Below are 230,686 nucleotides of genomic sequence, written 5' to 3'. Positions count from 1 at the left end.
ACGTGGAGATATTTATCCGCAAGGTGCCAAAAACGAAGTGTTACAGATCATCTGTGCTACTCTACTTACCTCCGAAGAGGTGACGGTTCATAATATTCCCGATATTCTAGACGTGAATAATCTCATTCAGCTGATGCGTGATATGGGAGTTACAGTAGCGAAGAAAGGTGTTAGTACCTATAGCTTTAAAGCTGATTCTGTGGACTTGAGTTATCTGGAGAGTGATGAGTTCTTGAAGAAATGTTCCAGTCTGCGTGGATCGGTGATGTTAATCGGACCAATGGTGGGACGATTCGGCAAAGCTATGATCTCAAAACCCGGAGGAGACAAGATTGGACGTCGTCGTTTGGATACTCACTTTGTGGGCATACAGAAATTAGGCGCTGATTTTTCTTACAATGAAGAACGGGGTGTATACGAAATATCGGCTTCACAGTTGAAAGGTGCGTATATGTTGCTCGATGAAGCGTCTGTTACCGGAACAGCTAACATCGTAATGGCTGCCGTTTTAGCTCAAGGCGTTACTACTATTTATAACGCTGCTTGCGAACCTTATCTTCAACAATTGTGTAAAATGCTCAATAGAATGGGCGCAAAAATAAGCGGAATAGCTTCTAATCTGCTTACTATTGAGGGAATAGATTGCTTGGGTGGTACAGAACATACGGTATTGCCCGACATGATCGAAGTGGGCAGTTTTATTGGTATGGCTGCGATGACGAAGAGCGAACTTTGTATAAAGAATGTATCTTATGAAAACTTAGGTATTATACCCGAGAGTTTCCGTCGTTTGGGTATCGAACTGGAACAGAGGGGTGATGATATCTTTGTGCCTTCTCAAAATTCTTATCAGATAGAGTCGTTTATTGATGGCTCTATTATGACTATAGCTGATGCGCCTTGGCCGGGATTGACTCCTGACTTGCTAAGTGTATTGTTGGTGGTGGCCACACAAGCAAAAGGCAGTGTGCTGATTCATCAAAAGATGTTTGAAAGTCGCTTATTCTTTGTTGATAAGCTCATCGATATGGGAGCACAGATCATTCTTTGTGATCCACACAGGGCAGTTGTTATTGGTCATAATCATGAATTTAAATTGCGTGGGGGTAATATGACTTCTCCTGATATTCGTGCCGGCATTGCTTTGCTTATTGCTGCTATGAGTGCTGAAGGAATCAGCCGCATTCACAATATTGAACAGATAGATCGTGGCTATCAAAACATTGAAGGGCGATTAAATGCTCTTGGAGCTAGAATTACAAGAATTTAGGATGTACGTTCGTTTATGATAAAACAAGAAGAAGTATACAAGATAGGAATTTTTAATAAACCACATGGTATTCATGGTGAATTGTCGTTCACTTTCACTGATGACGTGTTTGATCGTGTTGATTGCGGATACCTTGTTTGCTTGCTTGATGGCATCTTGGTTCCTTTTTTTATTGAGGAATATCGCTTCCGTTCGGATTCTAGCGCGCTTGTAAAACTGGAAGGGGTAGATTCTTCCGAACATGCTCGCATGTTTACGAATGTGGATGTCTATTTCCCGGTGAAACATGTTGATGAAGCTGTTGCTCCGGGTGAACTCTCGTGGGACTTTTTTGTAGGGTTTCAGTTAGAAGATGTTCATCATGGTAATCTGGGTGAGATAGTTGAGGTGGATACATCTACTATTAACACTTTATTTATTGTGGATACTGAAGAAGAGGAGTTACTTATTCCTGCTCGTGAAGAATTTATTTTAGGCATAGACCAAGAACAGAGAGTCATTACAGTCGATTTACCTGAAGGCTTATTGGATCTTGATCAAGTGGAGGGAGATGAAGACGAATAACGGAAAATAGTTGTCTGATAAAATGGCAAAGAAGAAACGTAGTAAAGCTTTTTGGAGTAACATAAAGTTCAAATATAAACTCACTATCATCAATGAAAATACTCTTGAGGAGGTAGTGGGGCTACGTGTGTCTAAATTGAACAGTGTATCTTTACTTCTTATGTCGATCACGGTTGTTTTTGTTATTGCTGCTACTATTATTACTTTCACTCCTCTACGCAACTATCTACCTGGATATATGAATAGTGAAGTTCGTAAACAGATCGTGGTTAATGCCTTGCGACTGGACTCTCTTCAGCAATTGGTGGATAGGCAAAACTTGTATATAATGAATATCCAAGATATTTTTAGTGGTAAGGTGCAGGTGGATACGGTGCATTCAATGGATTCTTTGACAAACATTCGAGAGGATTCACTAATGAAGCGAACTGAAAAAGAAGAGGCTTTTCGTCGTAAATATGAAGATGCGGAGAAGTATAATCTAACGACGATCAATGCGCATGCTGAGGTGGGGGGATTGCTTTTCTTTCGTCCTATCAGAGGAATGATTTCATCGCACTTTGGTGCATCAACCAACCCTTTGGGGATAAACATAGCTGCTAATCCAAATGAGAGTGTGCTGGCTGTTCTCGACGGAACGGTTATTTTGAGTACATATACTGCTGAAACAGGGTATCTGATCGAAGTTCAGCATACTCAAGACTTCGTGTCAATATATAAACATTGTGGCTCTTTACTTAAAAAAGAAGGTGATCAGGTAAAAGGCGGAGAAGCAATTGCTTTGATAGGTAATACAGGTACGCTTAGTACATCTCCTCAACTGCACTTTGAATTGTGGAAGAAGGGCCGCCCAATAAATCCGGAAACATACATTGTTTTTTAGGAAATAAATGAGGAAAACGATGGTTCAACAAGAAAAAAAGAAAAAACAAATAGCAATTTTAGGATCCACAGGATCTATCGGTTCGCAGGCTTTACAAGTAATAGCGGAACATCCGAATCTTTACGAAGTGTACGCACTTACAGCTAATAATAAGGTAGAACAACTCATAGCCCAAGCGCGCAAGTTTTGTCCTGAAGCTGTAGTGATTGCAAATGAATCAAAATATGCAATATTAAAAGAAGCGCTTGCTGATCTCCCGATAAAGGTGTATGCCGGTGCTGAGGCTCTTTGCCAGATAGTGGAATCCGGACCCATTGATATTGTGTTAAGTGCCATGGTAGGCTCTGCCGGTTTAAAGCCGACAATGAAAGCTATTTGTGCCGGAAAAGCAATTGCTTTGGCTAATAAGGAAACTCTTGTGGTGGCGGGTGAGTTGATAAATGAACTGGCGCAGCAATATCGTACGCCTATTCTGCCGGTCGACTCCGAACATTCTGCCATCTTTCAGTGTTTGGCTGGAGAGATGGGTAATCCGATAGAGAAGATTATATTGACTGCTTCGGGTGGTCCGTTTCGTTGCTCTACGCTCGACCACTTAAGTACGGTGAAGAAAGAACAGGCATTGAAGCATCCTAATTGGGAAATGGGGGCAAAGATTACGATTGACTCTGCTTCTATGATGAATAAAGGGTTTGAAGTAATTGAAGCCAAGTGGTTGTTCGGGGTAAAGCCTGAACAAATAGAAGTAGTAGTGCACCCTCAATCAGTGATACATTCTATGGTGCAGTTTGAGGATGGAGCAGTGAAAGCACAACTAGGTATGCCGGATATGCGTTTACCTATTCAGTATGCTTTTTCGTATCCCGATCGCATTCACTCATCTTTTGAACGGTTAGATTTTACCAAATGTGTTAATCTTACTTTTGAACAACCTGATACAACTCGTTTCCGTAACCTGGCACTTGCTTACGAAGCGATGGGCCGGGGAGGAAATATGCCTTGCATTTTGAATGCAGCCAATGAAATAGTTGTGGCTGCATTTTTGCGTGATGAAATAAGTTTTCTAGGCATGAGTGATGTCATAGAGAAGGCAATGAGCAGAGTCTCTTTTGTTAAAACGCCGATGCTTGACGATTATATGGCTACTGATAGCGAGACTAGATGTATGGTCCGTGAAATGATTTGAAATAGAAATAATTAGTAATATAAATATGCTGGTTTAAGTTGCTTTTGTGGGAGTACAACAAGTAATGAAAGCTAAGTTTTTAAAACAATAAATTTAGAAAATGGAAACATTCTTAATTCGTGCCCTCCAACTGATAATGAGTTTATCTCTGCTCGTCATTGTTCATGAGGGCGGACACTTTCTTTTCGCTCGTCTTTTTAAAGTAAGAGTCGAAAAGTTTAGCTTATTTTTCGACCCATGGTTTTCTTTGTTCAAATACAAACCGAAGAATAGTGATACGGAATATAGCATCGGCTGGTTGCCTTTGGGCGGATATGTGAAAATAGCGGGTATGATAGATGAATCTATGGATACCGAACAGATGAAGCAACCGGAACAACCTTGGGAATTTCGTTCCAAACCGGCTTATCAACGTTTGTTGATTATGGTTGGAGGTGTTGTTTTTAATTTCATCTTGGCCTTATTTATCTACTCCATGATTTTACTTACTTGGGGAGATTCATACATACCTGTACAGAAAGTACCTCTGGGAATGCAGTTTAACGAAACGGCTAAAACGATCGGTTTTCGCGATGGGGATGTTCTTCTGTCTGCCGATGATAAAGAGCTAGTTCGTTATGATGGTGACATGCTTCGTCATATAGCTGATGCTCGTGAAGTAACAGTGCTTCGTGCTGGCGAAAAAGTTTCGGTTTACATTCCTGAAAACATGATGCAACTGTTGATGGCCGATTCTGTGCGTTTTGCTTATTACCGTTTTCCGTTTGTTGCCGATTCTGTGAAAGTTGGTTCTCCAGCTCAATTGGCCGGTATTCAGCCGGGCGATAGCATTGTAGCATTGAACGGTCGTTCGGTTGCTTATTACGATTTTATCAATGAGATGGATTCGTTGAAGAAGAACCAAGCATCTTTGCGTGCTGATAGCGTTAATCCACATCTTGTAACCATTGCTTACGCACGTGCGGGGGCCATTGACACAATTTCGTTAGTTACTGACTCTGTCTTTAAGATGGGAGTTGTACCAGTGCGCGACCTAAACAAGTTACTGCCTTCGATTGAAGTAAAATATAGTTTCTTGGAATCTTTCCCGGCAGGTATTTCACTTGGTGTAAAGACACTGAAAGGCTATGTTGGAGATATGAAATATCTATTCTCTAAAGAAGGAGCTAAACAATTGGGAGGCTTTGGTACAATAGGAAGCATCTTCCCTGCTACTTGGGATTGGCATCAATTCTGGTACATGACGGCTTTCTTATCTATTATTCTGGCATTCATGAATATTTTGCCGATTCCTGCATTAGATGGTGGACATGTACTCTTCTTGCTGTATGAAATTGTGGCACGTCGCAAACCGAGTGATAAGTTTATGGAATATGCTCAAATGGTGGGGATGTTTCTACTGTTCGGCCTCTTGATCTGGGCGAATTTTAATGATATATTACGCTTCTTCTTCTAAATAGAAGCGTTCAAAAAAGTAAGAGTGTGTCAATAGTCCAACTCTGAAGCGCAGCAGTTATAGACTATTATCTGACTAACTTTTTATAATAATGAGAATGTGTCAAAGCTAAAATCACCATTCTAAAAAGTTACAGTTTGTAACTAATTACATAAAAGAGCCCTATCAAACTCTATTTCTGAGTTATGATAGGGCTCTTCTCTTTGCTGATAAGGATCGTCAAGTTTCAGATTAAAGGTTTTCTTTTTCTAAAATAGAGTTTTGACTTCCTTATTATTGAGAATTTTAAACTATACTTCTTCAAATTGGTGCGCAACTTTCGATGCGCTACCTTTTAAAAGTTGCAGATTGAAATTCGGTGGGCTATTGGCTAATCTTAATGATTCGTTGATTGCTGCTTCCGCAAAAAGCAAGGTAAGGTGAGTAGAGAGATTGTTCGAAGCGTCCGTCAACCAATACATCGATATAAGGTAGTATTGCCGAGAATTTTTGGTCAGCTTTTATTTCTTCATGCCTATATCCGGTGTAACACCAAATGTTTAGTTGCGTTTCATTCTTAATACGACGAATAAAAGGCAAAAGCTCTTCTGGGTTATAGAACGGATCTCCCCCAGAGAAAGTAACACCATCCAGTAGTGGATTGGCGTTTATCTCTTTAATAATACCTGAGATACGTTCTTCAGTGAGAGGTTCTCCGGATAGTGGATTCCAACTTTCGGGATTATGGCAACCCTGACAACGGTGGCGACATCCAGCCAAATAAATGGAATACCGAATGCCTTCACCGTCAACTATGGTTTCAGGATAAGTGTATAATAAATAAAGCATGTTTTGCGATTAGTGATGTTTCACTCTATCTTTTTCTTCCGCACGTTTGGCTGAGTTCCATGAGCTAAGATCTCCGGTGAGGTAGCCTGTGATGCGACGCATACGCAGAATGTTCTCACTTTGGCAGACAGGACATTTATCGTATATGACGCCTTTGTATCCGCACGCATGACAGGTATCTACCGGATGATTGACTGAGCCATAACCGATGCCTTCGTCGTGCATCACTTTTACTATTTTAGCGATGGCTTTTACATTTTTCTGTGCTTCACCGTCCAACTCCACATACGTGATGTGTCCGCCTCGGGTGATTGCATGGAAAGGAGCTTCGCATTTTATCTTTTCTACAATACTGATAGGTTCCTGCACATCCACATGGAAGGAATTGACATAGTAGTCTTTATCAGTGACGCCTGGAATTGAACCATATTTTCGTTTGTCCATTCGCGTGAAGCGTCCTGATAGTCCTTCGGCAGGAGTGGCCAATACAGAGTAATTTAGATTGTACTTGGTTTTATATTCATCAACAACCTTATTCATTTCTTGCACAGCTTCGTAAAGAGTATCCCATGCTTTGGTGTTATGGCCATGTCCTGCTCCGTAGAGTGCTACCATGGCATTGTGTCCTCCAATGAAGCCAATACCCAATGTGCCACTACGTAATACGTCACCTACCTCTTGGTTTGGTTCGAGTGCTGCACCGCCTTTCCATACATCGTTGCCCATCATGAAAGGGAACTGACGAGCAAGAGCTGTTCGCTGGTACTGATACCGAGTATAGAGCTGGTCGGCTACGAGGCAGCTCATTTGATGCACCGATTCAAGGAACAGTTCCTTAGCCTTGACTTCTATGGCATCTTTATTATTACTTTCAATGAGATTTTCGGCCTTGATGCGAGCTTCAATAGCCAGTCGGGGCATGTTGAGGGTTGTGAATGATAGGTTACCTCTTCCCAATGATGTTTTTTCTCCGGCTACATTCTCATATACACGCGTACGGCATCCCATTGTTGCCAACTCATACTTGTATCGTTTAGGGTCATCCGCCCGCCACTTCTCGTTTACGTTGAAAGGAGTATCCAGGAACATGAAGTTAGGGAAAAGAGCCTTAGCAGTAGTGCGGCAAGCTTTCAAAAAAAGATCGAAGTTAGGTGTTGCAAACTGTATCTTTCCCTCCAGAGCAGCCTCAAAATCACTTGCTGCCATACGGTAATCTTCTTCGCAATACGAAACTCCATCTTTTACCTTAAATATCTGTATAGGGAATACCGGGACCTCGCCTCTTTCGCCTAATCCTTCCGCTGTTGCCTTGAGCAACTCTTCTATTACCATGCGCCCCTCGGCCGAAGTATCAGTTCCGTAATTGATGGAGCTGAATACCACCTGATTACCTCCTCGGGAATGCATGGTGTTTAGGTTATGAATGAAGCCCTCCATTGCTTGATGAGTATCTTTTTGTGTCTGCTGAAAAGCTTTCTCTACGATTTTAACAAGTGTCTCTTTATTGATCGTTACTTGCAAAGAGCTGAGTGCCTGACATAATGATTCTTGATCATCTTCTTTCACTTTTATAGATGAGATATGCTTTGTAACCAGCCCTTTCAGATTCTCTTCATTAGGTGCATTGCTTACCATTGTTATATAAAAGCTGAGATCAGAAGTCAGGTGCTTAATGAAGGACTTGTACACACCTTGTGCCATGAAGAAATCAAAAGCCGGAATGGATTGTCCCCCATGCTGTTCGTTCTGATTTGTTTGGAAGATAATGGTAGCCAGCGTTGCATAACTCTGTATTCCTTGCGGGGTACGGATGCTTCCGTTCTTGGTGCGAAAACCACGTTCGAAGAGATCATCCATGTCATACTGAATACATGTAGTAGTCTTGGTTGGATAATAATCCAAGTCATGAATATGTATGTCGCCTAGTTGATGTGCCTCGGCAAAACGTTTTGGCAGCAAGTATCTGTAGGTATAGTCTTTCGTCACTTCGGAAGCAAAAGTCATCATCTGCCCGGCGGGAGTGTGGCTCGACATATTTGCATTACTCAGATTCACATCATTCTTGTCGATAGCTACGATACCATCCATGATATGCTTCATCTGTGTTTTCTTGTCTCGCTCCGTGTTGCGCCATTCACGGTAGATAATATATTTCTTAGCTACCTCAGGACGCACTTTCATTAGCTCTTTTTCTACCAAGTCTTGAATCTCCTCCACCGAAATAGTGGGTGAAGCGAAGTGAGCAATCACCTGCATGGTGACGTCTGCAATGAGTTTGTCTTCGTCAGTAATACCATTGGCATTGAAAGCCTTGGCTACTGCGTTTTTAATTTTGCTGATGGAGAAATCTTCCCTTTTCCCATCTCTCTTAATGATAGAAATCTCGGCGTAATTCATAACTATATCCTTTTAGTAAATGTTATCCTCAGTTTGTTTGCCGGTACCAATAATTGATTACGCAGGAAGAGTGGAGAGTAGATGACGCTAACACGCGGCACTCAGAAAATAACTTCTTATGAAATACCAGATTCATAAAAAGTTCAACTGTGCCAACTTGTTAATGACGAACTTCACTTGCTTTAACTCCCGAAAGCGCAACAATTCTATTAATGCCGTTTCTGGTCGGTCTTCTGACTCATCTCTCCTCCGATACGCCTTCCCATGCAGTGCACAGTGACATCTAAATATCAGATTCATAGAGAATTACAGCAGCGGGTACTGTTGCCGATTCACACGGCATTCCCTTTTACTAAACCTCTTTTTAGTACCAGAACTGAAGCAAAGATAATGTTTCTAGCAGAATCTTGTACTGTTTTTAATGTTAAAAGTGAAGAGATTTTGGAAAACTTTTCTTTTCGCCTGATTATCAAAGTTTTCCAAAATAGAAGACTTTTCTCTCATTATAATTTATAAAATGATCCAGATGGAGATGATGTGGCAGATGCTTCCACCCAAACAGAAGAGATGAAAAACGAAGTGCATGTACTTCACTTTGCGGAAAGAATAGAACAATGCACCTATCACATAGGATACACCTCCACCAATGAGCCACCAGAGTGCCGGCATCATTTGGGTGCTTTGGAGGCAATCAGCCAATGGCTTCATGGCTACAAAAATGGCTGATCCCATTCCCACGAAGCAAGCTGTTTCGAGATTGCTGTGCTCTTTTAACTTTTTGAAACTTAAGAGGGTGCCTGCTATGGTTGCCATCCAGACGAAAGTGAAAACTCCCCATCCCCAATATGCGGCATCTCGTAGCACGAGCAGAGTGAAGGGAGTGTAAGTGCCGGCAATGTGCCAGTAGATAGCAGCATGATCGGCTTTGCGAAGAACCTCTTTTCTCTTTCCAGAGGGGCTACTATGATACCACGTAGAGGTAACGTACGAAGCTAACATGCCAAATAAGTAAGTCAGCACGCAGCCCACAGCCCAAGGGTCGGAATTGCTTTGCGCTTTTTGCAGTAAGAAATATCCGGCCAAAAGACCTAATAGGATGCCTACGCCATGCGAAAGGCTGTTGGCCAGTTCTTCACCGGCAGTATATCTTTTGGTTGTCATTAATTAGTCTATTGAGAGTCTACTCTTTCTTTAAAACGATCTTTCCGCTGTATGTCCGAGATACTGTTTTGGCAAAGTTAGTGAACTCTTCGTATGAACTGATGGGATATTTTCCTTTTTTAAGAAATAAACGTTGTATTACATGTATTTCTTTCCCTGTTTGTGCAACTGTGGCTGTAAAAGTCCCAAATTGATTGGTTATGAATATCGGTTTGGGCATTGCCTCGATGCTGTACCCTTCGGGAAGTTCAATGTTTATATTATCAGTATCCACATATCCATAGTTGATGAAGATATCGTAGCTTCGTTTTGGCTGATTGGGAATGGTTAGATGATTCTGAAAAACATTGGCGGGTATGAATAATCGATTGCCCGTTTTGTTACCAAATTGGTTGCATTCAGTTTGAAATTCAATATCGATCAATGGATTGGCTGTTTTCTTCTCTATAATGTTAACGTTGCTAACACTAGCTTGTGTAAGGCCTATTTGTGAGCGAAGAACGTCTTTTTGCTTATCAGGTTCCAATTTTGAGATGCCAAAAAGGCCTTCGTATTGAAAGAGTCCGCACTCCTGATTGGTTTTGATGGTTGCTTTCCCGGTTGGTGCTATAGATACTTGTGCTGATCGAACTTGTGTATTTAGAGAATCGGGATATGCCGGAAGGCGACAAAGTTCCCCACCATTTTCTTTTATCAACAATGCATCGTGTCCGGCAATCTCACTATGGACGAATCCGAAAGGCAATTGGGCATTGGTGCATTCAAGCCAAAGAGTATCATTTTTTAGAGGCACTTGCAAAATGACATGATTCATCTGGCCCACACTCGAGAAATCTTTTAGTAAACGCGCATTGTCTGTACTGATAACGGTATAATACGAAGTGATACCTACTTCTTTGAGCATTGCCCGCATATAGTTGGATAATCCCTTGCAGTCTCCAAATCCGGTTTTGTGCACATCCATAGCCGGTGCAGGCTGTAATCCCCCAATACCCAACTGGATACTTACATAGCGTGTGTTTGCCGCCAGATAATCATAGATGGCTTTCACCTTATCTCTATCACTACTGCAATTTGCTGTCAAGCTGAGTAACTTGTCTTTAAATGCAGGAGGCAGTGCATCTCTATCTGCTAATAATCCGTATTGCCAAATCCCATATGATTTCCAATTGCTCATATCTCCTTGGCTGCCATCAAACACAAATGTGGTGGGAGCCAGATAAACACGAGGCAAAAGATTATTCAACGGAGGGCCATAAAGTTCTTGTTCCAGGGCCTTCAAACCTTTAAATGAGATCTCTTCGCAAGGACCTTCGGGAGTCGTTTTCGTTTGCATCTTTGCATCGGTGTTCAATGCTTTACATCTGTAAGTGCTTCCTGCGGGGTGATGTAAGCGATAGGTAGCTTCTACTACCGACTGATTAAAACGGTCTTGCGGTATAAAAGAAGGGTAGCTGATGAATCCTCCTTTATACTTTATTTCCCATTCATATTTTACGGTATAAGGATAAGAAATCGCACTGCATTCATAATAATAGGTGTAGTCATCCGTGGTTAGCCCTGAAGAGTACTCACTCATCTGTAGCTCGGATTTCTTTATTTTTCGAATAAGTTTTCCTGTTTGGTCATGAACTTCTCCTGAGAACTTGGACAGTGAACTGAACTTGTCGCACATGATGATGAAATTACCGGCATCTTTACCTTTTTCGTTCAGTATAGTAACAGAGAACGTCTCTTTCTTTACAGCGTCTGTCATCGACTCACAAGTGAAATCTATTTGATTATTCAATACGACGGAATAGGCGTTTTCTTTAAGTGTTTCAGGTATTTCGGGCGGTGTTTGGGCTATTGCATTAGTGCTCAGTAAGAGCACTAATAACAAGGAGAAGTTGAACGTTTTTTTCATAATAGTCTATAGTTGTGTTTTCTTTTTAAGTACAATCATTTCATTGTTCTTATCTGCTACTGTTCCCCAGAAAGTTTTTAGATTAGGGTATTCATTCGGTGCAAAAAGCGTTCTATCCATGCTGAACAGATAAGTCATTAATATTGTATTCTCAATGACGCTGACCATGTATCGACAGGTTCCTCCTCCGTCTTCGAGACTTACAAGGACTTGCTTTGGTAGCTCTTCCACTTCATACCCTTCTGGTATTTTGAGTGAATTTGAAACTCTTAGCGTGTATGGATAAGACATCTCTACCGGCAGTTTACGGCTCTCTTGTATATATGGATTCTTGCTGATGTGTTGAAAAACCATTGGGTTAACATAGATATGATCATCGCTGACTGAAGCTTGTTTGGTGAATGTGATTTTTTCTTTGATTTGTGGACCAAATTCTTCTTTGCCTTGTTGTTGATAATCTAACACTTTGAATGCATCTTCACTCTCCATGTTGCTAATAAAATTAGCGCTGTCTTTGGCTGCCTTGAACTTAGCTCTGAATGTAGCTGCGTATTGCCCGCCATAAACAGTTGTTCTTTCTCCTTTTATCGTACCGTCTTCAGCGATGGAAGCGCTGACGAGAGATCTTACTAGCCCTTCTCCCGCATGGTTAAGGCTACACCATTTTTCTCCACTTTTCTCGGAAGTTACGATTCTGGCTCTGTCGACCATTAGAATAGGAGGCAGTACATTAATGTATCCGTTGCTAACAGATCCGTCAAGAAAGACTTTTGTGCTGTCGGTATTCTGAATGCCAACAACAAAAGTATTGAGTTTTTGTATGGATGGATGAGTGTAAGGAAGGATACCTCTGTTACGGCAGCTCAGAACTACCGGTACTGAACTTATATCTGCGTCACGTAGCATACTCATTAAGATGAAGTTGATATCGGCATTACTACCTGAACCTGATTTTACAACTTTGCTAATGCTCTTTCCATAAAGATAATAGTTTTCATTCCATGCTATCTTTTGTTTTAGAAAGTGGAAGATCGCAGCAATCTTTTGGTCTGTTGTCATTTCGCTGAGTGGCAAAGCCTTCATCTCTTCTCTAAAAGGATTTTTAAGTTTTAATAAATCACCAAAGTCTTCGTCTTTCAGGAGCAGTTCGTCTATTTTCTCCCAAGAAGAAGTAAAAGAGTGATAAATCGATCCGGGAAAGTCGATGCCAAGAAGTTCAAAGTTAATCATGGATTTGTAATCGTCGGCACACCAAATGTATGAATCGGCTTTCAGTGCAGGTAGATTTTTCCCTGTAAATGTCAGATTACGTGCAGTAGCGTGTACCATCTCCATTTGCTGTGAATTGTTGCCTCTTACAGTGAATGTTACAGGCGAACTTTCATCTTTGGTTTCAATCTTTTCGCCCCCTCTCGTCTCCAGATTGAATTTGAAATATTCAGGAATGGTGATGTCGTAGTCATTATAGACTACAGGTATCTCTTCCTGCATAGCCCAGTCTTTCAACTCATAATAAAAATCGGAGGTCATTTTGTATTTGTATTCGATAACTGTTCCCGCTTTAACAGCAGGTATCGAGAACTTAACCTGCATATATTTATCGTTGATTCTTTCTTTGAATATATAGTCTTTTTTCATTTTTGTTTTTACGACCTTACCATTCTCCATATTGTAAGAGTATGCATCTATATCTGTTATGCTTTCTTTCGATGTATTGCGGCTATTTTCATAGTAAGGAATAGTAATATTAGCAAATGAAGTCCCGTCACTCTTGAGTATTTTTATTTTTTCTTCTATGGTATAGTAGATCTTGAAATCATTGTTTAAGTAATCATAGTAAGTTCTACCCTTCTTATATAGGACAACTGCGTTTGCAGTGCTATCCTGATCGTACGTGCTCATGGATACCTCATCGTTGGTTACTTTTCCGAATTTGGTACTCAAGTCTTGTGCATAGGAGGCAGTATGAAAGTAAAATGATAGAAAGGCTATAGCCATGACCTGTAAAAAAGTAGTTTTTTTCATGTGAATTAATTTAGCTAAATATACTAGAGCGATTTGTGCCAGTAAATGTAAACTATATTATTTATATATTTAGCTTTTGTAACAATAAAAATTATCAGAAAAGAGAAAATGATGAATGAGAACAAAAAAATCCCCTTTTCAGTAATTTTCTGAAAAGGGGATGAAATAACTATTTATTCTTTGTACACTGATACGACCTGATGAGTCGAACTTATAACTTTATACCAGATGAGCAATCAGATTTTCTCTGTCTCCGTACAAAAGATCGATTACAGGAAGTTCAATCATGGTATAGCATCCGGGTTGTTGCTTCATTGATGCACGTGCTACGCATACCAATATCTGGGCAGTAAGAGCCGGATTGTTGATTTTCATGTTAAACTCAAACAGTTGATTCTGTGTTTTGCCTGATACACCTTTGCGCGTGAGGTTCACTCCATGGCCCATATCCAGCAAGTCGTCTACACAAGGAACCTGTGTGATGTGAGTGTCGTCGTTTACAAAGTAGGCGTCTGCTTTGATGGCTGCGGCCACTTCTTCAAAGTTATACCCTTCCTTAAGTTCAATATAAACCATTCTGCGATGAATGCCTGTACCTGTGGGGATGGTCATTGAAAGAGCAGCTTTTACTCCTTCAACAGCCTTTACGGCAACAGTATGCCCCATGCTCATACCCGGTCCAAAGTTAGTATAGGTAATTCCTTTTGGGGCGATTGCTTCGAACATTGTTCGTACAATAGAATCACTTCCGGGATCCCATCCCGCAGAGATCACAGAAACGGCTTTGTTTGCTTTTGCGCAAGCCATTAATTCCCTACGGAGGTCAACAATACCTGTGTGAATATCAAAGCTATCTACAGTATTAATGCCCATACTCAAAATTTCTTTGGCATACTTTTCTACACTGCGGGTAGGGGTACAGAGAATGGCTACGTCAACTTCGGCTAGTTCATTGATGTCCTTTACCACGGAGTATTCGTTTAATTCCGCAGGTTTACCTTCTGCACCGTTGCGACGCACTATCCCGGCAATCTCGAAATCAGGCGCTGCCTGAAGAGATTCCAATACATATTTTCCAATGTTGCCATATCCAATGATGGCTGCTCTAATCTTTTTCATTACTTTTGTTGGTTGTGAGTTGTATTTTATTTTTCTTTACTGCAAAAATAAGCGTTTTTTCAGTGAAAGCAATATTTAAAATGCAAAAGTAGTCATCTTTGCACATGTGCGGAATAAACTTAAAATTATATGATAGATTATATTAAAGGTGGCATTGCCGAACTAACTCCGGCAATGGTGGTGGTAGATTGTAACGGATTAGGCTATGGCGTGAATATCTCATTGAACACGTACTCTGCCATTCAAGGGAAAAGTAGTTGTAAGCTATATATCTATGAAGCTATTCGCGAAGATGCATACATCTTGTATGGTTTTGCTGATAAGCAGGAGAGAGAGCTGTTTCTACTGCTTATTTCCGTGTCGGGCATTGGCGGCAATACTGCTCGCATGATACTCTCCGCACTTTCACCGGCAGAACTTTGCAATGTGATTAGTTCCGAGAACGCTGGTCTGCTGAAAACGGTAAAAGGAATTGGTTTGAAGACGGCTCAACGGGTTATTATTGATTTGAAAGATAAGATAAAAACGACATCGGGTGCGTCAGCGATTAGCGGAGGTATGCTTGCCATGAATGCTGAGGTGAACGATGAGGCTGTAGCTGCGCTTACTATGCTGGGCTTTGCGCCTGCACCTTCGCAAAAAGTAGTTGCTCTCATCTTGCAAGAGGAGCCGAATGCTCCTGTAGAGAAAGTAATAAAACTTGCGTTGAAGCGGCTCTAATGTGTCGCAATTGTATGTATCTTGGAATCCCCTCTACAGGCCTTGTGAGAGGGGTTTGCTGAACTAACTAGTTCACCGTGGTGAATTAACTAGTTCAGCGCGCTTAATTAACTACTTCACCACGCTGAACTAGTTAACTGTATAAAATGAGTATGTTTTGTCTATAATAACGAATTTATATAGCGTCGATAAAAGATCATTTTTCCTTCTCTTTTGCTTTCTCTTTCTCTGCTGAATCCTGCATCTTTCTGGTGATGAACTCTATTTTCAGATTAGCTTCCTTGATGTCTTTCTTTACTTGCTCAATGGAAGAGAGTAGTTGAGAGAGTTCATAGACGCCAACCAATGCTTGTCGATCGGTTGCACTCATGGTGATGGTATACTTGCGTTCACCAAGATATTCTACACGAACGTTTTTGTCTTTATTCATGTAGATAAATCCCATCACATGGCCATCCTGACCTAACTTATAATCGGCTTTTTCTATTTTTTCTCCTAGATCGCTTGTCTCATAACTATCTTTAGAAGCTGGCGTCTCGGCAAAACTTCCATCAGGAGCAGTCACCTTCACTGCCGAATGATGAATATTGCTTCCTCCACAATAGATGGAGGTCATCACCATGGCACCACGTTCGTTGACTTGAAAACGGAGATAGGAGCGATGGAGGTTCTTCTCTACCACTTGCGTGGGCCAGAAGTAATTTCCTATCTGCTGGTATTCGGCATTTTTTTCAAAGACAAACTTCCCTTTCAGGGCTTCAAATTCTGTCTGTTTGACTTGAAGCATGCTGTCCAGGTAGACAAGACTGTGCTCTTGTTCTTTCAGTTCAGCTTGCTGTATTACTTTTAACCCTTCTCGGCGAGCTTCGAACGCTTTTGGATAAAGGATCTTTATACTATCTACTTGTATTTTGGCTTCACTGTAGTCACCTCTTTGCAGTGCTTCACGAGCTGCTTGTAATTTTTCTCCTGCTTTCTTCTCTGCATTATTGCCACAAGCGGCTAATAATGTAGCTGTGCATACCCAAATTAAAAGTTTCTTCATGTAATAAGTTTCTTTATGAACAACAAAAATACAAATAATATCAGTTTTTTGTATTTTTGTAGCCTAAAACTTAATAAAGAAGCATGGTAGAGTTGACAAAGGAGGAGTTGAAGTTGCATTTCAGTGATAAAATTTTTAATCAGATATCAGAAACAGCCGACGCGCTGGGACTGGAATGTTATGTAGTTGGAGGATACGTACGCGATATCTTCTTGCAACGTCCCTCTAAAGATATAGATGTAGTAGTAGTAGGCAGTGGCATTGAGATGGCGGAAGCGCTGGGGCAACGATTGGGCAAAGGTGCTCATGTTGCCGTATTTAAAAACTTTGGCACTGCGCAGGTTAAATATTATGGTACGGAGGTAGAATTTGTTGGTGCTCGTAAGGAATCTTATCAACGTGATTCTCGCAAACCTATTGTGGAGGATGGAACGCTGGAGGATGATCAGAATCGTCGGGATTTCACCATCAATGCAATGGCTGTTTGCCTGAATAAGGCTCGTTTCGGAGAACTCATTGATCCGTTTGGAGGCATGGATGATTTGAAAGAGAAGACCATTCGTACGCCTCTCGATCCCGACATCACTTTTAGTGATGATCCGCTTCGCATGATGCGCTGCATTCGTTTTGCTGCGCAGCTCAATTTTTATATTGATGATGATACTTTTGAGTCGCTTTGCCGTAATAAGGACAGGATAGAGATTATTTCAAAAGAGCGCATTGCCGATGAATTAAATAAGATTATACTGGCTTCTGTGCCTTCAAGAGGATTTATCGATCTCGATCGTTCGGGTCTTTTGCCGCTCATCTTTCCCGAACTAGCAGCTATGCAGGGCATAGAGACTCGCAATGGCAAAGCTCACAAAGATAATTTTTACCATACGCTCGAAGTGCTCGATAATATAAGTAAATATACGGATAATCTTTGGTTGCGTTGGGCTGCTTTACTTCATGATATTGCGAAACCTGTGACGAAGCGTTGGGAGCCACGGGTTGGGTGGACTTTTCATAACCATAACTTTATTGGTGAACGAATGATCCCTACGATCTTTCGCTCCATGAAGCTTCCTATGAATGAGAAGATGAAATATGTGCAGAAGCTCGTCAGCTTGCATATGCGCCCCATTGTGATAGCCAATGACGTAGTGACAGATTCGGCCGTGCGTCGTTTGCTTTTTGAAGCGAGCGATGATATAGAGGATCTGATGACGCTTTGCGAAGCTGATATCACCTCGAAAAATTCGGATAGGAAGCAACGTTTCCTGAATAACTTTCAGCTGGTGAGACAGAAACTGAAAGATCTTGAAGAGAGGGACCGTGTGCGTAATTTTCAGCCTCCTGTAGCTGGAGAGGAGATCATGGAAGTCTTTGGACTGGCACCTTGTCAAGAAGTAGGGGCTTTGAAAAGCGCTATTAAAGATGCCATTCTGGATGGAGTGATTCCAAATGAATATGAGGCTGCTTATGCTTTTATGCTTCAACGAGCCGAAAAGATGGGATTAAAACCGGTGAAGTAGGGGGTAACCATCATCTCACATTTTTATTTGCTTATAGGGTTGTTAAGGAATAATTGTGTATGTTTGCAATAACGTAGTATCAAATGTGAAGGAATCATGAGAAAAAACCTGCTTTTTATCGCTATAATGTCTTTTTTCCTTGCTCTAGCAGGGGATATTCAGGCATGCACTTCCGCTGTTATTTCCGGTAAGGTTACTCCTGATGGTCGCCCGCTATTGTGGAAGAATAGAGATACAGACTATGCTCAAAATAGTGTGAAGTACTTCTCAGGCAAGCGTTATTCGTTCGTTGCTGTGGTAAATAGCAGAGACAACAATCCGCGTGAGATATGGATTGGAACAAATTCGGCCGGATTTTCCATCATGAATACGCAATCTTACAATCTTGAGAAAATAAAAAAGAATGAAGAGCGTGGTTCAGCAAATGGTAGCGTGATGACACTTGCTCTTGAGGTATGTGCAACGGTAGACGACTTTAAACACTTCCTTGATTCAATAAAGAAACCTAGTATGATAGAAGCCAACTTTGGTGTAATTGATGCCAAAGGTGGGGCTGCTATGTTTGAAGTGGGGTATTACAAGTATACGTTCTATGATGCAAATAATCCCAAGGATGCTCCTTGTGGATATATTGCCCGGACTAACTTCTCGTTTGCCGGTGAAGTGAACAATGGTGCAGGATATGTTCGATACATGCAAGAAGACAAGCTCTTGATGCCGGCTTCTGCCACTAAAGAGATTACTCCTGCATGGATCTTTCGTGAATTATCTCGCTCATTTGCTAATTCATTGTTAGGCATTGATTTGAAAAGTGGCAACTTCAATCGCCCTAAAACTACTGGATGGTTTGTAGACCAAGACTTTATTGCTCGTAAAAGCACTTCTTGTTCGGTGGTTGTTCAGGGAGTGAAAAAGGATGAAAATGCAGAGTTGACTACTATGTGGACGGTTTTGGGATATCCTCCTGTAAGTGTGGTACTGCCTGTCTGGGTGAAGGGAGGGGAATACCTTCCGACTTTATTGACTCGTGATAATGCGACGAAGGTCTCTCCATTGTGTGATAAAGCAGTTACTTTGCGTGATCGAGTGTTTTCATATACTCAAGGCATGGGTAGCGATCGATATTTCAACTGGGAACTTCTGTATAATGAGGATAAAACGGGTTATATGCAACGATTGGCTCCGGTGGAAGAGGAAATCTTTAATCGTACCATTCCAAAACTTACTGAATGGCGTATGCAAGGGAGGTTGAACTTAGATCAAATGACTTCGCTCTATTCTGAGCTTGATCATTATGTTGCGGAGAAATACAAGGAATTGTTTGCTCTTTAAGCATTTCTTAATTGTGTTGTAAACACTAATCTCTCTTTTGCATTGTGTCTCTAAAGTTTTCTTACTTGTGAAGAGGTTTTATAATATAGCATTTGAGAGGTACGTTATGCATCATCATTAACGGTGAAGATCACGAATAGGTTTTACTACATAATATTTGAGAGGTACGCTACTATTTCCTCCTCTTGCTGCGGGTGAAACCAACGTATCTCCTCATCACGTTTGAACCAGGTCATCTGCTTACGCGAATAGATGCGAGAATTCTGCTTTATTTTTTCAATAGCAAATGGGAGCGTCCATTCTCCATCTAGGTAGTTGAACAGTTCTTTATAACCCACTGTGTTGAGTGAATTTAATTGTCGATGAGGATATACTCTTTTGGCTTCTTCCAGTAGTCCTTCTTCCATCATGATATCTACTCGTTGGTTTATGCGGTTATAAAGCTCCTCACGATCGCGTATGAGCCCTATCTTTAAGATGCGGAAGGGGCGTTGTTTCTTCTCACGAACGCGAAAAGAGGTATATGTTTTGCCGGTCATATAGCAGATTTCGAGTGCATGGATCACTCGTTTGGGGTTCTTGATATCTACTATTTTATAATAATCAGGATCTAGTAGTTTAAGCTCGGCACTGAGATTGTCCAAGCCTTCATCTTCGTATCTGCGAAGCATCAACTCGCGCGTCTCGCTATCTACAGTGGGGATATCATCAATACCTTTACAAATGGCATCTACATACATCATCGAACCACCGGTGAGTATCACTACATCTTTCTCTATAAAAAGGGATTCTATTAGTTTTAAAGCCTCAATTTCGTATTGAGCAGCACTGTAATAGTCGGTAAGTTTGAGTGTTCCTATGAAGTGGTGTGGAATACGTTTCAGTTGTTCAGGGGTGGGGGCAGCTGTTCCTATCTTTAAATCGGCGTACAGCTGTCGGGAATCAGAAGAGACAATGTTTGTGTTAAACTTTTCGGCAAGCCGAAGGCTTAACTCTGTTTTACCGACACCTGTAGGCCCTATAAGGACAACTAATGTTTTTGCCATTAAATGCGCTCTTCTTCGACAGGAGCTGCAGCTGCTGAATCACCGTCAAGTCCTTCAAAACCTTCCGGGTCAAATTCATCAATATCAAAGTCCTGATCTCCGTAGAAACTCTCGTCTAAATCAAGTGAGCTGGTGCTAGTAGTCATCTCCTCAAAATCGATCGTTTGTTTTGGCGCTTCTCCTTCTTTTTTAGTACATTTAGGAGTCTTAATTTCTTTTCCTGTGATGATTTCAGATAATTCTATGAAGAAACAGCGTTCTGTGATGTAATCAAACACATAAAGAAGTTTTTGTTTTTCATCTTCAATAAGTTCATTGAGTAGAGTCTCTTTCATAACCCAACTGTCCACTTCCGGATTATTATCCATCTCTTCTAGGGTAATCTCTTTTTCTTTTTCCCAATCATCGTCGCAGATGAAGAAAGAAGTCATCTGATCAGCTTTGTAGCCTGCAGATTTGAGTATAGCTTCATGAAGATCGAAAAATGTAGCTTCCGGATCAATTTGTATTTCTCTGATGAAATCATCTACTTCGTCAGATATAATTGTGAATCTGTATATCATAGTTTTTACCTGTTTATTGATGGCGTAAAAGTAGTAAAAAAGTAAATAAGTACAAATACTAACTAGTCTTTATCATAAAAAAAGGAGGTCTCTTTGTATAGAGATCTCCTAGTATATAATGTTTTGTTAGTTTATTTGATAATACCTCTTTCTGAACTGCGGATAAACTTTACAATGTATTCAATTTCGGGAGTCATACTAATTTCTGCTTCCACCTTTGCTAGCGCATCGGTAATGTTTAAACCGCTTTGGTAAATGATGCGATATGTATTGTGAATGTCTTCAATTGTTTCATTAGAGAACCCACGACGGCGCAAACCAATGATATTGATTCCGCTGTAGGTAATGGGATCGCGTCCGGCAATGATATATGGAGGGATATCCTTACTGAAGCGACATCCTCCTTGCACCATTACATGGCCTCCTATGTGACAGAATTGATGCATCAACACTGCGGCACTGATTATGGCATTATCGTCAATGGTGATTTCTCCAGCCATTTTTGTCGAGTTCCCAATGATGCAGTTGCTTCCGATGGAAGCATCATGTGCCACATGTACTCCTTCCATTAAAAGGTTGTTATTACCTACTAATGTTTTGCCTTTGGCGGCTGTTCCACGGTTAATTGTTACATTCTCACGAATAAGGTTGTTGTCTCCTATTTCTGCTGTACTTTCTTCACCTTTGAACTTAAGGTCTTGTGGCGTAGCTCCGATAACTGCACCTGGAAAGATTGTATTTCCGTTTCCGATGCGTGAGCCGTACAAGATATTGGCATTGGCCATAATCTTGTTGTTATTACCAATTATAACATTCTTGTCAATATATACAAAGGGGGCAATCTCTGAGTTTTCCCCAATTTGTGCTTCGGGGTGAATATACGCTAAGGGACTTATCATTCTTCTATTTATTTGTTTTTTACTATTTGCGCCATAAACTCGGCTTCGCAAGTCACCGTTTCACCAACAAAAGCATATCCTTTCATTGAAGAGATACCTCTACGAATAGGGCTCAGCATTTCAACACGGAAAATTAAAGTATCTCCCGGAACCACTTTTTGGCGAAATTTAATTCCGTCTATCTTCATGAAGTAAGTAGAATATCGTTCGGGCTCATCTACTGAATTCAACACAAGTAAACCTCCGACTTGTGCCATAGCTTCAACTTGTAGTACACCCGGCATCACTGGCTCTTGTGGGAAGTGTCCTTGGAAGAAAGGTTCATTTATGGTAACGTTTTTCACTCCTACAATATAGTTGGCACCTATTTCAATTATTTTATCGACTAACTGGAATGGATAACGGTGTGGAAGAAGTTCGCGGATGCGATTTACATCCATTACTGGTGCTTCGCTGCAGCTATAGCTTGGCGCTTGTATTTCGTGCAAACGAATTTCTTTACGCATTTGGCGAGCAAACTTATTGTTGATGGAGTGTCCGGGACGAGTGGCTATGATTCTTCCTTTAATCGGTTTCCCAATCAGAGCAAGGTCGCCAATCACATCCAATAATTTATGTCGTGCACATTCATTAGGCCATACTAAGGGCTTATGGTTAATGTAACCCAACTGATTGGCATCCATATGAGGAACTCTCATTACATCGGCCAGCTTGTCATAGCTTTCTTGGGACATTAGACGTTCATAAATGACAATCGCATTATCTAAGTCGCCACCTTTTATCAATCCTGCAGAAAGTAATGGTTCAATCTCTCTGACAAAAACAAATGTGCGACTTGCGGCAATTTCTGTGGGGAAATTAGTCATGTTCTCCAGAGTCGCAAACTGATTTGGAATAATGGCTGAATCGTATGAAACAAGAACATTAATGCTGAAGTTTTCATCTGGTAGAACAATGATGGATGATCCCGTTTCTTCATCACGGAACTCTATTTTAGATTTTATGATGTAGAAATCCTTCATTGCATTTTGCTCTTCAGTTCCTACTTTTTCTATTGCTTGCACATAATATTGTGCACTTCCATCCAAAATAGGAAATTCTGGGCCATTTACTTGTATTAGGCAATTGTCTATACCTAGCGCATAAAGTGCTGCCATGCCATGTTCTACGGTACTAACCTTTGCATTACCATTTGCTAACACCGTGCCACGTGTGGTTTCAATAACATTGTTGGCTATAGCATCAATAATAGGCTGTCCCTCCATATCGATACGTTGTATCTTATATCCATGATTATCCGGAGCCGGATTGAACGTTACCGTGAGGTCAAGCCCAGTGTGAAGACCTTTTCCACTCAGCGAAAAGCTATCTTTCAGTGTTTTTTGTTTCAACATTGGTTACTTATTTAATTGTTTTTTTAATTCGTTTATCTCCTTGCGAAGGGCGTTAACTTCAGTATAGATCTCTGGTAATCTTTTGAAGGCTACGGATGCTTTGAAGAATTTCTTAGCATCAAATGAGGGCGAACCCATGATTTGAGAGCCAGATGCTACATTACCTGGGACGCCAGATTGGCCAGCAATGCCTACTTTGTCTCCAATTTTTGCGTGTCCCGCTAAGCCGGCTTGGCCACCAATCATACACCATTCGCCTACCTTCGTAGAACCGGCAATTCCTGATTGTGCAGCCATAACTGTATGAGCTCCAACTTCATCATTGTGAGCCACTTGGATAAGATTGTCTAGCTTCACTCCTTCATGAACAACAGTAGCTCCCATTGTTGCTCTGTCTATGCAGGTATTTGCTCCTACTTCTACCTTGTCTTTTATGATAACGATGCCTATTTGAGGTATCTTTTCGTATCCTTCGGCCGTTGGAGCGAAACCAAAGCCGTCGGCACCAATGACTACTCCCGAATGCAAAATACATTCATTGCCTATGCGACAATCATGGTAGATGTTTACGTTAGAATAAATAGTGCATCCTTTTCCTATACTTGCCCCATCACCGACGTATGTATGCGGGTAAATCAGTGAATTATCACCGATAACTGCATTCTCGCCAATATATGCGAATGGGCCGACATATGCATTCTCTCCGATTTTTGCCGTTGGTGCAACATATGCTAGTGAGTCGATTCCTTGTTTTTTTGGCTTACTCATTTCATATAGGTTGAGTAGCTTAGCCAGACTTTCGTATGCGTTCTCAACTTTGATTAAAGTTGCATTGACTTCACGGTCTGCTACAAAATCTCTATTAACTAACACAATGCTCGATTGAGTATTGTATATATAAGAGGTGTATTTGGGGTTTCCCAGAAAAGATATTGCTCCTGGTATTCCTTCTTCAATTTTAGCAAATGTATGGACAGTAACATCTTCATTTCCGATGATTTCTCCCTGTATAAATGCTGCTATTTGCTTAGCTGAAAATTCCATTTCTTGATCTATTGTTGTGTGGTTTTTAGCCGTTATATTTTGTCTTAGACTGAGGTTACAATAATCTATTGTTCTCCAATTAGGGCGCAAATAACGGTTTTTTTTTTTATATTACCTTATTCTTTAATGAATATTTTATACGAGTCAATGCAAACGATGGTAGCAAATATAGTACTTCTTTACTTTCTTAGAAAGTAATGCGAAGTTCAACATGTCAGATGCTTCAGCAATATTTTTTATTGTACCGTCATGGTAGATAATATCAATGCTGTCGTCTGCAGGATCATACATATTCTTTTCAATACTGGGGGTAGAAACAAAATATCTCGCTTCGTGAAGGCTGATATTCAATTGTTGGCTAATGTGATAAGTTAATTCTTTTTCTCTTTCTACACTAATAGGTTCAGTGGATATCTCAACTTTAAATATGTTGCGATTAATCATACCAAGACTTAGTGCTGAAAGAACTTTGTCGGTATGGGTACTCCATACTTTTAAAGATGTCCATATATCGTTGTCATCGAGTTGGATGAAATTCTCCAAGCAATCCGGATTGTTGTGGAACTCATCATGGCCGATGCTATTATATAAGAAGAAGTGTAGGGCCGGTGAGGCAAATAATTCCACTCCTTGTTCGGCTAACTCTTTTGCTCGTAGTAGAGCACTGATGAGCATTCGCTCGTAGGCTACGGATGTTTTGTGCAAATAGACTTGCCAATACATCAGGCGGCGTGCGGTGAGGAAGTTTTCTATCGAGTAAATGCCTTTGGCTTCAATGACCAGTTGATCGTCTTGTACGTTGAGCATTTCGATGATTCTAGCCGACCCAATGCTACCTTCTGTCACTCCTGTGTAGAAGCTATCGCGGCGCAAATAGTCCAGTCGGTCCATATCCAACTGTCCGCTGACCAATTGGTGCAGAAATCTTTTGGAATATTCATCTTTAAAGATTTGAATAGCAAGAGTTAGTTGCCCATTCATCTCTTTGTTCATTCGCTCCATGAGCATCAAGGATATTTCCTCGTGAGATACTCCTTTTACAATTGTGTCTTCGAGTACATGCGAGAAAGGCCCATGTCCGATGTCATGTAGAAGAATGGCTATTTGTACGGCTTCGGCTTCGCTGTCAAAGATAAAGTTCCCTTTGGTGGTTAGTTGTGTTATGGCTTCTTTCATTAGATAAAATGCACCTAACGAATGTTGAAAACGTGTGTGCTGAGCTCCGGGATAAACCACGGATGATAGCCCCATCTGTTTGATGCGATTCAGCCGTTGAAGCAATGGATGCCTCACAATGTCATACAACAGTCCTTTGGGAATATTGATGAACCCGAAAACCGGATCATTGATGATTTTACGTTTATTCGTCATTCTTTATTTTACAACTCCACTTAATAAATAGGGCTACTTAGAGAATCTTCTTCAGTTGCTCTGACATCTCTGCTTGTACCTCTTTAGCTGCGTTATGAGCAGCCTCTGCAAAACGTTCTGTTTTGTCGGCATAGATAATTGCACGAGAGGAATTTACAATCAGTCCGCATGTGCTATTCATACCATACTTACATACTTCTTCGAGTGATCCTCCCTGAGCACCAACACCTGGTACTAAAAGGAAGTGATTGGGCACATGTTTACGGATATCCATGAACATCTCTCCTTGTGTAGCACCTACTACATACATCATTTGTTCGTCAGAAGCCCATTTTTGAGATTTTTTCAATACTTTCTCAAAAAGGCGTTCCCCGTTACTATCTTCTGTTAGTTGGAAGTCCTGTGAACCTTTATTTGAAGTCAGCGCCAATAGAATTACCCACTTTTCAGGATATAGTAGGAAAGGTTTCACACTGTCTTCACCCATATAGGGCGCTACTGTTACAGAATCAATGTTGAGCTCATCAAAGAATGAGCGGGCATACATCTCGCTGGTATTTCCAATATCGCCTCGTTTAGCATCGGCAATGATAAATTGGTCCGGATAATTGCTCTTGATGTAATTTACTGTTTTCTCAAAAGCAATCCATCCTTTCACTCCCAAACTCTCATAAAAGGCCAAGTTGGGCTTATAAGCGATACATAGATCGGCCGTAGCATCAATGATGGCTTTGTTGAACGCAAAGATAGGATCTTCCTCTTTCAGTAAGTGCGCCGGTATTTTCTTAATATCGGTATCCAATCCTACACATAAAAATGTCTTTTTGCGTTTTATATTTTCAAATAACTGCTGTTTATTCATCTGTCTTTTAGCTTATAATTCACTTTCCTTCATTCTCTCTGCATTTTCGGCTACAATCAGCTTGTCGATGCAATCTTGTATATTCCCTTCCATAAAAGAGGCAAGGTTATAGATGGTATAGTTGATACGATGATCTGTGATACGTCCTTGTGGATAGTTGTAAGTACGAATCTTCGCGGAGCGGTCACCTGTAGAAACTAACGTCTTTCTATGTGAAGCGATAGCTTCTTGATGTTTGCTAAGCTCTATATCATATATTTTTGTACGAAGCATTTGCATGGCCAACTCACGATTGGCCAACTGCGAGCGCGCTTGCTGACAAACCACGACCAGACCTGTCGGCTTATGTGTCAATTGCACTTTGGTTTCCACTTTATTCACATTCTGCCCTCCGGCTCCTCCTGAACGTGATGTTTGCATCTCTATATCGGCCGGGTTGATCTCTACGTCAAATTCCTCAGCTTCCGGCAGTACAGCCACTGTTGAGGCTGAAGTATGCACACGTCCTTGAGTTTCCGTAGCCGGTACACGTTGCACGCGGTGCACACCGCTCTCATATTTCAGCGTACCATATACATTGTCACCCGATACAGTGAAGATTACTTCTTTAAATCCTCCGGCTGTTCCTTCGTTGCTAGTGGTTATTTCCGTCTTCCATCCTTTCGATTCACAGAACTTCATATACATTCTGAAAAGATCCCCGGCAAAAATGGCGGCTTCGTCGCCTCCTGTTCCACCACGAATCTCCACGATTGCATTCTTATCATCTTGAGGGTCGGCCGGAACAAGAAGTATTTTAATCTCTTCTTCCAGTTCAGGTAGGCGTGCCTGACTTTTTTCTATCTCTTCGCGGGCCATTTCTCTCATCTCATGGTCTTGTTCGGTAGAGAGCATTTCTTTAGCTTCGGCAATGTTGGCTAGCATCTGCAAGTACTCTTTGCGGGCCTTCATCAGGTCGTCCAGCTCTTTATAATCCTTCGTCAGGCGTACAAAACGTTTTCGGTCTGCTATAACTCCCGGGTCTGTGATGAGCGTTGACACCTCTTCAAATCGGCTCACTAAGCCTTCAAGTCTCTCTAGTATATTGATATTTTCTGCCATGTATTTTAATATATGAATTCTCCGAATTCACTCTTGATTATCAATTCTTTTTTCTCACTTTCTTCAATGCGGCCTACGATTTGTGCATCGATTCCAAATGATTTTGATATAGCAATCACTTCTTCAGCATGTTCGGGAGAAAGATACACTTCCAAGCGATGTCCCATATTGAACACCTTATACATCTCAGCCCATTCTGTTCCGCTTTGTTCCTGAATGGTTTTGAATAGTGGTGGAACGGGGAAGAGGTTGTCTTTGATGACCCGCATGTTGTTAATAAAGTGAAGCACCTTGGTCTGTGCGCCACCCGAGCAGTGCACCATACCGTGAATTTCGGGGCGTAGAGCATCTAGTAGCTTTTTCACAACCGGTGCATACGTACGAGTAGGAGAGAGCACTAGTTTACCAGCGTCTATTGGAGAACCCTCTACACTATCTGTTAGTTTTAATCCTCCTGAATAGACCAATTCTTCGGGTACACCGGCATCGTAACTCTCTGGATATTTTTCAGCAAGATATTTAGAGAAGACATCATGGCGAGCAGATGTAAGTCCATTGCTGCCCATCCCTCCATTATATTCTTTCTCGTAAGTCGCTTGTCCATAAGAAGCCAGACCCACAATTACATCACCCGGACGGATATTAGCATTGTCGACCACGTCACTGCGTTTCATTCGGCAGGTAACAGTACTATCTACAATAATCGTGCGTACCAAGTCGCCCACATCAGCCGTTTCTCCACCTGTGGCATATACGCCTACACCCATCTCACGAAGTTCGGCTAATAGCTCATCCGTTCCATTAATAATGGCCGATATCACTTCGCCAGGGATTAATAGCTTGTTGCGTCCGATGGTAGAAGATACCAAAATATTATCGATGGCTCCTACGCAAAGCAAGTCATCAATATTCATTATCAGCGCATCCTGTGCAACACCTTTCCATACGGAAAGATCACCTGTTTCTTTCCAATACAAATAGCCCAGACTCGATTTTGTGCCTGCACCGTCGGCATGCATTATGTTACAATACTCAGGGTCACCACCCAAAATATCAGGAATAATTTTACAGAAAGCTTGTGGGAAAATACCTTTATCGATGTTTTTTATGGCATTATGTACATCTTCCTTAGATGCTGATACGCCACGTTGCATGTACCGCTGGTTACTCATGAATGGAATATTTTTAGTATACTTCCGCAAAATTACTTCATTTTTCGCTCACAGGCAACTATTTTTCCTATATACTACTTCTTTATCGATTATTCCTATTGTTCTGAGTCCATAATTTGGCTGGATATAATAATCCCCTTTATTAATATAAATGAGGTATATATCAATAAAGGGGATTGTTTTTTCTTTGTTAGAATTCTACTTTAGGAGCCTTTTCAGCGCCTGCTTCCGCTTCGAAATACGGACGTTTTTCAAATCCAAACATTCCTGCAAAGATGTTCTTTGGGAACTTACGGATAGCTGTATTGTATTCCTTGGCAGAGTCGTTAAAGTTCTTACGTGCCACATTGATTCGGTTTTCTGTTCCTTCCAATTGCGCTTGTAGTTCCAGAAAGTTTTGATTAGCCTTCAAATCCGGATAATTCTCTGTAATGGCAAGGAGTTTGCCTAAGGCAGATCCAATTTCTCCTTGAGCTTTCTGATACTTAGCCAATGATTCGGGCGTAAGATTTGAAGCATCAACCTTAATCTGTGTGGCTTGTGAACGAGCAGAAATCACACCTTCCAGTGTCTCTTTTTCGTGCGTAGCATATCCTTTTACCGTGTTTACTAAGTTAGGAATAAGATCCGAACGGCGTTGATACTGTGTTTCTACATTGGCCCATTGGTTACTAACATTTTCTTCCATTGACACCAAGCCGTTATAAGCTGATGTAGCCCATATAGCTATGACAGCCACTACGGCAATGATAATGATAATTGATCTTTTCATATTCTTTTCTTTCTTTATATTTATCCACATTAATTAAAATCTTGAGCCAGCACCACCGCCTCCTCCCATACCTCCGCCGAAGCTTCCACCACTGAACCCTCCGCCGCCGGAGCCAAAGCTACCTCCACCTATACCACCGATGAATGGACCGCCTCCGCCACCTCCACGATAGTTATCATCGTAAGATTGCTGGCGGCGTACCACCTTATGGCCACAGTTCAAGCATGTATATACTACGTCTTCTGTTTTTACACCGTTTCGTTTTGATACCAAGTTAGTGCTGCTACGTTGCAATTTATGTTTGCCACACTTTGGGCAACGAGCACTTGTCCATACGGCCCAAAAACTGGCTAATCCACCTATTACAACGAACCCTATGATGGCAAGAAACAAGAATAAGCCTCCGCTTTTGCCTCCGGAATCTTCTCCATCGTTAACCATCGATCCGTCTAATCGGCCGCAGACAGCGCTTATACCAGCTACCATACCACTGCTCCAGTCGCCATTCTTTAAGTAGGGAATCATCTCTTTTGTTTGGATGCGTTTGCATATAGCATCCGGCAAATCTCCTTCGAGTCCGTATCCTGTGTAGAATTGTATGCAGCGTTGATCAGTAACCAGCAGAACGACTAATCCATTATCTTTCCCTTTTTGGCCTACTCCCCATTTGTTTAGCAGCTCGTGAGAGAAGTCGAAACAGTCAGCTTCACCGATAGAAGGAACTACAGCGATAACACTTTGGATGCCTGTTTTCTTTTCAAGGGCATAGAGCATTCTGTCAATAGAATCTGTTGCAGCTTCCGAAAGGATGCCTTCCGGGTTGCATACATACCTCATCTTGTTTTGCAAATGCACTTTGGGTATGTTATCTACTGTATATATTTTTTCTTGTGCTTGTACAGAAAAGAATAAGCACAGAAAGAGAATTAGCGTCGTGGTATGTTTCATCACAATTCAATTTGTTTTTGCAAACCTACATAAAAAGATGGAATAATAAAGCGTGCTGACTGAAAAAATGCGATTATCGCTCAAGTATCCGACTTAATGTCGTCAGGTAATTATTGGATGTACTTACTTGTGAAACGTTGAACTTTATCGGTATAAGCTTTTTGATTCTCCTGATAAGAAACGGCATGCTTGGCTCCGGGTACTATCCATAACTCTTTGGGCTCGGGTTTGCTTTCAAAGAGTGTATAAACCATCTTTGTGGGTACGTATGTATCTACACTTCCATGAATAAATAGCATTGGAAGGTGACATTTTTTGACTTGGTTCAATGCTGATGCTTCTTTGAATCCCCATCCATATTTTAGTTTGCACAATGCGCTCGAAAAATAGAGTAATGGGAAAGGAGATAAGTCAAATTGTTCTTTAATCTCTTTTGAAAACTCATCCCATACGCTGGTATATCCGCAATCTTCAACGAAACACTTTACATAGGGTGGTTGCTGTTCTCCCGATACCATCATTGTTGTTGCTGCGCCCATTGATATTCCGTGAATGACCATTCTTGTGCTGTCTCCATAGATGTGTTGTGCCACGTCCATCCACTTCATTACATCCAAGCGATCTTTCCATCCCATTTGTATGGCATTGCCTTCACTTCGGCCATGATATTGCAAATCGGGTAACAGGATATTATATTGCAAGTCGTGGTTGTATAGATAGCCTATGTGCATCATGCGAATGGCATTGTCGGTGTAGCCGTGAACGATGACAGCAGTCTTTGCCGTTGGGTGAGGAGCAGCAATGTAGTATGCATGTAGGCACAAGCCTGCTTTATTATTTATAAATGTATCTTTCAGCGCACTTGTCTGATTTAAACTATCCACCCATGCTTTCATAAACGGATATTTTGCATACATAACTTTGTAGGATTCGGCTTCGTTCTTGCCCCTGTTTTGAGGAGTCAAAGAATAGTTGAGCATATAGAAACCGCCAGCCGCTACTCCGGCAATAAATAGTAATACTATGCCAATAACACTATAAACAATCCATTTACGCTTCATACCGACATCTATTTTATCTTGATTATTTCTGCCATATTTCCCAAGCAGCAAAGGCCTGGAGCAATAACATTTCTAAACCGTTCTTAGTCGTAGCTCCTTGTGCTTCTCCTTTTTTCATGAAAAGAGTTACATTGGGATTATATAACAAGTCGTATAAAAGGTGTTCTGAAGTCAGGTGCTCATAAGGAATGTTCGGGCAAATATCCGCTTTGGGATACATCCCTACCGGAGTGCAGTTTACTATAACGGTGTATTCTTTAATGATCTCAGGAGTCAGCTCCTCGTAAGAGTACATGCCGAATCTAGTTCTACGTGATACGAATGTACCTTCAATGCCCAACTTCTTCAGTCCGTGAAAAACGGCCTTTGAAGCGCCACCTGTACCCAATATTAAAGCTTTATGATGATGGGGCTGTAGCAGTGGTTGGATGGATTGTGTAAACCCGATAATATCAGAGTTATAGCCAACTAGTTTTACTTTCCCTTTTTCCCTGATGATTTTTATCACATTCACAGCACCAATAGCCTTTGTGTCTTTATCTATTTCATTAAGGAAGGGCATAACTAGTTCTTTATAAGGAATAGTAACATTGAGCCCGCATAAGTTGGGATTCTCTTCAATGACCTTCACAAATTCGTTGATGTTCGGAATCTCAAAATTAACATATTCAGCATCGATGCTTTCCGAACTAAACTTTTCATTAAAATATCCGATGGAAAACGAATGTTTAAGCGGATATCCTATTAAACCATACTTTTGCATAGGGGGTTGTATTAAGTTTTCATTATTTGGTCGCTGTATATAGAGTGCAAATACCGAATGTCAGTCTTTTGAAGTTAACCTTACTGAATCCGGCTTGTGTGATCACATTCTTCATCACTTCTCCTTGCGGAAAAGCCTGAATGGTGCGAGGCAGGTAAGTATATGCGCTATTGTCTTTAGAGAGTAACTTGCCAAGAATGGGAATTACAATCTTAGAATAAATGGCAAACAGCTGTTTCATTGGGAAGTGATCAGGCGTGGTGAGTTCCAGAATGACGAGATGTCCATTTTCCCGGAGTACTCGATGCATTTCTGCCAATCCCTTATCTAAGTCTTCAAAATTACGAATTCCGAATGCCACTGTGATAGCATCGAAGCTGTTTGCATCAAACGAGAGAGAGGTACAGTCTTCTCTGGCAAAACTTATTTTGCCAGAGAGACCTTCCTTTTTTACTTTTTCTCTTCCCACATTCATCATACCTTCTGATATGTCCGTTCCTATAAGCTCCTGAGGTTGTAGCTTTCGGTAGGCCAGAATGGCAAAATCACCTGTTCCCGTAGCCACATCCATGATGCGTTGCGGTGCAAAAGGTTTGAGCCAATTGATAGCCTTTCGTCTCCACATCTTGTCAATACCCATTGACAGGGCATGGTTCAGTAGGTCATATTTGTGAGCGATGTTGTCGAACATTTGTTCTACTTGTCGGCCTTTGCGGCCATCATCGCCATAAGGTTTGATGTCTTCTTGGGGATAATTCATTTCTTCAAAAACTCAGTAATATTTTTCTCAATACGAGCAGCTACATCTTCTGTTGTTACTTTGTTGAATTTCTCTCCAACAATGTGCTCATATAGTTCAATATAGCGTTCAGAAACCGAAGTAACATATTCATCTGTCATCTCAGGAACCTGTTGGCCGGCTTTACCCATGAAGTTGTTCTCTATGAGCCATTGGCGCACAAATTCTTTAGACAGTTGTCTCTGAGCCTCACCTTTGGCAAATCTCTCTTCATAACCATCCGCATAGAAGTAACGTGAAGAATCAGGTGTATGTATCTCGTCGATGAGATAAACTTTGCCCTCTTTCTTTCCAAACTCATATTTAGTGTCTACCAATATCAATCCTTTTTCGTCAGCCATTTCCGTTCCGCGTTGAAAGAGTGCATACGTATATTTTTCCATCAATTCGTAATCTTCTTTGCTTACGATGCCTTGTTCAAGGATTTCCTCTTTTGAGATGTTCTCATCATGTCCCTCATCCGCTTTCGTTGTTGGAGTGATAATAGGAGTAGGGAATTTCTGATTTTCCTTCATCCCATCAGGCAAAGCAACACCGCAAAGATTACGGCACCCTGTTTCATATTCTCTCCACGCGCTACCTGTTAGATATCCGCGGATAATCATTTCCACACGGAAACCTTCGCACTTGATCCCTACGGTGACCATTGGGTCCGGAGAAGCAATCTTCCAGTTTGGCACGATGTCTGCCGTAGCATCTAGAAATTTGGCAGCTATCTGATTCAATACTTGCCCTTTGAAAGGAATACCCTTTGGTAAAACAACATCGAATGCTGAAATACGATCACTGGCTACCATGACGAGAAGCTCGTCATTTATGTTGTATACGTCACGCACTTTTCCGTGGTACACACTCTTTTGTCCCGGAAAGTTGAAATCTGTTTTTACTAATGCTTTCATATTAATTACAAATTACGAATTACTCCATTCAAGTGATTTTTCTTTTCTTCTTCTATTTTCTTGTAACGATCCTCTTTTACTTCCTTGTCGAACTTCTCATAAGCATCTACAATACGCTCCACTAGTTTGTGACGCACAATGTCTTTCTTATTTAATTCCACAAAGCTGATACCCTTCACTCCCTTAAGAATTTTCATGGCTTGTACTAAACCCGAAGTCTGAGAAGACGGTAAATCAATCTGCGTTATATCTCCCGTTACGATCATCTTGGTGTTCATGCCCATACGAGTGAGGAACATTTTAATCTGTTGAGCACTAGTGTTTTGAGCTTCATCCAGAATAACTACCGCATCATTTAGAGTTCTTCCTCGCATAAAAGCTAGCGGAGCTATTTGAATCACGTTTAGCTCCATATATTCCTTTAGCTTTGCAGCCGGAATCATATCCTGTAGTGCATCGTAGAGTGGTTGCAGATATGGATCTATTTTTTCTTTCATATCACCGGGTAAAAAACCTAATTTTTCCCCTGCCTCCACAGCCGGACGACTCAGAATAATTTTCTTTATTTCTTTTTCCTTCAAGGCTCTTACAGCAAGAGCAATGGCCGTGTACGTTTTTCCCGATCCGGCAGGCCCGATAGCAAAGAGCATATCGTTCTTAGCGAATCCTTCCACTAGCTTTAATTGATTTTCACTTCGTGGAATGATGGGTTTGCCGGTAACGCTGAACACGATGACATTTCCCGCTTTCTCTGCCTGCGGTGCGTTTCCTTTGATTATGTCAATGATAACCTCCTCTTTCAGAGAGTTATATTGTGCACAATATTTTTGAAGCGCGATGATGTTTTCTTCGAAAGCACACATCTCTTCTTCATCTCCCAACACCTTGATCACATTTCCTCGAGCCACAATTCTTAGCTTCGGATACAAGGACTTAATTAATTGTACGTTGGCGTTGTTCACGCCATAAAAGATAACAGGATCAATATCCTCAAGAACAATCAGCTTTTCTATCATTAAATGTGTTTAAGGGTTGAATTGTTTGCTCGCCGAACAGTTTATTTCGCCGGGATAATAGGATTGTCAGCGTAAAGCGCCTGCAAATTTAATCAATCGTCTGAACATTTTTATAGTTATTTACGAATTAATTTCCAGACCATTTTTTGTTCATAGGTGATTTAGCTATATTTGCACTGTAAAAACAGATAAACAGAAACATGCGAAAGTTAAAACCCCGTTACCGTAATCTAGCATATCTTCTATTTCTTGTACTCTTTATTGCTGTGATAGTGCTGGTATTTCCGAGTAGCAAAAAGGATATGTCTTTGAGGTTAAACAATCCACGAAATATACATGGCGTGATTAGTTATAAACGATCTTTTGGAGATTTGAATGATGTACAACTTGTAGTAGCGAGAGCTAATGGTATTGTACCTTTGAATGATCGTGATGAACTAGAGGCATTGGGAGATAAATTGATACATTTGTCTGATAATAACTTTTATACTATTGATTCGCTAACGCACTCCATACCTTATTTAGTGCCTCGTGCGAGTAACTTATTAGATAGTATAGGCTCAATCTTTCTCGATTCTCTTGAATCTAAAGGCCTTAATCCTAACCGCATTGTGGTGACTTCCATCCTTCGCACCCGTGATGATGTTAATCGCTTGCGTCGTCGCAATGGGAATGCATCCGAGAACTCTGCTCACTTTTATGGTACCACATTTGATGTAAGTTGGAAGCGATTTACCAAAGTAGAAGATGAAGGTGGTCGCCCTTTTCAAGACGTTAGCTCTGATACCCTAAAGCTAGTGCTCTCCGAAGTGCTCAGTGATATGCGCTTAGCTGAAAAATGCTATGTGAAGTACGAACTTAAACAAGGATGTTTTCATATTACTGCGAGATAAATAGCCATTGAGTAGTAATCTTTACTCTCAATAGCTCATTCCAAATTGCCAGAGAGGGATGATATTGGCATAACCAAATTCAATGTCATCTTTCACGATGAATCCTTTGTCTACTTCCTGAATTTGTTTTTGCCCCTTAGCCTTCCCTCCAACCTCGAAAGTCATATCCTCAATTAAGAAATCAGAGACTGGTGATGCAATTACATCAGAATGAATTCTTGTTTGATTGAGAAAAAAGGTTTTCCTTATATTCCCTATGTTTGAAGTTTCCTGTGCCAGGTTGTAAATTAGATTCGTGTTATCTAAATAAATCTTATCCACTTTCCCCAATCCGCGTATGCCTCCTGTAGCATCTCGTAACTGAGCTATCAGCCCGGCTTCCTCTATATAAAGACAATAGTCTGCAATGTTGTTCCTACTGGCTCCAAGCATTGTAGCTATATTGCTGATATTTGGTTTGAAAGGCACGCTTTTAGCGATGATGGCCAAAAGTTGTTTTAATTTTCGGCCGGTGGATACATGCATGTCTGCATATTGTGGTATGTCCGATTCTAATGTTTGAGTGATAATTTGTTGCAGTCGGATCTCATAATCCTCTTCTATCGCAAAGGGATAATATCCTTTTTTCAAATAATCATCAAACAGCGGCAAGGGATGCTCTAGTTGAGGCACTTCCACTTTATGTTCCGTTATATCTTTCAGAGTGTGACTTTCAGTAGTGATTTGATGAAACAATTGTAGGTATTCTCTAAAAGATAACCCTTGCATCTTATACATAATAGCTCGTCTGCTCAAATCAGCTGCACCTTTATTTATGTCCAACACAGAAGAACCTGTGAAAAACACATTCAGTTCAGGATGATAATCGTAGATAAGCTTTAGCTCTTTAGACCAATCCTTATACTTATGTATTTCATCAATAAACAGATGGGTACCCCCTTTTTTGCTGAACCTGTCAGCAAGATCCAGCAACCTGTTATCAGCAAAATAGAAATCCTCGGCAGTAACGTACAACGTCTTGTTGATATCCAGATCCTTCTTGATGTGTTGCAGTACCAGAGTCGTTTTACCTACACCTCTGGGGCCGGTAAGCCCAATCATTCTACTATTCCAATTAATATCGGAATAGATGTATCTCAGGAAATCAGATTTCGATTCTCTCAGAAGCTTATGGTAATATTCGTATAGCTTTTCCATATCATAGCAATTATAGAAGCAAAGATAACTGATTTTGCCCTGTCATAGTGCAAAATAGAAATAAATATGCACTATGGCAGTGCAAATTTCTGTTCTTTCAAGGAAGTTCTATCTTTAATAGGCAAAGATCTCCGCAGTTATTCTGATCAGAGCTTTACCAGGTTCAGTAAAAGCACATCGTTTTCACGAATTGCAAACTCTCTCAAAAATACGCCCGAATGATCGACCTTAATCAGTTCTTTTGAAATTGGAGAGCCATCATTTTCCCTCTTAATATCCTCTACCTGTTGTTTGGTAAGTTGAGTTGGCTTATTCATTTCAAAATATGAAGTATAAGCATCATTCACCTTATAACCCACTTTATAAATCTCCAGTTGATAGTTACCTTTTGGTATTCCTGTTATTTCCACTTTTACTTTCCCTTTAGAGTTAGCAGGAAGATCACGTATGTAATACTGTTGATTGTTTATTGAATCTTCAGGAAGAGTATAGGTGAAATCCCAAAATAACACTTGAACATCCCCTTCCACATTTTTGCATGTCCACGACGAGCGGTCCGTATTTGCTAATTCCGTTTCTCCAAGTTTATTTAAAAGTGCATACGAGTAGAAAGCCGGTTTCTTGATACCCTGATAATTCAATAGCCCGAATCCGCCATGGAAAGGAGTAAACCTTGGTCCGGCTTCCTCAAAAATATCTGTAAATACCCAATATGACATTGAATTTGCTGCACTTCCCACTTGTTTTATCTTCTGAAGAATAAAAGCCGCCTCATGGTAGCTGTCATGAATAGGATCGGAAGGAGTATAAGATGAACTCCACTCTGTATAGTGAAGTTCCAGATTAGGCATTGCTGAGGCTTGTATTTGTTTCCGGGAATTTAAGACGTCGCCACTTACACTCCATTCGTTTTTATCTAAAACGGTGCCCGATGTGCCAAACTCATCTAAGAACCCTTGCTTAACACCATAAGCATGTGTGCTGATAAAATCGAGAGGAAGTGCATTCTTGCTGCAAAAATCAATCATCTCGGGCACCCATTCAGCACCAGCCGTAGCCGGTCCGCCAATGCGATACTCCTTATTAACACCTTTGATCGCTTTTGCACTATACCTGTACAATTTGAAATATTCCTCTTGTGTTCCCGCCCAGAATCCCGATAAGTTAGGCTCATTCCAAACCTCAAAATACCATGTCTTCACCTCATCCGCACCATATCGCTCGGTGAAATGCATTACCAGATTGTAGATTAAGTTCTCCCACTTCGTATAATCTTTGGGAGGAGTCACATTCCCTTTCCACCAAAAGATCGTATTATTTCCACTGGCAAGAGCTTTGGGCATAAATCCCAATTCAACAAAAGGCTTCATCCCTATGCTCAGAATATAGTCATATAAGACATCAATATATTGAAAGTTATATTCGGGATTCCCTTTCATATCTTCTTTATATACCCCCATGTCATCGGATAATAACCCATGCATCCGGATATATTTGAAATCGCATTCTTGTTTTACAATGGCTAGCTGTTGTTGCCAATCTGCTCTTAATCCCTCATTGGCCCTGCCCGCACCAATGCACTCTTTGAACATCGTGTTCAAATTTCCCTTCGTCTCTCTAAAGTCGATTTTAATACTTCTCTCTTGTTGAGTGGTGTTCATTGTTTGAGCAGAAACATTGCCAAACAATAGATTTCCCAGGATGGTAAAATAAAGCAGACTCTTTTTCATTTGTATTTTATTTAAGGATAAGCAAAAATAATCCTTTTTTGTTAGCTTTCTTGTTTTGGAGTATAAAAAAAACTTTTTTATGGGTTTATTTCTTCTATCATTGTTGGTTTCTTATTATTGACAAATTCGTTTTGAAAATGGAAGTTATAACTTCAGCGTGGTGAATTAACTAGATCAGCGTGGTGAATTAACTACTTCACCGCGCTGATCTAGTTAATTCACCAAACCCCACTCAGAAGGCCTGTGTCGATAGGTTTATTATGTTTACATTTTATACGAATGTATCGATATTATCAGTTGTACAATCACTACATTCGAGTAATGAAGTTCTGACAATAAAGCGGTGTTCCGACTTTATAAGGAATTGAGGTAAGCGGCGAATAAAAATAGAAAAGGTTGCCTCCATAGAAACTCTATGTTTGAGGCAACCTCTTTTGCTATATACCTATTTAAAAACTTTTCTGTAGAGGAGAAATTTATTCTGCTTTCGCTAGTAAATTTTCCAGAGTAGGAGCGTTTTCACTCTTTTGTAATTCCCATACCTTCGTACGTTTGTTCATCTTATAGTTGTATTGACTAATCATATTGTTCTCAACGCTGGTTACATATACCTGTTTATCAGAAGGAGAGAATACGTTTTTACTTGGTATCCACAGCGCATTTTCCACAATTGTTTCCGTTCCGGTGTAGCTGATGCTAAGTAGCGATTCTTTTTCCCATTTCATGGCTGATGAATTCCATTTATAGGTAGTCTTCTCTTTTAACTGTTTAGCTTCGTTATAAACATATTCGCACTTTTTAATAGGAGCTAGAGCTGATGTGCCCTTTTCGAGCAAATACATTTCACGAGATACGACTTTGCCATCTTTCAATACATCGTTATAGATAAAATTCTTTTCGCCATCATTATTATTGGCTGCTGAAGCCAATCCGGATACACTTAAAAACAAGGTTACTAATACAATCACTTTATTGATAAACATTGTTGCTTTCATAATTTTACTTATTAATTGGTTTTTATTATTTTCTTTGTCTCTTATGTCTATTAGACGTAGCTAATCTTTTTTTAGTTGCAGCGATTCATCTCTTTTTTTTAGATTCATTGCTCGTCAATAAGAAGACAAGAGGCGTGCCAAATAAGTAATCTATTGAATATCAGTATTCTATATGATAGTGACTATGTGCGAAAACGAACACTTTGTTCTCTTTTATATTCGCTAAAATAAATACGATGAGCAAATACTGTTTCTTTGCTCATCGTATTTATCTTCTTCATTCCATAATAGAGAGAACTTATGAACTTATCTACGTCTGCTGGATGAACCTAAAAACAAAACTAATCTGACATCGTAAATAGGGGTGTCCGGATATTTGAGTTTGTATGTATTTAGTAAGTCTAAGTCTGGCCTTATTACTACAGAGTCGTGGTCAATCGTTCCGAATCCATATTTACTAATAGCTTCATTAACTTTTATAGTTAGGTAATCTTTGCTCCACTCATAACTGCCGGTATATTTATTTCCTCCACTTTCGTTGACTATAACAGTTTTAGAATCCTTATCAAAAGAGTATAAGGTACCTGACCTACTCTTAGCTATTGCTTTTAGGTCATTTTCAATCTGTTCCTGAACGGATTTGTCATTAGCTTGCACTATGATCGTTGCTTTATCGCCATCTTCCATAAAGTTGCCGCTAAAATAATCAGAGATAACCTTTATCTCTGTTGTCCTATCTGAGTGATTTCTGTCTTTGATATATATGGATGTTGTCCCAACACTTTCTCCTTTTATTCGAATGGTCTTTCCATTATCTGCCCACCATCCGGATGCAATGTTCTGATTTTCTTCTGAAAGGCTTAGATCATCGGCTTTTGAAAGAACGTCAATGGTACATTCTTCTCCAGCCCAAAAATGAACTGAATAGCAACTCAGTTTTATCGAATTATTATCATCGGTCGTTGCATCGTCTTTTGAACAACCTATCAAGAGGAGGTTTACTAATAAAAGAATAGATATTTGTTTCATAGCTTTTTTTGTTTTACTTAATTTACATAGGCCGGGAGGCGATCTCCCAATTGTACCATACTCTGTTGACTTTTACTGACGTAATACCTGCATTTGGGTACAAAAGTTGATATTCTTTAGTTTTATCTGCTTTTATTATATAAGATGCCCTTCCAACCGCTATCTGGAAGCCGTACCTTTCAGCGATATTGTCATATTTAAGTATCAAAGAATCCATATTACAGCTATATGTGCCTTTGTACTTTACCCCTGATTGCGCAATATCCATAGTAAACTCCTTCGTTTCTCCATCGAAAGTATATAGCGTACGCTGTCTTTGCTTCACATATTCCCATAATTCATTTTCTATTAGTAGCTTTCTATCAGCATCTTTGGCTTCAACAATAACTTCCGATTTTACATTCGAGTCAGGAGGGCGCATAGTTATTTCTTCTATATTACTACTGCCAAAATAATGAGCCCAGACGTGGAAAATAGCTATGGTGCTGCCATCTACATCTATCACACTGATTGAGGCATCTCCGCTGCTTAAAGCTTTTATGCGGATTACTCCTTTATGTTTTGTATATTCCCACGAGATGACTTCCGGATTATCAATCTTTAAAGTGTAGTCATCGCCTTCCGCATCAAAGGACGCATAAAACTTTTCACCAACGAAGGGTTCGAAGTAAGTCTTACTTGGCTCGCTTGGTTGCGGATCCGTTTGGTTCTCGGAACAGCTGCATAGAAATAATAGTGAACAGATTATGAAAGTTGTTTTTTTCATGGTAATAATGCTCGTATGTTTGCTAAAGATTAATTATGTAGGTTGTTTTCTCACGGTGTTATATCTGATTTGAGAAAAGACTCATCATAAAGATGATGTTGTTATCATTGATAAGCTAAATAGAGAGATTAACGCCGTCACATTCTTCAAAAGGACTTGTGACGGCGTTATTAGTATCATAAAAGAGATTATTCATGACTTATGGGGCCAATGAATTTAGTCCGTTTTTTTAAGAGTTAAGGTACCTTTATATGCACCATCTCCGCCTGTTCCTTTTTCTAATACCATTTTATCTTTATTAGATTGGATAAGTAACCAATAACCATCTAAATCACCCTTTTTTTCATTCAGAACTAGTATCTTGCCATCAATAGAATAGTCAAAGTCATATTCAAATGGTGAGTCATCTCCTCTTTTCACACTACATCTTCCTTTATCTTCTGAATAAAAGATCATGCCTATATTGGCAGTATATTCTCCATTACCCCATGCATCCGTTTCCTTAAGTGTTCCACTCCATTGAGTCTGTTCCAAGGATGCTGCATTAAAATCGATATTGTCATCGTCGCCGCAACTGAATAGAATCAGGCTCAAAGAGAATATTAATATTGCTTGAATAATTTTCATAATGATGTAATTTATTTATAATCCGATAATTTTATATGAATTAGCTAAAGACGCTATTTGGATTGGAGTTCGTGTTTTCTGATTTCACACTCCAAAGTCTATCTTTTATTTTGTTCATGTGCTTGCATCCATAGTAATGAATGCAAGGAGTAATAATCCAACAATCTTCTTTTTCATGATTTTATCCATTTGAGTTTTGTCAAAGTTATGAATGTGTTGTGATTTTCCATTGTGTTTTTATGACTTATGCATAGACATGCCATGCTTGATAATCAGTGAGTTACATACTTATGCATAGACACGAGCTAAAAGCATGTATGTTTTTAACCTGTTTGGAGAGAATTATTGCGATGAAATAGCTCTAAATATGGGGAAGGAACAAGATAAGAAAATTGCTTTGATTTTCAGGTGATTTTTTTAGTCTATACTATTGATTAGATATTCGTATAGTGTTGTTTTGGATTCTAAAGTAATGTTCAGCCTTTGTCTTAATCTTAAGTGTTTTGTTCGTGCAGAACTGGGGCTGATGTTTAATAGTTTAGCTTCATCGGAGCTGTCATAGTTGAACATATAAAAGCAGCAATATTGCCATTCTTGGGAAGTTAAGTCCGGGCATAGGTCATACACCAACTTTTCCAGATTGGGATATGCAACTGTTATTGCATCCGTTATAAGTTGCCAGAGATTATCAGTTATCAATGGTTTATCATTGCCCGGCATATTTTGTTTAGCTAGTTGCGATAGCTTCTTGTAGATTGCTGAATTGGTCAAAATGTTGTTTTGCAGTTTTTTGTATTTTAAAGACAAGTCGGCTATCTCTTCTTGTAACTTATCTACGTTTTCATTTTTAGCCTTTGCCGTTTCAAGCTGATTTCTCTTTTTCTCTAATTCCAGAGAGAGGTCAAGTAGTTTGATTTTGGTTTGATTCAATTCCTCTTGCTGTTTTTGAATTTTCGAAATGGTTTGTTTTCTATATATGTGGTAGGAGAGTAAGATAAGCAACGTGAAAGCGATGGATACAGTCAGAATAATAATGTATTTTTGTTTGGCTATCTTCAAATCATCAATTTCCGACTGTGCCTTAAGAACATTGTATTTGGTTTCTATTTCCAGTACTTTAGATTGATTGTCGGCATAGACTATTGAGTCTATTAGTTCTGTATATTCTTCCAGATTCTCAAGTGCTTTTTTGTAATCACCTTTGGCTTTGTAGATTAGATGATAAAGCCCTTTGATAGAATAGGTGTATTCAGGGTTGTTTTGCGGAACTTTTTGCAGCAATTCGTATGCTTTGGGTATTGAATCGGCCTCAATATATAGCTTTACAAGTGCTATATAGCTGGGCATTTTATTATTTCCTTGTCGCAATGCTTTGATGAAGCATGTTTTAGCTTTTCCGTATTTATGTTGCATCTGGTAGATATTTCCCAGAGAATTACTAATTGAAGCCTTAACATTATCATCATTCAATCTGATCGCTATTGAATCTGCTTTTTGCATCACTTTTAAGGCGCGTGATAATGAATCCATGAGTGCGTACTCGCGACCGACATCTCTCAAAGCACAAGCATAACTCCTCACATTGTTTGCTGTTTTGAATTTATTGGCACCGGTTTTATATTTGTCTATGGCTTGTTTCTGCATGTCTTCTTGCTCGTATAAGTCTCCCATATAACAATTGATATATCCACATAAATTATGTAGTTTGTTTTTTTCTGCTATTTCTAAGGCGTCAATGTATATAGCCATGGCTTTGTCATAATTACCATCAGCTACATAAGAACGTCCTAGATAGAGCTTCATTTGTGCTTGCTCTTCTTGGGTTCCGTTATTTTCATACCACTTAAGAGCACGGTCTAAATGGAATGTCGGCAAAATAGGAGTATTGATTTTATCGGTTACTTTACCCGATAGCATGCACCAATGCGCAAACGTTTCATCATCTAATTTCTCAGGAGATGGTAGATGTTTTAATACACTCGATGCACTATCAGGATCAGTATTGATTAATCGTTCTGCGGTTCTTAAGGCCGGTAAAGTTTCAGAAGGTTGATGCTTACATCCTATAAATAGAAAGGTGAACAGTAGTATTAGTATATTCGACAATATTCGAGCTTTCTTCATCTCTTTTAGCCTGATTGTGTTTTTAATTCATCACAAAGTTATGTTTTTTTGTTTGACTAACGAAGTGATCTTCCAAATTTTGCTTGAATATGATGGAACAATGCATCTGAAAAGGCTAATACGTATACTCAACTACATTTCATGGTAGGATGCAGTAAAGAATGATGGCATATTGCGATATGAAGTGTTACCAGCATTACTGGACGCTGCCATACGTTGTATAGATATTGCACCAAGCTATTTTTTCCAGACTTGAATTGAGATCTGATGGAGAGAAAGGATATGTTTTAAAAAAGAGGTTATAATTAAAGACTTGATAGGAATTCTCTATTGAAAGCATTTGCACTCCTTCATCCGGACGGAGATAGGTATAAATCAAAGCCACATGATAAATCAGTTTACCATTCTTTTTATAACCAATTTTACTCCAGCTCTCATCACTTTCTCTTATATAAATAGAATCCTCTTTGGATTTATAGTGTTTTTTGCTCCCATTATCAAAATCCAAAATAGAGTCGCTGTACAAAGTAATTGATTGTGGAGGGATAGACAAGCGAGATCCCCAAATGTCATCAGGTGAATAATCGGTGGTTACTTCCTTTGCTCCGTTCGGAGAACCTGCGTATACGGTGAAATCTTGGATTTCGCTTCTGTCAAATTTGAAATATTTGGGATAATCAGAGGTTGGGGCAGGTGGGTTCAATTCTTCTTTGCTGCATGAGAAGAATAAAAGCAAAGCACTTATTGAAACATAGTGTAATACTTTCATAGGTTCAAATGTAACTAAGAATAGTCTGACAATCCTTTTCATGATTTTATTAATTTATGTAAAAAAAGAATTAATACATCGTGATTCCCCAGCCTAATAATAACCAGTGCCTATTGATATCGTGTAACTTCCGTTTATGCATGGATTATTAAATATTCCGTACTTGTTTTCGGGTGAATCAAAAATATTCTAACTATTTATTGGTTTGAAAACAGAATATGTAGAAGCACCAGTATTGCTATTTTTAGGGAATTAGCCTGGGGAGATAGACCAATTTCCTCGAAGAACTCTTTTTTCGAGGAAATTGATCTCAATTATTAATAGCGGTTGAACGATCCATGATATTCCTCAAATGGGAAAATAAGCTTTTCATCTCCATAATAGTCTTTACCCATTATAAGTATATTCTCATTTGGGGTTAATCTGATTTGGGCTCTACGATAAATCTCGATACCTTGGTGAGGAATAGATGTATCAAAACTATCACCTTCAGGGCATTCGTCGTCTGGATATAGCTTTAATGATGTTTGATATCCTGCATTATAAGCTGTTTTTTTTGTATCATAAACTAGTTCCGGACGTAAAATCCATATCCACCCACGTATCGGGTCATTGTACGAATCTTTAAATAAATTATATGACTGTCTACGTAAATCAAAAGCAATCTTTGGATCTGCTATAACTGGCACTTTACTTCTGCTCCTGTAGAAATTTAGATAAAGTCCATCTGTTTTCCTTGCAAATTCAACATACAATGGACTTTTTTTAATGTTAAATTTGAAGTTGACTTTTACTGGAGTATTGTCTTTAACATGGTTGAACGTGCAAAAGATGGGTGTTCCTGGCTCATTTTTGCTAAAAATGCCTTTTTTGATATGTTGAATGAAGCCATAGTAACCTGTAAAAGTTTCAACCCCAGTAGTTCCATTTCCACCAATTAAATAAGCTTTAAAGTCACATCCATTTAGAAAATTTTGTTCTTCGGTTGTTAGACTACTGGATCCACTAACAAGCAGCTTCTTAAATACTCGATTAATCGTTACTTTGGAGTATTCGGCAGCGGAATTTGTTTCTAAAGACATTATACCCAATCGGCCAAACGATATAGAGTTGACATACACAGCTGAGTCAAGCATATTTGCCGGAATGGATGCAATCTTTGCCTGTGGGTAGTCCATAACAGCTTTAAAACTGGTTTGGTAAAACTTTACATATAGGCCGGTTGCTTTACTGATGGAATGATGCTCTCCATCTTCAACGGAAGATGATCCCCAGAATAACATGCCGGTATTTTTATTGCTGCCAAAAGCAACCTTCAACTCATTATATGAAGTAAACTGTTCGGTGGTGCAACTAAATTCATTACTTTGAGAAAAGTTACCTATAGTAGTTTGTTGCTGTACGTATTGCATAAAACTGCTATATGACGGATTGGCAATCGTTGTTGGATTAGCACCTAGTAAGGTCAGAGTTAGAGTTATCGGTGATCTTGGGTATATCAGGGGTTTATAATTACAATCCGCTACGGAGTTCTTTGTTAATATATTGCCTATCCAGATATGTGGCTGTAATTCCGGCACAACAATTGATTCAGAACATTCAACTTCTCTTATTTCTGTAAATGGATCATTAGCGCGAGTTGTACTAATTCCTGACGGCAGATTTTCCCCATACATCCGTGAGGTTTTAATTTCAATATTAATATCATTATCCGAGGATGCAATATTTTCAGTGTTCATGTTGGTCAGTTGATCTGTAGAACAACCAACCAATATTATGCAAAATAAGTAATAAAATATTTTGTTTTTCATTATCTCGATTGAATAAGAAATATGGTTAAATATAGCGGAAATACATCTTTATTGTGAATGTTGATAACAGTAATAAGTGTTAATTAGTCGCAAATGTTGTATTAAACACGGAATTATCTCTTGCGTAATTAGCCGTAAAGAAAATTGGGACACCAGGAACTTCTGTTGTGAACTCGCCACCTGCGATGATGAAGTTTTTGAATTCATTATATCCTTCTACAATTTTTGCTACTTCTTGACCGGCTCCACCGGAAACGCATAATTTTATTTGTGACTCTTCAAGAATTTTCTTATGTTCGGCAGAAATATTTAGTTCCACACCTACTTTTCCTGCTGTTAAAGCGGCTTGAAAAGCAACTTTAAGTTCATTGTATTCGTATGAACTCTCAATCGCTATAACGGCCATTCTACCAAATATTATTGAATTAACGTATAATGGCTCTCTTGACAGTAAATTGGTCAAATCACTTTCATTTTGAAAAACGTTTCCACCAATAGGATAATCCATGATCATTGAAAAGTTTTTTTGTACAATTCTCGCAAATAATCCTGATTTGGATCTTATCTTGGTATTGTTCACTGAAGCGTCGAGTTTAAATAATCCAGCGATATTGACATTTGCACCAAATGCTAATTTCAATTCCTGATAATACGAAAACTGTCTGTAGTCATACTCAAACGACAGTGACTGTTTGCCCGTAAAGTTAGGAGATTGTATAGCCTTGCTTAATGATCTATACATTCCTGTTACGGATGGCCTTTGAATTTGGTCAAAATAGTATCTTGGAAAAGTAAATGCAACATCTATTGGTTTTACTGTATTAGAAATCCATGAATATGTTAGATCATTTATAGAGGTTGCGCTGTATACTGCACCAACAAATATATTATCACTCACAACCGCCATTTCGTGGCTGTGATTCTCGTTAGAGCGCATATTAGGTTGGTTTGGATGATATGATGCATCCCATCCCAGGCTTTTAGTGGGTAAGATGATAGGTTTAGGAACGTATTTGGAACTTTGCGGCTCAATAGAATTATTGATCTCTATGCCATTGGTACAGGAGAAAAAGGCTGTTGTGTATAAACAGGCCAGAAATAGATTCGTCAGTTTTAAAGTTTTTTTCGTTTTCATGGTTTAAAAAATTAGATGTTGGAAACTAATAGACTTATTGTAATACTATAGTATAATTAACGTTTGTTGATGAATGGTCCGAATAGCTTTGAGTAGAAAAGGTAAGCGGGATGATACTAGAACCATTTATACTATTCATATATTTCTTGACTACTTCTTTATTATTGCCTTTGCCTTTTTCGGCAATAATTTTAAGATTATTATCAAAGTGCAAATAATAGACATCCAGTGTGTTGAAAAGTGATATTTCATACTCAGTAAGAGGCTCATCTTTTCTTATTTTTATTATTATATTATTTACAGTAATTTCATTTTCATCAGTTTCAATTAATAAGTAAGCCGTTCTTCCATAATTTATACTTTTGATACATGACAAGTTTTTTAATATTTTCTCATCCGTAATCTTTTCAGTTATTATTTCTTCTTGATTATCCATAACTAGGTCAAATAAAACCATGTTATATGAATAAATAAAGCCATTTTTTTTGTTCATTTCTTTTTCAAGATATGAATGACCTGAAATTATTTCCTCTAAGTTTGTTCCAAGATTGCCCTTGCCTAATAGATTCAGTTGTCTATACGAAGTATATTTAATAGGTGAATTATTATAATTAAATTGCAAATTTTGGATTGGCAACGATTGTAGAACCTCTTTGGCTAGATCTCCAGTCTCTTGATATGATGGAATGAATGTCTTTATGAAGGCTTTTCCATTCACAAAACTTCCCACCGTAATCGTATTGTATGTATAATTCGGATAATCTACTAGGTCAACGAAGCCATTTAAGTTGTTATTAATTAGATTTCCATGATATATTTTTTTTTGTATATATCCATTGATGAATATTCTGTTTCCTATTATATTATATATTCTTTCAATGCCATTGCTTCCCAATGTATAATTTGCTGATGTTATTGAATTGACTGGAAATGTGTGCCAATCAAGCTGATGTGCTTTGTTATTACTGTCTTGGGCGATATTTAAGGTCTGTTTAATTATCCCATCTGTTATTTTTATTATTGTCTTTCGTGTGGAATCTGTCTTATTGGGCAAGACCGTTACTTCGATATTAGGCTTTTCAGTGCCTTTGTTAGTATTAATGATGCACCAATCGGAAGTGTTTGTAGCGGCCCAGTTGCAATTAGAAGTCACATAAATAATTTTAGTATCACCTGAAGAAGCTATAAATAATTCATTTTGACTTAAATCAATATATGATTTTGGTTCTAACTCTACATTTGATAATATCGCCCGTTTGGTACCGCTATATCACTCCCTTGGTACCGTGTGCGACACTTTCGTGGTACCGCTCGTAGCGTTGGCTGGTACCGGTACCAAATGTGTGATATGAACGTCGTAAAGAGATACTTCTCAAGGGTGGTTGCACACCGCCAAAAGGTATCTCTCTCTGATTCTATTTTATTTATTTTTTCTCTTTCGTAATGATGGTCCTTCAAGATTCAGGTGATGAGATGAGTTTATCAGCCTATCCATGATGGCATCAGCAAGTGTAGCTTCCGCTATGTAGTCATACCACTTGTCCAAAGGAAGTTGAGACATAATAATCATTGACTTCTTTTCATAGCGTTCTTCTAGTAATGTAAGCAATGCTATACGTGTATCACTGTCCATTTTCTGCAACCCAAAATCGTCAAGGACGATAAGATCGTTCTTGTCTAGTCGTGACAACATCTGTGAGAAGGTTCCGTCAAGGCGTGACTGTTTGAGTACATCGACAAATCGGTTCATGTTCAGATAAAGTGTTTTCAGGCCAAGCGTACAGGCTTGATGTCCAAGAGCACATGCCAGATATGATTTTCCGCATCCAGTAAGCCCCGTAATAAGCAGATTTTCTCCACGCCGCACAAAACCGCAGTCAGCAATAGAGGTTAGCTGCTCACGGGTAAAGTTGCGGGCAGTCGAACAAGTGATATCCTCGACAAGTACTTGGTATCTCAATTTGCTCTCCTTCAGCAGTCTGGTAGTTCGGCTGTCATCACGACAACGGATTTCCGTTTCCAGCATTTTTGACAGAGCCATTTCTAAGCTTGGCCGCATCTGCACAGGAAGCTTTATAATATCACTGACCGCTTCAGCCATACCGCTCAGTTTAAGAGCCTTTAGGCGTTCTACAATTGAAGCAAGTTCATTCATGGTCGGCCTCCTTTCTAAGTGATGGTATGGACGTGTACGCAGAAGATCCTCTCACATTGTCGTTAAAGGGAGTTCTTGAAATAGATTCTTTCTCACCGGAAGCCAAATCCCGATTATTCTTAAGCATATTACAGAGAGTCTTATAGCTTGCCACATCCGTTTCTTCTCTCATCATCATGCAAGCATGTTCCAATCTGCTTCTGCCATATTTCTTTGCCAAAGCAAGCAGTCCGTTGCATTTCCCATATGCTTGCTGAGGGAAAGTGGTGCGCTGGAGGATGTCTGTTATTGCCCATTCAACAGATTGCCCAATGCGCGCACCTCTTTCTATGAGTGTTGCGGCATTCTGCTCCTTGCGATGCTCGTATGCAGTATGATTCTCCGGCATGTGCGATTTCTCAGTGGAGTAGCCATATGGTATGAGGCTTCTACGATGCATACAAGCGCATATTGTACCCACATAGATCTCTACAGAGTGCACGTCCCACATGATTTTAACCTTTTGTCCGACATATTTAAACGGGACACTGTAGAAGTGGCGCTCACTGCCTACACATACATGGTATGTACTGCTAAGCTTAACCTCCTTGCGCATACGAAGACGATACATTTGATCCGGCAACGGATTCATTTCAGGCTTCTCATACTTCTGAAAGATCTCCCACCGGGTAGAACCCTTGAAGGGAAGACTACAATATTCTTCAAGGAGTTCAAGGATGCGATCGTTCAGTGCATCCAAAGCGTAGAACTCTTCACCTTCAAGGCGGGCATACACGTACTTGTAGAGTTGGCCCACAGCACCCTCAACAGGTCCTTTGTCACGGGGTTTGCGCACGCGACAAGCTGTAGGTTCTATGCCGTAATACATCGCCCATTCCACATTGGCATCCGAAAACGTAAGGCTGTAGCGGTCAGATTTCGTTACCCATTGTTTCATGTTGTCACTTTTGGCTGTATGGGGGACAGCACCTATAAATTCTAGTCCTTTGTTGAGTCCATGGAAAAACCATTCGGTAGTGGCATTGGGCATGGCCATCATGAATGGCAGATTGCTGTAGGGCATCACGCATACCAATACCACCAGTTTCTGTCTCACCTTGGTGAGCCTGTCGGTCAGAAACAAGGCATCTCCGGCAAAGTCTATTTGCCATTCCTTACCGGGCTCATAGACGTTGTGATAGGAGTAGTCATTTTTCTCTCTATAAGAGCTAACATGCTTCTTGAATTGAGTATAACCATAACCGCTGGGACATTCCTTATGGTAGTAATCCTCAAATACAAACTGGACATTGGCATGCTTGCGACCCAGGCGCTTGATAATTTCCGGCATCATGCGTTCAAGCTCCTGCTTACGTCCATCGTCATTAAGTGCATTCTTTGGGGGCATAAAGATGGTTTCCAGCTCACTGTCTGCCATTGCTAGCAGCTCTTCAAAACTTTGTCTCGTCGTCGATGCAATCTTCCGATAACCCGATACGGTACGTTTGCTGCAATGAACAATTCCACATATATCAGCTTGTGGAATACCATTGCCTAGCATCTGTAAAATCTGTCTTAGTCGTAACATTTGGTTTACTTTTAGACGTTAATAATATTGTTAATTCTGGGCATAACCCAACAACAATATAATGCCATTGCAAATTTTACGAATAGAAGTACCGCTAAAAGTGATATTGATGGTACCAATCAAGTGATATGAACGTGGTTGAAAGTTGGAAATGGAAACACAAACGCCAACGGTACCAGTCAAGTGATACAAGATCAATCAACACGATAAATTGGGGTACCAGAACACCGCTATGGACGGTACCACGGGGATGATATTATCAACATTATTACAACTGATAAAAATGAATATTATTAAGAGTGAGGAAATCATTTTTGTGCTTTTCATATTCTTCTTTTTTTTCATAATTTTATCCATTTGAGTTTTGTCAAAGTTATGAATCTATCGTGATTTTCCATTGTGTTTTAATGACTTATGCATAGACATGCCATGGCTGATAATCAGCTAGTTACGTACTTTTGCATAGACATGGGCTAAAAGTATGTATACTTTTAGCATGTTTGGAGGGAATTATTACGATGAAATAGCTCTAAACGTGAGGGAGGAATAAGATAAGAAAATTGCTTTGATTTTCAGGTGAGTTTTTTACTACATACTCTGGATTAGATATTCGTATAATGTTGTTTTGGGTTCTAAAGTAATGTTCAGCCTTTGTCTTAATCTTAAGTGTTTTGTTCGTGCAGAACTGGGGCTGATGTTTAATAGTTTAGCTTCATCGGAGCTGTCATAGTTGAACATGTAGAAGCAACAATATTGCCATTCCTGGGGAGATAGGTCCGGACACAGATCATACACTAACTTTTCCAGATTGGGATACGCAACTGTTATTGCATCCATTATAAGTTGCCAGAGATTATCAGTTATCAACGGTTTATCATTACCCGGCATGTTTTGTTTAGCTAGTTGCAATAGTTTTTTATAGATTGCTGAATTGGTCAAAATGTTATTTTGCAGTTTTTTGTGCTTTAAAGACAAGTCGGTTATCTCTTCTTGTAACTTATCTACGTTTTCATTCTTAGCCTTTGCCGTTTCCAGCTGATTTCTTTTTTTCTCTAATTCCAGAGAGAGGTCAAGTAGTTTGAATTTGGTCTGATTCAATTCCTCTTGCTGTTTTTGAATTTTCGAAGTTGCCTGTTTTCTATATATGTGGTAGGAGAGTAAGATAAGCAACGTGAAAGCGATGGATACAGTCAGAATAATAATGTATTTTTGTTTGGCTATCTTCAAATCATCAATTTCCGACTGCGCCTTAAGAACATTGTATTTGGTTTCTATTTCCAGTATCTTGGATTGATTATCGGCATAGACTATTGAGTCTGTTATTTCTGTGTATTCTTGTAAATTCTCCAGCGCTTTTTTATAATTACCTTTGGCTTCATATATTTGGCTATAGAAATATTTTATTGTAAAGGTGTATGTCGGATCATTCTGCGGTGCTTCTTCCAATAAGTCGTATGCTTGTGAGATGGAGTCTGTTTCGATATACAGTTTTACAAGTGCCATACGATCGGGCATTTTGTCTTTACCTTGCTCCAATGCTTTGATGAAGCATGCTTTAGCTTTGCTATATTCATGTTGCATCTGGTATATATTTCCCAAGGAGTTGGTTATTGAACTTTTCACATTGTCATCATCCAATCTGATCGCTATAGAATCGGCTTTTTGCATCACTTTTAAGGCGTGTGATAATGAATCCATGAGTGCGTACTCGCGGCCGACATCTCTCAAAGCACAAGCATAACTCCTCACATTGTTTGCTGTTTTGAATTTATTGGCTCCGGTTTTATATTTGTCTATTGCTTGTTTCTGCATATATTTTTGTTCGTACAGATCGCCCATGTAGCAATTGATATATCCGCCTAAATTATCTAGCTTGTTTTTTTCTGCTATTTCTAAGGCGTCAATGTATATAGCCATGGCTTTGTCATAATTACCATCAGCTACATAAGAACGTCCTAGATAGAGCTTCATTTGTGCTTGCTCTTCTTGGGTTCCGTTATTTTCATACCACTTAAGAGCGCGGTCTAAATGGAATGTCGGCAAGATAGGGGTGTTGATTTTATCGGTTACTTTGCCCGATAGCATACACCAATGTGCAAAGGTTTCATCATCTAATTTCTCAGGAGATGAGAGGCGTTTTAATATACTCGATGCACTATCAGGATCAGTATTGATTAATCGTTCTGCGGTTCTTAAGGTGGGCGAGATCTTAGAAGGTTGATGCTTACATCCTATACATAGAAAGGTGAACAGTAGTATTAGTATATTCGACAATATTCGAGTTCTCTTCATCTCTTTTAGTCCAATTGTGTTTTTAATTCATCACAAAGTTAGATTTTTTTATTTGATTAATGAAGTGATCTTTCAATTTTTGCTTGAATATAATTGAATAATGCATCTGAAAGAGCTATACGTATACTCAACTACATTTCATGGTAGGATACAACAAAGAATAATGGAATGTCGAGACATGAAGTGTTACTAGCATTATTTTCATGATTTATCAAGTTTGAGTTTGTGCCAAAATTACGATACAGACAATCGAAAGTTTAAAGCATAAATATTTTGGCACTATCCAATATATTGTGTAAACTCTAGCTCGGGTCTTTAGATTCGAGTTATTTTTTTTATCTTTAAAAATAAAAATATGGATAGTGTTATGTCAAAACGAGAAAAGCGCCAGGCAGTTCCTGCCGAGATGCTCAGTAAAGAGTTCTTGAGTCAATTCAAGACAGAGGAAGATGTTAGTCAGTTTCTCAAAGATCTTCATTCTCAAGTATTGGAACAAATGCTTCAGGGTGAGATGGATGCCCATTTAGGTTATGACAAGCATAGTACTGATGGTTATAACAGTGGTAACTCTCGCAATGGAAGCTTTAGCAAGAAGATTCAGAGCGAGCATGGTGAGCATCTAATCGAAGTTCCTCGTGATCGCAAAGGAGAGTTTGAACCTATTGTAGTTCCCAAACATCAAAGTCGTGGTTTATCTATAGAACGCCTGGTTATCTCTCTTTATGCAAAGGGAATGAGCGTATCTGATATTGAGGATGAGTTACGAGACATTTATCAAATAAACCTCTCTACCAGTGCAATATCAATCATTACCAATAAAGTCACTCAGACTGCAATTGAATGGCAGAATCGCCCGCTAGAACGATTATATATGGTTGTTTGGATGGATGGCATCGTATTCAAGGTTAGAGAATCTGGGAAAGTGATAAACAAGACTGTTTATCTATGTGTGGGGCTTAATAACCGTGGCTACAAAGAAGTTCTTGGTATGTGGATCGGGAAGACTGAAAGTTCTTCTTTTTGGATGTCTGTTCTAACGGATCTCAAAGCACGTGGTGTGGAGGATATACTTATAACGGTAACTGACAACCTAAATGGCTTTACCGAAACCATACGTGCTGTATTTCCCCAATCCACAACTCAAATATGTGTGGTACATCAAATACGTAATTCATGTAGATATGTTGTATGGAAGGATTTAAAAGAGTTTACGGCTGATATGAAAGAGATTTATACCTCCGTCAATCGAGACCAAGCAGCCATCGCATTGGAAGAATTTGAGCGAAAATGGGGTGCTAAATATCGTCATGCCGTACAAAGTTGGCATCGCAACTGGAACGATCTGACTGCTTTCTTTGATTTTCCCATAGAGATACGTACTATCATTTATACAACCAATTTAATCGAAAATCTGAATGGCAAGATACGGAAATATACCAAAACAAAATTATCATTTCCTACTGACGATGCCCTCAGAAAGTCCGTTTGGTTGGCTATTAGTGAGATTGAAAAGAAATGGACGATGCCTATAAGAAATTGGGGTGTGGTTATGAATCAATTTTTAGTTATCTTTGAAAACAGAATCGAACTTTAGCACTCGACTAAAGCTCGAACCCGAACATAGTTTACACAGAATTATGGATAGTGCCTGATAGAAAACCAATCTTTCGAAAATTTTATCTTCAGCATATTTCTTGATTGAAGGAGAATTTTCCATGATAAATTCGAAATCTTTTTTCTCCAGACAATAAACGATGGTTTTTTCTATAGTTTCGAGAGTAAATAGACTCGCCCTATTTGTTCGAAAGCTTTCAATAGAGGCTACTTGATCTTCTTCAAAGAAAAACTGAACAGTAATATCTTTACTATTATTGTTAAACCAACTTCTAATGCAGCCTTGTTCTATAAAATAAATAGTATTGGCCATTTTCCCCTCTTCAAGCAACGTTGTCTTGGAAGGAATTATCTCTTTTCTAAAAAGATGACTAAACTCATTGAGATCGCCAAAATTGTGAGTCATTAGATAATTGTTTTTTTCATATTTTCTGATTTATTTCAGTACATGTGTTGCCAAAACATTTTGAACATCATAAACATTTACTGACTTGTTGAATTGCTTCTTTATGCTTGGCATTTGTTCGCTCGAAATCCATATTTTTAATTCTGCATCTAAGTCAAAAGTTCCTGCAGTTTCGACGCTGAATCTTGATATACTTCTATAAGTGATAGATTTATATTCAATTTTATTCCCAGTAAGACCTTGTTTGTCAATGAGAATTAGTCTTTTTGTCGTGAAAATAAATAGGTCTCTAACCAATTTGAAACCAAGTTCAATTTCTTCTCCGTCAATTAGAAGTTTTCCATAATCTTTCTTTAATTCTTCTTGGCCAACAGCTCCTGCGTTACCAATTAATGCTGAAAATAGTCCCATGATTTTTGTTTTTAAGCTCCTACTCGTAAGGTTTTTCTGAATTCACCACGTTTGATCAATGGTTTCTGTACTCCATTTTTATTTTTTTTCTGTCGATAACTATAAATCTGCGAGGAATTGTCCGCAAAGCAAAAGTCCGAAAGTTAGCAAATTCTCATGTTTCAAAATCGTCAAGTTGAGCTACGAAAGCGGATATTTTCTTAAATATTTTATACCAAGTTTCCCCTGAGCTTTTGACTAATGGAAGTTCAGAACTTCCTATGTAATAAGCCACATAAAGTTCCGGATCATTACTATTTGTTTTTTCCCAATTGTTCAATAGCTGTATTTGCCCTACGGTATCTTTTTTAGAGAACAGCTCTTCAAATTGCTTCATGAAGTTTTGCCCGTATGATATGTTCGGTAAGATTATCAGAGCTAGCAGAGAGATCATTGTTTTTTTCATAAACTAGAGGGATATATAACTAACATCTTAATCAAATCTGCTTTAAGTCAGCATTTACTTCGTCTATATTAAAACTACCAGCATCCCAAACTTCATCTTCCTCTAAATTGAGCCACTCCCTGTATTCATCAGCCTCTTCGCTTTTCGGCATTGTTTGGAAAACTTCTTTCATTCCTTCATATCCATATACGCCGCCACAGTCTTCTGGAGGACACGCTCCTTTACCTGAAAGGCAAACAGCACTCTTCTGCTTGTCATCAGTGATAGTTACGAGTGTTATTTCATGCACCCAGCTATCACCAAAATCATATACATAGAGGAGTTTGGGACTGTTGCTGCTAAAGACTTTGGATAGCTTGACTTTTGATGCATCCTTTGTCTTGACTCCGAAATCAAAGTCATCTTCTGTTGGAATAGAAATGCGTATGCTGCTTTGATACTCTTTATCTTCAAATTCGAATAGATGATAATTTCCCCAACCAAAAGCCTCTTGTATCACCTCGTGAAATTGAAGGAACGTGAAGTCTGCCGGGACTGCTATTTTTCTCCATACAGGAGGTTTGGTTATCCCTTTAATCTGAATTTTGAACTGAAATACCATAATATCATTCTTTGTCCCAAAGATACAAGATTGATTTAAATAGACAATATATCGAAATTGTTTTTTTTGAATAGTAAAGCTTTATCCAATTACAACCTATGCACTCTGCTCAAACTCTACGTATTCATACCTGCGGAAATCGTCGTCTCCGCTTTTCCTTATCGCTCACTACCAATATCCTTAGATATTCGCAGCATAAGGTGGTTTGGCAACTACTCCTGAAAGTCGTCGCCGAGAGGTCTGCTCTCATCTGTAATAAAGCACCAACAGTCGGATAAAACAACTGTTGTTCAAGACACGCACGGCCGAGGCTATGGGCATTTGTCCGTCAACCGACGGAGGGAGCGTTCACTGTCGCCCAAGCGACAGGGTGAATGCGGGAGCAAAACCTGCAAAATGCACGTCAGCCAGCCAATGTGCATAGACGTGTGTTAGCGGTTGTTATTTGAAGTATTTCATCAAATCTTTTTCAAAATCAAGACTTCTATACCATTTACCAACATTGAATGTAGAACGTGGTAAATTTGTTTCTTTGTCAATATAGACCTTGTTGTACCTTTTAGATTGGCTACTTGTTTCTTCGACAAATTTATTCCATTCAGTTTTAAAATCTTCAAATTTTGAGTCAATTGCTTCTTTATATGATTCAATATTGTCTGGTTTGTAAATCTTTGTCATTAAATAAATTTGCCCGTAGATATTGCGATCCTTACGATTAATATTTGGATTCCCTTCTTGAATTTTTTGAAAGCATAAGAACGAAAAATAGAAATCATCAAGTTTCTTATTGTCGCTATGAATATCACCACTCAAATCATGTTCTTGAAATAATTTTCTCTCGGCAGCCTTATTAATCTTGCCTTCAGACGCAAACAAAATTCTAAAAAAGAGATTGCGTTCTAAAATTGTATTTGGACTCAAATAACCTTGGCTTATACCATCTGCAAATTCACCGCGCTTTCTTTCATAAAGAATACCATAATTATTAAAAATGATTTTCTGTAACTTTACATGATAAATTTCATTTGAATATCTATCTGCCGTAATTACAGCAGTCTGTTGGTTCGTTGCAGTAGATACATCATCAATGAGCTGTAATTTCTTTTGGGTTTTTGACTCTGTACTATCACCGTTCTCTAGCAATGTTATAACCTTTAGCAAGACTTCTTTACCACTAAATATTTGCTCGTAGTCTTTATTGATATTTTCTTCTAAAATTTTGCTCAAAGTAAAAGCAGTTTGTCCCCCATTAATTATTTGTGGATTTTTCACAACGAGTTGGGCTCTGTTTTTCTGACCAACCTTTTCATTAATATCAGTATCATCTGAAAGCATTGTTATACCATTGTTAAACAACGCAAATTCATTCGTAGTTTCATGCATGATTGTTTCTCGAATGGCATTGTTGACAATTTGACCCTCAAACTCTAAATAACTCCTTGGATTATATTTCAAAATAGAGTTTTTATACTTACTGAGTATTCTAGCTATTTCTAAAGTTGGAACAAACAACACTGTAATTTCACAATCTCCATTTTTGGTTTGAACTTTATAGCTTATTTTACTCCCAGCATTTTTATTGCTAAGATCAATGTTGATATTTAAATCTGTTGCATTAAAATAAGTTCCAGTTATTACTGGGAAAACAAGTTTGTCATAACACTTTTTATGGTCAATTATATCCATTGGATAACCTCCAGTTAAATACCTCATTTTACTTGGTGTTAAATCTATTGTCAAGTTAGCAAGAAGAACAACATGGTATTTATATCTTGCTATATCTTCAACTTGCGAAATCTCCCGTTGTAGTTGTTTTATTTTACCATTATACTCATTGCCTTGTTCGTCTTGATCTTCACCTTCCAAAATCCGATTTATATCCATTACCAAAATTTCTTCAAGTTCAATTTCTTTTGTTTCAAAGTTCTCTCTTGTAGTTCTGAATTTTGATTGAATGAAGAAAATGGTTTTGGATTCGGAATGAATATAATAACCATCAATGCCACCATCGTATGAACCATCGGTAATAAAATGTTCTCGTTCTTCAAAACTTGTCAGTCCAAAACTGACCTTGAAGTATAAATGAATAAATGCTCTCGCTCTTGCCTGATTTATCTTCTCGTTATCAGTTTCATTTTTTGCATATTTCTTACTGTAATTAGACCATCCTTCTTTTCGTATTTGGTCTAAAATTTTAATGAGAAAATTGTACTTAATCATGTCTTTATTTTTTTTATAATAACCGCTAACGACCAAGGTTATGGGCATTTGGCGGTTTGCGGGAGCATTCGCTGTCGTGGAACGACAAGGTGAATACGGGAGCAAAACCGCCGGAATGCACGTCAGCCAGCCAATGCACTTAGGCGCGTGTTATGGGCTGGGTTTTTACTTCATACTATCATTCTCAACTTTTATGTATCTAATAAACATTTTGCCACCGACAGACCATTCGTTATTTTTAGTGTCAAATTTTAGTTTATTTCCATAAACAGGAAGTAACATTAACGCAGAGTCAAGTTTGGTAGAAGATATGTCATAAGAAATAAAGTTATAACCATTTTTCCGCACATTAGAAGTTTTGATTTTAATATCATACTTTTCACAAGCATTTTTATATGCGTTTAGTGAATTTTTGAGATTGAAAATTTCAGTTCTGAGATTGTTAACTTCATCTTGGCATTTTTTGTATTCAACCTTTGAAACCGCATTGGGGTCAAAACTGTAGTTTCTTCCACCACTTGCATTTTTGATAACAATATATTTATGATTAAATTTCGACTGACTATAATCATAATAAATTTTATAGTATCGAAGAGAGTCATTAAGATTATTTATTCTATTTTGTTTGTTGATTATATCATTATATAACGAATCAATTGTATTACTCATTTCATTCGCATATTTGACTAAATCTCCGGAAGACACAATATTTGTACTATTTGCGGTAGAATTTGTACTTTCAATAATAGATTTGCTAATCGAATCATTCTTATTTAAATTTTCAATAATTAAATCTCTATTTTTAATTTCTTCTTTTAAACTGTCAATATTATTGTAAGTAAATAAAAATGCTATTGACATACAAATTAATACTGTCAGAACAAGTACGCCTATAATATTTGATATTTTTTCCTTATTCATCGCTCCTGATTTTTTTGTCTTTTTATAAATTTATCAATATTTTCCTTTAGCTCATCAAGTTCTTCTTTAGTTGCATAGTTTGGATTACTAAATTTATACAAGTTCAATTCTTCTTTCAACTTGTCACGTTCCTCCTTCATTTGTTCACGTTCTTTCTGAAACTCACCTAAACTTTTAATATTGCTCTCTGTGTTTTTCAAGTCTGAAATATATTGTCCAGTTAGATATCCACCTGAAAAAATTGCAACTGCCATAGAAACATAGCCACCGAATTTCTTTATAGTGTCCCACACTGAAGATTTGTTTTCCTCAGTGAAATTATTCTTTTTATTTGTTCCTATCGAGTTTTTAGCCATTTATATAATTGTCAAGTTCTTTTTTTTAACCTTGCCCATAATCGAGTCACGCCATGGACTTTCACCATTGCGTTCTCACGGAACCGTGCTTGAAAGTCTCTCTTCACACGGCTCTTCATGTTAATAAATCACGTAAAAATAACTGCTTTTATTGACATAACAAGCAATTAAACTATTTATTTTATGGATGTACCAATGCCCAGTGTGCAAATAGATTTGTGTTCTGTTTGTATTTCGTGTGCAGGTACTTGCCTGCTGCTTTATTTGCGAGTCCTTTTTCCCATTTTATCCATTTCAGTAGTTTTCCGTTAAGTTGCAACCATACCAAGGTCATGTCACTTTTCCTAAATTTGTGGTAGTAGTTGATAATACCGTTTAATATAGGATTGATTTCGCGAGCAATATGTTCCAATGTAGTACGCCATTTGTGCAGGTTCAATTACCTGAGCTTTTGAACAATGGAAGTTTTGGACTTCATACTGACATAAATGCCAGGAACGGCTATTATCTTGCCTGCATAATTATATGCTTCGGATCTTATGGTAAATCCCAAAAAAATCAAATCTGTACGGCAATGTACCACAATATCATCGGCATCCAAACCAAAGTCGGCTTTGTGGCATGCTGCGATATTCTATTTCGTCTTTGATTATTTCGCTCGGGTGAATGGGGAAATAAGGCGTGTATTTGTTTGCAGTTGTTTTCATAATGTTTTTATTTAATAGCTACCAACCGATACATTTGTTTAGGGTGGTTTGGCACATCCGGATACTTCAACTCTATAATTCCATCTTCTAATAAGGGCTTGATATAATTTTCGCGTACATATCTTATATCTTTTAGATCCAGGGAATTCATGATATCGATAGAACTACATTCTTTCTGTTTATTAAACAAATCTAAAAACTCGGAAACTTTATTCTTATCTCCTAATATTGCTAAAAGAACTGGTGGGTTACTGGTGGGGTACTGGTGGGTTACTGGTGGGTTACTGGTGGGTACTTGGGGGGTACTTGCAATTGCTTCGCTTCTTATTATAGTTACCATGATGCCACCCATCGTTGCTTCAAAGATCGGTGTTTTCAATCCTTCTTGTGTAAATCCTTCTATGATTTTGGAAATGCCACGGCCCCAAGCTTCAATAAATCCTGCTTTGAAGAATATATCGGCAATATTTTTGTTATAAGGTCTTGAGGGGTGCTTGCCTAGTAGGGTACCAATGGTGAAGCCTTCGGGTAAACGCCCTTCGTTCCATAATATTAGTTTGTCGTTATACACACTTAGCTGTATGGGGGCACCTGTATAATCTTTATGAATGATGCTATTGAATATTGCTTCACGTAAAGATTCTTCGGGGATTTCGAGAGATTCAATCCGCTGAAGTCCTTCGTAATGTATCGGGCTGATAAGGTACTTGGACTTTAGGATATCCATCACTTTATCGGCCATTTGCAGAATGTTTCCTTCAACGATATCTTGAAACATCAAATCGTCATCGCTTTTGCCAAATCGACCAATCTTAAATTGAACAAGAGGGAAGAAGCGAGAAGGACGTTTGGCGAAGAGCAATAACGTCGCATTCTTTAGCTTTCCTTCTTCGGTGACTAAGTCAAGATTCTGAAATACGGTTTGCAAATCATCATCGGCAATATTGTTGGCTACTCGTTTGGCTGAGGCTGCTTTCTTGAAAAAGTAGGCAACAGCGTCTTTGTCTATGTCATCAAAAGTAGCCCATTCACAAGGTAAATCATCCCAAGTTCGGCCCAGGCGTTTCAATAGAAAATGCTGTAAGGCACTTCCGTTTAATTCTTGTTTGGTACTGCCGCTACGATAATGATATATTCCACGATAGGATATAGGTACGCTAGATGGTGAAACATTGATTTCAATATAGTCGTTGTCCTCCTCATTGAGTAAGTTGACATCTGCTACGATACCTAGATAGTTAACTATTTTGTTTGGTATATCTTCCATTAGCTTTTTGGCATCCGGCACACCTACTACATGGCAGTCATCATCTATCCCAATATAGATTTTACCACCGGAAGCATTGGCAAAGCCACAAATCCATTTCAGATATTCATCCCTCCAACTTTGCTTATACTCTATATTCTGGCTTTCTTGCGTAATTTGATTCATCTTTCTTCTGTACTATTTTGTTCTTATTCTCCTTCTTCCACTTTCACCGCCTTCATAAACACTGTTTGGTTGCCTCTGCCACGTGTACAAAGTACGCCTTTTTCTACAAATATCTTGAGCTCTTGCAATGCTTTGTTCTTAAGTAATCCGGTAAGTTTGGTATATTCCGGGCGGGTGATAAATGCTTGTTCGTCGAGATATTTTTCCAAGAGTTCTTTGCGTTTCTCATCACTCATCTTGGATGATTTGCGGAAGCCATATTGCGTACGCTCTAGTGTTCCGTATAGATTCTGGCGGAACTTCTTTGAGGCACGGAAGTTCACATTGTCGAAATAGATGGAGGTGGAACGGATCTCTTTCTTATTGGATACTCCACGTCCTTTGATGCTTGGAGAGAAATAACCGATGTCGCCCAGCTCTACGGTGTAACCGTCTTTGAGATATTCTGCCATGACATCGCTTATTTCTGTGATAGCACTTTTCACGTCTCCGGGTGTCAGGGAGGAAGCTCCTGTTATCCGTTCAATAAGTTTCTCGGTACTGATGGTACCGCTTGATACGATACGTGGGTAAAGTAATTGTTTCTCGTCGTCTCCTTTTGGGTTAGGCTTCTCTATGAGATCGTACATTGCTGACATAGTCTGTGTGCTTTTTATTGTTGGTTCATACGTTATCTATCTGCTTTTAACGGAACGTCTAAGCGTTGATTCTAGAAGATCTTGGTGGTCACGCAGCTGTGTGACTATCGTCCCGCAATTGTGTGACCATGATCACACGGCTGCGTGACCATGGTACTGCAGTTGCGTGACCATCTACTTTTCACTATAAAGGTACTTATTTTGTTTGAATAAAGCAACTAATACTCCTATAAAGTCGGCATAGCTTATGTATGCGCTCTTTCTATTCTCTACCACAAACGTGTGATGAAAATACCATATTTAGTGGATTTTATACTTCGTTCACGTAACCTATCTTTGCAATGTTGAAAATTATAAAAATAAAAGGTATTTAGTTATGAAAAGAACGTTAGGGAAAAAGATTGCAGGATTATTTATTCTACTGCTTGTGGCCGGAACGGCTTTTGCACAGCAGAATAAGCTGTCTGGTACGGTGAGTGATGATAATGATGCCGCATTGCCGGGAGCAACCGTGCAAGTGGTTGGTACGAGCGTAGGCACGATTACTGATGCCGATGGGCATTATTCACTGCGGCTGAATAAAGGAAATTATACGCTGAAAGTAAGTTATATTGGGTATAAAGAGTTGCAAAAGAAGATTAATGTGGATGGATCGAGCGACGTGCTACAAAACTTTGTGCTCTATGCAGGTGAGGAGCTAGACGAGGTGGTGGTAGTGGGATCGAGGGCGCATCCTCGTTCTCGCCTTGAGTCATTGGCGCCGATTGATGTGATTGACCGAAAGATCTTTAAAGAGGCTGCTCAGGTTAATCTGAATCAGTTGCTGAACTATGTGGTGCCTTCATTTAACTCGAACACGCAGGTGATCAGTGACGGAACGGATCATATCGATCCGGCTTCCTTGCGAGGATTGGGCCCTGATCAGGTGTTGGTGCTGATTAATGGTAAGCGCCGACATACTACATCGCTGATCAATATTAACGGGACTTTTGGTAAAGGTGCTGTTGGCACGGATTTGAACGCCATTCCTGTGGCGTCCATCAAGCGTATTGAAATCATGCGTGATGGTGCTTCGGCACAGTATGGCTCGGATGCCATTGCGGGGGTGATTAACATTATTCTCGAAGATAATACGGCTGAGGGTAGGGTGGACTTTACTTCAGGAGGGTATCTTTCGAAAAACTCGGAAGGTACGCTAGATGGTGAAACGGTGCAAGCTAATGCTAATCTGGGCTTTAAGTTGGGCAAACAGGGTGGTTTCATCAACCTGAGTGGCTCGTATGATTTTCGGGATCCGACCAACCGCCAGAAGGAGTTTACAGGCACTATCTTTAAAGATTATAACTTCCCTGATCGCTATGCAAACCCTACGGGGGCGGATGTGACGGATGTGGAACTGGCTCGTTTGGGTAAAACCAGAGCGGACTATGTCTCTCGTATCGGTCAGTCGAAAAACAGGGGTGGGGCGCTCTTCTTTAACTCTAGCTTGCCGCTAACGGAGCATGCGGAACTCTATTCTTTCGGAGGATTGAACTTTCGAAAGGGTGAATCGGCTGCTTTCCGTCGCCAGCCTGCACAGCTGAATCAAAACAGCGAGTATCTTTATCCTGACGGTTTCCTACCGTTAATTAATACCGACAATATAGATCAATCTCTATCAGCGGGTATCCGTGGCAAAAAGGGAGAATGGGACATTGACTTTTCAAATACTTACGGAAGAAACAGCATTGATTTTGTTACTTCCAACACGCTGAATGCTTCTTTGCTGGACGCATCTCCCACACGTTTTGAAGATGGTGGATATCGTTTTACGCAAAACACCACCAATCTGGATATTCATCGTCGTTTCGATCTGCTTTCAGGTCTTGACCTTTCGTTTGGTGGCGAACATCGTTACGAGAATTACCAGATTATAGCGGGTGATGAGAACTCTTATCGTGACTATGGACGGGCAGTGAAGGTCGGTACGGATGCGAATGGAGATGATATTCTTGTTTCTGATATCAATGGAGATATCCAGACTTTGCAGTCGGCCGATGGTAAGAACTATGCAGGTGGTGCGCAGGCATTTCCCGGATTCCGTCCCGAAAACGCGATTAATGTATCTCGTTCTTCGGTAGCTGCTTATGTGGATGCGGAAGTGAATCTGACTCCTAAACTCTTGGCAGCCGGTGCGGTGCGCTTTGAGAACTATTCCGATTTTGGCTCTACGCTGAACTGGAAACTGGCGCTTCGCTATAAGTTGAATGATAAATGGGCATTGCGTGCAGCAGCTAGTACGGGCTTTCGTGCACCGTCACTTCATCAACGTTATTTCAGCGCTACTTCAAGCTTGTTTACTGACGGGGTGATCATTTCATCGGGAACTTTCCGCAACGATAGTCGCTTGGCTAATTTATTGGGCATTCCCGATCTGAAGGAAGAAAAGTCATATAACTACAGTGCGGGCTTTACCGGACGTTTTGGCGATTTCAACCTTACAGTGGATGGTTATTTTATTCGCATAGACAATCGGGTTATTTATACCGGACAGTTTAAGGGTAGTAATGCGGCCGATGCTTCGGATCAGGACAAAGAGATTTATAACATTTTGAATCAGGCCGGAGCTTCCACTGCTCGTTTCTTTGCCAATGCCATTAATACTGAAACGAAAGGGGTTGACGTGGTACTTTCTTATAATAAAAAGGTAGGTCCGGGGCTGTTTCGTGCTGACTTGTCGGGTAGCTTAGTCAAAACATCGATTGTGGGTGGCGTGCATTCATCTGAATTGCTCGCAGGCAAAGAATCTTCTTATCTGGATGATGCCAGTCGCATCTATATAGAGTCCGCAGTGCCTCGTGTAAAAGGGAGTTTGTCACTTAGTTACTCTCCTTACAAATGGAATTTCTTGTTGCGCAATGTCTATTTTGGTGAAGTAGATGCTGCTACCAATACGGTGGCCGATCAGGAGACGTACGGTGCGAAGGTGGTGACTGATGCGGTAGTGGGGTATAACTTTACCAGAAGTTTCAAGCTTTCGGTAGGTGCCAACAATCTTTTTGATATTTATCCCGATAAGGCTACCGGAAGCAATGTGGGCGCAGGATATTTCGTTTATTCTCGTACCGGACAACAATTTGGCTTTAACGGGCGCTATGTATTTGGAAGAATTTCACTAACATTGTAACCGAAAAGAATGTATTGTTACTCTCTCTCTAAATTTAAGTAAGGATGAAAAAAATAATTTTATTAGTGAGCTTGGTGTTCGTCAGTTTGGCGAATGTCCTTGCTCAGGATAATCGCTTGATTGGTATTGCAGATACGTATTATAATGGTGAAACGAGTGCGCCGCGCGCCTATATTGATGCCGTGTTACGGGCCGGAAACATTCCGGTATTAATTCCTTTTATGGAAGATGAAGCCCGTTTGAAGAAACTGATTGGGACACTGGATGCGGTTATCTTACCCGGAGGTGAAGATGTGGATCCGGCACGCTATCACGAAAAGCCTTCTCCAAAGCTTGGGGCAGTGAACCTCCCTCGTGACTCGTTTGACATGGCTATCATCAAGCTGACTGTGACGCAACATATTCCTCTTGTGGGTATTTGTCGCGGTATGCAGGCCATTAATGTTTACTTTGGTGGAACGCTCTATCAAGACTTACCGTCAGAATATGATGTGAAGAATGTTGCGCATCGGCAATCGCTGCCAAAGGCTATTGGCACACATACCATTTATGTAACTCCAAAATCGTACCTTGCCCGCATCAGTGGACAGGATTCTTTGCAGGTAAACAGCTTTCATCATCAGGCGGTGAAGGATGTAGCTCCCGGATTCAAAGTTACGGCTCGGGCTACTGATGGCGTGATAGAAGCTTTTGAATCGGAGAAATATGGGGTGATTGCCGTGCAATTTCATCCCGAAGGTTTGGTGATGGGCAACGATTCTGCCATGGTACAATTCTTTCGTTCTATTCCGGTAAAGCACTGAGCACTCTTTCAACTTTCCACTAGGTTTATTTGTTTCTTATATTGAAACGAATAAATGTTTCCCTAAAATTTGTATGGTATGGATTACGAAATAGTACATCTTCCAAAAAGGAATCGATTTGAGGTGGAGCAAGATGAATTGAAAGCTTATGTAGAATATAAATTTGTGGATGGAGCGTTGGATATTCTTCATACCATTGTGCCCAAACCACTTGAAGGTAAAGGTATTGCCGGAGCTTTGGTAAAAACAGCATACGACTATGCGCATTCTAAGGGACTTAAAGCCCAAGCGACATGTTCGTATGCTGTTGTATGGTTGCAGCGACATCCGGAATATGCCGCTGACTAAAAGACTTCTTACATCTTAATATGCAAATTATATCTCGCAAGAGGGTGCCTCGGTAATACTGCCATAACGGTGGTATTCGAACGAGATGCTTTGCTCTTTGAGGTAATGTAATAGTTCCACCCACCCTTCTTTTACTGGTTTACAGGTATCAATGTACTTATGAATTTCTGCAGCTCTCTCATGCATTTCCATCGGGATATTGGGCGAGCAGGTACGTATGCGCTCAAATAGATGCATACTGTCCAGAAACTCTTCGTAGGATTTTTCTTCAACGAAAAGGCCTGAGCTTTTTAGCTGATCAATTCGCTCATCCCCCGGTGTTACACTTATTGTCGGCATAGCTCCGGCTAATTCGCATGCTTGAAAAAACATTCTGGCATCCTCTACGTCGTCATCAGGAAATAGCCTCAGTACGACGTAATCAACAGGGATGTAATGAAACAGGTTCTGCTCTCCATAAAGTTTGCTCATCTCTTTGAATGGAAAAAACTCTTTTTTGTTCATTTCTTCGTAATTATGCAGGAGTTTTTCCTTTGCTCCCTTATCGACGATGTTGACGAAAGAGGTGCAATAGTTGGGGCCTCCGGCTTTTAACCCTCCACCAAAGGCAGACAACTTCATGCCACCGAAGGGCTGACGGTTGACGATAGCACCTGTGATACCTCGATTGATATAGAGGTTGCCTGCTTCTATCTTCTTTCTCCAAAGTGCTTGTTCGTCTTCATCCAAACTCTGTAGACCAGAGGTAAGTCCATAGTCGAGACTGTTCACCAACCGAATGCCTTCTTCTAGATTCTCGATACAGACAACGCTAAGCATGGGGCCGAATAGCTCTGTGCAGAAGGAATAACTTCCCGGCTTCACTCCCCATTTGATGGTAGGAGCAAGGAGATATTTCTTTTCGTCGAGAAAGCGGGGGGCAACCAACCACTCTTCGCCCGGTTCGAGGGTGAGAGCTTTCAATAGTTTCTCATTGTTGTTGGTAATCATGGGGCCTACCACATTGCCAGGATTCCATACGCTACCTATCTTCATACTGGTGGCGGCATCAATCAATTTCTCTTTGAAGGAAGGATCCTCGTACACCGATCGTTCAACCAGCAGCAGCGAGCAAGCGGAACATTTCTGTCCGGCATTGCCAAAGGCAGAAGTCACCACATTCATGATAGCGTGATCTCTGTCTCCCGATGCAGTGAGGATGATTGCATTCTTACCTCCTGTCTCGGCTGATAACGGTATTGATGGATTGGCTTTAGCGATGCTGAGCGCCGTCTCCGTGCCACCGGTGAGAATGATATGCTTGATCTGTGGCGCTGTGGTCAGAACTTTGAGCGCCTCTCTGTCCGTAATCACTACCTGAAGCGCTTCTTTAGGCACACCTGCTTCCCAGAAAGCCTGAGCAAACATCCATGCCACAGGTGCCGCTACGGTGGCAGGTTTCAGAATGACGGTGTTGCCACCGGCCAGTGCTGCTGAGACGCCGCCAATAGGAATGGCGCAAGGGAAGTTCCACGGAGAGATTACAAGAATTGTTCCCTTTGGAGTGATGCTAAGATCTAGCGCCTCGAATGTCTTCATCGAAGTGGGATAAAAGCGGGCGAAATCTATCCCTTCGGATACCTCTACATCGCCTTCCGTAACGGTTTTGCCCGTTACGGCACACATGCAGCCGATTAAATCGCCCCGCATCTCGGCTAAGTTATTGGCTGCCGCATACATTATCTCATGACGCTTAGCCAGAGTCGTTTGTCGCCAGCCTGAGGGATCAGCATCGGCAATGGCGATAATCTTCTTTATCTGTTCGGTGTTAGCCTGAGACATTTCGCCAATTTTCACTTCGTCGTTCTGGCAACGATCCAGATAGACATGTCTCTTCTCGGTAACTACTGTCTCAGCTCCCATCTGCAAGGGCAGGATGAACGGCTCTTCTTCTTTTCCTTTCTTCCACTTACGGATGATGCCTTCTACCCATTGTTGATTTTGAGGCAAGTCGAAATCGGTATCCGGTTCGTTGATAAACTTGTCGGCAGGAGCCACAGAGACATAAGGTTTGTTGCGATCTTGCGTTCGGGTAGGAGCGTGCGTAATGTTATCTTTCATCTGATAAGCCTCTTCGAATTGCTTTTCTAAGAAAGTCCAGCTCTTGCTGCCCGGTTTCAGGTTGAATGAGTAGGAGAGGAAGTTTTCAGGGCCCGTGTTTTCGTCGAGACGGCGAACCAGATAGGACACTGCATTGAGGAAATGCTCATCTTTCACTACCGGCGTGTAGAGGATGACCCGATTACCTAATTTGGACTGTGCCCGCCAAAGATGATTGGCCATACCTTCGAGCATCTCGAAAGTCATGTGTTGCGTTGAACCGTACTTCTGGCTCAGCAAGTAAGCATAAGCAATGGTGAAAAGATTGTGCGAAGCCACCCCTATACGTAGACAAGCAGCATTCTCAGCTAGCAAACCTCTCTCGAGCAGATGTAGATAATTAGCATCCACTTCTATCTTGGAAGTACGTATGGGGTTAGGCCATCCGCGAAGGGAGGAAGTGACACTCTCCATTTCGAGATTACACCCTTTCACTAAGCGCATCTTTACAGGAGCACCCCCTTGAGCCACCCTCTCCTTTGCAAATTCGAGGAGCTCGGTTTGGAAGCCGTAAGCATCCGGCAGATAGGCTTGTATCACGATTCCGGCTGAATAGTCCTTAAATTCAGGCTTGCTGAGCACCTCTTTAAACAGACGCATGGTGAAGTGAGTATCTTTGTACTCTTCCATGTCCAGATTGATGAACTTGGGTCTGGTAACTCCATCTTCGTCTACATAAGGGAAGTCGATGGCTTTCTGATAGAGGGCAGACATACGATTAACGAGTTCAGGAAAGCTCTCTTTATAGTTTAGCGCATGTGTCTGTGCGTAGATTCCTGATATTTTTACGGAGATATAGTTGATATCAGAAGATTCGAGTGCCTCGAGGTAATGAAAATAGCGATGGTCGGCCTCTCTGTTTCCCAGTACCACTTCACCGAGCAGATTTACGTTCTGCCCGATCTTCTGATGAAAACGTTTGACCAAATGTTTGGTCAACTTGGGGCGTGCCTCGTTGATGATTACTTTGGAGGTATCCATTCGGAGGCGCCTCTTGATGATAGGGATCGCTATCGTGCTAAAATAGTATCCGAAGGAATGATACATTTTGAATAAGAAGGTATCTCTCTTATTGAGAAATTCGGGTATGCCGTATCTTTCTATGAGGATATTAATACGTTTGGCAAGTTTTTTATTATCACGAATTTGTGACGATTCATCGAGCATTTTAGATAAGAACGCTTTGTCGCCCGGGCGTTGAACCATGGTTGCATACTTATGTTGCTCTTTGCGCTCTTCATCGGTCATCACCTCTTCGCATTGGGCATGAAGTTTCAACACCCAATCTTGTACTTCTTGTATAGTGGGATTATTCATTTTAATTTATGTTTTTAATAAGTGAAACGAAAAAAGATTTCTATCTCATCGATTAAAACATAAATGTGGTGGGGCTGAATTGTACGGCTCTATAGCGATGCAAGGTTTGCAATGCTTGCTGTGAGAACCTGTTAAAGAGTAAATACTGTTTTTCCATAACTCAAAAAGATGCGTTATTAAGTATGCTTCTTGGCAAATATATGAATAGATACTGAATAACAAATCAATTTGAGCTTAATTTTGATGGATAGCGGACAAAAAGAAGAATTAGATGAGGATGGTCGGCCTTTGACACATCCTCATTCCTTTCTTAAATAGTATTAATGTTACTACTATTTGCGTGCTTTATTCTTTTAGTGTAGTATTAATATTACTACCTTTGTAGTATCTGATAATAGCATAAAAATGAAAAAGTATAAGGTTAAGGAGGTCCTTAAATTGCTTGAGGAAAACGGTTGGATTTTAAGTTATACCAAAGGAGATCACAGACAATTTAAGCATCCTACACAAAGCGGTAAGGTCACCGTAAGAGGAAAGCCAAGCGAGACGCTAAGTCAAGAGCTATTAAACAGTATCTGGAAACAGGCAGGGTGGAAATAATCACTCTGTCACTAAATATAAAGCAGTATGGGAAAAATTGAAGCGTTTATTAGTTGGAGCGGAAACAATTATTGTGTTGGCAATGGGAAAGAAATTGAAGGTTGCATTATTGTTACTGACAAAACATTTGAAGGTGCAAAGGCCGCTTTTAAAGAAGCACTACAATTTCATATCGAGGGAATGCTTCAGGATGGCGATGCTGTTCCTGAATGGTTGCAAAAAGGAGACTATGAAATTGATTTTATATTAGAAACCTCTGCTCTACTTCGTAGTTGCGAGAAGTTTACGTCTATTGCGGCTATTGCACGAGCTTCAGGCATTAATGAAAGGCAGCTTAGCCATTATGCCAATGGGCTTAAAAAGCCACGGCCGGAGCAACGCAAACGTATTGTAGATGGGTTACATAAAATAGGGGAAGAGTTTTTATCGGTTGTATAGCTGCTGTTAAAAAGAGTGTGTCAAAGCTGACACACACTCATTCCTTATTATATAAATCTTGCATTACCAGTCCGGCGATGGTAAAGCCAAAGATGGCTGTGCTGTGTGCCAATGTTCCATTGATACGGGCTTTCAGACTGCACCACTCATGGTTCACTAAATCAGGATCACCCGGACCATTCTTTGCTTTAGGGCAAAGGCACTGTTCGGTACCGCAAGATGAATTTCCGCCCTTGTTCTCGAGTAATTCTTCACTAAACACGCATAAGAATTTCTTAGAAGGTCGTTCTCCTTTCTTTAGCTTATTGCGAAGAGCCCTTGCCAGCGGACAACCGATTACCTTCCAGAACTCAGCTACCTTAATCTTTGTAGGGTCCATTTTTAGTGCGGCTCCCATGGAAGAAAATAAAACAGCTTTGGTTTTAGTGGCAGTACGAATGAGTTCGGCCTTGTTCTCGAGGCTATCTATTGCATCAATGATGTAGTCATATTCATCTAAGTGAAAAGAGTCCGATGTTTCGGCACTATAGATTTGTTGCAAAGCATTAATCTCTGCTTTCGGATTGATCTCGAGCAAACGAGTTTTGAGAGCTTCAACCTTTACTTGTCCTACTGTTTTTGTTGTCGCCATCAGTTGGCGGTTAATGTTCGTTACGCAGATGCGGTCAGAGTCTACTATTGTTAATAGGCTAATGCCCGACCGGACAAGACTCTCGGCGCACCAACTGCCCACGCCGCCTACTCCAAAGATAATCACTTTTGTGTTGGCAATCTTGCTCATTAAGTCATTGCCCAGTAATAATTCTGTTCTTTTAAAAATACCCTTTTCCAATCCCATAGGTTACTTCTTGCTTATTTTAAGGCTGCAAAAATACAATAAATATTTTGAATAGAAATCGGCAGATACAAGTTCGTGTATGCCGGCCTGCTTTTCAGGTGCTATACATCGATCGTGTATTTGCCGATTAGTTCTTTTCCCACTAGCCTATTGCGGCTTCTTGTGAGGATCGTTTGTTAGAAATCAAAGTTATCAGGATGAGAGCCTAAGCGTAGGTTTTTATCCAGATTACTGATTTGTTTCATTTGATCTGCTGTAAGAGTGAAGTCGATAGCATTTAGATTCTCAATCAATCGAGCCTCGTGCACCGATTTAGGTATCACAATAACTCCGCGTTGAAGATTCCAGCGTAAGACCACTTGAGCAGCAGATTTACCGTGGACTTTGGCTATGCCGGTAAGGACAGGATCAATCAATAGATCCGTTTTGCCTGCACCTAATGGTCCCCAAGCTTCCGGATAAATACCCTTTCCTTTGCAATATTCGATAACAGCCTCTTGCGAGAGATAAGGATTGCACTCTATCTGGTTCACAGCAGGTACCACTTCGGCAACTTGCAATAAATCGTCAAGGTGATGAGGCTGATAGTTGCTTACGCCAATCACTTTGGCTTTGCCGCTTTTATAAACCTCTTCCATCTTTTTCCATACACTTACATAGGTTTCTTTGACCGGCCAGTGAACCAAGTATAAGTCGACGTAGTCCATTCCCAATCTTTCCAGACTGGCATCTATTGCTTCCATTACTCTGCCCGACCGTTGGTCATCATTCCATAGTTTGGTGGTTAAGAAAATCTCTTCTCGCGCTATGCCGGAATCTTTGATAGCTTTTCCTACAGCCTCTTCGTTTCCGTAAATCATAGCAGTGTCAATATGTCTGTAGCCTAAAGATAAAGCCAGTTCGATCGTATTATAGGCAATCTCCGCATCATCTATTCGCCATACGCCAACGCCTATGGAAGGTATCTTTGCTCCATTGTTTAATGTAAAATTCTCCATTATCTTTTCTGTATTATTTCTAATGGAACAAATAATAAACCCGCTTGTTCTATAACGATTGAATGATTTGACTTAAGAAAACCATCTATGCAAAGGAAATAGCTCTTTTACAAGATATTTTCAGCAGGGAGATGGTTTATCCTTTAGATGTTTAGGTGCTGCTTAGTCCTCGAACATTCGGCTTCTGGCCAACATACATGCTCCTACTATTCCCGCGTGGTCTTTTAGTTTTGAAGTCATGATGACCGAGTCTTTGTTGACCAGGTTTAGGGAGTATTTCCGAATAGCTGTTTTAATGGGCTGAGTAATATAATCTTCTGTCAGTGACAGGGTGCCACCAATAATAACCAGTTCCGGATTGAATATGTTAATCAGTCCGGCAATCTGTTTGCCCAACTTTTGCCCGATCTCTTCAACGATCTCGATGCATAACACATCTTCTTTGGCGACTGCCGAAATAATTTCGTCGAGAGTGAGCGGGTTCTCATTTTCTGTTGCCACTCGTTCAGTTAGAATAGAATTCTCGCCATTTCGTATTCGTTCGAGTAAGATTCGATGTAATGCAGCTCCTGACGCCTCTGTTTCCAAGCAACCTTTCTTTCCGCAGTGGCAGATAATCTCATTGTCGAATGTGTTGACGTGTCCGAACTCTCCGGCAAAACCCGACTTTCCGTTGTACACCTTTCCGTCGATGATGATGCCAATGCCAATTCCCCAACTAATATTAACGAAGATGATGTTCTTTTCCACTTTTACGCATCCTTGCATATATTCACCATAAGTCATCGCACGTGTGTCATTGTCTATGGTAACCTTATATTTAAGCTTTTCGGTCAGGACCTCGGCAAGTGGACGTTCTTCAAAGTTAAACAGACTGAAGCTATATCCCGACTCAGGATTCACACGGCCTGAGATATTGAAATTAATATTTAAAATCTTCTCCTTATTAATAGTTAGCTTTTTGATGAAGTTTAGGACAAGTTTACATAACTCGTTCATTCCTTCAATAGAATTCTCCAGCTTATAAGGAATGTTCATTTTAAGCTCCACCATATCACCTTTGAAGTTGATGATACCTATGTTGATGGCAAATTTTTTAATATCTACTCCGATGAAGTAACCTGATTCCGGATTTAACCCATATAAGCTTGGGTGTCTGCCCCCACTTGTTTCAAGCTTTCCATAATCATTAAGATAGCCGTCATCGCACATTTCGCCAATGAACTTAGTCACAGTGGGTACACTTAAGTCCAGCTCTTTCGATAGATCCGTTATGGTAGAGGTGCCACTATATATATAATGTGTAATGATGCGCTTTTTAACGAGTGCATTTTTAGATCCTATTTCTATTTCTTTGAGGAATTGTTGGTTCATAACTTAATTTTTTGTGCGTTTCATGCAAATATACCAAATAATTTTAATAACCCTCCTTTTTGATGTCATTTTGTTTATTTGTAGAGACTCTATCTGTCTCTTAAATACCACTAATTGCTGCAGATGAAAAGATTCTATTCTTTTAAAATCGCTGTTTCGAGCTAAATGAGGAGGGTTTTATAAATAAAATCAATAAAATTGCGCTTATATAATAAAATAATTTATTATTTATTGCTTATTTAATAAAAGTGTGTATATTTGCATCTGGAGAACCACCTTAATACTTACTTATTTTGATAGAAGATATGAAAAAACGTTTTTTGTTATACCTGTACTTAATGATCTTTGTGTTCACAAAGGTTAGTGCTCAAGAAAGTGTTGATATTTTAGTTGTAGGTGGCGGTGCCAGTGGTGTTGCTGCAGGCATTCAATCTGCTAGAATGGGAACTAAAACCTTAATTCTGGAAGAAACGAAATGGCTTGGCGGGATGTTGACATCGGCAGGAGTGAGCGCTATTGATGGTAATTACAACCTCCCGGCTGGTATCTGGGGTGAATTTAAAGATGCTTTGGCTACCTATTATGGCGGACTTGACTCACTAAAAACGGGATGGGTAAGCAACGTTTTATTTGAACCTTCAGTTGGAAATAAAATATTGCACCGATTTACAGCTAAAGAAAAGAACCTAAAGGTGTGGATGCAATCAACAGTAAAGTCGGTAATTCGTAAAGATGGCTTCTGGAAAGTTTATGTGAACAAAGGACAGAGTACTAAATTGGTTCAGGCTAAAATTATTATAGATGCAACAGAGCTTGGAGATATAGCTAAGTTGTGTGGTGTGAAGTATGATGTAGGTATGGAAAGCCGTAAGGAAACGAATGAATCTGTAGCTCCGGAAACTTCAAATGACATTGTTCAGGATATTACCTATGTTGCCATCCTAAAGGATTATGGTAAAGATGTAACGATCCCTTGTCCAAAAGATTATGATCCGAGAGAATTCGCATGTTGTTGTGTTAATCAATTGTGCACACATTCTTTAGAACCTAACAATAGATGGCCAAAAGAGAAGATGATTTCTTATGGCAAATTGCCGAATAATAAATATATGATTAATTGGCCTATGGAGGGCAATGATTTTTATGTTAATCTTATAGAGATGTCTCCAGATCAAAGGCAAGAAGCATTGAAGTTGGCTAAAAATCATACAATGAATTTTATTTATTTTATTCAGCATGAATTGGGATACAAAACCTTAGGATTGGCCGATGATGAATATCCTACTGCCGATAAACTTCCTTTTATCCCCTATCATAGAGAGTCTCGCCGTATTCATGGACTTGTGCGCTTTACTTTGAATGATGTGACAGATCCATATGCTCAACCTCAGAACTTATACAGAACAGATATTGCTGTGGGAGATTATCCTGTAGATCATCATCATAATCATTATAATGGTCAAGAAAAGCTTCCTAATTTACATTTTCATCCAGTGCCTTCTTTTGGTTTACCCTTGGGAACTTTAATTCCTAAAAATGTAGAGGGGCTTATTGTTGCGGAGAAGTCAATATCAGTTTCTAATATAATTAATGGTACTACACGTTTACAACCGGTGGTAATGCAGATAGGCCAGGCGGCTGGTGCTTTGGCTTCTATTGCCGTTAGTGAAAATGTACAAATAAAGGATGCTGACGTTCGAGATGTGCAGAATGCCATACTTAATGCGAAAGGTTATTTACTACCTTATCTGGATGTTGATGTAAATCACCCAGCATTTAAACCTTTTCAAAGAATTGGTTCAACTGGCATATTAAAAGGGACAGGGAAGAGTATTGGCTGGTCTAATCAAACTTGGTTGAGAGCGGATACCGTGTTATTATCTTCCGAACTAAAGGGCTTAAAAGAAGTATATCCTATGTTTGACTATAAAATGAAAGAAAATGAACCCATAACTCTGCAAAAAGCTATTGACATATTGGGAGAGATAGTGATGGGGACAGGCTTAAAACTGTCTAAAAAGGACCTGTTTGATAAAGTTGCTGAAATATGGGAAAAGTTTGGATATGGAAAATTTGATCTTCAAAAAAATATTTCAAGAGGAGAAATGGCTGTTTTAATAGATCAATTATTGGATCCTTTTGATAATGTGAAAGTTGATATGGTTGGTCAATTCATTCAATAAGATATAATATGGAAACAAATGATCGTAGAGACTTTTTGAAGAAAGCGGCTTTGGCAGGAGTTTCTGCTTTAGTAGCACCTTCATTATTTGGATTGGATACACCAGAGAACGTAGCAAGTCCTGCTAACTCCCACGTTTTGTCAGGAAGTAAACTGATTGTTCCTCCTAATAAAGGGCTGAAGATATCCGGTACTTTTCTCGATGAAATATCTCATGATATTCCTCATCAAAATTGGGGAGAGAAAGAATGGGATCTGGATTTTCAGCACATGAAGAATATTGGCATTGATACGGTTATTCTGATTCGCTCGGGCTATCGCAAGTTTATGACGTATCCTTCTAAATATCTTTTGGGAAAAGGATGCTACATGCCTTCTGTCGATTTAGTGGATATGTATCTTCGTCTTGCAGAGAAATATGGAATGAAATTCTATTTTGGTCTGTATGATTCCGGTAAATACTGGGATACCGGTGATTTAAGTTGGGAGATAGAAGATAATAAATATGTGATTGACGAAGTCTGGAAAAACTACGGCGAGAAGTACAAAAGCTTTGGTGGATGGTATATTAGTGGTGAGATTAGTCGTAAAACGAAAGGTGCTATTGGTGCTTTTCATGCAATGGGCAAGCAATGCAAAGATGTATCTGGCGGTCTACCGACTTTTATCTCTCCTTGGATTGATGGAAAGAAGGCTGTAATGGCCAGTGGTTCTAAATTGACTAAAACAGATGCTGTTTCGGTACAAGAACATGAAAAAGAATGGGGCGAAATATTCTCCGGAATCTCTGATGTTGTTGATGCATGTGCCTTCCAGGATGGACAAATTGACTATGATGAGTTGGATGCTTTCTTTGAGGTAAATAAAAAGTTGGCTGATAAATATGGAATGCAATGCTGGACAAATGCTGAATCTTTCGATCGCGATATGCCGATTAAATTCTTACCTATTAAGTTTGATAAACTCAGAATGAAGCTTGAAGCAGCTAAGAGGGCGGGTTACGATAAAGCGATAACCTTTGAATTCTCTCATTTTATGAGTCCGCAATCGGCTTATTTACAAGCCGGTCACCTTTACGACAGATATAAAGAATACTTTCAAATAAAATGATGCAGATGAACTCACAAGTTAACACGGGATATTTAATCTTTCTATCTGTAGTAGCTGCATTGGGAGGCTTTCTATTTGGATATGACACGGCTGTAATTTCCGGAACGATCGCTCAGGTTACTACTCTTTTCCATCTGGATGCCATGCAACAAGGCTGGTATGTGGGTTGCGCTTTGGTAGGCTCTATCATAGGGGTGTTGTTTGCTGGTGTGATGAGTGATAAGATAGGTAGGAAGAGAACGATGTTGCTTTCTGCCATTTTATTTTCAGCTTCCGGTTTTGGTTGTGCAATATGTTCCAACTTTGATCAACTGGTTATTTATAGAATCATTGGAGGAGTAGGGATTGGCGTTGTTTCCATTATCTCACCATTATATATCTCGGAAGTATCGGTACCACAATATCGCGGAAGGTTAGTTTCATTATATCAGTTAGCGGTAACAGTTGGTTTCCTCGGTGCCTACTTGATGAACTATCAATTGGTGATATGGGGTGAGGCTGGAGTGATCTCAGGAACTCCAATGCTTGATAAGATCTTTGTTTCCGAAATATGGAGAGGTATGCTGGGAATGGAGACGCTACCGGCTGTTTTGTTCTTTATCGTCATCTTCTTTATTCCGGAAAGTCCCCGTTGGCTTATCCTGAAGGGGCATGATGTAAAGGCGAGTACTATTCTTGAGCGTATTTATAGATCAGTTAGAGAAGCAAAAGAGCAGGTTGATGCTACTCGTCAGGTACTTGCTTCTGATACGAAATCGGAATGGTCATTATTGGTTCAACCGGGTATTTTAAAAGCAGTGGCAATAGGTGTTTGTATTGCTATTCTTGGCCAATTTATGGGTGTGAACGCTGTGCTTTATTATGGGCCGACTATCTTTGAGAATGCAGGCCTTTCGGGCGGTGACTCTCTCTTTTATCAGGTTCTTGTAGGTCTGGTTAATATGTTGACTACAGTTCTGGCCATCTTTATTATAGATAAAGTGGGTAGAAAGAACCTTGTGTACTATGGTGTTTCGGGTATGATACTCTCGTTACTTTTAATCGGCTTTTACTTTGTAGCCGGAGAGTCTATGGGTATCCCGAACCTCTTCTTATTAATATTCTTTCTCTTTTATATATTCTGTTGTGCCATATCCATTTGCGCAGTGGTATGGGTGTTATTATCAGAAATGTATCCTATAAAGGTAAGAGGCTTAGCAATGTCTATAGCTGGATTTTCTTTATGGGTGGGTACTTATCTCATCGGACAGTTAACCCCCTGGATGCTCCAAAATCTTTCCCCCGCCGGAACATTCATTCTGTTTGCTGTGATGTGTATCCCATACATGCTGATCGTCTGGAAGTTTGTACCTGAGACTACCGGAAAGTCTCTTGAAGAAATTGAAAAATATTGGACTAAATAAATCGACCTTAATCGTATAAATACAAATTAAATGATGGTTTTTAAAGAATTGGCGGCACAGTATAAAACTGAGTTGCTTGACGGAGTCTTACCTTTTTGGCTCAATAATTCTCAGGATAAAGAGTTTGGAGGTTATTTTACTTGTCTTGACAGAGACGGCAGTGTATTCGACACAGATAAGTTTGTGTGGTTGCAGGGACGTGAGGTTTGGATGTTCTCAATGCTTTACAATAAAGTGGAAAAGCGGAAAGAATGGTTAGATTGTGCTGTTCAGGGAGGAGAGTTTCTGAAGAAATTTGGTCATGATGGGAATTATAATTGGTACTTCTCTCTTGATAGAGAGGGACGACCTTTGGTGGAGCCATACAATATCTTCTCGTATACCTTTGCTACAATGGCTTTCGGTCAGCTGAGCCTTGCCACAGGTAATCAGGAATATGCAGATATTGCGAAAAAGACCTTTGAAATAATCCTTTCGAAAGTAGAGAATCCGAAGGGTAAATGGAACAAGTTATATCCGGGCACACGTAATCTGAAGAACTTTGCATTGCCTATGATTCTATGTAATCTGGCATTGGAAATTGAACATCTACTGAATGAGGATTATTTAAATCAGACTATAGAGACATGCATACACGAAGTGATGGATGTCTTCTATCGTCCTGAATTAGGGGGAATTATTATTGAAAATGTAACGACCGACGGTCAGTTATCCAACACTTTTGATGGACGCTTGGTTAATCCCGGCCACTCCATTGAAGCCATGTGGTTTATCATGGATCTGGGTAAGAGACTGAATCGCCCTGACTTGATAGAGAAAGCTAAAGACATCACCTTGACCATGGTAAAATATGGCTGGGATGAACAGTATGGAGGCATCTTCTATTTTAAAGATCGTTTAGGTTGTCCTCCTCAACAACTAGAGTGGGATCAAAAACTATGGTGGGTGCATATAGAAACCCTCATCTCATTGCTGAAAGGTTATCAACTAACTGGTTCACAGGAATGTTTGGAATGGTTTGAGAAAGTACATGATTATGTCTGGACTCATTTCAAAGATCCTGAATATCCCGAGTGGTTCGGCTATCTTGATAGAAGAGGAGAGGTGTTATTACCCTTGAAAGGTGGCAAGTGGAAAGGATGTTTCCATGTACCCAGAGGGTTGTATCAGTGCTGGAAAGTGCTGGAAGAATTAAAGTAGTGAAAATATTTATATAACTTTGAAGAATGTTAAAGAAAACTATTACATGGCTATTTTTATTGTTTGCGACCTATTCTTTTGCTGGAACTGGTGGCAAAGAAAAGCCTAAATATTTATGGTTTGATGCAGAAGCTAACTTTGAACGTTTTGCCTCCAAAGACTCTGTTTCTTATTATTTGGAGAAAGCTAAATCAGTTGGATTTAATCAAGTAGTGGTAGATGTAAAGCCTATATACGGAAAAGTTTTATACAACAGTAAAATTGTTCCAAGACTTACGACTATCCATGGTAAAGTGATTCATCGCGATTGGGATTATTTACAATATTTTATAGATGAGGCTCATCGTTTGAATCTAAAAGTAACAGTCTCTACAGGCATGTTTCCATCAGGGCATCCGAAAACCCGCGAAGGTTTAGTATATGAAGATGAGCGTTGGGATGGAAAAACCTGTTTGGAATATATGCCTAATAATCAAATGATTGATATTAAGAATGACGAACAAAAGGTGGGCGCTTTTCTAAATCCGGTACGTAAAGATGTTCGTAAGTATGCTTTAAGCATCATTCATGAAATTGTGAAAAACTATAATGTTGATGCTTATGCATTAGATTACTGTCGATATCCTAGTGACAATAGTGATTTTTCGGATGATACTCGTAAGGCTTTTGAACGCTACTTGGGTAAGAGAGTAAAAAACTTCCCAGAAGACATCTTTACGTGGAATGCAGACGGAACGAAAAAGATGGGTATCTATTATAAAGAATGGTGGGCATTTCGCGCTAACGTAATTTCGAGCTTTGTAAAAGAGGCGCGTAAGGAAATTCATTCTATTAATAATAAAGTAAAATTAGAATATTGGGCAGCTTCTTGGATTCATGGGATTTATGGACAGGGGCAGAATTGGGCTAGTCCGAAATCTGACTTCTCACTTAACTATCCGTGGGGGTCGAAAGCATATAATGATAGCGGTTTTGCACCTTATCTTGACACTTTTTTGTGTGGAACTTATCTAGAACGGATCTATGGCATGGATGATCCTGAATCTATAGAATACGGTATTGCTCGCGCACAAAAGTTAATAGGTCATGACTGTAATGTTCTTGGAAGTATTTATGCTTTAAATCACCAGACAAACATTGCGGACGCTGTTAGTATTTGTCTCGAAAAATCAGATGGCTTGATGGTATTCGATATCGTACAAGTTATTGAAATGAATCTATGGGATGGAATCAAAAAAGGTATTGAAGATGTTGAAAGACATAAATAAGAGAGATAAATTGATTCTGTTCGTTTTATTAATACTTATATTTTTATTTTTATGAAAAAACAAATCACATGGAGTATAAGGCTTGTAGCCTTATTGATCTGTTCATTTTCTGTTTTAGGTATTTGGGCTCAGCAAGCCGCAAATGTCCAAGGAACAGTGTATGACTCTAACAATGAGCCGTTAGTCGGCAGCACTGTTAGTTTAAAAGGAAACCCGTCCAAGGGTACTATTACCAATATTGACGGCCAATTTAGTTTAAGCGTTCCAAGCTTAAAAGCTACATTAGTCATATCTTTTATTGGGTACCAGACACAAGAAATGCCTTTACAAGGGCGTTCGAAAATCGTTGTTCATTTGAAAGAAGATTCAAAAGTCTTAGATGAAGTCGTCGTAGTTGGTTATGGAACTCAGAAAAGAGGAAATTTGACAGGATCAGTCTCTTCGGTAAGTGCCAAGGAGCTCATGAAAGCACCGATGCAGAACGTGTCTAATCTGCTTACTGGCAAAATATCTGGATTAACCAGCATTCAATCATCCGGTAACCCAGGTGCTGATGGTACCGCTCTATATGTGCGGGGTATGAATGCATTCAGTGATAATAGCCCGATGGTGATTGTGGATGGAGTAGCCCGTCCTATGGATTACGTTAATCCGAATGATATTGAGAGTATCTCTGTACTAAAAGATGCGTCAGCTGCTATTTATGGTGTGCAAGGTGCAAACGGTGTTATCTTGATTACTACCAAATCAGGTGGAGAAGGTCCGGCCACAATTGCTTATGATGCTTCATTGACAATGACGAAAAACACAGCAATGCCTGAATTTTTAAATGCCAGTGATTACATGTATTGGAACAACAAAGCTCGTGAAATGGATGGATTAACGCCTCTATGGACAGCTGATATTCAAAACAAGGTATTAAGTAATGACCCTAACAGTATTTGGGGTGAAACAGATTGGTTGAAGAAGGTTTTTAAAACTGGTCTCACACAACAACACAATATATCAGCTTCTGGTGGCACGGAAAAAACCAAGTATTTTGCAAGCCTTGGTTGCATGGATCAAGAAGGTACTTTGAAGAATACAAGTTTTACTCGTTATAATGTACGTTCTAACTTGGATGTTCAGGTTGCTAAAAATCTAAGGTTTACAACTAATATCTCAGGATATCGTTCAGATAGAGACTGGCCTGGTACAGCAATTGGTAATCAAGGGGAATTTGATCCGATTAGGCAAGCGATTAATTCTGTACCTGTCATTAAATCCGAATTCAATGGTTTACCTACGGCTTGGATGGGTAGTAGCTATTACGTAAATGGTTATGCAGCGTTAACCGAATCTGGATATAAGCGTCAAACTCGTTGGGCATTGGATTCTAATTACAAATTGGAATACGACTTCTCTGATTTAACTAATGTATTAAAGGGCCTAAAATCATCTGTTTTTGCTGCATATAATTATATCAATACAACGGATTCTAATTATGACCGTTATTATGAATTGTATTATGTCAATAAGAATTTTGACGAAGGCGTAGCTGGCGCAAGTGGGTTCTCTAAAGGTGGGGGATACTCAAAATCTGCTTCTTGGGGTGATGCTTGGCTATTTCGCCCGCAAATTAATTATTCACGGGATTTTGACAAAAGCCATATAGGCGCACTATTCTTTTATGAAGCGCAAAAGAAATATTCTAATACTATGACTGGCACAAAACGAGGTTATTATAGTGATGATCCTGTTGACTTAACTTTGGGGACTACTTTCCCTGAAACACCGGTAACTGGTTCACACTCATATACAGGGCAAGCATCATGGGCAGGGCGTCTAAATTATGCTTATAATCAAAAATATCTTGCGGAATTTGCTTTCCGCTATGATGGTTCATACGTATTTGCTCCAGAGAATCGTTGGGGATTCTTTCCTTCTGTTTCTGCTGGTTGGGTAATATCGCAAGAAGATTTTTTCCAAAAAGCTCTTCCATTTGTAGATTACTTTAAAATTCGAGCCAGTTATGGTGAATCTGGTAATGATAATGTAACTCCTTATTTATATAATTCGACATTTGCTGTTGCAAATAATAGTATGGTTTTTGGAAATTCTGCTACAGCACAATTCTATTCAAAGAATCCATACATCTATCGCGATCTAACATGGGCTACTACTCACAGCTATAATTTAGGTGTGGAATTTGATCTCTGGAACCAGAAATTAGGTGTGGAATTCGATCTGTTCTATCAACTGACTGAAGATATTTTGGAAAGCAAAAGTGGTAGCTATCCTACTTCATTGGGGGGATATTATCCAAGTTATCAAAACTCGGGAAAGGTAGATAACAGAGGCTTTGAACTTACATTGAAGCATAATAATCGTATTAACAGAGATTGGAGTTACAGATTGACTGGCAATTTCTCCTTTGCACGTAATCGTGTACTAAAAAAAGCTGTAACAGATAATTATCCTAATTATCGTTCGGTATTAGGGGAGTCGATGAATGCACGTTATGGTTTTCAGACGCTCGGACTATTCCAAAGCCAAGATGAAATAGATAATTACCCGGCAGCTCCATCAGGCAATATTAATCTAGGTGATCTTAAGTATCGGGATGTCAATGGTGATGGTATCATTAATCAGCAATATGATTACCTGAAAATTGGTTATGGTAGTGTACCTGAAATCAATTTCTCATTAAATATGGAAGTAACTTACAAAAACTTCTATGCAACAATGTTGTGGCAAGGTGTTACACATTGTGATTATGAATTGTCTGGTGTATATGATACAGGGGTAACTGCTGCTACTTCCTACACAAGTCCATTTGGATCTGGCGGTAATTCGCCATACTATCTGATAGAAGGTGCATGGACTCCTGAAAATACGAATGCTAAATATCCTCGTTTATCAACTATTCCTAACGGTAACAATGCTTGGCGTTCTTCTTGGTGGGTTGTCAATGGTGAGTACTTACGTTTAAAAAACCTAAATATTGGATATAATTTCCCCAAGTCTTTATTGCAAAAAACCCCATTTAGCCGAGTAAATATCTATTTAGCAGGTACTAACTTGCTCACATTAAGTCATTTTAAGTATGTTGATCCTGAAAGTCCATCTGTAAGCAATGGATATTATCCGCAGCAGGCAACCTACAGTCTAGGTCTTAATGTAACATTCTAATTTAAGGAGGAAATAAAATGAAAAAAAGAACAGTCAGAATTTTAATAGGTGCCGTTGCTTTTTGCTTAGGAGTAACTTCGTGTGACGTGTTAGATTTGAATGATACAACAGTGCTTTCTGATTTAGCCGTTTGGGATACAGAGAGTGCCACAGAAATGTATATAACAGCAGCTTATAAGACATTTACCGATGTTTCACAAGTCGCTAATAGCCGTTCTGTTTATTATGACAGTTATTCAGATCTGATGAAATCTACTGCATGGGACTTATATAGCCACCAATATAATAAGGCTTTATTGCAAACTAGCGCGTTCACTACTGGTAGTGCAGGTGCATTTGAATGTTGGAATGACGTATACGGACGCATCCGCCGTGCCAATGTGCTACTGGATGAAATTACACGTTATGGTGTATCCAGATATGGTGAAGATTGGTGTAACATTCGTCGCGCAGAAGTACGTCTTTGTCGTGCGTTCTCATATTACCGTCTGATTCGTGTTTATGGTGGAGTAGTGCTTCGTACGGAAACTTCTGGTACAAATGGAGTAGATGATGGCTCTTATGAGGCTGATATAAATCGCAAACGTGCTACTGAAGCTGAAAGTTGGGACTTTGTGATTAAAGAGTTGCAATGGGCTGGAGAACATCTACCGGAATCTTGGGCTGCTTCATGGGAAGGAAGAGCAACTCAAAAGACTGCTTATGGACTAATCTCACGTATGGCTTTGTTTGCCGGTCAATGGCAAGTTGCAATCGATGCAGCCAATAAAGTAAAGAGCTTAGGTGGAGAGCTTGCAAAGGATTATGCGAAAGTTTTCCAAGTAGATGGTGGGCAGGATAATTCAAAGGAAATCCTATTTGCTTTATATTACCTGAAAGGAAGCGTTACACATAATTATGATCGTTATAATCGTCCATTCGGTGATAATGCTGTATACAATACTCAAGTATATGCAGAACATGTGCCGACAGCTGAATTAGCAGATCTTTATGAATTTAAGGATGGAACAGAGTTTCAATGGAATACTTATGCTGAAAATCATGCAGATCCTTACGTCGATCGCGAACCTCGTTTCCAAGCAACTGTTATGTATAATGGCTGTAAATGGGAAGGTAGGACAATTCAAACTTATGTTGGCGGAAGTGATGGATTTACAGCATTTACCCAAAGCGGCTCAACTAATGGACATACTTGTACCGGTTATTATTTACGTAAATATTTGCAAGAAAATAATTCGACATTTGTCACTGATTATAGTTGGCAGTATGATGCGGTTTTACGTTATGCCGAAGTTTTGCTGAACAAAGCTGAAGCGTATGCACAACTAGATTATGATAAATATAGCGCAGAAGCTTTAGGTGCGCTGAATGAAGTTAGAAAGCGAGTTGGCTTACCTGAGAAAACCTTAACGGATGCTTCTGATAAAGATTCATTTATGGCATTATTGCGTAAAGAACGTTGTGTTGAATTAGCTGGTGAAGGTTTTCGGTATTGGGACTTACGTCGTTGGAAGCTTGCAGAAAATGTTGTTAATGGGCAGAATGCGCATGGCGTAAAAATAACAAAGGCTAATGATGGTACCTTTTCGTATGAAAAACTTGCATGTGATGGAGGAAGTCCACGTATATTTCTTGAGAAATATTATTATTTCTCTTTGCCGACATCAGAAACAGCAAATAATAAATTATGTGAGAACAACCCTTATTGGTAATTAATAAAAGACTAAAAAATATTCGATATGAAAATTATAAGTAAAATTGGAGTATGGATGCTAGGCGTCTTTATGGTGACTGTTTTATTGCAAAGTTGCGCTGAAGCTGATGACGAATTTGTCCATAGAAAAACGACTATCTCACAAATGATTTGTAAAGCATCTCATGGCAGTGGTGAATTCAGAGGAGAAATATATGAGTATAATAAGAATGATGAATTGATGTCAGGGGAGTTTACTCAAGAAGATATTGAAGGTGGCTATGGCTTGATATTATTTGCTATTCCCAAATCTTTAGAGGAAGATGTCGATTTGACTAGTATCTATCTGGTAGCGACTGTGACTTATGACGAATTCATCACTCCTTCTTTGTCTGGAAAGCATGATATTACGGGAGATGGAATTATTATAACTACAAAATCTGGCGTTGGGACAACACGTAGATATCGTATTAGAGGCTATTATGAATAACGAGAATCAAACTTAACGAATTGTAAGATGAAAAAAATAAATTCAAAAATTATATTGGGAGCCGTATTAGGCTGCGTCCTATTCTTAGGATCTTGCGAAGAGAGCTTAAGTGAAAAAATGGGTCGTGAAGCTAAAATAATGATCTCCTTTAAGGTGAAAGGTGCGAGTGGGACAGTCTTTAATTCGTCCATTGGAGAAAACGATATTAAAATTAAGGTTTCTCCTTATCTGGATGCTGCAGAAGAATTGAAGTCCGCTGCTCCTGTGTTCTATCTTTCTAAAGGGGCTACTGTAACACCGGATCCAGCAGAACCTCAGAATTTTGCTCAAGAAGGTGGCGTTAAATATACTGTTACATCGGAAGATAAATCGACAACGCACGATTATATTGTAACTTGGGAGATCTCCGATAAATTGCCTTATGGTTCTGGATTTAGCTATGCGGAGATTGGGGCTAAAAAGAGTTTTGTAGAACTTGGATATCCTGGCGAAGTCGGGAACTTCGGCTTTTCTGACAATAAACAATCTGGTGATCTACAAATGTATCATGCGTATTGTGGTGATTATATTGTATTGCTTTCACGAGGATATGTAGAAGCAAATAATTCAGTACTTGGTGTACAAGTTGTGGATAAAACGACTTTGAACAATACCGGTTCGTTGAATTTAGGATCCATTTCGATCGCTAATCTGAAGATGATCACATCTGATTATAAAGGAAGATGCGTGGGAGCTGTTGTTACAGGCGATGAAACCGAGTTTTTCTATTGGATTAAACCGACGGATACTCCTATTTCAGTAGGCAAGATTAATGTGAGTATGGCTCCATCAACAAGTGACCTCTCAAACAATTTCCAAGTAGCAGGAGATATTACCGCTAATGCTTGGATAACAGCATTAGCTCCACGAGATACGGAAGGTACGCACTATCGTATTAAGGTATCAGGAGGTCGTTTGGCTTCCGAATATACTACAATAAAAACGGGTCATTCAAGTAAAGATTGTAGCCAATTTCAAATGATTTCGCCTTTGGATGATTCTGATCAACCAAACTATGTTGTAGGTGATGCAGAGGGAACTACAGGAGCAGCAAACAGTATTCACTGTTATGTCAACTCGTATGCTGGTATAGCACTGAATGTGATGCCTTCATTCTGGCAAAATATACTACAAACTTGGTGGGTTGGAACTGGATTTACTGTTTCACGTGGCGGAGGCCGTGCCCCTGTGGTTTCTGTATTGCCTATCAATGGGAAGAGTTATGTCGTAGTAACTAGCGGTACAGGCTGGTGGCATGCGGCAGCTGTATTAAACTCTGATCTACAGACACTTGCACATGAGAACCTAAATATTGCTTATTCCGTAAACCGTGGATGGAGTTATGGAGCATGGGCAGACTGGTATTGGAACGAAGATACCCAAGAAGCTTATTTAGCTGTATGGTTTGGCCGTCTGGGACTTTATACATACAAGATGACTTGTTTTGAATAACTTTTAGATTGTGATGGACTGACAGTTGCTTAACCAATTTAGGTTGAGCAACTGCATCTATAGTAAATAAAATATTTTATTATAATAAGTAGAATTTAAATAGATCAAATATCATGAGAAAATATTTATTATTGATTCTTTTATGCTTTTTAGCTTCCTGTAGTAAAGATGAAGCTAAATTGGATAACAGTGATGAAAAAGAAATTCCCTTGGAGCCAGGAAATTCTGGAGAAAAGACAAATAAGCCCAAATCAATATGGATTGATGCACATGCCAATTTGAGCCGTTTTGCAACGAAATCGGCTATAACATCTTACATAGAGAAAATAAAAGAGACTGGCTTTAATGAGATTTACCTCGATGTAAAACCAGGAATTGGCTATGCTTTATATGATAGCGACATTTTGCCAAAACTAGAGAAATGGGGGGATGAACGAGTAGTTCGTGATTGGGACTATTTGGGGTATTGGCTCGAAGAGGCAGAACGTTTAGATATTGATGTTATTGCCACAATATCAACTCTGGGATATGGCTATACGAAAGGAAAAGAAGGAGTCATTTATGATAATTCCAAATGGGATGGAAAAACTCAAATGGAAATGTTAAATGGGAATGTAAATAATATTGTAGATATGCGTGATCAAACAGACGTGGACGCAGCAATGTTGAATCCATGTTTGCCTGAAGTTCAAGCATTCGTTATTTCTATTGTGGAAGAGATTATTACGAAGTATCCAAAACTTAAAGGATTGTGTCTGGACTATTGCCGTTGGTATGGTGGGGCTTATGGATTCGGAGATGCTTCCATTTCAGCATTTGAGACATATACTGGTGAAACCGTAACAAACAAGAATAATATAATTACTGCTTCAGGAGGTGTTGGTTCGCAATATAAAAAATGGATTGAATTTCGTTCAATGACCGTCACAAATCTGATCTCAAATATTCGCTCTAAAGTTAAAGCTATTAATCCCGACATGGAACTTCATTTATGGGCTTCAGCAGATTGGGCTTCGCGTTATAGTTGTGGGCAAAATTGGGCTAGTAAAAAATACATTCCCAGCTCAAGTTCGAGATACACGGAGACGTATAATAAGACGGGGTTTGCTGATCAGTTGGACGTTTTTGTATTAGGCGCTTATGCTGATGCTGTATGGATATCTGAAAATCCAAATTCGGTTTGGTCTGTAGAGAACTTTTTAAATACATATACTAATTTCACAAAAGGCGATTGCAAAGTATACGGTTCTATTTCAGCAACAGTGTATGACAATAAAGCAATGTCTGATGCAGTCTATTTGTGTATGAAAAACTCCGATGGTTTGATGGTTTTTGAAATTTCTCACATAATAAATAAGAATACTTGGGCTGCTATTAAAGAAGGCATTAATAGAGTAGAAAAATGAAGAAGAAAGTATTTATACTATTAAACATTCTATGTATATGCATGGTTATTCATGCAAAGAATTACATAGTGAGTTCTCCTAATGGACAAATCAAAGTAACTGTTATGATTAACAAACAGCTAACTTGGAGCATTGATTACAATGGAGAGCACATCTTGAATCCTAGCATAATGCAGATGAATATTGAGGGGCAGCCAAAGCAGCTAGGAGTATATCCAACAGTGATAAAGGCTAAAATAAAGAAAATAAGTACAGAGCAAATAGCAGTTATTCCCACAAAAAATAGAATTATAAAAGATCAATATACTCAACTAACGCTAACTTGTAAAGGTGACTATGCTGTAACGTTCAGAGTATACAATAATGGAGCTGCTTACCGGTTTGAGACTGCGTTGAAGCACTCTCAGATCCACATAAATAGTGAAATAGTTGAGCAAAATTGGGTAGATGGCTGTAAGGCATATTGGCCTCGAGAGAAGAATCAGGAATATATAACTCATTGTGAAGCTATTTTTGACGAGCTAAACTTGACTTCTCTAACGAAAGACATGAAAGGATATTTGCCTATCTATCTTTCGACTCCTAAGGGTGCAAAAGTTGTTATAATGGAGTCTGATCTCTATGATTATCCGAACTTATTCTTGGCGGGTAATCAAAATAATACTCTTACTGGCGAGTTCCCTCCTGTTGTTTTAAAAAGTGAATTAAAAAAAGGGACTGACCGTGACGAAATTTTTCTTGAGAAAGCATCTTATATTGCTTCAACAAAGGGTACAAGAAGCTTTCCGTGGCGCCTAATAATGATAAATAAAGATGATAGAGCTGTTATTGAAAACAATTTAGTATATCAGTTAGCTTCGCCTTCTGTAACCAAAGATACCGATTGGATAAAACCCGGGAAAATTTCGTGGGATTGGTGGAGTACTCTCAATGTATATGGAGTAGACTTCAAAGCAGGTGTGAATACCGATACTTATAAATATTTTATTGATTTTGCTTCAAAGTATGGCATTGAATATGTACTATTAGACGAAGGCTGGTCAGCTGGAACCTGGAATATTAAAGAGTCAATACCTGAGTTGAATATACCTGAGCTGGTACAATACGGAAAAGAAAGAAATGTCGGTTTGGTGTTATGGACTTTATGGAATCCACTCGCTAAAGATTTGGAAGGTATTTTAGATGTTTATGATAAATGGGGAGTTAAAGGTATAAAAGTTGATTTTATGCAACGTTCTGATCAGTATATGGTAAACTTCTATGAGCGAGTAGGAAAGGCTGCTCTGGATCGTAAATTGCTAGTAGATTTTCACGGCTCTTTCAAACCATCGGGATTGCAGAAAAAGTATCCGAATGTGATGACATTTGAAGGAGTTTTGGGTATGGAGCATGATAAAGATTCCAGAGATATTAATCCGATACATGATTTGATTCTTCCATTCACTAGAATGGCTGCTGGTCCGATGGATTATACTCCCGGAGCAGTAGGTAATGCAACAGCAGAAGATTTTCATATTAATTTTGTGCATCCAATAAGTCAAGGTACACGTGCTCATCAAGTTGCACTTTATGTGGTGTACGAAAGTCCATTGCAAATGCTAGCAGACTCTCCTTCTAGTTACTATGCGGCTCCAGAATTTGCTTCTTTTATATCTCGTATACCAACTACTTGGGAAGAAACGAAAGCAATCAGTGCTAAAATTGGAGAATACCTAATTATAGCACGTAGAAATGGTGAGAACTGGTATTTGGCTGGATTAACTGACTGGAATTCCCGCAATATTGAAGTAAAGTTAGATTTCCTCGATGCTTCAAAATACAAAATGGAAATTTTCAAAGATGGACGCAATGCAGATGTACATGCTTCTGACTTTAAAAAAGAAGAAATAATCGTAACTAAAGGAGAAATGATCAATATAATGATGGCTAAAGGTGGCGGTTGGGCAGCTATTCTTACGCCGATAAAATAGAGAATGATCTAGCATGAAAAAAACATTTTTTGTATTATATGCTTTTTGTCTTCTGCTATCTCCCATAGGTGCACAGCAGATTCCGTCATTCAAACCGAATGATGGAGTCATGTTTCTTGGAAATAGTATTACGGAAGGTGGGTATTATCACTCTTATATATGGCTTTATTACATGACGCATTTTCCTGATTTACCTCTCCATATCTATAATGGAGGAATTGGCGGCGATTGTGTGAGCCATATGAATTTTCGGTTTGATGCTGATATTAAAGTGAAAAAGCCGACTTATCTGATTTGCTCTTTTGGAATGAATGATTCTGGCTTTGATGGATATAATCAATCTGGTTCTGAAGAATATGCGACTAAGCAATTAAATAACGCACGTTCTGTTTTCGAGACCTTACAGCAAAAGATTCTGGCAGAAAAAACAATAAGAAGTGTAGTTCTGTTGGGTTCTCCACCTTATGATGAAAATGTAAAATTGGAAGGAGTTGAGGTATTGCATGGAAAGAATGAAACGATCAAAAGAATCATTGATATGCAGTCTGAAGTTGCCAATAACAGAGGTTGGGGATTAGTCAATTTCAATCCAGTAATGTGTGAACTAAATAAACGAGTTCAGCATTCAGACTCTACCGCGACCTTTTGTGGGGGCGACAGAATCCATCCGAATAAAGATGGGCACATGATAATGGCTTATTTGTTTCTGAAAGCACAAGGACTTGCCGGAAAAGAAGTTGCTTATTTCCATATCAATGCCAATAATAGGAAGGTGATGGATGAACGAAATTGTCGTATATCTCATTTAAAACAAAATGAAACTACTTTATCGTTTAAATATTTAGCTAAGTCACTTCCATATCCAATAGATACTATACCTCGTTGGGGGACAACAGGAACGGTACGTGATGCTATCAAACAGATTCCTTTTATGCAGGAGATGGATCAGGAAGTAATGAAAGTAGTCGGTTTGAGTGGGCTTTTCCGAGTTAGTATTGATGGAGTAGATATAGGTAATTGGAACGGAAACGAGTTAGATAGAGGGGTTAATCTGGCTGAAATAGCATTTACTCCCCAATATCAGCAAAGTCTTTCTATTATGTATTTGAATGAAGAAAGATGTGCCCTAGAAAAACGTTTACGCCAATATATGGCTATGCAGTATGTTTTCTTTAAAAATAGAGGACTACTCTTCGCCGATAATAGAGCGGCTCTTGATGCCGCTAAGGCAGAACGAAATAGCCATTATCTTGTGAAATATTTATATTCTAATTATACGCAAGCCATATTTCCACAAGTGCGTGAAGCATGGAAAGCTGAGATGAGTCAGCTGATTAGTGAAATATATAAAATCAACAAGCCACTTACTCGTTTGATAAAGATCGAAAGGATAAAAAAATGAGATTAAGATTATTATTACTTTTATGGGCATTTCAATGGAGTGTCTTTACTTTCAATGTTCAGGCTGCACTCACTCCAGTATATTACTATGGGGAAGTGGTATCCGAGGGTAAGGGAATTGCCAATGTTCCTGTAACAGATGGTACTCAGATTGTTCTTACTGATAAGAAAGGACAATATTCTATGCTAAGTACTTCTGCTGTAGAATACATTTATATCACTCTTCCTGATAAATACGATGTACCGATGAAAGACAAAGTACCTGTGTTCTTTCAAAAAGTACCTGCTAAATTCTCTAAAAAGGTACGTCTCGATTTTAAATTAACTCCGTCGTCTAAGGATAATAAAAAGCATATCCTGATCGTGTGGGCTGATCCACAGGTCTATTTTGATGAAGATATGGCACAGGTACGTCATGCTTCACAAGATGTGAAAGAATTACTGGCAAATAATTACCCCGGAATACCGGCTTATGGAGTCGTTTGTGGAGATATTATCGGTGATATAAATAAAAAACCTAGCTATTTTTCACCGATGATAGATGCAATACATGAAACGGGGATTCCTTTTTTCTATGTAATTGGAAATCATGACTTAGACTTGAATGTACGCTCTAATGAGTATGCTCGTGCAACTTACAAATCTTATTTCGGGCCAACCTATTATTCTTTCAACAGAGGTGATGTACATTACATTGTACTTGATGATGTTTTTTTTATTGGGAAAAGCTATTTATATGTGGGCTACCTTACTGAGCAGCAACTGCAATGGATGGAACAAGATTTAAGACAAGTGACTCCGGGATCTACAGTGGTTGTAGCCACACATATCCCCACTTACTCAAGAGAAGCACGTCAAAAAGAATGGGGAAAAGAATCGACTATGAAAGTGATGAATAACCGCTCTCATTTTTATGACTTACTAAAGCCTTACAATGCTCATATTATGTCAGGACATGAACATTATAATGAAAACTATGTCTTGGCGGACAATCTCTATGAACATGTACATGCTCCTTTGTCAACCTTATTTTGGCAAGCTCCTTGGGCATGTGATGGAACTCCGGGCGGGTATGCCGTTTATGAATTTGATGGGGGTAAGGTCAATTGGTATTATAAATGTGCAGATAAAGATAAAGATTACCAATTTGAGCTTTATCCAGTGGGTGCTAGCCGTAATATAAAAAATGCAATTGTAGCAAACATCTGGAATTACGATTCAACATGGAAAGTGAGATGGTACGAAAACAGTATAAACAGAGGTGAAATGACTCGTTTTTCCGGATATGATCCTGCTATTTATGACTATTGTGATAAATACAGTTCCACTTTCAAGCATAGGTATTTGGGAGCGGGTATTACCGAACACTTGTTTTATGCAGTTCCTCAGAAAAAAGACTCTGATATACGTGTAGAGGTTACCGATCATTGTGGAAATGTATATACTCAGGAAATGAAACAATCTAAATTAATAGAACAATAAAAAAGAAAGAAAATGAATCAGTTAACGGTATTAAGAAGAATCCTTTATATCCTAAGTATTGTCAGCTTCCTTTCGGCTTGTGGCGGAACAGATAATTTTGTATTAAAGTCTCCGGATGGTAAAATACAACTGACAGTCATGGGCAATGACAATATAGTCTCATACTCTGTGGACAAGGATAACAAAGCAGTAATACTTCCCTCCAAACTCGGTTTTGTTTTGGAGCATGGAGATAGTTTAAATCATTTTATTGTTAAAGGCACCGAACGCTCCTCTTTGGATGAAACTTGGGAACAACCATGGGGGGAAAGCCGGTATGTACGTAACCACTATAATGAACTGAAAGTGTTACTTCAGGAAGTAAAAGGAAAACGTAAACTTAATGTTATATTCCGTTTGTTTAATGATGGAATTGGCTACCGCTATGAATTTCCTGAACAGGAATCTATGGACTCTTTGGTTATCATGAGTGAAGAAACTGAATTTAAAATGCCTCGTGTAAACAAAGCTTGGTGGATTCCAGCTTCTGATCCATATTATGAATGTATAGCAAAATTCTCTGATATCAATAAGTTGGATACTGTACGTACTCCTCTTACAATGGAGACTGCAGCTGGCAAATATCTTTCAATTCACGAAGCAAACTTGACTGATTATCCCAAAATGAATCTGACAGTCAAAGATTCCGCAACTCTTTGTGCTTCATTGGTCCCTTGGGCTAATGGAGTAGCTGCTTATATCAAAACTCCGTTTGTTACTCCTTGGAGAACAGTTGTTATAGCTGACAAGCCAGGTGATCTTATTACTTCTCACTTAATGCTTAATCTCAATGAGCCTTCAAAAATAAAAGATACTTCTTGGATAAAGCCCGGGAAATATATCGGGATATGGTGGGAAATGCATTTGGGAAAAGGAACATGGTATTATGGTCCCAAACATAGTGCGACAACTGCAAATACAAAAAAATATATAGATTTTGCCTCGGAGAATGGTATATCTGGTGTTTTGGTTGAAGGATGGAATGTAGGATGGGAAGGTAACTGGATGAAGCGTGGAGATTCTTTGGACTTCACAAAGCCTTACCCTGATTTTGATATTAAAGAAATAACAGACTATGCTCGTGAAAAAGGAGTGGAGTTAATTGGACATCATGAAACTGCCGCTGCTACTCGTAATTATGAAAGACAACTTGACAAATCTTTTGCCTTCTATCAACAATACGGAGTACACATTGTAAAAACCGGATATGTTAACCGTCTGATGGACTTTAAAGAAGCACACGATGGACAGTATGGTGTACGGCATTATAGGAAAGTAATAGAAACAGCAGCCAAATATCAAATAGTTATTGATAATCATGAGCCCGTAATGCCTACCGGTATAGAGCGCACATGGCCTAATCTCATGACTCAAGAAGGAATACGTGGGCAGGAATACAACGCATGGTCCCCCGATGGTGGTAATCCACCGGAGCATACAACTGTAGTTCCTTTTACCAGAGGGTTGGCTGGTCCGATGGATTTTACGTTCGGTACTTTTGATTTTGCCAATGAAGCTTATCCGGGTACACGTGTTAACACTACGCTTTCTAAGCAATTGGCACTTTTTGTTGTTATTTACAGCCCTTTGCAGATGGCCTCAGATCTTCCGGAAAATTACAAAAATATAAAAGCGTTTGATTTCATTAAGGATGTACCTACCGACTGGGAGAAAACTTATGTTGTAGATGCAAAGATTGGTGATTACTCTGTGTTTGCTCGGCAAGATAGGAACTCTAGCGATTGGTATGTCGGTTGTATCACAGATGAAAATGCAAGAAAATTGGAGGTTCCATTGAATTTCTTGGATGCAGATGCTAAATATACTGCTCAAATATATGCTGATGGAGATGATGCAGACTGGAAAACCAATCCTACGTCTTTCAAATATGAGGAAAAAACATTAACCGCTTCAGATACACTTAATCTAAAACTTGCTACAAGTGGTGGATGTGCCATTCGTTTTATTAAACATTAAGATAGATGATGAAGAAAATACTCAGCATTCTCTTTCTTCTGTTCATCGTTTCTCAGATACGTGCAGAAGATGCCAATGTAACCGCTATGTGCCAAATGGCACAAAGGTTGTTTCCCAAAGAATCTTCTTTTTTTGACTTTCGTTTGTTGGATGATACTTCAGTAGATTACTTTACGATAAAAAGTGAAGAGAATAAAATCATTATTTCCGGAAACAATGCAAACTCTATGGCTGTAGGTCTGAATTACTATTTAAAAAATTACTGCCTAACTGTTGTTTCATGGTATAAAGAAGATCCTATAGAGTTACCTAAGGTTCTTCCTATGGTACCTGTGGAAGTCTCTATAAAGGCAAAAGTTTCTACCCGCTTTTTTCTGAATTATTGCACATTCGGATACTCATTGGTTTGGTGGAAATGGAGTGATTGGGAGCATTTTATTGATTGGATGGCTCTTAATGGAATCAATATGCCTCTCGCTATTACAGGGCAGGAAGCGATTTGGTATAAAGTCTGGAGCAAACTCGGTTTAACTGATGAAGAGATACGCGGGTATTTTACAGGACCGGCACATCTTCCATGGCATCGGATGTGTAATCTTGATGGCTGGCAAAGTCCACTACCTAAGGAATGGCTGGCAAATCAGGCAAAGTTGCAAGAACAAATTGTTGCTCGCGAACGTGAGTTGAATATGCGGCCTGTGTTGCCTGCCTTTGCTGGACATATACCAGCTGCATTGAAACGGGTTTATCCTAACATTAAGACAACCAGAGTAAGTGAATGGGGAGGATTTGCTGATCAATATCGCTGTACCTTCCTTAATCCGATGGATTCTCTGTATGCCGTAATACAAAAAGAATATCTTACCGAACAGACCCGTTTGTACGGTACGGACCATATTTATGGTATTGACCCATTCAATGAGGTTGATCCTCCTTCATGGAATGCCGATTCTTTAGGAATGATGGCTAAACATATTTATGAGTCTGTAGCTGCTGTAGATACTGAAGCTGTATGGTTGCAAATGACATGGCTATTCTATGCTGATATTAAACATTGGACAACATCGCGTATAAAATCGTATCTGCGTTCTGTGCCTCAAGACAAACTGATTCTATTGGATTATTTCTGTGAATATACCGAAATATGGAAACAGACCGATAGTTACTTTGGACAACCGTACCTCTGGTGCTATTTGGGTAATTTTGGAGGAAATTCTTTCTTGTCAGGTCCGGTAAATTTGGTTAGCGAACGTTTGGCTGATGCTTTGAAGAATGGAGGAAGTAATCTAAAAGGAGTTGGCTCTACCCTCGAAGGAATCGACCTGAATCAGTTTATGTATGAGTTTGTTTTTGATAAAGCTTGGGATAGCGGTCAGACGGATAAAGACTGGTTCCTGAGCTTGGCAGATAGGCGGATTGGAAAAGAGTCTCCTGAAGCAAGAAAGGCATGGGAAATACTCGCAGAGAAGGTGTACCTTCAGCCAGCGCAAGTTGGTCAGGGTACATTGACCAATGCACGCCCTTGTCTAAGAGGTAATGGGCATTGGACTACTAAACCAACAATTGAGTATCACTCTAAAGATTTGCTGGAGGCTTGGAAGCTACTGTTATCAGTAAAAGATTGCAAGCGTAATAGCTATGAATTTGATTTGGTCAATATTGGTAGACAAGTGTTAGGTAACTATTTCAGTGTGGTCCGCGATGAATTCACCGTTGCGTATGAAGCTGGAGATATACAGATGATGAAGAACCGTGGCGATAAAATGAGAGAGATTATAGCTGATCTTGACAAGTTAGTTAGTTGTCATTCCACTTTTTCCTTGAAAAAGTGGATTACTGAGGCACGAGATATGGGGCAAGATGCCGTCTCTAAAGATTATTATGAAATGAATGCCCGCTCTTTGATCACTATTTGGGGCGATAGTTATCATCTGACAGACTATGCCAACCGTTCATGGGCTGGCTTAACCAATCAGTATTATGCTATTCGTTGGGATCGTTTTATAAAGGAGGTGATCGAAGCAGCTGAAAAGAAAGAGTCTTTTGATGACAAAGCTTTTTTTGACGAATCATTAGTTTATGAAAATGAATGGGTCAAGCCTGCCAATGTTATTAAATATAATGAAGGTGGTGATGGTATAAAAGTGGCTCGACAAATCTATAAGAAATATGTTAAAGAGTTAATTCGATAAATTTATAAAATAGACTTTGATATGAGAATGAATAAACTTCAACTATTTTTTGTCTTTTTAATCTGTACTTGCTTGAGTCTTCCGACTCAGGCAAGTAACCTCATTTATATTATCAAAGGTAAAGTAACCTGTGAAGGTAAGGGAATTGAGGGAGTGATGGTTACTGATGGGTGTAGATGCGTACAGACCGATGCTTCGGGAAAATATAGTATACCTACTTTGGGAGATAACCGTTTCGTATATATTTGTACTCCTTCCGGTTATTTGACAGAACGGACAGGAAGTATTCCTTTTTTCTATTTCTCTGTAGATCATTCAAAGAAACAAACCTATAATTTCAGCCTGAAAAAGAACCCTAAGGATGACACTTCTCATGTTTTTATCGCTCAATCTGATATACAGGTTACTTCTAAAGATGAATTGACTATTTATCAGAATGTAGTGGATGATTGTAAGCAACTTCTCACTCATTATGAAGCAACAGATGTTTTTGGAATTGATTGCGGAGATATTGTTGGTGATCATCTTGAACTATATCCTGACTATCTGAAAAGGGCAGATCAATTGGGTATACCGATTTATCGGGCAATGGGCAATCATGATATGAATTATGATGGTCGCACTCATGAAACTTCCTACAAGACATTTGAAGATACTTTCGGTCCTTCTTACTATTCTTTTAATAAAGGAAATGCTCATTACATTGTAGTGAATAACAATTTCTTTATCGGACGTGATTATTTCTATATGGGGTATTTGGATGAAAGAATATTTTCTTGGCTTGATCAAGACTTGTCTCATGTTCCGGAGGGTTCACTCGTTTTCTTTATTATGCATATTCCTTCCTGCCAAAAGGAAAAACAGGATGCATTCTTGTATAATTATGAAATGATTGGCGATCAGATGGTAAATGCTGGTGCACTCTATAAAATATTGAAACCTTATAAAGCTCATCTTATCACGGGGCATACTCATTATAATCTTAATGTTATTTTTAGTGAGGATTTAATGGAACATAACACGGCGGCAGTCTGTGGTACTTGGTGGAAAGCAGATGTCTGCCTAGATGGTACTCCGCGCGGCTATGGCGTCTATGAAGTTAACGGAGATGATGTGAAATGGTATTATAAGAGTTCAGGCTATCCTAAAGAGTACCAACTACGTACTTATGCTGTAGGTAGTGCAAAACAATATCTGAATGACGTCGTAGCCAATGTTTGGAATTGGGATAAACGATGGAAGGTAGAATGGTTGGAAGATGGAAAACTCATGGGGAATATGACTCAATATACGGGACTAGATCCCTATACTTCTGTTGTCTGTTCTGATAGAGAGAAAATGGTCTACACCTGGATTGCTCCAAAAGCGACACAACATCTGTTTCGAGCAACTCCTAAAAATAAAAGCGCTCATATTGAGATCAAGGTGACAGACCGTTTTGGGGAAGAATATATACAAGCTATTGCCCAATAGATATGAATAAGCGCGCTTATGCTCTAGATGCTCTTCGAGGGTATGCCATTATCACGATGGTACTTTCGGCAACTGTTGCCTGGCGTACACTGCCCGGTTGGATGTATCATGCTCAAACCCCGCCTCCCGAACGAGCCTTTAACGCTAGTTTGACAGGAATCACTTGGGTCGATCTTGTTTTTCCGTTTTTTTTGTTTGCCATGGGAGCAGCATTTCCTTTCTCAATTGGAAAAAGGTTAGAGAAAGGAGAATCAAAGTTACGATTGATATATGAAGCCGTCAAGCGAGGAATGCAGCTAATTTTTTTCGCTATCTTTATCCAACATTTTTATCCGCATGTGCTCAGTAATCCGGAAGATGTACGAGCATGGTTGTTAGCTATACTCTGTTTTATTGTGTTGTTTCCGATGTTTATGCGCATTCCTATAAAAATGTCGGCATGGAAATCTCTCTGTGTAAAGATGATCGCTTATGCGACGGCCGTTGTCATGATGTTGACAACGCACTATGCCGATGATCGAATTTTTGATGTGGCATTCAATAATATCATCATATTGTTACTGGCAAATATGGCTATATTTGGTTCTATTATTTATCTTTTTACAATGAATAATCGTTCGGTACGAATTGGTCTATTAGCTATTTTAATGGCAATATTGTTGAGTGCTCAGGTAGAAGGCTCTTGGACACAGATTATATTTAATTATACTCCTCTGCCTTGGGCTTTTCATTTTGAGTATTTGCAATATCTCTTTATTGTAATTCCTGGAAGTATTGCTGGCGAGTATCTGCTGGAATGGATAAAGAGTAATGATGGAAATATTTCGTCTTTTGAATCTGTAAATAAGTGGAAAGCTTTTGGACTGATTTTTTTGACTTTAGCTCTAATCGTCATAAACTTAGTAGGACTATACACACATGCTATCTTTATGAATCTGTTGATGAATATATTGTTGCTGGTTACTGGCATCTTGTTACTACGCAGAGGAACAGGCTTTATTGTGTTGTGGAGAAGACTATTTATATCTGCTGCCTTCCTGATCATACTAGGTTTATGCTTTGAACCTTTTCAAGGAGGTATAAAAAAGGACCCTGCTACTTTCAGTTATCTATTTGTTACTTCCGGGCTGGCATTTATGGCGCTATTGCTTCTGAATATTATCTGTGATTATTTTCGTTGTCTTAAAAGTACTACCTTTCTAGTTATGTCGGGACAAAATCCAATGATGGCTTATGTTGTTGGAAATCTGTTTATCATGCCTGTAGCTAATTTGTTAGGAGTTGCTTCACTGCTTGTCTATTTCAATTCCAATGCGTGGATGGGATTCTTGCGAGGAGTGATATTAACTGCTTTATCTGTGCTAGTAACTATGTATTTTACGAAAATCAAATGGTTTTGGAGAACGTGAATAAGTTGTTCTCATTCTTCTACTTTGATATCGTTATTTTTTATACTTTATCAAACCTTATCATATTTAAGAATGATACGGATCAGCTTAATATAATTGAAAATAGTTTATGAATTTTATACTACCAATAATGAAACTTTTAGATGGAAAAATAACAAGGAGTGTACTTGTATTATTGCTTTTTGCACTGAGTACACGTGCTCAAATCGTATATCAGGATGCTTCTAATTTTCCTTTATTAGGAAAAGCAACTGAAAAAACTGGGGCGCATTATGAAAGGCTTCCAGATTCATTAAAGAATATTTCTCGTCCTCCTCTTTGGGCTTTAAGCCGTAACTCTGCAGGAATGGCTATACGTTTCCGAAGTACTTCTACTAAGATTGCTGTGAAATGGGAAAGTCTTTCGAATAATCATATGAATCATATGACTGATGTAGGAGTAAAAGGCCTCGATCTGTATTGTTTGGAAGAAAAAGGCTATTGGAGGTTTGTCAATAGTGCTCGTCCCACGGGGAAAACGACTGAAGTAACCATCATCGCCAATATGTTGCCAAAAGAGAGGGAATTTATGCTTTATCTACCACTTTATGATGGTTTAATATCACTATCGATTGGTGTGGATTCACTATCAAGCCTTGAGCAGCCAATGATAGAATCTCCTATTCGTAATAAACCTGTTGCCTTTTATGGAAGTAGCATTTTGCAGGGTGGTTGTGCTTCACGACCTGGTATGGCACATACCAATATTATATCACGGAGATTGAACAGAGAATGTATTAACCTAGGATTCAGTGGAAATGCCTTACTTGATTTGGAAGTAGCCAAAGTAATAACAGAAGTAGATGCGAGTGTTTTTGTTTTGGATTTTGTGCCTAATGCTTCTGTTGAGCAAATGAAAGAGCGAATGGAAGCTTTTTATCGGATCATCCGCAATAAACATTCCAATACTCCGATTATTTTCATAGAAGACCCTATTTTTACACACACATTATTTGATCAAGTAATCGCGCGAGAGGTGCAGAAGAAAAATCAGACATTGAATGAACTATTTAGTGCATTAAAGAAAAAAGGAGAGAAAAATATAATTTTGATACATTCCAAGAATATGTTGGGGGGAGATGGTGAGGCTACAGTCGATGGCATCCATTTTACAGATCTGGGGATGATGAGATATGCTGATCTGGTTTGTCCTGTCATACAAAAACTTCTAAGGAGCAATAGCAAATGAACAGATTCATGTTTGCTGTATAACACTTGCATACTTGATAAAATTTAAAAGTATACATCTATTTCATACATTCACATCTTTTTGTCGCTAATTATAACTTAGTTCACCCACCCTACTGAATTACCATATTAATTTGTTATTATTACATATTTAATTTCTTTATAATATATAAGCGCTAATATTTGTATTGTTGAGCCATAATGTCGTATATTTGCAATCTCAACATAGCAAAAAGGAGTATGTATAATGAATTAAATGAAACAAAAGCCTCTCCGTTTCAAGAGGTAAATATCGGCTATACCACAAAAGAAGCGATTAATGAAGCAAAGAGATGTCTTAATTGTAAGAATCCTTTGTGTGTGCAGGGTTGCCCCATAGATCATAATATCCCCGGATTTATTAATCAATTGTCTATGGGTAATATTGGTGCTGCAATGCAGATTCTCAATGAAAAGAGTAATTTGCCTGCAATATGCGGTAGGGTATGCCCGCATGAAAAGCAATGCCAGGGACACTGTATCCTCAATAAAAAGGGAAACCCTGTAAATGTAGGTAAGCTGGAACGTTTTATTGCTGATTTTGATAGTAACATGCTTTTAACAAAGGAGAAGCTAGTACCTAAGAATAGAGGTAAGGTGGCTGTGATTGGCTCTGGACCTGCCGGGCTGACTGTTGCCGGTGATCTGGCTCGCCAAGGATTTAATGTGGTTGTGTTTGAATGGCAAAAGGAACCGGGAGGAGTCTTGATGTATGGGATTCCGGAATATCGCTTGCCGAAAGAAATAGTACGCCGTGAGGTGAAGAAGATAGAGGCTCTGGGTGTGACTTTCATCAATGATTGTCGGGTGGGAGACCAGATAACGGTAGATGCCATGTTGGAGCGAGAGTTTGATGCGGTCTTTATAGGATCAGGTACGTCTGTGCCCAAAACATTAACTGTTCCGGGAATCACTTTATATCGAGTGTTGCAATCTTCTTACTTCTTACGTATGGTTAGTTTGTATAACAGCGGGGGAATTAATCGTGCTGCTGTGCCTCTGATAGAGGGAGAAGAGGTGGCGGTGATTGGTGCCGGAAACGTAGCGATGGATACAGCGCGTACTGCAATTCGAATGGGAGCAAAAAAAGTGAATGTCGTTTATCATCGGACGATAGAGGAAATGCCTGCTTTGCAAACAGAGTATAATGAAGCGGTAGAAGAAGGGGTAAACTTCCTCTGGGAAACGAATACGTTGGAATTTGTTGGAGAGAACAATACGCTGAAAGCTATTCGGGTAGAAGATCCTGAGGGCGAGAAGCTAATTCCGATGAATCGTGTGCTGATAGCTGTTGGCTCAAAACCTGCTAATAGGATCGTCTCTACTTCTTTAGGTATTGAAGTGAATGAAGTTGGTTATGTAATTACAAAAGATTTACCTTATGGCATGACTACTCGTAAAGGAGTATTTGCCGGTGGTGATGTGGTACATACTCCACAAACCGTTGTACTTGCAATGAAAGAAGCAAAGATGGTGTCTAAAGGTATTGCACAATATGTGGATGCTGTTAAGTTGTTGAGTTTGAGTGAATAGCTTTTGACGAAGACCCTGTCATAACCATATACTGTTCTTTATAGAACTAGAAAAGCCAACCAATCCATGATAGATTAGTTGGCTTTTTCTAATTTGTAGTACTATAATTGTTACTTGATAATACCTCTTCCTGCTTCCGAAGTTTCTACGAAACGGATGATTTCTTCAATCTCTTCGCTCATCGGAACTTGTTCGTGAATTCTCTTCAAAGCATCAAAGATACTGGTGTTCCCTTGATAGATCAGTCTGTATGCATTAGCTATATGTTTCACTATATGCTCAGACACTCCATTTTGAGATAGTACCAGTTCATTAACGCTATAGTAGTGAGTAGGATTACCTGCTACGACTACGTATGGAGGGATATCTTTGCTAAAGCGGCAACCACCTCTGACCAGGCTCCATGATGCCACATGTGCACCTTGTTGCACTACCACTTGGCTACCCAGAATGGCATGTGAATCGATCGTACAGTTTCCTGAAACTTTTACTCCATAACCGAATGAGCAATCATCAGCTACCTGACTGTCATGTGAAAGGTGAACTCCTTCAAAGAGCGTGTTGTTATTTCCTAAAACGGTCTTATCCTTTGAATGAGTAGAGCGGTTTATTACCACATTCTCACGGATCACATTGTTGTGTCCGATAATTAAAACCCCTTGTTCTCCTGTATAATTAAAATCTTGTGGTTGAGCTCCTAACACTGTATTCTGAAATACGGTGTTACCTTGGCCCATGCGGGTGCCGCTCATGATGCTTACGTAAGGCATGATGATACAGTTGTCACCAATCTCTACATTCTTTTCGATATAGGCAAACGGATATATCTCTACATTTTTCCCAATCTTTGCGCTGGGATCAACAAATGCTTGTGGACTAATCATATTTTATCCTTGTTTTTTATGGTTCAACATTATCTTCCTCCGCCTAATGCGTAGTAGAGGTTCACAACAGCTTGCATACGACTGAAGTCGTTAGACACTTTTGAGAGTTCGGCGCTAAGCAATGATTTCTGAGCGGTAAGCACTTCCAGATAAGTTGAAGATCCTAAAGAAAATAGTTGTTGCGTATAATCTACAGCTCTTCCCAGTGCTTTAATTTGGTTTTCTTCTAATCCACTTCTCTCTGTCGCCGATTGATATTGCACCAATGCGTTGCTCACTTCACTTCCTGCGCTAAGCAAGGAATATTGGAAACTGAGTAAAGCTTCTTCCTGTTGTGCTTTAGCCACTTTTAAGCTAGCTCTCAAGGCTCCTTTTGCAAAGATTGGCTGCGTCAGTGAACCAACAGCAGAAGCAATCATCTTGCCCGGATTTACAATAGCTGATCCGGCACTGTTTGTCCATCCCAAAGCTCCGGTCAGGGTAAGACTTGGATAGAAAGCCGAGCGAGCTTTATTTGTTGTATAATAAGCCGTAGCCAGCGCCATTTCGCTCTGTTTTACATCCGGACGGTTAGATAGTAACTGTACCGGAATACCTGTAGCTAAATGTGTAGGCAATGTTTGTTCCTCCAGTTGACCACGATCAAGAGTTTGTGGCACCTGTCCTAATAGCAGTGAAAGAGAATTCTCCGTTTCACGAATCTGTCTGCGCAGTTCGGGCAGAGAAGCCAATACACTATAATAGTTTGCTTCAGTAGAGGCAATACCCGATTCGTTTACAGCACCGATCGTCATTAACTTTCTGGTAATGTCTACGCTATGCTTCCAATTTTCGGCTGTTTGTGTACTAATATCCAACTGACGATCTAACATCAATAAGGTATAATAGGTATTAGCTATATTGGCTATCACTTTCGTACGTACAGCTTGTTGGTAGGCTTTGGTTTGTAATAAAGTTGCTTTTTGGCCACGTTCGGCATTCAGCAATTTACCAAACAAATCTATCTCCCAACTTGCTACAACAGGCAACGTATAGGTTTGAGTTGCTTTAGCGTGGTCAAAACTAGATACTGTTCCTTCCGGTGCAAGAGAAAAAGAAGGTAAGAAAGAGAGCTTTGCTGAAGTCAGCATGGCTTCCGCTTCTTTAACTTTTAATGTTGCAGTCAGCAGATCAGTATTGTTATTCAATCCCATTTCAATCAATGATTGAAGCTTAGGATCAGTGAATACTTCTTTCCATGGTAAATTTCCCATGTTAGTTGTATCGCTCACCGCTAGCGTGTCATTGACAGAAGCTGTATCTCTATACAATCCGCTTGTCTTTATGTCAGGGCGGTCATATGATTTGTAGATGTGACAACTGCTGAACAGAGCAGTTGTACACATCAGAAATATTATCTGTTTTTTCATTTCTTATTATCCTCTTTATGAAGGTTTGTATATTGTTCAAGTTCCGCTTTAATGGATTTCTGATCTCCATCTTCCCAATGAAGAGGTTTGATTTTCTCTTGAATTGATTCAAAGATTACGAATAGTATCGGAACGATAAATATCTGGCAAATCATACCTATAAACATACCACCTACGGCACCTGTACCCAATGAACTGTTACCGTTGGCACCAACTCCGGAAGCAAACATCAGCGGCATAAGTCCGATAATCATAGCCAGAGAGGTCATCAAGATAGGGCGAAGACGAGCAGCGGCCGCAAGTACGGCACTCCAGGTTATTCCCATTCCCGTCTTCCTTCGTTCAAGAGCAAACTCTGTAATCAGGATGGCATTCTTGGCGAGCAGTCCTATTAACATGATTAACGCAATCTGGAGGTATATATTGTTTTCTATCCCCATGAGATTGGCAAAAATAAATGTTCCGGCCAACCCAAACGGTAATGAAAGAATAACCGTTAGCGGTAGGATGTAACTTTCGTACTGGGCACTCAAGATGAAGTATACAAACAGGATACAAAGAGCAAATACGATTGCTGTTGAGTTGCTTGAACTTTGCTCAGAACGAGTTAGTCCGGCGAATTCATATCCATAACCTGTAGGAAGTGTTTCTGCCGCTACCTCTTGGATGGCCTTGATCGCATCACCAGAACTGTATCCATCCGCAGCGGAACCGTTTACACCCATTGAGGTAAACATGTTGAAACGGGTGATATTCTGTGGTCCGTATACCTTAGTCAGCGTCATGAACTCAGTGATAGGAGCCATTTCACTTCCATTTCTTAAATAGATATTTTTAAGACCCTCAGGATTGGTTCGATAATTGGCATCAGCCTGAATCATAACACGATAAAGTTTACCGTATTTATTAATGTTAGATGCATACAAGCCGCCATAGTAACCCTGAAGGGTTGTTAATACATCATTAGGACTGATACCTGCCTTTTTACATTTGGCCACGTCCACATCCACCAGATATTGTGGGAAGCGCGGGTCGAATGTACTTTGTGCTGCCGCAATTTCAGGTCGTTCTTTCAACTTGGTCAAGAAATTCTGAGTAATACCAAAGAATTTGTTTACGTCTCCACCTGTCTTATCTTGAACACTAAACTCGAAACCATTGGTCGCACTAAACCCTGAAATCATAGGAGGCGCAAATATTAGAATCTGGGCATCTTTTATCGTTGAGGTTTGGGCATAAAGCAGACCTATTACAGAATTAGCATCTTGTCCTTTCTCTTCTCTTTCAGACCAGTTTTTCATTCTGCAGACAAATGTTCCGTAGGGACTTCCCTGACCCGCAAGAAAACTATAACCCATTATTTGTGCTCTAAATTGGATCAACGGGTTTGCTGCCAATAGTTTATCCACTTCTGCCATGGTAGCTTCCGTTTTCTCTAATGAACTTCCCGGAGGGCAGCTTACTGTAATAAAGAATGCTCCGGTATCTTCATTTGGAACCAGTCCGGTAGGCGTTTTAGCCATCAGAATAGCAAGTAAAGCAGTTGCTATCACCACTGTACCCAGAGAAAGCCATTTACGCTTGATGAAGAACTGAACACCTTTCTTGTATTTGTTCAATGTAACATCGTAAGCGGCATTGAATGATTGGTGAAAACGGTCTACAACACTTAGTTTCTTACCTTCCTCATCTTTATGAGGTTTCAATAGGATAGCACACAAAGCCGGGCTCAATGTCAATGCGTTTAGCGCAGAAATAAAGATTGCGATGGCCAGCGTTATACCAAACTGCGTATAGAATACGCCCGATGTACCTCCCATAAAGGTTACCGGAATAAATACTGCCGCCATTACCAACGTAATAGATACAATGGCACCTGAAATTTCACTCATCGCATCGATAGAAGCGATACGAGCCGATTTATATCCTTGGTCCAACTTGGCATGGACCGCCTCCACCACCACGATGGCGTCATCGACCACTATGGCAATGGCGAGCACTAAGGCGAAGAGTGTCAGCAAGTTGATACTGAATCCAAATATATAGAGGAAGAAGAACGTTCCGATTAATGATACCGGCACGGCAATAGCCGGAACCAATGTCGAGCGGAAGTCTTGTAAGAAGATATATACTACAATGAATACCAGCAAAAATGCTTCAATCAGCGTTTTGATAACCTCTTCAATGGAAGCATAAAGGAAGTCGTTGGTGTTCATCATTTCGTCGCACTTCACTCCGGGAGGGAAATCCTTCTCTGCATTTTTTAGCGTTTGCTGTATGTCTTTGATGATTGCAGTCGCATTTGAACCGGCTGTTTGATATACCGCACAAACTACACCCGGTGTATTGTTCACTGCTGTTTTAACCGAATAGCTTAAAGCATCCAGTTGGACTCTTGCCACATCTTTTAAACGAAGCATCTCTCCATTTGCAGAAGCTTTAATAATGATATTCTCGTATTCAGAAACTTCTTTCAAACGTCCTTTGTATCTCATGGTATACTGGAACGATTGATTTCCGCTTTCACCAAACTGACCCGGTGCTGCTTCGATATTCTGTTCGGCAAGGGCGGCAGTCACATCGCTAGGAATCAATTTGTATTGTTTCATCACGTCTGGTTTCAGCCAGATACGCATGGAGTAGGTACTTCCACCAAATGCTTGAGCACTACCTACACCTGGGATACGTTTGATTAGGGGAAGGATGTTGATATCGGTATAGTTCTGCAAGAACGCTTCGCTGTATCGATCATCGACGCCGTGCACACCGAAGATAACCAACATACTGCTTTGCCTTTTTTCTGTCGTAACACCTACCTGAACAACCTCGGAAGGCAATAGGTTGGTGGCCGAAGAAACACGATTCTGTACGTTGACAGCAGCCATATCAGGATCTGTTCCCTGTTTAAAATAAACAGTTATGGATGCACTACCACTATTACTTGCTGTAGAAGTCATGTAGGTCATGTTTTCCACACCATTAATAGATTCCTCGAGTGGAGCAATCACACTATTCAGTACAGTCTGCGCGTCAGCACCCGAGTACGTTGTACTTACTACGATAGTAGGCGGTGCTATATCCGGGTATTGTGTGATGGGTAGCGATACTAATCCTAGTATACCCAGTATCACAATCAGGATAGAGATAACCGTGGATAATACCGGGCGGTTTATAAATTTATCTAATTTCATGATTATATCTTAACTAATTAACTAATTACTTTTTCGCACCCATTCCAGCACCCATTTGAGCAGCTTGTTCTTTCTTTGTTGCTGATTGAGCTTCAGTGATTGGTTTGATTTGCATGCCGTCTTTTAATGTAGAAACACCTTCAACAACAATACGGTCTCCTGCTTTGAGTCCTGATGTAACCAGATATTCTTTTCCATTGTCCAAATCACCTACTTCAACCAGAGTATTGACTACTTTATTATCGGCACCTACAACAAATACATATTTCTTATCTTGAACCTCAGTTGTTGCCGATTGTGGAATCAGAATAATATTATCTGATTTATAAGGAATGATTATAGAACCTGAACCACCACTCTTCAACAAATGAGTAGGGTTTTTGAATGTAGCACGCATACTTACTGAACCGGTTGCTTGGTCAATTACACCGCTTACCGTTTCAATCTTACCTGTTTCACTATAAATAGATCCATCTGCGATCTTCAATTGTACGTCAGGGAAGCTTTTTAGTATTTCTGCAGTGTTTCCACTTTTGCGGGTTAAACCCATCAGCTGTTTCTCTGTCATAGAGAAGTACACGTACATCTCATCAATATTTGATACCGTAGTAAGAGGAGTTGCAATAGAAGCACTCACTAGACTACCTACACGATAAGGAATTGATCCTACTACTCCGTTAGATGGACTCGTAACGTTTGTAAATGAGAGGTTCTGGCGGGCAGTGATTAGTTGTGCCTGTGCCTGACTTAAATTGGCCTCTTTCGTTATTAAATCGTTTTGAGCCATCTGGAGTTCATAACTGCCAATGATTTTTTGCTCAAAAAGGTCTTTTTTGTTTTTTGCCGTAAGCTTAGAAGTAGACACAGCCGCTTTTGCTACATTTACAGATGCTTGGGCTTGTTGTACTGCTGCTTTGTACTGCACAGGGTCTATAACAAATAGCATCTGTCCTTTGCGTACTACAGATCCTTCATCGACACCCAGTTTAGTGATGAATCCAGAAACTTGAGGTCTGATCTCAATATCTTGCTTACCTTCAATTGAAGCCGGATAAGAACTTTGAAGTTCAGTATTTGTCGTTTGCAGGGTTTTAACTGCGAACTCTTGATCTCCTGCCATGCCTCCTCGCTGCTTATTACCGCAGGATGCTAATGAAACACATAGAGCAAGCATACTGATTTGCAATGCTCTGGTAGTAAGGGAACGATTAATCTTAGTCTTCATACTTTGTAATGTATAGTTTTGTAATAGTTACGATAAAAATAATAACGTAATTTTGTTTATTTGTGTTTATCAAGAATAGCAAAAAATTAACTTAGGCCGAATTTGTACAATGAAAGAAAACTATTTTCCTTATTTTAGTTTCTCGCGCAAATGTAACAAGAAAAATGGTATAACTGTTACTTTACAGCTCATATTATTAAGTTTTTTTGTTCTTGATTAACCACTATATGTTTTTTGCAGGCTCTTATGATCTATAATGGTTACAGGCCGCCTTCTTTAGTTTTACTTTTATTTTGTTCAATGCACAAATAATTGCCGATTTTTGTCTAAGTTTGCAATCTAAATCCGTTGTTTAAGTATTTTATTTATGGCAAAAAAGAACTCTGAAAAAGAAGCTCAGAATGTGGCTTCAGCCAATAAAATAGTGTTATTTATCAAAAATGAAACTATTCACTTCGTTATCGGACTGGTATTGGTTATATTTTCTGTCTATTTATTGTTGGCCTTTTCTTCTTTTTTCTTCACCGGAGCGTCAGATCAAAGCATTATTGATGGCGGAACTGCTCAAGAATTGGCTTCAGTAAATAATCATGTGAAGAACTATGCAGGCTCTCGCGGAGCCCAATTGGCTAGTTATCTTATTAATGATTGTTTTGGTGTTTCTTCTTTCTTCATTCTGGTTTTTCTGGGAGTAACCGGACTCAAATTGATGCGCGTACGTGTGTTCCGTTTGTGGAAGTGGTTTATAGGTTGTTCTCTATTACTCGTTTGGTTCTCTGTTTTCTTAGGCTTTGTGCTTATGGATCAATACAAAGATTCATTTGTTTACTTTGGTGGGATGCATGGATATAATGTGAGCAATTGGTTGATTTCTCAAGTAGGAATACCCGGTGTGTGGATGATTCTTTTGGTTACCGCTATTTGTTTTCTTATTTATCTAAGTGCACGTACTATTATATGGATACGTAAATTGATGACATTGAGCTTCATCAAAAGGCAAGAGAAAAATCATCCTAAGGAGGAATTGGAGGATGAGGAGCCCAAGCGGGATTTTACTAATCCGCAACCCCAGACTGTGGAGTTTTCAGTCAATAAAACGTTTAAGCAAGACTTGCCTCACAAGGAAGTGGAAGTTGTATCTCCTACTAAAGACATCGTTGAAGAGAAGAATGTTATACCTGAAGCGTTGGGGATGACTTTTGAAAAGACACTGGTTGATGTATTGCCTGAAACCAAGAGTGGAGACCCTGATTTTCAGATAGATACTACGGTTAATGAGGATGATGAAGCTTATCAGGGTCCGGAGAGAGAGCTTTATAATCCAAAGCTTGATTTGGAAAACTATCACTTCCCCACTTTTGAATTAATGAGGAAGTACGACAATAGCAATGAGCCTACCATTGATATGGAAGAGCAAAAAGCTAATAAGGATCGTATCATCAATACGCTGCGTAGCTTTGGTATTGAAATAAATTCCATCAAAGCAACTGTAGGTCCTACGGTTACGCTTTATGAAATTACGCCCGAACAAGGAGTACGTATCTCTAAGATTCGTGGTCTGGAAGATGATATCGCGTTGAGCTTGTCTGCCTTAGGTATTCGTATTATCGCTCCTATTCCCGGCAAAGGTACTATTGGCATTGAAGTGCCAAATTCAAATCCGAAGATTGTTTCCATGCAATCGATTATCGGTAGTAAGAAGTTTCAAGAATCGACCTATGATCTGCCAATCGCTTTGGGTAAGACGATTACCAATGAAGTATTCATGGTCGATCTATGTAAGATGCCTCACGTGTTGGTGGCTGGTGCTACGGGGCAAGGTAAGTCAGTTGGTCTGAATGCCATTATCACTTCTTTATTATACAAAAAGCATCCGGCCGAATTGAAGTTTGTATTGGTAGACCCGAAGAAAGTTGAATTCAGTATTTACTCCGTTATAGAAAATCATTTCCTGGCTAAGCTACCTGATGGGGGAGAACCTATTATCACTGACGTGACCAAGGTGGTGCAGACTCTCAATTCTATTTGTGTAGAGATGGACGGTCGTTATGACTTGCTAAAGAAAGCGCATGTGCGTAATATTAAAGAGTATAACGAAAAGTTTATTAATCGTAAGTTGAACCCAGAAAAAGGGCATAAGTTTATGCCTTACATCGTGGTGATTATTGATGAGTTTGGTGATCTGATTATGACTGCCGGCAAAGAGGTAGAGTTACCGATTGCCCGTATTGCTCAGTTGGCTCGCGCCATTGGCATCCACATGGTTATTGCCACGCAACGTCCTACCACCAACATCATAACGGGTACCATTAAAGCCAACTTCCCTGCCCGTGTAGCATTTCGTGTATCTTCTATGATGGACTCACGAACAATCCTCGACCGCCCGGGAGCTAATCAGTTGATCGGGCGCGGTGATATGTTGTTCCTTCAGGGTGCTGACCCTATTCGCGTACAATGTGCATTTGTCGATACTCCTGAGGTGGAAGATATTACTAAATATATTGCTCGCCAACAAGGATATCCTACAGCGTTTTATCTGCCTGAGTATGTTACTGAGGATGGTGGAAGTGATTTGGGTGATGTGGATATGGGTCGACTTGATCCGCTTTTTGAAGATGCGGCGCGTCTGATCGTTGTTCACCAGCAAGGTTCCACTTCGCTCATCCAGCGTAAGTTCTCTATTGGTTATAACCGGGCAGGGCGAATCATGGATCAATTGGAAAAAGCAGGCATTGTTGGCCCGAGTGAGGGTAGCAAGGCTCGCCAAGTGCTCTGTTTGGATGATAATGATTTGGAGATGCGTTTGAACAATTTGCAATAATAAGCCGTTTATACAGCAATGAAAAAATCCATTTTTACACTATTGATGTTTTTACTTTTTGGCATGCAAACTTTTGCTCAACAAACAAAAGCGAAGGAAGTACTTGACAAAACAGCAACTAATTTCCGCCAAGCCGAAGGAATAAAGGCTGAGTTTGAGATTAAATCTTTTAGCAAAGGGCACTTAGCAGGGCAGGCCAGCGGAGTGATTCAGATGAAAACAGATAAGTTTCTGTTGAAGACAAAAGAGTCTACTATTTGGTTTGACGGTAAAACGCAATGGAGTTATATTTCCGGAAGTGAAGAGGTTAACGTTAGTAATCCTACAGCGGAAGAACTTCAAGGGATGAATCCTTATACCTTATTATATTTATATAAGAAAGGTTATTCTTCAAAGTTGGGAGCGACGAAGACTTTTCGAGGAAAGCAGGTTTATGAAGTTGTACTGACTGCTACTGCTAAAAACAAGAATTTGACGGGCGTTGTACTCTATGTTACTAAGGACTCTTATCAACCCCTGTACATCATCGCGCAACAAAAAGATAAATCTCGCAGCGAGATTACGGTGACTGCTTATCAAACCGGCCAAAGGTTTGCTGATTCTCTTTTTGTATTCAATAAGAAGCAGTACCCTAATACGGAAATTATTGATTTAAGATAAAATAGATAGAATAAAAGATATGAAAACAGAAAAAGTAAGATGCCTGATCATCGGTTCAGGCCCTGCAGGCTATACTGCTGCAATTTATGCGGGACGAGCTAATTTATCTCCTGTACTCTATGAAGGATTACAACCGGGCGGACAGTTAACCACTACCACTGAAGTTGAGAATTTCCCCGGATATCCGGAAGGAATTACCGGCCCCGAGTTGATGGAAGATCTTCGCAAACAAGCTGAACGCTTTGGAACAGAAGTACGCTTTGGTATTGCTACGGCTGCCGACTTGAGTGCTTCACCTTATAAGATCACGATTGATGAAGAAAAAGTGATTGAAGCTCAAACGGTGATTATCTCGACTGGTGCTACTGCCAAATACTTAGGACTGGATGACGAAAAAAAATATGCCGGAATGGGTGTCAGTGCTTGTGCTACTTGTGACGGATTCTTCTATCGTAAGAAGGTGGTTGCTGTTGTTGGTGGGGGTGACACGGCTTGTGAAGAAGCAATCTATCTTGCCGGATTGGCCTCGAAAGTTTTCCTGATTGTTCGTAAATCTTTTTTGAGAGCTTCTAAAATTATGCAAGATCGTGTGATAAATCACGAAAAGATTGAAGTTCTTTTTGAGCATAACACGCTTGGCCTTTTTGGAGACAATGGGGTAGAAGGAGCTCACATGGTTAAGCGCATGGGTGAAGCTGACGAAGAGCGTTATGATATAGCAATTGATGGTTTCTTCCTGGCTATTGGACATAAACCAAATTCGGAGATCTTCAAACCTTATGTAGAAACGGATGAAGTGGGATACATCATCACTGAAGGGAACTCACCCAGAACCAAAGTTCCGGGAGTCTTTGCTGCAGGTGATGTGGCTGATTCCCACTATCGTCAGGCAATAACTGCTGCCGGTAGCGGCTGTAAAGCTGCAATGGAAGCAGAACGTTATCTTTCAGAGAAAGGGTTATAAAACTCTTAGATAGAACAATATAAAAAAAGGCTTATCACAGTTTCGTTTGTGATAAGCCTTTTTTAGTTTCTCGGTTGTTCTATCTGATGATGGTGTGAATTGTTTACGTTTTATACGTGCTGAATAGAGTTAACTAGTTCAGCGTGGTGAATTAACTACTTCACCGTGCTGAACTAGTTAATTCACCACGCTGAATTAACTAGTTCAGTAACCCCCTCTCACAAAGCCTGTGGAGGGGGATTACTGATTATCTTAAAAATTTACATATTGGATTGTTGAGAGCCTTTTTCTCTTCTCTTGAAACATGCAGAGCTAGTACACCTCTACTTCGTCGATGTATAAATCTGCCGGAACGGTCTCCTCAGGCGTATCCTTTCTACAATCTATTCCGTTTCGTAACGTCCCTCCGCTTTTGATTGTCAGCTTGATGTAGCGGGCTTCGGTAGGTGCAAATATAAGAGAATCGGTATAAGCTTTCCTTCCATTTTTAGGCAATTGTCGGCGGAAGTTTTCTATAGCTACTTTTCTATACTCTATGCCGTCACTCGAAATCTCGACTATCGCTTTGCTTGCCGGTAGCACTTTAAATGCAGGATTGAACAGAGATCCAAAGACAACCTTGCTCACTGTTTGCGTTTGCCCTAAGTCGACCGAGAAAACAATCTCATGATTGCACGCGTCATTCATCTTGAAACTCGTCCAAGGAGTATACGAAGCATTGTTGCCCCGTTTGCCATTTGTGAGCCCTAAAGTGGTGTGGTCTGCGCCTAATACATCATTCTCTCCGAACACATCCCCGGTTAACCATCCGGCTTGAGGAGTAACAACGTATTTCTTTCCGCTGATTAAATTTCCGTATAAGACTTTTGAACAAACTTTTCCAAGTCTCTTTTCGCCTTTGAACGCAGCCGCCCGCAGGTTCATATTTCCGTTGAGAGCAAATGGACCTGTGTATCGTGATGACTTGATGCTAGGCTCTTTTCCGTTTATCGTATATCGTATTTCTGCATCGGGTGAGTAAGTCTCTAACGTTACTTTTAAAACATTGTCGCTATCTACATGGGTGTTAATGTTCACCTCAAAAAAGTTGCGGCAGGCTTTCACGTTCATCACATCCATTCGTTGAAAATCACCCGCCATACGTTGGCAGAAACCATTCCAGTTTTTATTTTTATCGAGCGTCCAAGCTGTTTCCGCTATGGCAACTGCTCGTGGAAATGCCTGATAATCTCTACGTTCGTTCGTTTGCATGTATTCAGTCCATATATTGCCTTGCAAACCAATAACGTGTTTCTTTACTAGTTCATCAGCATCTTCGGGCACCGGATTGTAGCTATATGTTTTCTTTAATGTTGTATATCCTCCAATGGTGGTTGGCGCAAATTCCGGATCTTCTTGGTAACTATCCAGATAAACATAAGCACCGGGTGTCATAATGGCATCATGACCGGCTTTTGCAGCGTTCATTCCACCTTCCACTCCGCGCCACGACATCACCGTTGCATTAGGGGCCAATCCGCCTTCCAGAATTTCATCCCAACCAATAATATTTCGTCCTTTGCTATTGATATACTTCTCCATTCTAGTGATGAAATAGCTTTGAAGCTTTTCTTCCTTTGAATGTTTTCTCCCGTCTACAAGGCTGGGGATGGAGTCATCTCGAAGTCCCAATTCCTTTATCAGCGCCTGACAATGTTCGCTTTTTACCCAAGCTGTTTTGGGACATTCATCTCCACCGATGTGTATGTATGGGCTGGGGAAAAGTTCCATTACTTCATCCAAGACTCCTTCCAAGAACTTGAAAGTCGCCTCTTTGGGACAATATACTTGTTCGAAAACGCCCCAAGTTTCAGCTACTTTATACGTGCTATCCGGCGTGCATGATAGTTCCGGATAAGAGGCTATTGCGGCTAGTGCGTGCCCCGGCATCTCTATTTCCGGAATCACCGTGATGTACTTACTTGCCGCGTAAGCTACGATGTCTTTAATTTGTTGTTGAGTGTAGTATCCGCTATGTTCCTTACCATCAAATACTTGCGGATAGTTCTCAAAATAGTACCCTACAAGAGTTTCGTCACGTTTAGAACCAATCTCAGTAAGTTTAGGATATTTTTTTATTTCGATTCTCCAGCCTTGGTCTTCTGTTAGGTGCCAATGGAAAGTATTCATCTTGTGGGCTGCCAACATATCGATGAACTTGTAGATGTATTCTACGGGTGAATAGTGGCGGGCAACATCCAGCATGAGTCCCCGGTAAGAGAAGCGTGGTGCATCTTCTATCTCCACTGCAGGGATCGACCAATCTTCTTGTGCCATGTGTTTATTGCCATACACAGAAGGAGGCATGAGTTGGTATATTGTTTGTAAAGCATAAAATAGTCCGTTCGCTTTTGATGCTGCTATATTTATGGCTTTAGGAGATACGTTTAGTTTGTATCCCTCGTTGGCGAATCCGGGTTGTAGATTGAATTCAATGCTTGGCGTCTTTGAATCTTTTTTCTTCGCATATTGCAATGAGATTCCGCTCGTGATTTTTATACGAGCTATCAGACTATCAGTGATTGATTTCACCTCCGGTAAATCGGGGGTGATGACAACTACTTTATTCGTTAATTGGAAACGGCCTTTTTGAGGGGTGAGCTTGTTGGGTAATGGAACGAGATTATACTCATTCACTACTTCTTTTGCCTGACTGTATTCGGGGGTCATGAACAGACAGAACAGAAGAAGGAAATAGATTCCTTTTTTCATGGTACAAAATTGTGTTAAGTAATAATTGTAAATGTAAGACTTATCCTATCTTACTTATTTTCTTCATTTTCTCTTCATCTATAATTTTAATTTTTCTTCCGTCAATGGTGATTAAGCGCTCTGTGGCAAATTGTGATAGTGTACGGATCGCATTAGAAGTTGTCATGTTTGAAAGATTAGCTAAATCTTCACGCGAGAGATAGATACTTAGCGTGGAGCCATCTTCTTCGAGGCCGTAGCTTTCTTTTAAGAACAAGAGAGATTCGGCTAGTCTTCCCCGAATGTGTTTCTGAGTAAGGTTTACAGTTCTTTCATCAGCAATACCTAAATCTTTGGATAATTGGTTGATAAAAAATAGACCTAAGTTGTTATTTTGTTCGATGAGAGTTATGACTGCGCTCATCGGTATCAGGCATATTGTGGAGGGTTCAAATGCAGAGGCAGCAGTGAGGTAGTCCTCTTTGGCAAAGTAAGCACGGTACCCGAAATATTCTACAGGTTTTATCATTCTGATAATTTGGCTTCGTCCACCAACTCCGTCTTTGTATACTTTTACTTTTCCGTTCAGAAGGCACATCAAATGTGTTGGGGCTTCGCCTTCACAATAAATAGTCTCGTTTTTTTTATAATTTTGTAGAGTAAAATTGCTGGCCAAGAACTCTCTCTGCTCAGCATTTAAAGGAGCCCACATTTCGGCTATATAATCTTGAACAACTATGTCTGACAAATTCATCTTTACCATGAGTGCTGCAAAACTGTGTTATAAAGCACAAATGTAAGAAGAAAAAATGAAAAGAATTAATAAAGAGAGAAAAGATTATTCAATAAACGTATCATTTTGTACAATCTTTCCATCTGAATATCAGTGGGTAAATAGAATCATCTAGGCTTCATTATTATTAAAAAAGCATGTATTAACAGAATTGAAAAAGTGTTTTCGGCTATTTTTTCTATATTTGTCAAAAACAAAAGCATTCTCGATTGAAGCAATATATACTTATATGGATTTACTTTTCCTCTCTGTTCTTCTTTTCTCAAAGGAGTATGGCTGTCAATGCGTCTTTTCCATATCAACCCAAAGTCGTTTCGGTTGATTCCGTTTTAGATAAATTGATGCTTTATGCTCCATTTTATGAAAAAATAATAGGTGAATATAAGGCCGACTTATATCTTAAGAGGAAAGTTTATACTAAAAAGAAAAATCTACTGCTTCGTTTTGTTCCATCCATGGGAAAAACGGAAAAATACGTACGCAAATATTTGATGGAGTCATATAGTGAGTTGCATTTCACCGCTCCTAATATCTATGATCAAAAGTTAAAGGCCTGTTTTGGAACCAACAAGAAGCCGGAGGATATAAGTGGAGATGTTTTTGATTATTTTCATATCCATATTTATTCGGCTACTTTATTGCATAAGAAATTACTCTCTCCACTTGCCCCTAATGGGCGGAAATATTATTCCTATAAGATTGACTCTGTTTTGGTTAATTCGCGCGGAGAAGTTAGCTACAGGATCGAGTTTGCCCCTAAAAATCCGAGTTATCAGTTGGTTCATGGATATATGATCTTGAGTAATAATGTGTGGAGTGTGAGAGAGATTTATTTTGCAGGCAGATCAGAATATCGTTTTTTTGATAACCTTATAAAGATGGGTGACGTGGGTGCAGATAACGAATTTCTTCCGGTTCGCTATGATGTAAACACTACTTTTCGCTTTCTGGGAAATGTGGTTGAAAGTAACTATACTGCATTATTAAACTATCAATCAATTCAATATCAACAAGTGCAGCATAAATATAGGAGAGTAAAGAAGGTTTATGATCTATCGGGATCGTATACTTTACAGTGTGACACGAACTCTTTTAATGCAGATAGCTTGCCATTAAACAAAATACGTCCGATCAAATTGTCGGATGAAGAAGCACAGCTATATAAAGAAGCTGAATCACGTAACGATACAATGATACATCATCTTCCGTTTGAAACTAAAAGGTGGGCGATGTTTGGAGAAACGGGAGATGCGCTAACGAGTAACTATTCCATCAACCTTTTTCGCATGGGAGCTGTCAAATGTTCCCCGTTGATTAATCCTTTTCTACTGAGTTATAATGGAACTGATGGAGTTTCTTATCGCCAGGCTTTTAAATATAATCGTCTTCTTGTGGGCGATAGACTGCTTAGTGTTGTTCCAAAGGTGGGTTATAACTTTAAGCAGAAGGAGGTTTATTGGTCTGTTAATTCCGATTTTGATTACTGGCCACGCAAAAGAGCGGCAATACATCTAAGTTTTGGTAATGGTAACCGAATCTATAGTAGTGATGTGCTTGATGAGTTAAAAAATATTCCTGATAGCGCGTTCGACTTTAATAAAATTCAGTTAGCTTATTTCCGTGATTTATATTTGAATTTTAATCATAGCCTTGAGATAACGAACGGATTAACTTTGAGTTTAGGTATTTCGACTCATAAGAGAAGTGCTATCAAAAATTCAAATCTTGCTCCAATTGACTCTTTGGCCCCTGAAGCTAAGGTTAAAAATGTATACGTCAGTTTTGCACCCAGAGTGAGGTTGGATTGGACACCAGGCCAATATTATTATATGAATGGTGACCGAAAGATAAATCTTCATTCAGATTATCCTACATTCTCGGTCGACTGGGAACGTGGACTCAAAGGTGTTTTTAATAGCTCCGGACAATATGAGAGACTTGAATTAGATATTCAGCATCAGCGTTCCATCGGTCTAATGCGAAGCGTCTACTGGCGCTTTGGCTGTGGCACATTTACGAATCAAAAACAGACGTATTTTGTCGACTTTACTAATTTTACTAAAAGTAATCTTCCGGTAGGTTGGAATGATGATATTGGCGGAGTTTTTCAATTGCTTGACAGGCGCTGGTATAACTCTTCGAGCAGATACGTTAGAGGGCATTTTACTTATGAATCGCCTTTTTTAATACTACCTCGTGTTGTGAAGTATTCTCGTAATATACTCAACGAGCGTTTGTATGCAAGTTTTCTGGTGGTGCCGCATATAAGACCCTATTTAGAGTTTGGCTATGGCATTGGTACACACATCTTTGATTTAGGTGTATTTCTAAGTAGTGTAAATGGCTCATTTTCTGAAGTGGGTTGTAAATTTACTTTTGAATTATTTAATCGTTAATCAGGTGATTTTTTTATATATTTATTTATCTTAAAATAGAATGCGAAATGAAAAGTTGGAGAATTGAAGCATTGCTTCTGGCTATTGGTTTATTCTTGGTTGGATATCAAATTAAAACCGGTATAAACGCGTTTAGAGACAAAGATCGTGTTGTAGGTGTAAAGGGACTTGCGGAAATGGAAGTTCAGGCTGACAAAGTAATTTGGCCCTTAATGTATAAAGAATTGGGTAATGATTTACTTGTGCTTTACAATACAATGAGTGCTAAGAATAAATTGATTGTTTCCTTCTTGAAAAAGAATGGTATCGCAGAAGAAGAAATAACGATTGTACCTTCTGAGATTCTTGATATGCAAGCTGATAGATATAGCTCGACTCCTTCTCCTTATCGATATAATGCGACTTCTGTAATAACTGTAACGTCAAATAAAGTGCTCAAAGTGCGTAAGCTTATGTCTGAGCAGTCTGAATTGCTGAAACAAGGTATTGCCATTGCCGGAGGTGATTATCGTTACAATGTGGTCTATGAATTTACCGGACTAAATAAAGTGAAACCTGCGATGATAGAGGAGGCAACCAAAAATGCTCGAGTAGCAGCCGACAAATTTGCGCACGATTCAGATAGCGAGTTGGGGAAGATCAGAGATGCTTCACAAGGGCAATTTTCGATCTCCGATAGAGATGCGAACACTCCTTTTATAAAGAATATCCGTGTAGTAACCACAATAAACTATTATTTGAAGAACTAATTTCTCGGAATCCTTTGTCTATCAACGAAATAAATATTATCTTTGCGCCCGATTTAGAGTTTATTCAAATATAATGTCTTATTCAATTAAAGTTTTTTAACGATTAATTATTAATGGAAAATTTAAAAAACATTGCACCGATTGAAGATTTCAATTGGGATGCGTATGAAAACGGCGAGACCTTTGTTGGTGCTAGCCACGAAGAGCTTGAGAAAGCTTACGATGGTACGCTTAACAAAGTAAATGACCAAGAGGTTGTTGACGGTACTGTAATTGCGATGAACAAACGTGAAGTTGTTGTTAACATCGGTTACAAATCAGACGGTATCATTCCTTTGAATGAGTTCCGTTACAATTTGGATTTGAAGGTTGGTGATACTGTAGAAGTATACATCGAAAACCAAGAAGACAAAAAAGGACAATTAGTATTGTCTCACAGAAAAGCTCGCGCTACTCGTTCTTGGGATCGCGTTAATGCTGCTCTGGAAAATGAAGAAATTATTAAGGGATTCATCAAATGCCGCACTAAGGGTGGTATGATTGTTGATGTATTCGGCATTGAAGCTTTCTTGCCGGGTTCTCAAATTGATGTTAAACCTATCCGCGATTACGATGTATTCGTTGGAAAGACAATGGAATTCAAAGTGGTTAAAATTAACCAGGAATTCAAAAACGTTGTTGTATCTCACAAGGCTCTTATTGAAGCTGAGTTGGAACAACAGAAGAAAGAAATTATCGGTAAGCTTGAAAAAGGTCAAGTTCTTGAAGGAACAGTTAAGAATATCACTTCGTATGGTGTATTCATCGACCTTGGTGGCGTAGACGGTTTGATTCACATCACTGATCTTTCTTGGGGCCGCGTAAGCGATCCAAAAGAAGTGGTTGAACTAGACCAGAAGTTGAACGTTGTTATTCTTGACTTTGATGACGAGAAGAAACGTATTGCTCTAGGTTTGAAACAACTTACTCCACATCCATGGGATGCTCTTGATCCTAACATGAAGGTGGGAGATAAGGTTGCCGGTAGAGTTGTTGTTATGGCTGATTACGGCGCATTTATCGAAATCGCTACAGGCGTTGAAGGTTTGATTCACGTATCAGAAATGTCTTGGTCACAACATTTACGTTCTGCTCAGGACTTCATGAAGGTTGGCGATACAGTGGAAGCTATAGTATTGACTCTTGATCGTGACGAACGCAAAATGTCTTTGGGCATCAAGCAATTGAAACAAGATCCATGGGAAACTATCGAAGAAAAATATCCTGTAGGTTCTAAACATACTGCAAAGGTTCGTAACTTTACTAACTTTGGTGTATTCGTAGAAATCGAAGAAGGTGTAGACGGATTAATCCATATTTCTGATCTTTCTTGGACTAAGAAGGTGAAACATCCATCTGAATTTACTCAGATTGGTGCAGATATCGATGTTCAAGTTTTGGAAATCGACAAAGATAACCGTCGTTTGAGCCTTGGCCACAAACAACTTGAAGAAAATCCTTGGGATGTATTCGAAACAGTATTTACTGTAGGTTCAGTACACGAAGGAACAATCATCGAAATGCTTGATAAGGGTGCTGTTGTAGCTCTTCCTTATGGCGTTGAAGGTTTTGCTACTCCAAAACATTTGGTTAAGGAAGACGGAGCTCAAGCTCAACTTGACGAAAAAATGGAGTTCAAAGTGATTGAATTCAACAAGGATGCTAAGAGAATTATTCTTTCTCATAGCCGTATCTTTGAAGATGTTGCTAAGTCAGAAGAGAGAGCAGAAAAGAGAACTGTGACTAAAAAGTCTAATGCTTCTAATAACAATAATAAGAAAGAAGAATCAGCTTCTCCTATCCAGAATCAAGCTGCTTCTACTACTTTAGGCGACATTGACGCTCTTGCTGCTTTGAAAGAACAAATGGAATCAGGAAAGTAAAACGCTTTTCAGATTTTAATATACTGTATAAAAAAGCTGTCGCTCGTGAGCGGCAGCTTTTTTTGTTCTTTATGCTCTTGTTTGTGTCTCTTTTCTTTTACCTTTGTTTCCTTTAGAATTGAAATTATGGAAAAGTTTGAATTACATATTCTTGGTTGTGGTTCCGCACTACCTACCACAAGGCATTTTGCTACATCACAAGTAGTCAATATGCGGGATAAACTTTTTATGATTGATTGTGGAGAAGGCGCACAAATGCAACTTCGCAGATCACGATTGAAGTTTACGCGTTTAAATCACATCTTTATCTCTCACTTGCATGGCGATCATTGTTTTGGATTGTTTGGACTGATCTCTACTTTTGGCCTTTTAGGGCGTACTGCCGAACTATGCATACACTCTCCGAAAGGGCTGGAAGAATTGTTTGCTCCAATGCTTGGCTTTTTTTGTCGTAACCTGTCTTATAAAGTGACGTTCCAGGAATTTGATACAAAGGAGCCCTCTTTAATCTATGAGGATCGCTCTGTTACTGTTACGACCATTCCTTTGCAACACCGTATTCCCTGTTGTGGCTTTCTGTTTTCAGAGAAGCCGGGGTTCCACCATATTATTCGTGAAATGATTGATTTTTATGAAGTTCCACTCTACGAAATTAATCGTATAAAGAATGGGGCCGACTATGTAACTCCCGAAGGGGTTGTTGTGCCCAATGCTCGTTTAACCACAGCTCCGGATCCTGTGCGCACGTATGCATATTGTTCTGATACCATCTTCCGTGAAAAGATCATTGAACAGGTCAAAGGAGTTGATTTACTTTTTCATGAAGCAACGTTTGCACAAAGTGAACTGGCCCGTGCGAAGGAAACCTTTCATTCTACAGCAGAACAAGCTGCCTTTATAGGCAGAGAAGCCGGAGTGAAGAAGTTGGTGATCGGTCATTTCTCGGCCAGATACGAAGATGAAGGACTTTTACTCCGTGAAGCATCAGCCGTTTTTCCGTCAACAATACTGGCTAAGGAAGGACTCTGTATTCAGGTATAGAGTTGCATTGTAAGCTTTTGAGGCTGTTTCTCGTGTTAAAAGATTGAAAATTAGACTATTTAACGGCATAACGATGTATATTTGTCAGTAATAGTAAAATCAATAGATGTATATGAAAAAGCTAATTTCATTCATTTTCTTATTTAGCTTTCTGTTTTTTTCTGTAGCATTAGCCAAAGAGGAGCCCAGACAACAATCTGCTAAAGACTCGCAGTCCCCGATTGTTCTTAGTGTGATGGGAAAAACGCTTCATGTACAGAATGCAGAACCCGGTTCTTTGATGGAGATATATGACGTTGTCGGAATAAAGGTTGTTTCAGTTCGTCTGGATGCTGCCGATAAGACGATGGCCCTAAAACTGTCTAAAGGATATTACATTTTAAAAGTATCGAATGTAGTAAGGAAGATCGTCATAAAATAACCTTCAAGATACTAGTAAAATGACATGTGACATGCGAAGAATGCTGAATCTATGAATTCTTATAGTGAACGAGAAGTACTGGCACTTCTTCAAGAAGAAAGCACCCAGAAAAAAGGCTTTGAAATGATTGTGACAGAATATAGCGAGCAGCTATATTGGCAGATCAGACGTATGGTACTTTCTCATGATGATGCTAACGATATACTTCAAAATACATTTATTAAAGCTTGGACTAATATTGACTACTTCCGTGCGGAGGCAAAGCTTTCTACCTGGCTCTATCGCATTGCGTTCAATGAATGCCTTACCTTCCTGAATAAACAGCGTGCGGCAAATACTGTAGATATTGATGATCCTGAGGTTATGCTTGATCAGAAGTTGGAAAGTGATCCTTATTTTTCAGGCGATCATATTGAGTTGTTGCTTCAAAAAGCTCTTCTTTCTTTGCCCGAGAAACAACGCTTGGTTTTTAACTTGAAGTATTATCAAGAAATGAAATATGAAGAGATGTCGGACATTCTCGGCACATCTGTGGGAGCTTTGAAAGCATCTTATCACCATGCGGTGAAGAAGATCGAAAAGTTTTTAGAGGAAACTGATTAAACCTTTTAAGTAATAGAGTATCTAAAGAATATAGATAGAGAGAAGGAGGATAAAGAATGAAAGAAGAAGATAAAATATTGAGAAAAGTGGGCACGGATAACCATTTTACGGTTCCCGAAGGTTACTTTGAGAATCTTACTTCAGAGGTGATGAATAAGCTTCCGGAAAAAGAGAAGTCTGCGTTTACGTTCAAGGAACCTACCAAATGGGACAAAGTAAAACCTTGGTTGTACATGGCAGCTATGTTTATTGGAGCTGCCCTCATTATTAGAGTTGCGTCAGGCAACAAATCAGTAGAAGATAAAGCGATAGCCGCCGAAACAGAGACAACAGAACCTGTTTCCGATCAATATATTGATGCAGTACTCGATCATTCGATGATGGATGATTACTCTTTATATGTTTACCTAACGGATGCAGAATAAATAACGAAACGGATTGAGATAAAATGAAAAAACTGATTATTCTATTATTTTTATTTAGTGTGTCTGTCTCTCATGCTTGGGGAGTAGAAGATAATGATCAGCGCCTTACTCCTGATGAATTTAAAGCAAAACAACAAGCTTTTATTACAGAAGATGCCGGCCTAACGAATGAAGAAGCGAATGCTTTCTTTCCCGTTTATTTTGAGTTGCAAGACAAAAAGAGAGATCTCAATGATCGCGTATGGAAGCTGTTTCGCAAGGGTAAAGACCCCAAAACAACGGAAGCTCAGTATGATGAAATTATAAGTAAAATATACGATTTGCGAATTGCTTCCGATAAACTTGAAAAGTCTTATTTTCAGCGATTTAAGGGCATCTTACCTTTTCGGAAGATATACTTGATTCAAAGGGCCGAGATGCGCTTTCATCGTGAGTTATTAAAAGGAATGAACAGAAAAGGAGAAGGGCCGAAAGGAAAAGATTAACTCTTCATATTACGAAATAAAAAAGCCGGAATGCATTTCCGGCTTTTTTTATGCCTTCTCCTCTCTTTTTCTTAGAAAGATTCGGATATATGGAATTTATATATTTATTTTGTTAGTGTAATAACTATTCTAAAAATAAAAACGTATGAAGAGGTATTTTTTTATTCTATTGTTCATTTGTCTTGCCGCTGGAATACAAGCACAACGTAAAGTTGTTGAAGTAGAATCTGCGACATCGCAGACGGATACGGGTAAAGCCCTAAAGCGTAAAGTGGCTATTGGGCGTTTCTCTAATGAAACTCAATATGCCAAGGGTTTATTTTATGACAAAGAAAACGATCCGATGGGTAAGCAGGCGCTCGATATCTTATCGGCTAAGTTGGCTGCTTCCGGAAAGTTTCTTCTTCTGGAGCGCAACGATATGAGTAAACTTCTTGCTGAAGCCAGTGCTTCTCCGGATGGTTTCCAAAAAATCGGGGCCGACTATATGATTATTGGCTCTATCACTCAATTCGGACGTAAGAACATCGGTGATGTGAAAATCTTTTCTACCACAAAAACTCAGATGGTAGAGGCTGCCGTAAGTATTCGTTTGGTGGATGTATCTACCGGGTTGATCATCTATTCGGATGAAGCCAAAGGAGATGCCGAACTGAAAACGAAATCGACAATGGGTGTTGGCGGGCGAGCTGATTTTGATGCTACCCTGAGCGACAAAGCTATTTCGGCAGCCATCTCTCAGTTGGTAGAGAATATCATTAACAAGTGTACCAATAAACCTTGGAGAGCTTATTTCCTTTCTGATGATGCCGACGGAATTATTGTGTCGGGCGGAGCAACACAAGGCATTTCAGCAGGAGATGTTTTTGCCGTGAAGACAAAGGGTAAAACGGTGAAGAATCCTCAAACAGGAATTAATATTGAACTACCCGGCAAAACGGTAGGCAAAGTGGAAGTCCTTTCTGTGGGTGGAGATACTCCCGAAACAGAGTATTCCATTGTTAGTCTCAAAGAAGGAAGTATAGACGGAACAAAATTGCAGGACTATTTTATAGAGGAGATTAAATAATGAAAATGAAACTAATTCTGGGCTTTTTTCTAAGCCTGTGCCTTTCCTTTACAGGTTGTAAAGTGGGTAATGTTGCTTCCACTCAGGGATTGTCCGATCAAGCATACTTATATTTCGTATCTGCGAATAAATACAAAGCTCCGGTTAGCGTTACTGTTGATGGTTCAACGATGTTTGAAGCAAAGGTTGTGAAGGAGAAGAAGTTTACTGTAAAAGGAAACACTTACGCCATAGCTACCGGAAAACGCCATGTGGTGGTGAAGCAGAATGGTAGAACTCTTTTTGAACGTACACTGTTTCTCTCTACTCAAGAAACCAAAAAGATCACATTGCCATGAGAAAGTATCTTTTCTTGCTCCTGATAGCTACGGCTTTCACCTCATGCACCACTACCACAACCCTATACGGATGGGACAATTATGTAGATGCGTCCTACAAATATTATAAGAAGCAGACTCCTGAGGCCAAAGCAGAATTGATTAAGACCTATGAAGATATGATTAACAGGCCAAAGGGTTCTCGTCGGGTTGTTCCTCCGGGCATTTGTGCCGAGTATGGCTATTTCCTACTTCAGAACGGCAAGAAAGATGAAGGTCTTGCCATGCTTCAAAAAGAGAAAGAGCTTTATCCCGAATCGACCACTTTTATGGATCGTCTCATTAATCAATTCTCAAAATGAAAAAGATCATCTACTTTGCACTCATAGCAACACTGTTTGCTTCATGTGGCACTACCAGCAATTTAACGCGTGGTAAGAGCTATCCAAAGATGTATTCCGATAAACCGACTACTATCTTGGTGATGCCTCCTATTAATAAAACCGTTAACGTTGAGGCGAAAGAATACTTCTACACTTCCATGATGGTTCCTCTTTGCGAAAAAGGATATTATGTTATCTCTCCGTTCTTGGCCATGGACTTATTGAAAAATGAGAGCGCTTATGATAGCGAACTGTACCTTGATGGTAATCTGGCATCTTTCAAGAAAGTTTTTGGTGCCGATGTAGCATTGTTCACTGTAATTAACCAGTGGAGCAAGTCTACTTTAGGCAACACCATTACCGTAGAAGTAGAATACATACTGAAGTCGACAACCAGTAACGAGATACTGTTTAATCGCAAAGGTACACTTGTCGTAGATACTAGTCTTAACTCAACAAGTAATGCCGGTTTGCTTGGTGCGCTTGTTGATATGGCTGCTTCGGCCATTAATACTGCACTGACCGATAAAGTAATCGCTGCTCGACGCTGCAATAATTTCGTACTCCATGATCTACCGGATGGCGTGTATGCCCCACTATTCGATAAAGATCAGGATGTATCAGCTGGTGGCATTAACTTCTCAGGTAGAGTGAGCCAATAAGCTTACACGATATAATTCTTAAAATTGGGACTATGCTTATAGCCCCAATTTTTTTGCTTCATTCCAGATAACGTCCATCTCTTCGAGCGTCATATCTTTCAGATTGTTTCCCACTTTGATGGTGTGCTCTTCCAGATAGTTGAAGCGGCGGAGGAATTTTTGATTAGTGCGTTCCAGCGCATTATCCGGATTGATGCCGTAAAGGCGTGCAGCGTTGATGATGCTAAAGAATAGATCGCCAAATTCAGCTTCAGCCTTATCCTTATCCATGTCGGCAATCTCTACCTGCAATTCATCGAACTCCTCTTTCACCTTGTCCCACACTTGCTCTTTCTCCTGCCAGTCGAACCCAACATGCCGGGCTTTGTCCTGCATTCTGTATGCTTTGATCAGTGAGGGTAGGGCAGCAGGCACTCCGCTCAGCACACTCTTGTTGCCATCCTTCTCTTTTAGTTTCAACTGTTCCCAATTGTCGGATACCTGTCCGGCCGTTTCCACCTTTACCTCACCAAACACGTGCGGGTGGCGATAAATCAGCTTCTCGCACAAGCGATCGCACACATCCTTCATATCAAAATCGCCCGTTTCCGAACCAATCTTCGCATAGAAAGCCACATGCAGCAACACATCGCCCAACTCCTTGCATATTTCCTTCTTGTCATCACGCATCAGTGCGTCACAAAGCTCGTAAGTCTCTTCAATCGTATTCGGGCGCAGACTCTCGTTTGTCTGTTTTTTGTCCCAAGGACACTTCACCCTCAGCTCGTCCAGTATGTCGAGGAAACGCCCGTAGGCCTCCATCTTTTCTTCTCTAGTGTGCATATTTATTTTTAATAATGATTCTTCTAAGATCTTCAATTTTTGTTTTCTCGTTCCAGGAGATCAGCAATCCCACTACCTCCGAGTAATTCTTCCGCCCACTGGAAATCTTGTTCCCCTTCAGGTAGAGGTCGTATACCCAGTCTTGCACATTGCCTATCAGCGGACTGTACATTGCCATCCAGTGTTGGTAATTCTTCTCTGCCAACTCTTTTATCTCAGGCCGCACGCTGTCCACCAACTCCTTATAATCCGCTTCCGCCAATAACCCTTTCGCATTTCTCATCACGTGGTTGAATACCGAGAAATACCCACTAAATCGCACCTTCGCGTTGGTCGACTGGGTGCAGATTTGATAAGCATAAAAGTTGGCCTCCGCTTCACCGGTGATGCCCCAGAAGTGTGCCAATTCATGCGCATAGGTTGACGGATAATCTACAGGAAGCAAGTTCTTGTTCAGGTTAAACTCGCAAAAGAACGGTCCCATGTATCCTGTTATCCCCACCGCCGAACTGGCCCAGCTGAACATCATTGCTTTCACTTTTGGTGCAGAAGTAAACGGTCGGTTCACCCCCAAGGAATCATACATCCTGTTATACCCCAAGCTAATTTCTTTGGCCGTCACCACTTTGTCTATAGCATCTACAGGCACATACGCCTCATTTAAGTTTTGAACATACTCCTTTGTGAACTCCCTGAAAGTCTCCGTACTATACTTTACGTACTCCGTTCCCGTGCGTTGATAGAAATTCTTTTGCGAATAATTCAATCCCCAAGTCAGGTAGAACCAAGCGTACACCCAAAGCAGATACTCCACGTCACGCAGCAGAATCTTTATCCACCGCACCTTCTTGTAGCGCCCGTATATGGGATACAAGATCACTCCTGTAACGCTCAGCGTGATAAACAGATCACCAAAGGAAAAGGGGACAAACCGAGAGAACGAAGAGAGGCAAAGCGCAATGACAGGATAGACCAAGCGTGCATATCCTTCGCCCATTGCCGGAGTATGCTGCGTAACCCATACCGTCAATAAAAGTAGAACTAAGAAAACATATCGTATTATTTGGCTTCGCTTCATCTAATCCTTAAACACTATTGTAGGGACAAAAATATGCAATTATTTCGCATAATCGCTATAGATGCAGGCTTTAAATTACTTTTCAAAGTACAGATAATGAAGGAGAGAGAAGAGAGGAGGGGAGAGAGAAGAAGGTTTAAATTGCTTTTCAGACTACAGAAACAGGTTCCGAGTGGCAAGATTTGATGTTTTATTTATTAATTTTGCGCCCATTACACCCTATATGGTGTGTAGTAAATTCATTTAGTCGCAATTAATCATTAACAGATATATTTAAAATGGAATTAGCAAGTAAGTACAGCCCCGCTGACGTAGAGGAAAAGTGGTACCAGTATTGGATGCAGCATAAGTTATTCAGTTCTAAACCCGATGGCCGTGAACCCTATACTGTCGTCATCCCTCCACCTAACGTAACTGGTGTGTTGCACATGGGACACATGCTAAATAATACCATTCAAGATATTCTCGTTCGCCGTGCCCGCATGGAAGGCAAGAATGCCTGCTGGGTACCCGGAACAGATCACGCTTCCATTGCTACCGAAGCAAAGGTAGTGAACCGCTTGGCGGCTCAGGGCATTAAGAAAACCGATCTTACTCGTGATGAATTCCTGAAGCATGCTTGGGAGTGGACAGACGAGCATGGTGGCATCATCTTGAAACAACTTCGCAAGCTCGGTGCCTCGTGTGATTGGGATCGCACAGCCTTCACCATGGACGAGGTGCGTAGCGAAAGTGTGCTCAAAGTCTTTGTCGACCTTTACAAGAAAGGATTGATTTATCGAGGCGTGCGCATGGTCAACTGGGATCCACAAGCCCTCACCGCTCTGTCCGATGAAGAAGTGATCTACAAAGAAGAGCATAGCAAGTTGTTCTACTTACGCTATAAGATTGAGGGCGAAGACGGATATGCCGTTGTGGCAACTACTCGTCCCGAAACCATTATGGGCGATACAGCGATGTGTATCAACCCCAACGACCCAAAGAACGAGCACCTCAAAGGAAAGAAAGTGATTGTTCCGCTGGTTAACCGTGTTATTCCGGTGATCGAAGATGACTATGTGGACATCGAGTTTGGTACCGGTTGCCTCAAGGTAACTCCTGCGCATGATGTGAACGACTATATGCTTGGCGAGAAGTACAACCTTCCGACCATCGACATCTTCAATGATAACGGAACACTGAGCGAAGCTGCCGGACTCTATGTTGGCCAAGATCGCTTTGACGTGCGCAAGCAGATAGAGAAAGACCTAGCGGCTGCCGATCTCTTGGAGAAGGTAGAAGCCTATACCAATAAGGTAGGCTATTCCGAACGTACCAACGTGGTGATTGAGCCCAAACTCTCTATGCAATGGTTCCTGAAGATGGAGAACCTTGCCAAGATCGCCCTTGAACCTGTGATGAACGACGATATCAAGTTCTATCCGGCTAAATATAAAAACACCTACCGCCACTGGATGGAGAACATTAAAGACTGGTGCATCAGTCGCCAGTTATGGTGGGGACACCGCATACCAGCCTACTTCCTTCCCGAAGGAGGCTACGTGGTAGGAGCGACCGAAGCCGAAGCACTCCAATTGGCACAAGAGAAAACCGGAAACGCCTCTCTCACAATGGCCGATCTTCGTCAGGATGAAGACTGCCTCGACACTTGGTTCTCTTCCTGGTTGTGGCCCATCTCCTTGTTCGATGGCATCAACAACCCCGGCAACGAAGAGATCAACTATTACTACCCCACAAGCGATCTTGTGACCGGCCCCGATATCATCTTCTTCTGGGTAGCCCGCATGATCATGGCCGGATACGAATACGAAGGCAAGATGCCGTTTAAGAACGTTTACTTTACCGGTATCGTACGCGATAAACAAGGTCGCAAGATGTCCAAATCACTTGGTAACTCTCCCGATCCGCTCGACCTCATCTCACAGTTTGGCGCCGACGGCGTACGTATGGGTATGATGCTTGCCGCACCAGCCGGAAACGATATTCTTTTTGATGATGCCCTTTGCGAACAAGGACGTAACTTCAATAATAAGATCTGGAATGCCTTCCGATTGATCAAAGGTTGGGAAGTAGATGCAACAGTGGAGATTCCGGAAGCCTCTAAGCTGGCCATTCACTGGTTTGACTCCAAGCAAAACGAAGTTGCCGCCGAGATGGCCGACCTCTTTACCAAATACCGCTTGAGCGAAGCCCTGATGGCCGTTTACAAACTCTTCTGGGATGAGTTCTCTTCGTGGTATCTCGAGATGATTAAACCCGCTTACGGGCAACCCATTAGTACTACGGTGTACGATGCAACCATCTGTTACTTAGATAACCTGTTGAAACTTCTTCATCCGTTTATGCCTTTCATCACCGAAGAACTCTGGCAACAGATGTACCCCCGCGAAGAAGGCGAAAGCATTATGGTTCAGTACCTGTCTATGGATACCTATATTGACACTCCTTTTGTACAGCAATTTGAAACGGTGAAAGAGGTGATTAGTAACATCCGTACCATTCGTATGCAGAAGAACATTGCACAGAAAGAAGCCCTCGAACTGCAAGTAGTGGGCGGCAATCCTGTAGCAGACTTCAGCGCTGTTATCATCAAGATGTGTAACCTTACCTCCATTACTTCCGTAGAAGTAAAGCCGGACGGTGCTGCTTCCTTCATGATAGGAACCACTGAATATGCAGTACCATTGGGCAATATGATTGATGTTGAGGCCGAGATTACCCGTATGGAAGCCGAGCTGAAACACAAAGAAGGCTTCTTGCAAGGTGTAATGAAAAAGCTTAGCAATGAAAAGTTTGTGGGTAATGCCCCCGCTGCCGTTCTCGATATGGAACGTAAGAAACAAGCCGATGCCGAGAGCATCATCAACTCGTTGAAAGAGAGCATTGCCGCTTTGAAGAAAGCTTAAGTCCGGCTCACTAGCAAAATCTATATAAAACAACAAAAGTGGTTAAAGCATCATCTTATGATGACCTTTAACCACTTTCTTTTTACTCACGCCTACGTGTCTACATCAATGTTTGCGAACCAAACACACCCGCTACCGCACTCGCCACTGCAATAATCACCTTGAGCACAAAGCTCCATGCCGATTTATTTATTCTCATGCGGTTGGATCTTTAGGTTTATGCCCATTGTCATCACCATCCTCTGTGGGAGTCTTAGTCTCCTCGGTAACGCCCCAGCGTTCATACTCCACTCCGCTGTAGAGCGCTCTTGTTGGACTCCCTGTTCCGGCCGCTCTGGTATATTCCGGTCTGAAGTTCACGCGCAACCTTACGATCTGTGTAGGAGCCACATCTTCAGATTTGTTCACCCCCTTCTTGGTCGAGTTGGCCATCACAGTGAACGTGCCCAGTCCGTCGAGCTTCACCGAACGACTGTTGAGCAACTGCTCGCGCATCACCGTCATTAAGTTGCGAATCACACTGTGCACATCACCCGGTGTTAGAGAAGCCTTTTCGGCAATCATCTCGCCAATCTTCTGAGTAGTGACCATATTACCCACCCTCACCAGTAGTGGATACCATTTTTTGTTCCCGTCTTTTGATGCAATATTACTCTGCATCGGTTTGTAAAATAAAGGCATAGTTCTAATTTTTAAGTTCTACAATTTGTTTACTTATACTTGTAATCGATTACGAATACAAAGATAGAACTACCGCCAAAAGCCTATACGCGAATGTGTGCCAACTGGTATAAAGATGTTTTGGTCTGTTTGAATAGGAATAGGAGTGTATTGCAGTATCCTTTTATTTTATCGGTTGTACAATTATTCTACGATAACTGGTCAGATGAGGCGTACCGTTGTCCGTTACTTCGCAAATCACATGAAGCGTTTTTCCTGCTGCATCCGACGGCACTAGCACCGTAGCACGGCTTGTCATCTTGTTTTGGATCGTTATATCTCCTTCATAGGTACCAGCCTCTGGCATCATCCACCATTTAAAAGTCAATTGATCACCATCCGGATCATAAGATTTTGAAGCGTCCAAAACAATCCTCGTTCCTTGCTTGGAACTTATTTTTATGATGTCGATATTCTTATTCTTATTAATGATGACTATCGGATTGCGATTCCCTTTACCCTCTTTGGCCCAACCCATTCGGGCTGCGAAATTGTTGAAGATTGCCGGATAAAAGTAAGCCTCATATTTAGCTGAAATATCTTTAGCCTTTCCAGCGTAGTTTGTATAAGAATAAGTCTCTTTATCCATACCTAATCCCCATTCAAAATATCCTCCCCAACCCACTTGATTCGGCATCGTCGGGTCGTTCAACCCATTTGGTATTACATGGAGAAATGAGGGAGTATCGCCTTCAACGCCATACTTATATTTCGGATAAATACGTCCCAGGTTGCCCTGATTTTGAATCTTCGCTGCATATTCACTCCAGTTTTTCGCTCCGATTTCGCATTGAGAAAGCCATGCACTTTCATCCCAGATAAACAGCAGATCTTTTTCAAACTCACCGCGCATCCATTGATGTGAGCTGAACGAATAATTGCTATGCCGCTCTGCCCAAGGAACGTCTTGATCGGTTATCGTGTAAACGCACAATTTGTTCAGAAAGGTTTTTAACTCCTCTTTGCTACGCTCTTTCTTTACCTTCCAGATAGCCTGTGCCAAGGTATTTGCCCCTCCCCAAACGGCAATCCATAGCGGACGAGCGTCCTCTTGATCGACTAGTTTAATGATGAAATCACTTCCCGGAGAATCATTCTTTTCTCCAATCTCTTCATAGCCCAGATTCAAGCTGCCTAGCATCGCACGGCTTTTTAAATAGTCCGTACTCGGCCAGTATCCTATTCTTTGCTGCCCGTTTTCTTTCGCCACAGATAAAAAAACTCTCTGTTCCGAGCGTTTCATCAGGTTGGGTAGATCCTCCCCGTAAGCCGTGATTACTGTATCCAGAATGTTCATCCAAGACACCGGATAGGCGCGGCCACTACTATTCCATCCACCTGAGGCGATTAAAGCTTCTATTTCAACTTGATCGGCATGAACTAGCAGCCGAATCATAGACTCCATATCATCCGGCTCTATATCTCCGGGAGCAATATCGGTTAAAATAACGATTCGAGGCTTAAGCGGCATCGACCCGGAAGCTTTTTTACCACTCGAACTAGCAAAAGATAATTGCACGAGAGCAATCACTAGCATAAAGAGTAAGGTGCATTTTGTTTTCATATTATTAGATGGTTAGATTTCTGTTGTAAATTTAGTTTTTATTTTAAACTTACGCAACTTGTTTCTTTTATTTTCCGGCTATCTTGTTTCAATGTTTGGAGTATGATGATGATAAATAAAATCTTCGTATTCCAAACCTTTGTTTTTCCGAGTATTTTTATCTTTATTTGTAGTACTAAAGGCAATGAGAAAAAAGAGCATGCAAATAAAATTTGAAGGTCAGGAACATCAGATCGACGCTAATACCTTAATTAACGTATTAATCCATTATCAGACAGTAATAACAGAAGCCAATAAAGAGCTTAGTGGTGGAGCGATGACAATAGAATTAAGAGTTAATGCAATTGAAAAAGGATCTTTCATTATTGATGTTTCTGTCGTAGAAAGCCTGTTAAAACAAGTTTTCTCAAAGGATTCTATAGAATATTTAGCTGCTTTAGCTGCGGTTATCGGAGGTGTATATAAAGCATATAAAAAGCTGAAAGGGAAGCCTGCTGATAATGAGGAAGAGAAAGCAGCTATTTCTATTGAAGATAAGAAGAGCAAAAGCACGATAATTATTAATAAAACGATCGTTAATGTATATAACCAAAGAAGTACAAGAGAGGCTATCTCCAAATCTATTGAAGCTTCTGATGCTGACCCAACTGTAACAGGGCTTAGCGTCAATGTTGACGATAAACTAACTCCGATAACATTTAAGAAAGAAGAGTTTCATGACTATATCTATAGCGATTTTGACAGCGAAGCTTTAATGCCTGATGAACAGACGGAAGTTGTTGAGACTGTTTTAACCATAATAGGACTTAATTTTGAACTAGGTAGCCGTTGGCAATTTATGTTCAATGGGTTCAAAATTCCAATGATAGTTAAAGATGGTGCGCTCATGCAAAAGATAGACGAGGGGGAACGTTTTGGGAAAGGTGATGCCATACGAGTGAAGCTGAAAATCGTAAAGCGCTATAACCACCAATACAAAGCCTACGAAAACAAGTCATACAAGATCGTTGAGTTTATGGAACATATTCTTGCACCTTCACAGAAAGAACTCTTTTAATTCAAAAGGGATATTCGGCCATCTTGGTATACCATGTTCTTATTAAATAAATGTAGGTGTAAACTCAATGCCCAGTGCACGAGCGATGCGAAAGAAGCTTGATAGTTGAATATCTGCTTCTCCTTTTTCTACACGGGCTATGTAACTTTGTTCCTTACCTATCTTTTGGGCTAATTGTTTTTGAGTAAGTTTAAGTTCTTTACGCCTGTCACGTAGTATTTCTCCGTAATACCACGCCATGGTTTTTTCATTAAAGTCCTCACGAGTTGGCGTACCATGTTCTCCGTATTTTTCGTCAAGCAACTGGTTTGTTGTCTTGAACTTCACTAATTTTTTTTCATCTAACTTTATCATAATGCTAAACTTTTTAAGATTTGTATTGCTCTGTCTATTTGCTTGTCATAATCTTTAGTGGATTTTTTCAAGAAGCCATTGAGCAAGATTATTTTTGTTGATTGTATGACGTTGCTGTTATCAATTGCAAACAGTACTGTTCTATATTCATTAGAACCAACTGATATACGCATTTCGTATAATTCTGTTCCCTCTAAATGTTTTACGTATTTTGTAGGTAAAGCATAAACGGTTTGTACTAGCTCAAACGTATACTCAAACTTATTCTTAACTTTATCATTCAAGTCGTCATAGAACTTTTCAAACTCTTTTGTCTTGAAGATGGTTCTTATATCGGTGGTTTTGCCTTCTGTTGCTAATTCCATGCCGCAAATATAACTAATTAGTTATATTGCGCCAATAGAAAACATCTTTTTTTATCCTCCAACTATCTTATTTCAATAGTTTAGGATATGAAGATAATAAATAAAATCTTCGTGTTCCAAACACAGAAAAGATTCTTTTGAGCTGACATGTGGCTGTCTTGATGTAATATATAGCGCTGAGATCACAGCCTATTTACTCATCTTAAATTCGCTTGGAGTGACCCCGACATAATCTTTAAAAGTACGATTAAAGCTTGACTTTGAAGAAAAGCCAACGGCAGAGGCAATGCCCTCTATGCTTAGGTAGTTAAATTCTTCTGCGGACAGGAGTTTCATTGATTCCTCTATCCGATACTCGTTGATCAGCGTTGAGAAACGCTTCTTGTGCACAGAGTTAATCGCTTTTGAAAGATAGGTCTTATTGGTGTTCAGCTTGTTGGCAGCATCGTTGAGAGAGAACTTCTCATTCAAAAACAGTTTCTCCGTTTGCATCAACGCTCTGAGTGCTTCTGCCAGACTAATATCCTGTTCTTCCGGCACAAGATCTTTGGGAGGGCTTTCCTCCGTTTTATCTTCCACTGCTTCGTCCTTTTTCTTTCGAGCGTTCCTTTTTATGAGAAGAAGAAAGAAGATGAATGCGAGAGCTGTCGCAAGTGTTGTGAACCAATAGAGAGCGTCTCTGCCCGAATTCTGGCTCTCTATCATCCTTTTTTCAGCCGTTGTATTTTTATTAATCCAGAAATTCAGCTCCTCTTCTTTCGCCTTCATCTCTTGCCGGGTGATCTGCTTCACCGTTCTGATATTGTAGATGCTATCCATTAAGTCCGTGTGTTCCTTTTGATAGTACGAACTGCTATCAGGCTTCTGCACAAGGGTGTAATAGGCCGATAGTGCAGGGTATAATTGCTCAAAGACACAATGATATTTAGCTTTATCGGCCCAATACATTGCTTTTATGGCGCATCTTTTTGCTTCTGCTTTCTCTCTTTGGTTAGTGAAAACCTCTAATAAACTGCTGTATGTAAAACCCAGTCCGATGAAAAAAGAGGTCGTTGTAAAATGAGTAATCGCCCTATTGAAATTCTTTTTTGATTGATTGTATTCTTTAAGTTGTACGTAGCAATCTCCTTTATTCAACTCATTGATGCCCATGCGGTTGATATTTCTCAACGTTGAATTGAGCACTAAGGAACTGTCTAAATAAACGAGCGCTGCCTTATACTTTTTGTACATCATATAAAACCGCCCCATGTTATTATAATGCTCCGCCAGCCACGCATCGTCTTTGCTGTTCTTTGATAAAAGAATTGCTCTTCTTATATCTCTGAGAGCACGCAGACTGTCTCCTATGGGTTCATAAATCTCAAATGCCCAGTCATATAATATCTTTTCATTCTCTGTCTGTGATATCTTTTTGTATAAGTTTGCCGAAGTTGTATAGATCTTGTGAGCGTTTACATAATCTGATTGATCACGATAATACTTTATTAGCTTCATCGTGTATTTCAGATGATTGTCCCACTTTTTTGTTCTTCTAGCTGTCTCCAGTTCCTTTTGCAGAGTTAAAATAGGTGTGTTGATATCGGTAAGATGCGTATGCTTCTGATTTATCGCATCACACTTATTAATGATCACGATAAGTAGTAAGGCGACCAATATAGCCGTTTTTAGAGTACGCATAGTTAGAGATAAAAGGTGGTTAAGCAAAAAAGAGATCGTAAAAATCTCGTTATAGGGCAAAATTAGCAAAATAGTTTAAATAATTGTTCCTTTTCTACGGAAAACGAATATGTATCAATTGATCAATTGAGACATATTCGCTCTAATTTGTTAGATAAAAAGAGCTTTTCATGATTAGCTTTGTAGCATAATTAAAAAAATGATATGCTATGAAAAAAACAATTACTTTACTATCCTTGGTTATTTTTACTATCGTTGTACTTCTTCAGAGTTGCGGTGGTCATTTTACTAATAATGAATATTTGGGTGAACTGCCTTCATTGGCTAAGAAGTATCAGAATGAAATTGCTGATAAGGAAGAGGCGATTAAGAAATGCACTGATATGCAAGAAACATTCAAACTTGACAAAGAGAACCTGATACTGCATGAAAAATATGAAGAAGAGATTAAAGAGTTTGCTAAGACGAATGACTTAACAGACAAATCGATTCCTTTTGAAGGACTAAAAGATCAAGCATTTGCTGTAGAATCTGTTAAAGTAAAAGACATCAATACTTATGGTTTGAACTTAGTCTTTAATCTGGATATAAAGAAGGATATTAAGGAAAGGCACCTGTTCTTTTATTTCAAAGCTGTAGATGGGGAAGGAGCAGATATTCAAAACTCGAAAGCGGTGGCAATGACTGCCAGAATACCTCTCACGGCAGGTGTTAAATGCGAGGCTATTGGTACATGGAAAATCCTCAAGACTGTAGCCGGAATGGAGAACTTCGCCAAACTCGTAGAAATCACCCAGGAAGAGTATGATGCCAAATAGTGAAATTGATTCAATTAAATAAATTATATTATGAAAAAATTCTTATTAATTTGCTTTATGGCAATGTTGCTTGTTAATGGCAATTTCTTTTCTCTAAAAGCGCAAGATAATCCGGTAGAACAGAAGCAACCCGATAAAAAGAAAAAATCGAAGTTTGGCTCTTTTCTGGGTAAATTGGGTGAAGCTACCACCGGCATTAATATGACTGATGAACCGTTTGTTGTTGTGCCTACTTTGCTAAAAGCTATCTCTGCGCAGTTGGTAGGATGCTATGGTGAGTCCAATACAGGTTTAATCGAATTGATTTTCACCGTTAAAAACAATAATAATCTGAATTTCATAAATATGAGCCCGGATAAAGCATACGATAAGTCGGGAAATGCTTTTGAGGGCGGGTATGATTCAAAGGCCATCGATTTGCCTCGAGGGATACCCATAAAAGCGACTTTGGAATATAAAAATGTAAATGTGGCATTGACGCAATTAGAATTAATAAAAGTAAGAGCCAATGTAAATGGTGGGAGTGAGTCTATTGAATTTCACAATATCCCCATACAATGGGATGTGCAACCTGCTTCGGCACAGGTTGAAAGTGCTACTCCTGCCGCAACTAAGGTGTTCTGTCCCTTAAAACTTGGAGTCTCGGTGAACTTTGTTAGTTGTGTCGGAGATCCCGGATCTCGCTCAGTGTCATTGGTTTTTACTGTCAAGAATAGCAATAACACTGATCACTTAAACTTTTATCCGGATAAAGCGTATGATAGCTCCGGCAATACTTGTAAAGGCACGAGTGGTTCGGAAGCCGCCGATTTGCCTCGTGATATTCCGGTTAAGCTTGCGTTGGAGTACGGGGATGTTGATGCCAATTTGAAATACCTTGATTTGGTAAATGTCAAGGTTAATCACAGCGGCGGAAGCTGTTCCATTGAATTCAGAAATGTTCCCATAGAATGGGCTGCTGCCAAATAGCCGATCTTCCTTCCTTACCCCATCAAGGCAACCCAAGATGCTTCAACATCAGTTCCACCTGTGCCGGGGTGAGTAGTGGCGACCGTATGCTGTAACCCGTGGCAGCAAGTGCCTCTTGCAAAGCAACATTGCGGGCAATCCAACGATGGAGCGTGCGGCGGGCAGTAGCAATCTGCACATGTGGCAAGTAAAGCTCCGCCAACTCGTCTCTGGTCATGGCCCCGTAGTGGGGCAGGGGTGTATCTGTGCTCATGAGTTGGTCGATTTTTGGAAGTTGAGTAGCACTTTGATGATGTATTTGGCCGGAGCGGTGATGGGCTTCTTTTCGCCTGCCCACTTACCATGCACGATGATGCCCCACACCGGATGCCCTATCTCGCCATAGCGGGAGAGCCGGAGAATGGCTTCTACCTCGACGCGACAGCACACCCCGATGGCGTAAAGCCGCTCCAGCAGGCCGTCGTAGTTGTGCGTTTTCTTGTCCAAGGCATAGTCGGGAGGAGCAAAATAATCTTTCAACCGCTCAAGCGTCATTTTCTCGTTGCCCCCTCCGTTTTGGGAGGGGGTATGGGGGAGGTTTATTTCTGTTTTGTTTGCTTTTGTTTTGTTTTGTTTTGTTTGTGGTGTTTCTGTACACAATAACTCGGTTTCTGTATACATTAACTCAGTTTCTGTATGCATTAACTCCATTTCTGTAGGAAATAACTCTGGCATTTCCACTGCTTCCACCTCTGTAGAAGTGCTTGCTGTAGGGACTTCTTCCTCCTGAGGACATTCGATGAGGTTGAACTCCGGAGCTATTCGTACGAGACCTCTGCGAGCGCAGCAAGCTTTGTAGCGACGTTGCACTCCGTTGGAGGTGAGTACATGTTGAGTCTCGTAGAGTTCGGCATGAAAAAGTCCCACCTGCAAGCAAGAATCTACAATCGCTTGTATCTGTTCAGGGTTTTCATTGTTCAATTCCTCGAAGATATCGAAACAAGTATCCTCGTCCCACCTCAGATAGTAGCCATTTTTGTGATAAATTCTGCTGTACAGTTCGATGATGACGATTACTCCGAGAGCCCCATGCTTGCGATTGATGCGTCGCACTTTGATATCTCGCATAAAGTCCACGTCTAAGGGAAAGTATTCTAACCCTCTTTTTTCGGGTCTTGCCATGATGATATTGTTATTTATTGTTTACAAATAGGTGTTTTAAAAACGATCATATAAGTTCAGCGTGGTGAAGTAGTTAACTCAGCGTGCTGATCTAGTTAGTTCAGCGTGGTGAACTAGTTAATTCACCAAACCCCTCTCAGAAGGCCTGTAGCTCATGGTTGTTTATCTTTACATTATAGCAAGAAAGCCACATGAAAAGTGCGCCATCGTTCAGCCTTTAAATCATAGTAGAGCATAAACACATTTTCCGGATAAGAAACGCACGGACGTTTGAAAACTTTCTGGTAGTTTGTCAATGTACCTCTTGTTTCTTCCACCCCTCCATCTTGCCGCATATACGAAAATTCAGCCTCGCCACTAAGCATGCAAGTAAAGAGAACTTCTATCTTTTCGGCCAGTTGAATAGCCTCTTCCATTGTGACCATTTTCTCTTTTCGGATGCATGCCGCACGAAACATAACTTGCTGATAATGAAAATCTTCTCCTTTTCTCATGATGTTATTCTGTTGTTTAATTATGCTGCAAATCTATGAACAATATTTTATCTTCCGCCCTACACGCGTGTAGGAAAATGATCGTTTATGGTGGCAAACCCTCATTTTACGACACGCGTGTAGGGTGCGCGCATGTATTTCTTTTTTATCTTTGCCAGCTGTTAAAAATATTTTTGTCAAAACAACTAAACTTAGAATGGTATATAACAAGTTTTTAGTGCATAGTGGCCTTTTTCTGAGGCAGATTAGAGAAGTGGCATTAGCCGATTTGCATTTAACTCAGGAGCACGTTGCCTCCGATATGAAAATGTCAACACAAACACTTTACAGGGTAGAGACCGGTCAAAATTTGACCTGGGCAAGAATGGATCAATTATTTGCGTACTATTGCAATTATGATGGAGTGAGCGCACGCTATGCAGATACTTATCATCGATTGTCGAATGTGGAGCACATACCGAAGAGTGATTTTTTGAAGCTGGAGCCGAACAACGTGCAGGATGGCGAACTCTCCGAATATGTTTTGGATCTTTATAGGGCGGCGGAAGAAGCTTGCGAGGTGAAGGTTAGAAAGATTAGTTATTAGAAAGTCATTCCACATGATTTTACGAGTGGGCGTACCATCCACATAGAAACTAAGAAAGCCTTTGAGAATTAAATCTAAAAGGCTTTCCCTAAATTATACAAAGTATTATAGATTAATAGACAAAAGCTCTTTGCCTAATTTATGGAGGGCTGATTCGAGCTTAAGAGCCTGTTCCGGGCGGGGTTTTCTGTTTCCGGATGAATAATGCCATAATTGTTTTTGATTAATACCTGTAATACGTTCTAATCCTGCCTTAGAGAATATGCCGGTATAAAAATCTAATAATGATTTTACATCCATTTGAAATACAAGTTCAAAATCTCCTTGCAATTCTTCTGGTACATTGCATCCTAATTCAGTGCATTCTTCAACCAACGCATCGATGGCTTCGTACATGTTACTCTTAATTTCATCTACAGTTTTACCAGTTGTCACAATTCCATCAATGCCATCTAAATAAGCTGAATAGTTTTTATCGGCTCTCTCAATAACCACTTTAATTGTTTTCATCTTCATCAGTTTTTTTGTATATATCCATATATGCCTGTTTTTTTTAGATGGGGGTTAATCTTTTAGCCCCGCTTCCCTCAAAATAGAACCCAACGTTCCATCTTTTAATTCATCATTTAATTTCCCTGGTATTGGGATTGGCCTTCTTGCACCAAGCTTATAATAAATTCGATGATCGCCTTTTGTCCTCTTATATTCCCATCCGTTTTCCTCTAATAGAGCAATCACCTCTTTGACTTTCATTTGCATGTTACCTCTTTTCTTTAAATCATAGACTTAAACTTAGTACAAAGATAACTATACTTCTACTATCTACCAATAAAACGATAACTTTTTTCTGGCAAAAGTAGACCATTAAAGAAATCAAAGAATCTTATACTTTAACTACTAGCATAGACAAAGGAGAATCTATCTTCTAAAAGCATGGAGAAGAAAGACTGATAAGGGCGGAGTCACAAAGGTTCGCTTCGTGGCTGTTGGTCTTGTCTTGGCCAGTATCTTGATGATGTGGTTTGGGCAGCATTCGGTTGTGGCCATGGTTGTTGGAGTTCTGTTGCTCGATATTGGCGCTCAGTCTATTCAGGTGAGTAACGTAGCCTTGATGTATACGCTCGATCCTTCTTCGCACAGCAGGATTAACACCATCTACATGTCTCTATTCTTCACCGGTGGAGCGCTGGGCACATTAGCCGGAATACTTTGCTGGCAACTAGGGGGATGGAACTGGGTGATGGCTCAAATGTTTCTTTCGGCATTAGGGATAATTTGGCTGTTGTGGAAAGAGAAACGGGGATAGTTACTTTCTTGCAAATTCACTTTCTGATCGTAAATTTGCAAGAAATGAGATTACGATGTATAGAAAGAGTCTTGAATGTGATAAAATAATATCAATAGAATATTGACTATTTGTTTGAAAATCGGCTGACTGATTAATTTTTTATCATTACCTTTACCGCTGTTGCGATTTTATTGGCGCTACAACAAGGAATTACTATAATAGAACAGAATAGGAAGGAAATACCTTGTCTGTTTTTTTACTCGATTAGTAGCGATAAAGGATAATTGATATGGAACACTTAATTAAAAGGACTTATAACTTAACTAGCACAGACAAAGGAGAATGGGTAGAGAGCATTAGCTCGTGGATGAAATATTTAAGAAAATCTTCTTCTCCGGATTGCTATGTCAAAATTACTTTTCATCAAGCTGTATCTAAGAGAAATATTTCTTCTTTTCATATAGCACTTCTTTCTTGCTTTATGGAGACAATAAGAAAGAATGGGTATTTGATCTTACTGAATATCCGTAATAAGGAATTAAAAAAGTTTATCCAAGGAGATATAAGTCTCGCTTTCTATTGGAAAATGGAGGCTGGTAATCAGGATTTAAATGAGGATTCCAAATTAAATTTATGGAATGTGACTGAAGGCGGATTTGAAGAATATGAGAAGAATGTTCATCGCTATTTTACCAACAAATTTCCCAAGATTGACTTTTTGCAGTTAACATCAAACTTAGATGAGTTCTATTTTAATGTCTTCGACCATTCTGAAGCTGATAAAATTGCCTTTTCACACATCCATTATGATGAAACAAGGAGGATGATGCATGTAGCAATATGTGACTTTGGAGTAGGCATAGCTAATACAATGGAGAATGCTTATTCAGACATTCAAGATGATAAGAAGGCATTATCTGAATCAATTAAAATAGGAACTACGTCAAAAAGCAATGCACATAATGCCGGCTTAGGCCTCGACAATGTTATATCCGCTCTTTCAGATGGATCCATGTTTCGTATGGTAAGTAATCGAGCGATACTATTCTGCGCTAAAGGAGCAACTGGTGCCAAAACAAAGACATACGATTTACCGTTTGAATTTAAAGGTACACTAATTTCTTTGGACCTCCGGCTTTGATTTTAGGCAGGGATATATTGAATCACCCAAATACTTAATGAAGTCCTTGAAATAAAATTCACCTTGAATTATAGACTTGAAAATAGTTTAGTGTATATTTGATGTGTAATTGAAGTATAAAATAATACCTTGTTTGTATGAGACGGTTAGAGCAATTATTTTCTGAACTTGAGGCATTAAAACCTTTATCTGCGGAGACAAAGAAGAGGCTTGATGATAAGTTTAAATTAGAGTTTAATTTTAATTCTAACCATCTGGAGGGGAATACGTTGTCGTACGGACAAACTCTGCAATTATTGATATTTGGTCAGGTGTCGGGTAATGCGGAGATGAAAGATCTGGAAGAGATGAAAGCTCACAATGTGGGACTGGAGATAATGAAAGAGTATGCTGTGGACAAGGAAAGACCGCTTACTGAATCGTTTATACGAGAGCTGAATAGAACGATTCTGAAGCAGAATTATTGGAAAGATGCCACTACTCCGGATGGTCAAAAGACTCGGATGGAGGTTAAAGTTGGTGAGTATAAATCTCGTCCTAATTCGGTGATTACAGCAACAGGCGAGATTTTCGATTATGCTTCTCCTGAAGAGACGTCGGCTCTTATGACTTCATTGGTCGCTTGGTACAATGAAGAGGAGCAGAAAGGGGAACTGTCTCCGTTGGAACTTGCAACGGTGTTCCATTATCGGTATATCCGCATCCATCCGTTTGAGGATGGCAATGGACGTATTGCCCGTTTGCTTGTCAACTATGTTCTTCTTCGGCACGGCTATCCAATGATTATAGTGCAAGCGAGTGATAAAAGTAATTACTTAAACATACTTCATCAATGTGATATTGCTGTGGGACTTACACCATCGGATGGTGCCACGGCTACTTTGGAGCAGATAGTTCCTTTCGTTGGTTATATGGAGACTTTGCTTGAACATGCATTGGAACTATGCATCAAAGCTGCCAAAGGGGAAGATATAGAGGAAAGTAATGATTGGAGTAAGAAGCTGAACTTAAAGCTGAGGGAGTCAAAAGAAATGCCTTTGTTTTCCATCAGTGCTGCACAAGAGATACAGGTGAAATCTATCTACGCACTGGTCAAAGCTATTGATACTGCGTTTGCTACTTATGAGTCACTGTTTGATCGGGTCGATAGATGGGTATTGGGACAACATGATGAAATTGAGAGTATTAAATCGATTCCATCTGAGTACTTTTATATGGAAGGAGTCTATTTTAATGCAGACTATGTCAAAAAGGTGTTGTCTGTGGAGAAGGCATTTACTTATTTCCTTGATTGTACTTTTGAAGAACGTATGTATAAGATTTCTCTGAAGGTGGGTTCAGAATCCATTCAGATAGAGAAGAAGTATAATGAATACCTTACTGATACAGAGATTGCCGGCTCTGTTGATTTCGTAGGGCGTTTACTGACTAAGTTTGTGGAGGAGAATTATTAAAGAACTAATTTGCTTTTCTTGATAGAAGAATAAGCTTATCAATTATTATATATTATAATCTTGATTCAGTCCTTTCATTGTAGGTAGTAGCTTGCCTCTTTTTTGAACTATCCGGTATTTCCGGATAGTTCAAAAAAGAGGCTCTGCCCGAAAGCAAAGCTAATCTTAGTTATTGTTGTTCGGTAAAATTGTAAATACGGATACTATTTTATTCTTTGAATAGATGGTAATTACAAATTCAGAGTTCAGATCATCTTCGGCTAATTTGCTACAAAGGAATCGCGACGTGATCTTTTCATACGGCTTAAGAGACGATATTTGTCCCCAAACAATTTGTTTCTTTTTGCCCATCTTTACTGTTTCTATCTTCAATTTAGCATCAGATGAAGCCACTTGCCCAAAGTTTTGAATCTCAATATTACAATACCATTTTTTATTCTCGAGTTGGAAGTGAGGAGCGCGAGCCGACAATATAGGTTCCACATAATTAGTATAGGGTAAACGAGCATAGCCGTAAAGCAACTCTCCGGATTTCGTTTTCCCTATAAGCTTGGGAGCAAATTCGTCCTTAGTGATTCCATTCCCTTTTGCATCAAATGTCACGATCAAATCGTTCTCTTTATTATCCACCTTTAATACTTTAGATCCACGTCCGAAATTTACTTCAGAGGAAGCACCAAAGCGTAGTGACTGAAAATCAATATCTGTTTGGGGATTAAATCCTTGCTCAGCCTGAATTAGTAAACGAATGGTCTTAGTGTGCTTGTCAATAGGCTTATTATCAAGCATTGTTAAAAGTAAGCCCGGATTCAAAGGAATAGCAATATTTTTGGAGCTATGGTTATCGAAGGGTTTATCTTCTCCTTTAAGAGTGTCGATTACTGCAAAGTTTGCCTGTATGGCTCGTCCATAGTTATCTTGAAATATTTTAAGCCTTTCATATTTAAACCAATCCTCCTTCTTACCATCTTTGTGTACAGCAATACCTGGTGCATATGCTGCGCCCGGATCGATAACCCAATTAATCCCGTCTTTTGAACGAAGATAATAAGCTATACGTCCCAACCAATCATTAACAATCATATGATACTGAACGTTATCACGCCAGATAACCGGGTCTTCGAAACGTCCATCTACGTCTGGATAAACACGTTTGTCGGTAATTTGGCTATACTCTGAGAGACCTGTTTGACTTATCCAGATACCTCCTCCCCGGCAAACCATAATGTAAGAACCATCTTCACGCTGTGCAAATGAAAGGTTGGACAATCCTTCAATAATTGCCCTGTCTCTGGGATTAAACTCGAATTTGCCATATTCCCAAGGGCCATTGATATTATCAGATACATATCGCCCGTCAATTACATAAATCACATATCGCCCGTCTTTTAAACGAAACGCTTCAGGGTTGTGTCCCTTACCTATCAAGTTACGTAAGATGAAAGGGCCTGTGGGAGTATCACTAACCGCATTGAATACGTTGGAATGAGGCCATTCAGAGTGACCTTTAGGAGAACTCTCCAACCATCCACAAACAAATAGATGATATTTTCCATCTTCCCCTTTTATTATATTTCCTCCCCAAAACGACCATATACGATCTTCTATTCCATTATCAACATAACGAGGAATAACTCCTTTAACCCCCCATGTGTCCGAAGAAAGATCATTCCCTTTCATTGGCAAAAAACGGTCAATAAAGCGTGATCCTTTAACTAGATATTTCCACTCCTGAGGCTGTTTTCGTTCAGTGATTTGCGAAAAACAAATAGATGGCAAACATAAAAACAAAAGAAAAATATGAAAAATGGATACTTTCATCTTGTATTTGATTTTAATTTAATAAAGCACAAAGATATTATTTTAGGTAATAAAACGTTCATTTTCATACTTGCAAATTCATTCTCGTATATTAAAGTGGTCTGTCCTTGATGAATGATTGATATGAACCATTTTTAATACAATTGTATAAATAGGTTGAAAAGATCTTTAGTCCTGTTACAAAATGATAGATTATAGCTTCTTCTATAAACCTTCGTTCTTTTCCCATGTTATACTATGCAAAGACAAAAGATATAAAGTGAACGATCTGTCAGAAATAGATAAACTCGGATAATCATAAAGGGTCAAAAATTCAAATGTATCTGGTGCCAATTCATAGTATTAATTTTAAAACTATAAAAACCATGTCTAGTATTAAAACAGTTAATCCTGCAACCAATAAGGTTGAAAAGGAATATGAGGAGATGACGGGACAGCAAATAGATACCATCTTATCGAATGCCGATAAGGCATTTAAAACATGGAGGAAAACATCTTTTGCCGTAAGAGCTGAATTGCTGCATAACGTAGCTACAATATTAAGAAAAAGAAAAGAAGAATTAGGCAAGCTTTGCTCTATTGAGATGGGCAAGTTACTCGGTGAAGGTATTGGAGAGGTAGAACTTTCTGCTGATATCTTTGATTATTACGCCACTAATGGTGCCAGGTTTTTGGCAGATTCTCCACTAGATACTCCAAATGGAAAGGCTTTTCTTAGTTACGAACCGATAGGGGTGTTGCTAAGCGTTCAACCTTGGAACTTTCCATTTTATCAGATAACTCGTTCGGCTGCTCCGAACATCATGGCGGGCAATACGGTTGTGTTGAAACATGCTTCTAATGTGCCTCAGGCCGCTGAGATAATGGAGAAGATATTCGCTGAGGCGGGTGCTCCAAAAGGGGTGTACACCAATTTGTTTGTTCCGGGCTCAAAGGTTTCCGAGGTAGTTGCTGATCCTCGTATTAAGGGTGCCTCGCTAACGGGTAGCGAACCTGCGGGTGCTAGCTTTGCTTCGATGGCAGGTAAGTATCTTAAGAAATCTACATTGGAACTTGGCGGTAGTGATGTCTTTATTGTGATGCCCGATGCGGACATTGACAAAGCAGTGAAGACGGCAACGGCTGGAAGGTTATGGAATGCGGGACAGGTTTGTGTGTCGCCGAAACGAATCATTGTACAGGCATCTGTTGTAGATCAGTTTATTGAGAAGGCTAAATCAATCTTCGAAAGTGCGGTAGTGGGCGATCCACTCGATCCGAAAACAGACTTGGCTCCACTGAGTAGCGAGAAGGCTGTGGAAGATGTGATGAAGCAAGTGGAGACGGCTGTGAAACAGGGTGCCAAACTGGTTACGGGCGGGAAGCGCCTCAATCGTCCGGGTGCCTTTATGGAAGCAACCATCTTAACCGGAATCACAAAGGATATGAATGCTTATTCGGAAGAGATATTTGGTCCGGTATTGGTCGTTTATTCTGTGAAGGATGTAGACGAGGCTGTTGAACTGGCCAATGATACTACTTTTGGTTTGGGAGGTACGGTCTTTGGAACGGATACGGACAAGGCGGTAGAGGTAGCTCGTCGCATAGATACGGGGATGGTTTACATTAACCATGTTACCGGTATCGCTCCTGAACTGCCTTTTGGCGGAACGAAGAACTCAGGATATGGCAGGGAACAATCACCTGCGGGCATTTATGAATTTGTTAATGCGAAGTTGATCAGGGTAACTACTCCCGATGCAGCGTATTAATTATAGTATACTAACAAGAAAGAGGGTACGTCAACTTTTTGACGCACCCTCTTTCTTGTTAGTACTTATATCAGCAATCCGCTTTTATCAATATCCCGGATTCTGTACTAAGTTGGGGTTCACCTGAATTTGGTCCAAAGGAATGGCCAACCAATAGTTCTTGGGAGCTTCAAATACCCGGGTTCCACTTTCTTTCATCTGCTTCAGCTGATAAAATTCTGTAGCTGTTTTCCCTTCCAGGTTCCATGCCGACTGATAGCGCATCATTTCTTTATCGGCAATCTTCCAACGGCGGATGTCGTGAAAACGTCGACCTTCCATGGCAAGTTCTATACTACGTTCGTCATGTAGAACTTCGCGTAATTTTTCTCCTGTAGGGATACCGCCTGCTTTTGCCCACGATTCTTGAAAAGTAGGTAAGCCGCAGCGTTCACGTATCTTATTTAGATAAGACAAGCTCAAATTGCTCAGCGTTCCGTTATATTCAAAGTCGGCTTCAGCATAATTCAAATAGAGTTCACTCAGGCGCAAGAAAGGAATAACATACGAACTATTGGTATATTTCTTAGCATTCCAATCGTATGAGTCTGCTTTCGATACCCACTTCTGACAGAAGTAACCATTATCGGACTGATATTCGTGGCTCACGTCACCATCATTTTGTTGTTCTTCACCCCGACGACAATGGAGGATGCGCGTTCCACCTTGTATCTCGTATTCTCCACGATCGAAACCAATGGAAGCATAGAAACGAGGTTCACGGTTACGATGGAAGCGCACGGTGCTGTCTCCCGGAGCAATCTCATACGGATCGAGACCTTTCGTCTCGGGATCGTCATCCCAGGGTAATCCATTTTTTGTATAATAGCGACTGATACAATCAAATGTAGGGACGAGGTAACCACGAAAGCCTTCACCGGAATATGCTTTCACTCCGATACGTGGGGCCATGTTCTTAATGACATAGCTCACTGTACTCTGATTAGAGTTACCCAAAAGCACCTCATTCCAGTTATCGAGGTTGAACTTACCGGAAGGCCCCGTAAATGCAGAATGGTAGTTGTCCTTTCCTGTTTGAGGATCGGAAGTCGGACTTCCATAAAGCTTATATCCGTTTTTTTCGCAAAGGTCAATACCTTCTTTTGCTGCATCCATTGCTTCTTTCCATTTTTCCTTATCGTAAGTCAAGTTCATTAACGGAGTGCCGTCAGGATTCTTGAAGTTGGAATAGTATGCACTGTTTCCATTAACCAATGGCGAAGCAGCATATAACATCAGACGTGCTTTGAAACCCAGTGCGGCGGCAGAGGTTGCGCGGTTATAATTACCAGTTTCGGGCCAGCGGGCAGGAAGTAATTCGGCTGCATCCGTGTACTTTTTGGCGATAAAATCTACGCACTGGTCATAAGGGGCACGTGCCACATTCATTTCTGCCGACGTGCTTCCTTCGGATAATTCGCTTTCTACAAGCACAACCGGACCATAGTATTCCAACATGAGTTGATGATAATATCCTATCAGAAACAAAGCTTCACCCTTATAATAGTTCAACTTCTGAGGATCGATGTTAGGCACACCATCGATATTATTTAATACATTATAGCAATAACGGATTCCTTCCCAGATGTTTTTTGTCTGTACGCCAACAGGATAAGAAGCTGCTGTATTACTCCACAGCGAATAATAGGTGGAAGTAGGAGATTCCAATCCATAAAGCAGGCTCTTAAAGTGAAACCAACGTACGGAGCCGTACCATCCTGTCATAAGATCATTTCCGGCTGTCCAGTCGGGGAAAGCTTGCGGATTGAAAGAGTTCGGTATTTCCTTATAGCAAGAAAGTACCATTTGCTCTGCTTTGTTTTGGGTCTTATAAATATCGTCTATTGTAGCCGAACTCTGAGGAACGACATCCAAAAAATCGCAGGAAGTACATAGCAGACAGCTCGCTGCAATGAAACATAACCGGGTATATATTTTCTTTATCATAATTGTTCGTGTATCTATTAATCTAATTAATAATGAAACTGAATACCGATCTTCATGGTACGTTGCAACGGATAGTTTAAGCCATTGCCGCTACCCATTTCAGGATCCCAACGATCGAAAGGAGAGAACGTGAGCAGATTGGTTCCTGATGCGTACATACGAAGCCAAGGGGAAAAGGTATATCCTATCTCAGCACTTTTTAAACGTAAATAGGCTGCATTGCGCAGGTAGAAAGTACTAGGCTGCACATTGTTTTGAAGAAAATTAGGAGATAGACGGGGATAAGCTGCATTGGCAACGTTGTTTGATTCCGACCAGTGATTATCGACAATGGCTTGCGAGATATTATAACCTTGATGTGCTGCATCGGCAAACGGGTGTATATCTTCCATCATCAGGCTTACTTTTGCCGACCCTTGAATCATGAGTGATACATCCCACTTCTTATACTTCACCGTACCGCCAAAACCGTAAACAATCTCCGGTATTTCCGGATTTCCAATGGTGGTGATATCATTTCCATCTATTTTTTCGTCACCATTCAAATCTTTATATTTAATATCTCCTATGGTATAGGTTGAAAGGGTCTGTTTGGGAGAGTTGTCGATCTCTTCTTGCGAAGTGAATAGTCCATCGGCCACATATCCGCGGATGCTATTGATCGGGTGTCCTATCTCTGAATAGTAAGGCTCTACGTTTTCAGGTTCATCCTTATCAACCACTTCATTATGAGCATAAGTAAAACTTCCGTTCAGACGGATACTCCAGTCTTTGCTGATGATCTTGTTGTAAACGAGGCTCATGTCTATACCTTGATTTTTCACCGCACCGATATTGGCATAGGGCAAATTGTTGGCAAATCCCAATGTAGAAGGGATAGAACGACGTTGCATGAAAATACCTGTACGATCTTCTCTAAAATAGTCCAGACTGAAATCCAATGCGTGCATAAAGCTCAAGTCAATACCTAAGTTTAGCTTTTTCGACTTTTCCCAGGTAGCGTTTTGATTTCCATAAACTTTAATTAGCGGACCGCTCACAGTGGAATAGTCTGTACCCGACTGCCAATCCAATGTGTTATTAAGACTAACTTCCGTTATATAGGGGAAACGTGTGCCAAGGGCGTCATTTCCGGCCAATCCGAAGGTAGCTCGCAGTTTCAGGTTATTAACAGTTTCTTTAAGAGGTTCAAAGAACTTTTCATTTGACATTGTCCATCCAACTGCAATAGCAGGAAACAAACCGAAACGATGGCCTTTCATAAAATTCTCCGAGCCGTTGTAGCCAAAGGTTGCTTCCATCAAATAGCGGTGATCATAATCGTATGTCAAACGTCCGGCCAACCCTTGTTCGCGGAAAGGGAGTAACTCTTTCTCGGTTCCTCCGTTCTTGTCGTTACGAGTCTCCTTCATGTGGTAAACGAATGTGGCTCCCACATTGTGTGCACCAAAAGTACGGGCATAGTCCACTTTTGACTGTAAAGACCATACGCGATTGGTTGGGTTCTGACCGGATGAAGCTTGGAGAGCTGTGTTGCCTGCAGTACCAATAGGAGATTGCGTATAATTGTAACCGCCTTTGTCGTCCACGGTATAAGCATCTGAAACCTTATAATAATAAGGTTGAATCCAGTTTTTCAGCCAGCTGTAGCTATAATTATAGAAAGAAGCCAAACCGCTGACGCTTAATCCGGGCGTAATGAACTTCAAGTCTTGCTCAATATTGAAAGCTGTAGTCATATATACATAACTACGCTCTGTATATCCGCTACTCATTTTAGCATACGGGTTTACATCAACATTACCTACGTCCCATGATGTATTATTACCGTAGCGCACAAAGGTGTCGTCCACTTCTCCGGGAAGTACGGCAGCAAAACGTACCGGGTTGGCACGCATCGTAGCATAGAAGAAGTCCTGAAGTCCCATCTCACCACGTAAATCACCCGAATCAGTACCCGAGAAAGGTGCATGATACTGTGAAATCTGAGCATTCATATTCAAGCTCATCTTAGTGGTAGGCGTTAAGCGCGCTGTTACGTTACTTTGGAAAAGGTACTTCTTACTGTTCATGGCCACATCAACCATCGACTCTTTGGGAGTACGTACGATTCCGTTTTCAAGAAAGACGCCGGCATTTAAGAAGTAATTCACATTCTTACTTCCACCTTTTACCGTGGCATTCAGGTTGCGATTAACAGCGAAGTCTTTGAACAACATGTGATACCAGTCATTATTGGGAAATAGATAAGGATCTGCTCCTGCACGAGTCTTATCTATCTTGTCCTGGCTATAAAAAGGAGTATATGCCACACCATTTGCTTTGGCATCATTCTGCTTTGCTTCGTTATACATCTCCATATAGGTGCTACCATCAGCCATCTTTTGAATAAACGTAGGCATAGAGAATGTATTGTCAAAACGGATATCCACTGACATCTTTTCCGAAATTTCTCCTTGTTTGGTGACAATGATAATCACACCATTTGCTCCGCGAGAACCATAGAGTGAGGTTGCCGTAGCATCCTTTAAGACGGAGAAAGAAGCAATGGACTCTGGTGGGATGTTATTCATCATGGTAGTATTAATATCCACACCGTCCAGAATAATCAATGGAGCAGTATTTGAGCCGAAGGTAGAGACCCCTCGGATATAGAATTGCGCCGCGTCATCTCCGGGTTCGCCTTTCGTTTGGCGAGCAATAATACCGGGTACATTTCCGGCAAAAGAGGTGGTAAGGCTACTTGAAGTCATTTTCAAATCTTCCGGTTTAACGGCCTGTACAGCACCCACCAGCGACTCTTTCTTTTGCTTACCGAATCCTACAACGACCACTTCATCGAGCATTTTATTATTAGGGATTAGAGAAAGAGCAATGAACGTGCGGTCTTTTACAGGAATTTCTTTACTCAGGTAGCCGATATAAGAAATAGATAATGTAGCATTGCCGGGAACACTAAGCGTAAACGTTCCATCTAAGCTAGTAGCTACGCCGTTGCTTGTTCCTTTTTGTAAGATGGTTGCTCCCACGATCGGTTCACCGTTCTCATCACTGATATAACCTTTTAGTTTTTTTTCGGAAGGCGACTGCATTACTTCTCTCACTTCTTGCTTTTCTGTCCGGTCATTCTCTCTAGTTGTACCGGCAAAAGCGAATAATGATAAAGTACTACACCCCAATAGAAGTAAAGACTTTCCAATTTTTCTCTTTTTTTTCATAACTAAGCCATTTGTTTTTTTTAAGATTCATAAATGATCGTTTTAGTGGGGACTTTTAGTTAAATCTCTTTTTTTTAATAATTCTAGTTATCACAGCAATGTGCTCTTTTTCAAGAGTGAATATTGGGATTGATAAAAAAATACTTGCTGATTGCGATAACAAGGGCATTATAGAGCTGAATGTCCAACAATAAAACATAAGAAATAGCGCTATTTCTTAAATTATGTTGCAAATGAACGGCTCGAAAGTTACATTGGGGTGTCATAAGAATAAAGAAATGATTGCTCACGCATTATTTTATTATTATCACTCTTTAGCAATTTTTGGTAAAACAATAGAGGAGTGCTCTGAATGTATGGCTATCTGAAGTAAAACATTTAAAAGCTTATTAACTTATTTGTGGAGGGAGTAAATCAATAGAAAGAGGCTGTAAGGCTTATCTGGAAGAAGATAGTGTTGAAGAGGGTAAAGCTGCGGATCTAATCGGTGATCAATCTATCTTAACGAAACAGCTTCCCTACTCTCTATCATATTAAGGGGGTAGGGAAGCTGAGAAAGACTTATCTGGAGATTAGTTTATTTTTCAATAATGTTTCAAACACGTGTTCACGCATGTTTCTGGCAATTGGAATCTTATGCATTCCCATAATCAATTGGTTTCCTTCGATGGCTTTCACTGCAGAGGCATTCACCACATACGAACGGTGTACTTGTAGGAATTGCTGGTCGGGCAGGTACTCCATAATCTTCTTTAGCGGAGTATAAACGATCTCTTTCGATTCATTTGTGTAAATGATCACATAGTTTTCCATGCTCTCAATAAAAAGGATATTGCTGAGCGTTACCTTCTTTAATAGTTTGTTCGTTTTCACAAAAATGTAAGAGTCACTGGTGTCTTGTTGCTCTTTCTCTATTAAGTCACGTACTTTGTTGACGGCTCTCAGAAAGCGATCGAATGAGATCGGCTTTAATAAATAGTCGACGACATTGAGTTCATATCCTTGCAAGGCATATTGCTCATAGGCAGAAGTGATGATCACCTTGGGTGGGTTTTTTATCTGTGCAAGAAACTCCATGCCCGATAGATGAGGCATCTCAATATCAAGAAAGAGTAAGTCCACCTGCTCTGTCATCAAAAGATTGTTGAGTTGCAAAGCATCTTCACACTCAGCCTGCAAACGAAGAAAATCTATTTTCTCAACATAGCTCCTTATGCCTTTACGGGCGATGGGCTCATCATCTGTTATAACACATTTAATCTGCATACGAATCGAGCTTTAGAGTGAGTTCTGCACGAAACATTTCTTTATCGTGCGTGATCGTGAGTTGGTGTTTCTCGGGGTACAGTAGGTTCAATCTTCTCTTCAGGTTCTCAATGCCGATACCTTTGTCCTTTTGCTTCTGTTCGGCTGAGTTTGCCGGAATGGAGTTTTCAGCTTTAAATAGAAGCCGGTCTTCATTTAGCTTGAAGCTGAAATAGATGTTATAATCACCGCCTACATATTTAAAAGCATTCTCGACTAAGGGTTGAAAAAGTAATGGATGTATCTCTTGTTCCCCCATGTTTTCATCATATTCTTGCGTGAGTTGTAGCCGCTGACTCATGCGCATTTGTTGAAAACGAATGTACGCTGTCAGATAATCAATCTCTTGCCGGAGGGTCACTTTTTTCTGTATGTCGTATAGTTGATATCGCAGCAATTGAGAGAGTAACTCAATAGACGAACGAGCTTGAGAATTTTCATCTTCAATCTGGAAATAGATGGTGTTGAGTGCATTAAAAAGGAAATGCGGATGATATTGTGACTTGAGGAATTTAAGTTCCATATCCAGTTGCTCTACTTTTACCTTTTCGAGCTGTAGTGATTGCTTGTGATAATTCGTTGTAATCAGATAGCTGCGTACAAGGGTGTAGTAAAGCAAAAAAAGCGGAAGGTAAATAACGTTGGCTATGACATAATCGTTTAGATGGTTGCCCATATATAGTAGCCCTGTAAGATCACCTGTAATCATCATGAGATTCAACGAAACAAAAACAATGAAGGTGAGTAGCAGGTACTCTTTTATCGTAGATTGCTTGATGCGTGAGTTGTCTTTGCTCAGAAACTTACGGATGCGATAATCGAAGTAATAACAGGACAATATAGTAACGCATAGTGCTTGCATGTGGTAGCGGAGCGAGTTAGACCAGAACTCGTCGTTGCGGGGCAGATCAGTGACCAACCGTATGCAGTTAAACATGACGATGCCTAGTAACAAAGGTGCTATCCAACGAATGAATGTTTTCATTGATGTTCTGTTATTTCTGCAAATTTATTCTTTTACTCTCAATAATCTCACTTTTTGCGTGTGAATCTTTAACTTCTCCTCCTTGGTGGAACTTATAAGAAAAGCTGATACCAACCAAGGCTTGTTTTCTCTCTTTATACCACGCTTCCTTCTTAACACTGGTAAGATTGATATGTATGTAGCGGGAAGATAGGGCATCGTCAACAAACAAACGCAAAGAACCTTTGTTGCCAAATAAGCTTTTTGATACACCAACGGAAACAGACCAGAGCGATTTTATCGTAGCTTGCCCCATTGGGGTTTTCCCATTCCAGTACCCACTGGCTTCTGCATTCCACCCATGAGTTAGTCTAAATTGGTTGCCACAATAAATCATTGGAGTAACCATCTTGTTGCGTTGCTTTTCATCGTTCGTGATCCATGCATATTTTTTGTAGGTACATGTTGCGGTGGAGTTTAGTGTCCACCACTCTAATGGGTGCAGATTGATCGCAGTCAGTCTGGTGCCATAAGCATAGTCGGACGAAAGATTCAAAGGATATACCCAAGCGCGGTTTTCATCGTCAATTCTGTAACTTTTGCTGATAGGGTGTTGCGTATATGTGCCAAAGAGTACCATGCGGTATTGCTTTTTTAGCATTAGGGCCACCTCAATATTTTGAATTAACTCAGGCTTTAAATGAACGTTTCCCTGTTCATATAGATATTTGTCGTTTATGCTCATAAAGGGGTTCATATCTTGATAGTTAGGGCGTACTATGCGACTGCCATAGATGAGAGCCAGACTATAATCGCTCTTCCACCGATGTTCTAGCTTCATGAATGGGAAAAGTTGAGTATATCTTGTGCGAAAGGTTGAGTCATTCTTAGATGCGTCTTCTCTCAGTTTGCCGTTTATGCGAGTATGTTCCACTCGCAAGCCCAATTCAAAATGGGATGCTTTTCCAATCTGTCCCTGCAACTGAGAATATCCGGCATAGACATCTTCGTTATAAATGAAGCGGTTGCTCATGCTTAAGTCAGGTGCCCAGATGCCGCTTTTCATGTTTTCATATTGAGTGATGTTGTCAATTTCCACCCATGCGGTTTTGGCACCTGCGCTGAACTGAAGTTTGTCCGTAAGTGGCATTTCAATGTTTGTCTGTAATGAATATATATGTATGTTGGCTTTCAGTCTTCCGCTTAGTGTGTCGGCTAGTGCATCTTCTTCGGTGGTGTAGGAATGGAATATGCTTTGTTGGGCTTGCTTATTTGACGAATTGTAAGTTTGGAAATCAAAGAAGGTATTCCATTCTAGTTTCTTTGCTGATTTATAGGTTGCGTTCATTCCCCCTTGCTGATTGCTTTGACTTAATCTGTTTCTGTTCCACGTTGTGAGAGTAGAGTCGGCCTGAGGACGTGCTGACAGGAAAGTAGATGCCATTCTCTCTTTTCTGAGTTGATTGTTCCAGCTCTTGCTGCTATATGCGCCAACAGACAAACGGGGAGATAGATCGTAATCAACTCCGATTTTAAAAGATTGGTATTTATAGTCATAGGTTCGATGCGCCAATTGATTTAAGTATACGGGTGTGAGGGTTGCCTGCTCATAATCGGTATGGTCTCTGAAAATGACTGTGGGGTTAATCTCTATTCCCTGATAATAAGCATAGTTCGCGGAGAGATTGAGCTTGTTCTTACGTACCTGAAGTGCAAAGCCTCCATTTCCTCTGCCATAGTTGCTTAGCTGCTGATACCCTGTATTGATAGAAGCAAGTATTCCCTGAACACTATTTTTACTCATTTCAATCTTTATCAATCCACTTTTCCCTGAGGCATCGTATTGTGCTGATGGGGTGCTGACAAGCTCTATTTTACCTATTGATGAGGCTGGGATGGTTTGCAAATATCCTACCAGACTAGTCCCCGTCAGGTAGGTGAGCTTACCGTTAATCATGACCGTTGCCCCCGTCTGTCCGTTGAGTAAGATGGTGCCGTCTTGTCTGACTTGCACACCCGGCAGCCTTTTCAAGGCGTCAAACAAAGTTCCTTGCGAACCCATAACCGACGATGAAAGGTTGACCACAGTAGTCGAAGAAGTTAGTTCCATTTCCGGCTTTTGTGCTGTTACCGTTACTCCGGATAAGAGGTAGCTATCTTCACTGAGCGTAACATCACCTATCTGTTTTTTGCTTCCATGCGCCAATGAGAAAGTTATGGAATGTTTCTGATATCCGATAGAAGAGAACTGAAGGATGAGTTTACCCGAAGTTACTACAGGTAAAGAAAACCGGCCTGTGGCATCGGTGATTCCTCCGGTGATGTAAGTGGAATCTTTAGCCTGTAGAATAACGGTATTAATCCCTTCTAACGGACTGTTTTGTTTATCAAGAACTCTTCCGCTCACCGTTTGTGCGGACAGCGGAAACAGGATTGCCAGATTTGTGCAAATGCACATCATCATTCTATTTATCATATTGCTTTATATTTTAGTGCAACAAAAATAACGATGCTGTAAGATTTGCCGAAATTATGAGGACGGTTGGGCGGAAACGCTTGACGAATGGCATTAATTGAAGAAAGTCTGACACTCTTATTGACGAATGCCAGACTTTCTTCTTTATGTAGTAAAGAGGAGCTTATTTGCTATTGTAGGCAGTAAGCATCCAAACCATCTTTTCTTGTTCTTTCAGGAAATCACTCATCAAGGCAACAGTCACCTCATCGTTCGCTTTTGACGCAAGTGTCAGCAGTTTCCTTTCTTCTTTTATTAAATAAGAGTAAGTCTTGAGAATATTACTCAGTGCTTCGTCTGCGTTGCTAACTCTGTCTACTTCCTCTATTTTGGCGACTTTCAGGTACTCACTAAATTTATTGGAGGGAGTATCACCTAGCATTAGAATACGTTCGGCCAATTCATCTGCTTTTTCAGCGGCATCGTTATACATTTCTTCAAATTTACTGTGCAAAACAAAGAAACCTTGTCCTTTGATGTTCCAGTGGAAACCACGAAGATTGGTATAATAAACTTGGAAGTCGGCCAGCAATTGTTGCAATGAAGCCACTACACTATTTACTTCTTTCTCGTTCAAATTAATTTGTTTTAATGTTTTCATAATTATTATTTTTTGTTCTATTTAAAAATGCTTTGTCTTTATTCGCTTAATTTGCTTTCAACATCCTCTTTGGATAACTTTCGAGTACAAAAGAACCAATCATAACAAGTTAGCTCACCTGTATTATCCTCCATTCTTTCTTTTGCTACTCCGCAAGAACCGGCTGTTGGAACAATCACCTCATCGCCCGGTTGCCAGTCGGCAGGCAATGCAACGCCAAAGTTATCAACTGTTCTCAAACCAATGAGAATACGTTTAATTTCATCAAAATTGCGTCCTAAAGACAGCGGATAATACAAGATAGTACGAATGACTCCCTTTGGATCAATAAAGAAAACCGCACGAACAGCCTGAGTCTTACTTTCTCCGGGCTGCACCATACCATATAGCTTGGCTACATTCATAGAGACATCCTCTATTAAGGGGAACTTAATTTCGATATTCTTCATCCCTTTGTAGTCTATTTTATCCTTTATAGTTCGCAGCCAAGCAATATGGCTATACAAACCATCAATTGATAATCCAACAAGTTGACAATTCAAAGCTTCATACTCTGCTGCCATTTTTCCGAAAGCCATAAATTCAGTTGTACAAACAGGTGTAAAGTCGGCTGGATGACTAAACAGAATAACCCATTTACCTTTAAAATCCCCAGGGAAATTAATTTTTCCTTGTGTTGTTACTGCTTCAAATTCAGGAGCAAGTTCGCCAATTCTTGGCATTACATTCATTTCTTCCATAAATTCTTTTTTTTATATAGCTGGTAATAAAATATAAACAAAGATACGAGTGTAATGTTGATGATCCAACAGTTTAATTCTATCGGTCGATAGAGATTATAAATTCAAACGTCGTATGATTGATTCTCAATAGAGAAAAAAGCCTTTCTATTAGAAAGCAATGCCTGCGGACACGCTCAACGTGCTATGATAAAAATCAGTAGAGTAGGAGACATAGTCTCCTACTGTTTTGAAATAAAGAGTTTTGTTACCTGATAGTAGATAATCGGCTCGTAGTGATAGATTAAAGGAAACATAGTTTTCTGATAGATAATCGTAATTGCAGTGTAGAACCTTGCTCACATAACTTTCTTCCGGCACATTCGTAAGAATCAATGTGCTTTTCATGTTCCGATTGTTGGACATGCTTAATGACGAATGTAGCATGATTTTCTGGAAAGAAGATGATATGAGGATCTGTAACCCTTCTGAAAGTGTTGATATATTCATCTTTTGGAGAGGGTCTTTGTATTGTTCTTTAGATTGCTTCATGGAGACAAAAGGGAGTATGTACCAATTTGTTCCATTAGGGCGCTCTCCTCTTCCATATAGTAGTGACAGCTTTGCATCGGTTACTTTGTGTGAATATAGTTCTGCTGAAGCAATTTTCTCATAAACATTTGTTTGAGGTATATGAAATCGGTTTTCAGTACCCGTTCTTTCTTTATAACTGAGTTGAAATCTTGCTCCCCATCTTTTGTTCCATCGGTATGCAATGCCGGCTTTGTATGTGTTTTCATTGATCTCAGATATTGGCAGATAGAGCAGATCGTTTAGTTGCTTTTCGTACATAAAGCGATCATAGGCTAGATCAATAGTAACTCCATATCCCTTAACCGGAATTAGTTGCAGATTTGCACCATAGCCATTACCATCATACAATGTTCTGTAGGCATCTGACTTGCCGGCAAAGAGATACATGTCAGAACCTAATCCTGTGGAATGGTAAACGGTAGCAACACCTATCGTACTGCGAAAACGTATTGTGTTATCTTGTTTGTATTTCCGTAAGAAAAAGCCGGTGCCAAGTGCGTATTTCGTATTTAATTTATAGGTAAATCCACCTCTAAAGTAGAGGTCGGAAGCTGTATTGTTCGGTCTCGGATCTTTTGTTCTGTATTCTTTTAAGGCTCTGTAGTTTACTTGTAACCCCCATGTTATATTATCCAGCTTTCGGGCATATCCTCCGGCAAAAGCGTACTCCTCCGACTTGAGATTATTACCGCCTACTGTATCGCACATCACATAAGGATATACTATTTGATAATCAGCGCTTTCGTTCCACTTCACATTATCTTTCGTCCCATTTCTATAGCTGGCATTACCCCATATCATTCCTTTTCCCATGGACTGAAAGGTTTTGGCGATAATGCCAAGCTCTTGCTTTTGCGTACCTTCCTGCAATAGAATAGCTTTGCCATTGCTTCGTCTGAAATTTGTTTCCAATTCTGTGTATTCGGGGTGTGACAGATAGGATTTTGTCGCAGGATTATGCTCTATGAAATCGATGTAGTGTATCACGGGAGACAGTTGGTCTTTGATCTGCACAGTTATCGTGTCTCCGGCATAAGCAGGAGAGAATAGGCATAATAAATAGGATGCAAGAGCGAAACGAAAGCGCATATATTCTTGGTTTTTTTTGAACTATTTTTTCAATGAGATAACTGTTTCAGCGTTGAAGTCCAAGGTTGAGTTGTTCGTATCTTGTAGAATTTTACGTCCTTCCATCTCACCGGCAATCTTGCGTTGTACACTTTTTCCATATCTTGTAGGATCAGCGTCTATCTTGCCACAGTATGTCCATCCCATGTCTAACGACGGAGCAGTCACTATCCACTGAAAGTCCGATGCTACACTTAGATTAACTGCGTCTTGTATCCATGTATTTGGTACCTTATAGTAATCGTCACTTTCGTCGAATGAATAATCTTCGAAAGTAAACTTCCAGGTACATGTGTACACATAATCTTTCAGGTATGTTTCAGATTCGACCTCCATTTTTCCCAAGACATAACTTCTAAATCCTCTATTATGCATAACCATATTGCCCACGATGTTGAGCATATTCGGTACTTCAGGATTATCTGTATCATCCATGTCTATACCGTTAGCTATCTCAAAATCGGCTTTGCTTAAATCGATAGAGTTAGAATTGATTTCTTTATAATCAACCGCACTATTTGCTATGATAAAAGATTTCCCAGGTTCTATAGGGTGTTCCTTGCCTGATCCAGGAACAGTAATCATAGAACTAACAGTGAAAGCGGTGTTCATAATATCGGGAGTATAAGTTTGTTTTTCAACAGTCATAAACTCTGAATCTGAAATGAATAAACCATCGGCATATAGCGTTTGGTCTGAATTATTGTATATTACAAAATATTGATCAGAGGTCTGTTTTCCTTCAGGGGTGAGTGAGCCGGTATAAAAAATTTCTTTGAAGACAAAACCTGAAGTCGAAGGAGAGTAAATGAAGGAAGCTAAATTCATATTGAGCACTATGCCTGTTGCCACGATGGATTCTTTATAACCTCTTATTGGTTTTGTTTGTGTTTCTCCATCTACCGTATACTGTGCGTTGCCTTCTACTGTAACATTATAGGTGCCTTCATTTACGGTAGCACTCAATACATTTCCACTTATCGTTGCATTGTTTACTGTTGTTACTTTCCCGGTATTGGTTTCTTTCAGTAGTAAACTAATATCTGAGAGCGAAGTGTACGTTATACCGTCAGGAGAGGTTAGGGTCACTTTGAGATTGGTTGTCTTCACTGTGTCGTCGTTGTCGCTACATGAGTTCAACAAAACGGCAGATAAACAAAATAAGGTGCAAATAGCAAATAATTTAATTTTCATCTTTATATGATTCTTTAATTTAATAATAATGGTTTATAATTTGAAGGTTAATTCAGTGCCAAAATAGGGTGATACATTTCGTCTGATGGTTACACCGTTTGATACATAGTCGGGGTGATAATCCAGTAATTTGTTTACAAATAGGGATACCCTGAATAGTTCTTTGAATGTTTTAGACATCTTAAGGTTGATATTCATCCCAAATGGTACCTTTTGGGTTTGAAAGGCGGTAGGACTTACTGCGATGTTGAGCCATTGAAGTCTGGCGTCATTCATTTCTATCTCTGTATAAGGATGAGTTTCTCCTTTCAGATCAACATAAGCCAGCGGCGTTCCGCTATACTGTTTCGTCTTGCTTGTTGAGAACCACACACACTGGAGAGATGTGGAAAATTCAAAACTAATAATCGGAATGTAGGTGTCGAACATGAAATTAGTGTTGAATCGTTGCTTTTCGTATCCTCCGGTTGATTCGTAGATGCCTATTTCTTGTATTGCTTTACCGTTAAGTACCTGGCTTGAGGCTCTATAAATAGGTATGCTGTTATCATAGTTCGTCTTGAACCAAGCCCCTGTAATGGTGAGTCTTGTCTTTAGTGCTTCGATGCGTTTGGAGGAGAAAGTGAATTCTACTCCTTCTTTCAAAGTGGCACTTCCATTGGTTGATGCACTGAATAAGGATAGGATAGTGTCATTGGTATAGGGGATATTGGCAAGATCGGGAGGGGCGGTTAACGTTTTTGAGTTAATGGCGGACGAATCATATCTCTTATATACTTGTGTCTGTGTGCATTGCTTTTGTGTTCGAAATCCGTTGGTCATTGACTCACGAAAGTAGGTGACGGAAAGGTTATTATTGTCGTAAGATGCATTTAAACGGACTTCCCATTTTCTGTTGCGGGCAGGTTCTAAATCGTAATTGATGACCTTGTTTTTATAGGTCATTAAATTGATTCTTCGGTAATCGGGGTTGTTGTGGTAATAATTCAATTGAACAATGTCATTGTAGACAAAGTCTGGATACAACTGATTGAGAGTGGGAGTCTTGCTTTGCCAGCCTATTCCTGCCGACAGAGATACTGTTAGAGGCTTTTTATTAATATTGAATATGGGGAATGTCCATTCGGTATTTATCCTCGGGTCAATATAGACTTTTCCGTTCATGGCGTATTCTGCGCCAAGGTTTAATACACTCATGCCTCTTACTCCTGCACTTACTTGTAGTTGGTTGCGACCTAAAGGCACACTGACTGCATCTTCGGCAAAGAATGACCATTCCTGGTTGGCGGGTATGTCCGAATAACGTCGCGGACGGGTAGACATGTCGGATGATGGGGGGCGGGTTACGTCATAGACTTGTCCTTTTCCGAAATTCTTGTCGTATGTCCACTCTAACCCTGTGAGGAGATTGTGGACAATGTTAAGCGTTGTGAAGTTTGATGTTGTCGAGCCTTGTGCAAAAAGGGAGAGTGGCTTACCGTCCACGATCAATTCAGACACCCAGTTTGCCGGCAGGTAGATCCCGTCTGATTCTCCTTGTTCTGTCGTGTTTGGGATAGCCGTAGGAGCCGTTATTTGCACAAACTTATGCTGTTCTATTTTGTCTAATTCATAGGATGTAGCAGTGATAAGCTCTACTTTCTTTAAAAAAGCCGGCTTGTTGAAAATCCACAAAAGATTGTTGCTTAATGCAAATCGATTGTAACTTGATTTGTAACTATCGGTAGGCGTATATCCTGTGTCCGGATCGGTTTTGACGTCATCTAGCGTGTGCTCATAGTCCAGAGTTATATTCCATTGTAGCTCCGAGTCATTTTTGTGCAGCCATTTGCGATTGAGTCGCATAGAGGTGTTTATACGCTGATAGCCTTCAAATTTATCTGTGGGGTCGGCTCTCGCATCAAGAAAATCGAGCCCAAGATTTAGGCTTGTTCTTTCGCAAATGTCTAAGCCTTTACTGATGGCCAATAATTTACTGTCAGAGTCTACTTTGAATCGTCCTTCCAACTTGCCGGCTCCTTTTTTTCGTTCTATCTTCACTAATCCACTGGTCAGATTGCCATATTTTGCAGAAGGGATGCCGCGTATAAATTCGACACGCTCAATTTGGTCGGTAGATAGTGAGCGCATATCTATTCCTTTGTTTGTTGTACTTCTACTCGCATCGGCATATCCACCTCCGTTTATAGACATTTCGGGGCCAGACGTATATTGCATGTTGGCATCGGTAGATATGGGAACTCCATCCATTAGAAAAGAGGTGCCAAGTGAAGATGTTTTGTAGTCATTGCTATTGACGCTAACCCCTCTCATATCAATCGAATTTGCAGATGTGAGAGATGGATCTACTGCATATCCTCCAGGCAATAATTCGAGTAAATCGCTGAAACTGGATGGCTGTAAGTGCTCCATGGCCTTTCGGTCGATGATGGAAGAACTGGTCATTCCTTTTGATTCGGATGCTGTGACAACCACCTCATCCAAACTGTTGAGAGTGGATTTCATTAAAACGGTCAAGGATAGATTCCCATTCAAGATAATTTCCTTCATGTATTTTTCGTATCCTAAATAAGATACCGTCAGTTGGTATTTGTCGTGGGCAATGCCTTGCATATTTACTTTCCCGTCTTCGTCACTTATTGCACTGTATTTTTTGTCGTTTCCGGACAGATAGATCAGTGCATATTCGAGTGGCGTTTTCTGTTTGCTATCAATGATTCTAATAGAAACAGTGTATCCTCCACTCTTGGTATTGCTTGCTTGTAGCGATCCAAAGCATAAGAAAGTGATGAAGATGAGTGATAGTCGGTTCATGCTATTTCTAGGATTTATTTGCTTTCTTCTTTATAAAATCCGGTAAGATAGATAATGCTATAAGTCCTACGATACCGGTCAACAAAACATACGTCGAATAGAATGCTCGCTTACTTTTGGTATTAGGAATGAAGAATGCCACGAGCAGTGCCAAAATTAGATTTAAGAAGAAAACATAGTATCCGGTGAAACGAGCAACAGGTGCAATGTACTTTGTTGTATTGCTCTCAAAGTCCAGATATACAGGAAATAGCCATTTACTAGCGATCTCCCATTTTCCGATGCTACCTATCACTTCATGCGCCGCTACACGTTTCAACGGTCCGGTCTCCAAAGCGTAGTATGACTGTTTGTCTTGTCGTGTAACTGTTACAGTCCAATAGAGAAGATTGCCCATAACCAACATTTCGTCATGTTTGATGTCTATGGTATCAATATCTAGTTTGAGTGGCTTATATTTCTCTTTGTCAGCTTCGATTATATAAACAAATCCTTGTTGATCAAACAGAAAACCCGAAAATCGTTTATCGGCCATCTCCACCATCACAAAGCGTTCGATCTTCATCTTCTCTCCTATGTGGGTGTTACGCACAAAAGGATGCCCATTAACCATTTTTATGTGATACAATTCCCCTTTTGCATCAAGAGAAAAGTAACCTTGGTCGTATGGCTTCATTGGATTCATATTACCTGAAATCCACTGTGGGGGAAATGCATATCCTGCTTTATCTATCGCTTGTTGAAAGGAATAGCTCTTTTCGGATTTTACTTTATTCGATTTAATATCAATGAACTCTATTCTATCTGTAAAGCGAAAAACGTCTGTGGGAGTATCTCCGTTTATCCTTTTGGGCGCTGACTCATACATAATGTATAGTCCGCTTTCGGGTGTGTATATTTTATCAGGACTGTATCGGTAGACTACGTTTTTTGCCTGTAGGATAGGCGCCGAGACCTCATGTCCGTTTATCGAGTCTGGGAGTCGTCCATCAAGGATGAGTTGACGGTAGTTGAGCAGAGGTAATAGCGAGTCGAATTGGGTTTGGGTATACACATTGCCGGCTCTGTCATGCATGAGAGCATCTGTATTTTGATACTCTACAAAGCAAAAATCTTTCAAGATAGAACTGTAGTATACGAATGGATAATCATCAGCATCTTCGGTCATCATCTTCACGAGAGCTGGAATAGTGTAGAAGCCCATGGCTGTTACAAGCAGCAAAATTAAGGTATATATTTTTGATTTTTGTTTCATCGTTCTTTGTTATTAATGTGTTGGTCTTACTTTACTGTGCGCCTTCTTTAAACCGTTCGGCGGAATAAAAAGGGAAAGAGATGCAGAGAATAACCAATGCTATGGCATACAGAATAAAGGGAAAATAACTACCTTGTTTTCCGTCAATATAAAATAAGGAAAGGAGAGTGATGGATATTAATGAATTGAACGTACGCTGTTTCCATGTGGGTTCTAAGCAGATCCATGAGAAAAGCAGGTAGGCCATAAACCCACCCACGAACCAAGGGAGAGATGCCCATAAGTTGAGCATCACGATTTCTTGTGCGAAGTAATAGCGCAAGCCGACCAAGAAAATGAGGCAGGAAGCAGTAAATAGGCTGATAAGTACTGTACTGCCATAAGCCAAAAGCGATAGCATAATTTGATTCTCACCTCTAGGTAAATGTAAGGTTAGTTTCAATCTTTTATCCGTCATTTCCGGGATATATTGTGACAGAGCCATCAGCAGACCGGCTAACAGAGGGAGGTATTCTATCTCTGAAATCATTATGATATCTTTTAATAGTATACTGTTCCATGTTTCTACTGCACCATAAATTCTTAACATTTGAGCTAAGCGAATAAAGCTATATGTGATGCATCCTCCGAATAGGAAGATTAGCAGCCATACTACTTTGTTGGTTTTAATCCATTCTTTATAAAAGAGGGCTTTGATCATGATTTATTGTCTATTTATATTTTAGGTGTATTGTGTGTTAATACTTTCCGGTTAACCCGATAAAAGCGTCTTCTAGTGAAATATTGTTTACTGTAAGGTTGCTGATATTATATGGAGATAATATTTCACTCACCTTTTCTTGTGGAAGGAAAGAATAAGTCTCCCATGTGGCACCTATCTTTTCTGTATTCCATAAATCGTTATTTCTCTTTATTTCATCAGCTTTTGATGAAAATCGATACCGTTTGAAGCTTTCTAAAATATATTGGGTTGGTTTATGAAGAAGAATTCTCCCATAGTCGAGAATTAGGCAGTCGTCTATGAGCAGCTCCATATCTTGTATGATATGTGATGTTAAGAAGATTGTTTTGTCTTCGGCCGTAGAATATTCTTTGAGGTATTGCACAAACAAACGTCTGTATCCTGGATCAAGCCCCATGGAAAAGTCGTCTAGTATAAGTAGCTCCGGATTCTGGGCAAAAAGTAGGCCTAAGGCCACCTGCGAGCGTTGTCCGCACGACATGGTACTGATCTTCTGCGTCGTAGAGACCTGTGTTTTCTTTAGTAACTCATAGTAGGCATCCTTTCTCCAATTAGGGAAAAATTGGCTATAAAATTTTTCTATCTGGACAATATTGAAATAAGTATGTTGGATATGTCCTTCGAGCAATAAACCGATACGGCTTTTGGTTTGAGGTGAGATGTGTCTCATCTCTTCACCAAACAAGCGGCAATAACCGGAACTTGGATTGAGATAACCGTTTAGTATATTGATAATAGTAGTTTTGCCTGTTCCATTCTTCCCAAGAAGACCTAATATTTTTCCTTTTTCTACTTCAAAAGTCAGGTTTTCATAAATAAGCCTAGTGCCATAATAATGCGTTATTTTATCGCATTCAATAATTACATCTTTCATTTTTTTTGCCTCTTTTTCCATGTTTCATTTCGCAAGGAATCATTTGTGATTTTTAGTGTTAATTAATCTGATGCAAAGTTCGCTAATAAACAAGGTGGCTACAATACCCACATGTTATCATTATTGACGAGGCAATATACCGAGAGTAGGGTATTGTTCTTCTGTGTGAAAAAGCGTAGCTCTTCTTTTCTTTGCTTTCTATTTCATATAAAGTTGCTGAACAAATATTATCCCTTTCTCGTTAAAATCAAAGTGAATCTTATGCTCAGAGTTGAATGGATAGTACTCGATTGATTCTCTGGCTGAGAAAACAGATCACAAGTAATAATTTTCGTCTTTTTTAAAAATAGAGATTATGTTTAAGCAATTAGTCGTTATCGTCTCTCTTCTTGCCAGTGGCACATTGGCTTTTGCCCAGTCTGAACCGGCTTATAAGAAAGGGACTTTCTATGCCTTCTGGGGTTGGAACAGGGGTGCGTATACAAATTCGGACATTCATTATAAAGGGAATGATTATAACTTCACTCTGCGTGATGTGAAGGCGTCCGATAAACAATCATCGTTTAGTTATCATAACTATTTCCAATTGGATAGAATAACGATTCCACAAACAAACTTCAGGTTGGGTTATTTTATTAAAGATAATGTTGCCATCACTATTGGAGTGGATCACATGAAGTATGTGATGAACCAGAATCAGACGGTAGACATAGACGGCAAGGTGCGTCCTGCCTTTGAAAACAGGATCAACGATGGCTCTATAAAGCTTACTGAAGATTTCTTGATGTACGAGCACACCGATGGATTGAATTACATCAATTCGGAGATTGAGTTTTATAAGAACTATTATCACAAAGGCATTCTGAAAGTTAACGGCCTCTTGGGTGGAGGCGCAGGTTTTCTCTTGCCTAAAACGAATGCGACTCTTATGGGCGAAGAGAGGCACGATGCCTTTCATCTTTCAGGTTTCGGACTGAGTGCCAAGGCTGGGGTAGATGTTCTATTGTGGGATTTGTTTTTCCTTCGTTCTGAATTGAAAGAGGGATACATCAACATGCCAAGCATACGTACGACGAAAGATAGCTCAGACAAAGCTAGTCAGCACTTTTTCTTTGGTGAATGGACTTATACGTTTGGGTTCAGCTGGCATCTCTAAAAGGTAGCAACAACAATAGATATTTCAGTTATTAATGTGCATATTGTATAATAATAATTGTAACAAGATGACTAACGGACCAGACCCCAACAAGTTATATCCCAACGAGAATATCAAGCAAGTGTGTTATATCAAGAATGTAGTGACTAACCCTAATATTATTGTTGGAGATTACACATACTATGATGACGCAGATGGCGCAGAAGATTTCGAGAAGCACGTCACTCACCACTATCCGTTTATTGGAGATAAACTAATCATTGGAAAGTTTTGTGCCATAGCCAAAGGCATCCAATTCATTATGAACGGAGCGAATCATCAGATGAACTCGGTGACGACGTATCCGTTTGGGATCATGATGAACGGGTGGGAAAAGGCAATGCCAGCGTTGGCCGATTTGCCTTTGAAAGGAGATACGATAGTGGGCAATGATGTGTGGATTGGGCAAAACGTAACTGTAATGCCGGGCGTAACCATTGGTGATGGAGCAATTATTGCTGCTAATTCGGTGGTGACAAAGGATGTACCTTCTTATCATGTTGCAGGGGGAAACCCTGCTAGAATAGTAAAGAAGCGATTTGACGATGAATTAATCAACTATCTTCTAGGCTTGAAATGGTGGGATTGGCCTGCAGAAAAGGTTACGGCTAACTTGCCGATTCTCGTCAGTTCGGATTTAGAGTTGATTAAAACAATAGAATAAAGAAGGAGTTGGTAACACGTTCATTTATTACTTCATTCACCTTTGATAATTCCACTAATATTTTTGATGTCTAATCCTACTGATTTGAAAACCACAGTATAATCTTTGTCTATGACAAAACATGTTGGTGTTGCTTGTGTTCCGTAGATGATCTTGACAGGGCTACGATCTTGGAGGAAATCGGATACGAAAATATAATCGGATGGAAATTCTTTTCTAATCTCTTTTAGCGCTGCTAGTGATGAACATGGCCAATACACTACAACTTCGAACATTTTTCGCGAAGTTTGTCGGTAGAAGGTATCAAGGGCTTCACGACCTTCCTGCCCCATGCAGTTGAGTCCGCCATACAAGAGGAGAATTTGTTTTCCTTTTAGGGAGGAAAGAACAAAATGAGTACTATCAGAGCGTGTAGCTTCAAAGTTATAAGCAGAATCTCCTACTTCAATTTGCTTGTCTTGGATATGCTCTTTTAGACTTTTCCCATAAGGAGATTCTTGCATTTGTTGAGATAAGGAGCTTAATATGGAAGATAGCGAATCCTTAGAAAAAGAAAGGCGTACCATAAATAAACGTTGTAATCCGCTGGGAGTAGAGGCGTATTTAACTGCTGCATCTCTATTTTCCTTATCGGCTATTTTATATATCTTATCAGAGGCGATTGCCAAACTATCTTTTTTCTCAGGATATTCATGATAGAGTGTTTGGATAGCTCCCATTTGCGCTTCGTATTCTTTCCATATCGCCGAGTCTACTTTTAAGTAGTTGTCTTCGGTTATTTCTTGGGCGATGCTTGATGCTGAAGGTAGTAGCAGAAATAATAACAGGCAGAGTTTCGTCTTTTTCATAGTGTTCTAGTAATAATATGTTAACCATAAGGACAATAAAGTTCAAATATAGCCTTTTTTTGTAATAAATTACTTTCTATGATAAAAAAGATGTTCTTCTATCTCTTTTCTTTACGAATCACCCTTGTTTCGGTGATCATATAACTTCAGCGTGGTGAACTAGTTAGTTAACCGTGGTGAATTAACTACTTCACCGCGCTGATCTAGTTAGTTAACCAAATCCCTCTCACAAGGCCTGTATGGGTGTATCTGCAATCTTTACATTAGAACCTTACTCGCCTGAGACTCATGCGTTCTCTTCGTTGCTTCTATTAATGATTAGCAGGTTCAAATGTGAAAGAACCTTTAGATTTAGAATTTCTTTTAATACAACTTTCTCTCTCTGTTAATATGTGTGCTGCTTTAAAACAAAAAGCTGATAGGCTATGTTGTTTCATTATGTTACGGAAAAAGGTTCATTTCTTAAAATGGATTAAAAAACGTGGAATATTCTGATTTTATTGATGATTAAGTAATTAAGTGTTAAAATTATGATGAAGAGAATGGCAATCATGCTGGGACTTATAGTGGTGGCTATATGTGCTCAGGCCCAAGTAAGCAGTCTGGATGAAGCACAAACTTTGGCTAAAAAAGACGGCAAACTGATCTTACTTAAATTTTCGGGCTCCGACTGGTGTGCCCCGTGTATTCAATTGCAAAAAGTGATTATTGATGATCCGGCATTTACTTCATTTGCCAATCAGAAGTTACTGCTTTTGCTAGCCGACTTTCCTCGTCAAAAGAAAAATAAACTGCCTAAAGAACAACAAGAGAAAAATGATCAATTGGCCGAGAAGTACAACCCCGAAGGTGAATTCCCTTATATGGTGTTGCTGGATGCAGACGGGAAGGTACTTCATAAATGGAGTGGATTTGACAAGAAACAAACAGTGCAGGATTATGTAACGGAGATTAGCCGCTACACAAAGTAGATAAAGATGACTCTAGTAAAGGTTCAAACAAAGCTGATGGGAAACACCTTTGAGTTTTGTACGCTGAGTGAAAACGAGAAGTTGGGGCACGAGCAAATAGCTTGTGGCATAAATGAGGTGAAGCGGATTGAAAAACTGCTGACCACGTTTAGTGATGATAGTGTGACCAACGAGGTGAATGCTCAAGCGGGTATTCAGCCGGTTGCTGTGCCTCAGGAATTTTATGATCTGGTGTTCAGAGCGCAGAAGATTTCGGGACTGACGAAAGGCTATTTTGACCTCTCGTATGGCTCGTTGGATAAGGATTTTTGGAACTTTAATAAATCGTTGACGCAACTGCCGGATAAGCACAAAGCTAAGAAAGCTGTTCATCTCATTGATTACAAAAACATCATACTGGATGGAGATGCCAAAACTATTTTCCTTAAAAATAAAGGGATGCGCATTGGCTTTGGTGGCATTGGCAAAGGATATGCTGCTGATTGTGCCAAAAGGGTGATGCTAGAGGCTGGGGTGGAGAATGGCATTGTGAGTGCTGCAGGCGACCTTAATGCGTGGGGCTATCAGGAGGATGGCTCGCCGTGGACAGTGGGGATTGCTAATCCGAATCTTAAAGAGAGTTATTTTTCCACACTCAACATCACCAACAAATCGGTTGCCACATCGGGCAATTATGAGAAGTTTGTGATGATTAATAATCAATTGTATTCGCACACCATTAATCCTAAAACGGGCTATCCGATAAAGGGGATTAAGAGTGTGACGATTATCACTGTCAGTGCCGAATTAGCTGATGCGATGGCTACGCCCGTCAGCATTCTCGGAGTAACTGACGGATTAAGTCTGATTAATCAATTAAAGGGCATCGAATGCATCCTTGTGGATGATGCAAACAGGCTATATGTATCAAGTAACATTAAATTAATTAAATGATGAAGTATGTACTTTTAACGATGTGCGTGTGCTACACGCTTTTGATGATGACTTCGTGCGCAAGTGTGAAGCCATATCAGAAATCGAAACTCAATGATGCGGAGATGGTACTTTCCAGCCGAACGATTGAGAGATATGAGAATAATTTTCTGATGTATCGTGAAGGTGCGTCAGGTGGTAATGGAGGCAAAACCGGCGGCGGTTGCGGCTGTAACTAATACATTGAAAAAAGGATGAAAAAAGTAATTCTGTCAGTGGCCGCTTTTATGTTTTTCATGAATGTGGCAAAAGCGCAAACCGATAGTACGGCTTCCAGAAAACTGAAAATAGATGAGGTGGACTTTGTGACAAGTTACTATCATCAGGATGGAGATCACTCGGCTGTGACCGGCGGTGTGGGCAACGAGAGGTTGAATGATTTTGGAACTTCTATTGACCTTCAGTTGAGTCGGTTCGATAAACAGTTAAACAAACATCATTTTAATTTTGAACTTGGAATCGATGTCTACAGTTCGGCTTCGTCGGATAAGATAGATCCTAAAACGATTTCTTCAGCCTCTAGTGGGGATGTACGTGTATATCCTTCAGCTAGTTATCTTTTTGAGAACACGAAACGGAAGTATTCGATGGGTGGAGGTTTGTCATTTTCACAAGAATATGATTATACTTCTATTGGAGGAAATCTTGTGTACTCTAAAGCTACGCAGGATGGTAATCGTGAGTTTACAGCTAAAGCATCGGTTTTTCTCGATACATGGAAGATCCTTTTGCCTATGGAATTAAGGGGAAAGGATAATAATAATTTTGAATATAAGCAGGGAGATAGCGCACCGCGAAACTCGTATAACCTGGCTTTGGGGGTAACGCAAGTTGTGAACAAAGAACTACAGGTATCTCTGTTGGCGGATATTGGCTATCAAACCGGACAGTTGGGTACGGCTTATCAGCGGGTTTATTTTGACCAGACCACCGAGAATAGTGCAACTCCAAAGGTTTATTCAGAAAAATTGCCCGACCACCGCTTTAAGTTGCCTATCGGACTGCGAGCCAATTATTTCTTGACGGACCGTATCATTCTGAGGAGTTTCTATCGCTATTACACGGATAGTTGGAAACTAACTGCTCACACCGCCGAGCTGGAGGTACCTTATAAAATAACACCTTTTGTATCTATCGCTCCATATTATCGTTTTTATAGTCAGAATGGGGTAGATTATTTTAAAGCGAAAGGAGAGCATCTGTCAGCAGATAAGGAAAATTATTACACAAGTGATTATGACTTGTCAAAGTTTACCAGCAACATGTTCGGTGCTAATTTCCGTGTGATGTCTGCCAAAGGGATACTGGGCATTAAATCGCTCAATACGTTGGAACTGAGATATGGTTATTATGATCGTAACGATGGTTTGAAGTCGCACTTGGTGACTGTGGCGCTTAAGTTTAAATAAACAGGTTTGTTTGAACTGAAATAAAAAAGCGGAATGCAATTCATTGCATTCCGCTTTTTACTATAATAGGGCGATTCCATTAGATGAATCAGTTTTACGACTAAACCCTTTTAGGAGGATCTATTAATCAAATTTCTTCTCAAACTTAGAGTTCGATGATCTCTTCATTGCAGATGGTTAGTTTCTCTACCCCTTCGGCAGTTACTACCCATGAGTTTTCAATACCTACAGGGCCTACGCCTGCAAGGACAATCTTGGGCTCGAGGGCAAAAACCATTCCGGGTTCCAATTCCTGCTTAACGCGTGGTGCCAAAACAGGAGCTTCATTTATTTCAAGACCTATGCCATGGCCAATGAATTTTGCTTGTTGGTCGATTCCCATAAAGTTATCGGCAAAGTTCGCTTTAGTTACAATCTCAATAGCAGCATTATAAAGATCTTCGCATACGGCACCCGGCTTGGCCAGAGAAGCAATTTTTTCTTGTACTTCGAGACAAACCTGATGAGCAACGTAAGCTTCTTCGGTAAGTTTGCCAATAGAGAAGACACGGCTCATGTCACACATGTAGCCATTGAAATTGCCTCCTAAATCGACCATCACGCTTTGTCCTTTTTGCAACAACGTTCCGTTAAGTCCGCCCGGCAGTGAAGGATCTAACCCTTTACCTCCCAAAGCGAAATCGTAGGGAGAAGGAGTGGCGGCATTGTCACCTGTCAGTACACTACCCATAAAAATCTCCATGCTTTGTCCGAATACACGGAAAATGCCCAAGCATCCTTGCAGACGCATCAAGCGTTCTATCTCGATGGAGAATTCTTTATCGCTCATTCCTTCATGGTACACTGACGGTATTTGTTGGTAAGCTTTGGCGTGAGCATTGGCAGCACGTTGAAACATAATCTTTTCGATGTCTGTTTTTTTGCTGCGTGCCTGACGAATAATGGGTGTTCCGTTCACAATGGTTGCTTCCGGAAACATTGCTGCCAAACGCATATACTCTGTATACGGCAGTTCATCGCCTTCCAGCATCAGCGTCTGAGGAATAGGCAGGCCATTTTCTTTGAGTAAATCTATTATCTGCTCCGGTTTACGAATGGGATGAATATGTTCACCGGTGAGGTTGTTGGGGCGTTTGATGAATAGATGCGCAGGTGAATGTAGTGGAAGATACAGGTATCCACTTACAATCTGTCCGTAGGTATAGAGTAAATTTGCATTGCACGTGATGATGGCGGCATCAATATTTTGTTGCGCCATGATTGAGCGAATTTTATCGCGTCGTAACAGAAGCTCGGGTAATAACATCTCGTAGTATTTTTAGTTTGAGATGCAAATTTAAGTATTTTACGTAACAAAGAAGAGACTTCTCTCGGTTTATTATTAATGAAAAGGTAAAGGATAGTTTGTTTGAGTGGCGAGAACTTGTAGAACAGAACAGAATTTAAGGTCGCATAAGGCTCTGTAGGGGACGCGTATGGGCGAAAAGGCTGAAATTTCCACCTTGGCAATACCATGGCGAATAATGTCTAATTCTTTGGCTGCGCGATAAGATAAATCAATCATTAAGCGTCTGCTGAAAGGTCCACGATCGGTGACTTTCACTACAACTTCTTTGCCATTGCGAGGGTTTTTTACTGTTAGTAGCGTGCCTAAAGGGTAGGTTTTATGTGCACACGTCATGCTGTCTTTGTGGTATGTTCCTCCATCAGATGTGTGCGAGCCTTGAAATTTGTTATGATAGTAAGTAGCATTACCTACGTCCTGTGCATGGATGTAGGTAACGCATACTGAAAAAAGGAGTGTTACTATCGCTTTTCTTATCATATAATTCCCTGTCCCATCATAGCGTGGGCTACTTTCATGAAACCTGCAATGTTGGCACCCTTCACATAATTGATGTATCCATCGGGTTCGGTACCATACTTTACACATTGTGCATGAATGTTGTACATAATTGTATGTAGCTTTTCATCTACTTCGGCGGCACTCCAGCTGAGGTGCATTGCATTCTGCGACATCTCCAATCCGGAAGTAGCGACTCCACCTGCATTGACTGCTTTACCGGGGGCATACATTACTTTATGCTCAATAAATGCGTCAATTGCTTCGGGAGTACAACCCATATTTGAAATCTCTCCGACGCAAATAACGTTATTTTTTATGAGATTTACAGCGTCTTCGCCATTTAATTCGTTCTGAGTGGCACAAGGAAGGGCTATATCGGTCTTTACTTCCCATGGATGTTTGTCGGCTACGAAGGTTGCGCCGAGGAATTCTTCTGCGTATGGAGCCACAATATCATTACCCGATGCCCGTAGTTCAAGCATATATTCAATCTTTTCTCCACTGATGCCATTCGGATCGTAGATGTATCCGTCGGGGCCGGAGATGGTAATCACTTTCGCACCTAGTTCGGTGGCTTTAACAGCGGCACCCCAAGCTACATTTCCGAATCCGGAGATGGCAATTGTCTTACCTTTTAGTTCCAGACCTTTGGCTTGAAGCATTTGGTTTACAAAATACAAACCACCAAAGCCGGTTGCCTCAGGGCGAATCAAAGAGCCACCAAACTCCAGACCTTTGCCTGTGAACGTTCCGGTGAATTCGCGTGTTAACTTTTTATACATGCCGAACATATAGCCCACTTCACGTCCACCAACACCGATGTCGCCTGCAGGTACATCCATATCAGGACCAAGATGTCTCCAAAGTTCGAGCATGAAAGCTTGGCAGAAACGCATGATCTCAGCGTCGCTCTTCCCACGTGGTGAGAAGTCCGATCCTCCTTTGCCACCACCCATGGGTAAGGTGGTCAATGCATTCTTAAAAGTTTGTTCGAATCCTAAGAACTTTAAGATAGAAAGGTTGACTGACGCATGGAATCTGATTCCTCCTTTGTACGGGCCGATCGCATTATTAAATTGAACGCGATATCCAAGGTTCGTCTGTACATCTCCTCTGTCGTCCACCCATGTAATGCGGAATGTAAAGATACGATCCGGTTCTACTAATCGTTCTACGATTTTAGCTTTTTCAAATTCAGGGTGCTGGTTATAGATATCTTCGATAGAGATAAGTACCTCCTTCACGGCTTGAAGATATTCAGATTCGCCGGGATGTTTGGCCTCCAGAGAGGACATGATTCGTTCGATATTCATAATAGTGTATCTTTAAAAGGTCGGTTATAATAAAAGGATATTTATTTATGCCACAAATATAGATATTCTTTTATTAAAACCTTGTTTTATAAGTTAAATATTGCTTTTTATGTGATAAAATGATAGTTTAGAACTTGGGATTCATTTTGAGATTGTACATGATAAAGCCATAAATGGATGCTTGCTCTTCCAGAACTTTAGTCATCGGTTTGCCGGCTCCGTGTCCGGCTTTGCTATCAATGCGAATTAAAGTGGCATTGGTACCGTCATTGCATTCTTGCAGAGTAGCGGCAAATTTGAAAGAATGGGCCGGTACTACACGGTCATCATGATCGGCTGTCGTTACAAGCGTTGCGGGGTATTTGGTGCCTTTCTTTAAGTTGTGAAGCGGAGAGTATCCTTTGAGGTAGTCAAACATCTCTTTGCTATCTTCACTTGTTCCATAGTCGCTCGCCCAGTTCCACCCAATGGTAAATTTGTGATACCTCAACATATCCATCACTCCCACTTGCGGAATAGCTACTTGAAAGAGTTCGGGACGTTGGGTCATACAAGCACCTACCAGCAGTCCACCGTTTGACCCTCCCACAATTGCTATCTTTTTGCTATTCGTATACTTCTGATCAATCAGGTATTCGGCAGCAGCAATGAAATCATTGAATACATTTTGCTTTTGCATTTTCGTTCCGGCTATGTGCCATGCTTCACCATATTCACTTCCACCACGCAAGTTAACTTGCACATAGATTCCTCCATTTTCGAGGAAAGGTATTCGAGCGGTAGAGAAAGCAGGATACAAGCTTATGTTGAAGCCGCCGTAACCATATAAGAATACAGGATTCTTGCCATCTCTTTTCAATCCTTTTTTATAAGTAAGGAACATTGGCACTTTGACGCCATCTTTGCTGGGGAAGAAAATTTGTTCGGTTACAAAATCGCTTGAGTTGAACTTCACATTTGGTGCCCGGAAGAGCTTATAGGTGTTTTGATCCACATCATATCTATAGGTAGCACCGGGAATGGTGAATGAAGTGAAGTTGAAAAAGCATTCCTTGTCGTCTTTATCTCCACTGAATCCCACTGATCCCAGCGAAGGAAGTTTAATTTCTTGCAACTCTTTCCCGTTTAAATCGAATACATACGCATGGTTGGATGCGTCTTTATCATACGTTAAGAAGAGTTTGCCACCGATAACTTGTGCACCTGATAATACCTGTTCGGCTTCCGGTACAAGATCTTTCCAGCTTTTCAGTTCCGGATTGTTGATGTCGGCTACCATAATCTTGTTCTTCGGTGCACCATAATTAGTATAGAGATAGATGTTGTCACCGATAACCTCTATAGGAGAATACTCAAAGTTAAAGTCAGATGCCATCTGTACAATGGGTGCATTCTCTTTGGTCAGGTTCTTCATGAAAAGAGCATTACCTCTTCCTTCACCCGATTCATTGATAAATAGTACTTTTTCATCTTCACTCACATCGCTCGTGTAAAATCTCTTGGGGTAGGCTTTGTTCTCATATACTAACTCGTCTTTCTCTTGTGATTCGCCCAGTTTATGATAATATATTTTGTGAAATTCATTCACGTTGGAGAACTCTTTTCCTTTTACCGGTGCATCATACGCACTGTAATAGAATCCATCTCCTTTCCATGAAGCTCCCGTAAATTTAGCCCAAGTAATATGATCGTCGAGCAGATTGCCTGTAACAGCATCCATTACGAAGATTTCTCTCCAATCCGATCCACTGCGAGAAACAGTGTAAGCAGCATATTTACCATCATGAGAGAACGACAGGCTGGTCAAGGCTACTGTTCCATCGGTAGATAGTTGATTGGGGTCAAGAAATACGCGAGCTTCTCCTTTTAAAGAATCTTGCACATACAGCACACTTTGGTTTTGTAATCCGTTATTTTTGTAGAAGTAATACTTCCCGTGCTTCTTAAAAGGTGCACCAATCTTTTCGTAGTTGGCCAGTTCGGTCAGTCGTTTGAGCAATCCTTTACGGAAAGGTATTTGTTCGAGGTAGCTGTTTGTTATCTTATTTTCAGCTTTTACCCATGCAGCGGTTGCAGCAGACGTATCGTTTTCGAGCCAGCGATAGGGGTCTGCGACTTTCGTACCGAAGTATGTATCCACGGTGTCTACTTTGGGGGTGCTAGGGTAAGTTAGCACTTTTTGCTGTGCGCATGATATTGCTGTCGCCATAATTCCAATTAGTAATAAAGTTGCTTTTTTCATTCTTTGCTATATTTATTTATTTTCGTTTCTGTAGAATAAATAGAAGAACAATATTCGGTATAATTTATAATATATGCAACTATTATGCAGATGAATTGACTCTTGCCTCTTTAAAAGAGCTGCCGGGGGGGTAGCGGTAGAGGATATAGGAATATAATAATAAGAATTAATTGCCTATCCCGATAAAAAAAACGATTTTTGCGTATACAACCAAGTTATTAATATCGAATATGCTCAGCAAACTAAAATTAAACCAACTTTACTTTAAAGATACGCAGTTTGTTAATCTGATGACACGTCGTATCTTCAATGTGCTTCTTATAGCCAATCCTTATGATGTGTTCATGTTGGAAGATGATGGACGCATTGATGAGAAAATATTCAATGAATACACCTCACTTTCATTGCGCTACCCACCTCGCTTTTCGCAAGTTTCGACTGAAGAGGAGGCGCTGATCATACTGGCAAGCATACCGTTTGATTTGGTTATCTGTATGCCCGGAACGGGTGACGATGATGGTTTTGGCATCGGACGTCACATCAAAGCCTGTTACTCACAAATTCCGATTGTCATTCTTACTCCTTTCAGTCATGGCATCACAAAGCGGATAGCCAATGAAGATCTTAGCGCATTCGACTATGTGTTTTGTTGGTTGGGAAATACCGATTTACTGCTATCCATCATCAAGTTGATAGAAGATAAAATGAATCTGGAACATGATGTGGCCGAAGTAGGTGTACAGCTCATTTTGTTGGTCGAAGATGGTATTCGATTCTATTCGTCCGTACTTCCGAATCTATATAAGTTTGTGTTGAAGCAGAGTCAGGAATTCTCTACCGAAGCGTTGAATGCTCATCAGCGTACGCTGCGTATGCGCGGGCGACCTAAAATAGTCTTGGCCCGAACGTATGAGGAGGCTACAGATATATTTTATCGATATAAGAATAATGTGCTTGGGGTAATTACCGATGTGCGTTTTCCGCATAATGGACAGAAAGATGCATTGGCGGGTATTAAACTCTGTGCGGAGATACGCAGAGAGGATCCGTTCGTGCCACTTATTATCCAGTCTTCTGAAGCAGACAATGCTGCCTATGCCTCTAGGTATGGTGCTTGTTTTATTGATAAGAATTCGAAGAAGACGGATGTGGACTTGCGGCAAATCGTCTCCGATCATTTTGGCTTTGGCGATTTCATCTTTCGTAATCCGGATACACTGGAGAAGATAGCACGTGTGCAGAATTTGAAAGAACTTCAGAACATCATCTTTGCTGTTCCGACTGAATCTTTTTTGTATCATATCAGTCGCAATCATATTTCTCGCTGGCTCTATTCACGGGCTATGTTTCCGGTTGCAGAGTTCCTCAAACCGATCACCTGGAATAGTCTGCAGGATGTAGATGCTCATCGGAAGATTATTTTTGAAGCGATTGTGAAGTATCGCAAGATGAAGAATCAGGGAGTGGTGGCGATCTTTAAACGCGACCGTTTTGACCGATATTCTAACTTTGCTCGTATTGGCGATGGCTCATTAGGAGGCAAGGGGCGTGGACTGGCTTTTATTGATAACATGGTGAAGCATCATCCGGAGTTTGAAGAGTTTGAAAATGCGTATGTCGTTATTCCTAAAACGGTAGTGCTTTGTACGGACGTGTTCGATGAGTTTATGGAGACAAACAATTTGTACCAGCTTGCTTTGTCTGACTTAGATGATGCTACGATTCTTAAATATTTCCTTAGGGCCAAACTTCCCGATCGCTTAGTGGAGGATTTCTTTACTTTCATTGATGTGGTGAAGTCGCCCATTGCCATTCGTTCGTCTAGCTTATTGGAAGATTCTCATTATCAGCCTTTTGCTGGTATTTATAATACCTATATGATTCCTTATCTGGACGATAAATATGAGATGCTTCGTATGCTGTCGGATGCAATTAAGGGGGTGTATGCATCTGTTTATTTCAGTGATAGTAAGGCGTATATGCAAGCTACATCCAATGTGATTGATCAAGAGAAGATGGCTGTTATTCTGCAAGAAGTGGTGGGCAATCAGTATGGCGACAAGTATTATCCTTCCATGTCGGGGGTAGCTCGTTCGCTCAATTATTATCCCATTGGAGAGGAAAAGGCGGAAGAGGGAACAGTGAATCTGGCTCTCGGTTTAGGTAAGTACATTGTAGATGGCGGACTCACGTTACGTTTTTCTCCTTATCATCCTCATCAGGTGTTGCAAACCAGTGAGATGGAGATAGCGCTGAGAGAGACGCAAACTCGTTTCTATGCTTTGGATCTAAAAAATGTGGGACAAGAGTTTTCGATTGATGATGGCTTTAATCTACTGAAGTGTTCGGTGAAAGAAGCTGAAAAGGATGGTGCGTTGCGCTATATTGCTTCTACGTACGATCCTCAGGATCAGGTGATCCGTGATGGTCTTTATCCGGGTGGGCGGAAGGTGATTACCTTTGCTAACATTTTGCAACATGATGTCTTCCCATTGGCTCGCATCTTACAACTTGTGTTGCAATATGGGCAACAAGAAATGCGGCGGCCGATAGAAATAGAATTTGCTGCAACGATGGATTATGAGGGGCGCACGGGAACCTTTTATTTGTTGCAGATCCGTCCGATTGTTGATGCAAAAGAGGTACTTGATGAGGATTTAGCTAAGATTGCTGATGAACAGGTGATTCTTCGTTCGGACAATTCTTTGGGGAATGGTGTGATGAGTGATATTCATGACGTTATTTATGTGAAAACGGATAACTATAGTGCATCCAACAACCAGAGCATTGCCTATGAAATAGAGAAACTGAATAAACAGTTTTTGGACGAGGGAAAGAACTATGTGCTTATTGGCCCGGGACGATGGGGGAGTAGTGATACTTGGTTGGGCATACCGGTGAAGTGGCCGCATATCTCGGCTGCGAGAGTGATTGTTGAGGCCGGACTAACGAACTATCGGGTTGATCCGAGTCAGGGTACTCACTTCTTTCAGAACCTAACGTCCTTTGGTGTGGGCTATTTTACCATTAATGCTTTCATGAATGAGGGGGTCTATGATCAGACTTTCCTTAATGCTCAACCTGCTGTGAGCGAAACTAACTACTTGCGGCATGTCAGATTCAGTAATCCGATGGTGATAAAGATGGATGGCAGAACGAAGAAAGGCGTGGTGTTTAAACCCAAAGAATAATAAAAGGAGACCGACCAACTTCTGTTGAGAAGCTGGTCGGTCTAACTATGGACTTATATCGGTTTGCTGATTATAAGACTCTATTTATAAAATGCCTTGCGCCATCATTGCCTTGGCTACTTTCATGAATCCGGCTACGTTGGCACCCTTCACATAATTTACATAGCCATCTGCTTCTGTTCCGTATTGCACGCAAGCTTCGTGGATGCTTACCATGATGCTTTTCAATTTCTCATCTACTTCCTCTGCACTCCAACTTAGTTTGATGGAATTTTGAGTCATTTCTAGACCTGAGACTGATACCCCACCGGCATTAGCGGCCTTTCCGGGTGCATACAATATCTTGGCGTCTTGAAACACTTTAATGGCTTCGGGTGTAGAAGGCATGTTGGCTCCTTCACTCACTGCCATACAGCCATTGGCTATCAATTGGCGGGCGTGATCACCATTCAGCTCATTTTGTGTAGCCGATGGGAGAGCGATATCGCCTTTTTCTCCCCAAGGTTTGGCTCCTTCTACGTATTTACAACCATACGTTTCCGCATATTCACGGATACGTCCGCGGTTCAAGTTCTTTAGCTCCATGATGTAGTTTAGCTTTTCGCTGTCGATACCATCCGGATCATAGATATATCCATCCGAATCGGACATCGTAACTACTTTGCCACCAAGTTCCAGCACTTTCTCGGCTGTGTATTGGGCCACATTACCTGAGCCTGACACCAAGCAGATTTTGCCTTTGAGATCGGTACCTTTGGCTTTCAACATCTCCATCAAGAAGTAGATATTTCCATATCCGGTTGCTTCGGGACGAATAAGTGAACCACCAAACTCACGTCCTTTGCCGGTAAATGTTCCGGTAAACTCGCGAGTGAGCTTTTTGTACATTCCAAACATGAAGCCGATTTCGCGACCTCCTACGCCTATGTCGCCTGCCGGAACATCTGTTTCCGGTCCGATATGACGCCACAGTTCCAGCATGAACGACTGAACGAAGCGCATCACTTCAGCTGTTGATTTTCCACGTGGTGAAAAGTCCGAACCTCCTTTGCCACCCCCCATAGGAAGAGTAGTCAGTGAGTTTTTGAATGTTTGTTCAAACGCCAAAAACTTCAAGATGGAAAGGTTCACTGAACTGTGGAAACGGATGCCACCTTTGTATGGGCCAATAGCATTGTTATGTTGTACCCGGTACCCCATATTGGTTTGCACGTTGCCTTTATCGTCTACCCACGTTATTCTGAATTGATACACTCTGTCCGGTATGCATAGACGCTCGATGAGGTTGGCTTTGTCAAATTCCGGATGTTTATTGTACTCTTCTTCAATGGTAGTAAGCACTTCTTCTACCGCCTGATGATACTCCGCTTCGTTTGGGAAACGGTGTTTCAAGGCATCTAACACTTTAGCTGCATTCATTAATTTTGTCTTTTGTTGGTTGTTGTAAGTTTAAAGCGGTTGCAAAAGTAACGATAAAAAAGAGAAAATTCAAATAAATCATAAATAGAATGCCTTATAAAATATCAATTCGTCTGTTTATTGCTGAAAAAACGAATATAAAGTTACTATTTATTCTTTCTCAAAGATTTATATACCGGTATGAATACGAATGCAGCTGAAACAGCTAGTGTTACAATTACCGGGCCATCAATACGTTCAGAATAGACTAGCACGATGTAGCAAAGCGCCATCCATAGGAGGATGACGCATATTATTTGTGATTTGGAGAGAGGTTTTTTCATTCTTTACGGGCTTTTTTCTTATCAACAATGGCATCAATCACGGCAACGGCTGTGATGTTCACGATGTCGCGCACGGAGCTTTCTATGTCGGTAAAATGAATAGGTTTATTTAATCCCATCTGAATCGGGCCGATCAATTCTCTTTGGGTCATGGCCTGGATTAGCTTGTAACCGGAGTTTGCTGAATTCAAATTAGGGAAAATCAGCGTGTTTACATCTTTTCCTTTCAGGCGGGTAAAGGGGTATTTTGCATCTCGCAGTTCGCGGTCCATTGCAAAGTTCACTTGCATTTCACCATCAATAGCCAGTTCCGGATAGTTTTCGTGCATATAGGATGTTGCTTCATGAACTCTAGCTGGGCTTCCTGTTTCGTCAGAGCCAAAGTTGGAGTATGACAGCATAGCCATTACCGGAGTGTGATTGAAGAATCGAACGGTTTCAGCAGCCAATTTAGCCACATCGGTAAGAGTTTCTGTATCCGGATGCCTGTTAATCAGTGTATCTGCTAAGAAATAAGTACCCTTCTTAGAGTTCACAATATGCATTGTTCCGAAATGGTTGTATCCGGAACGAATGCCGATTACTTCTTTGGCTGCCTTTATTGTACTGGTATATTTTGTGTATAACCCGGTAATGAAAGCATCTGCATCACCTGTCTCAACCATCATCATACCAAAGTAGTTGCGTTCAAACATCTTGTCGTTGGCCTCTTCGTAAGTCTCTCCTTCTCTTGAGCGTTTTTTCGCTAGGATGTGTGCGTAGCGTTCGCGGCGTTCAGTCTCGCAATCATGGCGGAGGTTGACTATTTCGACACCTTCCAGATTAAGATCGAGCTCTTGCGCTAGTTTGTGAATACGCTCGTCATTACCCAGTAGAATAGGATGGCAAATACCTTCAGCCTTAGCTTCTACTGCTGCTTTGAGCATGTTGGGATGTCCACCCTCAGCAAAAACGACACGTTGTGGGTCTTGGCGTGCCAGCTCATAAAGTTGGCGGGTTAGTTTCGATTCGTATCCCATTAGTTCAAGTAAGCGGAGTTTGTACGCACCCCAATCTTCGATGTGCTTGCGAGCTACGCCCGATTCCATGGCAGCTTTGGCAACAGCCATTGAAACTTCAGTTATCAGTCGTGGGTCTACCGGTTTCGGAATAAAATATTCCGGTCCGAAGGTAAGGCTGCTCACATGATACACCTCGTTAACGACGTCCGGCACCGGTTGTTTGGCTAAGTTGGCGATGGCATAAACAGCGGCGATCTTCATCTCTTCGTTGATGGTGCTGGCTTGTGTATCCAATGCTCCACGGAAGATGTAGGGGAATCCGATTACATTATTTATTTGATTAGGATAATCGGAACGGCCTGTTGACATCAATACGTCCGGACGGCAAGCCATTGCATCTTCGTAGGCAATTTCGGGCACAGGATTGGCTAAGGCAAATACAATAGGAGTAGAGGCCATACTCTTCACCATATCGGTGGTCAGTACATTGCCCTTTGAGAGTCCCAGAAACACATCTGCTCCTTTGATTGCTTCTTCCAGTGTGCGAATATCTGTCCGCTCCGTAGCAAAATAACGTTTTTGCTCGTTCAGGTCGGTACGTGCTTTGCCAATTACTCCTTTGCTATCGAGCATGACAATGTTCTCTAGGCGGGCACCCAGTGAAACATACAGTTTGGTACACGATACGGCTGATGCACCGGCACCGTTTACCACAATTTTTACTTCTTCTATCTTTTTTCCTGCTACCTGCAAGGCATTGATTAACCCCGCACTTGAGATGATGGCTGTTCCATGCTGGTCATCGTGCATCACCGGAATGTCCAGTTCTTCTTTCAGGCGGCGTTCTATTTCAAAGCACTCAGGCGCTTTTATATCTTCGAGGTTAATACCTCCAAAAGTGGGGGCAATAGCTTTTACGGCGGCGATAAATTTTTCAGGATCTTTTTCATCCACTTCAATATCAAACACATCAATGCCGGCATAGATTTTAAAGAGTAATCCTTTTCCTTCCATTACGGGTTTCCCACTGAGTGCGCCAATGTCGCCCAGTCCTAACACAGCTGTTCCGTTGGAGATAACTGCTACCAGATTTCCTTTAGCTGTATATTTATACGCATCTTGCGGATTCTTTTCTATCTCGAGACAAGGCTCGGCTACTCCCGGTGAGTAGGCTAGAGAAAGATCTGTTTGTGTACTATACGGTTTTGTCGGTACTACTTCTATTTTCCCCGGTTTGCCTTGAGAGTGATAAAGCAAGGCTGCTTCTTTCGTAATTTTAGCCATAAGATTCTTTATTATTGCTTTAATTATTGTTATCCGCAAATGTAGCCATAATTGTGATGATTCGCTTGTTATTGAGAATCTTTTGCGTTGATTTAACACGAAATAAATAGGCAAATGATATAAAGAGAAAGCTTTAGCAGCGGACTTCTATCGCTTTCTCTTTTTCTATCTGAAAGCGGACTTTTTACTTGCTTAGAGCTTGCTCTATATCGTCAATGATATCGTCTGCATTTTCTATTCCTACGGATAAACGGATCAGATCAGGGCGAACACCGGCTTCGAGCAATTGCTCGTCGGAAAGTTGGCGATGAGTGTGACTGGCAGGATGAAGCACACTGGTACGGGCATCTGCTACGTGTGTAACAATGGCTGCCAGTTGCAGTGAATCCATAAATTTAGTGGCTAAGTTACGCTCTCCTTTCAATCCGAAGGATATCACTCCGCAAGAGCCATTGGGCATATACTTTTGCGCCAGTTCGTAGTTATTATTATCGGGTAGGCCGCAGTAGTTTACCCATGCTACTTTGTCATTTGCCTGAAGGTACTCCGCTACTTTTTGCGCATTCTTGCAATGTTGGGGCATGCGCAGGTGTAGCGTTTCCAGTCCGATGTTGAGTAAAAACGCATTTTGCGGGCTTTGGATACTCCCTAAATCGCGCATCAACTGCGAGGTTGCTTTGGTGATGTACGCCATCTTCCCGAAAGCCTTGGTGTAAGTCAGTCCGTGATAAGATTCATCGGGCGTGCATAGTCCGGGGAACTTATCGGCATTTGCTTCCCAATCGAAGTTTCCGCTATCGACAATGCAACCACCTACTGAAGTGGCGTGCCCATCCATATATTTCGTGGTAGAATGTACGATGATGTCTGCTCCCCATTCAAACGGGCGACAGTTGATTGGAGTTGGGAAAGTATTATCAACAATCAACGGCACCCCATGCTTATGGGCTATGCGGGCAAACTTTTCAATATCGAGCACATCTAGTGAAGGATTAGAGATTGTTTCTCCAAAAAGAGCCTTGGTGTTGGGTTGGAAAGCCGATGATATTTCTTCCTCTGTTGCCTTAGGGCTGATAAAGGTGACATTGATGCCCAACTTCTTCATGGTGACCGCAAACAGGTTGAATGTTCCTCCGTAAATGGCTGATGAACAGACAAAATGATCGCCTGCCTGGCAAATATTGAATATAGCATAAAAGTTGGCTGCTTGTCCGCTTGAGGTAAGCATGCCTCCAACGCCTCCTTCAAGAGCGGTGATCTTTTTTGCCACTGCATCGTTTGTCGGATTCTGTAACCGGGTGTAGAAATAACCACTCTCTTCTAAGTCGAACAGGCGAGCCATTTGTTCGCTTGTCTCATATTTAAAGGTTGTACTTTGGTAAATGGGCAGCACACGAGGCTCCCCTTTTTTTGGTTCCCAACCTGCTTGTACGCATAAGGTTTCGGGTTTAAATTGCTTTGCCATGTTCTTATTATATATAAAAAGGTAATACGTCGGTTAATTGGAAGACAAATGTACCTGATTTTTTTCTTAAATTCATAGAATGTGGTGGGCAAAAGTCTTAGAATGTTGCTACGTTGGATCTGTACATAGGTAAGAAAGGTTTTATCTATAGCCTGTTTGTTGCGTATGCTGTTTGTTAGTTACAGTTAAGCAAATAAGACGGGTTGGCTAATGAACTATTATACTAAAGATAGGTGGTCACACAGCTGTATGACGATGGTCACACAATTGCGGTCCCATGGTCACGCAGCTATGGGACGATAGTCACGCAGTTGTGTGACCACCTAAGTTTCCTGTTCAAAAGGTTTAGTAATCGTATGCTAATTGCTTATTAATGCGGTAGAATGAGATTAGGCCACGGATACCGTGGATGAATAGCTCGAAAAGTTGTACCTTTGTGCTTTGAAACCAAGAAATAAAAACAGTGCAACGATATTTTATCTATTTAGCTTACGACGGAACAAACTATCACGGTTGGCAAATTCAACCAAATGGCATTAGTGTACAAGAGTGTCTGGAAAAGGCATTGTCTGTTTCTCTCCGGAAAGAGATGAGAGTGATCGGTGCCGGACGAACGGATGCTGGTGTGCATGCTTCACTCATGATAGCCCATTTCGAATTTGACGATGAATCACTGGATCTCGATTTCCTGACTGAGAGGTTGAATCGCATACTTCCTCCGGATATATCGGTTTTTCATGTAAAGAAGGTCCGATCGGATGTGCATGCGCGGTTTGCAGCCAGATCGCGTACTTATAAGTATTACGTAACGACGGCAAAATATGCATTCAATCGGCAATATCACTGGAGACTGTATGGTGAACTCGATTTTGAGAAGATGAATGAAGCTGCCGCTACGTTGTTTCGCTATGCCGACTTTACGAGCTTTAGCAAGGTGCACACGGATGTGAAAACGAATCTTTGTGAGATGATGCAAGCCGAATGGACGCAGCAGGATGAGACGACATGGGTGTTTACGATCCGTGCGGACCGTTTTTTGCGAAACATGGTGCGTGCTATTGTGGGAACACTGGTTGAGGTGGGACGTGGAAAGATAGACGTGGCAGGGTTTCAAAAGATCATAGAGCAGCAAGATCGCGGCAAAGCGGGGACTTCTGCTCCGGGCAATGCGCTGTTTCTTGTTGACGTGGAATATCCCGAAGATATCTTTGTGGAGTAATTGATGTGTATTATCTAAAATTAGAATAAAGAGATGTGGTTATTATTTGCTTTTCTTTCAGCGGCATTATTAGGTTTCTATGATGTATTCAAGAAACATTCGCTGAAAGGAAATGCCGTTTTGCCGGTGTTGTTTTTAAATACGTTGTTTTCCAGCCTGATATTTTTGCCCTTCATCTTGTTGTCTACTTTCGTGCCCAATATACTTGCCGGTACGATGTTTGACGTGCCGTTAGTGGGATGGGAAGTACATAAGTTCATCATTATCAAATCTTTCATCGTTCTTTCGTCGTGGATCTTTGGCTATTTCGGTATGAAGCATCTGCCGTTGACGATTGTTGGACCTATTAATGCCACTCGTCCGGTGATGGTGTTGATGGGGGCTATGCTGCTGTTTGGTGAACGGTTAAATCTGTACCAATGGATAGGGGTAATGCTTGCTGTGGCTTCGTTCTTCTTGTTGAGCCGTTCGGGTAAAAAGGAGGGGATTGATTTTGCTCATAACAAATGGATCTTCTTCATTGTGCTGGCTGCCATAACGGGCGCTGTTAGCGGATTATACGATAAGTTCCTGATGAAACAGTTTAACCCCATGGTTGTTCAGTCTTGGTATAACGTGTATCAGGTATTCATCATGTGCCCTATCTTGTTGTTGCTCTGGTGGCCTAAGCGAAAACAAAACACTCCTTTCAGGTGGGACTGGGCCATCTTGTTAATTTCCATATTTCTTTCGGCAGCCGACTTTGTGTACTTCTACGCTCTTAGCTTTGATGATTCGATGATTTCCATTGTGTCGATGGTGCGTCGTGGAAGTGTAGTGGTGTCTTTTCTTTTCGGAGCAATGCTCTTCCGTGAAAAGAATTTAAAAAGCAAGGCTATCGATCTTGTTCTGATATTAATAGGAATGTTATTCCTATATTTGGGTTCAAAATAACTACAAAATATGAAAAAAAATCTATTGCTGTTTTTTCTTTTACTATCAGGTGTTGCTGCGCATGCGCAAGAGGCTAAAACATTGTTCGTCAACATGCCCGATTCTCTTACTCCACTGCTCACGGCTGTGAACCGTGCTGATTGCATAGACTTTCTGGATAGTAAGATGAAGGCTCAGGTGAAGAATAAGTTCGGTGGAACGTCTGAGATGACTGATCTGACGCCCGACTACATTCGTTTACGAATGAGTGCACAAAGTGAATGGCAGATGAAGTTGCTCGCTATAAGTGATACGACGAAAATAATTTGTGCAGTTTCTACTGCTTGTGCTCCTGCTTGTGATAGTAAGGTGCGCTTCTTTACCACTAGCTGGAAGGAACTTCCCGCATCCGACTTCCTGGTAACTCCGTCAGCGGATGATTTCTTTGTATCACCGACAGATACCATGCAGGTGGAGGGTTATAACCGTGCTCGTTCGCAAGCCGATATATTGCTGCTAAAGGCTGACTTATCTAAAGTGGATGCGACGTTGGCTTTTTCTTTTGCAACAATGGATTATATAGGAAAGGCAGATGGAGATAAACTAAAACCTTACTTGCAATCGCCACTAGTGTATGTGTGGCAGAAGGATAAGAAACAGTTTGTAAGGAAGTAAAAGACATAAAAAAAGAGAATCTGGTAATCAGATTCTCTGCTAGAGCGAAAGACGGGGCTCAAACCCGCGACCCTCAGCTTGGAAGGCTAATGCTCTATCAACTGAGCTACTTTCGCGATTAGATGTGGGCAAAGATGGATTCGAACCACCGAAGTCGAAAGACAGCAGATTTACAGTCTGCCCCATTTGGCCACTCTGGTATTTGCCCTTTGTTTTCTAATGCGGTGCAAAGATACAACTATTTATTTAAGCTCCAAGCAAAGTCGATCATTTTTATTGCAGTAATAGCACATTCATCGCCTTTGTTACCGAGCTTTCCGCCACTTCTATCTTCGGCTTGCTCCATAGTGTTCGTGGTAATCAACCCGTAAACGACTGGTATATCGCCACTTGCGTTTAATTGAGCTACTCCCTGAGTTACTCCCATGCATACATAATCAAAATGTGGTGTATCTCCTTTGATAACACATCCAAGAACGATGATTGCATCGAGATCACCATATTCCATCATCTGGTTGGCTCCAAATACTAACTCGAAACTGCCGGGTACAGTTTTTACAAGAATGTTTTTGGGATCTGCACCATGTTTTTTTAATGTGCTCACTGCGCCATCAAGTAATGCGCCGGTAATCTTGTCGTTCCATTCGGATACAACAATACCAAACTTCATTGTATCTGCTTCGGGTACTGACTTTAAATCGTACTCTGAAAGATTGTGATAAGCTGTTGCCATAACTTTATTATTTTGATTTTTGATAAACTAAAAAAAAATAGCGCAAATTTTCGTAGATTCATTATCTGCGGAAATCTGCGCTATTCTGAGTATATTGTATATCTCTAGATCTGCATCTTATTTTTTCAGGAGCTTGGCACGTTCGATGTATTTATCGATGTCCATTGCCTGATAAGATTGGAAATATTTGTCTTTAATCTTAGTATATGCTGTTACTGCATCTTCATACTTTCCTTGTTTTTCCAGAATCTCTCCGGCTTGCATCAGGAAGATAGGACTCAAAGTGCTATTGTCAGCAACATCTGCAGCTTTCAGTAAAGTAGAAGAGGCTTTGTCTAGTTGGCCAAGCTCTGCATAGCAGTTACCTGTAGCACCAAGTATTGCAGGAGAGATCATTTGGTCGTCTCCATTAAATCCTTCTAAAGCTTTTACTGCTTCGTCATATTTGCCTAGGTTCTTATAACATATTCCGGCATACGCTTTGGCTAAGTTGGCTGTTTTAGTACCACTAAACTGATTGGCAATCTTATTAAAACCGATGTAACCGATGCTGTCACCGTTAAGTGCTACTTCGTAAGCATCTTGCTCAAAGTATTGCTGTCCTTTGAAAATAGCGATTTGTGCTTTTTCTTCACGAGGCTCCAAATAAAGGTGCTTGTACATAAGGAAGCCGCATACTACGATAATAACACCAGCTATAAAGCCGATAATTGCTGTTTTGTGTTTGAGGATGAATTCTTCTGAATTGCTTAATGCCTCATCTACATTCATTGGAGCGTGGTGGTTTTTTTGATCTGCCATTTTATTTTAATACTTTTTGTTGTTCTTCTATGCAAATATTTCGGTCAGCAAAAGTAGTTTTTTTATATATATAAAGGAAATTTAGAAGCATCTTTTTTTCTTTGCTCGCATAAAACCTCAAAATTCTTTCTACTTTTGTAACCAAACATCAAAAGCATCATGATATTAAAGCGGATTTCGATACTCAATTATAAGAATCTGGAGCAGGTAGAGCTTAACTTTTCGGCTAAGTTAAACTGCTTCTTCGGGCAAAACGGGATGGGCAAAACGAATTTGCTTGATGCCGTGTATTTTCTCTCGTTTTGCAAAAGCGCAGGGAACCCGATTGATTCGCAGAATATCCGTCATAGTCAGGATTTTTTTGTGATTCAAGGATCTTATGAATCGCTCGATGGAACGCCTGAGGAGATCTATTGTGGAATGAAGCGCAAGTTGAAAAAGCAATTTAAACGAAACAAGAAAGAATATACACGTCTGTCTGATCACATCGGTTTTATCCCTTTGGTAATGGTTTCGCCGGCCGACTCTGAATTGATTGCGGGTGGCAGCGAAGAGCGTCGTCGCTTTATGGATGTGGTGATCTCGCAATATGATAAGGAGTATCTGGAGGCATTGATTCGTTACAATAAGGCTATGGCGCAGCGAAATTCTCTATTGAAGAGCGAACAGCCGGTGGAAGAAGAACTCTTTCTGGTATGGGAAGAGGCTATGGCACATGCCGGTGAGGTGGTGTTTCGGAAGCGTGAAGAGTTTATTCGCGAGTTTATTCCTATTTTTCAAACGTTTTATTCGTTTATATCGCAAGATAAAGAGGAGGTTGGTTTGTCTTACGAATCACATGCGAGGGATGCTTCTTTGTTGGAGACAATTAAAGAAAGTCGTATGCGTGATCGGATAATGGGATATTCATTGAGAGGTATCCATAAAGATGAATTGAACATGCTATTGGGCGATTTTCCGATAAAGCGTGAAGGCTCGCAAGGACAGAATAAGACGTATTTAGTGGCCTTGAAGCTGGCTCAGTTCGACTTTCTAAAAAGAACCGGAACGACTGTTCCATTGCTATTGTTGGATGATATTTTTGATAAGTTGGATGCGTCTCGCGTAGAGCAGATTGTGACATTGGTTGCAGGTGATAACTTCGGACAAATTTTTATAACTGATACGAACAGAGAACACTTGGATAGAATACTTTCTAATGTGGGGAGTGATTATAAAATGTTTCGGGTGGAGCAAGGAGAAATTAATGAGATGAAGGAGGGTGGCAATGAAACGGAATGACGCCGAGCAAATAGGCAAATTGATTCAACAATTCTTACGGCAAGAGAGTTTGGAAGCGCCTTTGAATGAGCAACGGTTGATTGCTGCGTGGAAAGATGTATTGGGCCCTACTATCCATTCGTATACTAAGGAACTATTTATTAAAAATCAGGTTTTATATGTGCATCTCACTTCTTCTGTACTTCGGCAAGAGCTGATGATGGGTAGGGAGATGTTGGTGCGTAATCTCAATCACCAAGTGGGAGCGACTGTAATCACTAATATTATCTTCCGATAAAGACTGTTGCGTACTTCTGTGTTTTTTTCAAATCTTATCACAGGTAATGATGGCGTCCATTCGGATGTCGAACTCTTCCGAAGGAACTTCTTCTACTAGTTGAAAAGGAAAGCAAATGCCTGCTTTGTAGGCTGGAATATGGGGTAATAGTCTGTCATAATATCCTTTTCCTCGTCCCAAACGATGTCCTGACGCATCGAATGCAACGCCCGGAACAACAACCAGATCAATAGAACGATAGTCGGTAAATGCCTCACCTACAGGTTCTTCTATTCCATAACTTCCAATGCATAGTGATTGTGTCCCTGAATAGAGACGTAGTTCTAATTCATTTTCTACTACGACAGGGAGTAGTATTCTTTTGTTTTTGCTCCATTTCTCAACGAAGTCATGAGTTTGCACTTCATCCTTCATTGAGTAGTATAGTAGAATGGTTTGCGCTGCTACGAAAGTCGGGTGACTTTCGAGCAGCTCAAGAGTTTTAGCAGAAAGATCCTTCAGCGTAGAGGCGTGATATAGGGTTTTCTTTAGCGCTATCTGCTTGCGCAGTTCTTTTTTTCTTTCCTTCATTTTTCTTAATGGGTTGTTCTACAGCCTCGGGTGCTTTAGGGAAAGCTTCTCCTTTCTCTAGCAATTCTATTGCTTTCTTCACCGTTGTATCGGTATTGTTGAAGTACTTGATGTAGGCTTCTTTTCCTAGCATGTTATAGATGAGATTGCCATAGATATTTTTTTCAAGCAATTTGCGCGATTTCTGGATGAGAATATTTCTTCTCTTTATCCCTTTACTGTCGGCATAGCGAACGAATTGTTCCACTAAGTTTTGGCGACGTAAGTAGGTGAGTAATTCATCTTCATTCTCGTATTTACTCATTTGCTCACGGTTGCGGTCGGTGTACTGAAAAGTAAACTGTACAGTTAATCCTTTGCTGAGTACACTAGTCAGATATGAACTCACTCCTGTGGTATCTTGTGGCACAAAGATGTCCGGCATGATGCCTCCACCGCCATAAACAGGGCGTCCCAGTCCGGTTGAGTAGCGAAGTGATTTATCTAATTTAATGCTATCTCTTGAGAAAAATTCTCCATGTTCGTAGCGAGTAAGCCAGTCCATTTCATAATTTCGGTCGTTACCGCTGTCATAATGCCTTTGGATACAACGTCCTGAAGGGGTGTAGTAGCGCGCAATGGTTAGGCGAATAGCCGAACCGTCACTGAAATCAATAGGCTGCTGCACCAGGCCTTTACCAAAGGAACGGCGACCTATAATCAGACCACGGTCATTATCTTGAATAGCCCCTGCAAAAATCTCACTGGCAGAAGCAGAACCTTCATCAACAAGTACTATGATAGGCATTTTTTGACAGCTGCCAGTGCCGTTGGCAAATTCATCTGTACGTGGATACTTGCGACCTTGGGTATATACAATCAGTTTGCCTTGAGGTAGAAATTCGTTTACCATTCGAATAGCAGCTTCCATATATCCTCCTGTGTTTCCTCGTAAGTCAATGATCAGGCCCTGGCAGTTCTTATGACTTAGCACTGCAATTGCATTGAGCAACTCAACATGCGTGGTGCGGCCAAACTTACTGATTTGCACATAACCGAATTTATCGTTGAGCATATAACTTGCGTCAATACTGTTTTGAGGTATATCTCCGCGTGTAATATTGAACTTGAGAATGTTATTCTCTGTCATTCTTTTAACACCCAATTTTACATGGGTACCTTTGGCGCCTTTGAGAGTTCGCATTGCTACATCGTTTGTTACTTTCTTGCCAACAAATGACGTATCATTAACAGAGACGATACGGTCTCCTGCCATTAATCCGACCTTTTCGGAGGGGCCTCCCTGTATAACACTATTGACATGAATAGTGTCGTTTTGTATAGTGAACTGGATACCGATTCCGCTAAAGCTGCCTTCTAACTCAGAGTTAACATTTTCCAGATCTTTTGCAGGAATATAAGTGGAGTGTGGATCAAGTTCAGCTAGAATCTGTGGCATTGCTTTCTCAACCAGATCGGTCATGTTCACTGTATCCACATATTGATCATCGACAATGCGTAACAGAGCATTTAGTTTATTGGAAGAACTATTTATAATGCCTAAGCGATTACCTGAAAAATGTTTCGCATAAAAAGTTCCGATAAGAATTCCAACTACCACACTTATTGCAATGACAAGTGGTATAAACTTCGAAGAGTTTCTTGTACGCATATCTTTTTTGTTTTTGAACGTTTTTTCTTGTTACTTATATTTCTGTGCCAAACTTATCGGGTTCCAAGTATAGAACTTCAATGCCGGCACGTTTTAATAAATTAATTCCATCTTCCAAGCGATATTTCTCGGAGTAGATCACTCGCTTAATACCTGCTTGAATTATCAGTTTGGCACACTCAATACATGGTGCGGCCGTGACATACATTGTAGCTCCGTCACTACTATTATTTGAACGAGCAATCTTAGTGATGGCATTCGCTTCAGCATGAAGCACATAAGGCTTAGTCAGGTTATTTTCATCTTCGCATACATTCTCAAAACCAGAGGGAGTTCCGTTGTATCCATCAGAGATAATCATCTTTTCTTTAACGATAAGTGCTCCTACTTTTCGCCGGTGACAGTAAGAGTTTTCTGCCCATATTATGGCCATTCGTATATAACGTTTGTCCAATTCTAATTGTTTCAGTTGTGCTGCATCCATGGCTAAACATTTATTTTGGGATATGAAGAAGAAGAAACTTTGATTTTCCTCCTTCCTTGAAATAAATATATAGATTACTCTCGTCGCCACTGTATGAGGTGGCATGATTTAGCCCATATAGAAACGCTTGACCTAGTACGTCGCTATCGGTGTTTGGCGTTATTTCAGGGATGCTAAAGGTACGGCTTTCGCCATCGACGTTCCAAGTGCCACTAAAGGCGTTATTGATTGCTCTTCCGCTGATCGTTCCGCTAATGGTATTTCCTGTTATTGTTCCGCTAAATTTAATTGTGCAGTTATTTTCTTGTTCCATTAATTCACGAGATGCGGCTTCAGCTTCTTCATCACCATCCCAATAATCACTTGATTTATCTCCCTCTATTATATCTCTTAATTTCCATGTTTTACCAAAGAAAATCTTAGAGACATCATCTGAATCGTTGCATCCGCTTAACAGAGGAAACAGAAGGACAAGAAAGAGTAAGTGTTTAGTTTTCATTTTTCGTTTTTTTTATTCCATTTCTAATCAGCAATGCATCGATGGTTGGCTCTTGTCCGCGAAAGCGTTTATATAAAACCATCGGATGTTCTGTGCCACCTTTTGATAATATATTATTTCGGAACGATTCGGCTACTTCATTATTGAAAATACCTTTTTGTTTGAAGAGCGAGAATGCATCAGCATCCAGTACTTCGGCCCATTTGTAGCTGTAGTATCCTGCGGCATAACCTCCGGCAAAGATGTGCGAGAACTGCGTGCTCATGCAGGCATCATTTACAACCGGAAGAATCTGTGCCTTGCCCCATGCTTTTTGTTCGTAGGTTTTTACATCTCCATCGAAAGGAGTGGAACGTGTGTACCATGCCATATCGAGCAGTCCAAAGCTTACCTGGCGTAAACAACCATAAGCTACGTTAAAGTTAGAGGCGTCTACTAATCGTTGCACCAATGTGTCTGGAAGTAATTCACCGGTTTGATAATGTCTGGCAAAAGTGTTCAGAAATTCTTTTTCGATGGCAAAATTCTCCATGATTTGAGAGGGTAACTCCACAAAATCACGATAGACACTCGTACCACTAAGACTTTCGTTATTTGAATTGGCAAAGATACCATGTAGCCCATGACCGAATTCGTGCAAAAATGTTTCTACTTCATCGAAGGTAAGTAGAGCAGGCTTATTGTCAGTCGGTTTAGTAAAGTTCATTACCAATGTGATGTGTGGGCGACTATTCTCTCCTGTTTTATAATCGACCCATTGTCCTTTAAAACTGGTCATCCATGCTCCGGAGCGTTTGCCGGCACGAGGATGGAAGTCGGTATAAAGAACTGCAAGGTAGCTACCATCCTTATCAAATACCTCATAAGCATCTACATCTTTATTGTAAACAGGAATATCGGGATTTTTCTTGAATGTGATACCATATAGTCTGGTCGCTAATCCAAATACGCCTTCTTTTACCTTACTCAGTTCAAAGTAAGGTCGTAGCATCTCTTCGTTGATATTGAACTTTTTATTTTTCAGCTTATTCGAATAATAGCTCCAATCCCACGGCATCACGGAGAAGCTTTCGCCTTCTGTTTGACGAGCCAGCGATTGTACCTCATTATATTCTTTCTTGGCCGTAGGAGTATATGCTTCCAATAATTGATTCAGCAGTTTGTATACGGCGTCGCTGTTTTGAGCCATACGCTTTTGTAACGTGTACTCAGCATAGTTCTTGTAACCTAAGAGTTGAGCAATCGCCATACGGGTGTTGGCAATCTCTTTAACAATATTCAAATTGTTATATTCGTTGTCATGGGTACATTTTGTATTGTACGCCATATAGAGTTCTTTTCGGAGCTCACGGTTGTCGGCATAAGTTAGGAAAGGGATGTAACTCGGTGCCTGAAGAGTGAAAACCCATCCTTCAACGCCTTTATCTTTAGCCGTTTGAGCAGCTGCCTCTATAGCACTTTCTGGTAATCCTGCCAATTGGTCCTTCTCCTTCAGCACCATCTGGTAGTTGTTTGTCTCTTTCAAGTTGTTTTCGCTGAATTGAAGAGTCAGGGTGCTAAGCTTCTTGGTCAATTCGCGATATTTATTTTTAGCTTCTCCTTTCAGATTAGCGCCATTGCGGATAAAGCCGTCGTAAGCATTTTCAAGAAGTTTGGCTTGTTCGATGGTGAGAGAGAGCTTCTTTTTTTGTTTGTAAACCACTTTAATTCGGTCGAAAAGCTTCTCGTTTAAGCTGATATTATTGCTGTGCTCACTCAACAATGGCATCATCTTCTGTGCAAGAGCCTGTAAATCATCATTCGTTTCAGCACTTTGGAGATTTCCAAAAACAGCGGTGACCCTGTCTAATAGTTTCCCTGATTGCTCATAAGCCAATATGGTGTTAGCGAACGTGGGAGCTTTGGGGTTGTTTACGATTTCATCTATTTCAGCCATCTGTTGTTTGATGCCTTCTAAGATGGCAGGCTCATAATGCTCGGTTTTTATTTTATCAAATGGAACAGTTTGGTGTGGGGTATTATACTCTTCAAGGAAAGGATTTTGGGCATGTATCATACTAATTATGCAAAGTAAAAAAAATGTTAGGTTTAATCTTTTCATATAATCCGGAGATTGAGCGGTTATAATTATTTTCTAGAATACAAACATACTAAAATAGTCGATTACTTATACCCTAATTAGTCGCTTTTTAACAAAGTATTAGTTTGTTGCAAAAAAAAACTGCTCCGAATTTAATCGGAACAGTTTTCTATATGTTGTAATTAGATAATTACTTGTTTACAGAAGCCATGTGAGCTACAAGGTCAAGAACTTTGTTGCTATAGCCAATTTCGTTATCATACCAAGATACGATTTTAACGAAAGTGTCAGTCAAAGCGATACCAGCTTTTGCATCAAAGATAGAAGTACGAGTGTCACCTAAGAAATCAGAAGAAACAACAGCGTCTTCTGTGTAACCAAGGATACCTTTCAATTCGCCTTCAGAAGCTTCTTTCATTGCTGCGCAAATTTCTGCATAAGTAGCAGGTTTTGCCAAGTTAACAGTTAAGTCAACTACAGAAACATCCAAAGTAGGAACGCGCATTGACATACCTGTAAGTTTGCCATTAAGAGCAGGGATAACTTTACCTACAGCTTTAGCAGCACCTGTAGATGAAGGGATAATGTTGCCAGAAGCAGCACGACCACCTCTCCAGTCTTTCATAGAAGGACCGTCTACTGTTTTTTGAGTAGCAGTAGTAGAGTGAACTGTAGTCATCAAACCGTCTGTGATACCATATTTGTCGTTCAATACCTTAGCGATAGGTGCCAAACAGTTAGTAGTACATGAAGCATTTGATACGAATTTTTGTCCTGCATAAGTCTTTTCGTTAACACCGCAAACAAACATAGGGGTGTCATCTTTAGAAGGAGCAGACATAACAACGTATTTTGCACCTGCATCGATGTGACCTTGAGCTGAGTCCTTGCTTAAGAACAAGCCAGTAGATTCTACAACGTATTCAGCAGCAACTTCGCCCCACTTCAAATCAGCAGGATTTCTCTCAGCTGTGATGCGGATAGCTTTACCGTTAACGATTAACTGGTTTTTCTCAACATCAGCTTCGATTGTGCCTTTGAATTGACCATGTACCGTGTCATACTTCAACATATAAGCCAAGTAATCTACCGGACAAAGGTCGTTGATTCCTACGATTTCAATGTCATTTCTTGTTTGAGCAGCGCGGAAAACAAAGCGTCCGATGCGGCCAAATCCATTAATACCTACTTTAATCATCTTGTTTAAACTTTTAAGGGTTCTTATAATAATTGTTCAAAATATGTAGCAATACTTCATATTTCGTTTTTAATGCGGTGCAAAATTAAGAATTTGTTTTTATATTCGCACACAATTAATATTAAATATGAAAAAAAACATGGGAAAAAGTCTTCTTTTACAAGAGTTTAAATCATTTGCTATGAGAGGCAATGTGATTGATATGGCTGTCGGTGTAATTATAGGTGGAGCTTTTGGTAAGATCGTCTCTTCCATCGTGGCTGACGTTATTATGCCTCCTATCGGACTGTTGATTGGCGGCGTGAACTTTGCGGACCTTAAGTGGGTGATGAAAGCTGCAGAAATAGGGGCAGACGGGAAGCAAATTGCCGCCGTTACATTGAATTATGGTAATTTTTTACAGGCCACCTTCGACTTTCTTATTATAGCATTTTCGATCTTCCTGTTCGTTAAGCTATTGAGTAGGATGTCTAAGAAGAGTGAAGCCCCAGTTGCCGCTCCAGCTCCTCCTGCACCTACAAAAGAAGAACTGTTGTTGGCCGAAATACGTGATTTACTTAGAGAAAAGAAGTAAAATCGTGATATTTTGCGTACTTTTGCGCGCAAACTTCAAAACATATCTTCTATATGCAAGAAAAAATTATAATACTTGATTTTGGTTCTCAGACTACGCAACTTATTGCTCGTAGAGTGCGTGAACTGGATACTTATTGTGAGATAGTACCTTATAACAAATTTCCGAAGGATGATGAGAGTGTAATCGGTGTCATTCTTTCGGGTAGTCCGTTCTCTGTGTATGATGAAACGGCATTTAAAACAGATATGACAGAAATATGGGGGAAATACCCTATTCTGGGTATTTGCTATGGTGCGCAGTTCATGTCTTATATGAATGGTGGGAAAGTAGAACCGGCCGGAACTCGCGAATACGGACGTGCTCACCTAGATACGTTTTGCAAAGATAATGTATTGTTTAAAGGAGTGCGAGAGAAATCACAAGTCTGGATGAGCCATGGTGATACCATTACTGCCATTCCTGCCAACTTTAAGACGATTGCATCGACTGATAAAGTGGCTATTGCTGCTTATCAGGTTGAGGGTGCTCAAATATGGGGTGTACAGTTTCATCCGGAAGTCTTTCACACGGAAGATGGAACACAAATACTGAAAAACTTTGTTGTGGATGTGTGCGGATGCAAGCAGGATTGGTCTCCGGCTTCTTTCGTAGAAAGCACTGTGGCAGAGTTGAAAAAACAAATTGGCGATGATAAAGTAGTGCTGGGCTTGAGCGGAGGAGTAGATTCTTCGGTTGCAGCGGTATTGTTACATAGGGCCATCGGTACGAACCTTACCTGTATCTTTGTTGATCACGGCATGTTACGCAAGAATGAGTATAGCAACGTGTTGCACGATTACGAATGCTTAGGGCTGAATGTGATTGGCGTGGATGCTAGTGCTCAATTCTTTGGTGAACTGGCAGGGGTTTCTGATCCCGAAGGCAAACGTAAGATTATTGGCAAGGGCTTCATTGATGTCTTTGATGTAGAAGCTCACAAGATAAAAGAGGTGAAATGGTTGGCGCAGGGTACTATCTACCCAGACTGCATCGAGTCGCTTTCTATCACAGGAACAGTGATTAAGAGTCATCATAATGTAGGGGGATTGCCCGAAAAGATGAACCTTAAACTTTGCGAACCGCTCCGTTTGTTATTTAAGGATGAAGTTCGAAAAGTGGGCCGACAATTAGGCATGCCTGAACATCTAATCACTCGTCATCCATTTCCGGGACCGGGACTGGCTGTGCGTATATTGGGTGATATCACTCCCGAGAAGGTTCATATTCTTCAGGAAGCGGATGATATTTTTATTCAAGGATTACGCGACTGGGGACTTTATGACAAGGTATGGCAGGCGGGAGTTATTTTGCTTCCGGTGCAGTCTGTTGGTGTGATGGGCGATGAGCGTACGTATGAAAGAGCTGTGGCTCTTAGGGCGGTGACTTCTACGGATGCAATGACTGCCGATTGGGCACACTTGCCTTATGAGTTTTTGGGCAAGGTCTCTAACGACATTATCAATAAAGTGAAAGGGGTGAATAGGGTTACTTATGATATTAGCTCTAAACCTCCTGCAACGATTGAATGGGAATAGTCTTTGATATTACATACTACCATAAAAAAACAGTCTTGACTACTAAAGTTGAGGCTGTTTTTTTATGATGCCTAACGAATTGTGTAGCTTTACTAAGCTGTTTTGTTTACAAATGAGGTGATTCTTGGTGATGATATAACTTCAGCGTGGTGAACTAACTAGATCAGCGTGGTGAATTAACTACTTCACCACGCTGATCTAGTTAGTTCACCAAACCCCTCTCAGAAGGCTTGTAACGGTATATCTCTAATATTTACATTTATTGTTTAGTTGTGGGGCTATCTATCTTTTTTTTGGTCGGTTTTTTGCGCTTCACTCCATTTTACGAGTGCATTTATTTCAGAAATATGAATCGCTTTTCGGCTGAGAGTGAGCAATCCCATCGATTGGAAATCATTCAATGCCTTAGATACGTTCAGTCGTGTATCATCAACATAAATGGCTATATCTTCCATACGAATTTTAAGGTCTTTCTCTCCGGTAAACTTCTCGGTACGAACCAGAATGAAATCGATAATCTTCTTTTTCAAATTATCAGAGGCACTTCTCCATAAACGGTCGTAGAATACCTGGGCACGATTGCTGACAATATTCATGTAGTTGAGACGGAATATATCATAATTAAATAGCTCGGTAAGTACAAATGATTTGCTTATACTAATGGTCTGTACTTCTGTGCGAGCCACATACGAAGATGCATAGTTGAGATTCATTCCAAACAAAGAATGAGCCTCTATTAAGTAAGGGGCTTCAAAGTACTCCATGAAGGTAAAAGTATTATCTTTAGGTGAAGACAACGACGATATTTCGCCCTTCAATAGAAAAATCAACTTATCACAGACCATGTCATGCTTGACAATGGTTTCTCCTGCTTTATAATTTGTAAAATGTAGCTTTACTTTTTCCAATATATTAGTGAAGTCTTCGTGGCAAAGGCCCTGAAATAAAGGCAGTTGGAGTAAGGTATCATACATTGTATTCATACACTAAATCTTTCTATTTTGAAGACAAATATAGCTATAATAGCACCCTCTTGTTTTTATTCACTGCCTCTTTTTGTTTTTTTTATTATTTCTTAAGTAAGGAGACGATTCATGCCGATACTTATTGTTTGTGCATAAAAATCAATTATCTTTGCAGAAAAAAGGAGGAGTTATGTTTACCAGATTTAATCTTCAGGAAATGGCCAGCGCTTTTATTGTGTTGTTCGCTGTCATTGACATCATAGGGGCTATTCCAATTATTCTCAATTTGACACAGAAGGGTAAAGGGGTTAATGCGATAAATGCAACTGTTATTTCTTTTATATTGATGATCGGTTTCTTCTATGCCGGTGACATGATGCTAAGGCTGTTTCATGTAGATATTGCCTCTTTCGCTGTGGCAGGTGCATTTGTTATCTTTTTAATGTCACTTGAGATGATTCTTGACATTGAAATCTTTAAAAATCAAGGTCCGATTAAAGAAGTAACACTTGTTCCGCTGGTGTTTCCTCTATTGGCCGGCCCGGGCACTTTTACTACTCTATTATCGCTTAGAGCAGAGTATGATAGCTTAAATATTATTCTTGCTTTGGTGCTCAATATGGTCTGGGTTTATATTGTTCTCCGCATGACACATCGCATCGAGCGTTTCTTAGGAAAGGGAGGTATTTATATCATTCGTAAATTCTTCGGAATCATTCTGCTCGCTATATCGGTGAGACTTTTTACGGCAAACGTGTCTATCCTAATTGCGGCACTGAACAAATAATTTAATTCAAATCTTCTTCATCTGAGTTTGCAGGAGGTGCATCGTCTATCTCAGGAGTCTCTATGTCTTCATCTTCCAATATTTCAGGCTTTTGCGGTCCGTGATTGCTGAACAGGATGGCGCATAGCGTTCCGGTTATGGCACCGCTCAAGTGGCCCTCCCAAGATGTTGTTTCTTTAGCAAAGAAGGGAAACATATTCCAAATAAGTCCTCCATAAAGGAATGTGACTAGCAGAGAGATTGCAATCAGTGGGGGATGTTTTCTCAGTATTCCGCTGAAAAACAGGAAAAAGGCCAAGCCATATATAACTCCACTCGCTCCGATGTGCCACCCGGGTTTGCCAATGAGGAATGTTAGCGCTCCACACCCTATCCAGATGGCAAAGAAGATGTAGGGAGCTATATTCCGATAAAAATAGAATAAGCACCAAGATAAGAAAAATAGAGGAATGGTATTGGCGAAAAGATGTTGGAAACTGCTGTGTATCAGTGGGTGAGCAAAAATGCCGAAAACACCTTTCTTGCTTAATGGATATACTCCCAGACGTGTGAAGTCCCAGTCCATCCCAACTTCTAGTATTTTTATTGTATATAAAATGAAAATAAGGAACAATGGAATAGCCATTGCTATTGTCATCTTCTTCAACTCTGGCTTCATCTTCTCTTTTTTTCTGTGATTACGTTACAATGCTACGAATATTTACAGTGAAAACGAAAAATAAAATGCCTTTTTATTCTTGTTTCTTCCTTTAATTTGTATTTTTGAGCAATACATACGTTTTGTAGAATGGCTTTAAAACATCATTAACCTTTAAATAGTGCATAACTATGAGTTATTTACGATTTGACAAGACTCTTATGATTAATCTAGAAGAATCCTTGTTAAGGGAGATTCTTCGGACGAATAAATCGGGGGCTTATCATTGTACAACGATTGTAGATTGCAACACACGAAAATATCACGGCTTGTTGGTGATACCTGTTCCTCATCTGGACGATGAGAATCATGTGCTGCTATCTTCTTTGGATGAAACGGTTGTTCAGCACGGTGCAGAATTCAATTTGGGACTACACAAATATCAAGGGAATCACTTTAGTCCGAATGGGCATAAATATATTCGCGAGTTCGATTGTGAAAGAGTTCCGGTGACTACATATCGTGTTGGAGGCGTTATTCTGACAAAGGAAAAAGTTTTTGTACATTATGAGAATAGAATTTTAATTCGCTACACATTAGTCGATGCACACTCTTCAACGAAGCTTCGTTTGCGTCCGTTTCTTGCTTTCAGAAGTGTTCGTCAGTATACTCATCAAAATGATTTAGCAAGTAGAGAATACCAAGAAGTAGAAAATGGTATCAAGACGTGTATGTATCCAGGCTATCCTGAGTTGTATATGCAGTTGAATAAGAAGAACGAATTTCATTTTGTGCCCGACTGGTACAAAGGAATAGAATATCCCAAGGAACAGGAGAGGGGATATGATTTCAATGAAGATCTGTATGTTCCCGGCTATTTTGAAGTGGATATCAGAAAGGGGGAAAGCGTTGTTTTCTCTGCGGGTATTTCGGAGACTTCTACTCATCAATTGAAGCGAACCTTTGAGTTTGAAGTGACGGATCGTACTCCTCGTGATAGTTTTTATCATTGTTTGAAGAATTCGGCTCATCAATTTCACAATAAACAAGGGGATTGCCACTATATATTAGCCGGTTATCCTTGGTTTAAATGTAGGGCGAGAGATCTGTTTGTTTCCTTGCCTGGCCTGACCCTTGCCGTGGATGAGAGAGAGGAGTTTGAGGATGTGATGGAGACGGCGCAAAGTGCTATACGCGATTATATGAATGATCGGCCGATGAATTGCAAGATTGAGGAGATGGACGATCCTGATGTGTTGCTATGGGCGGTATGGACTATGCAGCAATATGCGAAAGATACGACGCGGGAACAATGCCGCACCAAATATGGAGAGTTGCTTCAGGAAATCATTGACTTTATTCGTCAGCGCAAGCATAATAATTTGTTCCTTCACGATAATGGATTGCTTTATACCAATGGGGTTGATAAAGCTGTGACTTGGATGAACTCTACAATAGATGGACGACCTGTTACAGCGCGTACCGGATATATTGTAGAGGTAAATGCATTGTGGTATAACGCATTACGATTTGTAGCAGATATGTCTCGGGAAGGTGGAGATGTCGTTCTTGCTGATTCGTTGGATGCGCAGGCTCAGATAACAGCCACCTCTTTCGTTGATGTTTTCCGCAATGAGTACGGCTATCTTCTGGACTATGTGGATGGGAATATGATGGATTGGAGCGTACGACCGAATATGATCTTTACTGTTGCTTTTGATTATTCTCCGCTTGACAGAGTACAGAAAAAACAAGTACTTGATATTGTTACTAAAGAACTGCTTACACCTAAAGGACTGCGCAGTTTGAGTCCTAAAAGCGGAGGATATAATCCTAATTATGTGGGCACTCAGATTGAGAGAGACCGTGCTTATCATCAGGGGACTGCTTGGCCTTGGTTGATGGGCTTTTATATGGAAGCTTATTTGCGTATCTATAAGATGAGTGGCATCTCTTTCGTGGAGCGCCAACTGATAGGGTTTGAGGATGAGATGACGAGCCATTGTATCGGTTCCTTGCCCGAATTGTTTGATGGTAACCCACCATTTAAAGGACGCGGTGCCGTGTCGTTTGCCATGAATGTGGCAGAGATTTTGCGTATTCTGAAACTATTGTCTAAATATAATTTATAGGAGGGGGTAAAATGAAGGTTTTAATGTTTGGATGGGAATTCCCCCCTCATATTTTAGGAGGATTAGGAACAGCCAGCTATGGTTTGACCAAAGGTATGGCTATGCAAGAGGATATGGATATAACTTTTTGCATACCTAAACCTTGGGGAGATGAGGACAAGAGTTTTCTGAAAATAATAGGAATGAATAGCACTCCGGTAGTTTGGAGGAATGTCAATTGGGATCAGGTCAAAAGTCGGATTGGATTTTGCATGGATCCGCAGTTGTATTATGACTTGCGTGATCATATTTATGCTGATTTCAACTATCTGTATACCAATGATTTGGGATGCATAGAGTTCTCCGGCCGTTATCCTGACAATCTGTATGAAGAGATTAACAACTACTCTATTGTTGCCGGCGTGGTGGCGCGTCAACAGTCATTTGATATTATTCACTCTCACGACTGGCTCACTTATCCGGCCGGGATTCATGCTAAGCAGGTCACTGGGAAACCATTAGTGATCCATGTGCATGCTACTGACTTTGATCGTAGTCGGGGTAATGTGAATCCGACGGTATATGCTATAGAGAAAAATGGAATGGATCAGGCAGATCACATTATGTGCGTGAGCGAACTGACCCGACAAACGGTGATTAATAAATATTTTCAGGACCCGAGAAAGGTTACTACAGTTCATAATGCTGTTTCTCCGCTGTCTCAAGAAATAATGGATATTGTTCCCAACAAGAATCCGCGAGAAAAGGTTGTTACTTTTTTAGGGCGAATTACGATGCAGAAGGGACCGGAATATTTTGTGGAGGCTGCTTCTATGGTGCTTAAACGAACTCGGAACGTTCGCTTTGTGATGGCAGGTAATGGAGATATGATGAATCAGATGATTCGTTTGGTGGCCGAGCGAGGCATTGCCGATCGTTTTCATTTTCCGGGATTTATGAAGGGAGATCAGGTATATGAAGTGTTGAAGGCAAGTGATGTTTACATTATGCCTTCCGTGTCCGAGCCTTTTGGTATTTCTCCGCTTGAGGCGATGCAATGTAGTGTGCCTACTATCATATCCAAACAGTCAGGCTGTGCCGAAATACTTGATAAATGTATCAAGACCGATTATTGGGATATTCAAGCCATGGCAGATGCTATTTATTCTATTTGCACCTATCAATCTCTGTATGAATATCTTCGAGATGAGGGCAAAAAGGAAGTAGACCAGATTAAGTGGGAGAACGTAGGCTATAAAGTTCGTAGCATTTACGATGAAGTTTTGAAGCAATATAGATAACAAAGAAACAGTATAGATATGAGAACAATCTGTCTTTATTTTGAGATACATCAGATTATCCATCTGAAACGCTATCGTTTTTTCGATATAGGTAAGGATCATTATTATTATGATGATTACACCAATGAAGTAAGTATTAATGAGGTAGCCGAACGTTCTTACATTCCCGCGTTGAGTGCGTTGAATGAGATGGTGAAGAGCTCAGATGGTGCATTCAAGGTCGCTCTTTCCATTTCGGGAGTCGCTTTGGAACAACTTGAAATACATGCGCCCGGAGTGATTGATCTACTTCATCAGTTGAATGATACGGGCTGCTGTGAATTTTTAGCGGAACCTTACTCTCATGGTTTATCGTCTTTGGTCAATGAAGAATGCTTTAAAGAGGAAGTGATGCGCCAAAGCAAGAAAATAAAGCAAGTATTTGGCAAGGCTCCTAAGGTCTTCCGTAATTCAAGTCTTATTTATTCCGATGAGATAGGAGCGTCTGTAGCTGGTATGGGATTTAAAGGAATGCTAACGGAAGGAGCAAAATATATACTAGGCTGGAAGAGTCCTCATTATATGTATCATTGTAGCAAAGCACCCAACCTTAAACTGTTGTTGCGCGATATTAAACTATCGGATGATATTGGTTTGCGTTTCTCTAACTCTGAGTGGAGCGAATATCCTTTGTTTGCCGATACTTATATCAATTGGATAGACGCTTTGCCACAAGATGAGCAGGTGATCAACATCTTTATGGAGCTATGCTCCTTGGGAATGTCTCAGCCATTGTCTTCCAATGTCTTAGAGTTTTTGAAGGCACTTCCTGCTTGCGCAAAGGCGAAAGGGATTACTTTCTCTACTCCAACCGAAATCGTAACGAAGTCGAAGTCTGTATCTCAAATAGATGTTCCGGATCCAATATCTTGGGTCAATGAGGAAAGAGATGTCACTCCGTGGTTGGGCAATGTGCTCCAACGTGAAGCGTTCAATAAACTGTATAGTGTAGCCGAACGTGTCTATCTTTGTGATGATCGTCGTATTAAGCAAGATTGGGATTATTTGCAGGCTAGCAATAACTTCCGTTTTATGACTACAAAGAATACGGATATTGCTCTCTATCGGGGAATCTATGATTCTGCTTATGATGCATTCACTAATTACATGAATATTCTTGGCGACTTTATCAACCGCGTGAATTCTCTCTATCCTGAGGATATAGATAATGAAGAGTTGAATTCATTGCTTACTACTATTAGGAATCAAGGAGATGAGCTTGCCGATTTGCATAAAGAGTTGGAACGTTTACGGGTTAAGGCACTTGAACCTAAAGAGGTTGTTCCTGTTGCTCCTAAAGCTGTTGCTTCTGGAAAATCCGCTTCTACAAAGAAAGCTTCTACGAAAAAAGCTCCTGCTAAGAAGGTTGAGAAATAGTTTTCCACTTATAGGATAAAAAGAAGGCTCTCAAATGATACAAACCATTTGAGAGCCTTCTTTTTATATAATTTTTTTATCTATTTAGGCATTTCCCATATCTTATCGTAGAAATCATTGCAAGCTTCAGGATAAGCTTCTGTAGCTTGATAATCCAACACAGGTTTGCCTGTTTGTCGTGCGTAGTCTATAGCGTCTTGATTCACGTTTTCGCTATTTTGAATAACGCCATCGGAGTAATCAATAGCCAATTTCATTAGCATGGTATAGTCTACCTGTCCATCTAATGTTTTAATATCTTCTTGATTAATGTCTTTCAGGAGTAGTTGTGTGGCAAAGTCGTTTTTGAATTTATTTTTGAAGTCATCCTCATAAATAGAAAATACTACTTTGGCATCTCTAAAAGAAGGCTCATCTTTATAAGCTTTCTTAATATATAGTGGAGCCAGTGCAGACATCCATCCGTGACAATGAATTACATCCGGAGTCCATCGTAATTTTTTCACTGTTTCCAATACACCGCGGGCATAGAATATTGCCCGGCTGTCATTGTCTTCATACTCTTGTCCGTTTTCGTCAGCTGTTTGTAGTTTATTTTGAAAATAGTCATCGTTGTCGATGAAATAGACTTGCATACGCGCTGATTGTATCGAGGCTACTTTAATGATAAGCGGGTGGTCAGTATCGTCTATGATTAAGTTCATACCTGAGAGCCGAATCACTTCGTGTAGTTGATTTCTGCGTTCGTTGATGTTCCCCCATTTCGGCATGAAAGTTCTGATTTCTCGGCCTTTCTCTTGAATCGCTTGTGGTAGATGTCTTCCTACATTGGCCATTTCTGATTCCGCAACGTAAGGAGTAATTTCTTGTGTAATAAATAAAACTTTATTAGCCTTTGCCATAATAACAATCGTTCTCGTAAATATTCTGCAAAGATATAAAAAAAAAAGCGCATTAATGCAAGTAATTACATTCTATAATTCTCTATAATATGTTAAGCTGTTGATAATCAGGTTTTAAATGTTTGAGCATGCGCTTCGCTAATGTTATAGCCATTGCATTAATTTGTGATATTCCTTCGTTATGTGGTAAATAATGGTTTATTTTGCACAGTTTTTTTTAAATAACAAAAGTGTTATAAACTAATTCAAATGAAAGTAATACATACTATCAAGGGTTTGCAAGCTGAGCTATCAGTTTTAAAGGCCCAAGGTAAAAAGGTGGGACTGGTGCCCACTATGGGAGCTTTGCATGCGGGACATGCATCTCTGGTGAAGCGCAGTGTAGCCCAAAATGATGTGACTGTGATTAGTGTTTTTGTAAATCCTACCCAGTTTAACGATAAGAATGATCTGATAAAATATCCTCGTACATTGGATGCCGACTGCGAATTGCTTGAGGCTAACGGAGCTTCTTTTGCTTTTGCCCCCTCGGTAGAGGAGATGTATCCGGAACAGGATGATCGAAAATTTAGCTTTGCTCCGTTAGACACAGTAATGGAGGGGGCTTTTCGTCCCGGACATTTTAATGGTGTGTGCCAAATTGTGAGTAAGCTGTTCGACGCTGTGCAGCCTGACAGGGCTTACTTTGGTGAGAAGGATTTTCAGCAGTTGGCTATTATTCGTGAGATGGTGAAACAATTGCATTATCCACTCCAAATCGTGGGATGTCCTATTATTCGTGAAGAAGATGGATTGGCTTTGAGTAGTCGTAATGCACGTCTTTCGGTTTTGGAACGCGAAAAGGCTTTAAAAATATCCCAGACATTATTTAAAAGTCGTACCTTTGCAGCCACTCACAGTGTGAGCGAAACGCAACAGTTTGTGGAAGATGCTATTTCAGCAGAACCGGGCCTACGCTTGGAATACTTTGAAATAGTAGATGGAAACACGCTACAGCGGGTTAATAGCTGGGAAGAAACGTCCTATGTGGTAGGATGCATTACGGTTTTCAGCGGTGAAATACGCCTGATTGATAATGTAAAGTACAAAGAAGTTTAATTTAAAAATGGACCAGACCTTATGATGATTGAAGTGTTGAAATCGAAAATTCATTGCGCTCGTGTTACAGAAGCCAATCTGAACTATATGGGTAGCATAACGATTGACGAGAATCTGATGGATGCTGCCAATATGATTGCAGGTGAGAAGGTGCATATCGTAGATAATAATAACGGTGAACGCTTTGAAACGTATGTGATTAAAGGTGAGCGAGGCTCGGGCATGATTTGCCTGAATGGTGCTGCCGCACGCAAGGTACAACCTGATGATATTGTGATTATCATGTCGTATGCCTTGATGGACTTTGATGAGGCTAAGTCGTTTAAACCTATTGTGATCTTTCCGGATCCACAAACGAATAGTGTCGTAAAGTGATTTGACCCGATTGATATAAACAAAAAGCTCTGCCATTATTGGCAGAGCTTTTTGTTTGACGGTTAGCTATCTTTACAAATAGACCTAGTTTTGTTGATCATATAACTTCAGCGTGGTGAACTAGTTAGTTAACCACGCTGAACTAGTTAGTTCACCGCAGTGAAGTAACTAGTTCACCAAACCCCTCTCAGAAGGCCTGTAGGGCTAGGTGCTATATATTTACATGTTTGGATTAAGAAACTGCTATTTCTTCAATTGCATGTTCATGGCAGCGGCAGCTTTGCGCCCGTCGCCCATAGCAAGAATAACCGTTGCTCCACCTCTTACAATGTCGCCTCCGGCATAAATCATCGGAATGGACGATTGCATATCATCGTTCACTGTGATGGTTCCTCGGCGGCCCACTTCGAGTCCCTTGATGGAACTAGGCACAATAGGGTTGGGCGATACGCCTACACTGACAATGGCCAAGTCGATGTCGATTGTTTCAGTTGCTCCCGGAATAGCGATGGGGCTACGTCTGCCCGAAGCATCCGGTTCGCCAAGTTCCATTTTTTGCAAAACCACTTGCTTTACCCGCCCCAGTTCATCGGCCAGATATTCGATAGGGTTGTGCAACGTGAGGAATTCTATTCCTTCTTCTTTGGCATGTTTCACCTCTTCCAAGCGTGCCGGCATTTCTTCTTCCGAACGGCGATAAATGATGATCGCTCTTTCTGCACCCAGGCGTTTAGCTGTACGAACAGAGTCCATTGCTGTATTTCCTCCGCCAATTACGGCAACGTTTGTGCCCAAAGAAACCGGAGTATCAGAGTCTGGACTGGCGGCATCCATTAAATTTACGCGCGTCAGGTATTCGTTAGACGACATCACGTTGATGGAGTTCTCGCCCGGAATATCCATAAAGTTAGGTAAGCCTGCACCCGAAGCCACGAAGAAAGCCTTGAAACCCTCTTCTTGCAAATCTTCCACACTGATTGTTTTACCCACAATACAGTCCTTTACGAAGTTTACTCCCATCTTTGAGAGGTTGTCTATCTCCACATCAACAATCTTGTTTGGCAGGCGGAATTCAGGGATACCATACTTCAACACACCACCTATCTCATGGAGTGCCTCAAATACAGTTACGTCATAGCCATATTTTGCCATATCTCCGGCAAAGGCCAAACCCGCAGGTCCGGAACCTACAACCGCTATCTTTATACCGTTCTTCTTTCCAATGGCAGGTACGGATATCTGTCCGCTTTCACGTTCATAATCGGCTGCGAAACGTTCCAGATGGCCAATGGCAACAGCTTCTTTCCCCATCTTTAGGTGGATACATTTAGATTCGCACTGTTTCTCTTGTGGACATACACGGCCGCATACTGCAGGCAGCGCACTGGTTTCTTTTAGCGTCTTGGCAGCTTCAAGGAATTCTCCGCGTTCGATATTTTTAATGAATTGAGGAATGTCAATTCCTACCGGACAACCCGCCATACATCCCGGGTTGGCACAGTCTAAGCAACGCTTGGCTTCAATAACCGCCTGCTCCGCAGTAAGTCCCTGGTTCACCTCTTCTTTGCGGCTATGAGAGCGATACTCTGCATCGAGTTCATTCATCTTAACACGTGGAATATCGGCACGTTCTTTAGCCTTAACAGCTTTACGCAATTCCTCGCGCCATGGAGCTGTTCGTCCGTTTTCATCTATAACCTTAACTGCTTCACATGTTGTTGCCAGCTTATTCATCTCTTCGCGTTCGATGCTTTTGAAAGCGCTCATGCGTTTCAGCATCTCATCAAAGTCTACCTGATGTCCATCAAATTCCGGTCCGTCCACGCATACAAACCGGGTTTTTCCTCCCACAGTGATGCGGCAGGCGCCACACATACCGGTACCGTCTACCATGATGGTGTTGAGTGATACATCCGTTGGTATTTCATATTTCTTCGTAAGTAAGCATACAAACTTCATCATGATGGCAGGGCCAATGGCAAAACATTTGTTTACTTTCTCACGTTTAATCACCTCTTCTACTCCTTCAGTTACTAAGCCTTTGCGGCCGTAAGAACCATCATCGGTCATTATAATAACTTCGTCCGAGCTTTCACGTATTTCATTTTCCAGAATAATCAGTTCTTTGGAACGTCCTGCGAGTACCGTTATCACACGGTTGCCTGCAGCTTTAAGTGCCTGTACGATGGGTAACATAGGAGCGATGCCCACACCTCCGCCGGCACAGACTACTGTTCCGAAGTTTTCAATGTGTGTGGCTTGTCCCAATGGTCCAACTACATCTGTGATGTAGTCTCCTTCATTCAATTCGCATAAGCGGATGGACGAAAGGCCAACTTCCTGAACTACTAAGGTAATGGTGCCTTTAGCAATATTTGCTCCGGCGATGGTCAAAGGCATACGTTCGCCCTTTTCTCCAACGCGAACAATAACGAAATGACCTGCTTTGCGTGCTTTTGCGATAAGTGGAGCTTCAATCTCTAGTTTAAAAACCTTTTCCGAGAAATGCTCTTTGTTGACGATTTTGTTCATTATCTAATAATTTTGTTCTAATTCTTACGTAGCCGATATCAGAGTGATGCTTCGCAAAGATACGGCTAATCTGGGAATTGCAAAAAAAAGAGCCACCCTTTTGAGGCGGCTGCTTTTATTTATTTTGATGAATGAACTTTCTTAATCAATTAGATCAAATCCACAATAAGGAACCAAGGCTTTTGGTATTCTGATTCCTTCCGGAGTTTGGTTATTTTCCAGCAGAGCAGCAACGATACGGGGTAAAGCTAGTGCAGAGCCATTCAGCGTATGACAAAGTTCGGTTTTCTTCTCTCCGGTGCGGTAACGACATTTCAATCGGTTGGCTTGGTAAGACTCGAAGTTTGACACCGAGCTAACTTCTAACCATCGTTTTTGTGCAGCAGAGAAGACTTCAAAGTCGAACGTGATGGAAGAAGTAAAGCCCATATCGCCGCCACAAAGACGAAGAATACGGTATGGCAATTCCAACTTCGTAACTAAGTTTTCAACATGGGCGATCATCTCATGGAGCGATTCGTAAGAATGTTCCGGCTTGTCGATGCGTACAATCTCTACCTTGTTAAATTGATGCAAACGATTTAGACCACGTACATCTTTGCCGTATGAACCTGCTTCGCGACGGAAACAAGCAGAATAAGCACAATTCTTTATCGGAAGTTCTTTCTCTTCCAAAATAACATCACGATAGATATTTGTAACCGGTACCTCTGCTGTTGGTATCAGGTATAAGTCGTCCGTATTGTCGTGGTACATTTGTCCCTCTTTGTCAGGAAGTTGTCCCGTGCCATAGCCCGAAGCAGCATTCACTAAGTATGGTGGTTCAATTTCCAGATAACCAGCGTCACGCGCTTCATCGAGGAAGAAGTTAATAAGCGCTCTTTGTAGGCGGGCGCCTTTACCTTTATATACAGGGAATCCGGCTCCGGCTATTTTCACGCCAAGCTCGAAGTCAATAAGATCATATTTTTTAGCTAATTCCCAATGGGGTAGGGCGTCGGTAGGAAGTTCGGCATCGTGTCCACCCATACGTTCCACCACGTTATCGTCTGCGCCAAATCCTTCGGGTACTCCTTCATTCGGTACATTTGGAATCGTATAAAGCAGGGTTTGTAGTTCAGTAGAGGCTTCGTTCATCGCTGTCTCCAACTCTTTGATGCCTTCTTTCATTTCGCTTACCTGCGTACGTGCAGTTTCGGCTTCTTCTTTCTTTCCCTCCTTCATCAGTTGACCGATGCCTTTCGAGAGAGAATTAACTTCAGCCAAAGTTTTATCTAATTGATTTTGTGCGTTACGTCTCTTGTCGTTCACTTCAATAACCTGAGCAATCACCTCTTGGGCATTTTTGAAGTGTTTCTTTTCCAGCCCACGGATTACCGTGTCTGTATTTTCTGTAATCTGTTTAATGGTAAGCATATCTATCTTGTTTTATGATACTTCAATTAGCGAGCACAAAGATAAATAAAATAAATATAAGATGTTATCTATCTATAAAAAAGAAGGAGATACAATCGTATAGATCGTATCTCCTTCTTTTAATTCAGTTTATAAGAGAAACTTATGCTTCTGCTTCTTTTTGCTCTACTTCAGCAGGGATGATAGATACAGATCTTCTATCTTCTTTGCCTTTCTTGAAGCAAACTACTCCATCTACCAAAGCGAAAAGAGTGTGGTCCTTGCCCATACCCATGTTGTTTCCCGGGTGGAAAGCAGTACCTCTTTGACGAATGATGATGTTACCTGCTTTGCAAGTTTCGCCACCAAATATCTTCACGCCTAATCTTTTACTTGCTGATTCGCGGCCGTTCTTAGAACTACCGACACCTTTTTTATGTGCCATTTCTTCTTAAATTTAATTGGATTAAGCTACTACTTGTGTGATTGTTAACTCAGTGAACTGTTGACGGTGACCGTTGCGTTTTCTGTAACCTTTTCTTCTTTTCTTATGGAAAACGATTACTTTGTCGCCTTTTACAAGGTTTGTCACAACTTGACAAACAACTTTTGCGCCTTCAACTGTAGGAATACCTACTGTTACAACTCCGTCTTTGTCTACCAAAAGAACTTTGTCAAATTCTACAGTCGAACCGTTCTCAGCATCTTGCATGTGGTGAACGAACAACCTTCTTCCGGCTTCAGCTTTAAACTGCTGACCGTTAATCTCTACAATTGCGTACATCTGTTATAATATTGTTAAACAGGTTTTCTCCGGCGGGTGGCCTTTAATCACTTAAAGAACACTTGGTTTACCCGATGCGGAATAATCAGGCACAAAATTAGTGCTTTTATTTTAGTCAGACAAACTTTTATTTCCTTTTTTATGCGAATAAACGGACTATATATGCCAATAAAGCCAGTATAGCCACAATTATGATTGCTAGCAGAACAAAGATTAACCCAAAATAGACGTACATTAATATTGTTTTTTTTATTGTATACCCCATTTTACCTCTGAAGAGTTGCGCATAAATCCATACCGAAAACAAAACTTCTAACCACCAAGGTATGCCTTCATCACTGCTGCCCATGAAAGGAAGTAAGATGATGGATGCGATCAATATTTGGCATGCAGCATAGGCGCGCACAAAAATGAATTCTACTAGATTATAGTGTTGATTGTGGAAGCGCCCATGGAAAGCCCAACGAGTAGCAAGTGCATAGATGGGGAGAGTACATAGAATTTCTAATGCTTTGTTGCCGCTAAACCACTGTTGCAGCATTCTAATAACAGATTGAATGAATGGTGACTTGAGCCAATGGACCAGATTATAGTCATTGAGATTCAGGTTAACGTTGTCGACTTCAACGATTTTGTTACTTACATCGGCAGCAACAGGATGTAGGCTATGCATAAGTAGCATATACAATGCTCCAAGGATGAAGAGCATTTGAATCGGACGAAAATAAATAACTCGCCTTCCGGCTATATAGTCATTTATCATATAGCCGGGGCGAGTGAATAGTTCCTTGACAGTAAAGAAGAAAGAGCCATCAACGTTAACCAAGCCGTGAAGAATATTCTGTAGAACAGACTTATAAGTAAAGCGTGTTGAATATCTGCTCTGTCCGCAATTGCTGCAATAATTGCCTTCAAATTCTGCGTAGCAATTATTGCAGTAATGCTTCTCTATGTCGGTGTATGTCGATATGATTTTACCATGACGCTGTTTGTTGTTGGCTAGGCGTATGTATGCTTGCACACGGTTCTTATTCATTGCTTTACGTTTTAATTCTAATTAGTCGCAAAAATAATGAATATTATTTAATTCTGAATGTTTATCTTACCGCTTGTAGGGTGTATCCCTGTTTTTTTAAGAGATTTAATAGTCCCTCTTCACCTGGTAAATGTAGTGCGCCTACTACTACAAATGTGGGCTCTACGGTCATCAATGCAGGTAATTTCGTACTCCACGCTTTATTTCGGTTGCTAATTATTGCATCCATTTCTCTTGGTAGGGGATCACAAGGCGCACCATTTTTCTCTAGTGAAATTTCATACATCGTATCCAATTCCTGATTCATATAAGCAGAAGTCAGTTCTTTTGCGTTATTGATAAGTTTATCTACATCGCTAAGTTCGCACAAGAGTAATTCTGCTTGTCGGCGGAGAGACATGCTATTATAGAGAAGATTGAGCTGAAAGTCAAGGGTTTCTAACGCACCAACTTTTTTCCCTTTTTCAAGAGCTTTTGTTTGGAAGTAAGTATCTAGTTGTTCTTGTGGCTTAAAGTTTCCAACATGTTTCATATATAGAATGACCACTGCATTGTTGTCTATGAATGCAGGCTTTACTTTTGGCATCTGCGATAGGTCAAAGCCCAGATTCTCTTTTGTGAAGTTGTTTATTTTAGCGTATTGTTCCGGAGTGAAAAGTACTTGGAGTGTCGTATCGTTTTCAATCATCATTTTTTGTTGCATAAGTTGCATTGCGGCCGGAGTTTGTACTTCGGACATATTCAATTCTCCGATGATTTGTGTGGTAGCATCGAATGCTGTTTGCAATCCTTTGATGCTGTCGATAATACTAAGAGGAGCCAGATGATGGGTGCCTAAAATATACGAAGGTTTACTCAAGCCTTTGCCGGATACTTTCCATAACAACTGTGCGTTTACATTGAGTGCTAAACTCGCAACGAATAAAATAAGAAGATTCCTTTTCATATAATTGATTCTAATGGTTATCTGATTCTACCGCCGCCTATCCAGTGCTTTTTGTAATATGCTTCATTCAGGCCAATGCTCGGTAATCAAGCTTGGGCGCAGACGTGCGGCAAGAGCTCATGCTCATTGCCGCAGCGACCAGTGCCAACAAGTAAATAGAGCACTTCTTCATCAATTTACTCTACGTTGAAGTACTCTTCTAGTTCTTTTTCAGCAGAACTATTCTCATTAATAATATCACGAATAATGATGCCATGCTCTAGCAGCGCAATGCGCGGGCATACATCTACCGTGTGATTTAAGTTATGGCTTGAAATCAATATAGTGGCATTTGTTTCTTCATTATACTTCTTCAACATATGCTTAATGATTGATTGCGAACTTGGATCCAAAAAGTTGAACGGTTCATCAAGAATCAATAATTGCGGTTTGTGTAGCATAGCAGAGAGGATGCCGATTTTTTGCTTATTACCAGCCGAGAAGTTACGGATAAATTTCTTCTGTCCGATCACCTCTTCGTTCATAAAGCGTTCAAAAGGAACCAGTCGTTCGTCCACCTCTTCTTTCTTGAGTCCATACATCTTGCCTATAAAGTAGAAATATTCTTCAGGAGTGAGGTAATCAATGAGGAAACCATCGTCAATGAAAGCGCCGGTGAAAATTTTCCATTCTTCACTTTTGCTTACTTCAATGTTGTTGATGGTTACGCTACCATTGTCCGCTTTGAGTAGATCGAGTATTAGTCGGAAAAGAGTCGTTTTGCCGGCTCCATTGTTTCCCACTAGTCCGATCATATCTCCTTGGTTGATGGTATAATTTTCAATATCGACGGCTTTCTTTTCACCGAAGTTCTTTTGCAGATTATTGATGGTTATCATAATTCTATTCTTTGTTTTATTGCTTAATACTTATTTTGTATCCCGGAATCCTTCCATGTTTTTGTATCGTCTTGCCATAAAACGCTTGTACACATTTTGAATCCAGAGATGTGAAGTCAACATGAATGCCAGTCCAATGCCTAGCAGAATCCATTGTCCAATGACCTCTCCGAACAGGGCATTTAATGCAGAATAGAGTATCATAGGAATACCGAAAGCAGCGAAACTTACCATCATTTGAAAGGCACTTCCCGACCCTTGTCTACCGGAAACTCCATCGTTTAAAGGAACCGTTTTATTGTTATATACCGCTAATTGGAATAACATGAAATAAACAGGTCCGATAGCGAAGAAAGCGAATGAGAAAGCACCTAGTAGTGTTAATTTCCCCATCACCATAGCTGGAATCATGAAGATAAACGGAATGATTACTCCCATGCTATAGAGGTAGTACTTCGCTTTTAGCAGACTGAATATAGACTCTTTACGAGTCATCAATCCATCCAGGTAATTTCCTTCAAAGCTCATGATCTGTGTTAAGATTACCATACCAAAAGCTACAAAAGCATAAATGGAAGTAAAACTTTTCATGACAGCTCCATCATACACGTCAGAAAAGCCTAGCAGACCGGAAAAGAGCAACACAATAAGTGCAATGCTTCGCAACGAAGTTTTGCATCGTTTATTACGGAAAAGCATCTTCAGTTCCAAGCGAAAGTATTCGCCAATCTCTCCGTAGCGTTCCAGAAATTTATATTCCGACACATGTTTAACTTTCGTGTCCTCTACTTTATTTAGTTCAGCATATACGAGCCCAATCATGATCTTCCGGTTGGCCATCCATAAAAGTGCGATGGCCGCCAGAGTACCCAAATAAGCCAGAATATTCCCTTCAATAAAAGCTCCTCCCAAATTCATGGTGAAAATGCTAATGAAATTCTTCTCAGGAATAAACATGATTGCCCCCAATGCGGCGTAAACCGCAATGGGTAAGGCAATCCAGTATATTCGTTCATTTATTAGCGTGCGGCAGAGCAGATACCAGTAGTTGTTTAGAACCGCAAGTAGGTAAATACCTAAAGAATAGGTGATAATCCCTGTTACTCCAAAGAACTTGGTCACAGTGATAATCGCAAAAGGCACAAACATGAATAACCAGACGATGTTAAATATATCCAGGCCCGATCGAAGCAACAGGAAATCAAGAATCTTATTTCGTTTTATCGGTATCAATAGATAAGGTTTCACTTCTTGTGTTGGCGTTTTCTGAAAAGGAAAACGCATCAGGAAGTCGAGAGCAAACACAAAGATCAACCCTTTATTCATCACATTGTACGGCTCCATATTAGGTACTTCTTCAGCAAAGCTGAGTGCAAATGTGGTTCCGAAGAAGATGAGATATCCTGCCCAAAACACTGCCGTGAAGTACATAAAGAACTTTCCAAATTTGTTCTTCTCGTACATTGGATGGCGTTTAGCGGCCAGCCTGTGGTGTTTATATAGTTCCTTAAAAAGCATAATAAGTGTTTGTTTCTGGTTACTTCTTCTCAGGACTAATCATGGTCACCTCTACTTCATTTTTCTGACTGAATATAGAAGTGGCGAAGTTCTGAATGTCTTTAGCTGTTATACTGTTTAGTATTGCTTCATAATCTTTTGTCATATCCACATTCGTGAATAGGTAATCATCAATCGTGCCGAGCCAGAAACTGTTTTCCTTTGAGTCTTCTTTATACTTTTTGAGCATAAACTCTTTTACTTTGTTCAGGTTAGCTTCGGAAGGACCATTTTTACCTAAGTTATCTAATTCACTGAAGATAATGCTAGTCAATTTATCTTTCTTAGCAGGTGCGGTATCGAACATGATTTGGAGTACAAACTGCTCTTTAGGATATTTTTGGAGATCTCCTCCTACGTTTACGCCGTAAGTTCCACCTTCTTCTTCTCTTACCTTTTCAGTATAGACAAGGTTAAGGATTTGATCGGTCATACTTATTAGTAAGCTATTTTTCAAATCATATTTGCAGGTACCGTTATAGAATGCAAATACAGACGCTTTGGCTGTTTCTTGTTGCTTGATGAATTCATTCTTATAGGTTCCTTTACGCATGTCTACTTTGTTGTCCTTGAATGTTTCTTTTCGCTTGATGGATGGCAAAGAAGCAATGTATTCAGCAATCAGCGGTTTAGCGGCTTCAATGTCTACGTTACCCACCAGAATAAAGGTGAAGTCGCTGGCATCTTTAAAGCGGTCGTTATACATTGATAGAATTTTATCATAATCGATCTTATCTATCATATTCGCTTTTAGTCTCTGCATTCTCGGATGATTCATATAGATGCCTCCTTGAATGGAATCTACAAATGTAATCATCGGATTCATCTCTTGATTCAACAACGAAGCTTTTGTGCGGTTCTTGTAAGACTCAAATGCTTCAACATCTTTGCGTGGTGCTGTAAAGGATAGGTAAGTGAGTTGCAGCATTGTTTCAAGATCTTTTGGAGAACAGTCACCTTTAATGGTTTCTGTCTTATCACCCACTTGGGCAGAAACAGATGCTTTCTTTCCGGCAAGTACTTTTTGAAGTTCTACTGTGCTGAACTCTCCTAAACCACCTGCTGCGATTACGTCATTTAGCGATTTGATGTTGATGATTTCTGAAGTAGGAAACAAAGAGCTTCCTCCTAGACTGACAGCTTTCATCTGTATCTCGTCAGCTTTAAAATCTGTTTTTTTGATGATGACTTTAGCACCGTTAGACAGAGTCAGTGTTGTTGTTCCGAATGCCGGGTCGTTTTTCTCTGATAGAATCTTGCCGGCTTTTGGCTTTTCTGACATTAATGGTTTGTCGGATACTTTATCTACATAAGCAGTGAGTTCTTCCGTTTTCGCTTTTTTGAGAACTTCGAGGATAGCGTCTTTTGTAGGATATTTGAGTCCTTCTTTTTCAGGACCGAAGAGGGCAACAACCTGATTACTGTCTGTTACCAATGTTTGCATCATTTGGTTTAACGCAGCTACAGGTATGGCAGGTGCTATTTGATTGATAATAGCATATTCATTCTCAATGCCCGGTATGGGTTCTTTGTCCAAGAAGTTGCGTACATACTCATTTACGTAACTTTCATTTTTATTCTTATCGCGTTCGTTGAATGCTGATTCCAATTGGCGAAGATATTCAGCACGTGCACGCACATATTCTGATTCGGTAAAGCCAAATCTTCTGGCACGTTCTATTTCTCGCAACAATGTAGACAATCCACTTTCTATTTCTCCCTCTTTGCAAACAACGACTCCTGTAAAGGCATCTTTTGTTTTAGAAGCAAAGAACATTCCATCATCTGCTCCGGCATAAATATAAGGAGGATTGGCTGTTTGAGTTAGCTCGTTCAGGCGTGCATTCAGCATGCTAGCGATAAGTTTCTTTGCGTAGTCACCTACGAGGTAGCCCATGTTTCCCTTTTGATCGTCGGTAGTCGTTTCATGCTTGTTGAATACCAATATCTGTATGTTTGGTTGTTCTTTATCTTGCTCGATAACAACAATCGGTTCTTTGTTATCGTTCACCGGATAATAAACACGTTTAGCGCCATTAGGCTGTGCGGGGATATCCGAAAAGACTTTCTTTATCTTGGCTTCCATGGCATCCACATCAATATCACCTACAACGATTATTCCTTGCAGATCAGGACGGTACCATTTTTCATAATAATCTCTGAGTGTCTGATATTTAAAGTTGTCTACAATGTCCATACTACCAATCGGCATACAGTCAGCATATTTGGTTCCGGCATACATTTGTGGTAGAGACTTCTCTTGAAGACGTTGCATAGCACTCATGCGGGTACGCCATTCTTCATGAATCACTCCTCGCTCTTTGTCTATCTCTTTGCCTTCCAACAATAGGTCGTTTGACCAGTCGTGCAGAATGAGCAAGCATGAATCGATAGGTCCTTCACGCATTACAGGTACATTAGAAATGTTGTAAACAGTTTCATCTATGGAGGTATAGGCATTTAGGTTTTCACCAAACTTCACACCGATTGTTTCCAAATATTCTTTTAATGCATTTCCGGGGAAGTGTTTGGTACCGTTGAAGCACATGTGCTCCAAGAAGTGTGCTAAGCCACGTTGTGCAGGTTCTTCCAGAATAGCACCTACTTTTTGTGCAATATAAAAATCTGCTCTTTTTTCGGGCAGATTATTCTTTCTGATGTAATACGTAAGACCATTTTCAAGTTTCCCGATTCGAACATTTGGATCAACGGGGATAGGAGGCATTTGCTGTGCAAAGCCAAAGCCTGTGTTACAGCATACGGCTATAACAGCAACAGATAAACCGCGAAATAGATGTTTCATTATGTTCTAAAATTAAATTTGTTTTTACGCTCAATATGTCGTGTGCCCTTCTTTATAAATCACAAACATATTCTTCTTTTTATATAAAAAACTTTTTATTTATTTCCCGGAATGCAATCGTGTATTTGCGCGGTCTCTTTTATTTATTGGTTAATAGCTGCCCGTATACGTATCAGTTTAGTTAGCAATCCTTCGAGCAAGTCGAGCTGTAACATATTGGCTCCATCGCTTTTGGCTACTGCAGGGTTTTCGTGTGTTTCAATAAACAGGCCGTCTGCTCCAACAGCTATGGCTGCTTTGGCTACTGTTTCTATCAACTGAGGCATGCCACCGGTAACCCCACTCGTTTGGTTGGGCTGTTGCAAGGAGTGGGTAACATCCATAATTACCGGGAAGCCAAATGTTTTCATTTGAGGTATTCCACGAAAGTCGACCACCAAGTCCTGATAACCAAAGGTCGTTCCTCTTTCTGTGATCATCACATTCTTATTTCCTGCTTCCACTACCTTGTCGGCTGCAAATTGCATGGACATTGGAGATAAGAATTGTCCTTTTTTGATGTTAATTATCTTGCCGGTTTTGGCAGCAGCAACAAGCAAATCTGTTTGCCGGCACAAGAAAGCGGGTATTTGGAGCACATCAACATATTCAGCAGCCATAGCAGCTTCTTCGGCAGTATGAATGTCCGTAACTGTAGGCACGTTGAATGTCCGACTTACTTTCTGCAAAATCTTTAAAGCCTTTTCATCACCTATCCCCATGAATGAGTCAAGTCTTGAACGGTTTGCTTTTCGATATGAACCTTTAAATACATAGGGAATCTTCAATCGATCAGTCATTTCCACTATTCGTTCGGCTATGCGCATAGCCATCTCTTCACCTTCAATAACACAAGGGCCGGCAAGAAGAAAGAAATTACCGGAATCGCTGTGCTTCAAATCTGTTATATTCATCTTATTTTTATATGTAGAGTTAATTAGGAATAATCAGTGTGATGGATTCGGGTAGAATTCCTATCTCAATTGGAAAATGTTTGGGCAATATGCGACCGTCAAGGTCTACCGAAGCATTGCGCGCACGGAGCACACGCACTTTTTTAGTACGATATGATTTTACCATCTTATGATTTAGTATCCTGCCTTGAATAAGCATCCATAAACCGGCAACTACTTGCAACAACTCTGGGCGATAGATCACGGAAACGTCCAGCCATCCATTGTAAGGCACAGCACTAGGCGTTTGCCCATATCCTGTTGCATTGCCT

The 230,686-nt window shown here is 40.3% G+C and carries 192 protein-coding genes, 2 tRNA genes, 2 pseudogenes and 1 riboswitch (2 of these 197 cut by a window edge); of the genes and pseudogenes, 79 read left to right on the top strand and 117 right to left on the bottom strand.

Going from position 1 to position 230,686, the window contains the following annotated elements; genetic code table 11:
- The 5 genes from murA to rseP form a co-directional block, all read left to right on the top strand.
- Positions 1 to 1,270 carry the 3' portion of a UDP-N-acetylglucosamine 1-carboxyvinyltransferase gene (gene murA / locus BQ5338_RS04360; RefSeq protein ID WP_071145564.1) on the top strand. Its footprint begins 35 nt before the window's first position, so 1,270 of the gene's 1,305 nt are visible here — the last part of the coding sequence; the start codon falls outside the window, past its left edge; the stop codon is at positions 1,268 to 1,270.
- 15 nt (positions 1,271 to 1,285) lie between these two features.
- The gene (gene rimM, locus BQ5338_RS04355; protein WP_071145563.1) at positions 1,286 to 1,834 is read left to right on the top strand and encodes a ribosome maturation factor RimM; all 549 of its coding nucleotides are present in this window, start codon (positions 1,286 to 1,288) and stop codon (positions 1,832 to 1,834) included.
- A 22-nt stretch (positions 1,835 to 1,856) separates the two neighbouring features.
- Positions 1,857 to 2,717, top strand: coding sequence for a M23 family metallopeptidase (locus BQ5338_RS04350; RefSeq protein WP_071145562.1), 861 nt, complete (start codon positions 1,857 to 1,859; stop codon positions 2,715 to 2,717).
- 19 nt (positions 2,718 to 2,736) lie between these two features.
- The gene (locus BQ5338_RS04345; RefSeq protein WP_071145561.1) at positions 2,737 to 3,903 is read left to right on the top strand and encodes a 1-deoxy-D-xylulose-5-phosphate reductoisomerase; all 1,167 of its coding nucleotides are present in this window, start codon (positions 2,737 to 2,739) and stop codon (positions 3,901 to 3,903) included.
- A 100-nt stretch (positions 3,904 to 4,003) separates the two neighbouring features.
- Complete coding sequence (gene rseP / locus BQ5338_RS04340; RefSeq protein ID WP_071145560.1) at positions 4,004 to 5,359, top strand: RIP metalloprotease RseP; 1,356 nt, start codon at positions 4,004 to 4,006, stop codon at positions 5,357 to 5,359.
- Positions 5,360 to 5,722: 363 nt separating this feature from the next.
- Here the strand turns inward: rseP and nrdG are convergent, their stop codons facing one another.
- From nrdG to BQ5338_RS04310, 6 genes are all read right to left on the bottom strand, one after another.
- A complete protein-coding gene (gene nrdG / locus BQ5338_RS04335) occupies positions 5,723 to 6,187 on the bottom strand; it encodes an anaerobic ribonucleoside-triphosphate reductase activating protein (RefSeq protein ID WP_071145559.1) in 465 nt (154 codons plus the stop codon).
- A gap of 9 nt (positions 6,188 to 6,196) precedes the next feature.
- Complete coding sequence (locus tag BQ5338_RS04330; protein WP_071145558.1) at positions 6,197 to 8,584, bottom strand: anaerobic ribonucleoside triphosphate reductase; 2,388 nt, start codon at positions 8,582 to 8,584, stop codon at positions 6,197 to 6,199.
- A gap of 206 nt (positions 8,585 to 8,790) precedes the next feature.
- A riboswitch (cobalamin riboswitch) is annotated at positions 8,791 to 8,974 on the bottom strand.
- A gap of 120 nt (positions 8,975 to 9,094) precedes the next feature.
- Entirely contained in the window at positions 9,095 to 9,745 is a 651-nt protein-coding gene (trhA, locus tag BQ5338_RS04325) for a PAQR family membrane homeostasis protein TrhA (RefSeq protein WP_071145557.1), read from the bottom strand.
- Positions 9,746 to 9,764: 19 nt separating this feature from the next.
- Entirely contained in the window at positions 9,765 to 11,651 is a 1,887-nt protein-coding gene (locus BQ5338_RS04320) for a DUF3857 domain-containing protein (RefSeq protein WP_071145556.1), read from the bottom strand.
- 6 nt (positions 11,652 to 11,657) lie between these two features.
- The gene (locus BQ5338_RS04315; RefSeq protein WP_071145555.1) at positions 11,658 to 13,676 is read right to left on the bottom strand and encodes a DUF3857 domain-containing protein; all 2,019 of its coding nucleotides are present in this window, start codon (positions 13,674 to 13,676) and stop codon (positions 11,658 to 11,660) included.
- A 219-nt stretch (positions 13,677 to 13,895) separates the two neighbouring features.
- The gene (locus BQ5338_RS04310; protein ID WP_071145554.1) at positions 13,896 to 14,795 is read right to left on the bottom strand and encodes a diaminopimelate dehydrogenase; all 900 of its coding nucleotides are present in this window, start codon (positions 14,793 to 14,795) and stop codon (positions 13,896 to 13,898) included.
- A gap of 129 nt (positions 14,796 to 14,924) precedes the next feature.
- On the opposite strand from BQ5338_RS04310, the gene ruvA reads away from it, so the two are divergent.
- Positions 14,925 to 15,515 (top strand): Holliday junction branch migration protein RuvA, encoded by a 591-nt coding sequence (gene ruvA, locus BQ5338_RS04305; protein WP_071145553.1) that lies wholly within the window; start codon positions 14,925 to 14,927, stop codon positions 15,513 to 15,515.
- A gap of 196 nt (positions 15,516 to 15,711) precedes the next feature.
- On the opposite strand, the gene BQ5338_RS04300 is transcribed toward ruvA, so the two are convergent.
- Positions 15,712 to 16,560, bottom strand: coding sequence for an outer membrane protein assembly factor BamD (locus BQ5338_RS04300; protein ID WP_071145552.1), 849 nt, complete (start codon positions 16,558 to 16,560; stop codon positions 15,712 to 15,714).
- Positions 16,561 to 16,643: 83 nt separating this feature from the next.
- Between BQ5338_RS04300 and BQ5338_RS04295 the strand changes: the two genes are divergently transcribed.
- Positions 16,644 to 18,077, top strand: coding sequence for a CCA tRNA nucleotidyltransferase (locus BQ5338_RS04295; protein ID WP_071145551.1), 1,434 nt, complete (start codon positions 16,644 to 16,646; stop codon positions 18,075 to 18,077).
- Positions 18,078 to 18,173: 96 nt separating this feature from the next.
- Positions 18,174 to 19,409 carry a carcinine hydrolase/isopenicillin-N N-acyltransferase family protein gene (locus tag BQ5338_RS04290; protein WP_071145550.1) on the top strand — a complete coding sequence of 412 codons (1,236 nt, stop codon included), beginning with the start codon at positions 18,174 to 18,176 and terminating at the stop codon, positions 19,407 to 19,409.
- Positions 19,410 to 19,555: 146 nt separating this feature from the next.
- Here BQ5338_RS04290 and miaA read toward each other — a convergent pair whose 3' ends face one another.
- The 16 genes from miaA to BQ5338_RS04210 all read right to left on the bottom strand — a co-directional run bounded on the left by miaA (position 19,556) and on the right by BQ5338_RS04210 (position 35,119).
- Entirely contained in the window at positions 19,556 to 20,455 is a 900-nt protein-coding gene (miaA, locus tag BQ5338_RS04285) for a tRNA (adenosine(37)-N6)-dimethylallyltransferase MiaA (RefSeq protein ID WP_071145549.1), read from the bottom strand.
- Positions 20,455 to 21,018, bottom strand: coding sequence for an IS1096 element passenger TnpR family protein (locus BQ5338_RS04280; RefSeq protein ID WP_071145548.1), 564 nt, complete (start codon positions 21,016 to 21,018; stop codon positions 20,455 to 20,457). The genes miaA and BQ5338_RS04280 overlap by 1 nt, the downstream gene beginning before the upstream one ends.
- Before the next feature lie 131 nt (positions 21,019 to 21,149).
- Entirely contained in the window at positions 21,150 to 21,917 is a 768-nt protein-coding gene (gene lpxA / locus BQ5338_RS04275; protein ID WP_071145547.1) for an acyl-ACP--UDP-N-acetylglucosamine O-acyltransferase, read from the bottom strand.
- 8 nt (positions 21,918 to 21,925) lie between these two features.
- The gene (locus BQ5338_RS04270) at positions 21,926 to 23,311 is read right to left on the bottom strand and encodes a bifunctional UDP-3-O-[3-hydroxymyristoyl] N-acetylglucosamine deacetylase/3-hydroxyacyl-ACP dehydratase (protein ID WP_071145546.1); all 1,386 of its coding nucleotides are present in this window, start codon (positions 23,309 to 23,311) and stop codon (positions 21,926 to 21,928) included.
- A 3-nt stretch (positions 23,312 to 23,314) separates the two neighbouring features.
- The gene (gene lpxD, locus BQ5338_RS04265) at positions 23,315 to 24,355 is read right to left on the bottom strand and encodes a UDP-3-O-(3-hydroxymyristoyl)glucosamine N-acyltransferase (protein ID WP_071145545.1); all 1,041 of its coding nucleotides are present in this window, start codon (positions 24,353 to 24,355) and stop codon (positions 23,315 to 23,317) included.
- A gap of 144 nt (positions 24,356 to 24,499) precedes the next feature.
- Complete coding sequence (locus BQ5338_RS04260; protein ID WP_071145544.1) at positions 24,500 to 25,726, bottom strand: HD domain-containing protein; 1,227 nt, start codon at positions 25,724 to 25,726, stop codon at positions 24,500 to 24,502.
- A gap of 37 nt (positions 25,727 to 25,763) precedes the next feature.
- Positions 25,764 to 26,588 (bottom strand): orotidine-5'-phosphate decarboxylase, encoded by an 825-nt coding sequence (pyrF, locus tag BQ5338_RS04255; RefSeq protein ID WP_071145543.1) that lies wholly within the window; start codon positions 26,586 to 26,588, stop codon positions 25,764 to 25,766.
- Between the two features lie 12 nt (positions 26,589 to 26,600).
- Positions 26,601 to 27,689, bottom strand: a complete 1,089-nt coding sequence (prfA, locus tag BQ5338_RS04250; RefSeq protein WP_071145542.1) for a peptide chain release factor 1 — start codon at positions 27,687 to 27,689, stop codon at positions 26,601 to 26,603.
- Between the two features lie 5 nt (positions 27,690 to 27,694).
- Positions 27,695 to 28,861, bottom strand: a complete 1,167-nt coding sequence (locus BQ5338_RS04245; RefSeq protein ID WP_071145541.1) for an AIR synthase-related protein — start codon at positions 28,859 to 28,861, stop codon at positions 27,695 to 27,697.
- A 190-nt stretch (positions 28,862 to 29,051) separates the two neighbouring features.
- Complete coding sequence (locus tag BQ5338_RS04240) at positions 29,052 to 29,633, bottom strand: LemA family protein (protein ID WP_071145876.1); 582 nt, start codon at positions 29,631 to 29,633, stop codon at positions 29,052 to 29,054.
- 33 nt (positions 29,634 to 29,666) lie between these two features.
- The gene (locus BQ5338_RS04235) at positions 29,667 to 30,581 is read right to left on the bottom strand and encodes a TPM domain-containing protein (RefSeq protein ID WP_071145540.1); all 915 of its coding nucleotides are present in this window, start codon (positions 30,579 to 30,581) and stop codon (positions 29,667 to 29,669) included.
- 110 nt (positions 30,582 to 30,691) lie between these two features.
- Positions 30,692 to 31,642 (bottom strand): alpha/beta hydrolase, encoded by a 951-nt coding sequence (locus BQ5338_RS04230; RefSeq protein WP_071145875.1) that lies wholly within the window; start codon positions 31,640 to 31,642, stop codon positions 30,692 to 30,694.
- Positions 31,643 to 31,664: 22 nt separating this feature from the next.
- Positions 31,665 to 32,405, bottom strand: a complete 741-nt coding sequence (locus BQ5338_RS04225) for a shikimate dehydrogenase family protein (protein WP_071145539.1) — start codon at positions 32,403 to 32,405, stop codon at positions 31,665 to 31,667.
- Between the two features lie 22 nt (positions 32,406 to 32,427).
- Positions 32,428 to 33,165, bottom strand: a complete 738-nt coding sequence (gene ubiE / locus BQ5338_RS04220) for a bifunctional demethylmenaquinone methyltransferase/2-methoxy-6-polyprenyl-1,4-benzoquinol methylase UbiE (RefSeq protein ID WP_071145538.1) — start codon at positions 33,163 to 33,165, stop codon at positions 32,428 to 32,430.
- Positions 33,162 to 34,103 carry a phosphoribosylaminoimidazolesuccinocarboxamide synthase gene (locus BQ5338_RS04215; RefSeq protein WP_071145537.1) on the bottom strand — a complete coding sequence of 314 codons (942 nt, stop codon included), beginning with the start codon at positions 34,101 to 34,103 and terminating at the stop codon, positions 33,162 to 33,164. The genes ubiE and BQ5338_RS04215 overlap by 4 nt, the downstream gene beginning before the upstream one ends.
- Positions 34,104 to 34,108: 5 nt before the next feature.
- Complete coding sequence (locus BQ5338_RS04210) at positions 34,109 to 35,119, bottom strand: PhoH family protein (protein WP_071145536.1); 1,011 nt, start codon at positions 35,117 to 35,119, stop codon at positions 34,109 to 34,111.
- A 200-nt stretch (positions 35,120 to 35,319) separates the two neighbouring features.
- On the opposite strand from BQ5338_RS04210, the gene BQ5338_RS04205 reads away from it, so the two are divergent.
- Positions 35,320 to 36,012, top strand: a complete 693-nt coding sequence (locus BQ5338_RS04205) for a DUF5715 family protein (protein ID WP_139265175.1) — start codon at positions 35,320 to 35,322, stop codon at positions 36,010 to 36,012.
- A gap of 27 nt (positions 36,013 to 36,039) precedes the next feature.
- Here BQ5338_RS04205 and BQ5338_RS04200 read toward each other — a convergent pair whose 3' ends face one another.
- The 14 genes from BQ5338_RS04200 to BQ5338_RS04135 form a co-directional block, all read right to left on the bottom strand.
- The gene (locus BQ5338_RS04200) at positions 36,040 to 37,209 is read right to left on the bottom strand and encodes an ATP-binding protein (protein WP_071145535.1); all 1,170 of its coding nucleotides are present in this window, start codon (positions 37,207 to 37,209) and stop codon (positions 36,040 to 36,042) included.
- A gap of 146 nt (positions 37,210 to 37,355) precedes the next feature.
- Positions 37,356 to 38,939 (bottom strand): GH39 family glycosyl hydrolase, encoded by a 1,584-nt coding sequence (locus BQ5338_RS04195; protein WP_071145534.1) that lies wholly within the window; start codon positions 38,937 to 38,939, stop codon positions 37,356 to 37,358.
- A 476-nt stretch (positions 38,940 to 39,415) separates the two neighbouring features.
- Entirely contained in the window at positions 39,416 to 39,934 is a 519-nt protein-coding gene (locus tag BQ5338_RS04190) for a DUF3836 domain-containing protein (protein WP_071145533.1), read from the bottom strand.
- A gap of 306 nt (positions 39,935 to 40,240) precedes the next feature.
- Positions 40,241 to 40,963 carry a hypothetical protein gene (locus BQ5338_RS04185; RefSeq protein ID WP_071145532.1) on the bottom strand — a complete coding sequence of 241 codons (723 nt, stop codon included), beginning with the start codon at positions 40,961 to 40,963 and terminating at the stop codon, positions 40,241 to 40,243.
- 22 nt (positions 40,964 to 40,985) lie between these two features.
- The gene (locus BQ5338_RS04180; protein ID WP_071145531.1) at positions 40,986 to 41,729 is read right to left on the bottom strand and encodes a hypothetical protein; all 744 of its coding nucleotides are present in this window, start codon (positions 41,727 to 41,729) and stop codon (positions 40,986 to 40,988) included.
- Between the two features lie 216 nt (positions 41,730 to 41,945).
- Positions 41,946 to 42,356 carry a BSAP-5i family immunity protein gene (locus tag BQ5338_RS04175; protein ID WP_071145530.1) on the bottom strand — a complete coding sequence of 137 codons (411 nt, stop codon included), beginning with the start codon at positions 42,354 to 42,356 and terminating at the stop codon, positions 41,946 to 41,948.
- Positions 42,357 to 42,773: 417 nt separating this feature from the next.
- Positions 42,774 to 44,480, bottom strand: a complete 1,707-nt coding sequence (locus BQ5338_RS04170; RefSeq protein ID WP_071145529.1) for a BT3442 family protein — start codon at positions 44,478 to 44,480, stop codon at positions 42,774 to 42,776.
- Between the two features lie 196 nt (positions 44,481 to 44,676).
- On the bottom strand, positions 44,677 to 45,291 hold the full coding sequence (locus BQ5338_RS04165; protein ID WP_071145528.1) for a hypothetical protein: 615 nt from the start codon (positions 45,289 to 45,291) through the stop codon (positions 44,677 to 44,679).
- A 275-nt stretch (positions 45,292 to 45,566) separates the two neighbouring features.
- Positions 45,567 to 47,060 (bottom strand): thiol-activated cytolysin family protein, encoded by a 1,494-nt coding sequence (locus BQ5338_RS04160; protein ID WP_071145527.1) that lies wholly within the window; start codon positions 47,058 to 47,060, stop codon positions 45,567 to 45,569.
- A gap of 79 nt (positions 47,061 to 47,139) precedes the next feature.
- Positions 47,140 to 48,195, bottom strand: a complete 1,056-nt coding sequence (locus BQ5338_RS04155) for a thiol-activated cytolysin family protein (protein WP_071145526.1) — start codon at positions 48,193 to 48,195, stop codon at positions 47,140 to 47,142.
- Between the two features lie 34 nt (positions 48,196 to 48,229).
- The gene (locus BQ5338_RS04150) at positions 48,230 to 49,408 is read right to left on the bottom strand and encodes a BACON domain-containing protein (RefSeq protein ID WP_262483077.1); all 1,179 of its coding nucleotides are present in this window, start codon (positions 49,406 to 49,408) and stop codon (positions 48,230 to 48,232) included.
- Between the two features lie 207 nt (positions 49,409 to 49,615).
- Positions 49,616 to 50,350 carry an IS21-like element helper ATPase IstB gene (gene istB, locus BQ5338_RS04145; RefSeq protein WP_071144985.1) on the bottom strand — a complete coding sequence of 245 codons (735 nt, stop codon included), beginning with the start codon at positions 50,348 to 50,350 and terminating at the stop codon, positions 49,616 to 49,618.
- Positions 50,343 to 51,917: an IS21 family transposase gene (gene istA, locus BQ5338_RS04140; protein WP_071144984.1), complete on the bottom strand. Its 1,575-nt coding sequence runs from the start codon at positions 51,915 to 51,917 to the stop codon at positions 50,343 to 50,345. The genes istB and istA overlap by 8 nt, the downstream gene beginning before the upstream one ends.
- Positions 51,918 to 52,505: 588 nt before the next feature.
- The gene (locus BQ5338_RS04135; protein ID WP_071145524.1) at positions 52,506 to 54,209 is read right to left on the bottom strand and encodes a BT3442 family protein; all 1,704 of its coding nucleotides are present in this window, start codon (positions 54,207 to 54,209) and stop codon (positions 52,506 to 52,508) included.
- 406 nt (positions 54,210 to 54,615) lie between these two features.
- On the opposite strand from BQ5338_RS04135, the gene BQ5338_RS04130 reads away from it, so the two are divergent.
- On the top strand, positions 54,616 to 55,803 hold the full coding sequence (locus BQ5338_RS04130) for an IS256 family transposase (RefSeq protein ID WP_205409935.1): 1,188 nt from the start codon (positions 54,616 to 54,618) through the stop codon (positions 55,801 to 55,803).
- On the opposite strand, the gene BQ5338_RS04125 is transcribed toward BQ5338_RS04130, so the two are convergent.
- The 10 genes from BQ5338_RS04125 to BQ5338_RS04080 all read right to left on the bottom strand — a co-directional run bounded on the left by BQ5338_RS04125 (position 55,771) and on the right by BQ5338_RS04080 (position 63,960).
- Positions 55,771 to 56,229, bottom strand: coding sequence for a Crp/Fnr family transcriptional regulator (locus tag BQ5338_RS04125; RefSeq protein ID WP_071145522.1), 459 nt, complete (start codon positions 56,227 to 56,229; stop codon positions 55,771 to 55,773). The two genes, BQ5338_RS04130 and BQ5338_RS04125, sit on opposite strands and share 33 nt — an antisense overlap.
- 30 nt (positions 56,230 to 56,259) lie before the next feature.
- The gene (locus BQ5338_RS04120; RefSeq protein WP_071145521.1) at positions 56,260 to 56,640 is read right to left on the bottom strand and encodes a PH domain-containing protein; all 381 of its coding nucleotides are present in this window, start codon (positions 56,638 to 56,640) and stop codon (positions 56,260 to 56,262) included.
- Positions 56,641 to 56,794: 154 nt separating this feature from the next.
- Positions 56,795 to 57,085 carry a hypothetical protein gene (locus tag BQ5338_RS04115; protein ID WP_071145520.1) on the bottom strand — a complete coding sequence of 97 codons (291 nt, stop codon included), beginning with the start codon at positions 57,083 to 57,085 and terminating at the stop codon, positions 56,795 to 56,797.
- A gap of 31 nt (positions 57,086 to 57,116) precedes the next feature.
- A complete protein-coding gene (locus BQ5338_RS04110) occupies positions 57,117 to 57,686 on the bottom strand; it encodes a plasmid pRiA4b ORF-3 family protein (RefSeq protein ID WP_071145519.1) in 570 nt (189 codons plus the stop codon).
- A 441-nt stretch (positions 57,687 to 58,127) separates the two neighbouring features.
- The gene (locus BQ5338_RS04105; protein WP_071145518.1) at positions 58,128 to 59,906 is read right to left on the bottom strand and encodes an AIPR family protein; all 1,779 of its coding nucleotides are present in this window, start codon (positions 59,904 to 59,906) and stop codon (positions 58,128 to 58,130) included.
- A gap of 165 nt (positions 59,907 to 60,071) precedes the next feature.
- On the bottom strand, positions 60,072 to 60,827 hold the full coding sequence (locus BQ5338_RS04100; protein WP_071145517.1) for a hypothetical protein: 756 nt from the start codon (positions 60,825 to 60,827) through the stop codon (positions 60,072 to 60,074).
- A complete protein-coding gene (locus tag BQ5338_RS04095; RefSeq protein WP_071145516.1) occupies positions 60,824 to 61,183 on the bottom strand; it encodes a hypothetical protein in 360 nt (119 codons plus the stop codon). Before BQ5338_RS04095 ends, BQ5338_RS04100 begins: the two co-directional genes overlap by 4 nt.
- Positions 61,184 to 61,364: 181 nt before the next feature.
- Positions 61,365 to 61,622: a group II intron maturase-specific domain-containing protein gene (locus tag BQ5338_RS04090; protein ID WP_071145515.1), complete on the bottom strand. Its 258-nt coding sequence runs from the start codon at positions 61,620 to 61,622 to the stop codon at positions 61,365 to 61,367.
- A 275-nt stretch (positions 61,623 to 61,897) separates the two neighbouring features.
- Positions 61,898 to 63,322, bottom strand: a complete 1,425-nt coding sequence (locus tag BQ5338_RS04085) for an ATP-binding protein (RefSeq protein WP_071145514.1) — start codon at positions 63,320 to 63,322, stop codon at positions 61,898 to 61,900.
- 23 nt (positions 63,323 to 63,345) lie between these two features.
- A complete protein-coding gene (locus BQ5338_RS04080) occupies positions 63,346 to 63,960 on the bottom strand; it encodes an HU family DNA-binding protein (protein WP_071145513.1) in 615 nt (204 codons plus the stop codon).
- 376 nt (positions 63,961 to 64,336) lie between these two features.
- Here BQ5338_RS04080 and BQ5338_RS04075 point away from each other — a divergent pair, with 376 nt between their 5' ends.
- The 3 genes from BQ5338_RS04075 (at position 64,337) to BQ5338_RS04065 (ending at position 68,277) form a co-directional block, all read left to right on the top strand.
- Complete coding sequence (locus BQ5338_RS04075) at positions 64,337 to 67,126, top strand: TonB-dependent receptor (protein ID WP_071145512.1); 2,790 nt, start codon at positions 64,337 to 64,339, stop codon at positions 67,124 to 67,126.
- A gap of 44 nt (positions 67,127 to 67,170) precedes the next feature.
- On the top strand, positions 67,171 to 67,929 hold the full coding sequence (locus BQ5338_RS04070) for a gamma-glutamyl-gamma-aminobutyrate hydrolase family protein (protein ID WP_071145511.1): 759 nt from the start codon (positions 67,171 to 67,173) through the stop codon (positions 67,927 to 67,929).
- Between the two features lie 78 nt (positions 67,930 to 68,007).
- Positions 68,008 to 68,277, top strand: coding sequence for a GNAT family N-acetyltransferase (locus BQ5338_RS04065; protein ID WP_071145510.1), 270 nt, complete (start codon positions 68,008 to 68,010; stop codon positions 68,275 to 68,277).
- A gap of 27 nt (positions 68,278 to 68,304) precedes the next feature.
- Here BQ5338_RS04065 and BQ5338_RS04060 read toward each other — a convergent pair whose 3' ends face one another.
- Positions 68,305 to 71,733: a bifunctional proline dehydrogenase/L-glutamate gamma-semialdehyde dehydrogenase gene (locus BQ5338_RS04060; RefSeq protein WP_071145509.1), complete on the bottom strand. Its 3,429-nt coding sequence runs from the start codon at positions 71,731 to 71,733 to the stop codon at positions 68,305 to 68,307.
- Positions 71,734 to 72,138: 405 nt separating this feature from the next.
- On the opposite strand from BQ5338_RS04060, the gene BQ5338_RS04055 reads away from it, so the two are divergent.
- Together BQ5338_RS04055 and BQ5338_RS04050 are read left to right on the top strand one after the other, a co-directional pair.
- Positions 72,139 to 72,333: a type II toxin-antitoxin system HicA family toxin gene (locus tag BQ5338_RS04055; protein WP_071145508.1), complete on the top strand. Its 195-nt coding sequence runs from the start codon at positions 72,139 to 72,141 to the stop codon at positions 72,331 to 72,333.
- A gap of 27 nt (positions 72,334 to 72,360) precedes the next feature.
- Positions 72,361 to 72,771, top strand: coding sequence for a type II toxin-antitoxin system HicB family antitoxin (locus BQ5338_RS04050; RefSeq protein WP_071145507.1), 411 nt, complete (start codon positions 72,361 to 72,363; stop codon positions 72,769 to 72,771).
- 37 nt (positions 72,772 to 72,808) lie between these two features.
- On the opposite strand, the gene BQ5338_RS04045 is transcribed toward BQ5338_RS04050, so the two are convergent.
- The 3 genes from BQ5338_RS04045 to BQ5338_RS04035 form a co-directional block, all read right to left on the bottom strand.
- Positions 72,809 to 73,609, bottom strand: coding sequence for a tRNA threonylcarbamoyladenosine dehydratase (locus tag BQ5338_RS04045; protein ID WP_071145506.1), 801 nt, complete (start codon positions 73,607 to 73,609; stop codon positions 72,809 to 72,811).
- A 176-nt stretch (positions 73,610 to 73,785) separates the two neighbouring features.
- On the bottom strand, positions 73,786 to 74,607 hold the full coding sequence (locus BQ5338_RS04040; protein ID WP_071145505.1) for an aldo/keto reductase: 822 nt from the start codon (positions 74,605 to 74,607) through the stop codon (positions 73,786 to 73,788).
- 162 nt (positions 74,608 to 74,769) lie between these two features.
- Positions 74,770 to 75,981: an ROK family transcriptional regulator gene (locus tag BQ5338_RS04035; RefSeq protein WP_071145504.1), complete on the bottom strand. Its 1,212-nt coding sequence runs from the start codon at positions 75,979 to 75,981 to the stop codon at positions 74,770 to 74,772.
- A gap of 305 nt (positions 75,982 to 76,286) precedes the next feature.
- Between BQ5338_RS04035 and BQ5338_RS04030 the strand changes: the two genes are divergently transcribed.
- From BQ5338_RS04030 to BQ5338_RS03940, 19 genes are all read left to right on the top strand, one after another.
- Positions 76,287 to 78,164 carry an FAD-dependent oxidoreductase gene (locus BQ5338_RS04030; protein WP_071145873.1) on the top strand — a complete coding sequence of 626 codons (1,878 nt, stop codon included), beginning with the start codon at positions 76,287 to 76,289 and terminating at the stop codon, positions 78,162 to 78,164.
- Positions 78,165 to 78,172: 8 nt separating this feature from the next.
- Positions 78,173 to 79,273, top strand: a complete 1,101-nt coding sequence (locus tag BQ5338_RS04025; protein ID WP_071145503.1) for a DUF4434 domain-containing protein — start codon at positions 78,173 to 78,175, stop codon at positions 79,271 to 79,273.
- Positions 79,274 to 79,278: 5 nt separating this feature from the next.
- Positions 79,279 to 80,676, top strand: a complete 1,398-nt coding sequence (locus tag BQ5338_RS04020) for a sugar porter family MFS transporter (RefSeq protein ID WP_071145872.1) — start codon at positions 79,279 to 79,281, stop codon at positions 80,674 to 80,676.
- A gap of 33 nt (positions 80,677 to 80,709) precedes the next feature.
- Positions 80,710 to 81,876, top strand: coding sequence for a n-acyl-d-glucosamine 2-epimerase (locus BQ5338_RS04015; protein WP_071145871.1), 1,167 nt, complete (start codon positions 80,710 to 80,712; stop codon positions 81,874 to 81,876).
- Positions 81,877 to 81,902: 26 nt separating this feature from the next.
- A complete protein-coding gene (locus tag BQ5338_RS04010) occupies positions 81,903 to 83,144 on the top strand; it encodes a family 10 glycosylhydrolase (RefSeq protein WP_078063388.1) in 1,242 nt (413 codons plus the stop codon).
- A gap of 51 nt (positions 83,145 to 83,195) precedes the next feature.
- A complete protein-coding gene (locus BQ5338_RS04005) occupies positions 83,196 to 86,315 on the top strand; it encodes a SusC/RagA family TonB-linked outer membrane protein (protein ID WP_071145502.1) in 3,120 nt (1,039 codons plus the stop codon).
- A 17-nt stretch (positions 86,316 to 86,332) separates the two neighbouring features.
- A complete protein-coding gene (locus BQ5338_RS04000) occupies positions 86,333 to 88,027 on the top strand; it encodes a RagB/SusD family nutrient uptake outer membrane protein (RefSeq protein WP_071145501.1) in 1,695 nt (564 codons plus the stop codon).
- A gap of 27 nt (positions 88,028 to 88,054) precedes the next feature.
- A complete protein-coding gene (locus BQ5338_RS03995) occupies positions 88,055 to 88,498 on the top strand; it encodes a hypothetical protein (RefSeq protein ID WP_071145500.1) in 444 nt (147 codons plus the stop codon).
- A gap of 27 nt (positions 88,499 to 88,525) precedes the next feature.
- Complete coding sequence (locus tag BQ5338_RS03990) at positions 88,526 to 89,989, top strand: DUF5018 domain-containing protein (protein WP_071145499.1); 1,464 nt, start codon at positions 88,526 to 88,528, stop codon at positions 89,987 to 89,989.
- Positions 89,990 to 90,102: 113 nt separating this feature from the next.
- The gene (locus tag BQ5338_RS03985) at positions 90,103 to 91,395 is read left to right on the top strand and encodes a family 10 glycosylhydrolase (protein ID WP_071145498.1); all 1,293 of its coding nucleotides are present in this window, start codon (positions 90,103 to 90,105) and stop codon (positions 91,393 to 91,395) included.
- On the top strand, positions 91,392 to 93,365 hold the full coding sequence (locus BQ5338_RS03980; protein WP_071145497.1) for a glycoside hydrolase family 97 protein: 1,974 nt from the start codon (positions 91,392 to 91,394) through the stop codon (positions 93,363 to 93,365). The genes BQ5338_RS03985 and BQ5338_RS03980 overlap by 4 nt, the downstream gene beginning before the upstream one ends.
- A gap of 13 nt (positions 93,366 to 93,378) precedes the next feature.
- Positions 93,379 to 94,767, top strand: a complete 1,389-nt coding sequence (locus BQ5338_RS03975; RefSeq protein WP_071145496.1) for an SGNH/GDSL hydrolase family protein — start codon at positions 93,379 to 93,381, stop codon at positions 94,765 to 94,767.
- The gene (locus BQ5338_RS03970) at positions 94,764 to 96,248 is read left to right on the top strand and encodes a calcineurin-like phosphoesterase C-terminal domain-containing protein (RefSeq protein WP_071145495.1); all 1,485 of its coding nucleotides are present in this window, start codon (positions 94,764 to 94,766) and stop codon (positions 96,246 to 96,248) included. Before BQ5338_RS03975 ends, BQ5338_RS03970 begins: the two co-directional genes overlap by 4 nt.
- Before the next feature lie 12 nt (positions 96,249 to 96,260).
- A complete protein-coding gene (locus BQ5338_RS03965) occupies positions 96,261 to 98,264 on the top strand; it encodes a glycoside hydrolase family 97 protein (RefSeq protein ID WP_071145494.1) in 2,004 nt (667 codons plus the stop codon).
- 8 nt (positions 98,265 to 98,272) lie between these two features.
- On the top strand, positions 98,273 to 100,456 hold the full coding sequence (locus BQ5338_RS03960) for an alpha-N-acetylglucosaminidase (RefSeq protein WP_078063387.1): 2,184 nt from the start codon (positions 98,273 to 98,275) through the stop codon (positions 100,454 to 100,456).
- A 21-nt stretch (positions 100,457 to 100,477) separates the two neighbouring features.
- Positions 100,478 to 101,929, top strand: a complete 1,452-nt coding sequence (locus BQ5338_RS03955; protein ID WP_071145493.1) for a calcineurin-like phosphoesterase C-terminal domain-containing protein — start codon at positions 100,478 to 100,480, stop codon at positions 101,927 to 101,929.
- Between the two features lie 2 nt (positions 101,930 to 101,931).
- On the top strand, positions 101,932 to 103,338 hold the full coding sequence (locus BQ5338_RS03950) for a DUF5009 domain-containing protein (RefSeq protein ID WP_071145492.1): 1,407 nt from the start codon (positions 101,932 to 101,934) through the stop codon (positions 103,336 to 103,338).
- Positions 103,339 to 103,468: 130 nt separating this feature from the next.
- Positions 103,469 to 104,566, top strand: coding sequence for an SGNH/GDSL hydrolase family protein (locus BQ5338_RS03945; RefSeq protein ID WP_078063386.1), 1,098 nt, complete (start codon positions 103,469 to 103,471; stop codon positions 104,564 to 104,566).
- A gap of 239 nt (positions 104,567 to 104,805) precedes the next feature.
- Positions 104,806 to 106,137 carry an NAD(P)-dependent oxidoreductase gene (locus BQ5338_RS03940; RefSeq protein WP_071145491.1) on the top strand — a complete coding sequence of 444 codons (1,332 nt, stop codon included), beginning with the start codon at positions 104,806 to 104,808 and terminating at the stop codon, positions 106,135 to 106,137.
- Between the two features lie 110 nt (positions 106,138 to 106,247).
- Here the strand turns inward: BQ5338_RS03940 and lpxA (BQ5338_RS03935) are convergent, their stop codons facing one another.
- The 4 genes from lpxA (BQ5338_RS03935) to BQ5338_RS03920 are packed head-to-tail and all read right to left on the bottom strand — an operon-like array spanning position 106,248 to position 112,846.
- Positions 106,248 to 107,021 (bottom strand): acyl-ACP--UDP-N-acetylglucosamine O-acyltransferase, encoded by a 774-nt coding sequence (gene lpxA, locus BQ5338_RS03935; RefSeq protein WP_071145490.1) that lies wholly within the window; start codon positions 107,019 to 107,021, stop codon positions 106,248 to 106,250.
- Between the two features lie 29 nt (positions 107,022 to 107,050).
- Positions 107,051 to 108,430 carry a TolC family protein gene (locus tag BQ5338_RS03930; protein WP_071145489.1) on the bottom strand — a complete coding sequence of 460 codons (1,380 nt, stop codon included), beginning with the start codon at positions 108,428 to 108,430 and terminating at the stop codon, positions 107,051 to 107,053.
- Positions 108,427 to 111,621 (bottom strand): efflux RND transporter permease subunit, encoded by a 3,195-nt coding sequence (locus BQ5338_RS03925; RefSeq protein ID WP_071145488.1) that lies wholly within the window; start codon positions 111,619 to 111,621, stop codon positions 108,427 to 108,429. The genes BQ5338_RS03930 and BQ5338_RS03925 overlap by 4 nt, the downstream gene beginning before the upstream one ends.
- A 25-nt stretch (positions 111,622 to 111,646) precedes the next feature.
- Positions 111,647 to 112,846, bottom strand: a complete 1,200-nt coding sequence (locus BQ5338_RS03920) for an efflux RND transporter periplasmic adaptor subunit (protein WP_071145487.1) — start codon at positions 112,844 to 112,846, stop codon at positions 111,647 to 111,649.
- Positions 112,847 to 113,213: 367 nt separating this feature from the next.
- Between BQ5338_RS03920 and BQ5338_RS17185 the strand changes: the two are divergent.
- The 4 genes and pseudogenes from BQ5338_RS17185 to trxB all read left to right on the top strand — a co-directional run.
- Positions 113,214 to 113,978, top strand: a pseudogene (locus BQ5338_RS17185) (DNA translocase FtsK 4TM domain-containing protein); the annotation flags it as partial.
- Positions 113,979 to 114,125: 147 nt separating this feature from the next.
- Positions 114,126 to 115,667, top strand: a pseudogene (locus BQ5338_RS17180) (DNA translocase FtsK); the annotation flags it as partial.
- Positions 115,668 to 115,685: 18 nt separating this feature from the next.
- The gene (locus tag BQ5338_RS03910) at positions 115,686 to 116,327 is read left to right on the top strand and encodes an outer membrane lipoprotein periplasmic chaperone LolA1 (protein WP_071145485.1); all 642 of its coding nucleotides are present in this window, start codon (positions 115,686 to 115,688) and stop codon (positions 116,325 to 116,327) included.
- A 19-nt stretch (positions 116,328 to 116,346) separates the two neighbouring features.
- Positions 116,347 to 117,291 carry a thioredoxin-disulfide reductase gene (trxB, locus tag BQ5338_RS03905; protein WP_071145484.1) on the top strand — a complete coding sequence of 315 codons (945 nt, stop codon included), beginning with the start codon at positions 116,347 to 116,349 and terminating at the stop codon, positions 117,289 to 117,291.
- Positions 117,292 to 117,603: 312 nt separating this feature from the next.
- Here trxB and BQ5338_RS03900 read toward each other — a convergent pair whose 3' ends face one another.
- Positions 117,604 to 120,042, bottom strand: coding sequence for a glycoside hydrolase family 20 protein (locus tag BQ5338_RS03900; protein WP_071145483.1), 2,439 nt, complete (start codon positions 120,040 to 120,042; stop codon positions 117,604 to 117,606).
- Positions 120,043 to 120,082: 40 nt separating this feature from the next.
- Complete coding sequence (locus BQ5338_RS03895) at positions 120,083 to 120,784, bottom strand: Crp/Fnr family transcriptional regulator (RefSeq protein WP_071145482.1); 702 nt, start codon at positions 120,782 to 120,784, stop codon at positions 120,083 to 120,085.
- 239 nt (positions 120,785 to 121,023) lie between these two features.
- Here BQ5338_RS03895 and BQ5338_RS03890 point away from each other — a divergent pair, with 239 nt between their 5' ends.
- The 12 genes from BQ5338_RS03890 (at position 121,024) to BQ5338_RS03835 (ending at position 131,287) form a co-directional block, all read left to right on the top strand.
- Positions 121,024 to 123,210, top strand: a complete 2,187-nt coding sequence (locus BQ5338_RS03890; RefSeq protein ID WP_071145481.1) for a DUF5686 family protein — start codon at positions 121,024 to 121,026, stop codon at positions 123,208 to 123,210.
- Between the two features lie 47 nt (positions 123,211 to 123,257).
- Positions 123,258 to 123,959 carry an SIMPL domain-containing protein gene (locus tag BQ5338_RS03885; RefSeq protein ID WP_071145480.1) on the top strand — a complete coding sequence of 234 codons (702 nt, stop codon included), beginning with the start codon at positions 123,258 to 123,260 and terminating at the stop codon, positions 123,957 to 123,959.
- Between the two features lie 113 nt (positions 123,960 to 124,072).
- Positions 124,073 to 125,881, top strand: coding sequence for a 30S ribosomal protein S1 (gene rpsA, locus BQ5338_RS03880; RefSeq protein ID WP_071145479.1), 1,809 nt, complete (start codon positions 124,073 to 124,075; stop codon positions 125,879 to 125,881).
- Positions 125,882 to 126,007: 126 nt separating this feature from the next.
- Positions 126,008 to 126,922, top strand: a complete 915-nt coding sequence (locus BQ5338_RS03875) for a ribonuclease Z (protein WP_071145478.1) — start codon at positions 126,008 to 126,010, stop codon at positions 126,920 to 126,922.
- 112 nt (positions 126,923 to 127,034) lie between these two features.
- Positions 127,035 to 127,343 (top strand): T9SS type A sorting domain-containing protein, encoded by a 309-nt coding sequence (locus BQ5338_RS03870; RefSeq protein ID WP_071145477.1) that lies wholly within the window; start codon positions 127,035 to 127,037, stop codon positions 127,341 to 127,343.
- A gap of 51 nt (positions 127,344 to 127,394) precedes the next feature.
- Complete coding sequence (locus BQ5338_RS03865; protein ID WP_071145476.1) at positions 127,395 to 127,946, top strand: RNA polymerase sigma factor; 552 nt, start codon at positions 127,395 to 127,397, stop codon at positions 127,944 to 127,946.
- Between the two features lie 56 nt (positions 127,947 to 128,002).
- Positions 128,003 to 128,371, top strand: coding sequence for a hypothetical protein (locus BQ5338_RS03860; protein WP_071145475.1), 369 nt, complete (start codon positions 128,003 to 128,005; stop codon positions 128,369 to 128,371).
- 23 nt (positions 128,372 to 128,394) lie between these two features.
- A complete protein-coding gene (locus BQ5338_RS03855) occupies positions 128,395 to 128,856 on the top strand; it encodes a hypothetical protein (RefSeq protein WP_071145474.1) in 462 nt (153 codons plus the stop codon).
- Between the two features lie 145 nt (positions 128,857 to 129,001).
- Entirely contained in the window at positions 129,002 to 129,925 is a 924-nt protein-coding gene (locus BQ5338_RS03850; RefSeq protein WP_071145473.1) for a CsgG/HfaB family protein, read from the top strand.
- Between the two features lie 5 nt (positions 129,926 to 129,930).
- Positions 129,931 to 130,263, top strand: coding sequence for a hypothetical protein (locus BQ5338_RS03845; RefSeq protein WP_139265172.1), 333 nt, complete (start codon positions 129,931 to 129,933; stop codon positions 130,261 to 130,263).
- Complete coding sequence (locus BQ5338_RS03840) at positions 130,260 to 130,604, top strand: DUF4810 domain-containing protein (protein ID WP_071145471.1); 345 nt, start codon at positions 130,260 to 130,262, stop codon at positions 130,602 to 130,604. The genes BQ5338_RS03845 and BQ5338_RS03840 overlap by 4 nt, the downstream gene beginning before the upstream one ends.
- Entirely contained in the window at positions 130,601 to 131,287 is a 687-nt protein-coding gene (locus BQ5338_RS03835; RefSeq protein WP_071145470.1) for a GNA1162 family protein, read from the top strand. Before BQ5338_RS03840 ends, BQ5338_RS03835 begins: the two co-directional genes overlap by 4 nt.
- A 36-nt stretch (positions 131,288 to 131,323) precedes the next feature.
- On the opposite strand, the gene mazG is transcribed toward BQ5338_RS03835, so the two are convergent.
- Positions 131,324 to 132,109 (bottom strand): nucleoside triphosphate pyrophosphohydrolase, encoded by a 786-nt coding sequence (gene mazG / locus BQ5338_RS03830; protein WP_071145469.1) that lies wholly within the window; start codon positions 132,107 to 132,109, stop codon positions 131,324 to 131,326.
- Positions 132,099 to 133,187: a DUF3810 domain-containing protein gene (locus BQ5338_RS03825; protein WP_071145468.1), complete on the bottom strand. Its 1,089-nt coding sequence runs from the start codon at positions 133,185 to 133,187 to the stop codon at positions 132,099 to 132,101. The genes mazG and BQ5338_RS03825 overlap by 11 nt, the downstream gene beginning before the upstream one ends.
- A 278-nt stretch (positions 133,188 to 133,465) precedes the next feature.
- On the opposite strand from BQ5338_RS03825, the gene BQ5338_RS03820 reads away from it, so the two are divergent.
- A complete protein-coding gene (locus BQ5338_RS03820) occupies positions 133,466 to 136,093 on the top strand; it encodes a valine--tRNA ligase (RefSeq protein WP_071145467.1) in 2,628 nt (875 codons plus the stop codon).
- Between the two features lie 100 nt (positions 136,094 to 136,193).
- Here the strand turns inward: BQ5338_RS03820 and BQ5338_RS16805 are convergent, their stop codons facing one another.
- The 3 genes from BQ5338_RS16805 to BQ5338_RS03810 form a co-directional block, all read right to left on the bottom strand.
- Positions 136,194 to 136,292, bottom strand: a complete 99-nt coding sequence (locus BQ5338_RS16805) for a smalltalk protein (RefSeq protein ID WP_394331121.1) — start codon at positions 136,290 to 136,292, stop codon at positions 136,194 to 136,196.
- Positions 136,289 to 136,774, bottom strand: a complete 486-nt coding sequence (locus BQ5338_RS03815) for an HU family DNA-binding protein (protein ID WP_071145466.1) — start codon at positions 136,772 to 136,774, stop codon at positions 136,289 to 136,291. Before BQ5338_RS03815 ends, BQ5338_RS16805 begins: the two co-directional genes overlap by 4 nt.
- 163 nt (positions 136,775 to 136,937) lie before the next feature.
- A complete protein-coding gene (locus BQ5338_RS03810; RefSeq protein ID WP_071145465.1) occupies positions 136,938 to 138,377 on the bottom strand; it encodes a DUF1593 domain-containing protein in 1,440 nt (479 codons plus the stop codon).
- A gap of 184 nt (positions 138,378 to 138,561) precedes the next feature.
- Between BQ5338_RS03810 and BQ5338_RS03805 the strand changes: the two genes are divergently transcribed.
- The gene (locus BQ5338_RS03805; protein ID WP_139265171.1) at positions 138,562 to 139,434 is read left to right on the top strand and encodes an LAPAL motif-containing putative phage structural protein; all 873 of its coding nucleotides are present in this window, start codon (positions 138,562 to 138,564) and stop codon (positions 139,432 to 139,434) included.
- A gap of 42 nt (positions 139,435 to 139,476) precedes the next feature.
- Here the strand turns inward: BQ5338_RS03805 and BQ5338_RS03800 are convergent, their stop codons facing one another.
- From BQ5338_RS03800 to BQ5338_RS03790, 3 genes are all read right to left on the bottom strand, one after another.
- Positions 139,477 to 139,788: a helix-turn-helix domain-containing protein gene (locus BQ5338_RS03800; RefSeq protein ID WP_071145463.1), complete on the bottom strand. Its 312-nt coding sequence runs from the start codon at positions 139,786 to 139,788 to the stop codon at positions 139,477 to 139,479.
- Positions 139,785 to 140,153: a type II toxin-antitoxin system RelE/ParE family toxin gene (locus tag BQ5338_RS03795; RefSeq protein ID WP_071145462.1), complete on the bottom strand. Its 369-nt coding sequence runs from the start codon at positions 140,151 to 140,153 to the stop codon at positions 139,785 to 139,787. Before BQ5338_RS03795 ends, BQ5338_RS03800 begins: the two co-directional genes overlap by 4 nt.
- A 189-nt stretch (positions 140,154 to 140,342) precedes the next feature.
- Positions 140,343 to 141,833 carry a helix-turn-helix transcriptional regulator gene (locus tag BQ5338_RS03790; protein WP_071145461.1) on the bottom strand — a complete coding sequence of 497 codons (1,491 nt, stop codon included), beginning with the start codon at positions 141,831 to 141,833 and terminating at the stop codon, positions 140,343 to 140,345.
- A gap of 209 nt (positions 141,834 to 142,042) precedes the next feature.
- Between BQ5338_RS03790 and BQ5338_RS03785 the strand changes: the two genes are divergently transcribed.
- Complete coding sequence (locus tag BQ5338_RS03785; protein ID WP_071145460.1) at positions 142,043 to 142,651, top strand: hypothetical protein; 609 nt, start codon at positions 142,043 to 142,045, stop codon at positions 142,649 to 142,651.
- Positions 142,652 to 142,681: 30 nt separating this feature from the next.
- The gene (locus tag BQ5338_RS03780) at positions 142,682 to 143,620 is read left to right on the top strand and encodes a hypothetical protein (RefSeq protein WP_139265170.1); all 939 of its coding nucleotides are present in this window, start codon (positions 142,682 to 142,684) and stop codon (positions 143,618 to 143,620) included.
- A gap of 22 nt (positions 143,621 to 143,642) precedes the next feature.
- On the opposite strand, the gene BQ5338_RS03775 is transcribed toward BQ5338_RS03780, so the two are convergent.
- The 3 genes from BQ5338_RS03775 to BQ5338_RS03765 all read right to left on the bottom strand — a co-directional run bounded on the left by BQ5338_RS03775 (position 143,643) and on the right by BQ5338_RS03765 (position 145,275).
- Positions 143,643 to 143,837, bottom strand: coding sequence for a DUF4248 domain-containing protein (locus BQ5338_RS03775; RefSeq protein ID WP_071145458.1), 195 nt, complete (start codon positions 143,835 to 143,837; stop codon positions 143,643 to 143,645).
- Between the two features lie 32 nt (positions 143,838 to 143,869).
- Positions 143,870 to 144,781, bottom strand: coding sequence for a DUF4373 domain-containing protein (locus BQ5338_RS03770; RefSeq protein WP_071145457.1), 912 nt, complete (start codon positions 144,779 to 144,781; stop codon positions 143,870 to 143,872).
- A gap of 173 nt (positions 144,782 to 144,954) precedes the next feature.
- Entirely contained in the window at positions 144,955 to 145,275 is a 321-nt protein-coding gene (locus BQ5338_RS03765) for an SH3 beta-barrel fold-containing protein (RefSeq protein ID WP_071145456.1), read from the bottom strand.
- A gap of 364 nt (positions 145,276 to 145,639) precedes the next feature.
- On the opposite strand from BQ5338_RS03765, the gene BQ5338_RS16685 reads away from it, so the two are divergent.
- Positions 145,640 to 145,861 carry a hypothetical protein gene (locus tag BQ5338_RS16685; RefSeq protein WP_139265169.1) on the top strand — a complete coding sequence of 74 codons (222 nt, stop codon included), beginning with the start codon at positions 145,640 to 145,642 and terminating at the stop codon, positions 145,859 to 145,861.
- A 105-nt stretch (positions 145,862 to 145,966) separates the two neighbouring features.
- Here BQ5338_RS16685 and BQ5338_RS03755 read toward each other — a convergent pair whose 3' ends face one another.
- Together BQ5338_RS03755 and BQ5338_RS03750 are read right to left on the bottom strand one after the other, a co-directional pair.
- Positions 145,967 to 146,371: a type II toxin-antitoxin system HicB family antitoxin gene (locus BQ5338_RS03755; RefSeq protein ID WP_071145867.1), complete on the bottom strand. Its 405-nt coding sequence runs from the start codon at positions 146,369 to 146,371 to the stop codon at positions 145,967 to 145,969.
- 54 nt (positions 146,372 to 146,425) lie between these two features.
- Complete coding sequence (locus tag BQ5338_RS03750) at positions 146,426 to 146,620, bottom strand: type II toxin-antitoxin system HicA family toxin (protein ID WP_205409929.1); 195 nt, start codon at positions 146,618 to 146,620, stop codon at positions 146,426 to 146,428.
- A 220-nt stretch (positions 146,621 to 146,840) separates the two neighbouring features.
- Here BQ5338_RS03750 and BQ5338_RS03745 point away from each other — a divergent pair, with 220 nt between their 5' ends.
- The 3 genes from BQ5338_RS03745 to BQ5338_RS03735 all read left to right on the top strand — a co-directional run bounded on the left by BQ5338_RS03745 (position 146,841) and on the right by BQ5338_RS03735 (position 149,744).
- On the top strand, positions 146,841 to 147,167 hold the full coding sequence (locus BQ5338_RS03745; protein ID WP_139265168.1) for an MFS transporter: 327 nt from the start codon (positions 146,841 to 146,843) through the stop codon (positions 147,165 to 147,167).
- Between the two features lie 271 nt (positions 147,168 to 147,438).
- Positions 147,439 to 148,290 carry a hypothetical protein gene (locus tag BQ5338_RS03740; protein ID WP_071145453.1) on the top strand — a complete coding sequence of 284 codons (852 nt, stop codon included), beginning with the start codon at positions 147,439 to 147,441 and terminating at the stop codon, positions 148,288 to 148,290.
- A gap of 137 nt (positions 148,291 to 148,427) precedes the next feature.
- Positions 148,428 to 149,744, top strand: a complete 1,317-nt coding sequence (locus tag BQ5338_RS03735; protein ID WP_071145452.1) for a Fic family protein — start codon at positions 148,428 to 148,430, stop codon at positions 149,742 to 149,744.
- 165 nt (positions 149,745 to 149,909) lie between these two features.
- On the opposite strand, the gene BQ5338_RS03730 is transcribed toward BQ5338_RS03735, so the two are convergent.
- A complete protein-coding gene (locus tag BQ5338_RS03730; protein WP_071145451.1) occupies positions 149,910 to 151,565 on the bottom strand; it encodes a glycoside hydrolase family protein in 1,656 nt (551 codons plus the stop codon).
- A 365-nt stretch (positions 151,566 to 151,930) separates the two neighbouring features.
- On the opposite strand from BQ5338_RS03730, the gene BQ5338_RS03725 reads away from it, so the two are divergent.
- Complete coding sequence (locus BQ5338_RS03725; RefSeq protein ID WP_071145450.1) at positions 151,931 to 153,316, top strand: NAD-dependent succinate-semialdehyde dehydrogenase; 1,386 nt, start codon at positions 151,931 to 151,933, stop codon at positions 153,314 to 153,316.
- 87 nt (positions 153,317 to 153,403) lie between these two features.
- Here BQ5338_RS03725 and BQ5338_RS03720 read toward each other — a convergent pair whose 3' ends face one another.
- The 13 genes from BQ5338_RS03720 to BQ5338_RS03660 form a co-directional block, all read right to left on the bottom strand.
- Entirely contained in the window at positions 153,404 to 155,299 is a 1,896-nt protein-coding gene (locus BQ5338_RS03720; protein ID WP_071145865.1) for a RagB/SusD family nutrient uptake outer membrane protein, read from the bottom strand.
- 29 nt (positions 155,300 to 155,328) lie between these two features.
- Positions 155,329 to 158,520: a SusC/RagA family TonB-linked outer membrane protein gene (locus BQ5338_RS03715; protein WP_071145449.1), complete on the bottom strand. Its 3,192-nt coding sequence runs from the start codon at positions 158,518 to 158,520 to the stop codon at positions 155,329 to 155,331.
- A gap of 561 nt (positions 158,521 to 159,081) precedes the next feature.
- Positions 159,082 to 159,786 carry a LytR/AlgR family response regulator transcription factor gene (locus tag BQ5338_RS03710; RefSeq protein ID WP_071145448.1) on the bottom strand — a complete coding sequence of 235 codons (705 nt, stop codon included), beginning with the start codon at positions 159,784 to 159,786 and terminating at the stop codon, positions 159,082 to 159,084.
- Positions 159,776 to 160,810 (bottom strand): sensor histidine kinase, encoded by a 1,035-nt coding sequence (locus BQ5338_RS03705; protein WP_071145447.1) that lies wholly within the window; start codon positions 160,808 to 160,810, stop codon positions 159,776 to 159,778. Before BQ5338_RS03705 ends, BQ5338_RS03710 begins: the two co-directional genes overlap by 11 nt.
- A gap of 10 nt (positions 160,811 to 160,820) precedes the next feature.
- Positions 160,821 to 163,265: an outer membrane beta-barrel protein gene (locus BQ5338_RS03700; protein ID WP_078063384.1), complete on the bottom strand. Its 2,445-nt coding sequence runs from the start codon at positions 163,263 to 163,265 to the stop codon at positions 160,821 to 160,823.
- Between the two features lie 163 nt (positions 163,266 to 163,428).
- Positions 163,429 to 163,905, bottom strand: coding sequence for a Dps family protein (locus BQ5338_RS03695; protein ID WP_071145445.1), 477 nt, complete (start codon positions 163,903 to 163,905; stop codon positions 163,429 to 163,431).
- Positions 163,906 to 163,943: 38 nt separating this feature from the next.
- A complete protein-coding gene (locus tag BQ5338_RS03690; protein WP_071145444.1) occupies positions 163,944 to 164,645 on the bottom strand; it encodes a peroxiredoxin in 702 nt (233 codons plus the stop codon).
- A 150-nt stretch (positions 164,646 to 164,795) separates the two neighbouring features.
- Positions 164,796 to 166,307, bottom strand: a complete 1,512-nt coding sequence (locus BQ5338_RS03685) for a DUF6850 family outer membrane beta-barrel protein (RefSeq protein ID WP_071145443.1) — start codon at positions 166,305 to 166,307, stop codon at positions 164,796 to 164,798.
- 21 nt (positions 166,308 to 166,328) lie between these two features.
- Positions 166,329 to 167,540: a DUF4876 domain-containing protein gene (locus BQ5338_RS03680; protein ID WP_071145442.1), complete on the bottom strand. Its 1,212-nt coding sequence runs from the start codon at positions 167,538 to 167,540 to the stop codon at positions 166,329 to 166,331.
- Positions 167,541 to 167,573: 33 nt separating this feature from the next.
- Complete coding sequence (locus BQ5338_RS03675) at positions 167,574 to 170,354, bottom strand: TonB-dependent receptor (protein WP_071145441.1); 2,781 nt, start codon at positions 170,352 to 170,354, stop codon at positions 167,574 to 167,576.
- 7 nt (positions 170,355 to 170,361) lie between these two features.
- A complete protein-coding gene (locus BQ5338_RS03670; protein ID WP_071145440.1) occupies positions 170,362 to 171,609 on the bottom strand; it encodes a DUF4857 domain-containing protein in 1,248 nt (415 codons plus the stop codon).
- 31 nt (positions 171,610 to 171,640) lie between these two features.
- Positions 171,641 to 172,309, bottom strand: coding sequence for a hypothetical protein (locus tag BQ5338_RS03665; protein WP_071145439.1), 669 nt, complete (start codon positions 172,307 to 172,309; stop codon positions 171,641 to 171,643).
- A 37-nt stretch (positions 172,310 to 172,346) separates the two neighbouring features.
- Positions 172,347 to 173,225, bottom strand: coding sequence for an ABC transporter ATP-binding protein (locus BQ5338_RS03660; RefSeq protein WP_071145864.1), 879 nt, complete (start codon positions 173,223 to 173,225; stop codon positions 172,347 to 172,349).
- A gap of 355 nt (positions 173,226 to 173,580) precedes the next feature.
- Between BQ5338_RS03660 and BQ5338_RS03655 the strand changes: the two genes are divergently transcribed.
- Both BQ5338_RS03655 and BQ5338_RS03650 read left to right on the top strand, forming a co-directional pair.
- Complete coding sequence (locus BQ5338_RS03655; protein WP_205409928.1) at positions 173,581 to 174,381, top strand: hypothetical protein; 801 nt, start codon at positions 173,581 to 173,583, stop codon at positions 174,379 to 174,381.
- Between the two features lie 67 nt (positions 174,382 to 174,448).
- The gene (locus BQ5338_RS03650; RefSeq protein ID WP_071145437.1) at positions 174,449 to 175,084 is read left to right on the top strand and encodes a Vat family streptogramin A O-acetyltransferase; all 636 of its coding nucleotides are present in this window, start codon (positions 174,449 to 174,451) and stop codon (positions 175,082 to 175,084) included.
- Positions 175,085 to 175,116: 32 nt separating this feature from the next.
- Here BQ5338_RS03650 and BQ5338_RS03645 read toward each other — a convergent pair whose 3' ends face one another.
- The gene (locus BQ5338_RS03645; RefSeq protein ID WP_071145436.1) at positions 175,117 to 175,932 is read right to left on the bottom strand and encodes a peroxiredoxin family protein; all 816 of its coding nucleotides are present in this window, start codon (positions 175,930 to 175,932) and stop codon (positions 175,117 to 175,119) included.
- 530 nt (positions 175,933 to 176,462) lie between these two features.
- Here BQ5338_RS03645 and BQ5338_RS03640 point away from each other — a divergent pair.
- The 4 genes from BQ5338_RS03640 to BQ5338_RS03625 are packed head-to-tail and all read left to right on the top strand — an operon-like array spanning position 176,463 to position 179,284.
- Positions 176,463 to 176,903, top strand: a complete 441-nt coding sequence (locus BQ5338_RS03640) for a thioredoxin family protein (protein ID WP_078063383.1) — start codon at positions 176,463 to 176,465, stop codon at positions 176,901 to 176,903.
- A gap of 6 nt (positions 176,904 to 176,909) precedes the next feature.
- Positions 176,910 to 177,836, top strand: coding sequence for an FAD:protein FMN transferase (locus tag BQ5338_RS03635; protein WP_071145435.1), 927 nt, complete (start codon positions 176,910 to 176,912; stop codon positions 177,834 to 177,836).
- Complete coding sequence (locus tag BQ5338_RS03630; RefSeq protein ID WP_235816368.1) at positions 177,833 to 178,054, top strand: DUF4266 domain-containing protein; 222 nt, start codon at positions 177,833 to 177,835, stop codon at positions 178,052 to 178,054. Before BQ5338_RS03635 ends, BQ5338_RS03630 begins: the two co-directional genes overlap by 4 nt.
- Before the next feature lie 15 nt (positions 178,055 to 178,069).
- Positions 178,070 to 179,284, top strand: a complete 1,215-nt coding sequence (locus tag BQ5338_RS03625; RefSeq protein ID WP_071145434.1) for a DUF3570 domain-containing protein — start codon at positions 178,070 to 178,072, stop codon at positions 179,282 to 179,284.
- Positions 179,285 to 179,429: 145 nt separating this feature from the next.
- Here BQ5338_RS03625 and BQ5338_RS03620 read toward each other — a convergent pair whose 3' ends face one another.
- The 4 genes from BQ5338_RS03620 to BQ5338_RS03605 all read right to left on the bottom strand — a co-directional run bounded on the left by BQ5338_RS03620 (position 179,430) and on the right by BQ5338_RS03605 (position 184,685).
- Positions 179,430 to 180,590: a M24 family metallopeptidase gene (locus BQ5338_RS03620; protein WP_071145433.1), complete on the bottom strand. Its 1,161-nt coding sequence runs from the start codon at positions 180,588 to 180,590 to the stop codon at positions 179,430 to 179,432.
- 75 nt (positions 180,591 to 180,665) lie between these two features.
- A complete protein-coding gene (locus tag BQ5338_RS03615; RefSeq protein WP_139265167.1) occupies positions 180,666 to 181,109 on the bottom strand; it encodes a septal ring lytic transglycosylase RlpA family protein in 444 nt (147 codons plus the stop codon).
- Positions 181,106 to 182,443, bottom strand: coding sequence for an NADP-specific glutamate dehydrogenase (gene gdhA, locus BQ5338_RS03610; RefSeq protein ID WP_071145432.1), 1,338 nt, complete (start codon positions 182,441 to 182,443; stop codon positions 181,106 to 181,108). Before gdhA ends, BQ5338_RS03615 begins: the two co-directional genes overlap by 4 nt.
- A gap of 127 nt (positions 182,444 to 182,570) precedes the next feature.
- Entirely contained in the window at positions 182,571 to 184,685 is a 2,115-nt protein-coding gene (locus BQ5338_RS03605; protein WP_071145431.1) for a prolyl oligopeptidase family serine peptidase, read from the bottom strand.
- A gap of 230 nt (positions 184,686 to 184,915) precedes the next feature.
- On the opposite strand from BQ5338_RS03605, the gene BQ5338_RS03600 reads away from it, so the two are divergent.
- The gene (locus BQ5338_RS03600; RefSeq protein ID WP_071145430.1) at positions 184,916 to 187,876 is read left to right on the top strand and encodes a PEP/pyruvate-binding domain-containing protein; all 2,961 of its coding nucleotides are present in this window, start codon (positions 184,916 to 184,918) and stop codon (positions 187,874 to 187,876) included.
- Between the two features lie 84 nt (positions 187,877 to 187,960).
- On the opposite strand, the gene BQ5338_RS03595 is transcribed toward BQ5338_RS03600, so the two are convergent.
- The 4 genes from BQ5338_RS03595 to BQ5338_RS03585 all read right to left on the bottom strand — a co-directional run bounded on the left by BQ5338_RS03595 (position 187,961) and on the right by BQ5338_RS03585 (position 193,368).
- Positions 187,961 to 189,295: an NADP-specific glutamate dehydrogenase gene (locus BQ5338_RS03595; RefSeq protein WP_071145429.1), complete on the bottom strand. Its 1,335-nt coding sequence runs from the start codon at positions 189,293 to 189,295 to the stop codon at positions 187,961 to 187,963.
- Positions 189,296 to 189,441: 146 nt separating this feature from the next.
- Entirely contained in the window at positions 189,442 to 189,618 is a 177-nt protein-coding gene (locus BQ5338_RS16940; protein WP_139265166.1) for a hypothetical protein, read from the bottom strand.
- Entirely contained in the window at positions 189,615 to 191,903 is a 2,289-nt protein-coding gene (locus BQ5338_RS03590) for an NADP-dependent malic enzyme (protein WP_071145860.1), read from the bottom strand. Before BQ5338_RS03590 ends, BQ5338_RS16940 begins: the two co-directional genes overlap by 4 nt.
- Before the next feature lie 184 nt (positions 191,904 to 192,087).
- Positions 192,088 to 193,368: an O-acetylhomoserine aminocarboxypropyltransferase/cysteine synthase family protein gene (locus tag BQ5338_RS03585; RefSeq protein ID WP_071145428.1), complete on the bottom strand. Its 1,281-nt coding sequence runs from the start codon at positions 193,366 to 193,368 to the stop codon at positions 192,088 to 192,090.
- A 463-nt stretch (positions 193,369 to 193,831) separates the two neighbouring features.
- Here BQ5338_RS03585 and truA point away from each other — a divergent pair, with 463 nt between their 5' ends.
- The 3 genes from truA to BQ5338_RS03570 are packed head-to-tail and all read left to right on the top strand — an operon-like array spanning position 193,832 to position 196,174.
- The gene (truA, locus tag BQ5338_RS03580; RefSeq protein ID WP_071145427.1) at positions 193,832 to 194,587 is read left to right on the top strand and encodes a tRNA pseudouridine(38-40) synthase TruA; all 756 of its coding nucleotides are present in this window, start codon (positions 193,832 to 193,834) and stop codon (positions 194,585 to 194,587) included.
- 33 nt (positions 194,588 to 194,620) lie between these two features.
- Positions 194,621 to 195,520, top strand: coding sequence for a DMT family transporter (locus tag BQ5338_RS03575; RefSeq protein WP_071145426.1), 900 nt, complete (start codon positions 194,621 to 194,623; stop codon positions 195,518 to 195,520).
- A 9-nt stretch (positions 195,521 to 195,529) separates the two neighbouring features.
- Positions 195,530 to 196,174: a DUF3256 family protein gene (locus BQ5338_RS03570; RefSeq protein WP_071145425.1), complete on the top strand. Its 645-nt coding sequence runs from the start codon at positions 195,530 to 195,532 to the stop codon at positions 196,172 to 196,174.
- Positions 196,175 to 196,217: 43 nt separating this feature from the next.
- Here BQ5338_RS03570 and BQ5338_RS03565 read toward each other — a convergent pair.
- The 4 genes from BQ5338_RS03565 to BQ5338_RS03550 form a co-directional block, all read right to left on the bottom strand.
- Positions 196,218 to 196,290, bottom strand: a tRNA-Gly gene (locus tag BQ5338_RS03565).
- 9 nt (positions 196,291 to 196,299) lie between these two features.
- Positions 196,300 to 196,382, bottom strand: a tRNA-Tyr gene (locus tag BQ5338_RS03560).
- A 30-nt stretch (positions 196,383 to 196,412) separates the two neighbouring features.
- Positions 196,413 to 196,907, bottom strand: coding sequence for a 6,7-dimethyl-8-ribityllumazine synthase (gene ribH, locus BQ5338_RS03555; protein ID WP_071145424.1), 495 nt, complete (start codon positions 196,905 to 196,907; stop codon positions 196,413 to 196,415).
- Positions 196,908 to 197,024: 117 nt separating this feature from the next.
- Positions 197,025 to 197,708 carry a tetratricopeptide repeat protein gene (locus BQ5338_RS03550; RefSeq protein WP_071145423.1) on the bottom strand — a complete coding sequence of 228 codons (684 nt, stop codon included), beginning with the start codon at positions 197,706 to 197,708 and terminating at the stop codon, positions 197,025 to 197,027.
- 159 nt (positions 197,709 to 197,867) lie between these two features.
- Between BQ5338_RS03550 and recF the strand changes: the two genes are divergently transcribed.
- Entirely contained in the window at positions 197,868 to 198,989 is a 1,122-nt protein-coding gene (gene recF / locus BQ5338_RS03545) for a DNA replication/repair protein RecF (protein ID WP_071145422.1), read from the top strand.
- Positions 198,976 to 199,266: a DciA family protein gene (locus BQ5338_RS03540; protein ID WP_071145421.1), complete on the top strand. Its 291-nt coding sequence runs from the start codon at positions 198,976 to 198,978 to the stop codon at positions 199,264 to 199,266. Before recF ends, BQ5338_RS03540 begins: the two co-directional genes overlap by 14 nt.
- Before the next feature lie 27 nt (positions 199,267 to 199,293).
- Here the strand turns inward: BQ5338_RS03540 and BQ5338_RS03535 are convergent, their stop codons facing one another.
- From BQ5338_RS03535 to gap, 6 genes are all read right to left on the bottom strand, one after another.
- Positions 199,294 to 199,836, bottom strand: coding sequence for a 5-formyltetrahydrofolate cyclo-ligase (locus tag BQ5338_RS03535; RefSeq protein WP_078063382.1), 543 nt, complete (start codon positions 199,834 to 199,836; stop codon positions 199,294 to 199,296).
- Positions 199,748 to 201,487, bottom strand: coding sequence for a S41 family peptidase (locus BQ5338_RS03530; RefSeq protein ID WP_071145420.1), 1,740 nt, complete (start codon positions 201,485 to 201,487; stop codon positions 199,748 to 199,750). Before BQ5338_RS03530 ends, BQ5338_RS03535 begins: the two co-directional genes overlap by 89 nt.
- Positions 201,488 to 201,521: 34 nt before the next feature.
- Complete coding sequence (locus tag BQ5338_RS03525; protein WP_071145419.1) at positions 201,522 to 201,971, bottom strand: dCMP deaminase family protein; 450 nt, start codon at positions 201,969 to 201,971, stop codon at positions 201,522 to 201,524.
- 10 nt (positions 201,972 to 201,981) lie between these two features.
- On the bottom strand, positions 201,982 to 202,470 hold the full coding sequence (locus tag BQ5338_RS03520) for a DUF4847 family protein (protein WP_071145418.1): 489 nt from the start codon (positions 202,468 to 202,470) through the stop codon (positions 201,982 to 201,984).
- A complete protein-coding gene (locus tag BQ5338_RS03515) occupies positions 202,460 to 204,571 on the bottom strand; it encodes a M3 family metallopeptidase (protein WP_394331120.1) in 2,112 nt (703 codons plus the stop codon). The genes BQ5338_RS03520 and BQ5338_RS03515 overlap by 11 nt, the downstream gene beginning before the upstream one ends.
- Before the next feature lie 169 nt (positions 204,572 to 204,740).
- Entirely contained in the window at positions 204,741 to 205,748 is a 1,008-nt protein-coding gene (gene gap / locus BQ5338_RS03510) for a type I glyceraldehyde-3-phosphate dehydrogenase (protein ID WP_071145416.1), read from the bottom strand.
- Between the two features lie 139 nt (positions 205,749 to 205,887).
- On the opposite strand from gap, the gene mscL reads away from it, so the two are divergent.
- Entirely contained in the window at positions 205,888 to 206,322 is a 435-nt protein-coding gene (gene mscL, locus BQ5338_RS03505) for a large-conductance mechanosensitive channel protein MscL (protein ID WP_071145858.1), read from the top strand.
- 53 nt (positions 206,323 to 206,375) lie between these two features.
- Positions 206,376 to 207,899: a glutamine-hydrolyzing GMP synthase gene (gene guaA / locus BQ5338_RS03500; RefSeq protein WP_071145415.1), complete on the top strand. Its 1,524-nt coding sequence runs from the start codon at positions 206,376 to 206,378 to the stop codon at positions 207,897 to 207,899.
- A gap of 278 nt (positions 207,900 to 208,177) precedes the next feature.
- Here the strand turns inward: guaA and BQ5338_RS03495 are convergent, their stop codons facing one another.
- Positions 208,178 to 208,882, bottom strand: coding sequence for a Crp/Fnr family transcriptional regulator (locus BQ5338_RS03495; RefSeq protein ID WP_071145414.1), 705 nt, complete (start codon positions 208,880 to 208,882; stop codon positions 208,178 to 208,180).
- A gap of 172 nt (positions 208,883 to 209,054) precedes the next feature.
- Here BQ5338_RS03495 and BQ5338_RS03490 point away from each other — a divergent pair, with 172 nt between their 5' ends.
- Positions 209,055 to 209,651 (top strand): MarC family protein, encoded by a 597-nt coding sequence (locus BQ5338_RS03490; protein ID WP_071145413.1) that lies wholly within the window; start codon positions 209,055 to 209,057, stop codon positions 209,649 to 209,651.
- Position 209,652: 1 nt separating this feature from the next.
- On the opposite strand, the gene BQ5338_RS03485 is transcribed toward BQ5338_RS03490, so the two are convergent.
- Positions 209,653 to 210,309 carry a rhomboid family intramembrane serine protease gene (locus tag BQ5338_RS03485; RefSeq protein WP_071145412.1) on the bottom strand — a complete coding sequence of 219 codons (657 nt, stop codon included), beginning with the start codon at positions 210,307 to 210,309 and terminating at the stop codon, positions 209,653 to 209,655.
- A gap of 170 nt (positions 210,310 to 210,479) precedes the next feature.
- Here BQ5338_RS03485 and BQ5338_RS03480 point away from each other — a divergent pair, with 170 nt between their 5' ends.
- Genes BQ5338_RS03480 through BQ5338_RS03470 form a run of 3 tightly spaced genes read left to right on the top strand, consistent with a single transcriptional unit; the run spans position 210,480 to position 215,116 of the window.
- Positions 210,480 to 212,420, top strand: a complete 1,941-nt coding sequence (locus BQ5338_RS03480) for a glycogen debranching enzyme N-terminal domain-containing protein (RefSeq protein WP_071145411.1) — start codon at positions 210,480 to 210,482, stop codon at positions 212,418 to 212,420.
- Positions 212,421 to 212,431: 11 nt separating this feature from the next.
- The gene (locus BQ5338_RS03475; protein ID WP_071145410.1) at positions 212,432 to 213,700 is read left to right on the top strand and encodes a glycosyltransferase family 4 protein; all 1,269 of its coding nucleotides are present in this window, start codon (positions 212,432 to 212,434) and stop codon (positions 213,698 to 213,700) included.
- A gap of 18 nt (positions 213,701 to 213,718) precedes the next feature.
- Positions 213,719 to 215,116, top strand: coding sequence for a glycoside hydrolase family 57 protein (locus tag BQ5338_RS03470; protein WP_071145409.1), 1,398 nt, complete (start codon positions 213,719 to 213,721; stop codon positions 215,114 to 215,116).
- Between the two features lie 80 nt (positions 215,117 to 215,196).
- Here the strand turns inward: BQ5338_RS03470 and BQ5338_RS03465 are convergent, their stop codons facing one another.
- The gene (locus BQ5338_RS03465) at positions 215,197 to 216,018 is read right to left on the bottom strand and encodes a glycogen/starch synthase (RefSeq protein ID WP_071145408.1); all 822 of its coding nucleotides are present in this window, start codon (positions 216,016 to 216,018) and stop codon (positions 215,197 to 215,199) included.
- A 249-nt stretch (positions 216,019 to 216,267) separates the two neighbouring features.
- On the opposite strand from BQ5338_RS03465, the gene panC reads away from it, so the two are divergent.
- Both panC and panD read left to right on the top strand, forming a co-directional pair.
- Positions 216,268 to 217,116: a pantoate--beta-alanine ligase gene (panC, locus tag BQ5338_RS03460; protein ID WP_071145407.1), complete on the top strand. Its 849-nt coding sequence runs from the start codon at positions 216,268 to 216,270 to the stop codon at positions 217,114 to 217,116.
- A gap of 21 nt (positions 217,117 to 217,137) precedes the next feature.
- Positions 217,138 to 217,491 carry an aspartate 1-decarboxylase gene (gene panD / locus BQ5338_RS03455; RefSeq protein WP_071145406.1) on the top strand — a complete coding sequence of 118 codons (354 nt, stop codon included), beginning with the start codon at positions 217,138 to 217,140 and terminating at the stop codon, positions 217,489 to 217,491.
- 243 nt (positions 217,492 to 217,734) lie between these two features.
- Here the strand turns inward: panD and BQ5338_RS03450 are convergent, their stop codons facing one another.
- From BQ5338_RS03450 to BQ5338_RS03400, 11 genes are all read right to left on the bottom strand, one after another.
- Positions 217,735 to 220,023 (bottom strand): bifunctional dihydroorotate dehydrogenase B NAD binding subunit/NADPH-dependent glutamate synthase, encoded by a 2,289-nt coding sequence (locus tag BQ5338_RS03450; protein WP_071145405.1) that lies wholly within the window; start codon positions 220,021 to 220,023, stop codon positions 217,735 to 217,737.
- 141 nt (positions 220,024 to 220,164) lie between these two features.
- Complete coding sequence (gene serS / locus BQ5338_RS03445; RefSeq protein WP_071145404.1) at positions 220,165 to 221,439, bottom strand: serine--tRNA ligase; 1,275 nt, start codon at positions 221,437 to 221,439, stop codon at positions 220,165 to 220,167.
- Between the two features lie 142 nt (positions 221,440 to 221,581).
- Positions 221,582 to 221,863, bottom strand: coding sequence for a 50S ribosomal protein L27 (rpmA, locus tag BQ5338_RS03440; protein ID WP_071145403.1), 282 nt, complete (start codon positions 221,861 to 221,863; stop codon positions 221,582 to 221,584).
- Between the two features lie 21 nt (positions 221,864 to 221,884).
- Complete coding sequence (rplU, locus tag BQ5338_RS03435) at positions 221,885 to 222,202, bottom strand: 50S ribosomal protein L21 (RefSeq protein WP_071145402.1); 318 nt, start codon at positions 222,200 to 222,202, stop codon at positions 221,885 to 221,887.
- A 139-nt stretch (positions 222,203 to 222,341) separates the two neighbouring features.
- Positions 222,342 to 223,238, bottom strand: coding sequence for a DUF3667 domain-containing protein (locus BQ5338_RS03430; RefSeq protein WP_071145401.1), 897 nt, complete (start codon positions 223,236 to 223,238; stop codon positions 222,342 to 222,344).
- 61 nt (positions 223,239 to 223,299) lie between these two features.
- Entirely contained in the window at positions 223,300 to 224,184 is an 885-nt protein-coding gene (locus BQ5338_RS03425) for a TraB/GumN family protein (RefSeq protein WP_071145400.1), read from the bottom strand.
- Positions 224,185 to 224,360: 176 nt separating this feature from the next.
- Positions 224,361 to 225,062, bottom strand: coding sequence for an ABC transporter ATP-binding protein (locus BQ5338_RS03420; protein ID WP_071145399.1), 702 nt, complete (start codon positions 225,060 to 225,062; stop codon positions 224,361 to 224,363).
- A 30-nt stretch (positions 225,063 to 225,092) separates the two neighbouring features.
- Positions 225,093 to 226,580: a DUF5687 family protein gene (locus tag BQ5338_RS03415; protein ID WP_139265165.1), complete on the bottom strand. Its 1,488-nt coding sequence runs from the start codon at positions 226,578 to 226,580 to the stop codon at positions 225,093 to 225,095.
- 19 nt (positions 226,581 to 226,599) lie between these two features.
- On the bottom strand, positions 226,600 to 229,422 hold the full coding sequence (locus BQ5338_RS03410; protein WP_071145397.1) for a M16 family metallopeptidase: 2,823 nt from the start codon (positions 229,420 to 229,422) through the stop codon (positions 226,600 to 226,602).
- A gap of 143 nt (positions 229,423 to 229,565) precedes the next feature.
- Positions 229,566 to 230,375: a 3-deoxy-8-phosphooctulonate synthase gene (gene kdsA, locus BQ5338_RS03405; protein WP_071145396.1), complete on the bottom strand. Its 810-nt coding sequence runs from the start codon at positions 230,373 to 230,375 to the stop codon at positions 229,566 to 229,568.
- A gap of 19 nt (positions 230,376 to 230,394) precedes the next feature.
- Positions 230,395 to 230,686, bottom strand: the end of a protein-coding gene (locus BQ5338_RS03400) for a diacylglycerol/lipid kinase family protein (RefSeq protein WP_071145395.1). Its footprint extends 635 nt past the window's final position; the window shows 292 of its 927 coding nt (coding positions 636–927); its start codon lies off the right edge, out of view; it ends in the stop codon at positions 230,395 to 230,397.

It is taken from the genome of Bacteroides ihuae, from assembly GCF_900104585.1.
Lineage (GTDB): Bacteria > Bacteroidota > Bacteroidia > Bacteroidales > Bacteroidaceae > Bacteroides > Bacteroides ihuae.
The sequence above is the reverse complement of the archived record's forward strand: the minus strand, read 5'-3'. Positions and strand labels throughout refer to the sequence as shown.

Excerpts from the sequence above, each read along its gene's own strand:
- rimM (WP_071145563.1), top strand. The coding sequence starts at position 1,286 with ATGATAAAACAAGAAGAAGTATACAAGATAGGAATTTTTAATAAACCA.
- BQ5338_RS04350 (WP_071145562.1), top strand. The coding sequence starts at position 1,857 with ATGGCAAAGAAGAAACGTAGTAAAGCTTTTTGGAGTAACATAAAGTTC.
- BQ5338_RS04345 (WP_071145561.1), top strand. The coding sequence starts at position 2,737 with ATGGTTCAACAAGAAAAAAAGAAAAAACAAATAGCAATTTTAGGATCC.
- rseP (WP_071145560.1), top strand. The coding sequence starts at position 4,004 with ATGGAAACATTCTTAATTCGTGCCCTCCAACTGATAATGAGTTTATCT.
- nrdG (WP_071145559.1), bottom strand. The coding sequence starts at position 6,187 with ATGCTTTATTTATTATACACTTATCCTGAAACCATAGTTGACGGTGAA.
- BQ5338_RS04330 (WP_071145558.1), bottom strand. The coding sequence starts at position 8,584 with ATGAATTACGCCGAGATTTCTATCATTAAGAGAGATGGGAAAAGGGAA.
- trhA (WP_071145557.1), bottom strand. The coding sequence starts at position 9,745 with ATGACAACCAAAAGATATACTGCCGGTGAAGAACTGGCCAACAGCCTT.
- BQ5338_RS04320 (WP_071145556.1), bottom strand. The coding sequence starts at position 11,651 with ATGAAAAAAACGTTCAACTTCTCCTTGTTATTAGTGCTCTTACTGAGC.
- BQ5338_RS04315 (WP_071145555.1), bottom strand. The coding sequence starts at position 13,676 with ATGAAAAAAACTACTTTTTTACAGGTCATGGCTATAGCCTTTCTATCA.
- BQ5338_RS04310 (WP_071145554.1), bottom strand. The coding sequence starts at position 14,795 with ATGAAAAAGATTAGAGCAGCCATCATTGGATATGGCAACATTGGAAAA.
- ruvA (WP_071145553.1), top strand. The coding sequence starts at position 14,925 with ATGATAGATTATATTAAAGGTGGCATTGCCGAACTAACTCCGGCAATG.
- BQ5338_RS04300 (WP_071145552.1), bottom strand. The coding sequence starts at position 16,560 with ATGAAGAAACTTTTAATTTGGGTATGCACAGCTACATTATTAGCCGCT.
- BQ5338_RS04295 (WP_071145551.1), top strand. The coding sequence starts at position 16,644 with ATGGTAGAGTTGACAAAGGAGGAGTTGAAGTTGCATTTCAGTGATAAA.
- BQ5338_RS04290 (WP_071145550.1), top strand. The coding sequence starts at position 18,174 with ATGAGAAAAAACCTGCTTTTTATCGCTATAATGTCTTTTTTCCTTGCT.
- miaA (WP_071145549.1), bottom strand. The coding sequence starts at position 20,455 with ATGGCAAAAACATTAGTTGTCCTTATAGGGCCTACAGGTGTCGGTAAA.
- BQ5338_RS04280 (WP_071145548.1), bottom strand. The coding sequence starts at position 21,018 with ATGATATACAGATTCACAATTATATCTGACGAAGTAGATGATTTCATC.
- lpxA (WP_071145547.1), bottom strand. The coding sequence starts at position 21,917 with ATGATAAGTCCCTTAGCGTATATTCACCCCGAAGCACAAATTGGGGAA.
- BQ5338_RS04270 (WP_071145546.1), bottom strand. The coding sequence starts at position 23,311 with ATGTTGAAACAAAAAACACTGAAAGATAGCTTTTCGCTGAGTGGAAAA.
- lpxD (WP_071145545.1), bottom strand. The coding sequence starts at position 24,355 with ATGGAATTTTCAGCTAAGCAAATAGCAGCATTTATACAGGGAGAAATC.
- BQ5338_RS04260 (WP_071145544.1), bottom strand. The coding sequence starts at position 25,726 with ATGACGAATAAACGTAAAATCATCAATGATCCGGTTTTCGGGTTCATC.
- pyrF (WP_071145543.1), bottom strand. The coding sequence starts at position 26,588 with ATGAATAAACAGCAGTTATTTGAAAATATAAAACGCAAAAAGACATTT.
- prfA (WP_071145542.1), bottom strand. The coding sequence starts at position 27,689 with ATGGCAGAAAATATCAATATACTAGAGAGACTTGAAGGCTTAGTGAGC.
- BQ5338_RS04245 (WP_071145541.1), bottom strand. The coding sequence starts at position 28,861 with ATGAGTAACCAGCGGTACATGCAACGTGGCGTATCAGCATCTAAGGAA.
- BQ5338_RS04240 (WP_071145876.1), bottom strand. The coding sequence starts at position 29,633 with ATGAAAAGATCAATTATCATTATCATTGCCGTAGTGGCTGTCATAGCT.
- BQ5338_RS04235 (WP_071145540.1), bottom strand. The coding sequence starts at position 30,581 with ATGAAACATACCACGACGCTAATTCTCTTTCTGTGCTTATTCTTTTCT.
- BQ5338_RS04230 (WP_071145875.1), bottom strand. The coding sequence starts at position 31,642 with ATGAAGCGTAAATGGATTGTTTATAGTGTTATTGGCATAGTATTACTA.
- BQ5338_RS04225 (WP_071145539.1), bottom strand. The coding sequence starts at position 32,405 with ATGCAAAAGTATGGTTTAATAGGATATCCGCTTAAACATTCGTTTTCC.
- ubiE (WP_071145538.1), bottom strand. The coding sequence starts at position 33,165 with ATGAATTATCCCCAAGAAGACATCAAACCTTATGGCGATGATGGCCGC.
- BQ5338_RS04215 (WP_071145537.1), bottom strand. The coding sequence starts at position 34,103 with ATGAAAGCATTAGTAAAAACAGATTTCAACTTTCCGGGACAAAAGAGT.
- BQ5338_RS04210 (WP_071145536.1), bottom strand. The coding sequence starts at position 35,119 with ATGATAGAAAAGCTGATTGTTCTTGAGGATATTGATCCTGTTATCTTT.
- BQ5338_RS04205 (WP_139265175.1), top strand. The coding sequence starts at position 35,320 with ATGCGAAAGTTAAAACCCCGTTACCGTAATCTAGCATATCTTCTATTT.
- BQ5338_RS04200 (WP_071145535.1), bottom strand. The coding sequence starts at position 37,209 with ATGGAAAAGCTATACGAATATTACCATAAGCTTCTGAGAGAATCGAAA.
- BQ5338_RS04195 (WP_071145534.1), bottom strand. The coding sequence starts at position 38,939 with ATGAAAAAGAGTCTGCTTTATTTTACCATCCTGGGAAATCTATTGTTT.
- BQ5338_RS04190 (WP_071145533.1), bottom strand. The coding sequence starts at position 39,934 with ATGAAAGCAACAATGTTTATCAATAAAGTGATTGTATTAGTAACCTTG.
- BQ5338_RS04185 (WP_071145532.1), bottom strand. The coding sequence starts at position 40,963 with ATGAAACAAATATCTATTCTTTTATTAGTAAACCTCCTCTTGATAGGT.
- BQ5338_RS04180 (WP_071145531.1), bottom strand. The coding sequence starts at position 41,729 with ATGAAAAAAACAACTTTCATAATCTGTTCACTATTATTTCTATGCAGC.
- BQ5338_RS04175 (WP_071145530.1), bottom strand. The coding sequence starts at position 42,356 with ATGAAAATTATTCAAGCAATATTAATATTCTCTTTGAGCCTGATTCTA.
- BQ5338_RS04170 (WP_071145529.1), bottom strand. The coding sequence starts at position 44,480 with ATGAAGAAAGCTCGAATATTGTCGAATATACTAATACTACTGTTCACC.
- BQ5338_RS04165 (WP_071145528.1), bottom strand. The coding sequence starts at position 45,291 with ATGAAAAGGATTGTCAGACTATTCTTAGTTACATTTGAACCTATGAAA.
- BQ5338_RS04160 (WP_071145527.1), bottom strand. The coding sequence starts at position 47,060 with ATGAAAAACAAAATATTTTATTACTTATTTTGCATAATATTGGTTGGT.
- BQ5338_RS04155 (WP_071145526.1), bottom strand. The coding sequence starts at position 48,195 with ATGAAAACGAAAAAAACTTTAAAACTGACGAATCTATTTCTGGCCTGT.
- istB (WP_071144985.1), bottom strand. The coding sequence starts at position 50,350 with ATGAATGAACTTGCTTCAATTGTAGAACGCCTAAAGGCTCTTAAACTG.
- istA (WP_071144984.1), bottom strand. The coding sequence starts at position 51,917 with ATGTTACGACTAAGACAGATTTTACAGATGCTAGGCAATGGTATTCCA.
- BQ5338_RS04135 (WP_071145524.1), bottom strand. The coding sequence starts at position 54,209 with ATGAAGAGAACTCGAATATTGTCGAATATACTAATACTACTGTTCACC.
- BQ5338_RS04130 (WP_205409935.1), top strand. The coding sequence starts at position 54,616 with ATGCTCAGTAAAGAGTTCTTGAGTCAATTCAAGACAGAGGAAGATGTT.
- BQ5338_RS04125 (WP_071145522.1), bottom strand. The coding sequence starts at position 56,229 with ATGACTCACAATTTTGGCGATCTCAATGAGTTTAGTCATCTTTTTAGA.
- BQ5338_RS04120 (WP_071145521.1), bottom strand. The coding sequence starts at position 56,640 with ATGGGACTATTTTCAGCATTAATTGGTAACGCAGGAGCTGTTGGCCAA.
- BQ5338_RS04115 (WP_071145520.1), bottom strand. The coding sequence starts at position 57,085 with ATGAAAAAAACAATGATCTCTCTGCTAGCTCTGATAATCTTACCGAAC.
- BQ5338_RS04110 (WP_071145519.1), bottom strand. The coding sequence starts at position 57,686 with ATGGTATTTCAGTTCAAAATTCAGATTAAAGGGATAACCAAACCTCCT.
- BQ5338_RS04105 (WP_071145518.1), bottom strand. The coding sequence starts at position 59,906 with ATGATTAAGTACAATTTTCTCATTAAAATTTTAGACCAAATACGAAAA.
- BQ5338_RS04100 (WP_071145517.1), bottom strand. The coding sequence starts at position 60,827 with ATGAATAAGGAAAAAATATCAAATATTATAGGCGTACTTGTTCTGACA.
- BQ5338_RS04095 (WP_071145516.1), bottom strand. The coding sequence starts at position 61,183 with ATGGCTAAAAACTCGATAGGAACAAATAAAAAGAATAATTTCACTGAG.
- BQ5338_RS04085 (WP_071145514.1), bottom strand. The coding sequence starts at position 63,322 with ATGAATCAAATTACGCAAGAAAGCCAGAATATAGAGTATAAGCAAAGT.
- BQ5338_RS04080 (WP_071145513.1), bottom strand. The coding sequence starts at position 63,960 with ATGTCAGCAATGTACGATCTCATAGAGAAGCCTAACCCAAAAGGAGAC.
- BQ5338_RS04075 (WP_071145512.1), top strand. The coding sequence starts at position 64,337 with ATGAAAAGAACGTTAGGGAAAAAGATTGCAGGATTATTTATTCTACTG.
- BQ5338_RS04070 (WP_071145511.1), top strand. The coding sequence starts at position 67,171 with ATGAAAAAAATAATTTTATTAGTGAGCTTGGTGTTCGTCAGTTTGGCG.
- BQ5338_RS04065 (WP_071145510.1), top strand. The coding sequence starts at position 68,008 with ATGGATTACGAAATAGTACATCTTCCAAAAAGGAATCGATTTGAGGTG.
- BQ5338_RS04060 (WP_071145509.1), bottom strand. The coding sequence starts at position 71,733 with ATGAATAATCCCACTATACAAGAAGTACAAGATTGGGTGTTGAAACTT.
- BQ5338_RS04055 (WP_071145508.1), top strand. The coding sequence starts at position 72,139 with ATGAAAAAGTATAAGGTTAAGGAGGTCCTTAAATTGCTTGAGGAAAAC.
- BQ5338_RS04050 (WP_071145507.1), top strand. The coding sequence starts at position 72,361 with ATGGGAAAAATTGAAGCGTTTATTAGTTGGAGCGGAAACAATTATTGT.
- BQ5338_RS04045 (WP_071145506.1), bottom strand. The coding sequence starts at position 73,609 with ATGGGATTGGAAAAGGGTATTTTTAAAAGAACAGAATTATTACTGGGC.
- BQ5338_RS04040 (WP_071145505.1), bottom strand. The coding sequence starts at position 74,607 with ATGGAGAATTTTACATTAAACAATGGAGCAAAGATACCTTCCATAGGC.
- BQ5338_RS04035 (WP_071145504.1), bottom strand. The coding sequence starts at position 75,981 with ATGAACCAACAATTCCTCAAAGAAATAGAAATAGGATCTAAAAATGCA.
- BQ5338_RS04030 (WP_071145873.1), top strand. The coding sequence starts at position 76,287 with ATGAAAAAACGTTTTTTGTTATACCTGTACTTAATGATCTTTGTGTTC.
- BQ5338_RS04025 (WP_071145503.1), top strand. The coding sequence starts at position 78,173 with ATGGAAACAAATGATCGTAGAGACTTTTTGAAGAAAGCGGCTTTGGCA.
- BQ5338_RS04020 (WP_071145872.1), top strand. The coding sequence starts at position 79,279 with ATGAACTCACAAGTTAACACGGGATATTTAATCTTTCTATCTGTAGTA.
- BQ5338_RS04015 (WP_071145871.1), top strand. The coding sequence starts at position 80,710 with ATGGTTTTTAAAGAATTGGCGGCACAGTATAAAACTGAGTTGCTTGAC.
- BQ5338_RS04010 (WP_078063388.1), top strand. The coding sequence starts at position 81,903 with ATGTTAAAGAAAACTATTACATGGCTATTTTTATTGTTTGCGACCTAT.
- BQ5338_RS04005 (WP_071145502.1), top strand. The coding sequence starts at position 83,196 with ATGAAAAAACAAATCACATGGAGTATAAGGCTTGTAGCCTTATTGATC.
- BQ5338_RS04000 (WP_071145501.1), top strand. The coding sequence starts at position 86,333 with ATGAAAAAAAGAACAGTCAGAATTTTAATAGGTGCCGTTGCTTTTTGC.
- BQ5338_RS03995 (WP_071145500.1), top strand. The coding sequence starts at position 88,055 with ATGAAAATTATAAGTAAAATTGGAGTATGGATGCTAGGCGTCTTTATG.
- BQ5338_RS03990 (WP_071145499.1), top strand. The coding sequence starts at position 88,526 with ATGAAAAAAATAAATTCAAAAATTATATTGGGAGCCGTATTAGGCTGC.
- BQ5338_RS03985 (WP_071145498.1), top strand. The coding sequence starts at position 90,103 with ATGAGAAAATATTTATTATTGATTCTTTTATGCTTTTTAGCTTCCTGT.
- BQ5338_RS03980 (WP_071145497.1), top strand. The coding sequence starts at position 91,392 with ATGAAGAAGAAAGTATTTATACTATTAAACATTCTATGTATATGCATG.
- BQ5338_RS03975 (WP_071145496.1), top strand. The coding sequence starts at position 93,379 with ATGAAAAAAACATTTTTTGTATTATATGCTTTTTGTCTTCTGCTATCT.
- BQ5338_RS03970 (WP_071145495.1), top strand. The coding sequence starts at position 94,764 with ATGAGATTAAGATTATTATTACTTTTATGGGCATTTCAATGGAGTGTC.
- BQ5338_RS03965 (WP_071145494.1), top strand. The coding sequence starts at position 96,261 with ATGAATCAGTTAACGGTATTAAGAAGAATCCTTTATATCCTAAGTATT.
- BQ5338_RS03960 (WP_078063387.1), top strand. The coding sequence starts at position 98,273 with ATGAAGAAAATACTCAGCATTCTCTTTCTTCTGTTCATCGTTTCTCAG.
- BQ5338_RS03955 (WP_071145493.1), top strand. The coding sequence starts at position 100,478 with ATGAGAATGAATAAACTTCAACTATTTTTTGTCTTTTTAATCTGTACT.
- BQ5338_RS03950 (WP_071145492.1), top strand. The coding sequence starts at position 101,932 with ATGAATAAGCGCGCTTATGCTCTAGATGCTCTTCGAGGGTATGCCATT.
- BQ5338_RS03945 (WP_078063386.1), top strand. The coding sequence starts at position 103,469 with ATGAAACTTTTAGATGGAAAAATAACAAGGAGTGTACTTGTATTATTG.
- BQ5338_RS03940 (WP_071145491.1), top strand. The coding sequence starts at position 104,806 with ATGTATAATGAATTAAATGAAACAAAAGCCTCTCCGTTTCAAGAGGTA.
- lpxA (WP_071145490.1), bottom strand. The coding sequence starts at position 107,021 with ATGATTAGTCCACAAGCATTTGTTGATCCCAGCGCAAAGATTGGGAAA.
- BQ5338_RS03930 (WP_071145489.1), bottom strand. The coding sequence starts at position 108,430 with ATGAAAAAACAGATAATATTTCTGATGTGTACAACTGCTCTGTTCAGC.
- BQ5338_RS03925 (WP_071145488.1), bottom strand. The coding sequence starts at position 111,621 with ATGAAATTAGATAAATTTATAAACCGCCCGGTATTATCCACGGTTATC.
- BQ5338_RS03920 (WP_071145487.1), bottom strand. The coding sequence starts at position 112,846 with ATGAAGACTAAGATTAATCGTTCCCTTACTACCAGAGCATTGCAAATC.
- BQ5338_RS03910 (WP_071145485.1), top strand. The coding sequence starts at position 115,686 with ATGAAAAAATCCATTTTTACACTATTGATGTTTTTACTTTTTGGCATG.
- trxB (WP_071145484.1), top strand. The coding sequence starts at position 116,347 with ATGAAAACAGAAAAAGTAAGATGCCTGATCATCGGTTCAGGCCCTGCA.
- BQ5338_RS03900 (WP_071145483.1), bottom strand. The coding sequence starts at position 120,042 with ATGAAAAAAGGAATCTATTTCCTTCTTCTGTTCTGTCTGTTCATGACC.
- BQ5338_RS03895 (WP_071145482.1), bottom strand. The coding sequence starts at position 120,784 with ATGGTAAAGATGAATTTGTCAGACATAGTTGTTCAAGATTATATAGCC.
- BQ5338_RS03885 (WP_071145480.1), top strand. The coding sequence starts at position 123,258 with ATGAAAAGTTGGAGAATTGAAGCATTGCTTCTGGCTATTGGTTTATTC.
- rpsA (WP_071145479.1), top strand. The coding sequence starts at position 124,073 with ATGGAAAATTTAAAAAACATTGCACCGATTGAAGATTTCAATTGGGAT.
- BQ5338_RS03875 (WP_071145478.1), top strand. The coding sequence starts at position 126,008 with ATGGAAAAGTTTGAATTACATATTCTTGGTTGTGGTTCCGCACTACCT.
- BQ5338_RS03870 (WP_071145477.1), top strand. The coding sequence starts at position 127,035 with ATGAAAAAGCTAATTTCATTCATTTTCTTATTTAGCTTTCTGTTTTTT.
- BQ5338_RS03865 (WP_071145476.1), top strand. The coding sequence starts at position 127,395 with ATGAATTCTTATAGTGAACGAGAAGTACTGGCACTTCTTCAAGAAGAA.
- BQ5338_RS03860 (WP_071145475.1), top strand. The coding sequence starts at position 128,003 with ATGAAAGAAGAAGATAAAATATTGAGAAAAGTGGGCACGGATAACCAT.
- BQ5338_RS03855 (WP_071145474.1), top strand. The coding sequence starts at position 128,395 with ATGAAAAAACTGATTATTCTATTATTTTTATTTAGTGTGTCTGTCTCT.
- BQ5338_RS03850 (WP_071145473.1), top strand. The coding sequence starts at position 129,002 with ATGAAGAGGTATTTTTTTATTCTATTGTTCATTTGTCTTGCCGCTGGA.
- BQ5338_RS03845 (WP_139265172.1), top strand. The coding sequence starts at position 129,931 with ATGAAACTAATTCTGGGCTTTTTTCTAAGCCTGTGCCTTTCCTTTACA.
- BQ5338_RS03840 (WP_071145471.1), top strand. The coding sequence starts at position 130,260 with ATGAGAAAGTATCTTTTCTTGCTCCTGATAGCTACGGCTTTCACCTCA.
- BQ5338_RS03835 (WP_071145470.1), top strand. The coding sequence starts at position 130,601 with ATGAAAAAGATCATCTACTTTGCACTCATAGCAACACTGTTTGCTTCA.
- mazG (WP_071145469.1), bottom strand. The coding sequence starts at position 132,109 with ATGCACACTAGAGAAGAAAAGATGGAGGCCTACGGGCGTTTCCTCGAC.
- BQ5338_RS03825 (WP_071145468.1), bottom strand. The coding sequence starts at position 133,187 with ATGAAGCGAAGCCAAATAATACGATATGTTTTCTTAGTTCTACTTTTA.
- BQ5338_RS03820 (WP_071145467.1), top strand. The coding sequence starts at position 133,466 with ATGGAATTAGCAAGTAAGTACAGCCCCGCTGACGTAGAGGAAAAGTGG.
- BQ5338_RS16805 (WP_394331121.1), bottom strand. The coding sequence starts at position 136,292 with ATGAGAATAAATAAATCGGCATGGAGCTTTGTGCTCAAGGTGATTATT.
- BQ5338_RS03815 (WP_071145466.1), bottom strand. The coding sequence starts at position 136,774 with ATGCCTTTATTTTACAAACCGATGCAGAGTAATATTGCATCAAAAGAC.
- BQ5338_RS03810 (WP_071145465.1), bottom strand. The coding sequence starts at position 138,377 with ATGAAAACAAAATGCACCTTACTCTTTATGCTAGTGATTGCTCTCGTG.
- BQ5338_RS03805 (WP_139265171.1), top strand. The coding sequence starts at position 138,562 with ATGAGAAAAAAGAGCATGCAAATAAAATTTGAAGGTCAGGAACATCAG.
- BQ5338_RS03800 (WP_071145463.1), bottom strand. The coding sequence starts at position 139,788 with ATGATAAAGTTAGATGAAAAAAAATTAGTGAAGTTCAAGACAACAAAC.
- BQ5338_RS03795 (WP_071145462.1), bottom strand. The coding sequence starts at position 140,153 with ATGGAATTAGCAACAGAAGGCAAAACCACCGATATAAGAACCATCTTC.
- BQ5338_RS03790 (WP_071145461.1), bottom strand. The coding sequence starts at position 141,833 with ATGCGTACTCTAAAAACGGCTATATTGGTCGCCTTACTACTTATCGTG.
- BQ5338_RS03785 (WP_071145460.1), top strand. The coding sequence starts at position 142,043 with ATGAAAAAAACAATTACTTTACTATCCTTGGTTATTTTTACTATCGTT.
- BQ5338_RS03780 (WP_139265170.1), top strand. The coding sequence starts at position 142,682 with ATGAAAAAATTCTTATTAATTTGCTTTATGGCAATGTTGCTTGTTAAT.
- BQ5338_RS03775 (WP_071145458.1), bottom strand. The coding sequence starts at position 143,837 with ATGACCAGAGACGAGTTGGCGGAGCTTTACTTGCCACATGTGCAGATT.
- BQ5338_RS03770 (WP_071145457.1), bottom strand. The coding sequence starts at position 144,781 with ATGGCAAGACCCGAAAAAAGAGGGTTAGAATACTTTCCCTTAGACGTG.
- BQ5338_RS03765 (WP_071145456.1), bottom strand. The coding sequence starts at position 145,275 with ATGAGAAAAGGAGAAGATTTTCATTATCAGCAAGTTATGTTTCGTGCG.
- BQ5338_RS16685 (WP_139265169.1), top strand. The coding sequence starts at position 145,640 with ATGGATCAATTATTTGCGTACTATTGCAATTATGATGGAGTGAGCGCA.
- BQ5338_RS03755 (WP_071145867.1), bottom strand. The coding sequence starts at position 146,371 with ATGAAAACAATTAAAGTGGTTATTGAGAGAGCCGATAAAAACTATTCA.
- BQ5338_RS03750 (WP_205409929.1), bottom strand. The coding sequence starts at position 146,620 with ATGCAAATGAAAGTCAAAGAGGTGATTGCTCTATTAGAGGAAAACGGA.
- BQ5338_RS03740 (WP_071145453.1), top strand. The coding sequence starts at position 147,439 with ATGGAACACTTAATTAAAAGGACTTATAACTTAACTAGCACAGACAAA.
- BQ5338_RS03735 (WP_071145452.1), top strand. The coding sequence starts at position 148,428 with ATGAGACGGTTAGAGCAATTATTTTCTGAACTTGAGGCATTAAAACCT.
- BQ5338_RS03730 (WP_071145451.1), bottom strand. The coding sequence starts at position 151,565 with ATGAAAGTATCCATTTTTCATATTTTTCTTTTGTTTTTATGTTTGCCA.
- BQ5338_RS03725 (WP_071145450.1), top strand. The coding sequence starts at position 151,931 with ATGTCTAGTATTAAAACAGTTAATCCTGCAACCAATAAGGTTGAAAAG.
- BQ5338_RS03715 (WP_071145449.1), bottom strand. The coding sequence starts at position 158,520 with ATGAAAAAAAAGAGAAAAATTGGAAAGTCTTTACTTCTATTGGGGTGT.
- BQ5338_RS03710 (WP_071145448.1), bottom strand. The coding sequence starts at position 159,786 with ATGCAGATTAAATGTGTTATAACAGATGATGAGCCCATCGCCCGTAAA.
- BQ5338_RS03705 (WP_071145447.1), bottom strand. The coding sequence starts at position 160,810 with ATGAAAACATTCATTCGTTGGATAGCACCTTTGTTACTAGGCATCGTC.
- BQ5338_RS03700 (WP_078063384.1), bottom strand. The coding sequence starts at position 163,265 with ATGATAAATAGAATGATGATGTGCATTTGCACAAATCTGGCAATCCTG.
- BQ5338_RS03695 (WP_071145445.1), bottom strand. The coding sequence starts at position 163,905 with ATGAAAACATTAAAACAAATTAATTTGAACGAGAAAGAAGTAAATAGT.
- BQ5338_RS03690 (WP_071145444.1), bottom strand. The coding sequence starts at position 164,645 with ATGGAAGAAATGAATGTAATGCCAAGAATTGGCGAACTTGCTCCTGAA.
- BQ5338_RS03685 (WP_071145443.1), bottom strand. The coding sequence starts at position 166,307 with ATGCGCTTTCGTTTCGCTCTTGCATCCTATTTATTATGCCTATTCTCT.
- BQ5338_RS03680 (WP_071145442.1), bottom strand. The coding sequence starts at position 167,540 with ATGAAAATTAAATTATTTGCTATTTGCACCTTATTTTGTTTATCTGCC.
- BQ5338_RS03675 (WP_071145441.1), bottom strand. The coding sequence starts at position 170,354 with ATGAACCGACTATCACTCATCTTCATCACTTTCTTATGCTTTGGATCG.
- BQ5338_RS03670 (WP_071145440.1), bottom strand. The coding sequence starts at position 171,609 with ATGAAACAAAAATCAAAAATATATACCTTAATTTTGCTGCTTGTAACA.
- BQ5338_RS03665 (WP_071145439.1), bottom strand. The coding sequence starts at position 172,309 with ATGATCAAAGCCCTCTTTTATAAAGAATGGATTAAAACCAACAAAGTA.
- BQ5338_RS03660 (WP_071145864.1), bottom strand. The coding sequence starts at position 173,225 with ATGAAAGATGTAATTATTGAATGCGATAAAATAACGCATTATTATGGC.
- BQ5338_RS03655 (WP_205409928.1), top strand. The coding sequence starts at position 173,581 with ATGTTTAAGCAATTAGTCGTTATCGTCTCTCTTCTTGCCAGTGGCACA.
- BQ5338_RS03650 (WP_071145437.1), top strand. The coding sequence starts at position 174,449 with ATGACTAACGGACCAGACCCCAACAAGTTATATCCCAACGAGAATATC.
- BQ5338_RS03645 (WP_071145436.1), bottom strand. The coding sequence starts at position 175,932 with ATGAAAAAGACGAAACTCTGCCTGTTATTATTTCTGCTACTACCTTCA.
- BQ5338_RS03640 (WP_078063383.1), top strand. The coding sequence starts at position 176,463 with ATGATGAAGAGAATGGCAATCATGCTGGGACTTATAGTGGTGGCTATA.
- BQ5338_RS03635 (WP_071145435.1), top strand. The coding sequence starts at position 176,910 with ATGACTCTAGTAAAGGTTCAAACAAAGCTGATGGGAAACACCTTTGAG.
- BQ5338_RS03630 (WP_235816368.1), top strand. The coding sequence starts at position 177,833 with ATGATGAAGTATGTACTTTTAACGATGTGCGTGTGCTACACGCTTTTG.
- BQ5338_RS03625 (WP_071145434.1), top strand. The coding sequence starts at position 178,070 with ATGAAAAAAGTAATTCTGTCAGTGGCCGCTTTTATGTTTTTCATGAAT.
- BQ5338_RS03620 (WP_071145433.1), bottom strand. The coding sequence starts at position 180,590 with ATGTTATTACCCGAGCTTCTGTTACGACGCGATAAAATTCGCTCAATC.
- BQ5338_RS03615 (WP_139265167.1), bottom strand. The coding sequence starts at position 181,109 with ATGATAAGAAAAGCGATAGTAACACTCCTTTTTTCAGTATGCGTTACC.
- gdhA (WP_071145432.1), bottom strand. The coding sequence starts at position 182,443 with ATGAATATCGAACGAATCATGTCCTCTCTGGAGGCCAAACATCCCGGC.
- BQ5338_RS03605 (WP_071145431.1), bottom strand. The coding sequence starts at position 184,685 with ATGAAAAAAGCAACTTTATTACTAATTGGAATTATGGCGACAGCAATA.
- BQ5338_RS03600 (WP_071145430.1), top strand. The coding sequence starts at position 184,916 with ATGCTCAGCAAACTAAAATTAAACCAACTTTACTTTAAAGATACGCAG.
- BQ5338_RS03595 (WP_071145429.1), bottom strand. The coding sequence starts at position 189,295 with ATGAATGCAGCTAAAGTGTTAGATGCCTTGAAACACCGTTTCCCAAAC.
- BQ5338_RS16940 (WP_139265166.1), bottom strand. The coding sequence starts at position 189,618 with ATGAAAAAACCTCTCTCCAAATCACAAATAATATGCGTCATCCTCCTA.
- BQ5338_RS03590 (WP_071145860.1), bottom strand. The coding sequence starts at position 191,903 with ATGGCTAAAATTACGAAAGAAGCAGCCTTGCTTTATCACTCTCAAGGC.
- BQ5338_RS03585 (WP_071145428.1), bottom strand. The coding sequence starts at position 193,368 with ATGGCAAAGCAATTTAAACCCGAAACCTTATGCGTACAAGCAGGTTGG.
- BQ5338_RS03575 (WP_071145426.1), top strand. The coding sequence starts at position 194,621 with ATGTGGTTATTATTTGCTTTTCTTTCAGCGGCATTATTAGGTTTCTAT.
- BQ5338_RS03570 (WP_071145425.1), top strand. The coding sequence starts at position 195,530 with ATGAAAAAAAATCTATTGCTGTTTTTTCTTTTACTATCAGGTGTTGCT.
- ribH (WP_071145424.1), bottom strand. The coding sequence starts at position 196,907 with ATGGCAACAGCTTATCACAATCTTTCAGAGTACGATTTAAAGTCAGTA.
- BQ5338_RS03550 (WP_071145423.1), bottom strand. The coding sequence starts at position 197,708 with ATGGCAGATCAAAAAAACCACCACGCTCCAATGAATGTAGATGAGGCA.
- recF (WP_071145422.1), top strand. The coding sequence starts at position 197,868 with ATGATATTAAAGCGGATTTCGATACTCAATTATAAGAATCTGGAGCAG.
- BQ5338_RS03540 (WP_071145421.1), top strand. The coding sequence starts at position 198,976 with ATGAAACGGAATGACGCCGAGCAAATAGGCAAATTGATTCAACAATTC.
- BQ5338_RS03535 (WP_078063382.1), bottom strand. The coding sequence starts at position 199,836 with ATGAAGGAAAGAAAAAAAGAACTGCGCAAGCAGATAGCGCTAAAGAAA.
- BQ5338_RS03530 (WP_071145420.1), bottom strand. The coding sequence starts at position 201,487 with ATGCGTACAAGAAACTCTTCGAAGTTTATACCACTTGTCATTGCAATA.
- BQ5338_RS03525 (WP_071145419.1), bottom strand. The coding sequence starts at position 201,971 with ATGGATGCAGCACAACTGAAACAATTAGAATTGGACAAACGTTATATA.
- BQ5338_RS03520 (WP_071145418.1), bottom strand. The coding sequence starts at position 202,470 with ATGAAAACTAAACACTTACTCTTTCTTGTCCTTCTGTTTCCTCTGTTA.
- BQ5338_RS03515 (WP_394331120.1), bottom strand. The coding sequence starts at position 204,571 with ATGAAAAGATTAAACCTAACATTTTTTTTACTTTGCATAATTAGTATG.
- gap (WP_071145416.1), bottom strand. The coding sequence starts at position 205,748 with ATGATTAAAGTAGGTATTAATGGATTTGGCCGCATCGGACGCTTTGTT.
- mscL (WP_071145858.1), top strand. The coding sequence starts at position 205,888 with ATGGGAAAAAGTCTTCTTTTACAAGAGTTTAAATCATTTGCTATGAGA.
- guaA (WP_071145415.1), top strand. The coding sequence starts at position 206,376 with ATGCAAGAAAAAATTATAATACTTGATTTTGGTTCTCAGACTACGCAA.
- BQ5338_RS03495 (WP_071145414.1), bottom strand. The coding sequence starts at position 208,882 with ATGAATACAATGTATGATACCTTACTCCAACTGCCTTTATTTCAGGGC.
- BQ5338_RS03490 (WP_071145413.1), top strand. The coding sequence starts at position 209,055 with ATGTTTACCAGATTTAATCTTCAGGAAATGGCCAGCGCTTTTATTGTG.
- BQ5338_RS03485 (WP_071145412.1), bottom strand. The coding sequence starts at position 210,309 with ATGAAGCCAGAGTTGAAGAAGATGACAATAGCAATGGCTATTCCATTG.
- BQ5338_RS03480 (WP_071145411.1), top strand. The coding sequence starts at position 210,480 with ATGAGTTATTTACGATTTGACAAGACTCTTATGATTAATCTAGAAGAA.
- BQ5338_RS03475 (WP_071145410.1), top strand. The coding sequence starts at position 212,432 with ATGAAGGTTTTAATGTTTGGATGGGAATTCCCCCCTCATATTTTAGGA.
- BQ5338_RS03470 (WP_071145409.1), top strand. The coding sequence starts at position 213,719 with ATGAGAACAATCTGTCTTTATTTTGAGATACATCAGATTATCCATCTG.
- BQ5338_RS03465 (WP_071145408.1), bottom strand. The coding sequence starts at position 216,018 with ATGGCAAAGGCTAATAAAGTTTTATTTATTACACAAGAAATTACTCCT.
- panC (WP_071145407.1), top strand. The coding sequence starts at position 216,268 with ATGAAAGTAATACATACTATCAAGGGTTTGCAAGCTGAGCTATCAGTT.
- panD (WP_071145406.1), top strand. The coding sequence starts at position 217,138 with ATGATGATTGAAGTGTTGAAATCGAAAATTCATTGCGCTCGTGTTACA.
- BQ5338_RS03450 (WP_071145405.1), bottom strand. The coding sequence starts at position 220,023 with ATGAACAAAATCGTCAACAAAGAGCATTTCTCGGAAAAGGTTTTTAAA.
- serS (WP_071145404.1), bottom strand. The coding sequence starts at position 221,439 with ATGCTTACCATTAAACAGATTACAGAAAATACAGACACGGTAATCCGT.
- rpmA (WP_071145403.1), bottom strand. The coding sequence starts at position 221,863 with ATGGCACATAAAAAAGGTGTCGGTAGTTCTAAGAACGGCCGCGAATCA.
- rplU (WP_071145402.1), bottom strand. The coding sequence starts at position 222,202 with ATGTACGCAATTGTAGAGATTAACGGTCAGCAGTTTAAAGCTGAAGCC.
- BQ5338_RS03430 (WP_071145401.1), bottom strand. The coding sequence starts at position 223,238 with ATGAATAAGAACCGTGTGCAAGCATACATACGCCTAGCCAACAACAAA.
- BQ5338_RS03425 (WP_071145400.1), bottom strand. The coding sequence starts at position 224,184 with ATGAAAAGGAATCTTCTTATTTTATTCGTTGCGAGTTTAGCACTCAAT.
- BQ5338_RS03420 (WP_071145399.1), bottom strand. The coding sequence starts at position 225,062 with ATGATAACCATCAATAATCTGCAAAAGAACTTCGGTGAAAAGAAAGCC.
- BQ5338_RS03415 (WP_139265165.1), bottom strand. The coding sequence starts at position 226,580 with ATGCTTTTTAAGGAACTATATAAACACCACAGGCTGGCCGCTAAACGC.
- BQ5338_RS03410 (WP_071145397.1), bottom strand. The coding sequence starts at position 229,422 with ATGAAACATCTATTTCGCGGTTTATCTGTTGCTGTTATAGCCGTATGC.
- kdsA (WP_071145396.1), bottom strand. The coding sequence starts at position 230,375 with ATGAATATAACAGATTTGAAGCACAGCGATTCCGGTAATTTCTTTCTT.